A 226739-nucleotide genomic window follows, 5' to 3' on the forward strand; every position below is an offset into this window, starting at 1 on the left:
TAACGAAGGTGCAGAGCCGGGCAAGGGAGAATGCTTTGAAATCGGCGCGTCATACACGGCGGTGGGCAATCGGGGCGGCAGGAGCCGCCCTTTTCGCATTGCTCGGCGCGGGAATTGCTCCCGCCCATGGCTTCGCCCAGCCCCCGGCGTCCGCAAAGTCGGACCGGCAAGCTCCAGCCACGAAACCGAACATCCTGTTCATCCTGATCGACGACATGGGCTACGCCGACCTGTCGCTGACCGGCAACAAGCTCGTTGCGACCCCGAATATCGACGCACTCGCCCGCGACGGCATGGTGATGACGCAATTCTACGACGCGGCGCCGATCTGCTCGCCGTCGCGCGCCGGCTTCATGACCGGCCGCTTCCCCGCGCGCGACCGCTTCGTCACCTATATCCACGATCGCAAGCGCAACCGCGAGTTCGGCCAGGCCGATTGGCTCGATCCGGAGATCCCCGTCCTGCCGCGCCTGATGCGGAAGGCGGGCTATGCCACCGGGCATTTTGGCAAATGGCACCTCGGCGGCGGACGCGACATCGGCGATGCGCCGCTGCCGTCGGCCTATGGTTTCGACGAAAGCTATACACAGTGGGAAGGCCTCGGGCCGCGCGTCCTGCCGACCGACCTGACCAACCGGCTCGGACAGCAGAGCGCCGAGCTCGGTCAAGGACCGGTCGAATGGCTTCCGCGCGCCGAGATTACGGGCCGCTTCGTCGACAAGACGCTCGATTTCGTCGAGCGCAGTAAGGATCGCCCATGGTTCGCACAGCTCTGGCTGACCGACATGCACACGCCGTGGGTTCCCAGCGCCGAACAGCTGGCGGCGGTCAAAGGCAAAGGCGCAACGCCGCGCGAGGAGCAGTTCCTCGCGGTGCTCGTCGCGATGGACGCCGAGATCGGCCGGCTCGTCGATGGTTTGCGGCAGGCGGGCGAACTCGACGACACGCTGATCGTCTTCACCTCCGACAACGGCCCGACCATCGGCGCCAACACACCGGGGTCGGCGGCACCTTATCGCGGCCGGAAAGCGAGCCTCTACGAGGGCGGTGTGCGGCAGCCGCTGATCGTCCGCTGGCCCGGCCATATCGCGGGCGGCGGACGCGATGCCAAGAGCGTCACGCAGGCGGTCGACCTGCTGCCGACGCTCGCCGCCATTACCGGTGCAGCCAAGCCTGCCGGAATCGACGGCATCGACATTTCCTCTGCCTGGCGCGGCCGGCCGATCGCCTCGCGCCCCGACATCTACAGCCATATCGCCCGCCCCGGCGGCGAGGCCTTCGGTCCGCTCTATTCGGTGCGCTCGGGCCCGTGGAAATTGCTGATGAACGCCGACGGAAGCGGTGCCGAACTCTATAATATCGAAGAGGATCCGCAGGAGCAGCGCGATCGCAAGGCCGATGCGCCCGCGATCACCACCAAGCTTTCGGCGAAGCTTTCGAAATGGATTGCCGACTTGCCGCCCCCGGCGCTTCCGCGCCGCCGCGCAATGTAGCGGGCGAACAAGGATTTAGCGGCATTCTCGCGCTTTCTTTTATCATATTAATTCTATACGTGACCGACAACCAAGGGGGAGAGTTTAATGCGTAACCGAATAATCCTGGCGTGCACGACGTCGGCTCTGGGGCTTTTTGCCATGCCGTCGGTTGCACTGGCGCAGGATCAGGATGGCCAGATTACCGTCGATTCGGCGCCGGAAGATCCGACCGCCGACGATGCGATCGTCGTCACCGCGATCCAGCGCAGCCTCGAAACGTCGCAGGCGATCAAGGAAGATTCGGACCAGATCGTCGATTCGATCGTCGCCGAGGATATCGGCAAGCTACCCGACGTGACCGCCACCGAATCGCTCGCACGCATTACCGGCGTCCAGGTCGATTATGCGAACGGCACCGCCGCCGGCACGCGTGTCCGCGGCCTGCCGAATATCGCCACCACCTATAACGGCCGCGAACTCTTCACCGGTCAGGGCCGCGCCGTCGCGCTGCAGGATTTCCCCTCGAGCAGCATCGCGCGCCTCGACGTCTACAAATCGGGCAGCGCCAACCTGCTCGAACCAGGCGTGGCCGGCCTGATCGACGTCCGCGCCCGCAAGCCGCTCGACTTCAAGGGCGACCGCATCGCGGGCGGCATCAGCGGCGTGCACTGGAAACAGTCGCAAAAGCTCGGCGTCGACGCAAACCTTCTGCTCAGCAAGCGCTGGGAAACCGGAATCGGCGACATCGGCTTCCTGATCGAAGGGTCGTATACCGACCTCAAATTCCTCGATTCCGCGCGCAACGTCGCGCAGGCGATCCTCAGCCGCAACGTCGCGGGTCTCGGGACGATCCGCTACCCCTCGTTCGTCAACATAAACTACAACACGGCCGACCGTTACCGGCCGTCGATCGCGACCGCGCTGCAATGGCGCCCGAGCAACGAACTCGAATTCTATGCCGACTTCCTGTTCCAGGGCTATCGCAGCGACGGCTATGGCAGCAATCTTCAGATCAACTCGGGCGCTGCGGCGAACCTGACCAACATTGAGCTGTTTCCCGGCACGAACAAGGTCAAGAGCATGACCGCAACAGCCGGCGGCATCCCGACCGGCAACCAGAATATCGTCACGGGCAAGACCGACACCTATCAGGCCGGCACCGGCTTTATCTGGAAGCGTGACGGCCTTCGCGTCACGGGCGATCTGGCCTTCACCGATTCGACCTTCACCCGGCGGACGACGCAGTTCAACTATTCGCTCGTCGTCCCGCAGCCGACGCGCACCTTCGACTTCGAGACCGACATCGGTGCGGGCGGCGGCGCGGTCGTCGTCGACAATTTTCCGGTAAACGATCCCGCGCGCTATCGCATGGTCGGGCTCGGCGAAAACGGCGAGCGCAGCCATGGCCGCGACTGGCAGGGGCGCCTCGACCTCGACTACCGGTTCGGGCCCAAGGGCATCACCAACCTCCAGGCGGGCGTTCGCTTCAACAGCCGCGATTTCGACTTCGCCAATTATTCGGCGAGCGGCAACGCGCCGGCCAACCAGTTCTATTCGGTCCTGCCGCTCGAATATTCCACGGTCGCGCCGGGCTTTCGCGGCGACAAGGTGCCGATCACGCGCGTCTTCCTGACCCCGACCACCGACAGCATCATGGGCAATCTGGACTATCTGCGCTCGATCACCGGCGGGCGCACCGAAGTCCCGCCGCTCGATCGCGTCTATTTCGGCAACGAAAAGGGCTATGCGGGCTATGTCCAGGGCCGCTACGCCTTCGACCTCGGCAGCATGACGGTGGATGGCCTCGTCGGCCTGCGCGCGGTGCGCACCGAGACCGAAATCAACGGCTTCAACCGCGTGACGACCGGCGGCACGACCACGGTAACGCCGGTGTCGCAGTCGAACAGCTACACCGACTTCCTGCCCAATATCAGCGCACGCCTGCGTCTGACGCCGAAGCTGCAACTTCGCCTCGCCTTCACCGAAACGCGCACGCGCCCCGGTTTTGGCGAACTCAATCCGTCGCTGACGATCGGCGCCCCGTCGGCGATCTGCAACACCGATCCGAACGATCCCGAGTGCGTCCGCACCTCATCGGGCGGCAATCCCGACCTGCAGCCGATCAAGTCGCAGAATTATGACGCCTCGCTCGAATGGTATTTCTCGCGCGGCGGCTCGATTACGCTGGGCGCGTTCCAGCGTGACGTGACGGGCTTCATCTCGAACTTCACGACCGATGTCGACGACGCCGAATATGGCCGCCTGCGCGTTACCCGCCCGTTCAACGGCGGCGAAGGCAGGATGCGCGGCATCGAAGCGGCGTTCCGCACCTTCCTGCGTTTCCCGCAGCTGCCCGAATGGATGCAGAACTTCGGCGTGCTCGCGAACTACACCTATATCGACCATGCGTCCGAGCTTCCCGAGGAGCTGGCGGCGACCCTGCCGGGCATGCAGCGGATCGCCGGCGTTTCGGATCATCTCGCCAACGCGTCGATCTTTTACGAGATCAAGTCTTTCTCGGCCCGCCTCTCGTACAACTATCGTTCCGACTTCGTGGTCGAATATAACCGGGTGAACGATCCGGCGCTCGGCGCCACGGTGCTCGGCCCGACGCTGCCGGTGGTCGAGGATGGCCGCGGCAGTCTCGACTTCAACGCCACGCTCGACCCGACCGAGAATGTCACCATCTCGTTCAGCGCGACCAACCTGCTCGGCGCTGCAGCGACGAACCACCGGCAATATGACGCCGAGGGTAACACCTATCCGTGGCAGACGCGTTTCCTCGAGACGATCTATCGCGTGGGTGTCCGCTTCCGCTTCTGATCCCATCCTCCACGGGATCCATTGGCCCGCAATCGCGACAGCGATTGCGGGCCTTCTTTTTTGGATCCGCGCCTCACCGCGTCACTCTTCGCCCGCAGCCTCCGCTGCCGCCCGCTTGCGTTTGCCTTTCGCGCGCTTTCCTTTGCCCGGTCCCGGCGCAGCGCCGCCTTCGAGACGGCCCTTGACCACCCCGCCGTCGACCTTTTGCGTCCATGGGTCGACAAAGCTGCTCGCCGCCCAATCTTCCCATTGCTTCGCCATGCGGGCTGCAATGTCCGGACGCTTCGCGGCCAGGTCGCGCGTTTCGGTGCGGTCGGCGTTCATGTCATAGAGCCGCCATGGCGCGCCAAGCTGCGCAACGAGCTTCCATTGGCCATCGCGAACCGCCTTGTTGCCCTCATGCTCCCAAAAGATCGGGACGCTGCGTTGCAGCGCCTCGCCCTCGAACGCGGCGGCAAAGCTGCGGCCCGACATGGGGCGAATATCATGCCCGTCGAAGCGCACAGGATATTTTGCCCCCGCAAGCTCAGCCAGCGTCGGCATGACGTCGACCAGATGGCCGGGGTCGCGCACCATCGTACCACGGACCTTCGGCGCGATGCCCGCGGGCCAGGACGCGATCATCGGCGTCGCGATCCCGCCTTCCTCGGCATAATGTTTGAAGAAGCTGAACGGGGTATTCTGGAGCGTCGCCCAGTTGAGCCCGACCCAGACGTTCGAATCCTTGCCGCCCCACGGCGCCGCGCCGGTCCGTCCGTCGGGGCCGCTTTCCGCGTTGCCGCCGTTGTCCGACATGAACAGGATCAGCGTATTGTCGAACTCGCCGCGCGCCTTGAGGTCGGCGACCAGCGTTCCGATCGCCGTGTCCATGCGCGAGATCGCGGCGGCATAGACCGCCATGATCTCGTCGAACCGCTGCTTGTCGGTCGCGGACATCTTGTTCCAGTCATAGGCTTCGGGAAGCACGCCGGGCAGCGTCGCGTCCGCCGCGATAAGCCCCATCTTCTTCTGGCGCTCGAAGCGGTCGCGGCGCAATTGCTCCCAGCCCACCATATATTTGCCCTTGAACTTCGCGACGTCCTCGGCGGGCGCCATCACCGGGAAGTGAACCGCGGTCAGGGGCAGGTAGAGGAAGAAGGGTTTGCCCGCGGCTTTCGCTTCGTCGACGAAGCGCACAGTCCAGTCGACGAGCATGTCCGACGCGTACCATTCGCCTTTTCCCACTTCGGGCGAAGCTGTCGGCACCTGCTGGCCGTCGATCGTCACAAATCCCCGTCCCGGGCCGCGCTGGTCGGGGAAATAGGTTCCGCCTTTCGAGAACATCGACCGGTCAAACCCAACCGCCTTGGGCGGTGTGCCATGCTGTGCGCCGACGTGCCACTTGCCTGCCATGCCCGTGAAATAGCCGGCCGGTTTCAGCACTTCGGCGATGGTCACCGCGCGGTCGGCGATGCGCCCCTGAAAGCCGCCGAGGCCAGGGCGGACGATATTGTCGAGCCCGCCGACCCCCGCCTCATGCGGATAGAGCCCGGTGAGCAGCGAAGCGCGCGACGGGCTGCACCGCGCGCTGTTATAGAATTGGGTGAAGCGGACGCCGTTTGCGGCCAGCGAGTCGAGATTGGGCGTCGGTATTTCGCTGCCATAGGGTCCGATGTCCGAAAACCCCATGTCATCGACAAGGATCACGATCACATTGGGGCGCTTCGCCTGCTCGGCTTTTGGCGAGGCCAATGACGTGGCCTGCGGCTGCGCCGCTGCTGCCGCCATCGCATTCGGCGCTGCCAGCAGCGCCAACGCGCTGACGCTCGCCACGGCACCCAAAAATGCATTCCGCATCGGCTGCAAGATTTTCATTTTCACTCCCTCATTCCGTCCAGCTCGACCAATCTACCGATTTATCTGATAAAAAGGTGTCGCAAAATTATGTTAGAATCCGAGGTGATTGCGGTCGGCTTCTTCCGCGAGCGCTTCCGTGTCCGCACGACGAATCCGAGAGCGACCGGCACTGCCGATCCTCCCGACCGCCCTGACGGGCTGGCTCGTTTGATCGAGACTTTTAAAATCAAATGAAATTATTTAAGTTGTCATATGACATATAATTAGTACAATCGGGGAGATAGGGCGCGTCAAGCGTCGGCAAGGGGAGAATGGGCGCATGACGCAGGGCGGTACCGACGCTGTGCATGACGACAGGCTGGCGCTTCGCAAGCGGCGGCCCTCGTTGGTCGACGCCGCCTGCGAACATATCCGCGCCAGCATATTGTCCGGCACGCACCGCCCCGGCTCGCAGCTCCCAACCGAAGCGGAATTCGTCGACGTACTGAGCGTGAGCCGGACGGTAGTTCGCGAAGCGATCGCCCGCCTCGCCGCGGCGGGATTGGTCGAGGCCCGGCAGGGAAAGGGCCACTTCGTTAGCGAAACCGCGCGCTATCAGGCATTCCAGATCACGCGCGACGAGATCGAGAATCTCGGCGACGTAATCGAACTACTCGAGTTGCGGCTCTGCGTCGAAACGGAAATGGCTGCGCTGGCCGCCGAACGGCGCACCGAGGTCGACGTGATGAGCATGCGTGAGCAGCTCAAGTGCCTTGGCGAAGCCGCGATCGGTCTTGAAGATTCGGTCAAGGCCGATGTCGAATTTCACAACGCCATCGCCCGGGCGAGCAAGAACACCTATTATTCCAAGATGATAGACTTCCTCGGGGTTCGTCTGGTCCCGCCCCGTTCGCTCTATCTGCGGCAAGGCCAGACCTACATCGGTGCGAGCTACAAGGCGGTGATCAGCGCGGAGCATGAGGCGATCCTCGACGCTATCATCCGCCGCGACCCCGACGCCGCGCGGATCGCGGCGCGAACCCATATGAGCGGCAGCCTCAAGCGGCACCGCGAATTGCACGACTTTATATCTTCGAACAGCCCGACCGGCTGAACCAGCCCAACATCACAGACCTGAAAGGCAACCCAGGCACCGAATTACGTCCAGCAGAATAATAAGATCAATCTGCCATTCTTGTACGATATATTATAGGGAGAGAAGCATTGAAGGTCAGTCTTCGCGCCTCTGTGGCGCTGATCGCGCTCGTTAGCAGCACCCCCATGGCAATTGCGCAGACCGCGCCCGCCGCCGAGCCGGCTGCGGGCGAGGCCCAGGATGCATCGGGCGACATCGTCGTCACCGGCATCCGCCAGAGTCTGGCCCGCGCTGCCGAGATCAAACGCGAGTCGACTGCTGTGGTCGATTCGATCGTCGCCGAGGATATCGGCAAGCTTCCCGACCTCACCACCGCGTCGGCGCTCCAGCGTGTGCCCGGCGTGCAGGTCGTTGTCGGCGGCAACAACGAGATTGTCGGCGCGCGCATCCGCGGCCTCGACGACATCATCACCACGCTCAACGGGCGCGAGATTTTCACCGGGGTCGGCCGCGGCTTCTCGTTCCAGGATCTGCCCGCCGAAGCGCTGGCGGGCGTCGATGTCTACAAGTCCAACTCGGCCGAGCGGCTCGAAGGCGGCGTCGCGGGCGGCGTCAACATGCGCCTCCGCCGTGCGCTCGATTTCAAGGAACTGACGATCGCGGGCAGCGCGCGCGCGACCTATCTGCAGGAGGCCGGTTCGAAGAACACCTATAATCCGGCGGTGAGCCTGCTCGTCGCCAACCGCTGGGACGCTGGCGAGGGCGAGATCGCCGCGATGGCCAGCATCTCCTACCAACGTAACAAATATGCCCGGCCGGTCGCATGGAACGACTGGACGCGCGCGACTAGCGCCGGCCCCGCCGGATCGCCGCAGAACCTGCACTCGCCCACCGGCTTCGCCGCCGCGATCGAGTTCGGCAAATATGAGCGTCCGCAGGGCAATTTTTCGCTCGAATGGGCGCCCGACACCGACACCAAAATCTATGTAGAGGGCCTGTTCGCGGGCTATCGCGGCAATGTCTATCAGGCGCGCCCGACCTTCCGCGCCTTCACCGGCACCTCGTTCGAGGCGACCGCCGGTGACACGTGCGAGGATTTCGCGGTCGGCCCCGACGGCTATTATTCGGGCAATGTGCGCAGCCCGACCAACCCGACCGGCACCGGCACAATCCGCCAGCTGTGCAACGCCACCGGCTATACGGCACGCAACCTCGAATATTATACGGCGACCGTCGCCAACAAGGCGCGCACCGACATCTATGTGATCGCCACCGGCTTCAACAAAGAGATCGGCGCGCTCAGTTGGAACACCGACATCTCTTATGAATCGTCGGTCAACAAGAACAACAGCTTCCGCGTCGATATCGGCAAGCGCATCGCCGAACTGGTGCAGGTTCGCGACAATAATCACGAAGTCAGCGCAACGATGCCGGGCAACCCCATGAACGATCCCGCCGGGCTCGCTTTCGCCAACGGCATGACCGAAGATATCAACCGCAGCCGCGGCACGTTGTGGTCGGTGATGAGCGACGCCAAATATGACTTCGACGGCAGCTTCCTCGATTATGTTCAGGCGGGCGTTCGCGTCGCCAAGCGCAAGGCCGGGTTCGAGCAATATCTCGGCGGCCCGCCCGCGCCCGGCGGCTCGTTCGCGACGCCGCTCACCGCCGCCGGGCTTCCTGCCGATATATTGTCGCAAGCGCCCGGGGTGCCGCAGATGAACGACGGCGCCTCCTTCCTGCAGATCGACCCGCGCTATCTGACGCAGGAATCGATCAAGCGGCAATTGAGGACGCTGTACCGCATCTCGCCCGACACGCCGGCGTTCGACCCGACGCGTGATTACGATGCGCAGGAGAAAAGCTATGCCGGCTTCCTGCAGGCGGGATATAAATTCTCGCTGACCGATGCGATCTCGGTCGACGGCATGGTTGGCGCCCGCCTGACCCGCACCGACCGCGACATTGCGGGGTCGGGGCGCGTGACCGATCCGGCGACCGGCACCTCGCGTGTCGTGCTCGTCCAGCGTTCGACTAGCGACACCGATCTCCTGCCCAATGCCAGCGCGCGCATCGAGTTCGGCGGCGGTCTCCAGTCGCGCTTCAACTATTCGAAGACGCTGTCGCGGCCCAGCTTCGGCCAGCTCAATCCCGGCCTCAGCTATGTGGTCTCTTACGTCAACACGATCCAGAACTCCGGATCGGGCGGCAATCCCGACCTCCGGCCGCAAAAGGCCGACAGCTTCGATGCGTCGCTCGAATATTATTTCGGCCGCAGCAATTATGTCTCGGTGGTCGGCTTCTATCGCGACATCACCGATCGCATCATCAACGGGACCGAGGTCCGGACGATCGACGGCCTGCAATATGTAATCTCGACGCCGCGTAACCTGGGCTCCGCCAAGATCAAGGGCGTCGAGGTCGGCGGCCAGCTGTTCCTCGACTTCCTTCCCGAGGGTCTCGACGGTGCCGGCGTGATCGGGAACTTCACGGTGATCGACAGCGAGGTGACGACACCCGGCGACCGGCTCGAGGGCCTGCCGCTGCTCGGCGTCTCCAAATATAATTACAACATCGGCCTGATTTACGAGAAATACGGCATCTCGGCGCGGATGATCTACACCTATCGGTCCAAATATTTCGACGGCGACATCACCAACGGCCTCTCATTGCGGCCGGTTTCGATCCCGGTCGGGCTCAACGGCATTCGCGCCGCCGGGCGGCTCGACTTCGGTCTCAATTACGATGTGACGCCGAACATCACGGTCAGCCTCGCGGGCACGAACATCACCGGCCAGAAGACGCGCAACTTCGAATCGCGCGAGGATTTCGTCCGCGAGGTGCGGAACGACGACACGACCTACTCGCTTGGCGTCCGCTTCAACTTCTGACGCGCAAGACGGCAACGCGATCGACGAAAAACAGGAGGATGGTTTGAACAGGAAACGGATTTTCACCGCGCTGGCGCTGGCAACGGCGCTGACCGCCGTCGGCTTGACCGGCACGGTGCACGCGCAGGCGCCGGCGACAGTTCTCAGCGCGCCCAGCAAGGCGCTGCCCGGCGACGTGCGCGTGGCGCGGACGCAGGACTCGGTGACAATCGACTGGCCGTCGGCCGAGGGGGAGCGCGCGCAGCTCGCCCTGTCGCTCGACCCCGGCAAGCCGTTGATCGAGGCGATCTCGGTCGGCGGCAAGACGGTGCTCGGCGGGATCGACCCCGCCGGCGTCGTCACCGTCGGCACGCGCGACCTCAAACAAGGCTGGACGGTCTTCTTCGACAATCCGCGCACGCGGCCGTTCGAGAGCTTCCCGCTGACGCTCGCGCGCAGCGACATCAGCGTGCGCGCGGAAGGCGGCTATACCAAGGTAATCGTCGGCGGCGCGGCGGCCGGCCCCTTCTCGGGCACCTATCAATTCACCATCTATCCGGGCTCCCGGCTGGTGCGTGCAGCGATGGTGATGTCGACCGAGCGCCCCGCCACCGCCTACACTTTCGATGCGGGGCTTGGGGTCGCTTCATCGGCGGCGCTTCCGTGGCGCTCGATCGCGTTCACCGGGCTCACCGACGCGATTGTGCGTAAGGAAGGCGAAGTGTCGCGCGCGCCTGCCGTTTCCCCCAAGGTGCGCGCCCGCATGATCGTCGCCGAGGGCGCCAATGGTGGCTCGCTCGGCGTCGTCCCGCCGCCGCATCAATTCTATTATCCGCTCGACTACGCCAACAACGACAATTCGGCGTGGTACGGCAACGACTATCGCAACCTCACTGGCCGCACGAGCTTTGGCGTCCGCCAGACGCTCGAGGGCGACCGCCGCTATGTGCCTTGGGTCAACGCGCCGCCGGGCACGACACAGGACATGGGCGTCTTCCTGCTACCCGACGCGGGCGATGCCTCCAGCGTCACCAAAGCCGCGCTTGCCTATACGCGCGGCGACCGGTTCAAGGCGCTCGACGGACATCGCACTTTCACCAGCCATTATCATGTCGAGCACACCGAAGCCTTTTTGAACACGCAGCGATTCCAGCAATCGACGGGCGTACCCGAAGGGCTTGAGTCACCCGACTTCGTCAAGCGCTTCAAGGACATGAATGTCGAGATCGTCCATCTCGCCGAACTCCACCTCGGACGCGAGGCACTCGATCGCGCCGGCGACCGACTAACCCTGCTCAAGACGATGCACGCGGAGACCGAACGCCTGTCGGACGACAAGCTGCTGCTGCTCCCGGGCGAGGAGCCCAACGTCCAGCTCGGCGGGCACTGGATCAGCTTCTTTCCCAAGCCGGTCTATTGGACGCTCGACCGCAAGGAGGGACAGCCCTTTGTCGAAACCGATCCAAAGCTCGGCAAAATCTATCACGTCGGATCGCAGGAAGACGTCCTGAAGCTGATGCAGGACGAGAAAGGGCTGATGTGGACCGCGCATCCCCGGATCAAGGGCAGTTACGGCTTCCCCGACAAGCATAAGGACACGCCCTTCTTCAAGAGCGACCGTTTCCTCGGCGGCGCGTGGAAGAATATGCCGTCGGACTATTCGCTGCCGCGCCTCGGCACGCGCGTGCTCGACACGCTCGACGACATGAACAACTGGGCCGCGAAACCGTCCGAGCGCAAATTCGCCCCCGGCGAGGTCGATGTGTTCCAGATCTCCAAGGACAGCGAACTCTACGCGCACATGAACATCAACTATCTGCGGCTCGACGGACCGCTGCCGCGCTATTCGGACGGCTGGCAGAGCGTGCTCGACGCGCTGCGCGGCGGCCGCTTCTTCACCACCACCGGCGAAGTGCTGATCCCCGAATTCACGATCGACGGCGCGAAGAGCGGCGAAGAAGCCGCGTTCGGGCGCAATGCCGTGGTGCGGGCGAAGATCGAATGGACCTTCCCGCTCGCCTTTGCCGAGATCGTCAGCGGCGACGGCACCAAAGTCTACCGCGATCGCATCGACCTGACCGGCGCCGCGCCATTCGGCGCGCGCACCATCGAAAAGCGCATCAACCTCAGCGGCCGCAAATGGGCACGCATCGAGGTGTGGGACGTCGCCACAAACGGCGCCTACACGCCCCCGGTATTTCCGAAAGCCAACTAACCCTCCCCTGCACGTGCAGTCGTCAGCGCTTCGCGCCCCGGCGACTGCACGTGACCTTTTGCCGCTCAGATCCGCAAACGCCCCATGCTCGGCATGGATTGCGGACGCCCCCTTCCCGGCCCGCCCCTTATCGCGACACACAGTGGCCTTACCAATATTGTTGATATTGGCTAGGTAGATGCTAAGCATCAGCTCCCGTCCATTTGGAATAGCTGTTATGAAGATCACTGCCGCCCGTGTCATTGTCACCTGCCCCGGGCGAAACTTCGTCACCCTAAAGATCGAGACGGACCAAGGCGTCCACGGTATTGGTGACGCGACGTTGAACGGGCGCGAACTGTCGGTCGTATCCTATCTCCAGGATCATGTTGCGCCGTGCCTGATCGGCATGGATCCACGCCGAATCGAGGACATCTGGCAATATCTCTACAAGGGTGCGTACTGGCGGCGCGGCCCGGTGACGATGCGCGCGATCGCCGCGGTCGATGTCGCGCTGTGGGACATCAAGGCCAAGATGGCGGGGATGCCCCTTTACCAGCTTCTCGGCGGGCGGAGCCGCGACGGTGTGATGGTCTATGGTCATGCCAATGGCGCGAACATCGAAGAGACGGTCGACGCGGTCGGCCACTATATCGACCTGGGGTACAAGGCCATCCGCGCCCAGACCGGCGTTCCGGGGATCAAGGACGCTTATGGGGTCGGACGCGGCAAGCTCTATTATGAGCCGGCCGATGCCGCGCTGCCCAGCATAACCGGCTGGGACACCCGCAAGGCGCTCAACCATGTCCCCCGGCTGTTCGAAAAGCTGCGCGCCACTTATGGCTTCGAGCATCACCTGCTGCACGACGGCCATCACCGCTACACGCCGCAGGAAGCCGCCAATCTTGGCAAGATGCTCGAGCCCTACCAGCTGTTCTGGCTGGAAGACGCGACGCCGGCAGAGAATCAGGAAGCGTTCAAGCTGATCCGCCAGCACACAGTGACGCCATTGGCAGTGGGCGAGATCTTCAACTCGATCTGGGACGCCAAGGATCTGATCCAGAACCAGCTCATCGACTATATCCGGTCGACAATAGTCGGCGCGGGCGGGATCACCCATTTGCGGCGGATCGCCGACCTCGCAAGCCTCTATCAAATCCGCACCGGCTGCCACGGCGCGACCGACCTGTCGCCGGTGACGATGGGTACCGCACTGCATTTCGACACCTGGGTCCCCAATTTCGGCATCCAGGAATATATGCGGCACAGCGCGGAGACCGACGCGGTCTTCCCACATGACTATCGCTTCGCGGACGGCCACCTCTATTGCGGCGAGACGCCGGGGCACGGCGTCGACATCGACGAGGAACTGGCCGCGCGATACCCCTACAAGCCCGCTTATCTTCCCGTCGCCCGTCTCGAGGACGGGACGATGTGGAACTGGTGAGCGGCATGACGATTACGCGCAGGAGCCTGCTCCGGGGTTCTGCCGTGGCGGCCGCCGCGCTGCCGGTTTCCGCTATCGCCGCGACCGCGCCGGTCGAGCGGATACCGATCTGGCCGGGCCCGCCCCCCGGCGGCACGGGATTGCGCGTGCGCGACGAGACGGTCAAGCGCTCGCCCGCTGGTCCAGCCGACGATATCGCCTGGCCACATGTCGCGACCCCGATGCTCAACGTCGTGCCCGCGGCCACGCCCAACGGCGGCGCGATCCTCTATATTCCTGGCGGCGGCTATGCCCGCGTCGCGGTGGGGCGCGAAGGATCGGGAATTGCGCACGCCTTCGCCGCGCGCGGATACACGGTGTTCGAACTTCTCTATCGGTTGCCCCACGACGGCTGGGCCGCGGGTCCCGATACGCCGCTGCAGGATGCGCAGCGCGCGATGCGGTTGATCCGCCACCGCGCCGGGATGTGGGGGATCGATGCGGCCCGGATCGCGGCGATCGGCTTTTCGGCAGGAGGCCATCTGACCGCGCGACTGGCGAGCCGTTCTGCGCTGCCCACCTACGATCCCGTCGACGACGCCGATACGCAATCGGCACGCCCGACGGTGGCAGGTCTGTTCTTTCCGGTCGTCACCATGGCCGAGCCCGACGCGCATGCCCATTCCAGGCGCGAACTGCTGGGCGCGGACACCAGCCCGGCGCGCATCGAACGCTTTTCCGCCGAACGTGACCTGCCTGCCGATATGCCGCCGACCTTCGTCGCCCACGCCGCGAACGACGCGGTCGTTCGTCCAGCCAACAGCCTGACGATGTTCGCCGCGCTCCAGGCGGCACGGGTTCCGTCCGAGCTGCACATTTTCGAGACCGGCGGCCACGGTCTGCCGCTCCGCGAAAAGGGACAGGACCACCCATGGCCGTCGCTGTTCGAACGCTTCGCGCGCCGGCACGGGCTGTAGCTCCGACCAAGCGTCCCCAGCCGCCCGGCTGTCGTTCAACCGAATTGCGGCGGTCCTTCGGACCTTGTAATTCATCGAACCGACATGATTATTGGCCCGACCAATTTTCGAGGATGATTGACGCCGCGCTATCCATCGGTCAATCAGGCGGGACGTTCTCTTCAGGCACCGCAACATGGCACCCAATCAAAAGCTTTATCAGCGCATCGCCGACGAAATCGCGGCTAAGATCGCCAGCGGCGTCTACCAGCCGGGCACCCGCCTGCCTGCCGAACGCGATCTGGCCGAGCAGTTCGAAGTGAGCCGGCCGACGATCCGCGAAGCGATGATTGCCCTCGAAATCCGTGGTCTGGTCGGTGCACGAAAGGGGTCTGGCATCTATGTCAGCACCACCCCGCTCGACACCGGGCTGATCACTCCCGAACTGGACGTCGGCGCTTTCGAGCTGATCGAAGCGCGGACCTTGTTCGAAAGCGAGGCGGCGGCGCTCGCCGCCGCCACGATCGACGCGCCGCAGCTTGCCGAGCTTCGTGCACTGCTGGGCGAGATGGAGCAGCAGGGCGACACCGATGCGGCCTTCGAGGCCGACAAGCGCTTCCATATTGCCATCGCCGCAGCCTCGGGCAACAGCCTGATCGTGTCGGTCATCGAGATGCTATGGGCGGTGCGCGAACAATCCCCGCTCTGCGTTCACATGTTCGCCCGGGCCCGGCGTAAAGGCGTGACCCCGCGGGCCAACGAGCATGAACTCATCGTCGATGCGCTCGCGCAGCGCGATCCCCAACTGGCGCGGGACGCGATGCGGGCCCATCTGCGCCGCGTTACCGACGACCTGCTCGACGCGACCAAGCTCGAGCTGATGGAGAAGGCCGAGGCGGATTTCGCCGAGCAACTCCGCCGCGTTGACGCGCGCAAGGCAGTTTAGCCCGCACCGACCGGCGCGGGGCGCGGACTGCGTCAGCGTGTGATCGTCTCGGGCGGCGCCAGATAGGAACGGGCGAGCCCGCCAAAATCGAGCACGAACGAGTCGAATATCACGCCGGGATCGAGCGCATAAACGCGCAGCCGATGCTCTCCCGCCTTGGCGATCGTCCAGTCGGTCGCGGAGATCATCGCATTGCGCTCGACCGCATCGCCCCAGTCGCGCTTGTCGGCATTGACCACGGCGATCGGTCCGCCGTCGATCGAAACGCCGTAGCGCAGCTTGTTCTCGGCGCTGAGCGCGAAGCTGGGTAGCAACGTCGCACGCAGTTTCGCAGTGCCGCTGCTGGTCGTGCGGAAACGATATTCGACATAGGGCGTTTTCGCCGGATCGGCCGCACTCGGCAATTCGAGACTGGTCGCGATCGCCTGCCCTGAACGCCCCAGATCGGGCATACGCTGCCAACCCGGCTGAGCGCTGGTAAAGCGCCCGGCGTTGAAGGCGACGATACGATTCTCCTCGACCAACATGCCCCTTGGCGCGGCGACATTGCGCGCTTCGATGGCGATGCTGCGGCTCGCTCCCGCAGCGGAAACCGTGACCGCGCCGCTCGCGCTCGCACCGGCCTTCAGCTTGCTCCAATCGATCGACACCCACAGGCGCTGATCGCCACCCGGCTGCGCTTCACGTTCGATCTCGATCCACGGCGCGGATCCCGCGGCAGCGATGTCGAGCGCGCCGACGCCGGTGTTGAACGCGTCGATGAAATAGCGACGATCGGTCGCGCGCTCGAACACCGGCAGCCGCGCATTCGACGCGCCTTGGGTGCGCCAGCGGTCGACCCGCAGCGCGGTATCGGCCGCTTCGAATATTTGGGGTGACTGCTGCGTCCAAGCGTCGACTGCGCCTTCGACCGCGACGCCCAGTCCGGGCTGCGCGAGCGGCGTGACCCGGCCGACGGGGGGCATGTTGAACACCGACTGGTAACGGGGCTCATCGTGCATGAACTGCGCCCATTTACCGTTGCCGGTCGCGTTGTAGACGGCGGTCGCCTTCTTGATTCCGCGATAAGCCTCCGCGGCGGAATCGGCGTAGAGATTGGCGCTGGCGCGGCCCTGATGCGCGTAGAGGAAGCTGCGGTCGGCGCCCAGCATCTTGGCGTTCATCAGCGCGCTGCCGCGAACCGGGTACAGGACGAGATGGTAGAAGCCCTCTCGCTTCTCTGCCGGCAATTGCGCGGCGATCGCCTCGGCGCGCTCGTCGAGCGCCCGGAACTCCGCCGAACGGATGCCCGCTTCGTCGCCGTAGGCGACGGGCGAGAACTCGGTCGGGCGCGGTGCGGTTTCGGCGGTATTCCACCCCATATGTTCGGGCTTGCGCGCGAAATTGAGCCGATAATAGTCGCCGAGCAGCGCCGCGATCGCGTCCGCCTGCCTGGGGCCGAACGTCGTCTCCGCCCAGCGCTTCAGCCACCCCCGCTGGCCAAGTTTCGAAGTGGCCTCGAAATCATAAGCGAGGTCCATGAAGTAGTTGATACCCTTTTCCCCGGGCTTGAGGTCGCCGACATTGAGCACCCACAACCGTCGCGCATTGGTGGCATAGGCCTTGCCCATTTCCTCGCCGATCAGGGCGGGCGGCGTGCTGTCGAGCCACAGATAGTCGTTCGGTACGCCCCAATAGGAGATGTGGTAATAAACCCCGGCGCCGCCCGACCGCTTCTGCTCGGCCTTGGTCGAAAGTTGACGGATATAGCCGTAATTGTCGTCGACCCAGCCCAGCGTCACATCGTCGGGCACCTTCATGCCCTTGCGATAGATATCGAGCACTTCCTTATAGGGCACGAAGACTTGCGGGACGGCGGCGGGATCCTTGCCGACTTCCTTGAGCAGGTTCCGCTGATCGGCGACGACCTGCTCGAGCAGCCGCACGCCGTCGCTGCCCTGGTTCATTTCGGCGGGGCTGTCGTGGATGCCCCGCATGCCGACAGTGTAGACATTTTCATACTGATGATTGGCACGAACCCGATCGCGCCAATATTGGACGATATTGAGCCGGTTCTTCGCAAAGTTGAACTCGCCGCGCTGTTCGAAATTCCACTCGGCGACATTGTTCCGCAGCATCGGTTCGGCATGGCTTGCGCCCATTACGATCGCATAGCGATCTGCCATTTCGGCATTGCCCTGCACTTGGTTGAACGCCGAGGTGACCTTGTGCATCGCGGGCCACAGGAAATTGGCGCGCAGACGCAGCAGCAGCTCGAAAATATGGGCATGCGTCGCGGGGCCGATGTCGCCGCTCGGATCGTTCGCGGTTGCCCACGGACGCAGCGACCAGTCCTCGTCGTTCAGGAAAATGCCGCGATAGCGGACCGAAGGCGAACCCTGCACGATCGTCTTCGCGTCGAGCGTCAGCGTCGCGCGGCGGTCGGGCGTGGCCTCCGCCCACCAGACCCACGGCGACACGCCGATCTGTTCCGACAGGCGGAAGATGCCATAGGCAGTGCCGCGCCGGTCGGCACCAGCGACGACCAGCGCGCGCGCGACGCCGGGTACCGGATTTTCGACCACGGCGATCGTATAGGCCTCGCTCTGCCCCTTCACCGCATCGACGCTTAGCCGTCCTTCGGCGATCAGCCGGTCAATCAACGGCGACCCGCCGATCGTTCCCGCTAGGATAGCATTTTGCCCGCCGGGCGCCCCCTGCGACACGCGCGGGCGCACCCCGGAGACGCGTTCGACATCGCCGGCAAAGGCGTTCGCAGCGATCTCGACCACCGGCGCGTCGCCCGCGCTGACGAAGATCGCCGGCGCGGCGCCGGCCTCGACCAGCGGAAACGCCCGGGCCGCAACGACGCGCTGCTGCGCCAGCGCCGGGGGCGGGGTCAGGGCTGCAACGCTGAGTGCGGCCAGAATGCGGACCAGTGCCAATCTTCTCTCCTGGATTTCTGTATGCCGGATGCCGGCTTATTTGACGGACTTGAGATAGGGGCCGCGCTTGCCCCAACCGAGTTCGGTGGCCGCGAGCGTCCATGTCTTGCCCCGATCGGGATTGCCCTGGAAGAACAGCAGGGTGCGCTTCCCGTCCTGAAACGCGGCGGGATGGCCCGATTCCGAATCGTTCCAGCTTCCCGGCGGGCCGTCGGTGAGCAGCGGCTTGTCCGACAGCCGCTTCCACGTCACCCCGTCGCTGCTGACGGCGACGCCGATCTGCTGCGGCTCGTTATTATATCCGCCAGCGTAGAACATGTAGAGTTTGCCGTCGCGGCGAATGATGCTCGCGCCTTCCACGCAATTGCGCTCCCACGCCAATTCGGGCTCCAGCGCAGGGCCATGCTTGCTCAAATTGGTCCAGTCGCTCTTGCCATAGGCGGAATCGAGCGGCGCCGATGCGACACCGATCTTTTGCACCTTCATCTCCGGATCGCGCGTCGCGTAATAAAGTAGCAGCTTGTCGCCATGGACGAACGGCTCCGCGTCGATCGCGCGGCCCGCGCTCCATGTCGCTTCGACCGGATCGGGACGAAATACGGGATTGCCCGGATCGCGTTCGAAATTGATTCCGTCGGTCGACCAGCCATGATTGATCGCATCGCGGCGGCCATTGCCATAGGTCTGGTAAAACAGGTGGACTTTCCCCCGGATCACGATCGCGCCGGGCGCGGCGATGCCGTTCTTTTCGACCTGCTGGACGGGCAGCACTTCACCGACCTTGCGCCACGACTTGAGATCGCGGCTTTCGGCGATGCCGATCGCCCATCCGGTTGGAAAGCCGTCGCCACCCTGCCGGTTATCCTTTGCGGGCGGGATCGAATAATACATGAAGTAGCGGCCTGCGAACCGGATCACGGACGGATCCTTCGCATAGGGCTGTCCGATCCGGCTGGTGTCCGAATAGCGCGTGAACAGCTTCACCTCCGGCGCGGCCGCAGGCGCCGGGCGCTCGGCGCGCGCCATTGGCGCGCAGGCGGCCGCCGCAGCCGCCATGGCCAATACCGAACCCACTCCCAGCCCCATGGTTCGTCGAGTGGCCATGCAATCCTCCTTGTTTCTGTCAGGTATCTATAATAGAATTTATCTTACCAATCTAATGCGGATCGATGCAACACCCTTTCGCTGTTCATCGAAACCGGGGGAGACACGCATGGGTTTCAACACGTCCGGATCACTCAGGCGCCGATCGCTGGGGGCACCCATGTTCGGGTTCTGGTTGGCGCTTTCCGCCGCCGTCCCCGCACTGGCGCAAGTGCCGGGGACCGTGCCTGACGAAGTGCCGCCCGGTGCGCCGGAGACGCCTTATGTCGATCGAGCCAAGGCCTATCTCTTCGCGCACATGACCAAGGAACGCTATGGCGTCCTTTATTATTCGGTCAGTCTCGACGGACTGAACTGGCGCCGCCTCAACGGCGGCCGACCGGTTTCGCAGGAATATCACGGCCATGCCTCGATCGCCCGCATGCCCGACGGACGATATATTCTGGTCGGCAATAAAAGCGACAGCGATCCGTTCGTCCGCTTCTGGGTTTCATCCGACCTGATCCGCTGGAGCCCGTATGGCACTTACAAGCCCGACCTCTCGCAGGTGCGGGGCATGGCCAATCCGCTCCAGCGGCTCGGCGCGCCAAAGCTCTTCTACGACAAGGCGTCGGCAAAATATCTGCTGACCTGGCATACGCCCAATGTCCCGCACACCCCGGCCGATCCGGAACGCTATTGGGCCAGTCAGCGCACCCTCTATGTCCTGTCGAGCGACCTCAAGACGTTCGAAGGGCCGCCCAAGCTGTTATTCGACTGGGACATCGCTACGATCGACACGGTCATTGTGCCGGGCGACGATGGAGAGGGCTATTGCGCGATGGTCAAGGACGAGCGCTATCCGTCGTACAACTGGCCAACGGGAAAGACCGTGCGGATCAGTTGCGCCCCCACGCTTCTCGGCCCTTACCCCATGCCGGGCGCGCCGGTCAGCCCCAATTTCCGCGAGGCTCCGACGATCATCCGCGCGCCGAACAATCGCGACTGGCTCCTTTATTACGAGCAATATGCCGGCGTCAGCTATGGACTGTCGAAGGCGCCCCGGCTGGAAGGTCCCTGGTATCAGGTACAGGGCAACAGCGGCGTGCAACGCTGGAACCGCTTCGAGATGCCCGCCGGCACCCGGCACGGTTCGATGATCGCGATCGACCGCGCGCAATATGATGCCATCATCGCCGCCTTTCCCGACGCGCCGTCCGCCACGCCATGAAGTTGGAGCTGCCCCCGCTACGCCCACCCCCGCAGGCTCGATCCGCGGGCAACCCTCTCGCGGGACACGCGACGGCAACAACGCACGAACGGCCGGACCTGGGTCGCAACCTCACCTATGGCCTTCTCGAATTTCTCGGCAGGGCCATCGTCACCGGCCGGTTCGACGATGCGCCCTTCCCGATCGAGGCTGAACTCGTCCGGCGATATGGCGTCAGCCTGACTGTAACGCGCGAAGCCGTAAAGATGCTGTGCGCCAAGGGCCTCCTGATGTCGCGGCCGCGACAGGGAACGCAACTGCTTCCGACATCGTCCTGGAATCTCTTCGACCCGGACGTGTTACGCTGGCTGGTCGACCGCAAGCTCGAGGTCGATCTTCTGCGCCAGTTCAACCAGCTACGCGCCGCGATCGAACCCGAAGGTGCGGCGCTGGCAGCCCGCTTCGCGTCCGCCGGACATTTGGCCGCGATTGCCGAGGGGCTGGCCAGGATCGAGGCTGCCAAGGCAGGATGGGACGATCCCGTCGCGGCGGGTATCGCGTTCCATGTTTCCATCCTCCATGCGACACAGAACCCCTTTTACGCGCAGTTCCGCGACGTGGTCAGCGCTGCACTGCAGACCTCGATCCGGTTCGGCGGGGGTTTCCATGATCGAACAACCGATGTCGCCGACCATTATGCGGTTTACGAGGCGATCTGCGCGGCCGATGACGAGCGCGCGCGGGCGTCGATGAGATTGCTGATAGATCGCGTACTCGACTGTATCGACCGCGCCGGTCGCAGCTGATGCCCGCGCAGGCCGAACAAGGGGCGCACGCGCCCGCCAGTCGGGATCGCAAACGAAGGGAGATGGAATGACATATTTTTGGAAGGCCCTGACCGCACCGGCAGCGGCGCTGCTCCTCGTCGGAGCGACCGCGCCGGACGGGAAATGGACGCCGGCCTGGACCGCGAGCATGTGGCAATCGGCGAATCCGCGACAGGAGGTCGCGGTCGACAATGCGACGCTGAGCTTCGCGGTCCGCGTCGGGGCAGACGGCAAGGCGCTGCGGATCCGCCTGTCGAACGAATATGGCAGTGCCTTCCGGATCGGAGCGGCGAGTATCCGACTGCGCGATGGCAAGACGGTTCCGATAACCTTCGGCGGCAAGGCCGCGACGGAGGTTTCGGCAAACGGGGTCATCGTCAGCGACCCGGTCCGGATGACGGTCAAGTCATTCGATGTCGTCGACGTGTCGCTGTACCTGCCGGGATCCGTGCGGCTCAACACGGTCCATGCCGCGGGCGGCGCAAAGACACAGATCTCGGCGCCGGGCGATCATAGCCGTGCGCCTTTCGTCGCCGCGCGCCGCGCGGACAACCGGCCGCTTCTCGCCAGCATCGACGTGCTCGGCAATGCGGCGCGTCCGGTCATCGTCGCCTTTGGCGATTCGATTACCGACAATCCGGGCTGCGCGATCGACGCCACGCCGGTCTGCCGCTGGAGCGACGTACTTGGCCGCCGGCTGGCGAAGGCCGGCAAGCCGCACGCCGTGGTGACCCAGGCGATCTCGGGCAACCGGGTGATCAGCCGCGGGACAGGCCCCAGCGCGATCGAACGGTTTGACCGCGACGTTTTGGCTCTGCCGGGTGTCACCCATATTGTGCTGCTCGAGGGCATCAACGACATCGGCGGATCGGGGCGCGCGCTGCCTGACGGAACCACCGCGCCAACGATCACCGATGCGGATCTGATGGCGGGCTACCGCGATCTCGTCGCGCGCGCGCACGGGCGCGGGATCAAGGTGATCGCCATGACCATCCTGCCCTTCGAGGGTGCCGGCTATCACAGCGCGGCGGGCGAGGCGATGCGGATACGGATCAACGACTGGATCCGGTCGTCCGGGACGTTCGATTCCGTGGTCGACATGGAGAAGGTCGTTGCCGACCCCGCCAATCCCAAGCGGCTGGCCCCGGCGCTCCACCGCGGAGATTTTCTCCACCCCAATGATCAAGGGGAGTTCGCAATGGGCGAGGCGATCCCGCTGAACCTGTTCGACTAGATCGGATTGCCGGGGCGGTTAGCGTCCCGGCGATACCGGCGTACGCCGTTTCACGTTCCCGAACATCTCTGGCGGAACGATCAGGACAAGGCCCCTCAAGCGAAAATGGCGCCGCATGGGAAAGCATGCGGCGCCAGTCATAGTTTCGCTTTGCCGACGGCCGTCAGAGACGGAAGCGCACACCCAGACGATAGACCGTCTCGCGATAGCCGACCTGGAAATCGTAGCTTTCGCCCCGGGCGTTGAACACGCGCGACGTCCGGACCGGCGTTCCCAGCACATTCGCCGCGCTGAAGTTGATGCTCATGAACTCGGTCGGGTTGATCGAGGCCGACAAATCGAGGATGCCGCGCCCTTCCTCGGTTGTCGGCAGGGTCAGCTGAGTCCCACCAAGCCGCGTCACTTCGGGGTCGGTGGTGATGCCATATTCGTAGTATTTCGAGCGGTAGTTGTATGACGCGCGCAGCGAGAGCTTCTTCGTTTCGTAGAAGATCTGGGCATTGGCCAGATGCGACGACGTGTTGGCGATCGGCTGGAGACCTGGCAGGGTCGCGGCCGAGCCTTGTGCCAGTTCGGTCTTGTGGTCGAGATAGGTATAATTCGCCAGAACGCCGAAATTCTGCATCCAGTCCGGCAGCGACGGGATCTTCAGGAAGGTCCGGAAACCGACCTCGACGCCCTGGATATATCCCTTCTCTCCGTTCTCGGGCCGCGTCAGCGCGATTTCGCCCGGCGCGATATCGGGATCGGTGACGATCGTCGTCGTGTTGTTGATGAAGCCCTTCACATCGCGGCGGAAGATTTGCACGGTCGCCGATCCCGACCGCGAGAAATAATATTCAAGCGACGCGTCATAGTTGGTCGATTTGATAGGCTGCAGATCGGGGTTACCGCTGCTGGCGCAAGTCGGCGCCGCCGCACAGCCGCCCGCAACGGTAACGACCGGATTGAATTGGCTGAAGCCGGGCCGCGACGACGTCTTTGTGAAAGCGAACCGGGCCTGAAGCTTGGGCGTCAGACGAATGCGCGTGCTGATATTGGGCAGATAATCTTCGTAGCTGCTCTTGCCCGTAACGGTGGTGGTGATGTCGTTTTCGGTCCGGACGGCGCGAAGGCCGATCTGGCCGTCGAAGCGTACGGTGCCGACTTCGAACTCGTAATGCGTCTGCGCATAGGCGGCGTAGGTCCGCTCGTTCGCCAGATATTGCTGCACACGCACCGGCGTGCCGACGGGTTGCCCCGCGAGCGCGCGGAAGAAGTCGCGATTTTCGTAAATGCTGTCCCGCGTCGGTGCGATCCAGGTTCTCGGGTGATCGGTAGGATCGCCCTTGAACGCGGGCGGTACATTGTAAAAGTCCAGCGGCAGGGCGGTAAATTGCAGCGCCGCGAGCTGGGCGGCCGCGGTGGGAAACGCGCCCATCGCCTGCGAGACGGTATAGGATTCGGAACGCGCGTCGCGATCCGTGAAGCGCACGCCGACCTGAAGCCGGTCGAAGATTGACACCTCGATCGGCATATCGGCATCGAGCCGGCCCTGCCAGCCGCGACCGGCCGCCTGCGACCCGCCTTCATTATAGTTCAGCGCGCGCCAGCTCGCCGGATCGGCCAGATTGACGCCGATAATCTGCGCCGAGCCGCCGCCGTCGGGCTCGGCAAAATTGAAGTTGCGGGTCGGAACGACGTTCAGGCGCGAATTCAGCTGGAAGCTTGCGGTCGTAAAGGTCGAATCGGTGTATCCGACATCGCCCGTGATCCGGGCACCTCCCACCTTCCAGATGAAACCGCCGCCGCCGTGATAGGTATCGGTGTCCGATCCCTGCGCCGACGCATAGCTGGTAACCGGATTGCCGCCGGTCGCGGTCATTTCGCAGATCAACAGGGTGCTGCCGGGGCAATAGACGACATTGGACAACGTCGCACCCGAACCGGCCTGCACGCGCACAGCCCGTGCGCCGCCCTCGCTGTGAAACCCCTGATACAGAAAATCGCCGTAAAATTCGAGGTCGGGGCTCGGCCGCCACTGCAGGACGGCGCTGACCGAGGGACGGGTGCGATCGGATGCCACCGTGTCGAAATTGATATCGGCCGGATAGCGCCCGCGGGCGAAAGCACCCGTTGCAGCGCGTTCCTGGATTGCGAGCGATGTCTGGCGCAGTGAATCGCCCGCCTTGTTCTGCGCATAGGAGCCCCCGACAAGGAAGCCGATTTCCCCGATCCCGGTTTCCCAGCGGTTGCTCAGCAGCAGATTGGCGTCGAACCCCAGTCGCTGCGACTGCCCCCAATGCACACCTGCGATGCCGCCGGCGATCCGCAGTCCCTTGAAATTGAACGGCCGCTGCGCCTTGAGGTCGATCTCGCCCGCGATGCCCGCTTCGGGCAGATCCGCCGCACTCGTCTTGTAGACGTCGATCCGGCCGATCGTGCCCGACGGAAAATCCTGTAGCTGAACGTAGCGACCCTGGGCGGTAAACACCTCGCGACCATTATATGTCGTGGTGAGATCCGGCAGACCGCGCACGCGGACGCCCGAAGCCTCGCCATTGGAGCGCTCGACCGACACGCCGGTGATACGGGCTGCGGTTTCGGCGACAGTCTGGTCGGGCAGCTTGCCGATATCTTCGGCGAGAACCGAATCGACGATCTGGTCGGATTCCTGTTTGATTGCCTGGGCGTTCTCGAGACTCTGGCGAAAACCGGTGACGACGATATCCTGCGCCTGGACTTCATCTTGCGCCGCAACGTCGGACGTCGACGCATCCTGCGCCGCCGCCACTCCCGGCACGGCCATGAGCGCGAACGCCGAAACCCCGAGCCAGAGTTTGGTATTGCCAGAAGCCATTATTTCCTCCCCAAAACGAACCATTATTTTATGGATGACATATCTGAATTATCAGACAATGATTGGTCTGACAATATACTCGAACTGGCCCGACCGAAAAATGTCAGCAAAAACCTCCGCCAAACGGCCTGAACCGTTCGGTTGCAGCGCATTTTGCATCCAGATCGATGGGATAGATGTCAGGCCAATATGCGGTGCGACGCGTATCGAGGGTTCATTGGAGGATAGAGTGGCGAGAATGATGATGAGAAGGATGGAGAGAAGGGTGCGGAGCGGTCTGGCCATTTGCATGGCGCTCGGGGTAGCCGCGCCGGGGCAGGCGCAGCAGGCGCTCGGCGCAAATTTCAACGAACATTATGAAGATGTCGACTATCGCGACCTAGACAAGGCGAACGCCCGCTGGGTCCGCCTGTTTCTGACCATGCCCGAACTCGAGTCCCGCGGCGCGGCGACCCATGGCGCCGTCACGACAATTCTCGAAGCGGGACGGCGCGGCTACAAGACGATCCTTTCGCTGAAGTTTCCGCGCAACCGGCGCGACTTTCCTGCGCCCGAAAGCGCCGAAATGGCGCGCGAAATGGCATGGCTCGACGCCGTACTGCCGCATGTGATGGGCAAGGTCGATATCCTCGTCATCGGGAACGAACCCTATATCGAGAGCCGGCGCGCCGATCGCGATCTCGATCTCAATGCCTATTACGAGACGCTGGCGAAGCGCGCGATTGCATTCCGCAAAACCAGATGCGGCGCGAACTGCAAGACCGCGCTGTACATGGGCGCGCTCAATCGCCTCGACCTGGCCGAGAACCGCACCCTGTCCGCCGAACGATGGATGGAGTTTGCAAGACAGACCCCCGAAATCGCAGGGGTCGATATCCACGCCCACCTGCCGGATATGGAGGGCACCCGGGCGTTCGTCGATTACATCCTTCCCCGGATGCGCCCCGATCAGAAATTTCTCGTCCTCGAATTCTCGATCGTCCGTTGGTGGGAGCAGCATATGAAAGCGCCTGTCCCCGCCGCCTATGCCGCCGCATACAAACTGCCTGCCGACACGCAAAACTGGCAGGTCATCCGCACCGCTCTCGAATCCCCCTTCCCAAAGGCGCAATGGGATGCGTTTCTCGCAAACAGCCCGTGGTTCGAAAGCCGCAAACATTATCTCCGCCACCAGATGGAGATATTCCGCGATACGGGCCGCCTGGCCGTAGCGACCTACGGATTCAAGCAGGGCAGTTCGATGGGGCGCAATTTCGGTCCGGCTACCACCCCGTGGTTGCTCAACAGCGTATTTGCCGCGCGTACGGTCCGCCCCAATCCGGACGGAAGTGCGGCATTCAACTACGCCTGGATCGACGATTTCCAAGCTCTGCAGGCGCCCGCTGAGCCAGGGGAATAGGTAAGACCGGTCTATCCGGTGCCCATCATCGAGGGGGAATGGTGCACCCGACTGGATTCGAACCAGTGGCCCCCAGATTAGGAATCTGATGCTCTATCCTGCTGAGCTACGGGTGCGCCGCCGCTCGTGTAGCGGGGCGCGCTGCAAAGCGTCAATCGCGATGGATCAATTGGCCGCCTCGGGCGGGACGATCGGCACGAGCAGGGGCATCGCGGCGATGCCGTCGTCGCGGAGCGCCGCTGCCTCTTCGGGCGAGGCCTGGCCGTGGATCAAATCCTCGGCCGCGCGTCCTTCGTGCATCGCGCGTGCGGCGTCGGCGAAATCACGGCCGACCCAGCGCGACTGCGGAAGCATTTCCGCCTGCTTTGCGGCAATATCACCAAGCAGCTTGCGGACCAGTTCGGGCGCCAGCTCGTCCGAACTGGACGGCTCGGCGGCCGACTGAGCCATCGTCTGCCGGTTGGTCTTGGTGCCAACGCGCGGCGCCATCACCGCCTTTTTGACGTCGGCATCGCCGCACACGGGGCAATTGATAAGCGCGCGCGACTGCTGGTGCGCAAAGCTCTCGCTGCTGGCGAACCAGGCTTCAAACCGATGATCGGCGGCGCAGCACAGGTCGAAAACGATCAAGGTCAGCCCAGACCCAGCAGCGGATCGAGCCCGCCGCGCGCATCGAGCGCCGCCATATCGTCGCTGCCGCCGATATGTTTTCCGTCGATGAATATCTGCGGGACGGTGCGGGCGCCGCCCGCGCGTTCGACCATCGCGTCGAACCCGGCGCGGTCCATCGTCAGGTCGATTTCCTGATATTCGACGCCCTTGCGCTCGAGCAGCGCCTTGGCGCGCGAGCAATAGGGGCAGAAGAATTTGGTAAATACTTCGATCTTGGCCATGCGGCTATCCTGTCATCCTTCATCCGTCATATCGGAATCCAACGAAGCAAAGTCAAATATGTTGCCGTCCATCAATGCATCGGGAACGACGCGCGCCCAGCTTAACGCCGACACACGCGCCGCGCCGCTCCGATTGAGCGCCTTCGCCGCCGCGCGCAGCGTTGCACCACTGGCATGGACGTCGTCGACCAGCACCAGATGGCGGCCCGCCGCGCGCGCCTTTGCGCCCGTTGCCAGCGCAAAGGCCCCAGCGACGATCCGCTCGCGTTCGCGCCGCCCCTTGCCGCGCAGCGATGCAGTCGACTTGACGCGCAGCAGCAGATGATGGTCGCGCGATGCGCCGGTCAGCCGCGCCAGTTCGTCGGCGACCAGCGCCGCCTGATTGAACCCGCGCGACCACAGCCGCCAGCGATGCAGCGGCACCGGCACCAGCAGCATATCGTCGATCGTCCCCAGCATCGCGAGTTGCCGGGCCATCAGCCGCGCCATCAACCGCGCGTGTCCGGTGCGCCGCCCATATTTGAGGCGGAGCGCCACGGTGCGCGCGACGGGACCATAAGCGACCGCCGCTGGCGCGCCGTCGAACGGCGGCGGGCTGGCAAGGCACGCGCCGCAAGCGATCGGTGCGCCGGGCAAGGCCGTCGGCAGCGGGATCGAGCAACGCGCGCAGGACGGCCCGTCGAGGAAGTCGAGCGAGGACCAGCAGGTCAGGCAAAATTGGCGATCTTCGCCGACGATCACGCCGCAGCCGGGACAGCGTGGCGGCAGCGCATAATCGACGAACGCGCGCGCTGCGACGCGTAAACCGCCGAGCCACCCCCCGGCCGACGCGTCTTCTTTTTCGACATCCCCCGTCGTCGTCGCCATCAGCCGCTTGTGAAGCATCGCCGGGGACGGCACAAGCGGCGCATGTCGCAGTCCCCACGCCCGCTCTTCTCCCCGGCCCGCCACCGCGCCCAGCGCGACCGCATGGCGCGCCTTCCCGCGTCGGCCAATTTCCTCGCACCGCTGATCGCCGAAACCTTGCTCGACCGGCTGGCGATGGTGACGCGCGAATTTCCGCGTACCTTGCTCATCGGCGCGCATGACGCCGTGCTCGCCGATCATCTGCGCGCGACCGGCACCGACCTTACCATCGCCGAGGCGGGGCCGCGTCTTGCCGCCCAAACCGGCGCCGTCGCGGTCGAGGCGGACGCCATCGACCTGCCCTTTGCCAGTTTCGACCTCATCCTCTGGCCCGGCGGACTCGACAGCATCAACGATGTACCCGGCGCGCTCGTCCGCCTGCGCGCACTGCTGGCGCCCGATGGCCTGCTGCTCGGCGCCTTTGTCGGCGACGGCAGCCTGCCCCGGCTGCGCCGCGCGGTGATGGCCGACGGGGTGCGATCGATCGCGCGGCTACATCCCCAGATCGACCTCGCCGCGATGGGAAACTTGCTGCAGCGGGTCGGCTTTACGCTGCCCGTCGTCGATGTCGATGCGCTGACCGTGCGGTACGGCGACTGGTTCGCCCTGGTGCGCGATATCCGCGCCGCGGGCTTGTCGAGCCGGCTCGCACCCGCGCCCCCGCCATTGACGCGCGAAGAGGCCGCGCGGATCGCTGCCGCGTTCGCGGGCCAGGCCGATCCCGACGGCCGCATCGGCGAAACATTCCGCCTCGTCCATTTCAGCGGCTGGGCGCCGCATCCCGACCAGCCGCAACCCGCGCGGCGCGGTAGCGGCACCGCCTCTCTCGCCGAGGCATTGAAGCCAAAGACCTAGACCAGCACCTCCAGCAGGCCGATCAGCGGCTTGTCGGCGGGCGGCATGGCGATCCCGTGTAGTTCGACCGGGCGCACCCAGCGCAGCGCGCTGGCATGCTGCGCCACGGGCGTTCCACGCCATTTACGGCAGACGTAGAGCAACAGCAGCAGGTGCCGGTCGCCGAGCGGCTCGCTCGCGAAACAGGCGGGCGCAAGGCACGCGTGGTCGACATCGATCGCAAGCTCCTCCCTCAGTTCACGGATCAGCGCCTGCTCGGGGGTTTCGCCCGGTTCCAGCTTGCCGCCTGGAAACTCCCAGAGACCCGCCATCGACAGACCTTCGGGGCGCTGCTGGACCAGCAGCCTCCCGTCGCGGTCGACGAGCGCCGCCGCCACGACGACAAGCGGCGTTTTTGGTAGTTTCCCGGGGCTCGTGGCAGACAAATTGTTAACCTTCCTATGTAAACATGACACCCTCGGGAACTATAATTCAGTCAGGGGTGGAACAATGCGAAACTTTTACAGGCTGATGCGGTCGACCAGGGCCGCCACAGCCGTCGAATATGGGCTGATTCTGGCCCTTATCTTTTTGGGCGCTGTCGTTTCGGTGGGCAATTTCGCCAACTCCGCCAACAACATGTGGAACAAGATCTCGAACGCCGCCGAAGATAATATGTAGCAACCCGGCGGCTGTCCCATTTCGGGCTCGCCGCACACCGGTTTCGGGCGGGTAGCATTAAGATTTTCAAAACCTATTCGCCCTAAACCCCCGGATGTTGACCCAGACCAGACCGTCAACAGGGTAAGTGAAATCAGGAGACCAGTCATGAAGTTCATCAAGAAGTTCGTTCGCGATACCAAAGCCGCCACCGCCATCGAATATGGCCTGATCGCGGCCCTGATCGCCGTCGCCGGTATCGCCGCGATGGGCGCCGTCGGCAACAGCGTCGGCAACACGTTCAACAAGGTTTCGACCGAGCTCGACGGCCAGAACTCCTAATCTGGCTATGCTCGCGCCGCTTATGGCGGCGGAGATCGGAAAGGGCGGTGGAGCAATCCACCGCCCTTTTTTCGTTGCGGCCGTCGTTACCGGCTGGCGTAGACGACGATCTTCACGCGCTGCCCCGGGGTCAGGCGGCTCGATGCGGTCAGGCGGTTGAGCACCTGGAACCGTTCGGCCTGATAATCGCTATAGGCCATGCGCCGCGCCAGCGTGGCGACGGTATCGCCGCGGCCCACGGTCACGACATCGATCCGCCGCGGCTTGATCGCCGCCGCTTCCGCCGTGCTCAGACGCCGCACGCTATTGAACATCGAATTGAACACGCCGCTACCGCCCGCTTGCGTCAGCGTGACGAAGTGGAATGCACTGCTCCGCGAAAATTCATAGGCGAAGACGGTAACGTCCACCTGTCCCGACTGCGTGTTCACCCGCGCGGTCGAATAAGATGCCGGTATACCGTTCACCGTCGTGCGCTGGATCGCCCCGGGGCTGATCGACGCATTGCCCGCCACCGCCTTGAACGCGGCAGCGATATAAGCGTTCATGTCGCCATTATATGCGCCGGTCGTGAATTGCGCCTGTCCGCCATTGCCGCTGACCGACACGGCGTCGGCGCCATTCTGCATGCCATAGCCGTTGGGGACCGTGAAACGCAGCTTGAGATCGGGATGCAGGAAATCGCGCCCCTCGACCACGCCCTGCGCGGGATCGTCGCCGTAGAGCACATTATCGACCGAGGCGAGGAAGGCGTCGGCATTGCGGTTGCCGCCGCTGCCGCCCGCCCGGCTCGCCAGCGACTGGGCGTTGCGCACGCGCGACGCGGGGTCGGGGTGGGTGCTCGCCCATTCGGGCAGCGACCGCGCATCGCCGCCCGACAGCCGCGCGTCGAGCGTCGTCTGGTTGGCAAGACTGGTCAGCATCGTCGACAGCGCCATCGTGTCATATCCCGCGCTGCGGAGATATTGGACGCCGAGCTGGTCGGCCTGCAATTCCTGGCTGCGCGAAAAGCCCAGTGTCGCGAGCTGCGCCACGCGCATCGAATTATTCTGGAGCAGTCCGCCGAGCCCTCCGAGCAGCCCGCCATTGTCGCCGATCGCTCCGCCGAGCACGGCGCCAAGCACACCGAGGATCTGGTTGCGCGTCGCCGCCGACTGGCGCTTCTTGCTGTGTTGCGCCGCGACATGGCCAACCTCGTGCCCAAGTACGCCGGCCAGTTCGGCCTCGTCGTTCATCAATGCCATCAGCTGGCGCGTGACATAGACATAGCCGCCGGGGATCGCGAAGGCGTTGTTCACGGGCGAATTGAGCAAGGTGACGGTAAAATCGCTGGGCGAGCGCGACAGGCCCGACTGCACGGCAATATTCTGTCCGACGCGGTTCACATAGGCGGCCTGCGGGCCATTATACGCCCCGCCGAACTCGGCCATCAGCTGCGGATGCGCGTCGGTGCCCTGCTTGCGCTCGGCGGGCGAAATGCTCGTCGCGGTCTTGATCGCCTTCAGCTGCGCGTCGGCCGCGCCGGTCGCGGCAAGGCCGCCCATCGCCAGCACCGCCGCCAGTTTTTTCCCGGTCTTCCAGCTCATCGAAATCCTCCCACTGCACGCCGTCGCTATGGGATATCCCCATCGCACGGCAAGGCAAGCCGCGCGATGAATCGCGGCCGTCCGATTTCGAAAAAGGAACGCGATAACCCGCGATCGGGTTCCGCCGGACCGCGCCTAAGCGCGGCCCATGGCTAGGAATTTATCCTCGCGCGCGGCAAGCAACCTGTCGCGCGGCAGCCCCGACAGCGCGTCGAGTTCCTGCGCGATTGCATCGCCCAGCGCCGCAATCGCGACCTCGGGGGCACGATGCGCACCGCCGACGGGTTCGGCAACGATCCGGTCGATGATTTTCAGCCCCAAGAGGTCCTGCGCCGACATCTTCATCGCCGCAGCGGCATCGGCCGCCTTGTCCGACGTGCGCCACAGGATCGACGCGCAGCCTTCGGGCGAAATTACCGAATAGACCGCATGTTCGAACATCAGCACGCGGTTCGCGGCGGCGAGCGCAATCGCACCGCCCGAACCGCCCTCACCGACCACCGCCGCGACCATCGGCACGCCGAGGGCCAAGCATTGTTCGGTCGAGCGCGCGATCGCTTCGGCCTGCCCCCGTTCTTCGGCCTGGATTCCCGGAAAGGCGCCCGAGGTGTCGACCAAAGTCACCACCGGCAGCCCGAAACGGTCGGCGAGCTGCATCAGGCGGATCGCCTTGCGATAGCCCTCGGGCTTTGCCATCCCGAAATTATGCTTCATGCGCGACGGAATATCGTCGCCCTTTTCATGGCCGATGACCATCACCCGGCGGCCGCGAAAGCGCGCGAGCCCGCCCAAGATCGCCTGATCGTCGCCGAAATTGCGATCGCCGGCCAGCGGCATCCAGTCGTCGAACAGGCCGGCGACATAATGTTTGAAATGCGGGCGGTCAGGGTGGCGCGCGACCTGCGTCTTTTGCCAGGGTGTCAGCTTCGAATAGATATCGCGCAGCAATTTCGAGGACTTATCCTCGAGCTGCGCAATGTCATTATCGATGTTGAGCGAGGGGTCGTCCCCCATTTCGCGCAGCTCGGCAATCTGCCGATCGAGCGCCGCGACCTGTTTTTCGAAGTCCAGAAAGGCTGTCATGCGCAGTCGCTAGGACGATGGCGGCGCAACGTCAACTTCGGGGTGGGCGTCCTCCATCCGCGCGAGCGGGTGCCGCTTGTTGACCAGCTCGACGAGGCGACGGCTATCGACATGCGTGTAAATTTCGGTCGTCGCGATATCGGCGTGGCCCAGCATCAATTGCAACGCGCGCAGATCGGCCCCGCCCTCGAGCAGATGCGTGGCAAAGGCGTGGCGCAGCACATGCGGGCTGACCGCGGTCGGATCGATCCCCGCGCGGCCCGCGAGGTCGCGGAGCATCTGGAACAGCCGCACCCGCGAGATATGCGCCTTGCCCGACGGGAAAAGCCAGGGCGATCCATTGGTCAGGAAGGGCACCCAGCGATCGAGCACCGCACGCGCGCGTTCGGACAGCGGGACCAGCCGCTCCTTGTCGCCTTTCCCTCGAATGATCAGATATTCGCGCTCGCCGGCCATCGCGCGGCGCGGCAGCGATACCAGCTCGCTGGCGCGGAGGCCCGATCCGTAAAGAAGTTCGAGCAGCAGCAACATCCGCACCGCCGTCGCAGGCGGCGCCTCCCCCTTCGCTTCCTCCTCGGCCTGCTCGAACAGCCGCTCGACATGCTCGTGGGTCAGGATGCGCGGGAGGGGACGGCGCGTCGCGGGCCGTGCGATATCGAGCGCAGGATTGTCCGCGCGCTCGCCCTCATCGAGCAGGAAGGCGAAAAACTGGCGCAGCGCCGATAGCTTGCGCGCCGCGCTGCTCGCTGCAAGCGACTGATAATCCGCCATCAATTTGCGCAAAGCCACCGCATCCGCGCCTGCCAGCGGGCCTTTCACCCATTCGGCAGCCTGCTCCAGGTCGCGGCGATAGGCGGCCAGCGTGTTGCGTGAGGCGCCGCGCTCGGCCGCCATCATCTCCAAAAAACGATCGATCAAAAGACCGTCAGACACGCACCAGCGCTTCGGCGGCGATCATCCGCGCTTCGGACGACAGGCCTACTTCGCGGAGCGCGCGAACGATATAATAGAGGTGATAGGGCGGGACCTTCGACCATTCGCCCTGCATCCCCGCCGCCGCGAGCAGCGCCACCATGCCGGGCTCGCGCCGTTCGGCCGCCGCCATGATCGCGCGCGACCAGCGCGTCTGTTTGCGAAGATCGACCTCGAGGTCGCTCGCCGCCGACGCCGTCGCGCTCGCATCGAGCCGGCCGAGACCGGCGAGGCCCGCGAGCAGGAATTTCGACCGCAGCGTATCGGCGCTGTCGTCGCTGCCCGAAAAGCTTCCGACGGCGCCTGCGCTCATCCCCGTGAGCGGCCGCGGCGATCCCACCGCGAGCACAGCCCACGCGCGGCTGCCGACCGAAACGGTCGGAACCCACGCAATGGCATTTTCGTCATAGCCGCCCGCGAGCATTGATCCGAGCAGCTGCCACGGATCGTCGCCGACCTCGGTACCGACGGGCAGCGCAGCCGCGGCACGCGCGGTCGCGACCATCGCGGCATAGCGCTGGGTCGGACCGGCGTCGGTACCCCAAAGCCGTTCCATCGCGGCATAACGATCGGCACCGCGCGCCAGGCGGAAGGCGGCGCGCAGCTGATCGGTCTGCGCCGTCACGGCCTCGGCGGGCTCTTCCTCGCTCGCTGCGGCGCTCAGCAGCGACACATAGGCCTCGCTCGACAGCACGCCGCGCGCAGCGGCTTCGGGGGCGGCGGCGACACGGCTTGCCATGTCGGTCATCGGCGCCAGCACCGTCCAGCTCTTGATATTGGACGGCGCCGCGGTGCGCAGCGCCTCGGGCACGGGAATCGCGGTCGCGGTCGCCATGCCGAAGCGCCAGCTCGTCAACCGGTCGATATTGTCCCACTCGATCGTCGTCGAGCGGCGACCGGCGCCGGTTGCGCCGAGTACGCGCTCGGCCAGCAATATGTCGAAGTTCGAGATCCTGCCGCTCGACCGCACGCGGCCGATCGCCCAGCCCGCGGGCCCGGCTTCGCCCGACAGGCCCGAACAGATCGCCGACGACAGCCGCCATGCCTGCTCGTCGCCATGCGCAAGGCCTGCGGGCACATAAGGACACATGCCCGCCGGATCGGCATTGGCGAGATAGGCCTGCTGCGCCGCGGCGACGAGGCGCGGGCTCGCGCGGTCGTAGTCGACCGACTGGACGATCCGGCGCGCGGTGATCGATTCGCCCATGCGCAGCAACAGCGACGCGCGCGCGGCGGCGAGATCGGCGCCGTTGATCGTCTCGGGCGTATCGATCGCCGAGGCGAGCGAACGCCGCAGCAGGATCTGCCCCCAACGCGATGCGAGCTGGCCGTTCGTCTTGCTCATGATCGCGGCGGCATATTGGCCGCGCACTCCGAAGGCGTCGGGTGCGAGCCCGCCCGTTTCGGGGGTCAGCGGCCCGATGCGCGTGAGCAGGCGCCGCGCGCCCGGCGGCAGGTCATATTTCAGCCCGCCCGATTCGACCTCTTCGCCGTCCTCACCCTCTTCACCGGTTTCGGCGGTCGCGGCCGTCGACGTGCTACCAACGGTCGGCGCAACCGGCGGCGGAGTGGTCCCGTTGGTCGGCGTCGAACTGGGAGCAGGCGTCGGCGTCGATGAAGGCGCCGGCGTCGGACGCGGTGCATCGGCGGGGTTGCCGAAGCCTTCGGGCAACAGCGATTCCTGTGCGAGCGCGGGCAGCACCAGCGCGGCCGCCATGGCGGTTCCCGACAGGCCGAGCGCGAGCGATAATGTTTTCATCTTCATTGCGGCACGCTTTCGGCAATCTTGTCGGTCACGTCCACCTCAATCATTCGCGGCTCGATCGGCCGGCCCAGGAACAGCAGGAACAGAAAGAACGCGACCAGCATCAGCGCCAGCACGATCAATCGTGCAATCCAGCGGCCTTTTCCCGATCTGCCCCGCGTGCGCAATATCCAATGCCTGTCGTTCGTCTCATAACACACGCAGCAAAAGCATTGTCCCGCGCGGCCCTCGCGGTATAGCCGCGCGGACCATGTCGCGAAACCCGAAAAGCCCGGCCCCCATGACCACGGGGCCCATCCCCGCGTCGATCCGCGAGCGGTCGATCGTGCTCGTCGGGCTGATGGGCTCTGGAAAGTCGACGGTCGGCCGCCGCCTCGCGCAGCGGCTTGGCATGCGCTTCGCCGATGCCGACGACGAGATCGAGCGCGCCGCCGACACCAGCATTTCCGACATTTTCGAGCGGTTCGGCGAAGCGCATTTCCGCGATGGAGAGCGCCGCGTGATCGCCCGGCTGCTCGCCGGAAAGCCGATGGTGCTCGCGACTGGCGGCGGCGCCTTCATCAACGACGAAACGCGTGCGCTGATCCTGCGCGACAGCCTTTGCATCTGGCTCGATGCCGATATTCCGACCCTCGTCGAGCGCGTCGGCCGCCGCAGCCACCGCCCGCTGCTCAAGAATCGCGACCCCGGCGAGGTGCTCCGCGAACTCGCGGCGGTCCGCAATCCCATCTATGCCGAGGCGCATCTTCGCGTCAGTTCGGCAAGCACGCCGCACGATCATACGGTGCGCGCGATCCTGGAGGCCCTGTCAAAGTGGGAAGATCCGCAATGGAAAGCCTGACCGTCGACCTCGGCAGCCGCAGCTATCCGATATTGATCGGCGACGGGCTGATCCGCGACATCGGTACGCATGTCGCGCCGCTGCTGAAGCGCCCGCGCACGATGATCGTCACCGACAGCCATGTCGCCGACCATTATCTGATCCCGCTCGGCACGTCGCTCGCGATGGAGGATATCTCCTTCTCTTCCTTCGTGCTCGAACCCGGCGAAGGCACCAAAAGCTGGACCGGCCTCGCGCGCCTGACCGAATGGCTGATCGGCGAAGGTGTCGAGCGCGGCGACCATGTCATCGCGCTGGGCGGCGGCGTAATCGGCGACCTCGTCGGCTTCGCCTGTTCAATCGTCAAGCGCGGCTGCAATTTCATCCAGGTGCCGACCACCCTGCTCGCGCAGGTCGACAGCAGCGTCGGCGGCAAGACCGCGATCAATGTCCCCGCGGGCAAGAACCTCATCGGCGCCTTCCACCAGCCCGCGCTCGTCGTCATCGATCCGACGACGCTCGAAACGCTGCCGCGCCGCGAACTCGGCGCGGGCTATGCCGAGGTCGTCAAATATGGCCTGATCGACGATGCCGAATTTTTCGCCTGGTGCGAAGCGAACGGTGCCGCGCTGCTCGCCGGCGACAGTGCCGCCCGTCACAAGGCGATCGCGCATAGCGTGTCCGCGAAGGCGCGCATCGTCGCCGCCGACGAGCGCGAGACGCAGGACATCCGCGCGCTGCTCAACCTCGGCCACAGCTTCGGTCACGCATTGGAGGCCGAGACGGGCTATTCGGACCGCCTGCTCCACGGTGAGGCGGTCGCCGCGGGCATGGTGCTCGCGCACCAGTTCTCTGCCGCGAAAGGGATTTGCCCAGCCGAAGATGCAGCGCGGGTGCGCGACCATCTGGCCAGCGTCGACCTGCCGCACAGCCTCGCGAGCGCGGGCGTCAACACCGACGGTGCGACCCTCGCGGGCCATATGGCGCATGACAAAAAGGTGCGCGGCGGCAAGCTCCCGCTGATCCTGACGCGCGGCATCGGGCAGAGCTTTGTCACCGAAGAATTTGGGCTCGGTGCGGTCGCGGAATTCCTCGACGGCTAGCCGTCAGTTCATCGCCGACGCCTGCTCGCTTTCTTCGTCCTTCGGATCGTCTTTCGAAGCCTTCGCCGCCAGCCGCTTGCGGCGGAATTTCTCGAGAATGCTGTCGGCCTCGCGCCCGCCGCCGGGCTTGAAGCGATGGTCCATGCCCGCCGAAATATCGCCCTCGTCGAGCTGCGCCTGCAGCCGCGTTTCGTCGAGATGCCGCAACGTCGCCTCGACATCGTCCATCTCGCTTGGATCGACATCGAGATGGCGCAGCGCCGTCAGGCCCATCGCGATCGAGCTTTCGAACACTTCGCGAATGACATTGTCGACACCGGATCCATCGAGCGCGAGCAGTTGTCGTCGGTCAAAGACGCGCATCAATATTTTTGCGTTCGGAAAGGCGTCGACGATCGGCCTCATCGCTTCGGCATCGACCGACGCGTCATCCATGCAAAAGATGATCAGCCGAGCCTCGTCCGCGCCCGCGCGGCGGAGCAGGTCGATACGCAGGCCGTCGCCGAAATAGACTTTGGTGTCGAAGCGGCTCGACAGCTCGATCTGGCTCGGCTTCTTGTCGATCAGCGTCACCGAACAGGCGACGCCGTGCAGCATCTGCGACACAATCTGCCCGAAACGGCCAAAGCCGACGACGATCGCCGATCCGCGCGGCGCGTCCCCCGGATCGGCCAGAACGGCGTTGTCCACCTCGGGTGCGAATTCCAGGTTGCGCGCGAACAGCATCAGGAAGGGCGTCGTCACCATCGACAGCGTCACGACCGCGCTGAACAGGCTCGCCGCCTCGGGCTGGATCAGCAGCGCATCGGCCGCCTGCGCGAACAGCAGGAAACCGAATTCGCCGCCCTGGCTCAGCAACAAACCAAGCCCCAACGCCACCGGCCAGGGTTTGCCGAACAATTTCACGATCAATGTCAGGACGACGACCTTCACCGCCACAAGCCCAAGCGCCAGCCCGAGCACGAGCAGCGGGCGCTCCATCACCGCTCCAACGTCGAGCACCATGCCGACGGCTAGGAAAAAGAGGCCGAGCAGGATCAGGCGGAAGGGTTCGACGTCCGATTCGATCTCGTGCCGATAGGGCGAGTCGGCGAGCATCACACCCGCGATGAAGGCGCCGAGCGCGGTCGACAGATGCAGGCTGTGCATCAGCGCGGCGCTCGCAAGGATAGTGAGCAGCCCGACGACGACGAATAGCTCGCGCTCGCCATAACGGCCGATGATCCGCAGCAGCGGATTGACCACGAAACGCCCGGCGAGCACCAGCACGACGATCGCCCACAGGGTGAAAAAGGCCATCTGCCACCCGGGCGGCGCCGACGGGTCGGTGGGCGCGCGCGACAGCACCGCGACGATCGTAATCATCGGCACGATCGCCAGATCCTGAAACAGCAGGATCGAGAAGGCTTTTTCCCCGAAAGGCGAATTGATCCGCCCCGAACTTTTGAGCCCCGGCAGCACCTGCGCGGTCGATGACAGCGCAAGCGGCAGGCCGAGCGCGAGCGATGCTGCGGGGCTGAACCCCAGCGTCAGATGGATCAACCCCGTAAGCACGAGCCCGGTGACGACGACCTGCATCAGGCCGAGCCCGAAGATCGCGCGGCGCATGTCCCACAGCCGCCGCGGCGACAGTTCGAGCCCGACGAGGAAGAGCAGAAAGGCGATACCAAGCTCGGCAAAAGCGAGCTTCGACTCACCGCCGCCGACGAGCCCGAGCCCGTGCGGCCCGACAATCGCCCCCGCGATTAGATAGCCAAGCACCGCACCAAGACCGAGCCGTCGAAAGATCAGCACGAACAGCGTCGCGACGCCGAGCAGGATCGCGCCTTCGACGAGCGCGGTATCGGTTGCTGTCTCCCCGACCTTCTCGGCCGCTTCGGCCGCCGCAGCCGCCGTGAGCATGAGCAAATTCATGCCGCCGCCGCCCGTTCCTCGAGCGCTGCGATGGCGGCATCGAAGGGTAGCAGGATCGCGCCGTGGCGCGCGGGATAGCCCCGCGCCGCTGCGAGCAGGTCGAACCCGGGCCAGTCGGGCTGCGCCCCCTCGCCCGCGAACCAGCCCGCGATCGCACGACGCGCGGCGCGCAGTTCGGCGAGGCCGAGCCCCGGGGCGTGGCGCGCGAGCAATGTTGCCGACGCCTGCCCCAATGCGCACGCCTCGACATGCATGCCGACGCGCGTGACGCGCCCCGCGTCGTCGGTATCGAGATCGAGGATGATCGCGCTGCCGCACAGCGGTGCACGCTTGCTCACCCGGTGGCGCGCATCGGCGATCGGCAGATATTCCGATGTCGCGACCGCCAGCGCCAATATGTCACGATTATAGAGCGGCGCGCTCATGGCGCGTCCGCCTTGCTGGCTTCGGCTTCGCGCGCCTCGGCGCGGCGCGCGGCAATCACCTTGCTCATCGCGCTGCTCGTCGCATTGAGCGCCGGATAGGTTCGGCTGTCGGTCATCCACGCGGGACGCTGCATGACGCCATAGCCGATATCGTAGAGCAAGGTGAGGAGCATGAAGCCGATCGAGGCGATCAGCAGGCCTTTGACCGCGCCGAAGCCCGCACCCAAACCGCGGTCGAACCCGCCGACTAGCGACGCACGGCTACGCTGCCCCATCGCGCGCGAACCCCATTTGGCGAAAGCGAACACCCCGCCGAAGAGCAGCACGAAGGCGAGCGCCGCGGCGCCGCCCTCGGTCCCGACCCAGCCCGCGAGCAGGTCGGTCACGAGCGGGTGAAAAAAGCGCACCGCCGCGATCGCAAGGACCCACGCGAGCAGCGTCGTCACCTCCTGCACGAGGCCGCGCGAAAAACCGAGCACCGCGCCGCCGCCAACCAGCACCAGCACGACGATATCCAGAGCCGTCAGACTTCCCATTTGCCGGTCGCTAGTCGCGCCCGAGCATCAGGTCAACGAGTTCGCCGAGCCGGCCAAAACCTGTGACCGAAATCCCGCCGACCGCCTTCATGCCTTTCGGCCCCCAGCCGTGCGAGAAACCGAGCTTCGCTGCTTCGCGCAACCGCAGCCCGTCGTGCGAAACCTGCCGCACCTCGCCCGACAGCGACAGTTCGCCGAATACGATTGCGTCGGCGGGCACCGGCCGCTCGCTGAACGCCGAGATCAGCGCCGCGGCGACCGCGAGGTCGGCGGCCGGATCGGTGAGCCGGTAACCGCCCGCGATGTTGAGATAGACTTCGGCGGCGCCCATTTGCAGCCCGCATCGCGCCTCGAGCACCGCTAGCACCATCGCGAGCCGCCCGCTGTCCCAACCGACAACGGCGCGCCGCGGCGTCGCCCCGCTCGCCAGCCGCACGGTCAGTGCCTGCACCTCGACCAGCACCGGACGCGTGCCCTCCAGCGCCGGGAACACCACCGACCCCGGCACGTCGCGGCTGCGATCGGTCAGGAACAGGCTCGACGGGTTCGACACTTCGCCGAGGCCCTCTTCGCCCATCGCGAAGACGCCAATCTCGTCAGTGCCGCCAAAACGGTTCTTCACCGCGCGCAGGATGCGATATTGGTGGCTACGCTCGCCCTCGAACGCCAGCACCGTGTCGACCATATGCTCAAGCACGCGCGGCCCCGCGATCGTCCCGTCCTTGGTGACATGCCCGACGAGCACGATCGCCGCATCGCTGTCCTTGGCGTAGCGGATCAGTTCCTGCGCGCTCGCGCGCACTTGGCTCACCGTGCCCGGCGCGCTGTCGATCAGGTCGCTGTGCATCGTCTGGATCGAATCGATCACGACGAAATCGGCATCGCGCCCGTCGAGCGTCGCGAGAATGTCGCGCACCGAGGTAGCGCTGGCGAGCGCGACCGGCGCATTGCCGAGCCCCAGCCGCTGTGCGCGCAGCCGCACCTGCGCCGCGGCTTCCTCACCGCTGATGTAGACGACCGATTTTCCCGCCTTCGCCAACCTTCCGGCCGCCTGCAACAGCAAGGTCGACTTGCCGATCCCCGGATCGCCGCCGATCAGCGTCGCCGATCCCGCAACGAACCCGCCACCCAGCGCGCGATCGAATTCGGCGATACCGCACAGCATGCGCTCGGGCATCTTGCTCTCGGCATCGAGCGTTTCGAGCGCCAGCGTGCGCCCGCCGCGGCTGAGATCGTGCTTCGCCGAAAACACCGTTTCGGCAGCCTCCTCGACGAGCGTGTTCCACTCGCCGCAATCGGCGCACTGCCCCTGCCAGCGGTAGGTTGCGGAGCCGCAATTCTGGCAGACATATTGACGTTTCGCTTTGGCCATACGGCTTCGCTTAACGGGAACAAAGAACGAACGCTAGCCCTTTCCCGTTATCGTCACCCCGGACTTGATCCGGGGTCCATGACGCCACCACCGAAGATGGGATGCGGGATCAAGTCCGGCATGACGAATGAAGGCGGGACGGTTCATATTTCGGGCGCCTTGCTCTAGGGGAGCTTCAAACCCGAATCACTTCCCACAGGAAAGCTCATCCCATGAAATTCTTCGCCGACACCGCCGAAATCGCCGACATCCAGGAACTCGCCGCGACCGGCCTGCTCGACGGCGTCACGACCAACCCGTCGCTGATCGCCAAGTCGGGCCGCGACTTCAAGGAAGTGACGAAGGAAATCTGCGCGCTGACCACCGGCCCCGTGTCTGCCGAAGTCGTCGCGCTCGACCATGCGACGATGATGAAGGAGGCCGAAATCCTCCGCAAGATCGCCCCGAACGTCTGCATCAAGGTGCCGCTGACGATCGACGGGCTCAAGACGTGCAAGGCGCTGACCGGCGACGGCACGATGGTCAATGTGACGCTCTGCTTCTCGGCCGCGCAGGCGCTGCTCGCCGCCAAGGCCGGCGCGACCTTCGTCTCGCCCTTCGTCGGCCGCCACGACGACAATGGCTTCGACGGCATGCAGCTCATCTCCGACATCCGCCTGATCTATGACAATTATAGCTATGAGACCGAGATCCTCGTCGCAAGCGTGCGCCACGGCATCCATGTGCTCGAAGCCGCGAAGATCGGCGCGGACGTGATGACCGCGCCGCCGTCGGTGATCAAGGGGCTGTTCAAGCATATCCTGACCGAAAAAGGCATCGAGGGCTTCCTCGCCGACTGGGCAAAGACCGGCCAGTCGATCTGAGACACGCCTCGCGCTCTTTGCAGTTGACGTAAACGTTAAGTCATCGCGATACTCGCCCGAAAGGGAGAGATTCGCGATGACCGACACCACCATCCTCACCGAACGCCGCGGCCACGTCCTGATCGTCACGATCAACCGGCCCGAGGCGCGCAACGCGGTCAATGCCGCCGTCCATATCGGCGTGGGCACCGCGCTCGAAGAGGCCGAGGGCGACCCCGAAATCCGCGTCGTCGTCATAACCGGCGCGGGCGACAAGAGCTTCTGCGCGGGCGCCGACCTTGTCGCCCTGTCGCGCGGTGAAAGCCTCTACCCCGACGACCCCGCGCAGCAGGCCTGGGGCTTCGCAGGCATCGTCTCGCACCCGATCTCGAAACCCATCATCGCCGCAGTCAATGGCTTCGCCTTCGGCGGCGGCTGCGAGATCGCACTGATGAGCGACATCATCGTCGCCGCCGACCATGCGCAATTCGGACTGCCCGAGGTCAAGGTCGGGCTGTTCGCCGCGGCGGGCGGCGCTTTCCGCCTCGCACAACAAATCCCGCGCAAGCTCGCGATGGAATATATGCTCACCGGCGACCCGATCCCCGCCGCGCGCGCCGCAGAATTCGGACTGGTCAACCATGTCGTTCCGCTCGCCGACCTGCTGCCGACCGCGCTTGCCCTCGCCGAAAAGATCGCCGCCAACGCGCCGCTGTCGGTGCAGGCGTCGAAGCGCGTCGCGCTCGGCATCGACGAGGGCCGCATCGCCGCCGACGCGCCCTATTGGGAGCATAATACCCGCGAACGCGGCGTGCTGATGCGCAGCGAGGACGCGCGCGAAGGCCCGCTTGCCTTCGCGCAAAAGCGCAAGCCCGAGTGGAAAGCGCGCTGACATGGCGATGACCGACCCCGAGCGCATTCCCGTCATCATCGGGGTCGGGCAGCTCAACGACCGGCCCGATGATCCCGATCAGGGCCTCGACTCGCTCGGTCTGATGGTCGAGGCGCTGAAGATCGCGGACGCCGATGCGGGAGGCGGGCTCCTCGCCGACCTCGACAGCCTCGCGATCGTCGACCAGATCAGCTTCCACAGCCTCGGCAAACTGCCCGAGCCGTTGGCCGCCGCGATCGGCGCGACCCCGGCAATCAATTATCAGTCGGCAGCCCCGCACGGCGACACGCCCGTCCGCCTGCTCAACGAAGCCGCGAACCGCATCGGCGCGGGTGAGGTGAAACTCGCGGCAATCGTCGGCGCCGAGGCGCTGCGCACCGCCGCCGGCCGCGCCGCCAAGGCTACGAGCGGCGAGGACAAAAGCTATAATGCGATCCGCCAGGTCGCGACGCGGCGCGAGCCCAATTATGCACAGAAGCACGGCCTTGCCGCGCCGGTCGATGTCTACCCGCTCTACGAAAATGCGACGCGCGCGGCGTGGGGCCAGAGCCTCGCGGACGCACAGTCCGAAAGCGCCGAAATCTGGTCGCGCTTTTCCGAAGTCGCGGCCGCAAACGACGGCGCGTGGATCCGCAAACCCGCGAGCCCGGCCGACATCCTCAAGGTCGACGAACGCAACCGCCCGATCGCTTTCCCCTATTCGAAGCTGATGGTTGCCAACTCGTCGGTTAATCAGGGCGCCGGCTTCATCGTCGCAAGCCTCGCCGAAGCATGGCGCCGCGGCATCCCCGAGGACCGCCTGATCCATATCGGCATGGGAGCCGCAGCGAAGGAGCCCGCAAGCATCCTCCACCGCGACCGCTACGACGCCAGCGTCAGCATGGAGACGTCGATCACACGCACCCTCGAACTCAACGCGATGACCGCCGACGATTTCGATTTCGTCGAACTCTATAGCTGCTTTCCCTGCGTGCCCAAGATGGCGCGCCGCATCCTCGGCTGGCCGTGGGACCGCCCGGCAACAGTGTTTGGCGGCCTCACCTTCGGCGGCGGACCGATCGCCAATTATATGAGCCACGCGATCGTCTCGATGGTCGAAAAATTGCGCGAGGAAGGCCGCTATGGTTTCCTCTTCGCCAATGGCGGTTTCGCGACCGACAATCATTGCATCGTGCTGGGCAATGAGCCGATCGCAGCTGCCAGCTTCCCACAGGATTTCGACTATCAGGCCGAGGCCGAAGCGAAGCGCGGACCGGTGCCCGAGCTGGTCGAGGATTATGCCGGGCCGGCCACGATCGAAAGCTATACGGTGTTTTACGGCCGCGACGGCGCGCCGAAGGCCGGTGTCGTCGCGGCACGCACCCCCGACGGCAAGCGCACGCTGGCGCATGTCGATGTTGGTGACGCCGCGATGCTGGCGTTTTTGACCGACGGCACGGTCGAGCCGGTTGGTATGGCCGGACAGGTGGTTGCACTCGACGAAGGCTTTGGCTGGCGGGGATAGATCTCCCCTCCCGCTTGCGGGAGGGGTCGGGGGGTGGGCCGCGCCGCCGCATTAGCCCTCCCCGATACGACTAGCGAGCAAGCTCGCAAGTCTCGCTGCCCCTCCCGCAAGCGGGAGGGGAATTAGATGTCGAAGCTAACCCCTTGCGCCAGCGGCAGCGCATCCGAATAATTCAGTGTGTTCGTCGCGCGCCGCATATAGGCTTTCCAGCTGTCCGAGCCGGACTCGCGTCCGCCGCCGGTTTCCTTCTCGCCGCCGAACGCGCCACCGATCTCGGCGCCGGAGGTACCCAGATTGACGTTGGCAATACCGCAGTCGCTCGCAACGAGGAACCGTTCGGCTTCGCGCATGTCGGTCGTGAAGATCGCCGACGACAGACCCGCCGCAACGTCGTTGTGCTGTTCGATCACTGCATCGAGGTCGTCATAGCGCATCACATAAAGGATCGGCGCGAACGTCTCTTCGAGCACCGGTCCGACCTGCCCCGGCATCTCGACGAGCGCCGGCTTCACATAGAAGCTTTCGCCCTCGCCGATCCGCTCGCCGCCATGGACCATACCACCCGAAGCGCGCGCGGCGCCCAACGCATCCTGCATCATGTCAAAGGCCGCACGGTCGATCAACGGTCCGACGAGGACATCGCCCTCCAGCGGATTACCCACACCGACGCTCGAATAAGCTGCTTTCAGCTTCGCAACGAAACCGTCGTAGATGCCATCGTGCAGGAACAGCCGCCGCGTCGTCGTGCAACGTTGCCCCGCTGTGCCCATCGCACCGAACGCGACGCCGCGGAGCGCGAGGTCGAGGTCGGCCGAGGGCGCGACGATTACCCCATTATTGCCGCCAAGCTCAAGGATCGCGCGCGCAAAACGCTGCGCCAGCCGCGGCGCCACGGAGCGGCCCATACGCGTCGATCCCGTCGCCGACACCAGTGCGACGCGCCTGTCGTCGACCAATGCCTCGCCCGCCTCGCGCCCGCCGATCAAGAGCTGGGCCAACCCTTCGGGCGCATCGCCGAAGCGCGCCAGCGCGCGCTCGAAAATCGCCTGCGTCGCCAGAGCTGTGAGAGGAGTCTTTTCGGACGGCTTCCACACGACGCTGTTGCCGCACACCAGCGCCAGCGCGGCATTCCACGCCCACACCGCCACAGGAAAATTGAACGCCGAGATCACGCCGACGACGCCAAGCGGATGCCACACCTCCATCATCCGGTGTCCGGGCCGCTCGGTCGCGATGGTGAGACCGTAAAGCTGCCGCGAGAGGCCTACGGCGAAATCGCAAATGTCGATCATCTCCTGGACCTCGCCCGCGCCCTCCGACGGGATCTTGCCCGCCTCGATCGTCACCAGCTTTGCGAGATCGTCCTTCGCGGCGCGCAGTTCCTCGCCCCACAGGCGGACGAGTTCGCCGCGGCGCGGGGCCGGGACATTGCGCCAGGCGCGAAAGGCCGCGCTCGCCCGGCCGAGCGTCTCGTCGGTCGCAGCGGCATCCACGACCTTTACCATCCCCAGCCGTTCGCCGGTCAGCGGCGTCACCGACGGCATCGATCCATCGGTCCACGCGGCACGGTCAACGCCGAGCCCATCGAGCAGCCGCACGACTTCCTGGCCCAAATTCGTCATCATCTGTCCCTTCATCGGCGCCGACGCGCCCTTGCAGTTTGTGGCTCGCGGGTTATCGCAGCGGGCGAACAATGCAATGCCGATTGGAGAGTCGTCCGTGTCCGAGTTGCCCCCCGCTGACCTTCCAGCTTCCGAACCTTTTGTTCCCGTTCCGGCCGATGCCGCGGCGAACACGCATTGCACCGCCGCCGATTACGACCGGCTCTACGCGCAGAGCATCGACGATCCCGATACTTTCTGGGCCGAGCAAGCGAAGCGTCTCGACTGGATCACCCCGCCAACGAAGATCGGCAACTGGTCCTACGATCCCGTCGAAATCAAATGGTATGAGGATGGCGTCCTCAATCTCTGTCACAACGCCGTCGACCGCCATGTCGCCGCGGGCCATGGCGAGCGCACCGCGATCATCTTTGAACCCGACGCCCCCGACGGCGAGACGCGGCACATAAGCTACAAGGCGCTGCTCGCCGACGTCATCCGTATGGCGAACACGCTGAAGAAGCTCGGCGTCCAGAAGGGCGACCGCGTCACCATCTATATGCCGATGATCCCCGAGGGTGCGGTCGCGATGCTCGCCTGCGCGCGCATCGGCGCGGTGCACAGCGTCGTCTTCGGCGGCTTCTCGCCCGAGGCGATCCACGGCCGCATCGAGGATTGCGCCAGCGACTGGGTGATCTGCGCCGACGAGGGGCTGCGCGGCGGCAAGCATGTGCCGCTCAAGGCCAATGTCGACAAGGCGCTCGAGCGCGTCGACGTCAAAGCCGTGCTCGTCATCGCGCACACCGGCGGCGACGTCGCGATGAAGGAAGGCCGCGACCATTGGTACGACGCGCTGTCGGCCGATGTCGGCGATGAATGCCCGTGCGAACCGATGGGCGCCGAGGACCCGCTCTTCATCCTCTATACCTCGGGATCGACCGGCAAGCCGAAGGGCGTGCTCCATACGGTCGGGGGCTATTCGGTGTGGACCGCCAGCACCTTCTATTACGGTTTCGACTATCGTCCCGGTGAGATTTTCTGGTGCAGCGCCGACATCGGTTGGGTCACCGGGCACAGCTATGTCGTCTATGGCCCGCTCCAGAATGGCGCGACGACCTTGATGTTCGAGGGCGTACCCAACTACCCCAACCACGACCGCTTCTGGCAGGTCGTCGACAAGCATCAAGTCAACATCCTCTATACCGCGCCGACTGCGATCCGCGCGCTGATGCGCGAGGGCGACGATTATGTGACGCGCCACGATCTGTCGTCGATCCGACTGCTCGGCAGCGTCGGCGAGCCGATCAATCCCGAGGCATGGCGCTGGTATCACCAGATCGTCGGCAAGGGCCGCGTCCCCGTGATCGACACATGGTGGCAGACCGAAACGGGCGGGATCATGATCACCACCCTGCCCGGCGCGCATCCGATGCAGCCGGGCAGCGCGGGTAGGCCCTTCTTCGGCATCCGCCCGCAGCTCGTCGATGCCGAGGGGGGCGTGCTCGTCGACGAGCAGACCGGCGGCGCGTCCGAGGGCAATCTCTGCATCACGCATAGCTGGCCGGGTCAGGCGCGGACGATCTATGGCGATCATCAGCGTTTCGCCGAAACCTATTTCTCGACCTATAAGGGCAAATATTTCACCGGCGACGGCTGCCGCCGCGATGCCGACGGTTATTGGCGGATCACCGGCCGCGTCGACGATGTCATCAACGTCTCCGGCCATCGCATGGGCACCGCCGAGGTCGAAAGCGCACTGGTGCTGCACGACCTCGTCGCCGAGGCTGCGGTCGTCGGCTTCCCGCACGACATCAAGGGCCAGGGCATCTACGCCTATGTCACATTGAACGCCGGGGTCGAGCCGACCGAAGAGGTCGCCGCGGCGCTGAAGCAGCAGGTGCGCACCGAAATCGGCCCGATCGCGACCCCCGACCATATCCACCTGACGCCGGGGCTTCCCAAAACGCGTTCGGGCAAGATCATGCGCCGCATCTTGCGCAAGATCGCCGAGAATGATTTCGGTTCGCTGGGCGACACGTCGACTTTGGCCGATCCGAGCCTGGTCGACGGGTTGATCGAGGGACGGAAGAACCGCTGAGCGCAGGGCCGCTACGCACCTGCATAGGCTCTCTCATGCTTTCGTATGATTGAATCTACGGCCGTCAGCTACCATATAGGGAGCACCCCCGAGTTCCGGCGGCCCCTCCCCCCTCCCTGGCGGCCGGAGCAACAAGGCCCGGAAGGTTACGCACCTTCCGGGCCCTCCCTTTTAAAAGGCGAGCTTTAGCGCCGTTGCTCTTCGATAGCTTCGCATAGGCCGTCGGTCGCGAGCGCGACCTGCGATTCCGCCGTTTTGCGATTGGCCGCGCTGTTCTCGACCCCGCGCGTTTCGGTGTTGAAGGCGAGCAGGCTGCCCATCCCCTGATCGGGGCAGAGGCTGAGATAGGCACGAAAACCGTTCTGGTCGCCATTATGGCCGACAAAGCGCACCGCCGCGCCGCGGTCGATGAAGAAGGACAGGCCGCTCTGCGTCGTCTTCGCCATGCGGCCCTGCGTAAAATCCTCACCCGCCGATATTTGCGGCGCCCACATTTCCTCGAGCGAAGCCCGTTTCAGCACCCGGTCATAGTCCGATCGGCGCGCCGGATCGCCAAGCAGGAAGGCGACATATCTCGCCATGTCGGGCATCGGCGCGTTGAGCCCGCCGTTCGACACCGTCACCCCGGTATCGACATCGAAAGGCGCGGCGACCCGCCGGCCGTCGCGGACATAGTAACTGTGCGACCGGTGCGGCAGCAGGTGCGGCGGGGTGCGGTCGAAATAGCTGTCGTGCATCCCCAATGGTTTCAGGATATTCTTGTCGATGTAGACTTCATAATCCTCGCCCGACAGCCGCTCGATGACCTGCCCCAGATAGACGATGCCGGGGTTCGAGTAGCCGAAGCGGCTGCCCGGTTTGAACTCGACCCGCGTATAGGGCAGCATCGCCACCAGCTGCGCCCAGCCCTTCGGCTCGAACGGCTGCCAGTCCTGATCGCGCCACGGCCAGGTCCCGCTGCGAAACCCTGCGCTGTGGCTCATCAGCTGGCGCAGCGTGATCGCGCCGGTGTCGCCATAGGGATTATGCACCGCGGCGAGTTCGGGCACATATTTGACGATCGGATCGTCGAGCGACAGCAGCCCGCGATCGCGGAGCTGCATGATCGCGATTCCCGTCATCGTCTTGGTGATCGACGCCCAGTGATAGATGGTGTCGGCATCGACCGGCACATGCGCGTCGGCGTCCTGCTCGCCCAGATGGTCGGCGACGACGGTCCGGCCGTCCTGCACGACATAAAAGCTACTCCCGGCGATCTTCGCCCGGTTCGTCTCGCTGCGGTGCAGCTCGCGAAAATCGCGCAATGCCTTGTCGAAGCCCGTCTCCTCGGCCGCCGCCGGATTGGCCATCAGAGCAAGTGCAGCAGCTATCCAGCGCAACATCGCGATCCCTCCCGTTTCACCTGTCGGGACGGTGGCCGAAGGCGATCAGAAATGAAAGTCGGGAAGCTCCGCCAGCGCTATCCCCAGCGCCTCGGCCCAGCCGTCGGCGACGCTTTCGAAATAGGGATCGTTGCGCTCGAACCGCCGTTCGCGCACGCCGACAAAATCGTCGCGCTCGTGCACCTTGAGGTCGATCGGCAGGTCGACGCCGGCATTGGCGCGGATCGTCGAATCGAACGACACGCAGAGCAATTTCACCGAATCCTCGAACGACATCGCGGGGTCGTAGGAGCGCACGATGATCGGGCGGCCATATTTCGTCTCGCCGATCTGGAAGAAGGGATTGTCCTCGCCGGCTTCGATGAAATTGCCCTCGGGATAGATCAGGAACAGCCGCGGGTCCGATCCCTTGATCTGCCCGCCGACGATCAGCGAGGCGCGGAACAGCGAATCCGCCGCCGATTGGCCCTCGTCATTGTGGCGCATCACGATGTGGCGCAGCGTTTCGCCGATGATCGTGGCGACCGCGAACATCGACGGCGCGGCGAGGATCGACGGATGGCGATCCTCGGGCGCCTTGGTGCGCTCGTCGAGCAGGCTCACCACCGCCTGCGTCGTCGCGAGATTGCCCGCCGACATCAAGGTGATCACGCGCTCGCCGGGGACATGCCAGCTGCGCATCTTGCGGACCTGCGAAATGTCGTCGACGCCCGCATTGGTGCGGGTGTCCGACATGAACACCAGTCCCTTGTTCAAACGCATGCCAACGCAATAAGTCATCGAATCCCGTTTTCCCCGCCCGGAAAGTGCTGATCGCCCCTAATCTGGTGCCCTGCCCGCTTATTGCTGGACCTGCAATTGAACAACCAGATTTTCCTGCGCCGCACCATAGCGCATGCCGCGAACCGGGGCCGCATCGCGATAATCGAGCCCCGTTGCGACGCGGATATAGCGCTGGTCGGGCGAATGGCCGTTGCTGACGTCGAAGCCGATCCAGCCGATATGATCGAAATGCGCCTCGGCCCACGCGTGCGTCGCATCCTGATGCGTCCGGTCGTTCATCATCAGATAGCCCGACACATAACGCGCCGGGTGACCGAGGTGACGCATCGCGGCGATGAAGATATGCGCATGATCCTGGCAAACCCCGCCCTCGGCGCCGAGTGCCTGTTCGGCGGTGGTCGCAGCATCGGTAAAGCCGATCCGGTACGCGAGCTTGTCGATGATCAGCGCCGACAGCGCGTGCGCACGCTCGATCTCGTTGCCGAAGTCGCGGCCGAGCGTCGCAATCAACGAGCGGATCCCCCGCCCAGCACGCGTGAGCGGGGTGGGGCGCAGGAAGGTCCAGAGCGGCATCGCGCCGCGATGCGGCCCGATCACCCCGTCCCATGTTTCGAGCTCGATCGTGCCGTGACAGCGGATGACGAGCTCGCTCGTTCCGCCCTGGACCGCGATCAGGTCGACGCCATTGCCGTGATGGTCGGTGTAATGCAGCTGCCGCGCGCCGCCCTCGATGTCGACCGTCCAGTCGAGAACGCGCTGCTGCCCCGGCCGGTCCTTCGGCGTGAGCTTGAGCTGCTGCAGCGCATAGCTGACCGGCGCATCATATTGGTAGCAAGTGCTATGGTCGACGCGCAGTTTCATTCGACAAACCTGTAGTCGCGCTCGACCTGCCGCGCGAGCGCCGCGGTGTCGCGGAGGAAGCTGGTCACATATTGATGCAGCCCGCCGTCGAAGATCGACTGGATCGGCCCCGCGAGCTTTTCATGATGGAGCGCATGCGCCAGCCGCCACGCCTCGGTTTCCTCGCCATAATGCCGCTGCAGCTGCGCCAGATTATCCTCCATCCGCTCGCAGCAGAAGGCGAGGCTGCGCGGCATCTGGCGATAGAGAATCAGGAATTCGGCGATCTTCAGCGCGCTGATCTCGGCCCCGTAAAGCCAGCGATAGGCGCGGTGTGCCGACACCGATCGCAGGATCGTCTCCCACTGCACATTGTCGATCGTCGTGCCGATATGCGCGACCGAGGGCAGCAACAGATAATATTTGACGTCGAGGATGCGCGCGGTGTTGTCGGCGCGTTCGAGGAACGTCCCGAGCAGCGAGAAATTGAATCCGTCGTTGCGGAGCATCGTGCCGTTCAATGCCCCGCGCACATGTGCGCTCTGCTGGCGGATCGTCGCGAGCACGTCGGGCAGGTCGTCTTCGCGCACAGGGCGCTTGAGCAGCGCGACGAGCGTCATCCAGCTCGTGTTGACCGCCTCCCACGTTTCGCGCGTCAGCGCGGTGCGCGCCGTGCGGGCATTGTCGCGCGCGAGCTTGATGACCGAGAGGATGCTCGACGGGTTGGCTGGATCGCGGAGCAGGAAGTCGATCACGCGCGCCGAGCTGTAATCGCCATGCGCCGCCTGGAACGCCTGATTGACCCCCGCGGTGACCAGCACCGATTTCCACTCGGCAGCGGCGGTGCTCGACCGCGTCAGCGCGATGCGGAACCCGGCGTCGATCAGGCGCGCATTATTCTCGCTGCGTTCGAGGTAACGCGCCATCCAGAAGAGCGAGCCTGCGGTCTTGCCCAGCATCAGTCTTCCAATACCCAAGTGTCTTTGGTGCCGCCGCCCTGGCTCGAATTCACTACCAACGATCCCCGCGTCATCGCGACGCGCGTCAACCCGCCGGGGGTGATCGTGATCCCCTGCGGCGACATCAGCACGAAGGGGCGGAGGTCGACATGCCGCGGCGCGAGGCCCTTCTTGGTAAAGATCGGAACGGTCGACAGCGACAGCGTCGGCTGCGCGATATAACTGCCCGGGTTCGCCTCCAGCTTGGCGCGGAACGACGCGAGCTCCTTCTTGCTCGCCGCGGGACCGACGAGCATCCCGTAGCCGCCCGACCCATGGACTTCCTTGACCACCAGTTCGGGCAGCCGATCGAGCACTTCGCGCAGATGCTCGGGGTCCGAGCAGCGCCACGTCGGCACATTGGGGAGCAACGCCTTTTCGCCCGTATAAAATTCGATGATGTCGGGCATGTAGCTGTAAAGCGCCTTGTCGTCGGCGATGCCCGTTCCCGGCGCATTGGCGATCGTGATCCCGCCCGCGCGATAGACGTCCCAGATGCCGGGCACGCCGAGCATCGAGTCGGACCGGAAGTTCAGCGGATCGAGGAAATCATCGTCGACGCGGCGATAGATGACGTCGATCGCCTTATAGCCCTGCGTCGTCCGCATCGCGACGCGGCCGTCGACGACGCGCAAATCATGCCCTTCGACCAGCTCGGCGCCCATATGGTCGGCGAGGAAGCTGTGCTCATAATAAGCGCTGTTGTGGATGCCCGGCGTCAGCACCGCGACCGTCGGGGTCCCGCCGCATGCGGGCGGCGCGCAGGCGGCGAGCGACTTCAAGAGGTTGATCGGATAGTCGCCGACCTCGCGCACCGGCACCTTCGCGAACAGCTCGGGGAACATCTGGAGCATCGTTTCGCGGTTTTCGAGCATGTAGGACACGCCCGACGGGGTGCGCGCATTATCCTCGAGCACGTAGAATTCGTCGGCGCCGGTGCGCACGATGTCGGTGCCGCTGATATGCGTATAGATGCCGCCCGGCGGGTCGAGCCCCATCATCATCGGCAGGAAGGCCTCGTTCCCGGCGATCAGCTCGACCGGCACACGCCCGGCGCGCAAAATCTCCTGCCGGTGATAGATATCATGGAGGAAGGCGTTGAGCGCGCGCACGCGCTGCTCGATCCCGCGCGACAGGCGGCGCCATTCGCTGGCGGAGATGATCCGCGGCACCACGTCGAACGGGATCAGCCGCTCGTCGCCGTCGGCGGCGCCATAGACGTTGAAGGTGATCCCGGTGGTGCGGAACAGCGCCTCGGCCTGCTGCGCCTTGCGCTGGATGCGCGTCGCATCCTCGGCCCCGAACCATTCGCAATATTCGCGATAGGGCGACCGTGTATCGCCCCCCTGGCCCGTCATTTCGTCGAAAAAGGAAATGCGCCTGCCCTTTCCACGCAACATGCCGTCATCCACCGCGCGCCCGATATATTCGGCCTGCGCGGCGCACCATGTCCCTGCTGCTGCGTCGCTCGCCGGCTGCATGGCCACCAAGCTTATGACAAAGATGCTAATCGCGCCCGCGTGCCTTGGCAAGCGGGCTCATCGCTCCGGTTGATACGGTAACATCAAGGAGTTGGGCCCTTCCTTCGTCATGCCGGACTTGATCCGGCATCCATCTCCGCGGCGGAGGCATGGGCCCCGGATCAAGTCCGGGGTGACGAATGGAAGGGGGCCGGCCGCCGGCGTCAAATGGCGCCGTGGCAGTGCTTGTACTTGTTACCCGAACCGCAGGGGCACGGCGCGTTGCGGCTGATGTCGAGCGCCGCATAGGGATTTTCGCCCTCGGGCAGGTCGGGACGCGGCGACTGCATCGGGGGCAGCGTGTTCGCGATCACGCCGAGCTGGCCGCCGTCGATGTCGCCGCTATTGTCCTCACCCGTGAACGGGTCGATGTGCGTCGTCAGGAAGTCGGGCAGGTCGGGCAGCGGCAGCGCCTCGGGCTCTTCGAAGCGCAGGTCGATGCGCGCGACGGTGCGCGTCACATCCTCGCGGATATTCTGCAGCATGCGTTCGAACAGCGCGAAGGCTTCCTGCTTATATTCGTTGATCGGCTGCTTCTGCGCATAGGCGCGCAGGAACACGACCTGACGCAGCGCGTCGAGCGTCGAGAGGTGCTCTTTCCAATGGTGGTCGAGCGTCTGGAGCAGCACCGACTTCTCGATGCCCTTCCACGTCTCCTCATCGACCAGCGCCGCCTTTTCGGCCGCGACCGCATCGGCCTGCGCCTGGATGCGTTCCTCGAAGATTTCGGCGTCGACCGCATCTTCCTGCATCCACGCATCGATCGGCGGCGACAGGTCGAGGATATTCTCCACCCGCTCCTTCATCTGCTCGATGTTCCACTGCTCGGGATAGCTGCCCGGGGGGCATGCGTCGGCAACGATCGAATTGACCGTCTCGGCGCGCATCGCGGTCATCACCTCATCGACGGTCTCGCTGTCGATAATCTCGCCGCGCTGTTCATAGATGACCTTGCGTTGGTCGTTCATGACGTTGTCATATTCGACGACCTGCTTGCGGATGTCGTAGTTGCGCGCCTCGACCTTCTTCTGCGCGGTCTCGATCGCCTTCGATAGCCACTTCGACCCGATCGCCTCGCCGTCCTCCAGATTCTTGTTCATCATCTTGGAGAACAGCGTGTCGGGGCCGAAGATGCGCAGCAGGTCATCGTCGAGGCAGAGGTAGAATTTCGACAGGCCGGGGTCGCCCTGACGCCCCGAACGGCCGCGCAGCTGGTTGTCGATGCGGCGGCTTTCGTGGCGTTCGGTCGCGAGCACGAACAGCCCGCCCGCCGCCTTCACCGCTTCGCGCTCGGCGGCGACTTCGGCCTGGATGCGCGCAATCGCGGCATCGCGTTCGGCGCCTTCTGGCAGGTCCTTCAGCTCGTCGTCGATGCGGAATTCTTCATTGCCGCCGAGTTTGATGTCGGTGCCGCGGCCCGCCATGTTCGTCGCGATCGTCACCGCGCCGGTGCGGCCCGCCTGCGCGACGATATGCGCCTCGCTCTCGTGGAAGCGCGCGTTAAGCACGCTGTGCGGCACGCCTTCCTTTTCGAGATAGGACGACAGCAGCTCGGACTTTTCGATCGACACGGTGCCGACGAGCACCGGCTGGCCGCGCTCGTTCGCTTCGCGGATCGTCTTGGCGATCGCGCCGAATTTGTCGGTGATATTCTTGTAGAATTCGTCCTCGTCATCCTTGCGCGCGATCGGGCGGTTGGTCGGGATGTTGACGACATTCATCTTGTAGATGTCGAAGAATTCGGCTGCCTCGGTCGCCGCGGTGCCGGTCATGCCCGAAAGCTTCGGATACATGCGGAAATAATTCTGGAAGGTGATCGATGCGAGCGTCTGGTTCTCGGGCTCGATCTGCACGCCTTCCTTCGCCTCAACCGCCTGGTGCAGGCCGTCCGACCAGCGGCGCCCGTCCATCATGCGGCCGGTGAATTCGTCGATGATCACGACCTTGCCGTCCTTGACGATATAGTCGGTGTCGATGCGGAACATCTGGATCGCCTTCAACGCCTGATTGACGTGATGGACGACCTGCGTGTTTTCGATGTCGTAGAGGTTGTTGCCCTGCAGCAGGCCCTCGGCTTCGAGCAGCCGCTCGACATGCTCGGTGCCGTCTTCGGTCAGGTTGATCGACTTGGACTTTTCGTCCTTCTCATAATCTTCCTCGACCAGCTGGTGGACGACCTCGTTGACGCGGATATACAGCTCCGACTTGTCGTCGGTCGGGCCCGAGATGATCAGCGGGGTGCGCGCTTCGTCGATCAGGATCGAATCGACCTCGTCGACGATACCGAAATTGAAGGTGCGGTGGACCATCTGCTGGCGGTCGAACTTCATATTGTCGCGAAGGTAATCGAACCCCAGCTCGTTGTTCGTCGCGTAAGTGATGTCGCTGTTATAGGCGTCGCGGCGCTGCGTCTCGTTGAGGTTCGGGACGATGATCCCGGTCGTCAGGCCGAGGAAGCCATAGACGGTGCCCATCCATTCGGCGTCGCGCGTCGCGAGATAGTCGTTGACCGTGACGACATGGACACCCTTGCCCTCGAGCGCGTTGAGGTAGCAGGGCAAGGTTGCCATCAGCGTCTTGCCTTCACCCGTCGCCATTTCGGCGATCTCGCCGCGGTGGAGGACGATGCCGCCGACCATCTGCACATCGAAATGGCGCATGCCGAGCGTGCGGACCGCCGCCTCGCGCACCGTTGCAAAGGCTTCGGGCAGGATGTCGTCGAGCGTCTCGCCGGTTTCGAGGCGGTCGCGGAATTTCTGCGTTTGCGCCTGCAATCCGGCGTCATCGAGCGCCTGCATCGCGGGCTCGAAAGCGTTGATCTTGTCGACGATCTTGTGGATCGAGGCGACATAACGGTCGTTGGACGAGCCGAACAGGCTCTTGGCGAGGCCAGCAAACATGGAATTTTTCCTTGGTATCTGAATGAATGAGCGGCGCTTCGGCCGCGCGAAAATACGAAAAAAGCCCCGTTGCGGGGCGGCGCCTCAAGAAAGGCGCGGAAACCTGGCTCTATTCGAGCGCGCGGTCGCTGCCGGTGAGAATGCCGGGAAGATGCGGCGCGGCGGCCTTGCGCGGCTTGCCGCTACCGCTCGAAACACGCCGGGTCGGCGCAGTCGTGACCGGACGACGTTCGGTATCGCTCGCTTCGGCCTTGCCCGCGGTTTCGGCGAACATGACCAGCGACCCCATTGCCGCCGGAACGGCAGGCGCGGCAACGGCCCGGTCGGCGGTAGCCAGACCGGTCAACAGTGCCAAAAGGGTCAGCAATAGCCGCAAGAATCGCCCCTCATACCGTTCGGAGCCCAGATTATTGCGCCCCGTTCCCTGAACATAGGGTGAAAGCGGCGGTTCGTCTAGGGGGCTGGCGCCGCGGCGGGATCGGTCAACGCGGGGTTCAACCCTCGGACCTCGATGAGGAAACTCTTGGGCTTTTTGAACAATTTGCTCTGCCGGTTCACCTGCAGCCCGACCACCTCGGCCAGCTCCATCACGAAATGGACGCAGTTACGCTTGTTCAGGCTGTAACTCGGCTGCTCGCGGTCGCGCCATTCGGCGACCTTCGCGAGCACGCGCGCATAGGTGGCGTCGTCGACCGTCACGTCGAATTGCCGGTCGCTCTTCGCGATATAGTCGGGCTCCGACGATTCGACCTTTCCCTTTACCGACCCCAGAAGGATCGCGGGGCTGACCGAGACGGCGGTAAAACCGTAATTCGCGTCGACGACCTCGCCCGTGGCGTCGACCGTCCCCTTCATGACGATGAAGGCGTGCGGAAAACGATCCCCGAAATCATGGCTGTAAAAGCTCACCACGACCTCGGCGCGCGCCGGGGCGGTGAGTCCGGCGCAAAGCAGCAGCAGGGACAGGAGGATCAGGCGCAGGCCGCGGGTCATCATCGGCGCCCTCTTAGCGAGCCGCGCTTCGCCTTGCCAAGCCGCGATTGCCGCTTGACGGAAACGTCAACTTCGCATCATGTCCGCGCTGACATCGATGTAAGGAGGGGTCTGTGGCACGAAAGGCGATTTTCATCACCGGGGGCGGGTCGGGCATCGGCCGTGCTGTGGCACGCCATTTTGCCGGACAGGGATGGTTCGTCGGCATCGCCGACGTCAATCGCGCCGGGATCGATGAAACCGCCGCGCTGCTTCCCGAGGGGGCATCGTCGCGTCATGTGATGGACGTCCGCGACCGCGACCAGTGGCAGGCCGCGCTGGACGCCTTTGCGCAGCAGAGCGGCGGCCGCCTCGATGTGCTGTTCAACAACGCCGGCATCGGGTCGGGCGGGCAATATATGGACATGGCGCCGGAGGAAGCCGACCGCTTGATCGCGATCAATTTCGGCGGCGTCGTCAACGGCATCTATATGGCGCTGCCGCTGCTCCGCGCGACGCCGGGGTCGACGATCCTCAACACCGGATCTGCATCGGGCTTTTATGGCGTCGCGGGCCTCGCGGTCTATTCGGCGACCAAATTCGCGGTGCGCGGCCTCACCGAGGCGCTCGAAATCGAGTTCGCCAAGCATGACATCAAGGTCCGCTCGCTGATGCCGGGCTTCATCGACACGCCGCTGCTCGACCAAGTCAGCGCCGACAGCAACGAGCCGGCGCGCAATCGCCTGTCCGAGAGCGGCTTCGAAATCGTCCCAGTCGAACGCGTCGCCGAAGCGGCGTGGGCGGCGGTGCATGGCACGAGCGTCCACACGACGGTCGGCAAGATGGCAAAGCGCCTGTCACGCCTCGCGCGCTGGTTCCCCGGATTGATCGTGCGCCAGTCGAAGAAGATCGACGGACTGGGTGCGGCGGGGCATTGACGATCGCCTTCCCGCCTGGCGCTATATAGCCGATATAGCCGATATGGCCGCTTGAAACATTCCGACGATGATTGCTCCCAGGGCGATGACGAGCAACGTGGCAATCAATGCCACGGGGATCAACAATAGAGCCATCAATAACCGCGCCCAAAGCGGAAACTTTTGAAATCGGTGTGTCGCGCCATCGCTGATCAGCTGCGCGACCAATTCAAAAATTGGGAGAATCCAGTCCATTCATGCATCCAGAGGCTTACGTCCTCCCATGATCGCGGACTAATCCTAAATTTTCATGTGCTCGAATACGACCGTCACCCCTCGATCACGCTCTATTTGCTCTGGCCGCACGTCACCGACCCGCTGCCGACATTGCGCACCGTGCAGACCGGTTTCCCCAGCACCACGGTCTTGCCGATCCCGCGCGCCGTGATCGCCGCGCTTTTGACCGCGCGCAGGATATGATCGCCGGCGCCCTCGCTGTCGCTGATGAGTTCGTCGACCGCGAGCGCGCCGGCGTCGACCGCCCCCGCCCCCGACAGCGTGATCTGCGCATTTTTGGCGGCCCCGCCAAGGGTCATCGTGCCGTTCCCGACCATCGCGACCGACAGGCGATCGGCGCCGATCTGGCCGACGGTCAGCCGTCCGGGCCCGCGCAAGCCGACCATCGCGCGCTGCCCCTTCAACTTGTCGATCTGGAGCGACCCCGCGCCCGCGAGCGTCGCCGAATTGAGATTGGCGGCGTTGACGCGGACCACGACCGGCCCCCGCGGCCCGCGGCGTTTTTCGTCGCCTGCAAACTGGCGTTGGCTGATTACCAGCCGGCCATTATCCGCTTCGACGCTCAACCGGTCGAGCGCCTCCTGCGGCCCGCTCGCCACAGCGCTCACCGGCGCGCGCGTGACGACCTCGACCGTCACATCGGCGCTCACGTCGATCGCCTCGAAGCTGGTGAGGCCATAGCGCTTTTCCGCCGCCGATGCGGGGACGGAGGCTAGCAGGGCGACAACCGCGATCGCGGCGCATCTGGTGGCGAATGTCATGGTGCCGCCTTACCCCGTTCGGGCAGGCGGCACCAGCATGCTATCAGTTACAGGTTGCGGTGCCCGACCCCATGGTGCGCGTCGAGCATTTGCCGCCGCCGCCGATCGTCGCGTCACCCGACCCGAGGATCGCGATCTCGGCGCTGCCGCTCGCCTTCGCATCGACGTCGCCCGATCCGGTGATCGACACATCGAGCGTCGTCGCGGACAGCCCGCCCGCATCGATATTGCCCGATCCGGTCACATCGAAATCGCCCGATCCGATCGTGCCGCCGCCGACCTCGATATCGCCCGATCCCGAAACGGTGAGCTTGGCGCTCTTTCCGTTGAGCGCCGCGACCTTAAGATCGCCCGATCCGGTGACGACCGCTTCGACCGCGTCTCCGTCGACCGCATCGGCGTCGATCTCGCCCGACCCGGTCAGGCGAACCGCGCGCAGCGTCGGCATCGTGATCGCAATCTCGACATCATTGTCGTCGCCGCTGAAGCTGAACCCCGAATTCTTCCGCCCGATCGACAGCATGTCGCCGTCGAGCTTGATTTCCAGCTCGTCGATCACGCCCTTCGGTCCCTTGGCGGTGATCGCAAACGCGCCGCCGCGGCGGATGGTGACATCGTCGGGGCCCGCAACCTTCACACCGGTGAAGCCCTTGAGATCGTAGCTCTGCGTCGTTACCGGCCCGGCTTCGACCGTGCGCTTGCCATTCTTGCTGTCGCTCGTCACCTCGGCGCTGCACGCCGTGACGGTCATTGCGAGGGCCAGCGGCAGAACCGCCATCGTCCAGTTACGCATCGATAATCTCCTTCGTGTGTTATCTATCTAACACACGAAGGTTGCGCCTGTCCAGCCCGGGCGCCATCTTGTCGCCACCTTCGTGGCCCAGGGGCGACCCTTCAATCAGGAAAGAGACGATGAGCGTAGCCTTTCGCCGCGAAAGCGACGACGAACATAAGGAACCCGAGTTCGAGCTGCCGATCCCCGTCGGCGCAAACCTCGTGACCCCGCGCGGGCTGCGTCTGCTTGGCGAAGAGGTCGCGCGGATCGAGACCGAGATCGCGGCAACCGGGGATGAGGACACACGCAAGAAGTTGCAGCGTCGCCTCCGCTATTTTCACACGCGGCAAGCAACCGCCGAGGTGCAGATGCCGCCCGAGGATGGCAGCGTCGGCATCGGCAGCCGCGTGACGTACCGGCTGAACAAGGCCGAAAAGACGATCACCATAACCGGGCACGACGAGGCCGACCCGGCTCACGGCCACATTGCCTTTTCCGCCCCGCTCGCCCGCGCGCTGATGGGCGGCGAGGCCGGCGAGAGCGTCGAATATCAGGACCGCGAGGATGCGATTGCGATCCTCGCCGTCGAAGTGGATCCCGAGACGCAGGCATGAAAGACAAGTTCGAACGCCACAAACAGCCGTGGACCCCGGCCGAAATCGACAAGCTCCACACCCTCGCCAAAAAGGGGATGGCGCTGAAGGCCATCGCCAAGGCGCTGACGCGCAGCGAGGAATCGGTGAAGGTCCGCGCCAAGGCCGACGGCCTGTCGATCGCAAAGCTGCACTGAGCCACCATGCCCGCAACCGAATTTGACGCCATCGTGCTGGGTGCCGGCGCGGCCGGGCTGATGTGCGCCGCGGTCGCGGGCGCGCGCGGCCGCCGTGTGCTGCTGCTCGACCATGCCGATGCGGTCGGCAAGAAGATCCTGATTTCGGGCGGCGGTCGCTGCAACTTCACCAATGTGAACACCGCGCCCGATCGCTTTCTGTCGGCGAACCCGCATTTCGCGAAATCGGCGCTCGCGCGCTACACCCCCGCCGACTTCATCGCGCTCGTCGAGCGCCACGGCATCGCCTATCATGAAAAGACGCTCGGCCAGCTCTTCTGCGACGGATCGGCGAAAGCCATCGTCGCGATGCTGCTCGAAGAAGCCGCGAAAGCCGGCGTCGACGTCCGCACCGGCCAGCCGGTGAGCGATGTCACCCACGCCGATGGCAAATTCACCGTCCGCTTCGGCGACCAGAGCTTCACCGCCCCCGCCCTCGTCATCGCCACCGGCGGACCGTCGATCCCCAAGATGGGGGCGACCGGTTTCGCCTACGACCTTGCGCGCCAGTTCGGCCTCAAGGTCGTCGAACCGCGCCCTGCGCTCGTCCCGCTCACGCTCGGCGGCGACGATGTCCTGTTTCGCGAGCTGTCGGGAATCGCCGCACCGGTCGAAGCGCGCGCGGGCAAGGCCACCTTCCGCGAAGCCGCGCTGTTCACGCATCGCGGCCTCTCGGGCCCCGCGATCCTGCAGGTCAGCAGCTATTGGCGCCACGGCGAGCCCGTAACGATCGACCTGTTACCCGATGCGCCGAAGGGCTGGCTGCTCGATACCAAGCGCACCCGCCCGCGCACCACCCTGCGTGCCGCCCTCGGGGCGCTGCTCCCCGACCGACTCGCCGAAACGCTTGCCGAACGCCTCGCGCTTCCCGGCGAACTCGGCGCCCAGACCGACCGCAAGCTCGCCGATGCAGAGGCGCGGCTCGCGGGCTGGATTTTCCGTCCGAACGGCACCGAAGGCTTCGCCAAAGCCGAGGTCACCGTCGGCGGAATCTCGACTGCAAACCTATCCTCGCAAACAATGATGGCCAAAACCGTCCCGAACCTCTATGCGGTCGGCGAAGCCGTAGATGTCACAGGGTGGTTAGGCGGCTATAATTTTCAATGGGCCTGGGCCAGCGGACACGCTGCCGGACAGGTGATTTAAGCCCATTGAGCCCCTTTTCCGTCGGCCCGTCACCGCACCGGTGACCGCCCATATTATTGAGATATAAATGCCTTTCGAAAATCTTTCCCCCGTCCTTTCGGACGCCCTTGTCGCGCGCGGCTATGAAGCGCTCACCCCCGTCCAGACGCAAGTCACCGAAGGCGAAGCCAAGGGTCGCGACCTGCTCGTCTCGGCGCAGACCGGCTCGGGCAAGACCGTCGCCTTTGGCCTCGCGATGGCCGACGAGCTGATCGAGGACGGCCGCCTGCCCTTCGCAACCTCGCCGCTCGCGCTGATCGTCGCGCCGACGCGCGAACTCGCGCTGCAGGTCAGCCGCGAACTCGGCTGGCTCTATGCCAAGGCCGGCGCGCGCATCGCGACCTGCGTCGGCGGCATGGACGCCAGCAAGGAACGCCGTGCGCTCGGCCAGGGCGTGCAGATCGTCGTCGGCACCCCGGGGCGCCTGCGTGATCACCTCGAACGCGGCGCGCTCGACCTCACCGCTCTCCGCGTCGCCGTGCTCGACGAAGCCGACGAAATGCTCGACATGGGCTTTCGCGACGACCTTGAGGAAATCCTCGACGGCACCCCCGCGACGCGCCGCACGTTGCTCTTCTCGGCGACGCTCCCGAAGCCGATCGTCCAGCTCGCCAAGCGTTACCAGCAGGATGCGCTGCGCATCTCGACAGTCGGCGAAGACCGCGGCCATGGCGACATCGCCTATCAGGCGGTGACCGTCGCCCCCGCCGACATCGAAGGCGCGGTCGTCAACCTGCTCCGCCTCCACGATGCCGAAACCGCGATGCTGTTCTGCGCGACGCGCGACAATGTCCGCCGCCTCCACGCCAGCCTCGTCGAGCGCGGTTTCGCCGCGGTCGCGCTGTCGGGCGAGCATAGCCAGAATGAGCGCAACGCCGCACTGCAGGCGCTGCGCGATCGCCGCGCCAAGGTTTGCGTCGCAACCGACGTCGCCGCGCGCGGCATCGACCTGCCGACGCTGAGCCTCGTCATCCACGTCGAAATTCCGCGCGACGCCGAGGCGCTCCAGCACCGTTCGGGCCGCACCGGCCGCGCGGGCAAAAAGGGCACCGCGGTCATCATCGTCCCCTATCCGCGCCGCCGCCGCGTCGACGGCATGCTGCGCGGTGCACGCATCGAAGCCGAATGGATGGATGCCCCGACCGCAGCCGACGTGCGCAAGCGCGATCAGGAACGGCTGATGGAAAAGCTGCTTACGCCGGTCGAGCATGAGCCCGAGGATATCGAACTCGCACAGCGCCTGATGGCCGAGCGCACCCCCGAGGACATCGCCGCGTCGCTCGTGCAGGCGCACCGCGCGCTGATGCCGCCGCCCGAGGATCTGCTCGACAACGGCCCGCGCGGCCGCGACCGGCCCGAACGCGGCGAGCGCGGCGAGCGGTTCGAACGCCCGGAACGCGGCGGCGCCGACCGCCGCGAAGGCTTCGAGGACAGCGTCTGGTTCCGCCTCAACATCGGCCGCCACCAGAATGCCGACCCGCGCTGGATCCTGCCCCTGCTCTGCCGCCGCGGCCATGTGAGCAAGAATGAGATCGGCGCGATCCGCATCGGTCCCAAGGAAACGATGTTCAACATCCCGCGCGGCATTGCCGACCGCTTCATGGAAGCGGTGCAGCGTAGCGCCAATGCCGATGGCGAGGATGACAGCGGCGTCGCGATCACGCCCGCACCCGACGGCCCGACCTATCCGCCGCGCCGCGACAAAGGCGGCCATGGGGGTCCTCGCGATGCAGGCCCGCGTGGTCCGCGTGGTCCGATGCGCGCAGGCCCCGGCGGCGACCGCGGCCCGCGTGGTCCCGGTGGTCCGGGTGGCAACACCGATCGCTACAAGCCCAAGCCCTACGGCCAGCGCAGCCCGCGCCGCCCTAAATGAGCTGATCCCCTCCCCTTTGCGGGAGGGGCTTTCACCGCACCGCCCTTGCGCTCTACTGTCCGGCCCACCAGATGGACCGGACAGCAGGAGAGCGGCGCATGCGAGCAATCGAAGCCTTTATCGAAAGCCAGGGCGGACCCGAGGTCATCGATTGGCGCGAGGTGACGCTCGGCGAACCCGGCCCCGGGCAGGTGCTGCTCCGCCAGACCGCGGTCGGGCTCAATTATCTCGACACCTATCACCGCGACGGCACCTACCCCGTTCCGCTGCCGAGCGGCCTCGGCGTCGAATCGGCGGGTGAAGTGATCGCGGTTGGCCCCGACGTCCATGGCTTCCAGCCCGGCGATCGCGCCGCGACCTTTGGCCCCGAACGCAATGCCTATGCGAGCGCGCGGCTGGTCGGCGCGGCCTCCCTGTTCAAACTCCCCGCCGATATCGAGGACGAAACCGCCGCCGCCGCGCTGCTCAAGGCGTGCACGGTCGAGATGCTTGTCGAGCGCTGCGCGAAGGTCGAGGCAGGATCGACCGTGCTCGTCCATGCCGCCGCGGGCGGGGTCGGGCTGATCCTCGTCCAGTGGCTGAAGGCGATCGGCGCGACCGTGATCGGGACCGTCAGCACCGAAGCCAAGGCGCATGCCGCGCGCGAAGCCGGCGCCAACCATGTGCTGATGTACAAGAGCGACGATGTCGCCGCGCATGTCCGCGAAATCACCGATGGTCAGGGCGTGCCGGTCACTTTCGACGGCATCGGCATGGCGACATGGGAGGTGTCGCTCAAAGCCACCGCACGGCGCGGGCTGATCGTCAGCTATGGCAATGCCGGCGGCCCAGTCACAGGGGTCAACCTTGGCGTCCTCGCGCAGCACGGCTCGCAGTTCGTGACGCGTCCGACCTTGTTCGACTATTATCTCCACCCCGGCGAACGCGCCGCGGGCGCGGCGCGCGTGTTCGAGATGATCGAGAGCGGCGCGGTCCAGATCACGGTTGGCCAGCGCTACGGGCTACAGGATGCCGCGCGGGCGCATGCCGATTTGCAGGCCGGGCGGACGACGGGATCGACGTTGTTGATTCCGGAGCACAACTAAACCCCTCCCGCCCGCGGGAGGGCAGCGAGACTTGCGAGCTTGCTCGCTAGTCGCAGCGGGGAGGGTTAGTGCCGTTATACGCCCTCCCCCAACCCCTCCCTAAAGGGAGGGGAGTAACTACGCCTTCAACCGCTCCGCATGCCACGCGACATGCTCGGCCAAAAAGGTCGAGATGAAATAATAGCTGTGGTCATACCCCGGCTGCATGCGGATTTCGGCTTTCTGTCCCGCCGCTTCGCACGCCTCGACCAGCAAGTGGGTCTTGAGCTGCTCGGCCAGGAAATTATCGGCGTCGCCCTGATCGACGAGCAGGTCGGGCACACGAAGCCCCATCGAAAGCAGCGTGCAGGCGTCATAGGCGCGCCAATTCTCGCGGTTGTCGCCGAGATAATTTCCGAGCGCCTTTTCGCCCCACGGACATTGCAGCGGCGCGACGATCGGCGAAAAGGCCGACACCGAGCGGAAACGGTCCTGATTGCGAAGGCCAATGGTCAGCGCGCCGTGCCCGCCCATCGAATGGCCGGTGATCGCCTGCCGCGTCAGGTCGGCGCTCGCGAAATTGCGCAGGATCAACGAGGGCAGCTCATCCTCGATGTACGAGCGCATCCGGTAATTCTTGGCCCAGGGCTCCTCGGTCGCATCGACATAGAAGCCCGCGCCCAGCCCGAAATCCCACGCCGCTTCGGGATCATCGGGCACCCCCTCCCCGCGCGGGCTGGTGTCGGGCGCGATGAAGATCACGCCATGTTCGGCGCAAGCGGCGCGATATTCGCCCTTCTCCATCACATTGGCGTGGGTGCAGGTCAGCCCCGACAGATACCAGAGCACCGGAAGCTTGGCGCCCGGCGCATGGTCGGGAACGAACACCGCAAAGGTCATGTCGGTGCCGGTAACGGTGCTCGCATGCTTGTACACGCCTTGCGTGCCGCCACGGCTGCGAACGGTGGAGAGGGTTTCGATAGGCATGCCGCGTTTGTGCCGCGCGCAAGCCAATGGCGCAACCCCGCCGTCCTTGCGGACGACGGGGCCGGGCGACATTTTGGGTCGATCAGATCTGGGCGAAGCCGCCGTCGACGAACAGTTCGGCGCCGTTGACGTAGCTCGACGCATCCGAGGCGAGGAACACCGCGACCTTGCCGATTTCGCGCGGATCGGCGAGGCGGCCGAGCGGGACGCCGGCGGCGAGACCGCCCTCAAGGCCTTTCCATTCCTCTTCGGTCGAGGTCAGGCCTTTGAGTCCCGGGGTCTCGGTCGCGCCCGGCGCGATCACATTGACGCGGATCTTGCGATCCTTGAGGTCGAGGATCCAGTGGCGGGCGAAGTTGCGGATCGCCGCCTTCGTCGCGCCATAGACGCTGAACGCGGGCAGCGCCTTGATCGCGCTCGTCGAGCCGGTGAGGATGATCGACGCCCCGTCGCGGAGCAGCGGCAGCGCCTTTTGCACCGTGAACAGCGTGCCCTTTACATTGAGGCCGAAGGTGCGGTCGAACTCTTCCTCGGTGATTTCTCCGAGCGGCTGGAATGCGCCGCCGCCGGCATTGGCGACGAGGATGTCGATCGGCGCGCCATGCTGCTGCACGACGTCATAGAGGCGATCGAGGTCGGCGAAGCTGGTGACGTCGCCCTGCACGCCAATGGCGCCGTGGCCGATCGCCTTGACGGCCGCGTCGAGTTCTTCCTGGCGGCGGCCGGTGACGAAAACCTTGGCGCCCTGTGCAGCGAGTTCCTGCGCGATGCCGAGGCCGATGCCGCTGTTCCCGCCGGTGACGACGGCGACTTTGCCCGTGAGATCATAGGTCATGGTCATTCTCCTTTGCGTGGGCGGCAACCGTTCGCCGTCCGATGAGGAGGAGATAGATCCGCAACGATCTGACCTGTAGCCGGCAATATTGACACTCATCGTTCCAAAGATAGAACGATGATATGCAGGACTTCAACGATCTGCGCTATTTCGATGCCGTGGTGACGAACGGAGGCTTCGCCCCCGCGGGCCGCGCGCTGCGCCTGCCCAAGTCGAAACTCAGCCGACGCATCGCCGCGCTCGAAGAGCGGCTGGGCGCGCGCCTGATCGAACGGTCATCGCGGCGCTTTCGCGTCACCGACATCGGCCTCGCCTTTCACGCGCAGGCACAGCTCGCGGTGGCCGCCGCCGAGCGGGCCGAAGCGCTGGTCGAGGCGAGCCTCAGCGAACCCCGCGGCACCGTGCGCATGTCGTGCCCGACCGGGCTCGTATCGATCGTCGCCGATCTGCTCCCCGATTTCCTCGCGCTCTATCCCAAGGGGCATGTGCAGATCGTCGCCGCCGACCGCCCGGTCGACATCATCGCCGAACGCATCGACGTCGCGCTCCGCGTGCGGGTCAAGCTCGACAGCGATGCCGCGCTGACGATGCGCACGCTTGCGCACAGCCGCCGCATCCTGATCGCCAGCCCCGCGCTTGCCAATCGCATCGCCGGCCGCGGGATCGACGTATTGGGCGAGGTGCCGACGCTGAGTTCCTCGGGCGAGGATGGCGAGGTGTTGTGGCGGCTCGAGGGGCCTGCTGGCGAGCCGCGTGACATCCGCCACACGCCGCGCCTCAGTTGCGGCGATTTCTCCGCGATCCGTAGCGCCGCGGTCGCAGGGCTCGGCGTCGCTATGCTCCCCGACCATGCCTGCGCCGGCGAGTTGCGCAGCGGCGCGCTTGTCCATGTTCTGCCCGAATGGCGGAGCGAGGACGGGATCGTCCATCTTGTCTTCACCACCCGCACCGGACTGCCGCCGCTCGTCCGCGCGTGGATCGACCATTTGGCGAAGGGCTTCAAAAACCCCGACCTGTTCGGCGAGCGTTAGGCCGGCTGGATCGGAATCGACGCCACTTGCGGCTCATGCCCCCAATGGCGCAGCAGGTCGAGGACCGCTGTGCCCGACAGGCCGAGCGTTGCGGTGTTGCGCAGCGGGTGGACATTGACCGTTTCGGCCGCAGCAAGCGCGTCGTCGAGCACCACCGTGATGCTGCCCGGCTCCGCATTGATCGCGGCGAGCGGTGTCACCGACCCGGGCGCGATGCCCAGCAATCGCTCCATATCGTCGGCCTTGCCGAAACTCACGCGCTTGCTGCCGATCGCGGCGGGCAGCGCCTTCAGGTCGACGCGCGCTTCGCCCGGGACGGTGACGAGCCAATAGGCGCCGCCATTGTCCTTGAGGAACAGGTTCTTCGTGTGCGCCCCCGGTATCGCGGCGTTCACTTCGTCGCTCTCGGCGACGGTGAACACCGCGACATGTTCATAGGCGGCGAAGGGGATGCCGAGCGCATCCAGATCGGTCAGCAATCCCGCTTCGCCGCGCATGACCGGTCCTCAGACGACGCGATGCAGCGCGCAGAGCTTGTTGCCCGACGGATCGCGCAGATAGGCGAGGTACATCGCACCGAACCCGCCTTCGCGGATGCCCGGCGGGTCTTCGATCGAGGTGCCGCCATTGGCAACGCCCGCGTCGTGCCATGCTTTCGCCTGCTCGGGACCTTCCATCGCGAAGCCGATCGTGCAGCCGTTGCCGACCGTCGCCGGCTCGCCATCGATCGGCGTACCGACAAGGAACAGCCCGCCATTGTGCATATAGATCAGGCGGCCCTTGTCGTCCTGGATCGCGGGCTTGCCGCCGATCGCCTGAAAGGTCGCGTCATAGAATTTCCGCGCGGCCTCGATGTCGTTCGCACCGACCATATTGTGACTATACATTGGCTTCCGCTCCTCCTGATTATGGTTGCGATTCGGGACCTATCTTGCCCCCGTGACTAACGGAAGACCACCGTCTTGCGTCCGTCGATCAAAACGCGCTGTTCGGCGACCCAGCGCACCGCGCGCGCCAGCACCTGCGCCTCGGTATCGCGGCCGATGCGGATCAGTTCGTCGACGCTGTCGCGATGGTCGACGCGTTCGACCGCCTGTTCGATGATCGGCCCCTCGTCGAGGTCGCTCGTCACGAAATGCGCGGTCGCGCCGATCAGCTTCACGCCGCGCTCCTGCGCGCGGTGATAGGGTTTCGCGCCCTTGAAGCCCGGCAGGAAGCTGTGGTGGATATTGATGCAGCGCCCCGACAGCTTCGCCGACAGATCCTGCGAGAGCACCTGCATATAGCGCGCGAGGACCAGATATTCGGCGCCGCCGCGCGCCATGACGTCGAGGATCGCGGCCTCCTGCGCTTCGCGGTTTGCGTCGCTCACCGGCAGGTAATGGAACGGCACGCCATGCCATTCCGAAAGCCGCCGCTGCGCCTCATGGTTCGAAACCACGCCCACGATGTCGATCGCAAGATTGCCGGTCGACCAGCGATGGAGGAGATCGTTCAGGCAATGACTGCCCTGCGACACCGCAATCACGAAGCGCGGCTTGGCGGCGCGATCGCTGATCCGCGCGTCCATGGCAAAGCGCGTGATGATCGGCGCAAAGGCTTCTTCCACCCCGGCCAGTCCCTCGGGAAAACGCTCGCCCGCGCCGCGAAACTCGACGCGCATGAAAAAGCGCCCGGAGTCGAGATCGGCATATTGCTGGCTGTCGAGGATGAAGCCGTCGCGCTCCGCCAGCAGCCCGGTCACGGCGGCCACGATGCCCACCGCGTCGACGCAGCTGAACGTCAGGACATAGGGTCCGCTCACTTCGTCACTCCCTCACCCGTCTTCCGCCAAAGCGCATGGCGGAAGAAGGGCACGGCGGGAAGGCGAAATCGTCAGAAAACGACGACGCTGCGGATGCTCTCGCCCGCGTGCATCAGGTCGAAACCCTTGTTGATCTCTTCCAGCCCCATGACGTGGGTGATCATCGGGTCGATCTCGATCTTGCCGGTCATATACATGTCGACGATCTTCGGCACGTCGGTGCGGCCCTTCGCGCCGCCGAAGGCTGTGCCGCGCCAGTTGCGTCCGGTGACCAGCTGGAACGGACGCGTCGCGATTTCCTTGCCCGCCTCGGCAACGCCGATGATGATCGAGGTGCCCCAGCCGCGGTGGCAGGCCTCCAATGCGATGCGCATCACTTCGGTATTGCCCGTCGCATCGAAGGTGTAGTCGGCGCCGCCGTCGGTCATCGCGACGATCGTCGCGACGACATCCTCGCGGCTCATGCCCTTCGAATTGAGGAAGTCGGTCATGCCGAACTTGCGGCCCCATTCCTCGCGGTCGGGGTTGATGTCGACCCCGATGATCTTGTCGGCGCCCGCCAGCCGCGCGCCCTGGATCACGTTGAGCCCGATACCGCCAAGGCCGAAGACGACGACATTGTCGCCGACCTGCACCTTCGCGGTGTTGATGACCGCGCCGACGCCGGTGGTCACGCCGCAGCCGATATAGCAGCTCGACTGGAACGGCGCGTCCTCGCGGATCTTCGCGACCGCGATCTCGGGCAGCACGGTGAAGTTCGAGAAGGTCGAGCAGCCCATATAATGAAAGATCGGCTGGCCCTTGTAGCTGAACCGCGTCGTGCCGTCGGGCATCAGCCCCTTGCCCTGCGTCGCGCGGATCGCGGTGCAGAGGTTGGTCTTGCCCGAAAGGCAGCTTTTGCACTGGCGGCATTCCGGCGTGTAGAGCGGGATCACATGGTCACCGGGCTTCACGCTGGTGACGCCCGCGCCGACCTCGCGCACCACGCCCGCGCCCTCATGCCCCAGCACGCTCGGGAAGATGCCCTCGCTGTCGAAGCCGTCGAGCGTATAGGCGTCGGTATGGCAGATGCCCGTCGCCATGATCTCGACCAGCACCTCGCCCGCCTTCGGGCCTTCGAGGTCGAGTTCGACGATTTCGAGCGGCTTTTTCGCTTCGAACGCAACGGCGGCGCGGGTCTTCATGGGAATGCTCCTCACGGAAAAATGGATTGCGCCCGCTGTACACCGATCCAAAGCGCGATAAAGGGGCCAATCGGCAATATATTATCCCAGAGGTGAGATAATGAGCGCATGGGAGGGCATCGACGAGATCGTCGCGATCGCCGACGCGGGCAGCTTCGTCGCGGCGGCGGCGCGGCTCGGCACCTCGACCTCGCACATCAGCCGCGCGGTGATCCGGCTTGAGAACCGCATCGGCGCGCAGATTTTCGTTCGCACGACGCGCCGCGTCGTCCCGACGCCCGCGGGCCGCACGCTGATCGAGCAGTTCCGCAGCCTCATCGCCGCACGCAACGACGCGCTGTCGGCGGTCAGCGACGACGGCGCGCCGCGCGGCGAGGTGCGGATGACCTGCTCGATCGCAATGGGCGAGCGCTTCGTCGCACAGATCGCGCGCGACTATGCCTTCGCCTTTCCCGACGTGACGGTGACGCTCGAACTCACCAACCGCGTCGTCGATCTGCTCGCCGAGGGCTTCGACCTCGCGATCCGCACCGGCACGCTGCCGGACTCAGGACTGGTCGCGACGCGCATCGCCTCGCGCAGCCTCTATCTCTGCGCCGCGCCCGCCTATCTCGCGCGCGCCGGGACGCCCGTATCGATCGACGACCTCGCGCGCCACGAATGCCTGCTCGGCACCGCCCCCGCCTGGCATTTCCGCGCGCAGGGCAAGGAAATCACCCACCGCCCCGCCGGCCGCTGGCGCTGCAACAGCGGCACCGCGGTCACCGAAGCCGCGCTCGCAGGCCACGGCGTCTGCCAGCTTCCCGATTTCTATGTGATGCCGCACCTGCAGAGCGGCGCGCTCGTCTCGCTCCTCGACCCGCTCCGCCCGCAAGAGGAACCGATCTGGGCAGTCTATCCGCAGCGGCGACACCTGCTGCCGAAGGTGCGGCTGCTGATCGACAAGCTGCGCGAGGAATTGCCGGGGGCTTTGTCGCGGAGTGGAACGGCCTAGTTTTCTAAAACGATTAAATGGGCTGAAAACTGAATATTCCGCCGCTAAGCTACGGCAGTATGCGGAGGCACCAAAATGACTTTCAACCTGCTCTTTTGGAAGTGGTCAGAAGAATTCGACACGCCAGCGAAGCGAAAGAAGAGCGGTATTAAATTTGGTAGCATAGCGGCGCAATTCGTGATTTCGGGCGATCATCCTGCGATCGGGAATGGTGACATCGCTTCATTCCGAGCGGCACTGGACGTGGAATTTGGTGGCGATCAGGATAATCGCCCTTTTGTTGTTGAAGACTACGGCAAGTGCGCTGTGATTAACTATCCCAATGCGGTCAGGTTCGAGCTAGTCCCCAAAGTCGCGGGCATTGGAAAGCGATTTGGGCTGAATTCGGCTGAGTTTTGAAGGAAATTATTACCGTCGATCGTTTCCGGACTTTCGTCATCCCGGACTTGATCCGGGATCCATTATTCCGACGCTGGTGTGAATGGCCCCCGGATCAAGTCCGGGGTGACGATGAAAAGAATGCCGTCCTCAACACTCCACCACACTAACCGCCAGCCCGCCCTTCGACGTTTCCTTATATTTGTCGCGCATGTCGCGGCCGGTTTGCAGCATCGTCGCGATCACCGTGTCGAGGCTGACGACATGCGTGCCGTCGCCGATCATCGCGATGCGGCTCGCGTCGATCGCCTTGATCGCACCCATCGCGTTGCGCTCGATGCACGGGATCTGCACCAGCCCGCCGATGGGATCGCAGGTGAGGCCGAGGTTATGCTCCATGCCGATCTCGGCGGCATTCTCGACCTGCGCGTTGGTGCCGCCGAGCGCGGCGGTCAGCCCCGCCGCGGCCATCGAACAGGCGACGCCGACCTCGCCCTGGCAGCCGACCTCGGCGCCCGAGATGCTGGCGTTGCGCTTGTAAAGCGCACCGACCGCGCCCGCCGCGAGCAGGAAGGTGCGCACCCCCGCGGCGTCGCCGCGATAACCGCGCCGGTAGAAGCGGATCACCGCCGGGATGATCCCCGCCGCGCCGTTGGTCGGCGCGGTGACGACCTTGCCGCCCGCGGCATTTTCCTCGTTCACCGCCATCGCCCACAGGTTGATCCAGTCCATCATCGCGAGCGGGTCGATCAGATTGGTTTCGTGGCGGCCCCGGATATCGTCGGCGATCTGCGGCGCGCGGCGCTTGACCTTGAGCCCTCCGGGCAGAATGCCCGTGCTCGAACAGCCCGCATCGATCGAGGCATCCATCGCCTCGGCGATCGCATCGATACCCGCCGTCACCTCGTTCGGCGGGCGGTGACGCACTTCGTTGGCGAACATCATTTCGGCAAAGCTGAGGCCCGACGCCTTGCCCATCGCGATCAGGTCGGCGCCCGAGGTGAAGGGATAGGGCAGTTCGACTTCATCCTCGGCGCCGCGGCTGTTGCGCCCTGCCTCATCCTCATCGACGACGAAGCCGCCACCGATCGAGAAATACATGCGCTTTGCCAATATCTCGCCGTCGCCGTCGCGCGCCGTGAAGCTCAAGGCATTGCTATGGAACGGCTGGCGCTGGCGCATCTGGAAATGCAGGTCGCTTTTCGGCTGAAACCGTACCCGCTGCCGCCCGAGCAAATAGATAAAGCCCTCGCTCTCCGCCCGGTCCCAATGCGCCTTGATCGCGGCGAGGCTGGTCGAGGCGGGGATCTCGCCCGCGAGCCCCGCGACCACCGCGGTGTCGGCGGCGTGGCCCTTCCCGGTCAGCGCGAGCGAGCCATAAAGGTCGGCCTCGACATGCACGGTCCCGGTGAGCAGGCCCTGCTCGTCGAGCCATACGGTGAAACGCCGCGCGGCAACCATCGGGCCCACAGTATGCGAGCTGGAAGGACCGACACCGATTTTGAAGAGTTCGAACAGGCTGATCGTCATGGCGGCCCTATAGGAGAAGGCGGACGATCCCGATAGGCCCGCGCGGGCCAATTTTCGTTACGGCAAAGAGGAAAATCCTCCCCATGCCGAACATGGGGGAGGATCGTGGCATTATGCCGGATAGGTCCAGGTCGTATCGCGCGCGAAATTCTCGGCCGCGAAATCCCAGTTGAGCAGTTCGTCGACCACCGCGTCGACATAGGCCGGGCGCAGATTTTTGCGGTCGATGTAATAGGCATGTTCCCACACGTCGATCACGAGGATCGGCTTGATGCCCGCAACCAGCTCGGTGCCCGCATCATGCGTGTCGGTAACCGACAGCTTGCCGTCGCGCGAGACGAGCCACGCCCAGCCCGACGCGAAATGATTGACTGCGGTTTCCTTGAGCTTCTTCTTGAGCTCGTCGAGCGAACCGAAATCACGTTCGATCGCGGCGAGCAGCTCATCCTTCGGCGCGGTCTTCGACGGGCTCAGGCTTTCCCAATAAAAGGCGTGGTTCCACGCTTGCGCGGCGTTGTTGAACAGGCCCTTGTTACCCGATCCTTCGGCGTGATGGACGATTTCCTCGAGCGGCTTCGACGCCAGCTCGGTGCCCTCGATTGCGGCGTTGGTCTTGTCGACATAGGCCTTGTGATGCTTGCCATGATGGGTCGCCAGCGTGTCGGCCGAAATATGCGGCTCCAGCGCGTCCTGAGCGTAAGGCAGGGGAGGATGGGCGATCGTCATGGCAGTCTCCATTTTGTTTTTGAGGGGGTTTGCGGCCTTTAACTCGGTATCGGAGCCATCGGTTGCAACCCCGTGACGCCAATTTTTCCGGCTAATTTTCAGGTCACCATAGCCTGCAAGGTCGCAATCCGGTCGGCCTCTTCGGCGGGTTTGTCGCGGCGGATGCGCGAAATGCGCGGAAAGCGCATCGCGAGCCCCGACTTGTGGCGCTTGCTGCTGTGGATCGAATCGAACGCGACTTCGAGCACGAGCGATTTCTCGACCTCGCGCACCGGGCCGAAGCGGTTTAGCGTGTTGTCGCGCACGAACTTGTCGAGCCACTTCAATTCCTCGTCGGTGAAGCCCGAATAGGCCTTTCCCACGGGTAGCAATTCGCCCGCCTCCGACCAGCAGCCGAAGGTATAGTCCGAATAGAAGCTCGCGCGGCGTCCATTGCCCCTTTGGGCGTACATCATCACGCAGTCGGCGGTGAGCGGATCACGCTTCCATTTATACCAGAGCCCGGCGCGGCGGCCCGCGACATAGGGCGCATCGCGGCGCTTAAGCATCACCCCCTCGATCGCGGCATCGCGCGCACCCGCGCGGCGCTCGGCGAGCTCGTCGAAGTCGGTCGCCTCGATCACCTGCGACAGGTCGAAATGACTGTCGGCGAGCCGCGGCACGAACGCCTCCAACTGCCGTCGCCGTTCGGTCCACGGCAGACCGCGCAGATCGTTGCCGTCGACCGCGAGCAGATCATAGACCCGGACGAACGCCGGATAATCGGCGAGCATTTTCTTCGACACGACCTTGCGCCCGAGCCGTTGCTGGAGCGCGTTGAAGCTCGCCGCCTCACCCCCCTGCACCTCGCCGCGCACGAGCAGTTCGCCGTCGATCACCGCGTCCTGATCGAACGCCGCGATCAGTTCGGGAAACGCCCCGCTGATCTCCTCGCCGCCGCGGCTGTAGATGCGCGTTTCGCTGCCTCCGCGGACAATCTGGACGCGGATGCCGTCCCATTTCCACTCGGCGGCATAGTCGGCAAGGTCGACGCTCTCCTCTTCGAGCGGATGCGCGAGCATGAAGGGGCGGAAGAAAGCGACGTCGGCGAGATCGGGCCGCTCCGCCCTGCCCTCGCCCCATGCGAACAACGGTGCATAGGGCGGCGGGATCGCGTGCCACAGTTCCTCGACATCGTCGACGGGCACATCGAACGCCTGCGCAAACGCCTGTTTCGCGAGCCGCGCCGACACCCCGACGCGCATGCCGCCAAGCGCGAGCTTCAGCAGCGCATAACGCCCGTCGGCGTCGAGCTGGTCGAGCAGCGAGGCGACGACGGCGGGGGCGTCGCTGCGGCTCGCGGCGGCAAGTGCGTCGACCGCCTCCGACACGCTGAGGCTGGCCTTCCTTCCCGGCGCGTCGGGCCAGAGCAACGCCGCGGTCTCGGCAGTATCGCCGACGAAATGCCGCGACAGGCGGAACAATTCTTCATCGACCCGGGTCGCGAGCAGCGCCCGCACCGTCCCCGCCTTCACCGCCGGAAAGTCCAGACTCTCGGTCAGCGCCGCGATCGCCCAGCCACGGTCGGGATCGGGCGTGTGTCGCAAATAATCGACGATCAGCGCCAGCTTCGAATTGCGCGAGCGCGTGTAGATCAACCGGTCGATCAGGGCCGCGAAGCGCTTCACGCCTCTTCCTCCAGATCGCGACCCACCAGATGCAGCGCGCGCGCTTTGCGCTGATGCAATTCGCACCAGCGGAGCAGCCCATCCTCGCTGCCATGGGTGATCCAGCTCTCTTTAGGGTTCACCTCCGAAATCGTCGTCGTCAGCTCGTCCCAATCGGCATGGTCCGAGATGACGAGCGGCAGTTCGACCATCCGCTGCCGCGCGCGCTGGCGCACACGCATCCACCCCGATGCCATCGCGGTCACCGGATCGGGCAGCCGCCGCGACCAGCGATCATTGAGCGCCGACGGCGGTGCGAGCACGACCTGCCCCGCCATCTCGGCCTTGTCGGTTTCAGACACCAGCCGCAGTTCGCCGAGATCAACACCGTGCGCCGCATAAAGCTGGCACATGCGTTCGAGCGCGCCGTGGATATAGATCGGCGCGTTCCAGCCAGCACCGCGCAATTCGGCAATCACGCGCTGCGCCTTGCCCAGCGCATAGGCGCCGACGAGCACCGAACGGTCGGGCTCGGCGCGCACCGCGCCGATCAGCTTGGCGATCTCTTCGCCCGTCGGCGGATGGCGGAACACAGGCAATCCAAAGGTCGCCTCAGTGATGAAAATATCGCACGGCACCACCTCGAAGGGCGTACAGGTCGGGTCGGCGCGGCGCTTATAGTCGCCGGTGACGACGATCCGCTCGCCCGCATATTCCATCAGGATTTGCGCGCTGCCGAGCACATGGCCCGCGGGATGGAAGGAAAAGCGCACCCCGCCGCGCTCGAAGCCGTCGCCATATTCATACGCCTGATTATGGCTCGCCTCGACATCGACGCCATAGCGCAGCGCCATGATTGCGAGCGTCTCGGGCGTCGCGAACACCGCGCCATGGCCGCTGCGCGCATGATCGGCGTGGCCGTGCGTCACCGCCGCGCGCTCGACGGGGCGCGAGGGGTCGATCCACAGGTCGGCGGGCTTCACATAGATGCCGCTCGGCTGCGGCTCGATCCAGGTCTTCGCCTTCGCCATCAGGCGGCAAGTTCCCGCGCACGGATCAGGTCGGCGACAAACATCGCCCGCTCTTCGGCGGCGCGTTCGCGATCGGGCAGGCGCAACAGGAAGGACGGGTGGATCGTCGCGATCAGCTTGCCGCCTCCCTCCAGCTCATGCGTTGCACCGCGCATCGACTTGATGCTCGCGCTCTTGCCCGTCACGCCGCGCAGCGCGCTCGCACCCAATGTCACGATCAGGTCAGGCTGGATAAAAGCCCGCTCCTTGTCGAGCCACCAACCGCACATATCGATCTCGCCCGTCGTCGGATTCTGGTGCAGCCGCCTTTTGCCGCGCGGTTCGAATTTGAAATGCTTGACCGCGTTGGTGAGGAACAGCCGCGTCCGGTCGAGCCCGGCTTCCTCCAGCGCCTCGTTCAGCACCTGCCCCGCGGGTCCGACGAACGGCCGCCCCTGCAAATCCTCCTGATCGCCCGGCTGTTCGCCGACCACCATGATCCGCGCTCGCTCGGGCCCCTCGCCCACCACGCCCTGCGTCGCGTTGCAATAGAGCGGGCAGCGCGTGCAACGATCGACCGCGCGCGCGACGTCGCCCAGCGTCTTCACATCGTCGTCGAGGAGCAATTCGTCGGGCACGCGCGTCCGCCATTTGTCGGTCAGGGGGTTCGCCAAGGAAACGGCCGCTTCGCGCATGCGTTCCACCCGCGCCTCGGCGCCCGCGAGCAACGGCGCGATATCCTGTGCCTCGGGCAGGTTCTTCCAATATTTCTTCGGCATCTCGGCGCGCATCGCATCGATCTTCACCCGCGCGGGGTTGAAGATCGCACCATAATAGGTCCGCCACTGATCCTCGACGACATCGCTGCCCGGCACCTCGCCCTTCGTCCCGCCGGGGCCGTAAGTCAGCGCCTCATTCTTCCAGATCGCGCGCGCGTCCGGCGTCACGATCGCCCAGTCCATTCCGTAGAAGCGCCGCTGAAAGAAGGGCGCGGTCAGCCGCAGGATGCGATGCGACGGCTCGAACCACGCCGCGAAACTCTCACGCCCCGCTTCCTCGCCCAGCCGGCGGAAGCGTACGAAGGCGTGCATCTTGTGGACGTCGCGGCGGACCGCCTTGTCGGCCTTGCGGAGCCAGTCGACCTCGGCATCGGTCGTGCGCGCGAGCAATTGCCGGTCGCGCGCCGCGCGCCAGATGATCCGGTACAGCCGCGCCGGAACCTCGGGGTCACGATGACAGATCACCCGCTCGGCGATTTCGAGCAATTCGCGCGGCAACGACACCGCGCCCGCGGGCGCCCCGACCGTCTCGTCACCGAATAGCGATGCGCCTTCCTCGCTCCCGCGCCAACTCACATCCTCGGGCGCGACGCCACTCGCAAGCAACCCCCGCGCGGCGCTTCGCCATTCGGCGAAATCGCCGGGCTCGGCGAGCACCACCTCCCTCACAGCGCGAGCGCCAGCTGCTCCGCCGGCGGCGCGAAGCGTGCGCGGAGGTCGGCGCTGTCGGTGAGCTTGCCCGGCCGCCAGTCGGGCGTGACGATAAACGGCAAAACCTTCTTCACCGACGCCGTCAGCTTCGCGAGGTCGCCGAGCCGCAGCTTCCCCAGCCGCCGCGCCGCGACGATGCGATCGACTGCGCGCGTCCCCAGCCCCGGCACGCGCAGCAGCAGTTCGCGCGGCGCGCGGTTGATGTCGACCGGGAAGGCCTCGCGTCGCTGGAGCGCCCACGCGAGCTTCGGATCGATCGCGAGGTCGAGCATGCCGCCGCTCGCGCCCTCCATGATCTCGGCGCGCTCGAAGCCATAGAAGCGCAGCAGCCAGTCGGCCTGATACAGCCGGTGCTCGCGCATCAGCGGCGGGCGCACCGGCGGCAGGTCGCGGCTCGCATCGGGGATCGGGCTGTACGCCGAATAATAGACACGGCGGAGTTGATAGCCCGAATAGAGGTTCGTCGCGGTTTTCAATATATCATCGTCGCGTGCCGCATCGGCCCCGACGATCATCTGCGTCGATTGCCCTGCGGGGGCAAAGCGCGGCGGCATCGCCTTGCCGATCAGCCGGCTCTTCGCGGCTTCGATCGCATCCTCGGCACCGACGCGCACCGACGCCATCGTCTTGCGGATCGTCTCGGGCTTCTTTTCGGGCGCGAAGCTCGACAGCCCCGCCTCGGTCGGCAGTTCGACATTGGTCGACAGCCGATCGGCATAAAGCCCCGCGAGCGCGATCAGCCCCGGATCCGCGCCGGCAATCGTCTTCAAATGGATATAGCCGCCGAAACGATGCTCTTCGCGCAGGATGCGCGCGACCTCGATGAGCTGCTCCATCGTATAATCTTCGGACCGGATGATCCCCGATGACAGGAACAGCCCCTCGATATAATTGCGCTTGTAAAAATCGAGCGTCAGCGTGACGACTTCCTGCGGGCTGAAGCGCGCGCGCTCGACATTGCTCGACGCGCGGTTGATGCAGAAGCGGCAGTCGTAGATGCAGAAATTGGTCAGCAAGATCTTGAGCAGCGAGATGCAGCGCCCGTCGGGGGCATAGCTGTGGCAAATGCCCATCCCCTCGGTCGACCCGATACCCTTGCTCTGGGTCGAATCGCGCTTCACCGTCCCCGACGACGCGCAGGACGCATCATATTTGGCGGCATCGGCCAGCACGGCCAGCTTTTCCAGAATCGGTTTGGCGGACATGCCCCATGTCTAGCATGGGAACATAGAGAGAACAAATCACCCCGTCGCGTTTACGCGACAAATTGCCTCGCCGCGTTTACGCCTCGCGCCATTTGGCGGGCAGCGCGATTTCGACCACCAGCCCCGACGGCTCCCAGTGACGCGTGATCGAGCCGCCCAGGTTGTTACGCACGCTGCGTTCCATCAGCAGTGTGCCGAAACTGGTGCGGTCGGGCGCCCCGACCAGCCCCTGCGTCCCGGTTTCGGTCCAGGTCAGCCGGAATGTCCGGGGCTCGCTGCCCTCGGGATCCTGCGTCCAATCGACCTCCACGCGCCCGCCGTCCGCCGCCAGCGCGCCATGCTTGACCGCATTGGTCGCGAGCTCGTTGAACACCAAGGCCATCGCGACCAGCGCATTTTCGGGCAGGAGCAGGTCGGGTCCCGACCAGCGAATGCGCGGAAAGGCTGCCTCGACCTCGCGCATCAGCGCGTGCATCGACCCGGTCATGAAATTGGCACCGAGCAGGACATTCTGCGCGCGGTTGAGCGCGTCCAATCGGCTGCTGATCCGCTCGACATAATCGTCGACGTCGCGCGCGGCGTGACGGGTGAGCGAGATGATCGCGCTGACCGTCGCGAACAGGTTGCGCATCCGGTGGTGCAATTCGCGCATCAACAGGTTCGAATTTTCCTGCCGGCTTTTCTGTTCGGTGATGTCGATGCTGACCCCGGTCAGCATCGCGTCGTCCGACCGCACATCCCAGTCGCCGCGCACCGCGTTCCAGCGCACACCGCGCTCGGGGTTAAGGACGCGATATTCGGCCGCATAGGGCGTGCCGTGCGCGATCGCTTCCTCGAGGATCACGCGGAGCGCCGCGCGGTCGTCGGGATGCACCAGATCGAAGAAGCCGTTGCCGGTCGCCAGCATCGCCTGATATTCGGAGCCCCATAATTCGGCACCGGCGCCCTGCGTGCTGAGCCGGTCGGTGCGCGGATCATATTGCCATGAGGCTATTCCTGAAAAATCGAGCGCGCGCTCGAGCGTGCGGCGCGCCTCGTCGCGCTCGGCGCTGATCCGGCGCAGGTCGGCCTCGGCCATGATGATCCCGGCGAAATCTTCCAGCCGGGCGAGGTCGATGTCGGTCAGCGCTGCGCGCACCTCACGGTCGATCACGCACAAGCTGCCGAGAATGGCGCCATTATAGGCGCGCAGCGGTACCCCGGCATAAAAGCGGATATGGAGGTCGCCGGTGACCAGCGGGTTATCCTGAAAGCGCGGATCACCGAGAACATCGGTGACCATCACCGGCCGCTCCTCGGCGATGACATATTGGCAAAAGCTCAACTCACGGGGCGTTTCTGGTGTGTCGAGGCCATAGGCCGATTTGAACCATTGGCGGCAATCGTCAACCAGCGAGACCAGCGCGATCGGCACGTCGAACAGTTCGGCGACCATTTTCGTCACCCGGTCGAACCCCGGCTCGGGCGCCGTGTCCATGATCCGATATTCGCGCAATGTGTCGAGACGCAGCCGTTCCGCCCGTACTGCCCGCTCGTCTTCCCCGTCCGCCAACTCGCGCCCCTCGCTTCCTGTCGACGCCGCTGAACCCGCATCGCCGATCGCCCCGGGCCGCTGCTCTGCCATGAATATGGTCCCTACAAAAGCATGACGGCTCCGTCATATGGAAAGTGGTGATATTCCACTTACTTACGCCGCAACCTCCTCGCGTCCCGGCTGACTCTACGCACCGCTAAGCGACAAGTTGCAGCGGCAGCGCGGCCTTTTCGTCACAACGCCGCGGAACCGACCTCCGCCGGGGCGCGTATGAATGGCCTCAAGAGGGAGCATTTTAATGACATTGGGTGAAGAAATTCGCGGACATCTTCCCTTTCTGCGCCGCTACGCGCGCGCGCTGACCGGCAGCCAGCAACATGGCGACAATTTCGTGCACACCACGTTGGAAGTGATCGTCGCGGCGCCCGATGAATTCCACAGCGGTGACGGCACCCGGATCGACCTCTACCGCAATTTCCACCGTATCTGGGAAAGCGCCTATATCGACGAGGGTGAAGACGCCGACGAAGGCGAGCATCCGCTCGTCCGCGCGGCGCACCAGCGCCTGGTCCAGATCACCCCGCTCGGCCGCCAGATCCTGCTGCTCACCGCGCTCGAGGGCTTTTCGGTCGAAGAGGCCGGGCTGATTACGGGCACCGACGGCGAGACCGTCGAAACTTTGCTCGCCGATGCCGTTGGCGAACTCGACCGCGAATCGCGCACCTCGGTGCTGATTATCGAGGACGAGCCGCTGATCGCGATGGAACTCGAACAGATCGTCCGCGACCTCGGCCACCGCGTTGCCGGAATCGCGGCGACGCATGAGGATGCCGTTGCGGCTTTCGAAGCGACCGATGCCGGCCTCGTCCTCGCCGACATCCAGCTCGCCGACGGATCGTCGGGGATCGACGCGGTGCAGGACATATTGGCGATCGCGCCGGTGCCGGCGATCTTCATCACCGCCTTCCCCGAAAAGCTGCTGACCGGCGGCCGCGTCGAACCGACCTTCCTGATCTCCAAACCGTTCCGCGAAAACACCGTCCGCGCCGCGATCAGCCAGAGCCTGCTCTTCACGCCGCAACTCGCGGCATAGGGCGACCTCTTAATCCCCCGCGGGACCGTTCGCGGTCAACTGGTCGACATTGTCCATGATCGTCCGGAAGGCTTCGCTCGACGGCATAACGTCGGCGCTGCGCCGCGGCATTTCGCCGCTGTCCAGGATCGCCTGCAACGCCGCGCGGCCGCGCGATACGCGGCTTTTCATCGTGCCGACGGCGCAGCCACAGATCGCCGCGCCTTCCTCGTACGACAGCTGCCCCGCACCGATCAGCACCAGCGCCTCGCGCTGGTCGACGGGCAGCTGCATCAGCGCGCGCTGCACATCGGCGAGATGGAGGCTGTCGTCCTGGTCGTCGGGCGCGACAAGCAACCGTTCGGCCGCCATCTCGTCATATTCGGCGGTGAATTTCTTGCGCCGCATCTGCGACAGGAAACAGTTGCGCAGGATGACGAAGGCCCAGCTCTTCATGCTGGCGGGGCCCGGCACATATTGCGCGCGCGCCTTCCACGCCTTCAGCATCGTCTCCTGCACCAGATCGTCGGCGAGGTCGGCATTGCCCGTCAGGCTGCGGCCGAACGCGCGCAGGTGCGGCAACATCGCCGCGAGTTCACGCTTGAAGCTGGCATCGTCGAGCGGTTGGGGCGTTTCGTCGCTGGTCACACGGTCCTGATCGGTTGGGCACGGTGAAGCGCCGCTGAATGAGCAACGGGCTTAGCCGGTTGAATCCCTTATGGGAACCCAAAGCACGCTCAGGCGAAAAGAGCGGCTCCCCCCGCGCGCCTCTCCCTGTGCTTTTGGCGCAACACCGTTCGTCGCAAAATACGATGGCATGGGAACCAGCGGCGGGTTTCGTCGTTGCTCCACCATGGCTACGCAAGGCAACAACAGGATGAACGGCAAGGGCACCCCGCACCCGATCACCGATGCGCCGCATCGGGGACAGGGAAGTTTCCCCGGCACGAACGGCGATCAGTGGCACCGCACGCTCACCGGTCGCCAGGCCCCCGAACCCGTGGGCGCGAAATTGCGCATGATTTACGGCAACATCGTCGCCGAACGCCTGCCCGACAATATGCTAGACCTACTTTCCCAGCTCGATCAGAAAAGCTCGAAGCAATAATGACCGCACCAAGCGCAGCTGCATCGCAGCCGCAGGCCGACACCCTGTCGGATGGCGAATTCAAGACGCTGCTCGCTGGTGTCATCCCGCATCTGCGCGCCTATGGCCGCAGCCTGTCGGGCAATCCCGATCTCGCCGACGATCTGACGCAGGACACGATGGTCAAGGCGTGGGCGTCGCGCGAGCGCTTCGAGCGCGGCACCTCGATCAAGGCGTGGACCTTCGTCATCCTCCGCAACACTTTCCTCTCGCAGATGCGCCGCAACAAGTTCGTCGGCGAATATGACGAGACCGCGGTCGAACGCACCATGTCGACCCGCGCTGCGCAAGAAGACAGCGGCGAGATGGCCGACCTCCAGCGCGGGCTGATGGAATTGCCGCAGGACCAACGCGAGGCGCTGATCCTCGTCGGTGCCGGCGGGCTGTCGTACGAGGAAGCCGCGAGCATTTGCGACTGCGCGCTCGGCACGATGAAAAGCCGCGTGTCGCGCGCGCGCGCCGCGCTCGAGGAAATCATGAACAGCGGCCATTTTTCGCAAAAGCGCGCCGATGCCCCGCCGGCGAGCGAGGCGGTCGACGCGATCATGGACAGCGTCGAGACGATCACCGCGCGGCGCGAAGCGGCGAACCGCTAAGCCCTCTCGACTTTGCGACATCGGCGCGTCAGAACGGCGCGTCCTTCCCCAGCAAAGCGAGCCACCGTATGAAAAACCTGCCGCATATTGCCTTGATCGCCGCGCTTGCCGTCGCCGCCTGCTCCGCCGCGCCCGCGTCGACCGAAGCCGCGCCCGCCGACACCGCCAAGCTCGACGCATCGGGCGCGCAGCCCGCGACGCCGCTCGCCGACGCGCCCTTCACGGTCAAGGAAGTCGCGAGCTTCAACGAACCCTGGGCGATGACCTTCGTCCCCGGCACGCGCGCCGCGCTGATCACCGAGAAATCGGGCAAGCTCAAACTCTGGCAGGAAAGCGGCTCGACACTCGACGTCGCGGGTGTGCCCGCGGTCGCCTATGGTGGCCAGGGCGGGTTCGGCGATGTCATCGTCGCGCCCGACTTTGCGACCAGCGGCACGATTTATTTGAGCTGGGCCGAGGCCGGCCCGGACAAGACCTATGGCGCCGTCGTCGCCAAGGCGAAGCTCAAACAGGGCGCCGCGCCCGCACTCGAGGGGCTCCAGATCATCTGGAAACAGGATCCGAAGGTCCCCGGCCAAGGCCATTATTCGCACCGCCTCGCCTTCTCGCCCGACGGCAAATATCTCTTCATCGGATCGGGCGAGCGCCAGAAATTCGATCCCGCGCAGGATATGAAGGCCAATCTCGGCAAGATCCTCCGCCTCAATCCCGACGGCAGCGTCCCCGCCGACAATCCCTTTGCGGATCAGGGCGGCGTCACCGCGCAAATCTGGTCGCTCGGCCACCGCAATATCCTGGGCCTCGCCTTCGACGGCACCGGCAAACTCTGGAATCAGGAAATGGGACCGAAGGGCGGCGACGAGGTCAACGTCGTCGAAGCCAAAGCCAACTACGGCTATCCGATCGTGTCGAACGGCGATCATTATGACGGCAAGGATATTCCCGACCATCCGACGCGCCCCGAATTTGCAGCGCCCAAGCTCTGGTGGAACCCCGCGGTCTCCCCCGGCGGGCTCGCCTGGTATGGCGGCGACATGTATCCCGGCTGGAAGAACAGCCTGCTGATGGGCGCGCTCTCGGGCGAAGGGCTGATCCGCATGGCCGTCGACGGCGACACGGTGCACAAATCCGACCGCTGGGACTTCGGCCAGCGCATCCGCGAGGTCGAGGTACGCGACGACGGGTCGATCTGGCTGCTCACCGACGGCGAAGACGGCAAGCTGGTGAAGCTCGTCCCGAAACGGTAAAGGCGGCCGCATGATCCGCGGCTTCCTCACCCGGCGCGCCGAATGGCCCGCGCGCATCCCCGATCCCGACGCGCTGCCGCCGCTGGCGCTATTGTGGCGCGAGATCGGGTCGCTGGTGCGCGCGCTCGGCGGCCGCATCCGCCCGATGCCGCCCGAACCCAATCCCGACAGCGAGCATCCGCCGGTGATGGTTCTCCCCGGCTTCCTGTCGGGCGACTGGGCGACCAAGGCACTCCGCGCCGACCTTCGCCGCGCGGGTTTCCGCTGCTACGCTTGGGGCCTCGGCTTCAACCGCGGCGCGACCGCCGACATCATCGACCGTATCGATACGCGCGTGCAATGGATCATCGACCGCACCGGCTATGCCCCCGCGCTCGTCGGCTGGAGCCTTGGCGGCATCTATGCGCGCGAATATGCCAAGCATCACCCGAACAAGGTCGCGCGCGTCGTCACGCTCGGCTCGCCCTTTTCGGGCAGCCGCCGCGCCAACCGCGCGTGGCGCCTCTACCACCTCGTCGCGCGGCACCCGGTCGACAACCCGCCGATCGACTTCCACCCCGCGCCGCGCCCCGAAATGCCGACCTTTGCACTCTGGTCGAAGCATGACGGCGTCGTCGCGGTCAGCAGCGCGCGCGGCCAGCCGCACGAAAGCGACCGGCAGGTCGAGGTCGACTGCGGCCATATGGGCTTCGCCTATGCGCCCACCTCGGTCGCCGCGATCGCCAAGGCGCTGACCGAAGAGGTCGGCACCGACGCGCCCGTTCAGCAGACATCGATGCGATAGGCGGGCGCCGCGCGCCAAGCCAGCAGCATCCGCCCGGGCCGCCGCCCCATCAGCCCCGTCGGCACAAAGCCGACGCGGCGCAGCAGCGCGCGCGACCGGTCATTGTCGGGATGACATTCGGCGACGACCGAACAGCCGGGCCGTGATGAGACGAGCGCTTCGACGACCGCGCGCACCGCTTCGGTCGCAATGCCCTTGCCCCGCGCCCGCGCCGCAAACCAGTAACCGATCTCATATTCTTGGGCTCTGCGGCGATGGACGCCGATCACGCCGTTGAGGTCGAGGCCATGTTCGTCGCGCACCGCATGGAACACATCGCCGCCGCCCGATCCCGCGATCAGCGCGCGGGCGTCGGCCTCGGTGAAGGGCGCCGGCAGGAAATGGACCTGCGACGTCACCGTTTCGTCGGTGATCGCGGACAAGGCGCGCGCATCGTCGGCAAACAACGGCGTGATGCGGCAATGGTCGGTCGACAGGGCAAGCAAGGTATCGGTCATGTCGCGTCTTCTTCAAAAGCGCGCGCCGCAACCGGGGTTTCTGGTCTGATGATGTAGTGACAACCATTCGCCTTCCGGACACGGCGGCGATGGTCACAGGTGATGCCATGCCGCTCCTATGTAAAGGAGCGCCAATACGCCTTGAATCGGGTGGATCGGTCGTTGGTCATCGGCGCCGTGGCTAACCGCTCCGGCGACGCCGGTCAATCCCGCGCCTTGACGATCGCGTTTCACGCACTATTTAAAGTTACATGAAACGCGACAGCCGACTCTCGGGCGTGCTCCACGTCCTCCTCCATATGGCCGAGCATCGCGCCCCGATGACCTCGGAGCAGCTCGCGAAGGCGATGCAGACGCATCCCGTCGTGATCCGCCGCATCCTCGGCGGCCTGCGCGATGCGGGCTTCGTCCATAGCGAAAAGGGGCATGGCGGCGGCTGGACGATCGCGAAGGATCTCGCCGCCATCACGATGCGCGACGTCTATGAGGCGATCGGCCGCCCCGCTCTGATGGCGATGGGCAATCGCACCGAGGCGCCCGGCTGCCTTGTCGAACAGGCGGTCAACGCCGCACTCGACTCCAGCTTTCGCGATGCCGAAGCGCTGCTGCTCGCGCGCTTCTCCGAAGTGACGCTCGCCGAGCTCGCCGCCGATTTCCACTCGCGCATGGCCGCGCGCTCCACCTCCCCCGACATACAGGAGCATATCCATGGCTGAAGGCGCCCAGCATTTCCTCGACAGCTTCAAGGACCCCGAAGCGGTCGCGCGCTACACCGAAGGGCCGCGCCGCTTCGTCCCGGGCCTCGACGGGCTCCACCGGATGACCGGGCTGTTGCTCGCAGAGCGCGTTCCTGACGACGCGCATATCCTCGTCCTCGGCGCCGGCGGCGGCAGCGAGATGAAGGCGATGGCGGAAGCGCATCCGGGCTGGCGCTTCACCGGCGTCGACCCGGCGGGTCCGATGCTCGATCTGGCCGGCGATGTGATGGGCCCGAACGCGCATCGCGCCGAGCTGATCGAAGGCTATATCGACGACGCCCCCGCCGGCCCCTTCGACGGCGCGACCTGCCTCCTGACGCTCCATTTCCTCGCGACCGAAGAACGCATCCGCACCGCCGCCGAAATCCGCAAAAGGCTGAAACCCGGCGCACCGTTCGTCGCGGCACACGGCAGCTTCCCGCAAGGCGCGGGCGAGCGCGACCGCTGGCTCGACCGCTATGCGTCCTACGCGATCGCATCGGGCGGCGATCCCGATCAAGTCGCCAAAGGCCGCGAGGCCGTCGCCACCCATGTCGCGATGCTGAGCCCCGAGGCCGACGTCGAGGTGCTACGCGCCGCGGGTTTTACGGGCGTCGAACAATTCTATGCCGCCTTCACCTGGCACGGCTGGGTCGGCTACGCCTGATCCCACCCAGGCCGACGGCGATATTGTACCGCGCCAGCGACGCGCTAATATGCGCCGTGGCCCGCGATCTTCCCATCGGTCTGGCACTGCGCCGCTTTCGACGCCTGAACGGCATCAAACAGGGCCATGTCGCCGAACTTTTCGCGGTGTCGCAAGGCAGCGTGTCGCGATGGGAAAGCGGCGCGCATGAGCCCGATGCCGTGCACCGCGAAAAGATCGCCGCCTTCATCGCCGCGCGCACGTCCAGCGACAGCGACCATGCGCTGAAAAGGCTCGTCGAAACATCGACACAGGCCGTGCACCTGATCTGCGATTCCACCCATATCCTGTTGGCGGCGTCGAAGGCACGGGCTGCGCAGTGGGACGGCGACGCGCAATCCTATGTCGGCACGTCGCTGTGGCGCTTCGCGAGCCCCGAAATCATCCTCGCCGAAGAGCGGCTGGGCGATGCCGGCTGGTTCGAGCGCCCGTTCCAGACGCTGCACTTCGACACCGGAAGCAACGGCAGCAATCGGATCCCGGTCGCGCCGAGCCGCATCTGCTGGGAAAGCATCCCGCTTTCGGGCGGCCGCACCGGCCGGCTGACGACGACCATCGACCGCCACGCATAATTTTTTCGTTCCGGCACGCGGCGCGGCTTTCTATGCCTCCGCCATATTCGTCGCCGGGAGCATCCGATGGAACAGCCTTTACCAATCGACCCCAAGCGGCTCGAAGGCATCATTGCCTTCCTGCAGGCGGCCGAAAAGCTCAAGGATACGCTGCGGAGCGGTATCACGGCGCAAGGCCGCGCCGAGAGTACCGCCGAACATAGCTGGCGCCTCTGCCTGATGGCGATGCTGTTCGATCGCGAGCTCGGCGAGTTCGACCGGCTCAAACTGCTCAAGCTCTGCGTCATCCACGACCTCGGCGAGGCGATTTCGGGCGATGTGCCCGCGACGCAGCAGGTGGCCGGCGACGGTCGCGCCCGGCAAGAGCGTGCCGATCTTGTCAGCTTATGCGCCCCGCTTCCGCGCGATCTTGGCGAGGAGATCGTCGCGCTCTGGGACGAATATAGCACCGCCGCGTCGCCCGAGGCAGTCCTTGCCAAGGGTTTCGACAAGCTCGAAACCATGCTCCAGCACCTGATCGGGAAAAACGCACCCGACTTCGATTACCGTTTCAACCTCGGCTATGGTGCCAAGCACACGGCGCGGCATCCGCTGCTCAAGGCGCTCCGCCGCCTCGTCGACCGGGAAACGCGGGAACGCGTTGCCGCGATGCCCTTGCAAGGCGCCTAGAAGCTGATCTCGACCGACGGCGCACTCCGTTCGTGCGCGCCATGATAGACCGCCTCGATATTATTCCCGTCGGGGTCGAGCAGGAAGGCGGCATAATAGCCCGGATGATAGGGCCGCTCGCCCGGCGCGCCATTGTCGCGGCCGCCCGCGGCCAGCCCCGCCTTGTAGAAGGCGTCGACTGCCGCACGATCGGCCGCCTGAAACGCCAGATGATGCCGGCCGGTCAGCTTGCCAAGCGCGGCCGCGCTGTCGGCGGTCGATACGAACAATTCGTCGACCCAGAAATAATCCTCCGCCTCGCCGCCGATCGGCACATCGAGCACGTCGAACAGCGCGCCGTAAAAGGTGCGGCTCGCCTTCAAGTCGGCGACCACCAGCTGGATATGATCGATCAACCGGCCGCGATGCAGCAATTGCGTTTCCATCCGCTTCACTCCTCTGTCACGCCCGCCTGCCGCCCTCGAAAACCCGTTCCGAAAGGATAAGGTTCCGCGTTTCGCGCTGTCAGAATTCATCACGGCCTCTTGCGCGGGCGATTTTTACAACATATTGCGCAATATATTGTACGAATCACATATCAGGCAGGAAACCCGATGAAAAACAATCGCTGGCCCCTTCTTCTCGCCGTCACGACCCTCTGGCTGGCGCCGGTCGCCGCGGCGGACGAAGCGCCGCTCACGGCCGCCGACAAGCGCATCGTGGTCGAACAGCTCGGTCAGACGCTTGAGGCGAATTATGTCTTTCCCGACAAGGCCAAGACGATCGCCGCGACGCTGCGCCGTCATCTCGATGCCGGCGAATATGACGCCGCGCCCGACCGGCGTACCCTCGCGAGCGAGCTGACTGACGACCTGATCGCCGCGTCGGGCGACCTGCATTTCGCGGTCGGCGTCGATCCCGAATGGGTCGCCGATTATGCCGCAAAGCAGGACCCCGCCCGCGCCGCGGCGCTACGCGAAGCCGAACGGCGCGAAGAGCTGCGGAAGAATTTCGGCTTTGCGGGCCTGCGCTATCTCGACGGCAACATCGCCTATGTCGACCTGACGCATTTCGCCGACCCCGAACCCGGCTATGACGCGGCCGCGGCCGCTATGCGCTTCATCGAGAATGGCGACGCGGTGATCTACGACCTGCGCTACAATAATGGCGGCTATCTGGAGATGGCGCAGCTGCTCGCGAGCCAGCTCTTCCCGGGCGACAAGGATCAGGAGCTGTTCGACTATTACTACACCCTCGACGGCCGCCGCGTCGAGCGCGGCCAATGGGTGCTTCCCGCGCTGCCCGCGAAGCGGCTGACCGGCAAACCCGTCTATGTCCTCACCGGATCGACCAGCTTTTCTGCCGCCGAATGGTTCGCCTACACGCTGAAAAAGCTCGGCCGCGCTACTTTGGTCGGCGAACGCACCGCGGGCGGCGCACACCCCGTCGACCGCAAGCCCGTCGGCACCGACTTTTTCGTGCAAGTGCCGATCGGCCAGATCCGCGACCCCATCGACCGCAGCGATTTTGAGGGACAGGGCGTTACGCCCGACCATCAGGTCGCGTCGGCCGACGCCCTAGCCGTAGCGCACCGCCTCGCGCTCGCCGATCTCGCGAAGGCCGATCCGGCGAAACAGGCCGACGCGGACTGGTTCGCACCAATGCTCGCACCGCGCCCCCATCCGACCACCGCCGCGCTCAAGGCGATCACCGGCCGCTACGAAGGACGCCGCATCGACCTCGTCGACGGCAAATTGCTCTACACCTGGCGCGAACGCCTCCGCCTGACGCTCGAACCGCTCGGCGGCGACCTGCTCGCGATCGAAGGCGTGCGCGACTTCCGCTTCCGCATCGCGCGCAAAGGCGGCAAGATCGTCGCGCTCGAACGCATCAACCGCGACGGAACGACCCAGACCTATGCCCGCCTCGACTGACATCTCCACCGATCTCGACGACATCACCTTCCTCGGCCGCCTCAGCGAAGCGTTGAGCCAGCGGATCGAGGAGCAGACGCGGCCGCTGTTCGACGAAGCCGGCATCACGGTCCCCGTGCGGTCCTGCTCGCTGCTCACCGCACTCCTTGAGGCCGGCGAAGCGTCCGCCGCCGACCTCGCGCGCGCGCTCGGCCAGTCGCATCAGCTGGTGATCCAGAAATGCCCCGCGCTGCTCCGCCTCGGCCTCATCACCCAGCACGCCGACCCCGCCGACGCGCGGCGCAAGATTTTCCGGCTGACCGATGCGGGCCGCGACCAGCTCGCCCGCATCGACGCCTATAGCGTGCAGATAACCAAGGTCTATCGCGCGCTCTTCGAGGAGGTCGGCGACGTTCACGGCGCGATATTGAGGGCGCTCAAGGCGTTGGCCGACAAGCCGCTGAGCGAACGCATCAAGCAATAGTCAGAGCGACCGAACCATCACCAGCGCATCCACGAAGCCTTCAACCGGATGCGCGAACGCGCCCGGCAGGCGGCCGACGACCTCGAACCCCAGCGACTGCCACAGCCCCACCGCGCGGACATTGCTGCTGACGACGAAGTTGAACTGCATCGCGCGAAACCCGCGCTCTTTGGCATGGGCAATCGAGTGCTGCCCCATCGCCCGCGCGACCCCGCGCCCCGTTGCCGCCGCGCCCGTCACATAGCCCGCGTTGGCGACGTGCGCGCCGCCGCCCGTCTGGTTGGCGCGCAGATAATAGGTGCCGAGGACGACGCCATCTTCCTCGGCGACGAACACCTCCTTGTCGGCACCGAACCAGTAGGTGAGCGCGGCATCTTCGGTCATATCGCGGTCGAGCGTCAGCGTTTCGCCCGCGCGGATGACGGGTTCAATGATCGCCCAGATCGCGGCGGCATCGTCGGGTGTGGCGGGACGGATCAGCATGGCGAACGCCTATGCCCGCCCGCCCCCGCTGGCAACCACGCTAGATTATGCAGGCGTCCGCAATCGCCGTCACATGCCGTAGGTCGGTGCCGCAGCAACCGCCGAGGACCTTGATCCGCGGGAAGCGCTCGACCAGCGCGCGATGGCGCGCGGCCAGGTCGGCGGGGTCGCCGATATCGAGCTCGGTCATCACGTCGAGCTCGGCATGGCTGAGGCACGACGCGTTCGCACGCACCCCGCCGATCCGCGCCGTCCACGCCGCGCCGTCGTCCAGCACCGCATCGAAATGTGTCGGATGCGCGCAGTTGACCATATAATAAGCGGGATAGCTCCCCGTCGCGGCATCGACCGCCGCGATCGCGTCGCCCAGCGCATCGCCCGTCGGCAGCCGCCCGTCGGTCTCAACCGTAAAGCTGATCGCGACCGGCAGCCCCAGCACCCTCGCGGCATTGGTTACGCCGACCGCCTCGGGCACATTGGTCATGGTGATCGCCGCGAGCATATCGACCCCCGCCGCCGCCAGCACGCCTGCCTGATGCGCGTGATAGGCCTGCGCCTCGTCGGCGGACATGATCTTCCCCGGATCATAGCCGTCGCCGCGCGGACCGAGGCAGCCGCTGATCACGATCGGCACGTCGGCATATTCGGCGCGCAACCCGCGCAGCAGCTCGATCGCTGCGCCGTTGAGCCCATCGAGCTCGGCGAGCGAAAACCCAAGCGGCTCGGCCCAATCGGGGCTCGCGCGCCACGTCGCGCTCTCGAGGATCAGCCCGGTGCCTTTCGTCCGCGCGAGATCGAGGAAGCCCCGATAATAGGCTTCAAGCGCATCGACGCCTTCGTCGGACGTAAACAGGGTCGCCGACGAAAAGAGCGGCAAGTCTATGCCCTTGTTGAATAAAATATCGGTTTCGAGCCCCGCGTCGGTCAGGAAAAACCGGTCCAGTTGCGGCAATGAAGAGATCGCCATGCGTCGCCCTCCCTCAAATATCCTGCCCGAATATTATAAGCGAAGGCTCCGATTGTCTATTGAACCCGCGGGTCAGTTACTCGCCAGAAAAGGCGCCACAATTTCCTCGGTCACGCGCAGCGGCCGGCCGCTCGCCTTGTCGAGCAGCGCCCACACCGTCCGCGCCCGCACATGCACTTTGCCGTCCGCACCAGTGAATTCCATGAAGCGATCGAACTTCGCGCCCTGCGGCTTATCGGCGACCCATGTCCGCGCGGTCACCGTCTCGCCGGGGCCGAGCGCGCGGAGATAGTCGATCTCGTGCCGCACCACGACCCAGATATAGGCGTCCTTATGGCTCTGCGGCGCTGCGGCGTCCCAATGCCCCGTCGCAACCTGCTGGATCCACTGGACCCACACGGCATTGTTGACATGCCCCAGCTCGTCGATGCTCTCGGGCGTCGCAACGAGCTCGAGCCTATACTCCCTCATGCGAGCTCGACGGTGGTCACCATATAGCCCGCATCGCGGAGCGCCGCGACGAGGCTGTCGAGATGCTCGCGGTCGCGCGCTTCGCACTCGATGTCGGTGATCAGCCCCTTGGCGGGCAGCGTCGTGAAGATGCGCTGGTGATAGATTTCGATGATGTTGACCTGCTTCTCGTCGAACAGCTTCATCACCTTGAACAGCGCGCCGGGGCGATCCTGCAAGCGGATGCGCAGCCGCGCGATGCGGCCCGACCGCGCAAGGTCGCGCAGCAGCACATTGGCGAGCAGGCGCGTGTCGATATTGCCCCCGGTCAGCACGAGACCGACCTTGCGCCCGGCAAATTCTTCCGGATGCGCGAGCATCGCCGCGAGGCCCGCAGCACCTGCGCCCTCGACCACCGTCTTTTCGATCTGGAGCAGCAGGCTGACCGCGCGCTCGAGATGGCGTTCGGCGACGAGCACGATATCGTCGTTGAGTTCGGCGACGAGCTTGCGGGTGTAGCCGCCCGGCTCCTTTACCGCGATACCCTCGGCCAGCGTGTCGCCCTCGCACGCCATGTCGACGCCGTTGAGCTCGGCGTACATCGACGGATAAAGCTCGGCCTGCACGCCGACGAGGCGCATGTCATTCTTGATCCCGCGCGCCGCGGTGCCCATGCCCGCGAGCAGCCCGCCGCCGCCGATCGGCACGATCAGCGTATCGAGTTCGGGCACATCCTCGAGCATTTCGAGCGCCACCGTCCCTTGCCCCGCCGCGACATGCGGATGGTCGAAGGGATGGACAAAGGTGAGGCCGCGTTCCTTTTCGAGGACGCGCGCGTGCGCATAGGCATCGTCGAAGGTCTCGCCGTGGAGCACGATCGTCGCGCCATGGCTCGCGGTCTGCGACACTTTCACCTGCGGCGTCGTGCTCGGCATCACGATCGTCACCGGCACGCCGAGGCGCTTGCCATGATAGGCGAGGCCCTGCGCATGATTGCCTGCGGACGCCGCGATCGCGCCGCGCGCCTTCGCCTCGTCGCTGAGCAACAGCAATGCATTGAGTGCACCGCGCTCCTTATACGCCGCGGTGAACTGCAGATTCTCGAACTTCAGCCACACCTCTGCGCCGACCAGCTCGGACAAGGTTTGCGAATGCAGGGTAGGCGTCCGCACCACCGCGCCGTTAATTCGCCCCGCCGCCGCGCGCACATCGTCCAATGTGATTGCCGGGAGTTCGGCGGCGGAGGTCAGGGTGAGTTGCTCTGTCATGATGCCTCGCGCCCTAGCCCATCTGGCGCGCGAAGCAAACAATGCTATGGACCCTGCATGAGCGAACAAAAATTGCGCGTCACTTTCATCGGCACCGGCGTCATGGGCGGACCGATGGCGGGCCATCTCGTCAAGGCGGGGCACGCCCTCACCGTCTATAACCGCACGCGCGCCAAGGCCGACGCGTGGACCCGCCAGCATGGCGGCACGGCGGCATCGACTCCCGCCGAGGCTGCACGCGATGCCGATGTCGTCCTCACCTGCGTCGGCAACGACGACGATCTCGCACAAGTCACATTGGGCCGCGACGGCGCATTCAAGGCGATGCGCAAGGGCGCCCTCTTCGTCGATCACACCACCGTCTCCGCCCGCATCGCGCGCCAGCTTTCGGTCGAAGCCGAGGGGCTCGGCCTCCTCTGTCTCGACGCGCCCGTCTCGGGCGGCGAAGCGGGCGCGCAGAACGGCACACTCTCGATCATGTGCGGTGGCACCAAGGCCGCCTTCGACGCCGCGGCGCCGGTGATGGACGCCTATGCCGCGCGCATGGTCCACATTGGCGGCCCCGGCGCGGGGCAGACGACCAAGATGGTCAACCAGATTGCGATCGCGGGTGTGGTCCAGGGGCTCTCCGAAGCGCTGCGTTTCGCGCAAGCGTCGAAACTCGACACCGACAAGGTGTTCGAAGCCGTCTCGGGCGGCGCCGCCGCAAGCTGGCAGATGCTCAACCGCTGGGGCACGATGGCGAAGGACGAGTTCGACTTCGGCTTCGCGGTCGACTGGATGCGAAAGGATTTGGGCCTCGCGCTCGACGAAGCGCGCGTCAACGGCGCGACCTTGCCTGTCGCCAGCCTCGTCGATCAATTCTACGCCGACGTGCAAAAGGCCGGCGGCGGCCGCAAGGACACCAGCTCGCTCGTGACGAGGCTCCCCAAGTGAAGCGCCTCCTGCTGGCCGCGCTGGCCCTCACCGTCGCCACGCCCGCGCACGCCGACACGCTCGTCGACAATGTCAACGGCATCACGCTCGACAAGGATGGCAAGCTCGTCCGCTTCACCGGGCTCGTCATCGACACGCAGGGCAAGGTCAAGCAGCTTCTCGACCGCAAGGACAAGCGCCCCGAACGCCCCGATTTCCGCGAAGACGGCAAGGGCCGCACGCTCATCCCCGGCCTGATCGACGCGCACGGCCATGTCATGGGTTTGGGCTTCCAGTTGATGCTGCTCGACCTGTCGAACACGAACAGCCTTGCCGAGGCGCAGGCGGCGATCCGCAAATATGCCGCCGAGAATCCCGAAATGCCGTGGATCATCGGGTCGGGCTGGAATCAGGAGAAATGGGGCCTCGGCCGTTTCCCGACCGCCGCCGACCTCGATGCCGCGGTGCCGAACCGCCCCGTGTGGCTCGAACGCGTCGACGGCCACGCCGGCTGGGCGAACACGGCGGCGATGACCACCGCGAAAATCACCGCCGCGAGCAAAGCCCCCGAAGGCGGCCGCATCGAAATGGAGGGCGGCAAGCCGAGCGGCGTCTTCGTCGACGCCGCGATGAGCCTCGTCGACAGCGCCAAGCCCAAGCCGCTCGCGCGCGACCTCGACCGCGCGCTGTATCTCGCGCAGCAAAAACTGCTCGAACAGGGCATCACCGCGATCGCCGACATGGGCACCAGCATCGCCGACTGGCAGGCGTATCGCCGCGCCGGCGACAAGAAACAGCTTGCGGTGCGGATCCTTTCCTACGGCGGCGACATCGACAATATGGCACTGATCGCCGGCTCCGAACCGACGCCCTGGCTCTATGACGACCGTCTCCGCATGGTCGGGGTAAAGCTTTATCTCGACGGCGCGCTCGGCTCGCGCGGCGCCTGGTTGAAGGCGCCGTACAGCGACGCGCCGGGACAGAAGGGCCTGCCCCTGCTCACCCCCGCGCAGCTCCGCAACAAGATGGTGCGCGCGTCGATGGACAAGTTCCAGGTCGCGATCCACGCGATCGGCGACGCCGCCAATGCCGAGGCTTTGGACGCGATCACCGACCTCACCGCCGACCTCCCCGGCGAGCGCCGCTGGCGGATCGAACATGCGCAGATCATCGACCCCGTCGACATCCCGCGTTTTGCGACGCTCAAGGTCATCGCCTCGATGCAGCCCGTCCACCAGACGAGCGACCGCGTGATGGCCGAAGCGCGCCTCGGCCCCGATCGGCTCAAGGGCGCCTATGCCTGGCGCAGTCTCGAAAAGGCGGGCGCCCGCCTCGCCTTCGGGTCCGACGTTCCGGTCGAAAGCGCGAACCCCTTCCCCGGCATCGCCGCCGCCATCTCGCGCACCGATGCCAAGGGCGAACCCTTCGGCGGCTGGCGCCCCGAGGAGATCGTGACGCGCGAGACCGCGCTCGACGGCTTCACGCGCACCGCCGCTTTCGCAGGGTTCGCCGAGGACCGCATCGGCACTTTGATGCCCGGGATGCGCGCCGACTTTCTGATTATCGACGCCGACCCGATGCTCGCGAGCCCCGACGAGATTCGCAAAATGACCCCACTCGAAACATGGATCGGCGGCTATCGCTATTACAAGAAGAGCGAGGGCGCGACCGTTGGCCGCTGATGTGCCGACCCGTCGCGCGCTGCTCACCGGCCTCGCCGCGCTGCCGGTTGCCGCCGCAGCGACCGCTGCCGAACGCAAGGAGCGCAAGCCCAAGAGGCGCAAGCCCGCCAAGCCGAAAGTCCAGCATGTCGATGTCGCGATCATCGGCGCGGGCGTGTTCGGCGCATGGACCGCATGGCATCTGCTCCGCGCGGGCAAGTCGGTGCGGCTGTTCGACGCCTATGGCGCCGGCAACGCCCGCGCCTCGTCGGGCGGCGAGAGCCGCGTCATCCGCATGGGCTATGGCTCTGACACCATCTATTCGGAGATGGCGCGCGACTCGCTCAAATATTGGAAGGATCTTTCGGACAGCGCGAGCGCCCCGATCTTCCACAACACCGGCGTCCTCTGGTTCGCGCCGCAGGGCGACGCCTACACCGCGCAGTCGCTCGCGTGGTTGCAGGCGAACCGTGTCGGGCACGAACATGGCGACGTCAGCTGGCTCCAGAATAAATATCGCCAAATCCAATTCTATCAGGGCGAAACCGGCATCCTCGAAACCGAGGCGGGCGCACTGATCGCCGCGCGCGGGGTGCAGGAGCTGATCGCCGACGCGCAGATCGAGGTCGAGCGCGTCGTGATGCCCGCGCCGCTCTTCTCGAAAAGGACCAAGCGCCACACGCTGCCTGACGGCGGCACCGCCGATCACCTCGTCTATGCCGCGGGCCCGTGGATCGCCGAGCTATTCCCGCAGCAATTGATGAACAAGATCGTCGCGACGCGGCAGGAAGTCTATCATTTCGGCGCACCGCAGGGCGACACGCGCTTCGCACCGCCCGAACTGCCGGTGTGGGCCGATTTCAACAACGGCCGCATCGTCTATGGCATCCCCGACCTCGAAGGCGCGGGGTTCAAGATTGCGATCGACGTCCATGGTCCGACGGTCGATCCCGACACGATGGAACGCCAGCTCTCGCCCGCAGGGATCGCCGAAGCGCGCGCCTATATGCAGCGCCGCTTCCCCGGCCTTGCCAATGCGCCACTGCTCGGCGGGCGCGTCTGCCAATATGAGAATAGCTCGAACGGCGATTATCTGATCGACCGCTTTCCGGGGCAGGAGCATGTCTGGCTCGTCGGCGGCGGATCGGGCCACGGCTTCAAGAACGGCCCCGCGGTCGGCAAGCGCGTCGCAGCGCACATTCTCGACGCGAAGCTCGCGGTCGAACCGCGCTTCAGTTTCGCGACCAAGGCAACGGTGGCGGCGCGGACTGTTTTCTGATCGGGGCAAGCATGAAACTCACCGACTGCCACAATATCGACGACTTCCGCGCGCTCGCAAAGCGCCGCCTACCCTGGCCGGTATTCGACTATATCGACGGCGCCGCCGACGACGAGGTCACCCGCCGCCGCAACCGCGCGGCGTTCGACGATTGCGACCTCATCCCGCGCGTGCTTGCCGGGGTCGAAAGCGTCGACATGCGAACGACCTTGTTCGGGCGCGAGATGGCGATGCCGCTTTTCCTCTCGCCGACCGCGCTCCAGCGCCTCTTCCACTGGCAGGGCGAGCGCGCCGTGCTCCGCGCTGCCGCAAACGCCGGCACCGTCGCGGGGATATCGAGCCTTGCTACGATCAGCCTCGCCGAAGCGGGCGCGCTGACGGGCGGCCCCAAGCTCTTCCAGCTCTACGTCCATCATGACGAGGGGCTCAACCAGGCGATGCTCGACGCCGCGCGCGATGCGAGGTTCGACGCCGTCGCGCTCACGGTCGATACGATTGTCGGCGGCAACCGCGAACGCTGCCTGCGCTCGGGCTTCACTTCGCCTCCGCGTTTCACGGCATCGAACATGCTGAGCTACGCCGCCAAGCCCGGCTGGGGGCTCAACTATGTCCTCCGCGAAAAGTTCAGCCTGCCCAATCTCGCGACGCATGTCTCCGAAGGATCGAGCGTCCCCAAATCGGTCGCCGAATATTTCACCTCGATGCTCGACCAGAGCCTCGACTGGAAACGCGCCGAGGCGATCCGCAAGAAATGGGACGGCCCCTTCTGCCTCAAGGGCATCGTCGCGGTCGAGGACGCCAAACGCGCCGCCGACATCGGCGCGACCGCGATCATGGTGTCGAACCATGGCGGACGCCAGCTCGACGGCAGCATCGCGCCCTTCGACGCGCTTGCCGAGATCGTCGACGCGGTCGGCGACAAGCTCGAAGTCATCTGCGACGGCGGCATCACGCGCGGCACGCATGTGCTGAAAGCGCTATCGGTCGGTGCCAAAGCCTGCTCGGGCGGCCGTCTCTATCTCTACGCGCTCGCGGCGGCGGGCGAGGATGGCGTCGCCCGCGCAATCGCCCTGCTCCGCGCCGAGATGGAACGCGGCATGAAATTGATGGGGGCCAAGACCCTCGCGGATCTCGGCCCCCATAATTTGCGCTGGCGTTAGCCGGATGATGTGAACCCCGGCTTTCGCCGGGGAGCACTCATGCCGTCGCCGGCTCGTCCTTCTTGCCGATCCCGCCCCAGTCGATGTTGCGCGTCATGTACATCACCCCGGCAAGGGCGAAGAACATCAGCACCGAACCGATCAGCAGCGCATAGGCTTCGAGATTGAGCAGCGTATAGAGCAGGGCATAAAGCCCGATCAGCATCGCCGCGAGGAAGCGCGCGCGCTTCCAGCTCTTCAATACCGCCGCGCTGTAGAAGGTCAGCAGCCCGATAATCGCTGCCGACGCGACCATGTAAGCAGGCATGAACCCGATCACCTCGGCAAAGGCGAGCAGCAGCACGAAGAACAGCACCAGCGCGATGCCCGTCAGCAGATATTCGGCGGCTGCCACGCGCGCGCCCGCGATGATGTCGAACATCAAAAAGGCGACGAAGGTGAAGCCGATAAACAGGAAGCCATATTTGATACTGCGATCGACCTGACTGTAGAGGTCGACAGGTTCGATCAGGCTGATCGCGACCGCCTTTGCGGTGCCGCCCGACGCTTCGCCCGTGTTGCCGCTACCCGCGGCCTCGACCGCCACCGGCTCCATATAGACTTCGCGCGGGCCATAATTGGTCGTGACCGGCGGCGACAGATCGCCCGTCAGCACCTGCGCCTGCCCCAGCGCTAGGTTCGGGATCGCATAGCTCGCGGTGAAGCCGCTGCCCTTCACCTCGCGCTTCGCGGGCAGGAAATCGCCGCCGAAGCTCGGGTTGGGCCAGCTCGACTTGACGGTCCAGCGCGTGTCGACGCCGCGCGGGATCAGCTTGAAATCGCCGAGCCCGCGCACGCCGATCCTGTAATCGACCTTCATCGGCGCCGCGGCACTCCAGTCGACAAACGCAAAGGTCCCCGAATTGCCCGTCGAGAGCAGCCCCTTGCCCGGCTGGAGCGCAAGCGGGGTCCCGTCGACGGTCAAACTATTCCCGTCGACCAGCCCGCGCGCGTCGCTGATGCCCAGCCGCACTTCGGCCCGGTCGAGCATCAATGCGTCGCGGCTCACGCCGTACCGCGCGATATCGGCGGGCAGCACAAACGTGGCGCTCCCCGCGATCTGGCTTTCATAAACGACGGTCTCGTAAATCGCCTTCTTGCGCTTCTCGGGCTTGATGACGACGTCGGCCTTGTTCGTCTGCGGCGACAGATAGAGGTTGCGGATCGTGTTGACGGTCCGCGTCACATCCTTGCCATTCTCCTGCAACCTCGTCGTTTCGGTCGCGCGGTATGGGATAACGATCACCGGCCCGGCGATCGTCTGTTGCCCGCCCCAGCCCTGCCCGATCGAGGCCTGCGCGGTTTCGGCCTGCTGCTGGCGATCCCAGAGTAGGCCGTAAATCATCAAAAGGGGAACCATCAACGCAACCGCGATCAGCACCGCGATGACCAGCTTAACACCGGGACTTCGCTCGCTACGCGCAGGGGGAATGGGAGGGACCGAAACGCTTTGAGCCATGGGGGATAACTTTCGCTGCCTCAACTGGTCGACGAATTTGCACGGTTCACCGACACGGTCAAGCGCGAAGCGATAAGACGAACTGCCAGCCTTTCGCGCACGAAAAAGGGGACGGCCTCCCCCGAAGCCGTCCCCTTCGCGCGTGGTCGCTGACCCGCTAGGCGATCAGAAAGATGCGCCCAGCGTAAAGACCACGGTTGGATCGTAAAGCGTGTCGAGCGCCTTGATGCCCGACTTTTTGACGTCGGTATCGATATATTGGACCGAGAAGGTCGCGAAGCTCGCGGCGAAAGACGCACCCACCGACCAGTCGACATATTTGCCGTCGGGCGACACGAGGCCGAGCGAACCATCATTATAACCGATACCCGCGGTCAGCGTGACGGGCGAGTTCGGAATGCCGAAACCGGCGCCGAGGTTCAGGTAGATATTGTCGTCGTCGCCGAGCGAATTCTGCTTCGGCGCATAGGCGACCATACCGGTGACCGAGACGGGTCCGATGTCGTGCGACAGCTTGCCGATGCCTTCGAAATAATCGGTCGGCGCGCCGCCGTCTTCGCTACCGGGATAGGTATAATAGGTGACGCCCAGATCGACCGTCGTGCCCGAAGCGACTTCGGTGTTGAAACCGCCATAAATATCGAGCTCGAACTTGCCATAGGCGGGGCTGTCGGGAAGCGTTGATCCCCAGACGCCGGCATAAAAGCCGCTTTCATGGCTGACGGTCAGCGTCGGCTGGACGGCGACCTTTTCGTTCGACAGCGAAATGCCGCGGAAACGATAATCCGTGGTGACCGCAATGCCGCCCGAGAGCGTGAACGGACCGCTGGCTTCTTCTTCCTGTGCGAAGGCGGGCGTCGACATGGCCGACGCGGCGAGCAGCATGCCGAAACACGCTTTGGTAAGAAACTTCATGGGTGATCCCCCTAACCAAAAAAACGGATCGTCCCGGCCTGCCGTACGAGTCCGCGCCTCTTCAATCCGGGCGTGTGACTACGAACGCTTAAGAAATTGCCGATTTTGCTGCGACGCACAAACGAAAATTGCTCAAAAGTTACGAATCGGTGTCAAACTGTGTCTTTCCAGCAACAATTCGCCGCGCGCGCGCCGGGCTTTGCCAACGGGCGGCGAGACGGCTAAAGAGCGGCGCATATCTCCCATCGTATCGAGCACGCACATATGAGCGATCACAACCCCGGCCTGCGCCCCTGGCGCGACATTGCGCGGCGCGAATGCCGCCAGATCATGGTCGGCAATGTCCCCGTCGGCGGCGGTGCGCCGATCAGCGTCCAGACGATGACGAACACGCTGACCAGCGATCCGGTCGCGACGATCGACCAGATCCGCCGCTGCGAGGAGGCCGGCGCCGACCTGATCCGCGTCTCGTGCCCCGACACCGATTCGACAGCGGCGCTCGGCAAGATTGTTCGCGCGTCGCGCATTCCGATCATCGCCGACATCCATTTTCACTATAAACGCGCCCTGGAAGCCGCCGACGCCGGCGCCGCGTGCCTGCGCATCAACCCCGGCAACATCGGCTCGTCCGAACGCGTCGGCGAAGTCGTCCGCGCCGCCAAAGCGAACGGTTGCGCGATCCGTATCGGCGTCAACGCCGGCAGCCTTGAGAAAGACCTGCTCGAAAAATATGGCGAGCCCTGCCCCGAGGCGCTCGTCGAAAGCGCGCTCGATCATATCAAGCTGCTGCAGGATCACGACTTCCACGAATATAAGGTCGCGGTGAAGGCGAGCGACGTCTTCCTTGCGGTCGCCGCTTATGCGCAGCTCGCCGACGCGGTCGACTGCCCGCTCCACCTCGGCATCACCGAAGCCGGCGGACTGATCGGCGGCACCGTCAAATCGGCGCTCGGTATCGGAAACCTGCTCTGGGCGGGCATCGGCGACACGATCCGCGTCAGCCTCTCGGCCGAGCCCGAAGAAGAAGTGCGCGTCGGCTATGAGATACTGAAATCGCTCGGTCTCCGCACGCGCGGCGTCCGCGTTGTCTCCTGCCCCAGCTGCGCGCGGCAGGGCTTCGACGTCATCCGCACCGTGCAGGCGCTCGAGGAGGCGCTCCAACACATCAAGACCCCGATGTCGCTCTCGGTCCTCGGCTGCGTCGTCAACGGCCCCGGCGAGGCGCGCGAAACCGACATCGGCATCACCGGCGGCGGCAACGGCAAGCATATGGTCTTCCTGTCGGGCGTCACCGACCATCATGTCGAGGACGCCGACATGATCCAGCATATCGTCAAGCTCGTCGAGGCGAAGGCGGCCGAGATCGACGCCGGCAGTTCGGTGAGCATGGACACGCTGCACGGCAAGGCGGCGTAAGCGGGCATTGGACCGCGGCGTTATTGGCCGCGCGCGTATCGGCCTTGGGGTGGATTTCAGACTGTCCCCTATGCCCGTTCGTGTCGAGCGAAGTCGAGACACCCATCGACGCAACGCCTAGCCCGATAGGCATCTCGACTACGCTCGATGCGAACGGACCAGGTAGGCAGAAGGTCCCCTACCGTTCGAAATTTGACAGCACGCGCCTGACTCGACAGAGCGCAGCCATGACTCTCGCCATTCGCTCCGCCACCCCCGCCGACCTGCCGCTCATCGCGCAGTTCATCCGCGACCTCGCCGACTATGAAAAACTCGCGCACGAAGTCCGCTTCGACGAGGCAAAGCTTGGCGCCAACCTCTTCGGCCCGCGTCCCTATGCCGAGGTGGTGATCGGCGAACTGGATGGGAACCCGCAGGGCTTCGCGCTCTTCTTCCATAATTTCTCGACCTTCGAAGGGCGCCCCGGCATCTATCTCGAAGACCTCTTCGTCCGCCCCGAAGCGCGCGGATCGGGGCTCGGCAAGGCGCTGCTCGCGCATCTTGCGAAGCTCTGCGTCGAACGCGACTGCGCCCGCCTCGAATGGTGGGTGCTCGACTGGAACACCCCGTCGATCGGCTTTTACCAGAGCCTCGGCGCAAAGCTGATGGACGAATGGACCGTGATGCGCGTCGATGGCGACGCGCTCACGAAGCTGGCCAGTTCCTAAATCCTCGTCACCCCGGACTTGATCCGGGGTCCATTGGGTGGCCGTAGAATGGATGCCGGATCAAGTCCGGCATGACGAAGTAGGGCCATAGCGGCCCGACGGCCTATTTCGCCCCGCGCGGTTTCCGCCGCTCCATCGGCCAGCTCGGCATATGCGCGTCGGACAGCGTCTTTGCTTCGGCCGGCGCGACGCCGAGATCGGTGAGCACGCGCACCAGCGCGTCGGCGGGCGCCACCGCGATGTCGGGCTGCACGCCGTCGCCTTCCCAGTCCTTGCCCGTATCAGGATCATAAGTCCGCCCGACCGGGATGAAGGCGCCGTATCCGCCGCCCAGATCCTCGCCGGTGCCGAAATGATTGGCCCCCGCGGTTGGCGCGCCGACCAATGTGCCGCGCCCCGTGTGTTTCATTGCGAGCGAGAAATGCTCGGCCGCCGACGCGCTCGCGCCCGACGTCAGCACATAGACCTTCGCATCGCGCAGCCGCGTGTCGGCGTTAGGCGTCGCCCAATGCTCGCGCGCCACCATGCCGGCATCGCCTTTCACCACTCGCATCGAGGCCAGCCCGTCGATCGGCGACCCGCCGCGCGCATCGACCGAGGCGCGCGTCGCCATCGTCACCAGCCGCGTCGGTTTGGCGAACAACCAGGGAAAGATGACGTCCATCTGGTCGAGCCCGCCGCCATTATGCGTGCGGATATCGAAAATGATCGCCTTGGCATCGGCATGATCGGCCATGAACTTCGCCGCTGTCGCCGTCACGGCTTCATCCTGCGGAAAAACGTTAAAGCGGATGAAGGCAATCCCCGGCGCGATCCATCCCGCCTGCTCGACCGGCACCTTCGGCGGCCGGCGCACCGGCGCGGCGGCGCCCGGCGCGGGGGCTGCCGCAGCGGCGGGCCCTTCTGGGGTGCGCAGACGCAAATGCCCGTCGGGCGACACCGCATTCACATCCTTGTCGATCGCCTGCCCCAGCGCTTCGCCGGTCAGCGACGCATAGCGGCCCGCGGCGATGCCCGCGCGGATCGCCGCGGCATAACGCTTGCCGGTCTCGGGATAGACATAGTCGCGCTCGAGCAGCGCGGCGTAGGTTTCGGCGATCTGGTTGGCGCTGACACTGGCCTCGCCTTCGGCCGACACCGGCGGCGGCACGAGAATGGGCAATGCGACTGCCCCCGCGGCGAACAACAGCGCGGGCAAAATACGCGAAGAACGAATCATCCTCATCTCCAATCCAACCCCGGCCGGAAAGAAGTGTATCACATCAGCAATACAGATCAACTACATTTGTAATCGAGACGCGCTCAGCGCTTGCGTGCAAACCAGACCAGCACCACGCCAACGACCACGAGCACGACACCGTTGCGCGTCCATGTCGTGTCGCCAAGCATGAAGCTGCTCGCCGGCCAGCGTATGATGTCGAGCCCCTGCAGCGCCCAAAGCCCACCAACGAGGATCGCAGCAACCCCGACGATCGCCAAAATGCCTTTCAAAGCGCCCATGCTTTCCCCCCTATTTTCGCTGCAATCCGATCAGCGGCCGCAACCAGTCGATGTTGCGCCCGATCCAGTAGAAAAGCCAGCATCCGGTCACCGTCGCCGCAACGAGGATCAGGAACGACGGCAGCGCCGCGACCTCGCCGCGCAGCAGATACCAGCCGACGATGACGATGATCGTCTGGTGGATGATGTAAAAGGGAAACACCGCCTCGGCGAGCATCGCGCGCTGCGGGTGGTCGCGGTTCCAATAGAAGTCGGCGATCCCGACCAGCGCGACGATCGTCGCCCAGCCCTGCACCTGATGCGCGATGTCGAACGGTAATTGCCCCCACTCAGGCGGCCGCGCCCCGCTCAGCCACAGATACATGATCCCCGCCACCACCGCGAAAGCCACGACCGCGACGCCCAGCGAAATTCGCCACCAGCGCGCGACGGCGGCGAACAGCTCGGGCCGCACGCGCAACAGCCAGCCGACAAAGAAGGGCATCAGATAATGGAGATGCGACGGCCCGTCGTCGAACAGCGCGTGCGTTTCCTCGTGACCCGGAAACAGCGCAAGCAACAGCAGCCACCATGCCAGCGGCAGCACCAGCAACCCCCAGCCGCCGAGCCAGCGTGCAGCACCGTCGGCGACCTTCGCGCGCGTGGCCGCCGGCACCCATGCGAGCACCGCCGCGGCGAGCAGCGTATAGACCCACAGATACACGACGAACCACAGATGCTGCCACGTCGGCAGGACGATGCCATCGAGCGTCCCGAAGCGGAAATAATCGCTGGTCCAGAAGGCGCCGAGGCTCTTCGCATAACCATGCTGCGTCACCAGCTCGATCCACGGCTGCGGCGGGATAACGATCAGGACACCGAAGAGCAGCGGGATCAGCAGCCGTGCGCTGCGCGACCGCACGAACGCCCCGCTGCCGCCGAGCTTCGCAAACAGCGCCGCACTCGCATAACCCGACACGAGGAACAGCAGCGGCAGCCGCCAGCTGTTCGTCGCGAGCATCGGCACCTGCACCCAATCGATCGGCTGCGCGATCTTCACATGCCAATCCCACGGCACGAAATACATGCCGATATGATAGAGGATCAGCAGCCCGAACGCCGCGATCCGCAGCCAGTCCATGCCGTAATGGCGCACGCCGGTCATTCCATATCCCCCACCGTCATTGCGAGGGCCGGAGGCCCGCGGCAATCCAGAGTGTGCAAAACCGCTCTGGATTGCTTCGCTTCGCTCGCAATGACGAGCCCTTTTCTACGAACGACTGTTCAGCACCCGCCACGCCAGATCGGCAAACTCGCAAAGCAGCGGCCGCGTGTCGCGCGGGTCGATGATGTCCTCGACCCCGAATTTCTCCGCCGTCCGAAACGGCGAGCGCACGCGGTTCAGCCTTTCGCGGATCGCCTCCAGATGCGCGACGGGGTCCTCCGCAGCCTCCAGCTCGCTCTTGTACGCGACCTCGACCCCGCCCTCGATCGGCAGGCTGCCCCAGTCGCCCGACGGCCAGGCGAAACGATACTGGAACCGCTCGGCATTCGACATCGCGCTGCCCGCGATCCCGTACGCGCGCCGCACGACAACCGACGCCAGCGGCACCGTCGCGCGGTAGATCGCGTTCATCGCCTGCACGCCGTACCGGATCGTTCCCGTCCGCTCGGCCTCGCCGCCGATCATGAAGCCCGGATTGTCGACAAGATGGACGATCGGCAGCCGGAACTGGTCGGCCATCTTCACGAAGCGCTCGGCCTTCTCGCTCGTCTTCGCGTCCCACGATCCGCCGAGATAGGACGGATCGCTCGCGAGCACCGCGACCGGATAGCCGTCAAGCCGCGCAAAGGCCGTGATCACCGCCCGCCCCCAGCGCGCACCCATCTCGAAGAAACTGCCCTGATCGAACACCGCGTTCGCGATGCGCCGCATCGAATAGACCTGCTTCGCCTCGCGCGGCACCACCGACAGCAAAGTCTCGTCGCGGCGACCCACAGGATCGTCGCATTCGGTGCGCAAGGCCCGATCGTGGATCGACGACGGCAGATAGGAGAGGAAGCGCCGCGCCGCCGCAAAGGCCTCCGCCTCGCTCGCCACCTCGTCATCGACGACGCCGTTGCGGGTATGCACATCGACCCCGCCCAGTTCCTCACGATCGAGCGTATCGCCGATCGCCGCCGCGACCGCCGGCCCCGCCGCGAACAGCTGCGACAGCCCGCGCACCATCACGCTGTAATGGCTCGCGACGACCCGCGCCGCGCCGAGCCCCGCCGTCGGCCCGAGCGCCAGCGCCACCACCGGCACCGTGTCGAGGTTTGCGATGATCTCGTCCCAACCAGGAACGTGCGGGATATAGGTGTACCCCATATCCTCCAGCGTCTTGACCGAACCGCCGCCGCCGGTGCCGTCGATCATGCGGATCAGCGGCAGGCGATATTCATGCGCCATCGCCTCGCACTGGACGAACTTCCGGTGCAGCGCCGCATCGGCCGCGCCGCCCCGCACGGTGAAATCGTCGGCGCTGGCGACCACCGGCCGACCGTCGATATTCGCGCGCCCAAAGATGAAGTTGCTGGCGGCCAGATCTTCCAGCTCGCCGTCAGCGCCATAACGCCCGCGCCCCGCAATCTTGCCGATCTCGCGAAAACTGCCTGCGTCGACGATCCCCGCGAGCCGCGCCCGCGCGTCCATCTTGCCGCGCCCATGCTGGCGCGCGACCTTTTCTTCCCCGCCCATCTTCTCGGCCATCGCCCGGCGCTGACCGAGCTCGCCCACTTCTTTGTTCCAGCTCATGGCAGAAGGCTATCTTACGTTGACGGAAACGTCATGCAAAACCTATCGTCGGTGCATGAACCGCCTAGTCGCCCTTGCCCTCGCCGCAGCACTGCTCGCCATCGCGCCCGCCACGGCCAGCGAAACGCGCACGATTCCCGGCGTCGCCGATCCCTACAAAACCGACGCCTTCAATCCCGACGCCGACCCGATCGCGCAGATCGACGCCGCGCTCGCCGCAGCCCGCACCGCGGGCAAGCGCGTCCTCCTCGTCATGGGCACCAACGGCTGCCATGACAGCGCTTGGCTCGCCAACCTGCTCGGGACCGACCGCTTCGCCCCGGTGCGCGACCGCTACGAGATTGTCTACGCCGATATCGGCATGCCCCATATCCGCGGCCTCGGCCGCAACCCCGACGTCCCCGAACGCTTCGACTTCCGGATCAAGGGCACCCCCACCGTCGCGATCCTCGATGCCGAGGGCCGCGTCCTCAACCGCAAGGCGGCGCCCAAATGGCGCAACGCCGCGAGCCGCCGCGACGACGACATCTATAACGAACTGATGGATTAGGGAGAGAGAGACATGGCCGACATGAACCTTGCGGGGCGCGTCGCGCTCGTCACCGGCGCGTCGCGCGGCATCGGCCGCGGCATCGCGATCGGGCTCGCCGAGGCCGGTGCCGACGTCGCGGTGAATTACACGCGCGGCGAAGAAGCGGCCGCCGAAACCGTCGCCGCGATCGAAGCGCTCGGCCGCAAGGCAAAGGCCTATCAGGCCTCGGTCACCGACGAGGCCGCTTGCGCCGCGATGGTCGCCAGTATCGAAGCCGATTTCGGCCCGATGTCGATCCTGATCAACAACGCCGGCATCGCCAGCCGCGGGCTCTCGGTCGCCGACACAACGCCCGAAGAAGTCGACAAGCTCTTCGCCGTCCACGCCGCCGGGCCGCATCGCCTCAGCCGCCTCGCGCTGCCGCAGCTCCGCACCCACAAGCGCAGCGACATCATCGTCATTTCCAGCATTGCGACCTATGTGAACTCACCGAACGGCGCCCCCTACACGATGGCGAAGGCCGCGGGCGAGGCCCTCGCCCTCACCCTCGCCAAGGAAGAATTGCGCCACGGCGTCCGCGTCAACATCGTCGCCCCCGCACTCACCGTCAGCGACATGGGCGAAAAGCTCTCGCGCGCGATCACGGGCAACGAGGATATCCACCACCTCGACACCAAAATGCCCTTCGGCCGCGTCGCGGTCCCCGCCGACGTCGCCGCGGCGGTCGTGTGGTTCGTGAGCGACGCAAACAGCTATTGCTCAGGCCAGAAGCTCAATATCGACGGCGCCGGACAGGCGACGTTTCGCTAATCTCAAACCATTCCGTGCGCGGCGGGAATCCCCGCCGGCGGCCCAACAGGTATGGCCATCAATTCAGCCTCGCTCGCCCCCGCCTCATAGCGGGCGAGCAGTTCGTCGGGGTCATATTCGACCCCGATCGGATTACTGCCGAACAGCTCGCTCTTCATATAGGCGACCCCGTCGGCGACGCTGCCATGGTCGACCTGGAACTCCATCCGGTTACCGTCGGGGTCCTGATAATACATCGACAGCGCGATACCGTGATGGATCGGCCAATAGGGCGTGATGCCCGCGGCCTTCAGCCTCTTGTACGTCGCAAGCAGGTCGCCCGCGCTCGCAAATGTATAGGCGACATGATTGACCCCGACATCGCCTCGTCCGCCATCGCCGCCGGGCTTCAGCAGTTCGAGGTTGGCGAAAGCGAAGCGGTGATGCTCGTCGTCATAGGTCAGAAAGGCGAGCGCCGGGTCCTGGTGCACGACCTCGGCCTCGAACACCCTTTGGTACCATTCGATCATCTCGTCATAGCGCCGCGTCATATAGACGACATGCGCGAACTTGCTCGGTTTCGTCATGGACCCCACTCCATCCAGCAACCCGCCGCGATGCTGCGCGCCTTCGTTCCATTGTGCAAGTCCGAACCCCTCCGCTAGAGGCGGGCCATGCGCCCCGATTCGCCCTCACCCGTCATCCCCTTCCTGATCGCCTGCGCAGGGATCGCCACCTTTTCGGCGATGGACGTGCTGATGAAGGGGCTGTCGATCGACATCGGCGCTTATAACGCCGTGCTCTGGCGCACCGGCACGGGCACGCTGGTGAGCGGCCTTCTCTATTTCGCCACCCGCCCCAAATGGCCGGACAAGGCGACGATGCAGATCCACGCTTGGCGCTCGCTGTTCGTCGCGGGAATGGCGCTCAGTTTCTTCTGGGCGCTCGCGCGGCTGCCGATGGCCGAGGCGATCGCGCTCGCCTTCGTCGCGCCGCTGATGGCGCTCTACATGGCTGCAATCTTCCTCGGCGAGAAAATCGGACCGCGTTCGATCGCCGCCTCGCTGCTCGGGCTCGCGGGGGTGATCGTCATCGTCGCGGGCAAACTCGGCGGCAGCGACTATAGCGACGAGGCGCTGCTCGCGGTCGGCGCGGTTTTCCTCTCGGCAGTCTTCTACGCCTACAACCTCATCCTCGCGCGGCGGCAGGCGAAGATGGCCGAGCCGATGGAGATCGCCTTTTTCCAGAATTTCTTCGTCGCCGCGATCCTCGCGCTCGGCGCCCCATGGTTCCTCGCGGTGCCCGATGCGGGGCAGGCGCCGAACATCCTCGGCGCTGCGGTGCTCGCGACGACCTCGCTGCTGCTGCTAAGCTGGGCCTACGCCCGCGCCGAGACGCAGATCCTCGCGACGACCGAATATACAGGCTTCCTCTGGGCAATGCTGTTCGGCTGGTATTTCTATGACGAGGCGGTCACCCTGCCGACCTTCGCCGGCGCGCTACTGATCGTCGCCGCCTGCCTGATCGTCGCGCGCAAGGTCCCGCACGGTGACCCGATCGAGCCGGCCGCCGCCTAACCAACAAGTCCTCCTATCTCCGCTCGTGTCGAGCGAAGTCGAGACACCCATCGGCGTGGCGTAAGATCGAGGGGCATCTCGACTTCGCTCGATGCGAACGGAAATTGCGTTTGCGTTTTTAGACCGCCGCCCGCGCCAGTCGGTCGTTGATCGCCGCGCCGAGCCCCTCGAACGGGATCTCCGCCACAGCGATCTTGCCTTTCGCACTCGCCGCGCCCGCATGCAGCGCATCGAACAAGCGCGCCGCAGCTTCGGTCAGATCGCCCGCCACGCTCAAATCATAGTCGCCCGGGACCACGCCGAACCCGATCCCATACTCATCATCTTCAAACGCGGTCGCTCCCAGCCGCACCGGCTTGCCCGGCGCATAATGGCTCGCCAGCATCCCCGGCGCGACGATCTCGGAACCCGAAACCCCGGTCACCGGCAAGCCGCTCGCTTCCGCCAGCATATCCGCCGTCACCGGCCCCGGCCGCAGCATTTCGACAGCGCCATCCTTTACCCGAGCGATCGTCGATTCCACGCCCGCCGTCGTCGGCCCGTCGTCGATCACCAGCGCGATCCGTCCGTCGAGGCTCGCCAGCACATGTTCGGCCTTCGTCGGGCTGACCCGCCCGCTGGCGTTTGCGCTCGGCGCCGCGAGCGGTGCGCCTGTCTCCGCCAGCAACGCCTGCATCGCGCGATGCCCCGGCACGCGCAGCGCAATCGTGTCGAGCCCCGCGGTCGCAATGCTCGCGACCGGGCAATCGGCGGTGCGCGGCACCACGATCGTCAACGGCCCCGGCCAGAAGGCTTTCGCCAGCGCCCGCTCGACCGCATCGAACACGCCCAGCGCCTCGGCCGCCGCCAAGTCCGGCACATGCACGATCAACGGGTTAAAATCGGGCCGCCCCTTTGCAGCATAAATCCGCGCGACTGCCTCGGCGTTGCGAGCGTCGGCGGCGAGGCCATAGACCGTCTCGGTCGGCACCGCGACCAGCTGCCCCTCCCCGATCAGCCCCCCGGCGCGCGCCATTGCCTCCGGCCCGAAAGGGCGGATATCGGTCGTCATGCGCGTTTGACCATCAGCCATGCCGCGCTATAGCGCCCGCGCAACGATATTCACCAGGAAAGTCGGCTCTTCATGTCTTACACGCCGCCCACCACCGAACAGCTTTTCGTCCTCAATCATATCGCGCGCATCGACGCGATGGCGGCACACGACAAATTCGCCGCCGCCACCCCCGACATGGTCGAGGCGATCGTCACCGGCATCGGCGAGTTCGCCGCCGACGTCTACGCGCCGCTCAACCGCGTCGGCGACACAGTCAATCCCAAGTGGGACAATGGCAAGGTCACCATGCCCCCGGGCTTCAAGGACGCCTACAAACAGTTCGTCGAGGCGGGCTGGGGCAGCATCGACGGCCCCGGCGAATATGGCGGACAGGACCTGCCCTTCACGCTTGCGACCGTCGTGATCGAGGCGCTCGGCAGCGCGAACATGGGTTTCTCGCTCTGCAGCATCCTGACCCCCGGCGCGATCCACGCGCTGATGGCCTATGGCACCGAGGAACAGCGCCAGACCTGGCTGCCGAAGCTGATTACCGGCGAGTGGAACGGCACGATGAACCTGACCGAGCCCGCCGCGGGCAGCGATGTCGGCGCTCTCCGCTCGACCGCCGAAAAGATCACGGAGGGCGAACATGCCGGCCTCTACAGGATCACGGGCCAAAAGATCTTCATCACATTCGGCGAGCATGATCTCACCGACAATATCGTCCACCTCGTCCTCGCGCGCACCCCGGGCGCGCCCGAGGGAACGCGCGGCATCTCGCTCTTCCTCGTCCCCAAATATCGTCTCGACGAGGCGGGCAATCCGACGATTTCGAACGGCGTCCATTGCGCCTCGATCGAGCACAAGCTCGGCATCCACGGCTCGCCGACCGCCGTCATGGTCTATGGCGAGGACGAGGATTGCCTTGGCGAGATCGTCGGCGACGAAATGGGCGGCATGCGCGCGATGTTCGTGATGATGAACAATGCGCGCCTGATGATCGGCTGCCAGGGCATCCAGATCGGCGAGCGCGCGACGCAGCAGGCGCAGCTCTTCGCCGCCGAGCGCATCCAGTCGGCGCTCGCGGGCTCGCCCGACCGCAATCCCGTCACCATCGACCAGCACCCCGACGTGCGCCGCATGCTGTGGCGGATGCGCGCGCAGACCGAGGCCGCGCGCGCGCTCACCTACTACGCCGCGGCGCAGATCGATTTCGGCAAATTGGGCGACGAGGCCGCCGCAATGCGCGCCGATATCCTCATCCCGCTGGTCAAGGCGCACGCCACCGACATCGGCTGCGAGGTCGCGAGCCTCGGCGTGCAGGTGCACGGTGGCATGGGCTTCATCGAGGAAACCGGCGCCGCGCAGCATTATCGCGACGCGCGCATCGCGCCGATCTACGAAGGCACCAACGGCATCCAGGCCGCCGACCTCGTCGGGCGCAAGCTTGGCATGGCGGGCGGCGATCTCGTCCGCGGCCTGATCGACGATATCGCGCACGGAGCCGCCGATTTCCCCGAACTGCAGCAGCTCATCGACGCGTGCCGCGCGGTCACCGACTGGATGGTCGGGGCGAACACCGGCGACCGGCTCGCGGGCAGCTATCCCTATCTCACCATGCTCGCGACAGCCACATGTGGATGGCTGATGGCGATCCAGAACAGGGCCGCACGCTCGGCGCTCGACGAGGGCAATGGCGACCGCGCCTTCCTCGAGGCGAAGATCGTCTCGACGCGTTTCTACCTCGAACAGATCGTCCCCGCCGCGACCGGCCTCGCCGCTTCGGCGCTCGCGGGCGACGCGGCGCTCGAACCGCTGCCGGCAATCGCCTGAAACATATGGAATCCTGTGCCTGACGCCCTGCCCGGCGGCGCAGGATTCCATTCATAATTAACGCGATGATAACCATCTGGGACTAGACGCGACCGGCAATTGCTGGAGACGTGCGTGCCCATCCAGGTTAAAAGTCTGATCATCAGCTGGCGCTCTATCGGCCTGTCGCTGCTGCTCAGCGTGGTGGTGGGGTTGACCGCTGTCAGCGAGCCAATCGATCGTGTGATCGAGGCCGCGATCGGTCGTGTCGCGTGGCGGCCTGTGCCGGACGACATTGTCGTGGTTGCCCTTGACGACCGGACGCTCGCCGAGGTCGCGGGCCGCGATTTTTCGATGACCCGCCATGCGCAACTGGTTGACGCGATCGACCGCGCCGGCGCCAAACGCCTGTTTATCGACTTTACCTATGATCGTCGCGAAAAGGATGCCGATTTTCCGTTTTTGACGAAGGCCGTGCAGCGGATGGGTAATCGTGCCGTCCTCGCCGTCGCGGCGAAATCGGCACGCAGCGGAAATTCCGAACTTGCCCGCTTTCCCAGCCCCTCCTTCGGCACCGCCGCGCAAATCGCCTGCATCGGTTGGGAATATGAACTTTGGCAGGTCTGGCGAATACCGATCACGCTTGACGTCAATGGGCGTGCGATTTCCAGCTTCTCGTCGTTGCTCGCTAACCGGCGATCCGCCGAAGCCAGCGTCTATGCGCTCGACTATTCCTACAAGACGAATTCGATCACCGAATATAGCGCCAGCGACGTTTTGTCGGGCAAGGTATCGCGCGAACTCGCCGGCCGTGACGTGATCTTCGCTCCCACCGCCGCGGAGTTTCAGGACAGCCATTACCTCCCCGGTCACGATCGTGTGCCGGGCGCGTACGTGCATGTGATCGGCGCCGAAACGCTGAAACGCGGCATGCCCACCGACATTGGCTGGCTTCCGCAACTCATCGTCGCTGCGGTTATTCTTATCGGCGCGACCGGATTTCGCCGCGCCCGCCGCTTCAATCTTGTCGCGGCGGCGCTCGTCGTAGCCGTGATCGTAAGCAAAATCTATCTGACGACGATTCTGGTCAGCAGCTCGGTTGGTGCCGCATTGTTCCTCGCCGCGGCCATCAGCGCGAACGTCTCTCGAACAAGCCGTCGTCGCTCGGCCCAGCGCGAGAACCCGGTATCGGGTCTGCCGAATTTTGAAGCCCTGCGCTCGCAATCCGCCTTTGGAAGTGCGACGGTCGTCGCGGCCAAGGTCGTCAATTTCGAGGATCTCGCCGCCTTCATTCCCGGTGACGGCATCGGCAAGCTCGTCGAACAAGTCACGCGCCGCCTCCAGCTCGCTTCGCAGGGCACAACGCTCCACCACGACCTCGACGGCACCTTCGCCTGGCTGGTGCCTTATTATCAGCACAGCCAGATCGAGGGTCAGCTTGCAGGTCTCGCCGCATTGTTCAACGCGCCGCTGACGATCGGCGAACTCCGCGTTGACGTCGCGATTGCCTTCGGGGTCAACGACGAATTCGAGGGCTCGAATGCGCAGCGGCTCGCCGCGGCGCTGGTCGCCGCCGAACGCGCGATCCGCACGCGCTCGCTGTGGACCAAATATACCTCGCGCCAGAAAGAAGACGCGGGCTGGCAGCTCTCCTTCCACTCGCAGCTCGAGGACGCGCTGACCGGCGGCGACATATGGGTCGCCTTTCAGCCGCAATATGAGATCGCGACGAACAAGCTCGTCGGGGTCGAGGCGCTCGCGCGCTGGACGCACCCGACGCGCGGACCGATTCCGCCCGACGAATTCATCGTCCAGGCCGAAAAGAGTCAGGACATCTATCGCCTCACCCTGTTCGTGATGGATCAGGCGATCCGTTCGGCGGCGCAGCTGCGCGAACGCGGCATACATATCAACATGTCGGTTAACCTTTCGGCGAGCCTGCTCGACCACAACGACCTCGTCGGCACGATCCGCGTTATGCTCACCGCACACCATCTGCCGCCCGAAACGCTGACAATCGAAATCACCGAAACCGCACAGATCGAAAACAGCCGCCAGGCGCGCCAAACGCTCGCGCAGCTTCGCCGCACCGGCATCCGCCTGTCGATCGATGATTATGGCACCGGCCAGTCAAACCTCGAATATCTGACCGAAATCGAGGCCGACGAAATCAAGATCGACAAGCGATTCGTGATGACCATGCGCGATTCGCAGCGGAACCTCGAAGTCGTCAAATCGACGATCGATCTGGCACACCGTCTCGGCGCCGTTGCCGTCGCCGAAGGCATCGAAGATGCCGAAACCATGGCTCTACTCGCCAGCTTGGGCTGCGACGTAGGCCAAGGCTATCATCTTGGAAAACCACAGTTGTTTTCCGAGTTGACTGCGGCGCTCGCCGCCACCCCCCAGCACCGCTCCGCATAACTGCCAAACTGGCGGTAATCATTATAGTTAAGACTCGATTTACCTTACTAATTAAGGTATACGCTCCGTTAACTGTTCTTCGTGGGCAGTGCGACAGGAGATCTGAAATGGGTTGGTTTTGGAAATTCCTGGGTGGCGGCGGCACCGGTAACGGTGGCGGTCAGGCCTAACCTGGAACAGAATGACAGATGGGGCTCCGGCATCGCCGGGGCCCTTTCTTTTTGCCTTGCGTCCGCGCGCGTGGTGCCCGGCAGCACCGCTCCGCATCGCGACACGACGCACCAAACGCGCGTTACCGGTGTCACCGATCGCGCCAGCCCTTGCACCAGAAAATCTCGTCTTTTTCGACCAGCCCGGGCTGATCCCGCGCTAAGCCGCAGAAAGGCTGGCGCGACGCCTCCTGCTCGTGCATCAGCGGCGACGAGACGAATCATTTTATCGACGAATTGAGTCCCCATATTGTCATTTACCGTCTTGCATCGCGGCGCCGACGTGGCACTATAGGTGGTGGGTCAAACACGGGGGCACCCCAAGAAATAGTATCAGGCTGCAAGTGGCGGATTTCCGTCGTCCATCGCATATGGACACGGAAAAACCCTCCCTGCGCCCAAAAAAAGTGCCCACGCAGACGGGTTAGATGCTAAGACCGGGGCTTCGCCCTGAGTCGAACAAGACAGGAACAAAGCGCACCGGGTGCGCGTTCAAATCGGGGGCGAATTCGATGGATTTTCGGGAAACGGAACGAGTGGAGACGAGCGACGTGGCGACGGTGGAACTGGCAAAGAATGACGCTCCGGCGGCGCCCGAATCGAAGGGCGAATCACTTGCCGATGCCGCGCCCGCGGCAAAGCTGAACGACAGCAGCGAGCCGAAGGTCCACGCGCGCCGCTTCGCGATCGAGACCGACAAGAGCCGCGACGCGCTGCTCACCGATTTCGGCAAGGAAACGCTCGAGGATCGTTACCTGCTGCCCGGCGAATCCTATCAGGACCTCTTCGCGCGCGTCGCCGACGCCTATGCCGACGATCAGGACCATGCGCAGCGCCTCTACGACTATATCTCGAAGCTGTGGTTCATGCCCGCCACCCCCGTTCTATCGAACGGCGGCACCGGCCGCGGCCTGCCGATCAGCTGCTACCTGAACTCGGTCGACGACAGCCTCGAGGGTATCGTCGGCACGTGGAACGAGAATGTCTGGCTTGCCTCGCGCGGCGGCGGCATCGGCACCTATTGGGGCGCGGTCCGCGGCATCGGCGAACCCGTCGGCCTCAACGGCAAGACCAGCGGCATCATTCCCTTCGTCCGCGTGATGGACAGCCTGACCCTCGCGATCAGCCAGGGCTCGCTCCGTCGCGGTTCGGCCGCCTGCTATCTCGACATCTCGCACCCCGAGATCGAGGAGTTCCTCGAGGTCCGCAAACCCTCGGGCGACTTCAACCGCAAGGCGCTGAACCTCCACCACGGCGTGCTGATCACCGACGAGTTCATGGAGGCCGTCCGCGACGGCGCCGAATTCAACCTGCGCAGCCCCAAGGACCAGAGCGTCCGCGGCACCGTCGATGCGCGCGGCCTGTTCCAGAAGCTCGTCGAAACGCGCCTCGCGACCGGCGAACCCTACATCATCTTCATCGACCAGGTGAACCGCATGATGCCGAAACATCATCGCGACCTCGGCCTCAAGGTGTCGACCTCGAACCTCTGCTCGGAAATCACGCTGCCGACCGGCCGCGACCATCTCGGCAACGATCGCACCGCGGTCTGCTGCCTCTCGTCCTTGAACCTCGAAACCTGGGACGAGTGGAACGGCGACAAGCAGTTCATCGAGGATGTCATGCGCATGCTCGACAATGTCCTGCAGGACTATATCGACCGCGCCCCGCCCGAAATGGCGCGCGCCAAATATAGCGCGTCGCGCGAACGCTCGGTCGGCCTCGGCGTCATGGGCTTCCACAGCTTCCTTCAAGCGCGCGGCCTGCCGTTCGAGGGCGCGATGGCGAAGTCGTCGAACCTTCGCATCTTCAAACATATCCGCGCGCAGGTCGATCAGGCGTCGATGCTGCTCGCCAAGGAACGCGGCCCCTGCCCCGACGCCGCCGATCAGGGCGTGATGGAGCGTTTCAGCTGCAAGATGGCGATCGCGCCGACCGCGTCGATCTCGATCATCTGCGGCGGCACCAGCGCGTGCATCGAGCCGATCCCGGCGAACATCTACACGCACAAGACGCTCTCGGGCAGCTTCTCGATCCGCAACCCGCACCTGGAAGCTTTGCTCGTCGACAAGGCGAAGAACAGCGACGCGATCTGGAACTCGATCCTCGAGCGCGGCGGCAGCGTCCAGCACCTCGACTTCCTGACGCAGGACGAGAAGGACTGCTACAAGACCAGCTTCGAGATCGACCAGCGCTGGCTGCTCGAACTCGCCGCCGACCGCACGCCCTACATCGATCAGGCGGCGTCGCTGAACCTGTTCATCCCGGCGGACGTCGAGAAATGGGACCTCTTGATGCTCCACTATCGCGCGTGGGAGCTCGGCATCAAATCGCTCTATTATCTCCGCTCGAAATCGGTGCAGCGCGCCGGCTTCGCGGGCGGGGTCGAGGCCGACAACACGTCGGAAGCCCCGAAATACGAGCTGTCGGCCGAAAGCACCGACTATGACGAATGCCTGGCTTGCCAGTAAGCTAGCCCGCTCCACGTGAACCCCGGCGAAAGCCGGGGCCCAGAGCGACCTTACGCCAAGCCAACTGGATCCCGGCTTTCGCCGGGACACACAAGAGACAAGAACCGAGGAAACGCCGATGCCGTTGTTAGAAGCCCGCAAGACCTACAAGCCCTTCGAATATCCCTGGGCCTATGACTTCTGGAAACGCCAGCAGCAGATCCACTGGGTGCCCGAGGAGGTGCCGCTGGGCGAGGATTGCCGCGACTGGGCGCAAAAGATCAGCGACCATGAGCGCAATTTGCTGACGCAGATTTTCCGCTTCTTCACGCAGGCCGATATCGAGGTGCAGGATTGCTACCACGAAAAATACGGCAGCGTGTTCAAGCCGACCGAGATCAAGATGATGCTGACCGCGTTCAGCAACATGGAAACGGTGCACATCGCGGCCTACAGCCACCTGCTCGACACGATCGGCATGCCCGAGAGCGAATATGGCATGTTCCTCGAATATGACGAGATGCGCGCCAAGCACGACTATATGGGCACCTTCGGCGTCGACAATGACGAGGATATCGCGCGCACGCTCGCGATGTTCGGCGGCTTCACCGAGGGCCTCCAGCTTTTCGCCAGCTTCGCGATGCTGATGAATTTCCCGCGCTTCAACAAGATGAAGGGCATGGGCCAGATCGTCAGCTGGTCGATCCGCGACGAAAGCCTGCACTGCGAAGGCATCATCAAGCTGTTCCACACCTTCACCAAGGAACGCGGCTGCCTGACCAAGAGCGTCAAGGAAGACATCATCGACACCTGCCAGAAAACGGTGCGGCTCGAGGATGCGTTCATCGACCTCGCGTTCGAACAGGGCCCCGTCCCCGGCATGACGCCGAAGGAGATCAAGCGCTACATCCGCTACATCGCCGACTGGCGCCTGGGCCAGCTCGGCTTCGCGCCGATCTACATGATCGAGGAGCACCCGCTCCCCTGGCTCGCCCCGCTGCTGAACGGCGTCGAGCACGCCAACTTCTTCGAAACGCGCGCGACCGAATACAGCAAGGGCGCGACGCGCGGCGACTGGAACACCGTGTGGACCAGCTTCGACAGCCGCAAGAAAGCCAAGACCAGCGACGACGCCGCGCCGGTTAACGATGCCGACAGCGACGGCGAAGACATGTTCGCGAAAGCGGGCATCGCCGCCGAGTAAACGCCGCGATAAACCCCTCCCGCTTGCGGGAGGGGTAGCGAAACTTGCGGGCGAAGCTCGCTAGTTGCAGCGGGGAGGGCAGCAGAACCGCCCTCCCGCGATACAACAAGAAGTCAGAGGCCAAAATGACCGACAAACAAAAACAGAAACTCCTGATCCTCAGCCAGCCGCAGCGCGCGACCCTCGAAGGCCTCTCGAACCGCCGCCCCCAACTCCCCACCGACCCCGTGCGCGACGAACTCGTCACGCTGGGCCTCGTCGTCAAGCAGGGCGCCAAATGGGCGCTAACCCCGACGGGCAAGAAGGTGCTCGCGGCAAGCTCGAACCGGCGCAACTCGGGCGGGTTTTCAGTTTAGACGGCTTAGAGAACACGCATATTATGGAGAGCCATATCGATGAATGATCCGGTGCTGATGGATCAAATCGTGTATGACGTTGATAGATGCCCTCACTGCGGAGTGGCATCCCCATTGCTATCGATTTCGATGAAGCCTCAGCGCCACTATCGAGATTCGAACGCAGATACTTGGTGGCATTTCGCGATAGAATGCTCTCGCTGCCATCGTCATGCGCTATGTTATGGTTCGACAGCATATGGAGAGACGCCGGACATCGGAGGAACCCCTACCCTGGTTCGGATAAGAGACATTTATCCATCGGTAGAAACCGCTTCGGAACAGCTTCCTGAAAAACCAAAAAAATTCTTTCAACAAGCTTTGGAGTCGAGGCACGCTCCCGACGGAGCTTTGATGCTGGCCGCGTCCGCCATCGATTCAATGCTAAAAGATAAAGGCTATAAAGACGGATCCCTGTTCTCTAGAATTGAGCTAGCGAGCAACGATGGCCTGCTAACCAAAGAAATGCGGGATTGGGCACATGAAATACGCTTAAGTGCGAATGAACCTCGCCATGCTGATGACGACTACGATGGTGCAACTGTCCAAGATGTGGATCAGATCATCGAATTTGTAAAAGCGCTGACCGAATATCTGTATGTGTTGCCTTCCAAGGTTTCAAAATGGAAAGGCGCTGCCCAGCCCTCCAGTCAGAGCTAGGAACTGTTTAAATATCGCACTCGTTTCATGGATGCCGGATCAAGTCCGGCATGACGAACCAAAAAAGAAGCCTCCAATCCGACCCCATCTTCGTCACCCCGGACTTGATCCGGGGTCCATCGCCGCCCTAGCCTCCACCCCATGCACGCCTCTATATCATGGCCGGCGCGCGGCACGGCACGCTCTACACCGGCGTCACCTCGCACCTGATCCAGCGCATCTGCCAGCATCGCGATGGCAGTTTCGGCGGCTTCACCGACCGCTATGGCGTGAAGGCGCTCGTCTGGTTCGAACTCGCTGGGACGATGCACGCCGCGATCACGCGCGAGAAGCAGATCAAGAATTGGCAGCGCAAGTGGAAGATCGACCTGATCAAGGCGGCGAACCCGGAATGGCGGGACTTGGCGGAGGAATTCGGACTGCCGCCGCCGGGTGGGTAACGCCCCCCTCTCCCCTTCATCGTCATGCCGGACTTGATCCGGCATCCATTCTACGGCCGCTGCATGGACCCCGGATCAAGTCCGGGGTGACGAAAAGGGAAAGACCCGGAAGCACTTTGGTCGACCCGATTACCCTGCGCCAATCGTCATGCACGCGCTCGCGGCCCTGCCCGCTCATCGCCCTGTTTCGCGATGTCCTGCCCATACAGCGCGCCGGCCCGAAAACGATCCGCCGCAGGGCATACCCGACGTTAACCTTATCGGCGCAGGGTCGGGATCATGAATGGATCGGAATCCCCACCGCCGATCGAGGGTCCATCGCGCTGGCACTTGTTTGGAAGCCCCGCAACGCTTCCGCTGCCGGTCTATCGCGACTTCGTCGATATGCTCTTCTCCATGTGGATCCCGGTGTTCGGGCTCGGCGCGGTGTTTGTCGGCATCTGCCTGCTCGTCGGACGCGAACTCGACAGCGCTTTTCTCCTCGCGCTTGCCGCCGTCGGCGCGGTGGTGACTGCGCTGCGCGTCGCGTCCTTCCGGGCCTATGACCGGGTGAAGCCCGTCGCCTCCTATGACGATCTCAGGCGATGGGAACGCCGTTATGCGGCGGGCAATTATGCGACCGCCGTCCTGCTCGCCGCGCTCAACGTCACCGCCATATCGGTCCACTATCCGCTGCTGCACCTGATCACGGTCAGCCTGATCTTCAGCTTCGGCGCCGGCATCGTGTCGCGCACGTCGGTGCGCCCCGCCATCTGCGTGACCAGCCTGCTGATCGCCACCGTGCCGACGGTCGTCGCGCTCGCCTGGCATGCGACCGAGGCGCACAGCATCGCACTGCACGGCGAACTCTTCCTGATCGAAGCGTTCATCGTCGCGTCGATCACCGGCCTCAGCCTTCAGACCGTCGCGCACCTGCACCGTTCGGCGGTCGAGCATCATACCGCGCGGCACGACATGGCGCAGCTCGCGCGCACCGATGCGCTGACGGGTCTGTCGAACCGCCTCGTGCTCCGCGAACTGTTTCAGGACCGCGCCGAACGTGCGATGCGGGCGCGCAACCTCGTCGCGCTCCATTTCCTCGACCTCGACGGGTTCAAGGCGATCAACGACCGCCACGGCCATCCCGCCGGCGACGCGCTGCTCGAACAGGTCGCGCGCCGGCTCGAAACGATGGTGCGCGCCGACGATGTGGTCGCGCGGCTCGGCGGCGACGAATTCATCGTCCTGCAGGCCGGCCTTCGCGACGAGAGCGAAGCCGAACTCCTTGCGCGCCGGATCATTCGCGAGATCGGCAAGCCCTATCTGGTCGACGACATCAGCATGGCGGTATCGGTGAGCGTCGGGATCGCGACCGCGCCGAAGCTCGGCGTCGAGCTGGAACGGCTGATCGCCTGCGCCGATGCCGCGCTGTACCGCGCCAAGGCGGGCGGCAAATCGCGCGCGCTATTCTGTATCGAGGAAGATGCCCGCGCCGCGGACATGGCGGCCTGACGCCCCGGAACCGGCGGCTTTGCGAACCCTCAATGCACCGTGGCCGGCCGCATCGTCCCGCTCGCGCGCGCCACCGCGAACATCACCCCGTCGCGCACCACCTCGGGCGAGCCTTCGAGCATATAGAGCTTCACCAGCTCGCGCGTGACCTCGCTGTCGTCGTCGACGACCAGCCGGAGCGACTCCAGCCCGATATTGCCGCGCGCCACCACCACATCGCGGACCAGCGCGAGCGGCCACTGGGCACTTGCGCCGCGATAGAGCGTCACCCCGTCGTGGCGGAGGTAATCGCCGCGCCGCCGCCACATGCCGATGATATACGCCCACACCGCCAGGACCGCCGCGATGCCGAGCAGCAATAGCGGCTGCCCGAAGACCATGTTCCGGAAAGCATCGACCGGATCGCCGCCCCAGTCGAGCCGCACCAGCAGCACGCCGAGCAGCACCGCGCAGGCGAACTGCCACCCCACCAAGGGCGCCGTCCGCAGCCGCGCCACCACCACCATCTTCCGGTCCCCGTTCGTCATCGCGGCCTAGATAGGCATCGCCGCCGCGCCGCGCCACCCCGCGCCCGTTCGAGCCCAAGGCAAAATAGGACCGCGCGCCCCTTTCCTACATCGCCGCCGCGTGCCAGCCTCGCCCCCCTCGCTCTTTGAACCGTCGAAATCCGCGCCCGCTCCGACGCGCGAAACGTCGCACCGGCGCGCAACTTTTGCGACCTTTCGTCCGCGCTCTTCGTGGGCGACCTTTGCGATCTTCGATCGCGATCACCCGCGCGACGCAGGTCTCATGCTTACCTAAGCAGCCGGATTGACGAGTTCGACTGTGATCGCTTCGCCGCCGCCCGTCAGCCAGTCGCGCATCGCCGCGGTGTCGGTATATTCGACCAGCGATATCGCCCGCCCGTCGGCGTCGAATTCCCACATGCCGCACAGCCGCAAATCAAACGGCACACCGTTCGACTCCGCCTTGATGTTCATGACCACCGCCGCGCGAAGCCCGTCGATGATGGGAAGGTCGTAATCGACCTCCTTATATTCGATCAGCCGGATCAGCTTGTCGACTGCGGTCCCGACATCGTCGCTCTTCACCGGAAAACCCGGCAGATCGCCGTCGCGCGCCGCGACCGAATAGGTCGCACCCTCGGCAACGAGGTCCTTCAGCCATTCGCGATCGCCGGCCTTTCGCGCGGCGATCACCGCCTTGATCCTGTCGAATAGCTCCGCCTTGGTCATGATCCTTCTCCTGCCTCGATCCCGTCTCCCGATCGTCCGCGCTTCCCGCTCGCGCTGGTCTGCCGCCTTATAGCGCAAAATGCCGCACACGGGGAGGCGGGGCAACGGGCACTGCGAAGCCGCAAATGGAACCTAAAAGCGAAGCATCCGTAATTATTGCGGCGCAAAACGGCTGCGCCGAAGGAGTCGGTATCATCGAGACCAGAACCCTCATTGCCTATGGCCTGATCCTGTTGCTGGTGGCGGCGGCCATCATCGGCATCGCCTTCCTGCGCCACAACAGCCACGACCGCAAAATCGCCCGCCAGCGCGCACGCGACCTGCTGCGCCAGAACGAACGGATCGACGCGGCGTCGGGGCCAGACTAACCGCCCCGTCCGCACGACGGATCGCCGCCCGCTGCGCCGCATCGCTGCTATAATCGGGCGCGAAAGGAGAAAGCCGATGCAGGCCGTAACCGAAGGCGACCGCCGCAAGGAGGTTCGCGTCCTCCTCGAACAGATCCAGGCGCACCCCGAACGCGACTGGACGGAGGCGCGCCGGCGCCTCGCGACGCTCAACAAATTGATCGCCGTCCCGCCCGGAAAAGCATCGAGCCCGAACCCGCATTAGCCACTCGTCGCTCGCGCGGCGCGGCCCGTCGCAACCCGTCAGATCCGATGCAACAATCTGACCTTGCACAAGTTTCCCCGCCGTAGGCATCGGCGCCGCCCCTTCCCCCCCGCGGGCGGGCGCCGATGCCGAACCCAACCCACGACGGAGACAGACATGCGCAAAGCATTCGCCCTTCTGACGGTCGCCCCCGCCCTCCTCGTATATCCTGCCTTCGCGCAGCTCGCGCCCGACGGCAGCGCCAACGTCAATCTCGTCGGCAAGGTTGGGCTGAACGGCGGCGCGGTTCAGGAAACCGTCGAGGGCGTGGCCAAGCCCGTTGGCGGCACGGTGGGCAAGGCCGTCGACGATGCCAACCTCACCCTCGCGACACGCGAACAGGTCCGCGCCGGCGCCGAGCTTTATGACACCGGCGGCAACAGCGTCGGCACCGTGCAGAGCGTCGAAGGCGACACCGCGATCGTCGTCCGCGGCGGCAAGCTCTATAATGTGCCGATCGCCCAGATTTATCACGGTGCGGTGGGCGCGACCCACGGCCTCGTCACGAAATTGTCGGCCGCCGAGATCCAGGCGCGCACGACCGCCGCGATCGAATCGCGCTGAACGAAACTAGCAGCGGCGACCCCTGGCAATAAGGGACGTGGCCGCGCTGGGGGGAGCCGGGTGCACCTGGCTCCCCACCTTGAGATAGGGAGAGACCGCATCGCGAACGCGATCGGGGAGGGAGCCGGGAAACCGGCTCCCTTTCGTTTTGTCTCCACCCCAACGAAAATGGCCCGCCCCAGGGGAAAGGGCGGGCCAGTTCAGGCGCCGGCGCGCCCGATTGCGGCGCCGGCCCTCTGTTATTTCGTCAAAGCCTATTCGGCTTCTTCGAACAGGTCGACCGCGTTCGCGGCGTTTGCCGACAGGCGGACCGTGTCGCCCTCGACCGCGGCCACGAGGCCCGCGGGAAGGTAATGATGCTTGCCGTCGCCGCTGTCGGCCTTGGTCAGCTTGATGCGTTCGCCGTCGAGATGGTCGACGGTGCCGATGTGGACGCCGTCGGCGCCGACGACATTCAGGCCTTCCTTGATCGCGCTATGGTCATGCTCTGCCATGGTCATTTCTCCTTGCCGCTCCGGGGAGGGGAGCTTGGTCATCATACGCACAGGAATCGAGTCGGCTCCATATACCAAGATAGGGTGCACCAAAGCCGCGCCCGCTTCCCATAGCGCGGCCGCGCCGCTACCCTCCGGCCATGCGTCCCCTCCCCCTGCTCGCTACCGTCGCGCTTCTCGCCGCGCCGCTTCCCGCCCACGCCTGCTCGCCCGCCCCCGGCTACCGCGTCCCGACCAACCTCGAACTCGTCGAGCGCGCCGAGCTCATCCTGCTCGGCACCGTGACCGATGGCGATTTCGAGCGCGACAGCACGCCGGAGCAGATGATCGCGGTCGAGCCGGTCGAAGCGCTCAAGGGCCCGATGCCAAACCGCCCGATCACGCTGCCCGCGATGATCGCGACCGACGGCGACATGCTGCTCAGCAATCCCTACGACCTTCAGGACGCGCATCCGCAGAGCCTCGCCGGCGCGTGCATCCGTTATGTCTTCCCGCGTGGATCGCGCGTCCTCTTCTTCCTCGATCGGCAGGACGACGCCTGGCACGCGGCGGGCGGTCCGTTCAGCCGCTGGGCCGAGGATGTGCTGACCGACGACGCGCCTTGGCTACAGGCCGTGCGCTTCTATATCGATGTCGCGAGGCTGCCCGAGGAAGAGCGCGCCGCCGCGCTAGCGGCGCGCCGCAGTGAACTCGGCGCGCTCGGCGACGATCCGGTCGCGCAGCTGCTCACCGCCGATATCAGCCGCCAGCTCGCCGGCCCGAACCCGCCGCTGAGGGGCGAGCTTCCGCCAGCCCCCGACGAATCCGACGCCGCAACCGCGGCCGACGCGGCCGAGGCCGCGACAAGGGCGGCCGAAGTCGCCGCCGACGATGCCGATGTGGAGGCTGACGCGGACGCCGATGAAACCGAGACAGAGGCCGAAACCGACGAGCCGCGCGACTAGACTTAGGCCCGGCACCAGGGACGCCGCCGCCCCTCCCACGGTCGCGCCAGCCCTTCGGCGACCAGCACCGACCCGACGCTCGTCCCGCCACGCGTAACGATGCGCAGCTTGCGACCGTAACGGTCGGCATCGCGGCCGGCGCTTTCCAGACTGAATGACCCTTCATTCAACCAGCGATGGAGCCGCCCGGTCGCCGCCGCGCCCAGCGCCGCCTCCTCGGCACAGCGCGCCGGATGCGTTTCGGGAGTGTCGATGTCGGCAACGCGATATTTGTCGCCCGCGAACCAGAAGGTGTCGCCGTCGACGACGCAATTGCTGCCGCCGCCACTGTGGCAGAGCGCGAAGCGCGCCGACAGCGCATCCTTTGCAGCTGGTGCAGCGCTGTCCATGATGGACATTCCGATCGCGTCGCCGGCATCGGCAATCGCTCCACCCGGCATGCGCTGCAAACCGGCAAGCGCCGCGAGGAACGCCACCGCCATCAGCGGCGCCAGCCACAGGCTAGACGCGGTGCGCCGACGCGAGTGGACGAGCTTGGGGCGGCGAACGGCGCGGCGCCGCGGGTAATGAAAATCGGGTCCGGACATGCCGGCGATCTTACCGGCGGATGTTTAGCGAAATCCCAATAAGGCAGGTCTGCTATAGGGTGTAACGCATGATAATCGCGGCCGGTGCGGCGCCATATTGATGGCTATGGCGCGCCGCGCGGCTCGTCATCCTCGATCCCGCCGGGACCGAGTTCGTCATCCTCATCATCGTCGCTGCGTTCGCCGCGATATGCGTCCATGTCGATCACGCCCGACCGTTCCATCTGCTTCATATGGTCGACCAGATCCTGCACATCGTCGCTGTCGTCGCCGTTGCCGGCCTTGTCGCTGTCTTCCAGCGGCCGGTCATGACGCGCGGCTTCGGCGACGCTCTGCGCTTGCGCCTCCTCGTCATCCTGCTCGCGGTTGTGCGCCTCGGGGGCGTCGTCTGCTTGCGTTTTGCGGGGATCGTCGGCCATGACCAGTTCCTTGAAGAGGATGGTCGGAAAACGCGTGGCCGCCGGGGCGGTTCCTCAGGCGGCGGCCGCCAACACTTTCGTCTCGATCACGCGAATGAACACGTCGGGATCCTGCGCGCCGGGGATCAGCATCCGCCCGCCCAGAATGAACGCCGGCACCCCGGTGACATTCTGGTCGGCCCAATAGGCCTCCTCGGTCCGCACCATCTCACCGAACTCGTCCGAAGCGAGGATCGCGGCCGCGCGTTCGCGGTCGAGCCCGACAGACGCGGCGACGTCGGCAAGCACCGCATGATCGCTCACGTCGCGATTGTCGGTGAAATGCGCCGCGAACAGCGCGAGCTTCAGCGCGGTCTGCACGCCCGTCGCACCGGCCTGTTCAGGCTCCTCGAGCGCCCCTGCCCAGGTCAGCAGGCGGTGCGCGTCGAAACTGTTGCGCATCCGGAAATCCGGCCCGCGGTTGAAGGTGAAGCCGAGGTCGGCGGCGACCCCCGCCATCTTGCCGCTGTTCGCGCGGCTCTGCTCGGCGCTGATGCCATATTTGCGCATGACATGGCTCGCCGCATCCTCGCCCTCGGGCGGCATGTCGGGATTGAGCTCGAACGGATGCCACTGGACGCGAAAATCGAGCCGGCCCGCAAAATGCGCCATGACCTTCTGGAATTTCAGCCAGCCGATGATGCACCAGGGGCACATTACGTCGGACACGATGTCGACGCTCAGGCGGGGGACGCGCGGTTCAGTCAAATTCCGTCTCCTGTCGGCGCGCACCGCCGCGCTTAGTCGGAGCGGCGATCCTTGCCCGTCCGCCGATCGCCCTTGCGACGATCCGGTCCTTTAAAATCAGGATCTTCGGTAACGCGCCGGTCGGCCGACCGCCTATCCGAAGCTGTCCGTTTGTCATCACCCGATGCCATATGCCCCCTCCCACCACAAAGGAAAACAGAAGCGACCCGGTGTGCAGTTACTCACAAAATGGTTAAAATAACAAGCAACGGCGGAAATCCGTCGTTTCGACAGAGTCTGTTTACGGGTGGGGATCAGCCACCCCTAAGTCCGTTCGTGTCGAGCGAAGTCGAGACACCCATCGGTGCAAAGTCTAGCCCGAGGGGCATCTCGACTACGCTCGATGCGAACGGATCAGGTGGGCAGAAGGTACCCTATAGGTCGTTACCCGCCGCGCCGATTTCAGTGCACGACATCGCCCGCGATCGGCTCGCCCGCCTGCGGCCGCGACAAGACCCACCAGCTGCCAATCATCAGCAACACGGTCAGCGCCTCGATAATCATCGCCTGTACGATCCCCGAATTGACGAGGTCGCCGTTCGCGATCCCGAACAGGCGCCCTGCAAGCGCCGTCCCGTAGAGTGCGGCGGGTACAAGCAACGCACGTAGCCAGCCCGGCACCAGCGCACCGACCAACGCGGCGCCCGCTGCGACAAGGAAAAAGGCCGACAGGTCGGCGCGGATCGTATTCGTCGCCATGCCCTCGACGACAATACCAAAGGTCTCGGTATAGCTCGCGGGATCGAACAACCCGCGTGCCCCGACGATGACGAAGAACAGCGCCCACAACAGGACGGCGCCGCGCAAGACCCAATTGACCATCTCTCTTCTCCCCGATTTGCCGGCAGGCTGCGGCATCGGGGCGAAAAGTGCAATCTATTCCGGGTTAAAGTCCGCCGCGAACGTCTCTTCGATCCAGCCGCCGCCGAGCACGCGCGAATTGTCGGCCGCGTCATAGAGCACCGCCGCCTGTCCCGGCGCGACGCCATATTCGGCTTCGGCAAAGACCAGCCGCTCGCCCTCGACGCGCGCGGGCACCGGCTTCGCCATGCTGCGCACCTTCGCCATCACATCGCGCCCGTCGACCGCCCCCAGCCAGTTCGCCTCGCCCAGCCGCGCACCCGCCACGGCCAGCGCGCGGCGCGGGCCGACGATCACCTGCTTGGCGTCGGCATCGAGGCGGACGACATACAGCGGCTCGGCCTGTCCGCCGATCTCGATCCCGCGGCGCTGGCCGACGGTATAATGAATCAGCCCCTTGTGTGCGCCGAGCACCGTGCCGTCGACATGGACGATCTCGCCCTGATCGTCGGCCTCGGGGCGCAGCTTCCGGACCAGCGTCGCATAATCGCCGTCGGGCACGAAACAGATGTCCTGGCTGTCGGGCTTGCCCGCGACACCGAGGCCGAGGTCGCGCGCAATCTCTCGCACGACGCTCTTCTCGAGCCCGCCGAGCGGGAAACGCAGAAAGTCGAGCTGGTCCTGCGTCGTCGCGAACAGGAAATAGCTCTGGTCGCGCGCCGGATCGACCGCGCGGTGCAGTTCGGCGCCCGCGGGCCCCATCACGCGCCGCACATAATGGCCGGTCGCAAGGCAGTCGGCGCCCAGTTCCTTCGCCAGCCGGAACAGGTCGGTGAACTTCACCCCCATATTACAGCGCACGCAGGGGATTGGCGTCCGCCCGTTCAGATATTCGTCGGCGAACTGGTCGATCACCGTATCGCGGAAACGGCTCTCATGATCATAGACATGATGCGCGAAGCCCAGCCGGTCGGCGACCGCGCGCGCGTCGCGGATATCCTGCCCGGCGCAGCAGGCCCCAACGCGCTTCGCCTTGGCGCCATGATCATAGAGCTGGAGCGTCACGCCGATCACCTCGGCGCCCGATCGCGCGGCGAGCGCGGCGACGACACTCGAGTCGACTCCACCCGACATCGCGACGACGATTCGCCGGTCCTTCAGCGGCGAAGCGAGCTGAAAGTCGGCCTGGGCGAGCCCGGCAGGAGAAGAAATCGTGTCGATCATGGTCGGCGCCATCTAGGGATGCATATCCAAAAATACCAGCTTTTCCGCCGCGCCTGTCAAGATATTGACGCGGATTAAGCTTCGCTAACGGGTTCTGAAACGGGCATTTACGGGACCTTAGCTCCTCTCGCGTAGACGAGTCGCATGAACATCGCCCCGTCAGAACTGCCACGCATTGCCGGTGCGGCCCGACTGTCGAAGCCCGACTTCGACATCATCCTGGCTGTCTCCAGCGCGCGTCAGGCCATGCTGCCGACCGTCCGGCAACTGCGGACGCAGGCGCACCGCGAATCGCACGCCGCGACGCTCAACGCCCTTCGTCATATTCTTTGCGGGACGACCCGCATGGCGGAACAAAAGGCGCCGCGGGTCGTTCGCTTCTTCGACTTGCCGGACGATCTGAACGCCTCGCCGGAAACTATGAACAGCCTGTTTACCAGAGGATTTCAGCCGATGTTGAGTCCCTCCGATTTAAAGAAAAACGCGTCGGAAAAATCCCCCCCCGACGGTGAAAATATGGAATGACTATGATCGAGAATCAGAAAATCCGGCCCGCACAGGTCATCGGCCCCCTCGGTGAACCTTTAACCCTCGACACGCTGCCGCCGCCGTCGACGACCCGTTGGGTCGTTCGCCGCAAGGCAGAGGTTGTCGCAGCCGTTAACGGTGGACTCTTGTCTGTCGATGAAGTGTGCGAACGTTATGGGCTGACCCTCGAGGAATTTGCCGGCTGGCAGCGGTCGATCGACCGCAGCGGCATGCCGGGGCTGCGCGTGACACGCATCCAGCACTACCGCGACCTCTACGAGCGCCAACAGCGCTTCTGAGGCCCGCGGGACCGGACCAGATAGAGAGAGGGCGCTTCCGGCGCCCTCTTTTTTTGCGTGGCGGCCAAGGTCGGACCTAGACAGGAGCCGCCCCCGCTCGCTACCGGCGCGCCATGGGTATCAACGCAACGATCATGAACACCGCCACCGGCCAGCCGATCCAGAAGATGAGCTTCGGCCGCATGCCCAAACCATGGGCCAGCTTCAACCTCGCGACCGGCGAGCTCGTCACCGCCGAACGGATCGACGTCACCCCGCCCGCGCCCGGGAAATTCGCCGCGACGGTGCAAGTCTGGGTTAAGGTCAAGCCGCGGGACTGAACGGCTGCCGCCGTTATCCGAAAGAAAAAGCGGCACAATTCCAGTGCTATGACGATTTTATTGCAACTCTCTCGTTCACCCGGCGTTAAGCCCCCGAGTCAACTTTGGGAGTCACTCGATATGCGCAAGATGTTCATTACCCTCGCCGCCACTTCGGCCCTTGCTCTCGGCGCCTGCCAGAGCCCGGCCGCCGACAAGGTCGAGGATCAGGCCGAAGCCAAGGCCGATGTGATCGACGAGCAGGCCGACGCCATGCCCGAAGGTCCGGCCAAGGAAGCCACCGAAGCCAAGGCCGACGCCGTCGAAGCCGCGGGCGAGGAAAAGGCCAACGCAATGGACGACAATGGCGAAATCGCTCCATCGGAAACCGGCGCCACGCCGCCGGCCGACCCCGCCAAGAAATAAGGGCTGCCTCCCCTAAAGGGCAGGGTGAAGGGCGCCGGTCGATTCCGGCGCCCTTTGTCGTGCCCCTCACCTTTTTCCTCGCCTGTGATCTCGATCACCGCAGCACCCCGTGATCCGCGATATTGACCCTAAATGGGACGGGAACTCGCTTTCAGCGAACCATTTCACGGACCACCCTCCCGCTGCCACCAGCGACCCAGGGCGGCGGGAGGGACTAGTCCGCGGCCCCGTTCGCCCCCTCCAGCGTCCGCAGCACATCCTGCACCCCCGGCGCGTCGGCATCGGCGCGCAGCGCCTCGATCGCCGCAGCGACGTCGAGCCGATATTCAGCGACCCCCGCTGACTCGCCGGCCCACGCCGCACCCATCGATTTCACCAGCCGCTTCGCCGCCGCATTTTCGGACAGCATATGCACGTCGAGCACGTCCAGCCCCTCGGCATGGCAGTGGACGAGCAGCGCCGCGGTCATCATCCGCGCCAGCCCCTGCCCCTGAAATTCGTCTAGCACCGCGACCGAAAATTCGCCCACCGGTCCGTCGTGCCGATGCCGCACCGCATGCACCGCGCCGATCGGCGGCCGCCCCGGGCAGTCGCTGCAGATCGCGCCCCACGCGATATGGTCGTGTCCGTCGACGTCGGCGAGCCGCTCGACAACCGCATCGGGCAACACCGGCGCGGGCGAGAAGAAGCGCAAATAGCGCGACTCGGCGGACAGTTTGGCGATCCCCTCGCGGATCAGCGGCGCGTCGTCGGGGGTAATGGTGCGCAGGCATACCGCGGTCCCGTCGTTCAGTGCGCAATGCACCGCGACATCCTCGATCCGGGGCGCCAACCGCACCTGCCTGTCCGTTCCGGTCATCACGACCTCCCAGTCCGGGCACGATAGGAGCGCCGGGCGCCCACCGCAATCCGCCCGCCGATCCATAGGACTACACATATCGTACTACGCATTTTCGCCGCACCAGATCGGTGAAATGTTGAAAGCCGAACCCGGCTTAACTTTGGTAATGTTGCACCTTGAAGTCCGAAAGGTTGCAAGTCTGTGATCCACGACCACCCAGACGGCCCCACCTTTGAAGTACTCGGCGAACGGCTCGCACGACTGCGCCGGGCGAAAGGCCTCAGCAAGACCGACCTCGCCGACCAGCTCGGCGTTACCGTCACCTCGATCTGCTATTGGGAACAGGGCCGTTCGCGCCCGCGGCTCGCGCGGCTACACGAACTCGCCGCGCTGCTCGGCACTTCGCCGACCGAACTGCTAAGCCGCGACAGCGCGCCGGGCGGCGATCACCTCTCCGACCTCGTCACCCGCATGCGCGCCGAACTCGCCCACGCCGCGGGCACCACTCCGTCGAAGATCCGCATCACCATCGAGATGTAGGCGCCGACGCACCTCCCGTTTCTCTCCCCTTCGTCGCCCCGCCCCTGACACGGGGCGGCGTCGGGTATGGGCATCACGCTATTCTCCGCCGGGAAGCGCAAGTTTCGGTGCGTTTTTCGACTTGCCCAGATACTCCAGCAATATGTCGATGAGGATGCGAACCTTGCGCGGAGCTTGAATGCCAGCTGGCCGCACGACGTGAATGCCGGTTTCCGCCGGGGGGTAATTCGGCATGATCACGCGAAGATCTCCCGAAGCCACCTCCTCCACGACCACAGAATCGGGCAAATAGGCGATACCGATGCCCGCTTTCGCGGCCTCGGCGAGCGCGAAGGCGTTGGCCGTTTTGAAACGGCCCTGCGGATGAACCGACACCAGTCCAGTCTTTGTCATAAAGCGCCAACTTTCGGTGCCCTGCATCAGCGCCTCATGATCGCCAATCTCGGCCGGCGTTCGCGGCGCCCCATGCGCATCGATATAGGCGGGACTCGCCACAAGCAGCGGCCGCACCGCCCCCACGCGCCGCGCGACGAGGGACGAATCCGCCAAATGGCCGATACGGATCGCGGCATCGAAGCCCTCGCTCACCAGATCGACGAAATCCTCACTATAGGATGTTTGAACCTGGAGCGCGGGGTGTCGGCGCGCCAATTCGGCAAGGATCGGCGCAAGATGGGTCGTTCCATAGGCAAGCGGCACCGCGAGACGGAGTCGACCACGCAGATCGCCCACCGGCACCATCACCTCACGCGCCATATCCATTTCTGCGCCGATCCGCGCCGCATGGTCGCGAAAAGTGCTCCCCGCCTCGGTCAGCGCGGCACCGCGCGTCGTGCGGGCCAAAAGCTGGACGCCAAGTTCGCGCTCGAGCCGGGAGAGCCGGCGGCTCACGATCGATTTGGAAACGCCAAGCCGACGCGCGGCCGGAGACACACCGCCAGCGTCGGCAATTTCCACAAAAATGGCCAGATCGTCGAGATCAAGCACGCCCATCGCCTTTCCGGTCGGACTCACAACAAGGACGGCAGGTAGGGATGCGGCCGTCCCGGGACAACGACCCGTTAGGATAGCCCAAGGCATACAAGCGAACGGGCGCACCCACCGGTGCGCCCGTGCCTTGTCTTCGAAAGGTTTGGCTTTCTCAGAAGTTGTAGGCGACGCCCAACAGCGCCTGGTGGCGGTCGAACTTGCCGTCGCTGCCGCCGAGGTCGCTGTAGCGATATTCGACGCGCGCCGAGATGCCGCCGGTGATCACGCGCTCGTACCCACCGCCGATCGACCAGCCGTCGAAGGTATCGCGATCGCGAACCGGAACCTTGCCGTCGAGGGCATGGACGGTCGCGTTGAGATTTTCATAGCCGCCGCGCGCATAGATCAGCGAGTTGTCGTCGATCAGATATCCGGCGCGCAGACCGAGATCGAACGAATAGCGCGGATTGACCGCCCCGATCGTCGTCGCACCCTTCAGCGACATCGCATCGCTGGTGCCAATGTTGAAGCCAGCTTCGGGCGACACAACGATCCGCGCGATCGGCTGGATATTGTAACCTGCGAAGATGCCGGCGGTGAAGGCATCCTTCGAATCGTTGACGGTGACCGAACCCACGTCGGCATCGATCGTCCCGACCTTGTTATGCACCATGCCAGCCTGGGCGCCGACATAGGGGCCCTTGAACGGCTCGGCGGCGGCCGGCGCTGCGATGGCAAGGGCGGTGACGACCGCCAGCGAGGGGAGAGCGGAAAGCTTCATTAATCTGTCCTTTTTTTGTCATTATTGACCGCGCCCATATGGCAGCATGTCGCGCGACGATTAGTCTGGCCGAACGCGACGCTGTGTCGCAGCTCGGGGAACGGCGCGCGGCCGTCGGGGACCGGACGGCAAGGCGGCCGACATCATCGCCGCACTAGTCGGATTTCAAAATCGCGCACGCGGACGAGCAGGCCGACGCTGCCCCCGCAGCGCCGCCTGATTGGAATCAGTTCTATTCTTTACGCGTCAGCCCGGAGGTTGATCAGGCGTCGTCACCCATTCGGAGCGCCGCAATGAAGGCTTCCTGCGGGATGTTCACATTGCCATATTCGCGCATCCGCTTCTTGCCCTCTTTCTGCTTTTCGAGGAGCTTCTTCTTGCGGGTCGCGTCGCCGCCGTAGCATTTGGCGGTCACGTCCTTGCGCAGCGCGGCGATGGTTTCGCGGGCGATCACCTTGCCGCCGATCGCGGCCTGGATCGGGATCTTGAACATGTGGCGCGGGATCAGGTCCTTTAGCCGCTCGCACATGCCGCGGCCGCGGCTTTCAGCCGAACCGCGATGGACGATCATGCTCAGCGCATCGACCGGCTCGTTGTTGACGAGGATGCTCATCTTGACGAGGTCGCCGGCGCGGTGGCCGATCTGGTGATAGTCGAACGACGCATACCCACGGGAAATGCTCTTCAGCCGGTCGTAGAAGTCGAACACCACCTCGTTGAGCGGCAGCTCATAGGTGATCTGCGCGCGGCCGCCGACATAGGTCAGATTCTTCTGCACCCCGCGGCGGTCCTGACACAGCTTCAGGATCGGCCCCAGATAATCGTCGGGCACGTAAATGACCGCCTCGATCCACGGCTCCTCGATCTCGTCGATGCGGTTCGGGTCGGGCATGTCGGCGGGGTTGTGGAGCTCGATCTCCTTCGCCGCCTCATTCTTCGTGTGGCTGAGCTTCAGCTTGTACACCACCGACGGCGCGGTGGTGATCAGGTCGAGGTCGTACTCGCGCGTCAGCCGCTCCTGGATGATCTCGAGGTGGAGCAGGCCGAGGAAGCCGCAGCGGAAGCCGAAACCAAGCGCGGCCGAGCTTTCCATCTCGAACGAGAAGCTCGCGTCGTTGAGGCGGAGCTTCTGGATGCTTTCGCGGAGCTTCTCGAAGTCGTTCGCGTCGGTCGGGAACAGGCCGCAGAAGACGACCGGCTGGACTTCCTTGAACCCCGGCAGCGGGTTTGCGGCGGGTTTCTTCGCGTCGGTCACCGTGTCGCCGACGCGCGCCTGCGCGACGTCCTTGATCTGCGCGGTGATGAAGCCGATCTCGCCGGGGCCGATCTCGGTCAGCTCCTCGCGCTTCGGCGTGAAACAGCCGACGCGGTCGATCAGGTGGGTGGTACCCGCCTGCATGAACTTGATCTGCTGGCCTTTTTTCAGGATCCCGTCGACCACGCGGACGAGGATGACGACGCCGAGGTACGGGTCGTACCAGCTGTCGACGAGCATCGCGAGCAGCGGCGCCGCGGCGTCGCCCTTCGGCGGCGGGATCTTGGTGACGATCGCCTCGAGGCATTCCTCGATGCCGATGCCCGACTTGGCGCTGGCGAGCACCGCGTCGTCGGCGGGCAGCCCGATGATGTCCTCGATCTCGGCCTTCACCTTGTCGACGTCGGCCGCGGGCAGGTCGATCTTGTTGATCACCGGCACGATCTCATGGTCGTGCTCGATCGACTGATAGACGTTCGCCAGCGTCTGCGCCTCGACCCCCTGCGCGGCATCGACGACGAGCAACGCGCCCTCGCACGCGGCGAGCGACCGCGACACTTCATAGGCGAAGTCGACGTGGCCGGGCGTGTCCATCAGGTTCAGCTCATAGGTCTCGCCGTCGTGCGCCTTATATTTCAGGCGCACCGTCTGCGCCTTGATCGTGATCCCGCGCTCCTTCTCAATGTCCATATTATCAAGGACTTGCGCCGACATCTCGCGCGCAGTGAGGCCCCCGGTGAACTGGATCAGCCGGTCGGCGAGCGTCGATTTCCCGTGATCGATGTGCGCGATGATCGAAAAATTGCGGATATGGGACAAAGGCGTGGTCATGCGCCGCGCCCTAGCAGCCGAAAGCGCCGCTGTCAGCAGGGTCTTAAAGCCACAAAAGCCCCGCATGCGCGGGGGCGTTTTGTGGCTTTTGTGGCGTTAAGGAGACAAAGGATACGGATGCGCGGCGTGAAACTGTCTCCTTTGTCGCTTTAAGCGCGGGTCAAAGGTCGCGAAAGTCATCCACAGCGGGCGTGGGCGAAACATCGCAAAGGTCGCGCGCAGGCGCGACGTTTCGCGCCGCGGCGGGGCAGCAGATTTGGACGAGTCAAAGAGCCGGAGCCGGAAGGCTGGCACGGCGGGATAATGTAGGAAAGCCCAAATCTGATTCTATCCCATGTTGCACACGCTGGTAGACACCGGCATGACGACGGGGGGAGAAATCATTGAGCCGCCAATTGATTAATGAGTATCGGGCCGAACTCGACAGGCTGCGCGCCGTTTCGGGCACGCAGCGCGAAAGCGTGCTGCGCGAGGCGTTCAAGGACCTGCTGAAGCGCTGGGGCCGCGCGACCGACCTGCAGTTCATTGCCGAACACGACATTCTGACCAAACAGATGACGCGCATCTATGTCGACGGTGCGCTGCTCCACGGGCTGCGCGTCCCCTTCGGCTATTGGGAGGCCAAGGACGCGAACGACGATCTTGCAGCCGAGATCGAGGCAAAGTTTCGCAAGGGCTATCCGCGCGACAATATCGTTTTCACCGACGATGTGACCGCGGTGCTGTGGCAGGACGGGGCCGAGGTGATGCGCGCCGACATGCAGGGCGACGACGACAGCCTGCTCAACCTGCTCACGCGCTTTTTCGCGCACGAACGCCCAGAGATTGCCGATTTCAACAAGGCGGTGAAACAGTTCGCGACCGACTTGCCCGAAATATTGAAGGCGCTGCGCGACCGGATCGCCGAAAAGCACGCCGCCTCGCGCGAGTTCGCCACGGCGGTCGCGGCCTTCCTGCAGCATGCGCGCGACGCGATCAATCCGGCGGTCAGCGACGACGATGTGCGCGAGATGCTGATCCAGCACATCCTGACCGAGGACATCTTTGCCAAGGTGTTCAACGACCCCGATTTCCATCGCAAGAATAATGTCGCCGCCGAGCTGTACAAGCTGGAGGACAAATTGTTCGATCGCGGCGAGAAGGCGACGCTACTCCGCGCGCTCGATCCCTATTACGCCGGGATCGCGTCGACCGCGGCGCTGATCCAGAGCCATTCGGAAAAGCAGGGTTTTCTGAAGGCGCTCTACGAGGATTTCTACAAGGCGTATAACCGCAAGGCGGCCGACCGGCTGGGCGTCGTCTATACACCGGGTGAGATTGTCCGCTTCATGATCCGCTCGGCCGACTGGCTGTGCGAAAAGCATTTCGGGAAGAACCTGATCGACAAGGGGGTCGAGATACTGGACCCCGCGACGGGGACCGGGACCTTCATCGTCGAGTTGCTCGAACATTTCCGAGGCAATCACGAGAAGCTGCGCCACAAATATCGGCAGGAGCTGCACGCCAACGAAGTGGCGATCCTGCCCTATTATGTCGCCAATCTGAATATAGAGGCGACCTATCAGGCGATCACCGGCGAGTTCGCCGAATATGAGAATCTCTGCCTGGTCGACACGCTCGACAATGTCGCCGCGCTCGGCATCTATTCGGGCCATCAGTTCGAGATGTTCGGCGCGATCACCGACGACAATATCAAGCGCATCAAGCGACAGAATGCGCGCAAGATCAGCGTGATCATCGGCAACCCGCCCTATAATGCGTGGCAGGAAAATTATAACCAGAACAACGCCAACCGCCCCTATCAGCGCGTCGACGAACGGATCAAGCAGACGTACATCAAGGAAGGCACGGCGCAGAACAAGAATAGCGTGTACGACATGTACACGCGCTTCGTGCGCTGGGCGTCGGACCGGTTGGGTGACGAAGGGATTGTCGCCTTCGTCATCGGGCGCAAGCCGATCGCCAAGGCCGCCTACGACGGGTTCCGCAAGGTCGCCGAACGCGAGTTTAGCGATATCTGGCTGATGGATCTAGGAGGCGACGTCCGCGATAATCCCAAGCTTTCGGGAACGACACATAATGTGTTCGGTATCCAGACCGGTGTGATGATTGCGCTGCTGTCCGATGCGGCGAGGTCGATGCAGAGGAACCAGGTTGCGGCGTTCGGCAGGACGGTGAAGCCGGCGGCAGCGAGCGCATCGCGAAGGTGCACACGCGATGCGGCCCAGCGATTGCGCTGCGGCTCGAACCAGCTGTCGGTCCGGCCCAGCCCTTCGGCCACAGCCCATTGCAGTGCGGGCGGGGTTGTGAAGGTGAGGAACTGGTGCGCGCGGCCGAGTGCGGTCGCCATTTCGGGTGCAGCGCATAGCCAGCCGGTCTTCCACCCCGTCAGCCCGAAGATCTTGCCCGCCGAGCCGATCTTTACCGCGCGTTCGGCCATGCCCGGGAAGGAAAGCAGCGACCGATGCGGGGTTCCGTCGAAGCGGACATCCTCCCAGACTTCGTCGCAGATCGCGATGAGGTCATGACGCACGCAGATGTCGGCGAGCATCGCGAGTTCGGCTTCGCTCGCGACCGTGCCCGCCGGATTGAGCGGGTCGTTGAGCATCAGCACGCGGGTGCGCGGGGTGATTGCAGCGACGAGCTGGTCAGCATCGTAGCGCCAGTCGGGCGGGCTCAGCGCGACCGAAACCGGTATGCCCCCGGCGCGGCGCACCATCGGCGCATAGCTGTCGTAGGCGGGCTGGAACAGGATCACCTCGTCCCCCGGCGCGACGAAGGCGAGGATGGCGGCGGCGAGCGCTTCGGTCGCGCCCGACGTCACGATCACCTGCTCGCGCGACAGGGTGAGGCCCTGCCGCCGCGCATAGAAGGCGCAGATCGCGTCGCGCAATTCGGGGAGGCCGAACGCTGGCGGATACTGGTTCGACTTTTCGGAGAGCGCGCGCGCCGCGGCGGCGATCATGTCGGGGGGCGGCGGCTCGTCGGGGAAGCCTTGGCCGAGGTTGATCGCATCATGCGCCCGCGCAAGCCCCGACATATGTTCGAAGATCGTCGGCGCCATCGCGGCGTAGAGCGGGTGGGCCCTCGTCATCGCGAAAGCCAGAGCGACAGGCCGGGCGGCGGATCGCCCGGGGGCGCATCGGCGATGTGGCGCACCGCGTCGGCGCGGGCGCGGTCGAGGATGGCGGCGGGGACGCTCGCCGCGTGGAAGACATGATCGGCCTCGCCGAGCAAGCGCGCGGCGCGGAGGGTGAGATCGTCGGGGTCGGCGCTCGTCAGCGCAATGGTTTCGAGGCGCGAGGGGTGAACCGGCGCTTCGCTCGCCAGCCAGGTTGCGACCTTGTCGGCCGCGTCGGCGCTAAGGGGGTCGAGTGCTCCACCGCTTGCCAGTGCGGAATCAATCGCGCGGCGGCGATCGGCGGCCGCAGGCCAACGCGCCTTCATGGCGTCGCGCGCAGCGTGGAGCGCCGCGGCGAGCGCGCCTAGGCGGGCGGGGAGCAGGGCTTCGATGCGCTGGCGGACGGCCTTTGCGAGACCGGCCGACGCGCCGCCCGTCCCGATCGCGATCGTCACCGGCGCGCGGTCGACGATCGCGGGGGTGGTGAAATCGCAGAGGTCGGGGCGGTCGACGACGTTGACGAACAGACCGCGCGCGCGGAGCGCCTGCGCCGCGGCGCGCGCCTGTTCGTCATCGTCGAGCGCGACGAAGGCGATTGCAGTCCCCTCCTCCCACTCGGGCACGATCCGCCCGCCCGCGCGGACGATCAGCCGCGCTTTGGCGTCGGCGGCTTCCCCCTCCCCGACCAGCACGACCGTGCGGCCGCTGAGGTTCAGGAAGATGGGAAGCTGCTCCACGTCAGTCGATCCAGTCGGGGACGCGCTCGGCGGCCATGATCGTGCCCGCCGCGATGCGGTCGGCGACGACGACATAGCGGTCGCCGTCGACGAGCACCTCGGGAACGAGGCTGCGGCTGTTGTAGGTCGAGGCCATCGTCGCGCCATAAGCACCCGCGGTGCGGAAGACCGCGAGATCACCCTCCGCCACCTTGTCGGTGACGCGGTCGCGCGCGAAGGTGTCGCCGGTTTCGCAGACCGGGCCGACGATCGAGGCGGTCATCGTTTCGCCGGTCGGGGTCACCGACACGAAATCGTGATAGGCGTCGTAGAGCGCGGGGCGCGCGAGGTCGTTCATCGCCGCGTCGACGATCACGAACGGGTTGGTCACGCCGGGCTTGACCCACAGCACCTCGGTCAGCAGCACGCCGGTGTTGCCGGCGATCACGCGGCCGGGTTCGAACATCAGCGTGACATCCCAATCCTTGGTCACGCGCGCGACCATCGCGCCATATTCGGCCGGGCTCGGCGGATTGTCGTCGGCCTTGTACGGCACGCCGAGGCCGCCGCCGAGGTCGACATGGGTGATGCTGTGCCCCGCGGCGCGCAGTTCGGCGACGAGCTGTCCGACGCGGGTGAACGCCGCCTCGAGCGGCGCGAGGCTGGTGAGCTGGCTGCCGATATGCACCGCGATGCCGCGCATGTTGAGCCCCGGCAGCGCCGCGAGCCGGCCGAAGATTTCGGGCGCGACATCGATGCCGACGCCGAACTTGTTCTCAGCCTTGCCAGTCGAAATCTTGGCGTGCGTGCCCGCGTCGACGTCGGGATTGACGCGCAGCACCGCTGGCGCGGTCATTTCCTTCGCGAGCGCGATTGCGGCGAGTGCGACACCCTCGGGCTCATGCTCGATATTGAACTGGCCGATGCCGCGGTCGAGCCCCTGCGCCAGCTCGGCGCGCGTCTTGCCGACGCCCGAAAAGACGATGTCCTCGGGTGCCATGCCCGCGGCGAGCGCGCGTTCGAGCTCGCCGCCCGACACGACGTCGGCGCCATAGCCCTGCCGCGCGAGGACGCGCAGGACGCCGAGGTTGGGGTTGCACTTGATCGCGAAGGCGAGGTGCTTCTTGGGAACATCCTTGAGGCCGTCGCGAAACGCCTGCGCGTGGCGTTCGAGCGTGGCGCGCGAATAGACATAAACGGGGGTGCCGATTTCTTCGGCAATGCGCGGCAGCGGAATATCCTCGGCGTGCATCACGCCGTCCCGAATTTCAAAATGATTCATTGGTAAAAGTCCTGAGGCTCAGCCCGGAGGCGGCAAGTCAAAATCGTCGGTTTCGCGTTGTTCGGACCGTTTGAGAAGTTCGTCGCTGCGCGCGGGCCGGGCCTGCGCGTCAGGCGTCGTAAGCTCCTCCGTAGTCGGGGCGCGGGTCGCGCCGACGGGAATGACCGGGGCAGGCTGGCCTGCCGCGGGCTTCAGATCTTCCTTGCCGCCGCACGCGCCGAGCAGCGCGGTTGCGGCTATGCCAATCAGGATGAGGCGCTTTGTCGCCATCACATCGTTCCTTCGAGCGTCGCGCGGGCGGCGGCGACGGCCTGCCTTACCCGGTCCGGCGCCGTGCCGCCATAGCTGGTGCGGCTGGCGACCGACGCCTCGACGGTCAGCGCCGCGAGCACGTCGGGGGTGACCGCGGCGTGGATCGCCGCGGCGTCGCCCGCCGGTAGCGCCGACAGCTCGACGCCCAATTCCTCGGCCCGCTTCACACACGAACCGACGACATGGTGTGCCTCGCGGAACGGCAGCCCCGCCTCGCGCACCAGCCAGTCGGCGAGGTCGGTCGCGGTCGAATAGCCCGAGGCGGCGAGCGCGCGCATCCGGTCGGTGCGGAAGGTCAGCGTTTCGACCATACCGGTCATCGCGGCGAGCGACAGCGCGAGCGCGTCGAACGCACCGAAGACGGTTTCCTTGTCGTCCTGCAGATCCTTCGAGTAAGTGAGCGGCAGGCCCTTCACGATCACGGCGAGCCGCTGGAAGGCGCCAAGCAGCAGGCCGGCGCGGCCGCGCACAAGTTCGGCGGCGTCGGGGTTGCGCTTTTGCGGCATGATCGAGCTGCCCGTCGACCAGGCGTCGGGCAGGCTGATGAAACCGAAGGGCTGGCTGGCCCAGATCACAATCTCTTCGGCGAGGCGCGAGAGGTGGATCGCGGCGATCGACGCCGAGGCGCAGAATTCGAGCGCGAAGTCGCGGTCCGAAACGGCGTCGATGCTGTTCGCCATCGGGCGGTCGAAACCGAGCGCGGCGGCGGTGGCATGGCGGTCGACCGGGAAGCCAGTCCCCGCGAGCGCCGCGGCGCCGAGCGGCGATTCGTTGAGGCGGCGGCGCGCATCGGCGAAGCGGCTGCGGTCGCGGCCGAACATCTCGACATAGGCGAGCAGGTGATGGCCGAGCGTCACCGGCTGCGCGACCTGGAGATGCGTGAAGCCGGGCATGATGCTGCCCGCATGTTCGTCGGCGCGCGTGAGCAGCGCAGCCTGTATCGCCTGCAACCCCGTATCGATCCGTTCGCACGCGGTGCGCGTCCACAGGCGGAAATCGGTTGCGACCTGGTCGTTGCGCGAGCGTGCGGTGTGGAGCCGTCCGGCCGCCTCGCCAACCAGCTCCTTCAGCCGCGATTCGACGGTCATGTGGATGTCTTCGAGACTGAGATCGACGGGCACGCCGTTCGCGCCGAATTCTTCGGCGATCTGCGCAAGGCCGCGGTCGATCACTACCGCATCGTCGGCACCGATGATGCCCGCGGCGCCGAGCATGGCGGCATGCGCCCGGCTGGCGGTGATATCTTCTTCCCACAGGCGCTTGTCGACCGGGATCGATGCGTTAATCTCTTGCATGATCGCCGCGGGTCCGCCACCGAAGCGGCCACCCCACATGCTGTTGCTGTCCGGAGTATTCGCCATCCGCCGCGTTCCAAATCCGTCCCTTGCGATCCTCGCCGTGTTTCTGGCCGGATCAGTCGCCGGCTGCGATAGGGAAAAGCAGCCGGACGGGCAAGCGGGGCAAAGCCAAGCAAATGTTTCGGCGGGCCAAGCGAAGGGCGTCGGCCAGTTCGAATATATAGTCGATCGCAGCCACAAGGGCGAAGCCGCGCCGACCGCGGCCTTTCGCGGGCCCGACGACGCGGCGGTGACGCTGGCGAATTTCCGCGGCAAGCCTTTGCTCGTCAATCTGTGGGCGACCTGGTGCGCGCCGTGCGTCGCCGAGATGCCGACGCTCGATGCGCTCGCGGCGAAAAGCGCCGAACGCATGACGGTGATCGCGGTCGCGCAAGACTTGCAGGGAGCCGAAATCGTCGACCCTTGGTTCAAGAAGGCGGGGCTGAAGGTCCTGCAACCCTATATCGATCCGGAGAACGGCCTGCTCGACGCCGCCAACAGCGCGTTGCCGACGAGCATCTATTATGACGCCGAGGGGCGCGAGGTCTGGCGCGTTGTCGGCGCGATCGATTGGCAGGGCGCAGAGGCCAAGGCGCTGCTGGCCGAGGCCAAATCCTGAAAAAGAAAGGGCGGGTGCCCCATGACACCCGCCCTTCCCTGCGACCCGGAGCAAGGCTCCAGGGAACTCGCGCGGCTTAGCCGCCGACCGTCACGCGGCCGGTGCGATAACCTTTCTTGCGCATTTCCTTCACATAATCCTTGTCGGCGTCGACCACCTCGGTCTCCCATTCGTCCCACGCGTCCCAGCGGTCTTCGCGGTCGGTCGAATGGCGAAGGTCGCTGTGCAGTTCCTTCTCCGCTTCGAGAATATCGGCTTTGTAATTATACCATTGCTGGTTCACGACGCCCGCGATCGGCGACGTACGGATGTGCGGCGCGTCGAATCCCGGCGGCATCGAGCCATAGGGAACGGCGGCCACGGCGGCGGTGGCGGGGAGAGCCATCAGAATAGCGAGGGTGGTCCATTTTTTCATTGTCCATCTCCTGATTGCCCGCCCGTTGCAGGGCGGTCAGGGGAGTCAACGAAGCAGATGGTGGTTTTCTTCCCCGCTAATCGCCGAAAAGGCACGGGTCGCGGCGGAATCGCCTCACCCGGGGTGCGATTCGGCGCCGACACTCGATTTCAGCAGGCCGCGGAACACGTCCTGCGCGCTGCGTTTTCCCTGCGTCACATCATAGACGTCGCGCGCGATCGGCATGTCGAGGCCGTAGCGTTCGGCGAGCGCGATCACCGTCGGCGCGCTCTTCACTCCCTCGGCGACCATGTTCATGCCCGCGATGATCTCGTCGATCGGGCGCCCCTGGCCGAGTTCGACCCCGACATGGCGGTTGCGCGACAAAGGGCTGGTACAGGTCGCGATGAGGTCGCCCATGCCGGTGAGCCCCGCAAAAGTCTCCGCGCGGCCGCCCATCGCCACACCGAGCCGGGTGATTTCCGAAAGCCCGCGCGTCATCAGCGCCGAGCGCGTGTTGTCGCCCGCCCCCAGCCCGTCGCCCATGCCGACCGCGATCGCGATGATATTCTTGAGCACGCCGCCAAGTTCGCAGCCGAGGAGGTCGGTGTTGGTGTAGACGCGGAACAGCCCCGAATGGAACACGGGCTGGAGCGCGCGGACGACGATCTCATCCTCCATCGAGAGCACGCTCGCCGCCGCCTGCCCCGTCATGATCTCGCGCGCGAGATTGGGTCCGGTGAGCACGCCGACGGGGTGGCCGGGGAGCACTTCCTCGATCAATTCGGTCATGCGCTTGCCCGAGGACAGTTCGAGCCCCTTGGTGAGGCTGATCACCGGCACCCAGGGACGAAGGTGATTACGCGCCTCTTCGAGCACGGCGCGGAAACTGTGCGAGGGCACGCCCATGACGAGCACGTCGGCGCCCGCAACGACTTCGGCGAGGTCATTTGTCGCGCGGAGTGCGGCGGGCAACTTGATCCCCGGCAGATATTTGCGGTTCTCATTATCGGCATTGATGCCGTCGACGGTTTCGGCATCGCGCGCCCAGAGCGTGATCGGCGCATTGCGCGACACCACCGATGCGACCGTCGTCCCCCAGCTGCCCCCGCCGAGCAGCCCCACCTTCAACCGCATGAAACTCTCCCTGTTTTGGGGAGAGACTGACGCGCATTTCAATGCTTGGCAAGAAAGCCCTTCATCACGGCCGCCGTGGCCTTCGGATCCTCGATCATCGGGACATGGCCGACATGCTCGAAGATATGGCTCTCGCTTCCGGCGATCCCCGCTTCGAGGACCGGCACGCAGCTCACATCGAGCAATTGATCGTGGCGCCCCCAGATAATCAGCGTCGGCACCTTCACCTCGCCGAGGCGGCCGTTCAGCGGATGGTCGCGCCCTTCGGTTGCGATGACCCAGAAGATCCTGTCGAGCTGGTCGCGATATTTGAGGCCGTCGGCGTAGAGCACCGGCTTCAGCCGCGACGGAATATAGGGCGGCTTGTGCACGACCATCGCCACCAGCCGGTCGGCATCCTCCAGATTGGCGAGGATGAGTGGATTATAATCCTCGTTCGCCGCCTGTTTCTGAAGCTCGCTTTCATGTTCGCCGTTGACGCCCGCATTGTTGAGCAGGATCAGGCTGGCGAGCGCGTCCGGATAGTCGATCGCATAGCGCAGCGCGATCCAGCCGCCCATGCTGTTGCCGCCGACATGCGGGCGCTGGAGGCCGAGCGCGTCGGCAAAGGCCTTCAGCCGCGCGGTCTGCGCCTGCAGGTCATAGGCGAGATCGGGATTGCGTTCATTTTCGCCAAAGCCTGGAAGGTCGGGCGCGATGACATGATAATCGCGCGTCAGGTACGGCGCGATCATCGACCAATTATCCTTGTCGCCCGCAAAACCGTGGACGAGAAGCAGCAAGGGCTTCGACGGATCGCCGCCCTCCAGATAAGGCCAGGTGCGACCGTCGACGACGACGCTTTTCTGCACCGTCCCGCCGCGACGGCGCAGCAACGCACGCCCGATCGCCACGAGGCGGCCGGGGAAGACGAAATACATCAGCGCAAGCGCGATCAGCGGCGCGAAGATCAGGACGAGCAGGATTCTCATGCGGCGGGCGGGCCTTTCACATGTGCGTCGAACCAGCCGATGAGATCGTCGAGAACGGCGTCGCGTTCGGGCTCGTTATAGATTTCGTGGAACAGGCCCGGATAGATTTCGAGGCGCTTGTCCTTCGAGGCGACATTGGCGAACAGATAGCGCGAGCCCGCGGGCGCCGTGAGGCGATCGGCCTCGCCATGCTGGATCAGGATCGGCAGGTGGATCTTCGGCGCGTCGGCTTGCGCGACCGCCATCGCGTCCATGAATTCCTTGCCGAGCCGCGCGCCGATCTTGCCGTCATAGACGAGCGGGTCGGCCTGATAGGCAGCGACGACTTGCGGGTCGCGGCTAACGCCATTTGAATCGAGCGACAGCACGCCGAGACGCGGAAAGAAGCGCGACAGGAAGCGGCTGATCCAGACAGTGAAGCGCGACGGCGGTTCGGCGGGCAGGATTGCCGGGCCCGAGAGCGCGGCGGCGACGAACGCCTGCTGCCGCTCGACGAGAAACAAGGTCGCGATCAGCCCGCCCATGCTGTGCCCGAGCAGCAGGCGCGGAGTATCGGCATGATTGACCTCGACGAGCGTCAGCAATTCGCTCATCCCATCGAGAAAGGCCGAAAAGCGCGGGACGAAACCGCCCTCGCCATCCGAATTGCCATGACCCCAATGATCGACCGCATAGACGGCATAGCCCGCATCGGTCAGCCGCTTCGCGACATATTCATAACGTCCGGCGTGTTCGGCATAGCCGTGCGCGAGCAAGATGATCGCGCGCGGGCGGCCTTCGGGAAGCCAGTGGGTGACGTGGAGCTTTGCCCCGGCGCCGGCGGATCCGGCCGGCAAGATCACCGCCCCCGCCGCCATGCTCAGCGCACCGCCTTCTTCAGCGCCGCGCTGCGATGGCCGGGGCCGTCGTCGCCCGCCTTGTCGATCTTCGCGAGGATCGCTTCGAGCGCGCGGCTGATCGCGGTCTGGGTACGAACCATCTCGACCTTCGGCCATGCGGTGCGTTCGCCGGTGTCGATCAGCTCGTCGATGTCATCCTGCGCGAGGTCGGACAATATCTTCGTCGGCGACCAGAATTTGGGTGGGCGGATGATGTTGATGTCGCCGGTATATTCCTGATTGATCACCGAGCGCGCCATGTTCGCGAGGCTGTTGATCGGCGGGATCAGCTCGAGCGGCTTCTGGAAGATCACCATATTCGCGTTGAGCCACGCCTTGAAGGTCGTCATCGACGCGTGCTGGATCGCCTCGATCGGCGCCATCTGCTTGCGCGTGTCGGTTGCGAAGGGCAGCGCGATCGGGTTCGCCTGGCTGACGATATGATGGTTGACGCCATAGAGGCGTTCGAGCCGCTTGGTCGGGATATCGTGCGTCACCGACCCGTCGACCCAGCGCCGGTCGGGCTGGTACGGGATGCGCTCGCCCTTGTCGTCGCGCGCCATCAGCATCACCGGCGGGAAAACGCCGGGCACCGCGCACGACGCGAGCACGGCTTCGCGGATCAGCACATTGGGTGCGGTGATCGCATTGAGCAGCCGGCCGTTCTGATGCTTTTCGGCGGGTGCGACCGAGACATTGAGGTGGCGGCCGCTGACCTCATAGGCTTCCTGAAAGGTCAGGTCGGGGATCAGGTCGGCGAGGCGTTCGCGCACCTCGTCGGGCGCAAGGCGTTTTTGATCGGGATTGCGGCTGGGGTTGGCGAGGCGCCCGCTTTCGAGGAAGGCACCGATGTCGGCATTCTTGCGCGTGCAGACGACCGCCGCGACGATCGACCCGCCGCTTGCGCCCGACATGATCGCGGGCAAAACGCCTTCTTCCCAAAGCGCCTTCACGACGCCGATATGGAAGAAGAGGAAGCTGCCCGAACCCGAAAGCAGCAGCGCCGAGCGGCCGTAGCAATGCTGCGCACGGCGGAAGAAATCGCGCTTTTCCTCGCGGCTGATGCTGCGCGCGGTTGCGATCTTGTCGAGCGAGGCGACGACCTCGGCGACATAATCCTCGATCAGCTTTTTCGTGCCGAAGCGCGCCTTCTGGTACAGCCGCTCGTGCCCCATGCCGTCGATATTGCCGTGGATGCCTTCGTTGAGCACGAAGAGCAGCCCCTTGACGTCACCCGCCGCCGACAGCTTGCGCAATTTTTCCAGCCGCGCGCGGATCGCCTTATAGTCGAAATGCTTGCTCTCATCGGCATCGCGCCATGCCTGCAGCCCCGATTTTTTGTCATGTTCGCGGGCCGCTTTGGACCATGCGGCGTAATCGGGTGCGGTCACGAGATCGCGGTCGGCGCTGAGCGTCGGGGTGAAGAGCATTCGGTAATCCTGCGAGAGCATGGTTTATTTTTTGCGAGTCTTGCCGGTTGCGTTCGCTTTAGCAACCGGTTTCACCCTGCTCTTTGTCGCAGTTTGGGCCGCAGACTTGGGTTGAGCCTTGGGTTTGGCCTTGGGCTTGGCCGCAGGTTTCGGCTCTGCCGTAGCGGCTTTGGGCTTTTCGGGTTTGGGCATCGCTGCCATCAGGTCGGCGAAACTTTCGTCGATACATTCGCGGAAAAAGGCGATGTCGGGCATCACCGCGCGTTCGGAGATGAGCGAAAAGGCGATCCGGCCGTTGTAGCTGGGGGTCGCGACGAACAGGCCCATATTGTTCGCGAGCGGCGCCATCCCGTGCTGCTGCACCAGCTGCGCCCCCGCGAGGTAGAGCGGCACCTGTGCGCCGGGCACGTTCGAGATGAAGAGGTTGGTGCCGCGCACCGCGAAACGTTCGCTGGTGACGAGCCGCGCGACCGCCGCCATCGTCGCGCCCGGAATATGCTGCGACAAATCGGTCATGATCCGCGCGCTGACGCCCGCTTTGGCCTCCTTCGCCTCGACCGTATAATCGCGCACCGCGGCGAGCCGTTCGAGCGGATCGGCGATGTCGGTGCGGATCGGCACGCTCATCGCCGACACCTGATTGCCCGGCTTCGACGCCTTGCCGCCCTTGCCGCGCAAATTGATCGGCGCGACCGCGACAAGGCTGTCCTTGGGCAATTCCTTGTGCTTCGCGAGATATTTGCGCAGCGCGCCGCCGACGGTGGTGAGCACGACATCGTTGACCGTCGCACCCGGCACCTTCTTGCGGATTTCGGCGACATCGGCGAGCGCGACCGTCGTCGCGTCGAACATCTTGTGCGGACCCACCGGCACGTTGAAGCGCGTTTCGGGCACGCCAGCCGTCATGCCGCCCTCGGCGATCGATTTCCGCGCCGACGAAATGATCGCGGGCGACATTTTCATCAGCGCGTTCATGAATTTGACCGGCGACTGCATCGACGCCGACCAGGCGCGCGAGAGGGTTTCGGTGCTCGACGGCGCTTTGCCGAGTTCTTCGACCGGCGGCGGCTCGGCGATCGCGGGCGTCCCCTTTGCATCGATATCGCTCATCGCGATAAAGGCGTGCGCGCCCGAAGCGCCGTCGACCGCGGCGTGGTGGACGCGGTGGAGCATCGCGAAGCTGCCCTTGGGGATGCCCGGAATCCGGTCGAGCCCCTCGATGACATAGATGTCCCAGAGGGGGCGGTTCATATCCATCGGCTTCGAAAACCAGCGCGCGACCGCGATGCAGAACTGCCGCCAGTCGCCGGGCTCGGGCAGCCGCGCATGGCTCATATGCGCCTCGATGTCGAAATGCTCGTCCTCGACCCAATAGGGATGGTCCATGTCGAACGGCAGCCGGTGGAGCCGGCGCTTGAACAAGGGCGATGTGTCGACGCGGCTTTCGACGTGACGGATGATGTCCTTGAAACGCACGAAACCGCCGGGCGCGGTCGAGGGGTCGTAGATATAAACGCCCATGATGTGCGTCAGATTGTTCGCGGTCTGCGTGTAGAGGAACTGGGCGTCCTGCGCGCTGAGCTGTTTGAGCATTTATCCTCCTGAACCGGGTAGTCGGTCCGCAAGCGCCACGGTTGAAAGGCGCATCGTTTCCATGACGTTGGCGAGGCCGCGCAGTTCCATCAGCAGCGCGCGGCGCGCGGCGAGGTTGACCGGCGTTGCCTCCTCGGCGAGCCCCATATGGCGCATCAGCGACAGGCCGTTAGCGAAGAGCAATTTCCCGATCGCCGCCTCGCTGCTGATGCGGCGCAGGAGGTAAGCTTGCCGGCCCTCGACGAGCGCCGCGTCGAGCAGCGCCTTTTCGTCGACGGCGTCGCCGGGCTTCGCGCGCGCAAGCTGCTCGGCGACGACCGAATAGGCTTCTGCAAAGGGCAGCAAGATCGCGTGGCCGACGACCGGCTGGCAGCGGCGGATAAGCTGCGCGATGCCGCGATCGCCGCTCGCAAGGCGGCGGTCCCACACGGGATCGATGCGCGCCAGCTCGGCTTCGATCGCAGCGCGATGCTCATCGCGCGGCGGGTAGAAAAATTCGAATTTGAACAGGTCGCGCAGCCGATCGATCTTCGCCCAGAAGGCGGCGGTCGCATCGCCGCTGTCGCCATCGCGCAGTTCGAACAGCGCAAGTTCGATCATCGCACGGTCGAGGAAATGATGCGCGATGATGTTTCGGTAATAGCTCGCCATCGGGTGCTTGGCGGGGTCGATCGAATAGACATTCTCGCTCCCCGCCTCGTAGCGCGCGAGCAGCCCGCTCGCGACGAGCGTATCGACGGTCGCCGACAGGGCGCTGTCGTCGCCGCTTTCGAGTTCCTTGCTTAGCCTTATGCCGCGCGCCCGCGCCCAGTCGGTCACCGCGCCGATCGCGCCGAGCAGCTCGGCCGCTGTTGCGCCGCGCGGCGCCATGCCGAGAAGGATCAGGCACATCACCGAGGTGACGGTGAGCGGCGTGACGCGGTTCGCCTCGACCGCGACCGCGAAAGCGATCTTTTCGAGCGCGCGCTTGTCGTCGGGGCCGGGCGCCTGATCGATGACGACGGGCTCGCCGATGTCGAGCCGGATGCGGCCCGACGGTTCCTTCAGGCTCTTCATATAGCCGATGAACCACGACAGGCTTTCGGGCTTCTTGTTCCGCCCCGTCTGCTCCGCGGCATATTCCTCGACGTCGCGAATGAGGTCGAAGCTGGTGACGAAGGGCACGAAATGGACGCCCCGCGTCCCCGTCGCATGCGCCGCGTCGAGGACATATTTCATCAGGCCATATTTGGGCGGCATCAGCTTGCCGAGGCGCGAGCGCGTTCCCTCGAACGCCCAGCTCAAGGGGAAGCGCTTGGCGAGCAGCCACGCGATATAGTGGCGCAGCACGAGCTTGTAGACCGGCTGGTCCTGAAAGCTGCGCCGGATGAAGATCATCCCCGAGCGGCGGAAGAATTCGCCCATCACCGCGAAGTCGAGATTGGCGCCGCCGAAGCTGTGCAGCATCGGCATGTCCTTCTCATAGGTCAGCCGGCTGGGGGTCGCACCATCGATATAGGTTTTGTGGGTGAAGAGGATCGCGGTCGGATGCTCGCGTAGGATCGAACGCAGCTTCGCAAGCTCGGCGGCGTCGATCTCCATCTCGGGCGCATAGCCACCGAACATCATGCGATCGAGCCGCGCGCGCAGGTCGAGGAAGAGCGCCGATGGCCGCGCGATGACCTCCTTCATCAGCGGGCGCGCCTCGCGATAGAGGTCGCCGACGGGCCGGCCCGTCTTCTCCGCCAGATCGGCGAGCGCGGCGCGGAATTTGGGGCTGGTGCGTAGGCCGTCGGCGACGAAACGCGGCACCTTGTAGCGCGTTCCGCGGATCCCGCGCTCGGCGACATCGAGCGCGAGCGCGGCCTGCCGCGCGACGAAGCCTGCAAATTCGGGGCTGTCGGCACCCTCACCGTCGCCGCCGCCGGTCTGTGCGCAGAAACGGTCGCGCAGCGCGTCGAGCGTCGCCGCCTCGCCGACGAGAATCTGCGCGCGCCGCCGGTCGCGCAGCAGGATCAGCCGCGAGCGGAGCGGCCCGGGATGGCGCGGATCGCCAAAAATCAGATGCCGGAATTTGAGCGCGCGGTCCTTGTCGAAGCCCGGGATGCGCCACGCGACACGCAGCGGCACGACCAGCCGCGACGGCGCGCCGCCGAGCCGCGCCTGCAGCACGTCGACGGGCAGCGCGTGATCGCCATCCTCGATGTCGAGGCTGGCCCAGGCCGGTTCGTCATCGCCGCTCGTCGAATGCATCCAGTCGAGCAGGATGCGCCGCTCGACCCCGTTGCGCGCGTCGATGATATAGAGCCGGTCGGCCGCCTGCTCCGTCACGATTCCGGTGCGGGGCGTTCCGTCGGCCACCGCTTAGCCGGTCTTTCCCTTGGCGGCCGCGGGCTTTTTAGCGGGGGCCTTTTTCTTCGCGGCGGGCTTTTTCGCGGCCGCCTTTTTGGGCTTGGCCTTTTCGGTCTTGGCCTCCGGCGGAGCGTCCTCGGGTGCAGGCTCTTTCGCCACCGATTCCGCAACGCTTTCCTCGGGCTGGCCAAGTGTCCGCAGGAACATGTTCCGCACATCGCGGACATGGTTATTTATCGTCTTCGGGCTCCATCCCGACGTGTCGACCGGCGGCAGCACGGTAACGCGGACCGTGGCGGGACGCATCACAAACTCGTTCTTCGGCGCGACGTCGGTGGCATTATGGATCACGATCGGGACGATCGGCACGCCCGCCTGCATCGCGAGGTGGAAGGCCCCCTTCTTAAACGGTTCGAGTTTCGGCGTCAGGCTGCGCGTGCCTTCGGGCGAGATGCAGATCGACTTGCCCTCGACCCGGATCGCGTCGACCAGCGGCTCCATCGCCTTGATCGCGCTCTTGCCGTCGGCGCGGTCGACGAAAACGGTGCCGCCCCATTCCATCAGCTTGCCGAGAATGGGGATGTCCTTGATTTCCTTCTTCCCCACCCCGCCCATGTCGCGGCGGATGAGCTTGGCGAGGATCATCACGTCCGCCTTGCTCTGATGGTTGAAGATGAAGACGCAGGGGCGCGAGGACCAGAGATTCTTCTCATCCTCGACCTCCAGCTCGACCCCCGTAATCGCGGTGGCGAAGTCGCCGAACAGCCCGATCGAGAAATTCGCCGCCTCGCGCTGCGAGCGCGTCAGCGCCCAGATCGGCAAGCCCGCAGCGAAGGCGCCGACGAGCGAGCCGGTGGCGTAGATGGTGCGCGTATAATCTACCCATGACGGCGTGCCGCGGCTGCCGAACCGCTGCACCGGCCAGCCATTTTCTTCGGCGATTGCCTTGAGTTTGAGGTTCGGGTTGAGCGGGCGCGGCTTGCCGACGCGTTCGAGCAGTTCGATATCATCGTCGCTGTCCGAATAGAAAAAGCTCTGGTCGAGATCGAGGCCGTACTCCTCGGCCAGTTCCTCGGCCGCGAGCACCTTACCCTCGCCGAAGCAGAGCGGGCGGATGATTTCGCCGGTAAAGACGCCATCCTCGATCTCATAGGCCGAGCATTTGATGTCGGTGATGCCAAGGTCGCGCGCGGTTGGTTCGATCTGGTAGATCGTCGCCGACGAGATGATCGCGACGCGGTGGCCCTTCGCCTGATGCGCCTCGATGATCGCGCGCGTTTCGGGATAGATTTTGCGGGCGATATGCTTCTTGTAGAGTTCTTCGCCGAACTCGATGAAGCTTTCCTCGTCGACGCCCTTCATGAATTTGGCGGCGCCCGACATCAGCCCCGAGAAACCGATGGTACCGAGGCTGTGCTGCGCGATGACCTGCGCGGTCTCGGCAATCTCTTCCATCGACATTTCGCGGCGCTGGAACTTCTCGCGCAGCATCGCGGTCGCGGAGTAGCCCGAGATGATCGTTCCATCGAAATCGAACAGCGCGGCGATATGCGATCCCGGCTCCGACGCGAGCACTTCTTCCAAATGTGGCTGCGGCCTTGGCACGCGCATCTCCCCACCAACGGCTATATTGCCGTTTTACCTAGGCACAGTGGCAGTAAAGATGGCGTTTATCAATGGCGCGAAAGGGCAGCGGCTTCGCGAGCTAGCGTCTCGATTTTCGCGGCGTCGAGCGGTCCAGACGGGACGACCCAACTGCCGCCGACGCACAGCACCGCTTCGAGCGCGAGCCATTCGGGTGCGGTCGCGAGGCTGATGCCCCCGGTCGGACAGAAGCGCGCCTGACCGAAGGGGCCCGCGAGCGCCTTCAGCGCCGGGATGCCGCCGCTGGTCGCTGCGGGGAAGAATTTGAAGCGGTCGAGGCCGAGGTCCATCCCGCGCATGATGTCGCCGGCGTTGGCGGTACCGGGCAGGAAGGGAATCCCGCTGGCGACCGCCGCCTTGCCGAGATTATCGGTGAGGCCCGGCGAGACGATGAATTCGGAGCCCGCGGAAATCGCGGCGTCGAGCATCGCAGGATCGAGCACGGTACCCGCGCCGACGACCGCGCCCTTGACACTTTTCATCGCCTTGATCGCGTCGAGCGCGGCGGGGGTGCGCAGCGTCACTTCGAGCACCGTGAGGCCGCCCGCAACGAGCGCCTCGGCCATCGGCACCGCATCCTCGACCCGGTCGATGACGATCACCGGGATGACGGGCGCGAGGCGCATGATCTGGTCGATGGACTGGCTCAAATGACGGACTCCATGGCAGCAAGAACGGCCGACCCGCCCTTTTCGGCTTCGTCGGCATGATGGCGGAACAGGGCGAACAACTCGCGGCCGACGCCCAGCGCGGGCGGCGGGGCGACGGCGGGGGTGCGTGCGGCCCATTCGGCTTCGTCGACGAGCGCGATCGCCTCGCCGTTCACCGCGCAGACGCGAACGATGTCGCCGTCCTGCAAATAGGCGAGCGGGCCGCTGACGCCGTCGGGGCCAGGCAAGGCTTCGGGCGACAGATGGATCACCGCGGGCACCTTGCCGCTCGCGCCCGACATGCGGCCGTCGGTGAGGAGCGCAACGCGGAAGCCCTTGTCCTGCAGCACGCCGAGCGCGGGGGTCAGCTTGTGCAGTTCGGGCATGCCGTTGGCGCGCGGGCCCTGGAAGCGGACGACGACGACGACGTCGCGCTCGAGCTCGCCCGCCTTGAACGCGGCCAATACCTGGTTCTGGTCGTCGAAGATCCGGCACGGCGCCTCGATCGTCCAGCGATCCTCGGCAACCGCGCTCGTCTTGATAATCGCGCGGCCCAAATTGCCTGCGAGCAGGCGCATGCCGCCGTCTGGCGAGAAAGGCGCCGAAACGGGACGCAGCATCGTATCGTCGCGGCTCTCGGCGGGGGCAGCCTGCCAGTGGAGTTCGTCATTTACGAGCACCGGCTCGGCGGCATAGTCGGCCATCGTCCCGCCGACGGTCAGCACATCGCCGTGCAGCAAGCCGGCGCCGAGCAGTTCGCGCACGACATAGCCGATCCCGCCTGCGGCATGGAAATTGTTCACGTCGCCCGCCCCGTTCGGATAGACGCGCGCGAGCAAGGGCACCGCGTGGCTGAGTTCGTCGAAATCCTGCCAGTCGATGACGATCCCCGCCGCGCGCGCGATCGCGGGCAGGTGGATCGCATGGTTGGTGGAGCCGCCCGTCGCGAGCAGGCCGATCGCGGCGTTGACGATCGCCTTTTCATCGATGCAGCGCGCGAGCGGACGATAATCGTCGCCGTCCCAGCCGATCTGCGCAATACGGTGCGTCGCAGCGCGCGTCAGTTCCTGCCGCAGCTTGGTGCCGGGGTTGGTGAAGGCGCTGCCGGGGATGTGAAGCCCCATCAGCTCCATCATCATCTGGTTGCTGTTCGCGGTGCCATAGAAAGTACAGGTGCCCGCACCGTGATAGCTTGCCGCCTCGGCCTCTAGCAGCTCGTCACGCGTCGCCTTGCCTTCGGCATAAAGCTGGCGGACGCGCTGCTTTTCCTTGTTCGCGAGGCCAGAAGGCATCGGCCCGGCGGGGATCAATATCTGCGGCAGGTGGCCGAAACGCAGCGCGCCGATCAACAGGCCAGGAACGATCTTGTCGCAGATACCGAGCAGCAAAGCGCTCTCGAACATCGCGTGGCTCAATGCGATCACCGTGCCCTGCGCGATATTGTCGCGGCTGAACAGCGACAGGTCCATGCCCGCCTGTCCCTGCGTCACCCCGTCGCACATCGCGGGAACGCCGCCCGCGACCTGCGCGGTCGCGCCGACTTCGCGCGCGAAGAGTTTGATCTGTTCGGGATAGCGGCCGTACGGCTGATGCGCCGAGAGCATGTCGTTATAGCTGGTGACGATGCCGATATTCATCTCGGCGCCCGACCGGATCGCGGGCTTGTCCTCGCCGGAGGCGGCAAAGCCATGCGCGAGATTGCCGCACGAGAGGTTGCCGCGATTGGTGCCCGCCTCGCGCTGGCGGTCCATAAGTTCGAGATAGGCGGCGCGGCGCGGAGCACTGCGCGCGATAATGCGGTCGGTAACCTTGGCGATTACGGGGTTCAGATCAGTCATGCCAACTCGCTCCGTCGCGCTCGATCAGCGCGATTGCACTCGACGGCCCCCAGCTTCCCGCCGTGTAATTCTGCGGCGCCATATCGACCGCGGCCCAGGCGTCGCGGATCGAATCGATCCACTGCCACTGCGCCTCGACCTCGTCGCGGCGCACGAACAGGGTCTGGTCGCCCTCGATGAAATCGAGCAGCAGGCGCTCATAGGCGATGCGCCGCCGCTCGCCCGCAAAGCTGTGCGAGAGCGAGACGTCCATCGTCACCTCTTTGAGCTTCACCCCGTCGCGATCGAGGCCGGGCTGCTTCGCCATCACCTTGACCCGGATATTCTCCTCGGGCTGCAAGTTGATGATCATGCTGTTCGCATCGAGCTTGCCCGCGCCGACGCGCGCGAAGATATTGTGCGGCACCGGCTTGAACTGGATCAGCACCTCGGACTTGCGCTGCGGCATGCGCTTGCCGGTGCGCAGGTAGAAGGGCACGCCCTTCCAGCGCCAATTGTCGATATAGGCTTTCAGAGCGACGAAGGTTTCGGTGTTCGACGGATTGCCGAGCTCGTCGGCATAGCCCGCGACCGCACCGCCATTGACCGCACCGCTGGTATATTGGCCCTTGACGCTGTGCGCCTTCACATCCTCGGCCGTCATCTTGCGAAGCGAGCGGAGCAGCTTGACCTTTTCGTCGCGCACCGCGGTCGACGAAACGCTCGAAGGCGGCTCCATCGCGATGATCGCGAGCAGTTGGAGCATATGGTTCTGCACCATGTCCTTGAGCGCGCCGACACCGTCATAATAGGAGACGCGGCCCTCGAGCCCGACGGTTTCGGCGACGGTGATCTGAACATGATCGATTGCCTGCGCATTCCAGAGCGGCTCGAACAGCATGTTGGCAAAGCGGAGCGCGAGCAGGTTCTGCACCGTTTCCTTGCCGAGATAATGGTCGATGCGGAAGACGCGGTCTTCGGCAAAGGCGTCGCCGACCTCGGCATTCACGTTGCGCGACGAGGCAAGGTCGTGGCCGATCGGCTTTTCCATCGCGATGCGGCATTCGGCGCAGGCGATGCTCGCAGCCTTCAGCCCCTGGGCGATCGGACCGAACATCGACGGCGGGGTCGAAAGATAGGCGCCGATCGGACGACCGAGCCGGTCGCCGAGCTGCGCCGCAAGTTCGTCATAACCCGTGCCGGCCCCCGCATCGACCGAACAATAATTGACGCGTTCGAGGAAGGTCGCGATCTGCCGGTCATCGAGCCGGTCGGCGGGCAGATGTTCGGTCAGCGCTTTTCGCACCATGTCGTGGCACGCCGCGCGGTCCATCTTCGATCGTCCCGACGCGACAATCGTCAGCACATCGGCAAGCAGCCCGTCGACATGGAGATTGTAGAGCGAGGGGAAAAGCATCCGCTGCGCAAGGTCGCCCGTTGCGCCGAACAGGATCAGGGTTTCGACTTTTACGCTCACTACAGTCCCCTTGGATAGTTTTTCAGAATTGGAGGATGCACCCCGCGAATGCAACGCGCATACGTAGGCCGCATACGATGTCGCCCCTTGGCAAATCGGACAACGCTGCCATAGGAATTCGCCATGCTCGACAGCCCTGCCCCTTATGATGTCATCGTCGTCGGCGGCGGTGTCAATGGCGCGGGCGTCGCGCGCGATGCCGCGGGACGCGGGGCGCGCGTGCTGCTGCTCGAGGCGAACGACCTTGCCGAAGGCACATCGTCGAAGTCGACGAAGCTGATCCACGGCGGGCTGCGCTACCTCGAACATTATGAATTCGGCCTCGTGCGCGAGGCGCTCAAGGAGCGCGAAATACTGTGGGGCATCGCGCCGCATATCATCCGCCCGCTGCGTTTCGTGCTGCCGCATCGACCCGGTCTGCGCCCGCGCTGGCTGCTGCGGCTCGGCCTTTTCCTCTATGACCATATCGGCGGCCGCAAAAAGCTGCCCGCGACGCGATCGGTCGATTTGCGCCGCCATGCCGCGGGCGGGCCGCTGCAGCCGCAATATGTCAAAGGCTTCGAATATTCGGACGGCTGGGTCGACGATGCACGGCTCGTCGCGCTCAACGCACGCGACGCGGCCGATCATGGTGCGCGCGTCCGCACGCGCACGCGCGCCGAAATGCTGCGCTGCGAGGATGGGCTGTGGATCGTCGACGCTCGCGACGACCAAGGGCACCAATATCGCTTTACCGGGCGCAGCGTCGTCAATGCGGCGGGGCCGGCGGTGCTCGACCTGCTGAAGCGCGCCGACGCCGAACCCGATCAGCAGATGCGGCTGGTTCGCGGATCGCATATCGTCGTGCGCAAGGTCTTCGAGCACGACTATGCCTATTTCTTCCAGCTCCCCGACGGACGCATCTTCTTCGCCATCCCCTATGAACGCGACTTCACGCTGATCGGGACAACCGACCAGGACCATGACGGGCCGGCAAGCGAAGCGAACGCGAGCGACGAGGAAATCGCCTATCTGTGCGAAGGCGCGAGCCTCTATTTTCGCGAGCCGGTCACCCCCGCCGATGTCGTGTGGACCTATTCGGGCGTCCGGCCGCTGATCGAGGACGGATCGGGGCGCCCCGAGGCGGCGACGCGCGGATACCGGATCGACCTCGACATGGCCGAGGGCGCGCCGCTGCTCACCATCTATGGCGGCAAGATCACCAGCTATCGCCATGTTGCCGAAGATGCGGTCGACGAACTCGCCGGGCATATCGATGCGCTGTCGCGTAAGCATTGGACCGGCAAGACGTCGCTTCCCGGCGGCGATTTCGCGACCGACGGTATCGCGGCATTGAAGGCCGAATATAAGCTCGCCTATCCCTTCCTGACCGCCGCAACGGTCGACCGTATCGCCCGCGCCTATGGCACCGACGCGCGGCGCTGGCTGGGCGATGGCGCTAGCTGGGACGAACTCGGCGGCGAAATCGCCCACGGGCTCAGCGTCGCCGAAGTCCGCTGGATGGTGACGCGCGAATGGGCGCGCACGACCGACGATGTGCTCTGGCGGCGAAGCAAGCTGGGGCTGCATTTCACGCCCGATCAGGTGACCACGCTCGCCGAACATATCGCCCGCCTCGTCGCCGAGGCGCGGCTTGCCGATCCGGAATATTTTGAGGGTCGCGTGAATAACTGACAAAGTTTGTCAGGTAGCTCGGCGTACCCCGTCTCCACATGAAGGGAGACTATCGATGATCGACATGAACTTGACGCGCCGCGGCGCACTCGAAATCGCCGTAGCGGGCGGACTTGTCGCGATGGCCGGGTCGGCGGGCAACGCCGCGCCGCCATCGGCGGCGGCGAACGACTGGGCTTTTCTGGTCGGGCGCTGGAAGGTCCGCCATCGCAAATTGCGTGAACGGCTCACCGGCAGCAGCGACTGGATCGAGTTCGACGGCAGCAGCGAGAATTGGCCGTTGCTTGGCGGCGGCGCGAATGTCGAAGACAATATCTTTTATACGCCGGAAGAGACCTATCGCGGCGTCGCGCTGCGCGCCTTCGATCCCGCGACGAACTTATGGTCGATCTGGTGGCTCGATTCGCGCGCGACCGACCGGCTCGACGTGCCGGTGCGCGGGACGTTCGAGGATGGCGTCGGAACCTTTCTTGCCGAGGACAACTGGAAGGGCACGCCGGTGACGGTGCGTTTCCGCTGGTCGGACATCACGCCGCAGTCGGCCAAGTGGGAGCAAGCCTTCTCGACCGACGGCGGCGCGACGTGGGAGGTCAACTGGGTGATGAAGTTCACCCGCGCCTGACCCCGTCAGGCGACGAGTGCGAGCGCGTCGGCACCCGCCGGGAAATGGGGCCGGCCGCTCTGGTCGTGAACCGCCTGCCACACCGCCTTCGCGACATCGGCCTCGGTCGTGAACAGCGACGGTTCGGCCATGCCGGCGAGGATCGGTTCGGCGTAGGACCAATAGGGCTGCGGCAACACATCCTCGAGCTTGATTTCGGTATTCCGCGCAAAGGCGGTCGTCGGGCCATAGCCGGGTTCGACGAGCTTTACCGCGATGCCGAGCGGCAGCAGTTCGTGCGCGAGGCTACGCGTAAAACCCTGGATCGCGGTCTTGCTGCCGGTATAGGCGGCGGCGAGCGGAAAGGGCGCGAGCGTCGTCGTCGAGGTGATGTTCACGATGACCCCCGAACCGCGTGTCCGCATCTGCGGGATCACCGCCTGCGTCATCGCGATCGTGCCGAGCGTGTTGGTTTCGAAAATGTCGCGGATCTTTTGGAATGGCGAATGTTCGAGCGCGCCGAACAGGCCGATGCCGGCATTGTTGACGAGGACGTCGATCGGGCCCGCAAGTTCGAGCGCGAGGGCGATGCTGTCGGTATCGGTGACGTCGAGGGGGAGGATGCGGAGGCGGTCGGAAGGTGTCAAAGGTGCCGCGGAGGGGTTGCGCATCGTCGCGACCACATTCCAGCCGAGCGCGTGGAAATGACGGGCGGTTTCAAGACCATAGCCCGACGAGCAGCCGGTGATGAGGATGGTTTTCATAGATGTTCCTTTCTCGTGGTGATGAAAGGACGCTAGACGGCACAAGACGGACTATCTATAATCTGAAATCCACATTTTATTCGAGATAGTCCATATGACCGACCCTTTGTCCGACCTGATCGCGCTGCTGCGCCCGCGCACGGTGTTTGCGAAAGCTATCAGCGGCGCCGGAAACTGGGCGGTGCGCTATGGCGATTTCGGGCATCCGGGGTTCTGCACGGTGATCGAAGGCGCCTGCCGGCTGTCGGTGGACGGCGCCGATCCGGTGAACATCGAGGCGGGCGACTTCGTCTTCCTGCCCGCGACGCCAGGCTTCACCATGGGAGGGTTCGAGCCCGCCGCGCCGGTCGACATCGATCCGCACGCCGCGGCGGACCTGACCGGCGAAGTGCGCCACGGCCGGCAGGAGGGCGCGCCCGATGTGACGATGCTCGGCGGCTATTTCGTCTTTGAATCGCCCGACGCCGCGCTGCTCGTGTCGCAGCTTCCCGCGCTCATCCACCTCCGCGGTGCTGAGCGGCTGGCGACGCTGGTGCGGCTGGTGCGCGAGGAGGCGGGCGAAGAGCGGCCGGGATGCGACCTGATCCTGTCGCGGCTGGTCGAGGTGCTGATCGTCGAGGCGCTGCGATCGGTCGAGGGCGACGATGCACCGCCGGGGCTGCTGCGCGGCCTCGGCGATCCGCGGCTGGCGGCGGCGATCCGGCAGATCCACGGGGCGCCCGCGCGGCCGTGGACGGTCGCGGCGCTCGCGAAGGAAGCGGCATTGTCGCGCTCGGCTTTCTTCGAGCGCTTTGCACGCACCGTCGGCGTGCCGCCGATGGAATATCTGCAGGGCTGGCGGATGAGCATCGCCAAGGATCTGCTGCGCCGCCGCGCGGGCAAACTCGACGAGATTGCAGCGCGCGTCGGCTATGGATCGGCGAGCGCGTTCAGCACCGCCTTCACCCGCCATGTCGGATTGCCGCCGAAGCGCTTTGCGATGACCGCCTAATCGGCGCCGAACTGTTCGGCGAGCTTGGCGCGGCGGACCTTCCATGTTTCGGCGAGCACGGGCACGTCGCGGAGCGCGCGGAGGTCGGCGACGCGATCCTTCGCCTCGCCGCCGATGAGCAGGCCGAAGAGCGAGGCGAGCGGCCATTCGGGATACGGCCGGTCGATCAGCTCCAGATCGTCGCCCGCGCGCACGGTGCCGGGTTCGAGCACGCGGTAGTACCAGCCCGAACGCCGCGTCTTTACCACCCCCGCCATCACGCCCTTGGTTTCGAAACGATGGTCGAGCTTCCAGCAGGGCTGGCGCGCCTGCGTCACTTCGACGAGCGCACTGCCGAGGCGGAAGCGGTCGCCGAGGAAGACGCTGTTTTCGTCGAGGCCGATGGTCGAGATATTCTCCCCGAACGCACCCGCCGCATCGAGCAGCGGCGCTGCGCCGAGCTGACCGCGCCACCAGTCATAATGGTCGGCGGGATAATGGTGGATCGCCTTGTCGATGCCGCCATGGACGCTGCGGTCGGCCTGTTCGTCGCCGACGAGCCCCATTGCATCGACCGCAACCGCATCGGCGACCGGCAGCTTGCCGATCGCGCTCGGCTCATCGCCGCGAAAGGGGATCGCCTTGCCCGTCAGGACAGCAAGAATCGGGGTCTTCATGCCGCCGATTGCATAGGCCAAGCGGCGCAAATGGCAATCGGCGGACGTTGGCGTCAGGCTTCGACAAGTGCGGGCGCTTTCTGCGCCCGCGTCGCCACTACGATCGCGAGGCCCGCAAGCGCCATCGCCGCCCCCGCGAACGAGACCGCCGGATAGCCGAGCCCGAGGCCGATCACCCCGCCCCCGACCGCGGCGCCGACGGCGTTGCCGAGGTTGAAGGCGCCGATATTGACCGCCGAGGCCAGATTGGGCGCATCGGACGCCGCCTCCATCACGCGCATCTGGAGCGGCGGGACGATGGCGAAGGTCGCGACGCCCCACACGAAGATGGTGACCGCCGCAGCGAGCGGCTGGAACATCGCGCCCGCGAAGATGACGAGCGTCGCGGCGAGCCCGGCGAGCGAGACGATCAGCGTGCGGTCGATCGACTTGTCGGCGAAGACGCCGCCGAGCCAGTTGCCGGCGGTGAGGCCGAGCCCGTAGATCACCAGCATCGCGGTCACGAATAATGTCCCGGCATGCGTCGCTTCGGTCAGGATCGGCGCGATGTAAGTGAAGACCGTGAACATCGCCGACGAGCCGATCGCGGTGAGCGCGAGCGCGATCAGAACCTCACGCCGCTTCAGCACGCCGAGTTCGGCGAGCATGTTGCCGCCCGTATCGCGGCCGATATCGGGAAGCGCGAAACGCAGCGCCGCCATGGTAATCAGGCCCCAGACGGCGATCGCGCCAAAGGCGGTGCGCCAGCCGAAGGTTTCCCCGACCCACGGCGCGAGCGGCACGCCGATGACATTGGCGAGCGTCAGCCCCATGAACATCGCCGCGACCGCGCTCGCGCGCTTTTCGGGCGGAACGAGGCTCGCCGCGACGACCGAACCGACGCCGAAAAAGGCGCCGTGGTTCAATGAGGTGATGACGCGCGCGACCATCAGCGTCATGTAATCGCCCGCGATGGCGGACAGGAAATTGCCGAGCGTGAAGATCGCCATCAGGCCGATCAGCAGCGTGCGGCGGTTCATCCGCGCGGTGGTGAGCGTCATCAGCGGCGCTCCGAGCATCACGCCGAGCGCATAGGCCGAGACGAGCAGCCCGGCGGCGGGGATCGACACCCCCAGCCCCTCGGCCATGTCGGGGAGCAGCCCCATCGGGGCGAATTCGGTGATGCCGATACCGAAGGCGCCGGTGGCGAGCGCAAGGAGGGGAAAGTTGATTTTCATGTCGGTTCTTCCGATCAGACGAGCGGCGGGTTGAGGCGCGCGAAGCCTGCCTGTTGCCGGTAGGGTGTGTGCGGATAGGGCGGCAGGACATCGCTTGCGGCGTCGAGCGCCGCGACTTGCTCCGCCGTCAGTTCCCAGCCGACCGCGCCGAGATTCTGCCGAAGCTGTTCCTCGTTGCGTGCGCCGATGATCACCGACGACACGGTGGGGCGCCGCAGCAGCCAGTTGATCGCGACCTGCGGCACCGTCTTGCCGTTTTCGGCGGCGACGGCTTCGAGCGCATCGATCACGCGATAGAGCAGGTCCTCGACGACCGGCGGCGCGAACTGTTCGGTTTCGTGAAGGCGGCTACCCGCAGGGACCGGCCGCCCGCGCCCGATCTTGCCGGTGAGACGCCCCCAGCCGAGCGGGCTCCAGACGAGCGCGCCGATGCCCTGATCGGCGGCGAGCGGCATCAGATCGGCCTCATAGGCGCGGCCGATCAGCGAATAATAGACCTGGTGCGCGACGAAGCGCGGCGCGCCGAGACGGTCGGCGGCCGCCTGTGCCTTCATGAGCTGCCAGCCGGGATAGTTGGAGACGCCGGCGTAGCGGAGCTTGCCCGCCGCAATCAGCGTGGCCAGCGTATCCATCAATTCGTCGACCGGGGTCGAGGCGTCGAAGGCGTGGAGCTGGAGCAGGTCGATATGATCGGTGCCGAGGCGGCGGAGCGCAGAGTCGACCGCGCCGATCAACCGGCTGCGCGAGACGCCCCAGTCCTGCGGCCCGTCGCCCGTCGGCAGCCCGGTCTTGGTCGAGATCAGCACCGCATCGCGGCGACCCTTGATCGCTTCGCCCAAAATCTCCTCGGACGCGCCGTTCGAATAGACGTCGGCGGTGTCGAACAGCGTCACGCCGGCGTCGAGACTGATGTCGATGAGGCGCCGCGCCTCAGCTGCGTCGCTGGTTCCCCACGCGCTGAACAGCGGCCCCTGCCCGCCGAAGGTCCCGGTTCCGAAGCTCAGCGCGGGGACGCGCAGCCCCGACGATCCCAATTGGCGATATTCCATGATCCACCCTTTCGATTGCGTGTCGAGCGCATAGATGGACGCGGGCACTCCGCCGGTGTAGCGTCGCGTGAAGCGAAAGATTTTTGAAATGAACGCAAAGATGGATGGAAGCGGCGACCGTGCGCGATCGATGGAGGTGTTCGCCGCGACGATTGCCGAGGGCAGTTTTTCAGCTGCGGGCCGCTGCCTGGGGCTGACACCGTCGGCAATCAGCCGCACGATCGACCGGATCGAGGCGCGGCTGGGCGTCCGGCTGCTCTTGCGTTCGACGCGCGCGCTGACGCTGACCCCCGAGGGCGAGGCCTATCTGCGCGCGGCGCGGCGCATCCTGGCCGATCTGGGCGATGCCGAACAGGCGATCGCCGATCAGGGCGCGCCGCGGGGGCGGCTGCGCGTCAGCGCGGCGCAGGCACACGGGCGGCTGACGATCGTGCCGCTGATCGGCGAGTTCGTGGCGCTCTATCCGCACATCCTCGTCGACATCAGCCTTGCCGATCGGCTGGTCGATATCGCAGCGGGACAGGCCGACGTCGCGATCCGTTTCGGCCCGCTCGCCGACAGCCCGCTGACCGCGCGCAAGCTTGGCGAAAGCCGCCGCGTCATCGTCGCCGCCCCCGCCTATCTGGCGGCGCGGGGGACGCCGCGCACGCCCGAGGATCTGCACGATCATAATTGCCTCAATTTCAATTTCCGCCGCGCCGAGCCGGTGTGGCCGTTCCGCGACGGCGAGCGGGAGTATGCGCTGTCGGTGCAGGGCAATATCGAGGCGAATAATGGCGAGACGCTGGGGCAATTGGCGGCGGCGGGGGTCGGCATCGCGCGCGTCGGCGCGTTCAGCATCGCCGACCAGATAGATTCCGGAGCGTTGATACCGATATTGGAGGATTATAATCCGGGCGACATCGAGGCGATCCACGCGGTGTTCGCGGGCGGCGCGAACACGCCCGCGCGGGTGCGGGTGTTCGTCGATTTCCTTGCAGAGCGGTTGGGGCGTGGGGGTTGAGCGGGGCAAAATGTGACCGATGGCCGCCATTGTGAACCCCGGCGAAAGCCGGGGCCCAGTTGCACGGCCGGAGATGGGCCCCGGCTTTCGCCGGGGTTCACAACAAAGAGCTTCCAATCTTCGTCACCCCGGACTTGATCCGGGGTCCCGCTTGAGATCGAGCGCAGCGAGTGCGTTAAAAAGCGGGATCCCGGATCAAGTCCGGGATGACGAGGTAGCTACGGCCGCTCTCCAGCTCAAAGCAGCCGCGCCGACATGCCCCTTCACGGACAAGCGTACCACCCGCAGCACCGGTTGAGACAAGCCCGCACCGATGGGCTATCGTGCCCCCATGACCAGCGACAAGATCGACCTCCCCGTCCGCCGCCTCGGCCTTGGTGACCCCGGCGACGCCGAGCTGACGCGCAGTATCGCGATCGAGGCGCCGGTTTCGGTCGAGGTTGGTGGCATCGCTTATGCGGTGATGATGGCGACCCCCGCCGACCTAGAGGATTATGCGGTCGGCTTTGCGCTGGGCGAAGGGCTGATCGAGACGGCGGGGCAGATCGGGCGCGTCGATGTGCATGCGATCGAGGGCGGCTGGGCGCTGCGCATCTGGTTGCCGCCCGAGCGCAATGCGATCGCGCTCGACCGCGCGCGCAAGCGGGTGAGCGAGAGCAGCTGCGGGCTTTGCGGGATCGAGAATATCGAGGAGGTGCTGCGCCCCCTGCCCGCCGTCACGGCGCGGATCGCCACAGACCGTGGCGCCATCGCGGCGGCGCTGGCGGCGCTCGGCGATCATCAGCCGCTCGCCCGCGCGACGGGCGCGGTGCATGCCGCGGCCTTCTGTTCGCCCGATGGCGCGATCGGGCTCGTGCGCGAGGATGTCGGGCGGCACAATGCGCTCGACAAATTGATCGGCGCGATGGCGCGCGCGGGCGTCGATCCGGGGACGGGTTTCATCCTGCTGTCGGCGCGGTGCAGTTACGAGCTCGTCGAAAAGACGGTGCGCGCGGGGTGCCCGATGCTCGTCACCATCTCGGCGCCGACGAGCCTTGCGGCGGAGCGCGCGGCGGCGGCGGGGCTGACGCTCGTCGCGCTGGCGCGGACGGATTCGGCGCTGATCGTCAGCGACCCGCACGGGATGATTGCGTGAGGACGCTGGGCGCGGTGCTGGCGGGGGGTCGGTCGAGCCGCTTCGGGTCGGACAAGGCGCTCGCGATACTGGACGGGCGGACGCTGCTCGATCATGCGGCGGCGGCGCTCGGCGCGCATTGCGATGCGGTCGTCGTGGTCGGGCGCGGCGCGATCGCCGACTGGCCGAGCGCCGACATGGGGCCACTCGGCGGGATTGCCGGGGCGCTGATCCATGCGGCGGAGCGGGGATATGATCAATTGCTGACCGCGCCGGTCGATTGCGTGCGCCTGCCGGGTGATTTGCGGGCGCTGCTCGAGCCCGCGCCGGCGTTTCTGGAAACGCAGCCGGTGATCGGACTGTGGCCGGTCGCGGCGCTGGACGCGCTTCGGGCTATGCTGGAGGATGCGGGCGACCTTGCGGTCAAGGCCTTCGCCCGGCGGATCGGCGCGCGCGCGGTGGCGAGCGATTTCGTGCCGCCGAACGTCAACAGCGCCGCCGATCTCGCCCGGCTGGCGGAGCTATGATCCGCCGATCGCGTTCACGGTGAACGCCAAAATGCCCATGTTGAAGATGAACGCCGCCATGCAATGGCCGAGCACGACGCGCCGCATATGCGCGCCCGATATGGTGACGTCGGAGGTCTGGAAGGTCATGCCGAGCGTGAAGGCGAAATAGAGGAAGTCCCAATAGCCGGGCTCGTGCACCCCCGGCACCTCGATCCCGCGCTGATCGCGGCCGTCCTTTTGCAGATAATAGAGATGCGCGTAATGGAGCGTGAACACCATGTTCGCGAACAGCCAGGCGAGCGCGAGCGTCGCGACGATGAGGACGACGTCGGCGCGATCGAGCTTGCCCGGACTTGCGATCAGCGTGCCGACCGCGAAGAGGATGACGAGCGACAACAGGACGGTGATCGCGAGCAGGCCGACGCGGTTGGCGTCGTTATATTCGGCGCGGCGACGCATCTGCTCGGCATCGGACTTCAGCAGCGGGGCAATCGAGCAGAGAAAGATCAGCGCGGCGACGTCGAAGCCGATGAGCAGTGCCGTCCGCGGATCAGAGCCGAACGCTGCGGCCCCGCCCCATGCGGCCACCAATATCGCCGCGAAGACCAGAAAGCGCACCGGCGCGATGTGCCGCCCGACGGCGCGCTTCGCGCTTTCGCTCACGCGACGACGCGCACCGGGATCGACTTCGCCGCCGGGCAGCCGCTGGTCTTGTCGTAGAAGGCGAGCGGCAGCAGCGGGTTGAGCTCGGGATAATAGCCCGCGACCGAACCGCGCGACATCGGATAGTCGATGATCGTGAGCCCGTCGACGCGGCGCGCGATGCCGTCGATGCCGACCGTTTCGAGCGCGACCTTCGCCCCCGCCTCCAGCCCGCGATCCGCGATGTCGTCGGCGTTCATGAACAGGATCATGCGGTCGTTATACACGCCGCGATAGCGGTCGTTATAGCTGTAGATCGTCGTGTTGAACTGGTCGTGCGAGCGGACGGTGGCGAGGCGCAGCATGTCGGGATCGTCGACCGGCGCGTTGACCGCGAGCCCCGGGAGGACGAGGAAATTGGCCTTCCCGTCGGGCGTCGCCCAGACGCGGCGGCGCGGCGGGATGTCGAGGTGGAAACCGAGCGGCGCCTTGATACGCTCGGCGAAACCTTCGTAGAGTGCGGGATAGACGTCGGCGATCTTGTCGCGGATCAGGTCGTAATCGTCGATATAGCTCGCCCAATCGACCTTGCTGTCGGGCAGCGTCGCCATCGCGATGCGGCAGACGATTTCGGTTTCGGTCAGCAGATGTTCGCTCGCCGGGTCGAGCACGCCGCGCGAGGCGGTGACGTTCGACATCGAATCCTCGATCGTCACGAACTGCTCGCCCTTTGCGGTCGCGATGCGTTCGGAGCGCGCGACGACGGGCAGGATCAGCGCATCCTTGCCGTGCACCAGATGCCCGCGGTTGAGCTTGGTCGCGATGCCGACGGTGAGGTCGAGCCTCCGCATCGCCGCGTAGGAACGGTCGGTGTCGGGGACCGCGCGGACAAAATTGCCGCCGAGGCCGATGAAGACCTTTGCGGTGCCCGCGAGCATTGCCTCGACCGATTCCACCGTATGATGGCCATGCTCGCGCGGCGGTTCGAAACCGAAGACGTCGCGGACCTTGTCGAGATAGGCCTGGCCCGGTTTCTCGTCGATGCCGACGGTGCGGTCGCCCTGCACGTTCGAATGGCCGCGTATCGGCGAGATGCCCGCGCCGGGCTTGCCGAAATTGCCTTTGAGAAGCAGCAGGTTGGCGATCTGCTGGACGAGCTCCGATCCCCGCTGATGCTGGGTCACACCCATGCCGTAGCAGATCATCGTCGCGTTCGAGCGGATATAGATTTCGGCGCAGCGCCGGATCTGTGCCTCGTCGATCCCCGACGCGGCGACGAGGTCGGGCCAGTGCTGCGCCTCGATATCGGCCTTCAGCGCGTCAAAACCCGATGTGTGCTCGGCGATGAAATCATGGTCGAGCACGGTCTCGCCCGCCGCCTCGCGCTCGAACAAAACCTTCATCATGCCCTTGAGCAGCGCGAGGTCGCCGCCGACCTTGATATGCACGAATTCGCTGGTGATGTCGGTCGAGCCGAAGGTCGCCATCTGCACGATGTCCTGCGGCTCGGTGAATTTGATCAGTGCGCGCTCGGGCATCGGGTTGACCGCGACGATCGGCACGCCGCGTTTGCGCGCCTCGACCAAAGGCGTCATCATCCGCGGCGCGTTGGTGCCCGCATTGTGCCCGATCAGAAAAATCGCCTCGGCATGCTCGAAATCGTCGAGGATCACCGTGCCCTTGCCGACGCCGATCGAATGCGGGAGGCCCCGGCTCGTCGGTTCGTGGCACATGTTCGAACAATCGGGAAAATTGTTCGTGCCATACTCGCGCACGAAAATCGAATAGAGGAACGCCGTCTCGTTCGCGGTGCGGCCCGAGGTATAGAATTCGGCTTCGTGCGGGCTTGCGAGCGCACGGAGGTGCGTGCCAATCAACGCAAACGCATCGTCCCAGCTGACCGGCACATAATGGTCGGTCGCGGCGTCATAGCGCATCGGCTCGGTCAGCCGGCCCTGCATTTCGAGCCAATAGTCCGACTGCGCCATCAGGTCGGAGACGCTGTGCTGCGCAAAAAACTCCCGCGTGACGCGAAACTTCGTCGCCTCATGCGCGAGCGCCTTTGCGCCATTCTCGCAAAATTCGAGCTTCTTGGTGCAGCTCGCGTCGGGAAAGGCGCAGCTCGGGCATTTGAAACCGCCGGGCTGGTTCATCGACAGCAGCGCGCGCGACCCTTTGGTCACAACGCTTTGTTCGAGCAATACCTTCGCGGTCGCCGCCGCCGCGCCCCATCCGCCGGCGGGGCTGTTATAACTCTGGTATCGGGGTTTATCGTGCGCCATCGCAGCGAATTAAAGCATAGCCGCCGCGGCATATCTATCGCTCTTTGGTGTTGGCGCGCCACGATCGGTGAAGATGAGAACTACCGTTTCGCTATTGCACTATAAGGTGCCAAGCGGGGCTTGGCGAAGTTCGCGTCGAGCGATCGCTCGCCGTCGATCAGATAGGTAAGCTTCACTGGACCCGTATTGAGGGTTAAGTAGGCGTATGATCGATCAACGACTCGTCGCGTACGCCCTCGAAGCCGTGGACACCTCAAACTTCGAGAAATTTGCCCAAACTTTCTACGGAGCGATGCAGGACCGTGAGTTCGTGCCTCTTGGAGGTGTGCACGACGGCGGCGCCGAAGGGTATGATGCGTTCGGCCCGGAAATCGCTGCCGACGAGGAAGCCTCCAGCTTTATTCAGGTGTCTAAGCAGGTCGCGACAAACCAAAAAATTAGACAGACCGTGCATCGGCTACGTGAATATGGGAGAACTCCAAAAGTTCTTACCTATATTACGTCACAAACCGTAAAAGACATTGATAAAATTGAGAAAAAACTTGGAGATGATCTTGGTTGTAGGATTGCAATCCGAGACGCACGCTATATTGAAATCAACATAAACACCAACTCCGCCACTCAAGGCGCCTTTAATAGTTACCTGCAACCGGCCATCGCTGAAGTCTATTCGCCGGGCAACTCGGAAGTGGCCCAAGAAATCGATAGATACGCTGATCGCACGTTAGCTGTCTTTCTACGACAAGAAGTCGATAGCAGGGCGTCGCGCTCAAGTTTGCTTGAATCTGTGTCGGATAGTCTGATCATTTGGGCGCTGAGAGACACCGATCCCGACAAGTCGATTTTATTGACGCGCGATGAGGTTCTGTCGACGATCGAGCAGGCACTCCCGACCGCAAAGTCCTTTATCCGAAACAGCATCGATAGAAGGCTTCTGGTTCTGTCCGCTAAGGACGCTCCCGGCGGTAGGCAGCTTCGAAAATACGCAAAAACTGACCAATATTGCCTCCCATTTGAGACGCGGACAATTGTTGCGGTTGAGAATGCGGAGGATGACCTAATAAAGCTTAAGGTATCGTGTGTCTTCGAAGATCGATTAACGGCTTTATCTGGCGATGAAGTGGACCAATGGAGGCAAATCATCGTCGCGTCATGCCATTCGGCTCTTGAGCAAGTTTTTGAGAGGCAGGGGCTAAAAGTAGCTCAATTCGCCGTGAATGCAGACGTGGATGATGAGACATTCACCGATGTGTCGTCGATTGCTACAAAAATTGTTGACGACCTGAATCTGGATTCAGAGTCAAAATCGGTAATACGTCGGCACGTATTAATGGTTCTGAGGGGAACATTTTACGCTTCTGACGAAACAGAGCGCCTCTATCTCGGGAAGTTGAGTCGAACGTACGTCCTGATGATGCTCCTCAAGAATGAACCTAAAATCGTGGAATATTTTTCTTCCATGGCAGGAAGTTTCAACATTTATGTTGGATCTGACATTCTTATAAGAGCGCTTTCTGAGATTTACCTCTCTCCGGAAAGCCAATCAACTGGCAACCTTCTTGAGATTCTTAAGAAATGCGGGTCTGATTTAATCCTCACTGAGACGACAGTGGAGGAAGTAGCAACGCACATCAGGCGACAAATATTTGAGTTTGAAAATGTATACGCGATGGCGGAGCATCACGTGCGCTTGGATGCCGTGGAGTATATAGATCGCCTCCTCATTCGATCATATTTTTATGCCAGGTTATCCCCAGTGTCGGGCGTGGCAGCTCCGAAGAACTGGCTGTCTTACATCAATAGGTTCGGGAGCTACAAAGACCTACGCGCCAATCGCGGCGATAACGAGTTGGCCGCATTTCTCATGCGGCGATTCGGTCTCACTTATGAGTCCACCGCTCAATCGCAAGTCGGGGTAGATAAAGATGAACTGCAAGCTCTGAAAACCTCAATTCTGGAAGCAAAGGCTCACCCCAGCCGCGATTCTGAGACAGATGAAATTCTCGCATACAACGATGCCCTTCAAATACTTAGGGTATATGAAAGACGTCGGATTTCTAACGAGTCTAGCCCCGGCAATCCGTTCGGCTTTAAGACTTGGTGGCTGACGCAAGACGGCAAAGTCCGACGTGCCGCCGCAGCCACCCGTGTAAAGCACGCGGGTAACGGATTCATGATGCGACCGGAGCTTTTGATGGCTTATGTTGGAAGCTTGCCTTCGCTTGCCGAGGTTCGCGCCAGCTACAGGACGATATTCCCTTCGGTACTAGGCGTTCGCCTAGCCTCGGGAATTCGTGATTCTGATTTCAAAAAGGTGATGAGAGACGCCGCAGAGATTGTTGACGTTGATGATGCGCGCGCGGGCGCAATGGTAAGTGCGATGGTGAAACGCCTCCAAAACGACACCGCCAAGGATTTTGGAACAAACTGGCAAGGCCCACTCGGCAGATAGCTGCCTCAATATGCACCGAGGAATTGCTTACACTCGAGCCACAATGACGGCGTTGACGCTGAGATTAAATCTTACACCTCATCAGCGGAGGCTTCCATTTGGCCGACAGTTCTTCCTCTCGATCGGCGATGCCTTTCGTAAGCTTCGTAAGGGTAGATGCGCCCGATTTCCGAGACGTATTTCGGACTCAGGATTAAGAAACCTCAGCGGCTACGGAGGGCGTCGTCATAGGCCTTCAATCCGGCATAAAGCGATGTAAATCTTCCGGTCGTGGTTGAAGGTGCGTCGATCATCGGAACATGTTTCGCGTAGGTGTGGGCAAGGCCGTCACGCAAGCTCTTCAAGTTACCCAACTCCGCGATAAACCGCGTCTGGATTGGCACGCTAATGTTTCGCTCGATTTTCTCAAACGCTATCACCCCAACGAGGCGGATGAGCATCGACTTAAAATGTCGCTCGTAGTCAAACCCATAAGTTCGGTCCACGATCTGCTTCTTAACGTAGTCTCTATATTTCTGTTCTCTGACATTCCGACGGCAATGGCACATAACGATGTCGTCCATCGACATCTCAATCCATCCGCAAAGTTCCAAAATAGCGAGCTTTGAGAAATAGAAGGCGTGCTTCTGGTGCGTCGCTTGGCCATACGCGGCATCAAGGCGCCGAAGGTTTGCAAGAATGTATGTCTTGCTAATCACGGCCGGGAAAAAATTTCCTTAGCAGCCCCCAATCGTGCCTCAACGCGATCAGGCTTCGAAAGCCCCTCCGCAAGGAATTCAGGCGACAGGCTCTCGTGCGCGCGGAGTTCTGCGAAACGATTTCGCAATTCTTCATCAGAAAGTTGCGCTACGCGCTCCCTCCCGGATGCAATCCCGATCATCGCTGCCTCGATTACCGTGGCGGGTAGGCGAGGCGCCGGGTTGGTGTTGAAGATCCTTTCCGACAAGGTGTCTGCGACAAAGGAGAACAAGTCTGCTTTGTTCTCTGCCTCCTCACTCGGAATCATCCGGTTCTCGAACATGTAGTCGTTGAGGAATTTCGAGATTGAACCTTTATATTTTTCAAGCTGTTCGCTGAACGCGAAGAAACGCAAAATTGCTTCTTGCTTTGTGAACCGATAGTTCAGGTTGGGCGCCATGTGGTTTATCCGACGCCAGCTTGCTCGACCATCCAGTGCGCGAAGTTGCTCGTTAAGCGGCCCGGAGAATATGCAGTTACGTATCTCCTGATTATTCAGCTTAATTCCGCCAGAGTTCAAGCGGTGAAAGATCGTAAATATGTATTCGTTATGGCTTCGCTTTGTGAGATCGCACCGGATTATATTCACTGGTAAAGTTTGGTTCTGAACGCGACTGAAAATTACCTTCAGCTCCCCATCTTTGGCATTTTTGAGGGTGGCGGCATTCTTTCCGCGTAGGCGCGGGTCGATGTCGGTCAGGGCAGCAAGCTTCCAATCCTCGCCGGCAAGAAATCGCGTGATCGTCGAAATTCGCTGCAACCCGTCAATCACGATCCATTTGTTCTGCCGATAATCGAGCGCAAAACACATGCTTGGAACTGGCAACTGCTTCACGAGAGAGTCGATGAAGCGGGTTTGATCGGTCCCCTTCCATATGAAATCGCGTTGGAATTCGGGTTGGATAATCAGGTTTCCCTCATCCGCCATTCGGAAAAGGTCGGCGCACGACCGCAGTTCGTTGTATGCAACGATATCTGAGGGCGGCGTCTCGTTGACACCTTCATCCTCTGCCGCCTCTTGCTGCTCCATTTCCTCAATTTGTACGATCTGCTCAGCGGCCTGATCGTGAGGTTGCGTTGCCATATAGATCTCCATGTGGCCAACGCACCGAGTCAAGTTCGATGGTCAATTGGCCGCTCCAAAAACTCTTTCAATCGAGTTTCAAGCTCGTGCAAGTCTTTCGTCTCGCATTCCCAAATGATGAGCACGCTCCACCCCAAGTTTTCGAGCTGGCGAACTGCTTCAGTATCTCTCTCTTGATTGCGGGTGAGTTTAGGCTCCCAGTACTCCAACCGCGTGCGCGGCAAACGCCCATCAAGGCAACGATCGTCAGGATGCTGGTGCCAGAAGCAACCGTGCACGAATATCGCTTTCCTCCGAGCGACAAAAACCAAGTCAGGTTTGCCGGGCAAATCCTTGCGGTGGAGGCGGAAGCGGTATCCCAGCCTGTGCGCCAATCGGCGAACGATAATTTCTGGCTTGGTATCACGCGATTTGATTGCACGCATATTTGCGGTGCGTGCGTCGCGAGATATTTTATCCATCAGGTCGCAAGATCTAACGGCAAATCTGCGATATCACGTAGACGTCGGCCCTCGATCATCATGTCTAGAAGCTCCGCCGAGTCAGTGTACTTTGTAGCGGCAACGGCCTCGCGAAGTTCGTTTAGCGCGATATGGTAAACACAATCGATGTCGCCGGTTCCGAGCGCGAGAGACGCTAAGCGACCCGGAGTGGGTTCGCCTGTTACCACAACGATATGCGGCAATCGACCTTTTCGATTGCGTACTAAATTTAGGGCTTCTGACCTCGCGTTCTGAGCTCGGTCGGAGCGCATCGTCCACTTGCAGGACACGCTCGCATGCAACAACGGCAGCGAGCTGTTTGCTGACCTAATACCAGTCAGCGAAGCGTGCTGATCGTCCACCACCAATTCCGACGCATTTATATTCTCGTCTGGTTCGGGGTGGCGGAGCACCATAACATCAGGTTTGATAAGGTAATCCATTCCGATCGCCACCGCTAAATCGGCGTTCGTCGAAACCGCTTCCGCAAGGGAGGAGAGATGGAAATATTGCTCGCACGCTGCAATGGCGAGACGCGTCCCACCTTTGGCGACCTGAAACTTGCCAGGTCGAATGTGCTTTAGCTTCGGGAGAGTTTCTTCCAGATACTCGCCCACAACGATCTCAAATTTATTGCCGGCCATCTGCCCGGCCAGACGGGCACCCACGGCCTCCTTGGCGACTTGTTCCATGATGCCGGATGCGAACGCGACACTGCTAGCTGAGCTACCGTCAGCGATCGAGGGTACGCCCGTATCACTAGTCGCTAGTGCTCCGTTAGCAATAAGCGCGGCGTGGAAGCTTCTGCGTGCCTCGGTTAGGAAGGCTGTGCCCGACGGGACTTCAATCATCTTACCGCGCGCACCGGGAAGATAGAACGAACGCTCATCGCTTCCTTGAGCCGCTGCGCGACGGCACGAGCTACGGGTGGAGGAAAAGCATTGCCGACTTGCCGATAGGCGGCTGTCTTTCTTCCGTTGAATGACCAATCGTCGCCAAAGCCCTGAATGCGAGCAGTCATCCTCACGGTAAGGCGAGGCATTCCTACAAAGTCGCGATCTGGAGCTTCGTCAGCGAGTGAAAGGCCATTGACCCCTAACGACGCCCAGGCGCGCTTTGCGCGCGTCGGCCCGAGATCGGGGCCGCCATGTTTTTTTGAACCGCCCACCAAGGTGGGAGCGATCTCGGAAGCGCCTTCCGCCCAGCGTTTGGCGCCGCGCCAACCACGCTCGGCCATAAGGTCTACCAGTGTTTCTCCGACAGTCGGCGCGTCGCCGGGGTTCGGCATCGGCCAAGAAAAATGATCTTTGATGTCGTGCCTAAGCGCGACAATCACGACACGCGGCCTCAATTGCGGAACACCATAATCCGAGGCGTTCAATAGCCTCCAGTGCGTTTCATATCCGAGAGAATCGAGCTGGGCTTTTAGATGCGTCCGATAATCCTCGAAAACGGCATCAAGAAAGCCGCGCACATTCTCAATCATGATTGCCTTCGGACGGGTCTCGTCAATCAACCGCAGTGCCGCCGGAAATAGATTTCGCTCGTCGTTAGGTCCGAGCTGTTTGCCCGCGACGGAGAACGGAGGGCAAGGCAACCCGCCGGCAAAAAGATCAACGCCCTTGTAGGCTCGACCATCGAACAAATTTAGATCGTCCTCATGCACCGTCCAAGCTGGCCGGTTCAATCGTAAGGTCTTGCAGCAGTCGCTGTCGATCTCAACGACGCCCGCGTGTTCAAAGCCAGCGAGCTCAAGTCCGCGAGCCTGTCCGCCAGCCCCGGCACATACTTCTAGCGAACTGAGCACGACTGCATTCCCCTTATGTTCCGCCGCACCTGATTAGCGACCCGGCCGATAAAGGCAAGGGCAACGGGATCTCGTTGGCGTCAATCGTTATGCCGCACAGTGGCGCCAATTGCCGCCCTCGGCCCGCCTGCCATACCCTAAGAAATTAAAATTGCGGAGAAAAATGGCGTTTATCTGGCTCGGGAGAGCGGGTGCCATACGCATATCTAACTGAAAACGAGCCACAATCTGCGGCGGAGCTGGCAGTCCTTTTATCTTGCCCTCCACCCACCCTCCGAATTTGCCTACTCAGTCCATGCAATGTCACCGTTCTTACACGCGACCGTCCGACAAGAAGGCGCCCATTGGGCCGGAGCGGTAGCAGGTCGAAGTCTTGTTTAGGGACGCTCACGGCAGCGCCACCTTATTCCGAGCTGACCGCTGCCGCTCCGATTGAGCGGAGGAAAGATGGACGGCTCAACTGTCAGCATCGGCTTGGACGTCGGCGAGCAAGTGACACACCTCTGCGCGATCGACGCAGCGGGAAAGGTGCATTTCGAGTGCAGTCTCCCTACCACGGTAGATGCAGTTGGGACGGCGATTTCGGGATTGGATGACCGAACGCCGGGTATAATCGCTATGGAAGCGGGCACGGGACGTTACCTTGCGCTTGCCCTCCGCAACTTCGGCTATGATGTCCGAGTCATTGATGCGCGAAAGGCGAGAAAGTTTCTCTCTATCCGTTTGCATAAGACCGATCCTAACGACGCAAGGGGTCTAGCAGAGCTTGCGATGATGCAGCTTTCAACCACCCCGTCGGTTCATGTGAAATCTGTTGAGTGCCAGTTGCTGCGAGCGCAGCTCGTTTCGCGTGATCTCATAGTCAGGCAGAAGACTGGGCTTCAAAATGCTATCCGAACACGCCTCGCTGAGAACGGCATTCTCACGAAATTGCCGTCTCCACTACAAGTTCGTCCTACAGTTGAGCGCCTTCTTGAAGAGCACCATTCCACTTACGGAGTAGATTTGCGCAGCGAGATATTGCCGCTGGTGGATATCTGGGAGCTAATGCGCCGGTACGTCAATCAGACTGGTCGCGAGCTTGGGCGAATTGCCCGAGATCACCCTGTCATGCGCCGGTTTCTGGCCGTGCCAGGCGTCGGCCCTGTTTGCGCGGTCTCTGTTTATACCGCAATTGAAGAGCCCGCACGGTTTGTGCGGACACACGATGTCGGCGCGTATCTCGGCCTGATTCCCGCGGTGAAACAGTCGGGCCAGATGATACATCGCGGGAGGATTTCAAAAGCTGGCAGCCGCATTACCAGAACGCATCTCGTTATGGCGGCGCGGGTGATCCTTGGTCGGGCGAAGCTAGAATGCGCCCTGACGGATTGGGCACGGGCTCTCGCCCAACGTGTGGGCCATTCAAAAGCTCGCGTCGCGGTTGCACGAAAGTTGGCCGTTCTGCTGTTGAGCATGTGGAAGTCAGGAAGAGATTTCGAACCCTACCCTGTTACCGGACAGTCTCCCCTCGGGGAGTGACAGGCTTGGATGCCGGCCATTGATTTAGAGCGCTGACTCAGGATGAAGAGCTGGTGCCAAGCCTGTCGAAACGCTGTAGGTCAATAGACGCCGGGTTGCGCCCGCGTATGTCCAAGCAGCGATGCTAAAGGCGGGCGCGCGTGTTTCCGAACTCGTATCTTACCGCCCGGCAATTTCGGAATCAGGTTAAGCCCTCTGTTTCTTCACGGCGCCGAAGCTCGTGCTCGACCGCTTCGCGAATGAATTTCGCGAGCTGACGATTGCCGACCTGTGCTTCAATCCGGCGGATCGTCTCCACCGACAGCCGAATAGTCGTGGCCTTCATTCCGAGCGGCGGGCGTCCCATGCCTTCGTCGCTATCGGCCTCGCGCTCAATCTCAAAGAGAATCGCGTTAATGACATCGTTTATTTGCATATACGCTACCGTTTATGGTATAAACGATAGCGTAAACAAGCTTTCTTTCCCCTCGGACGATGGCCTGAAGGCGAATCAACAAAGCGATGGAGGCAATATGTTCCACGATGCCGCAGGTGCCCGATCAAAGGGCGCCGGGGTAATTTCCCCTCTGCCACCCTTTGTTGCGACCCCTACTCCGGAAACGGTCAATACTATGCCCGTTCTCGAACGATCTCGCGACCGTCGCGCCTTGAGCTACGCTCGCTATCGAAATGCAGAGAGCTTCTTCCTCTCGATTGACGAACGGATTTTCTCCAACACCAGCGACCTTCTCTATCAGACTGGCATTGTGGCGCAGTTGGCGTTGACCTCGCATCTGTTGGACGTCGGTTTTGATGACAGATGGTGCGCCCGAAACATCGGCCTGCATATCGGCAAGGCGCTGGCATACGCCAATGCGACCGGCCTAAACTATCACTCCCCTGCGCTCCGGCGGCTGGCCCCGGTGCTGTCACCCTACAACATCTGGCGCAATCCCGACCTCGACGGATCGCGGCCCCCGGTCCCCAAAACGCTGCCAGACATTCCAGCCGTGCTCCGGGAATTGCTCGACCATGTGCGAGGGGTGACGGGACATGCTCGCCCAAGGCGGAGGCAGTCTCATGGCTGACGACAACCTCGCCGCTCGCTTCGCGCGCACAATCCGCGACCTGCTCGTTCCGCCGCCGGTCGTTCCCAATTTCGACGAAGCTCCCGATCCAGAGATAGCGCGGATCGAATGGGCGATTGCCCGCCTGCCGGAGCAAACACGCGAAGTTTTCCTGATGCACCGCTTCGACGATCTTCCATACGACCGCATCGCCCACCGCCTCGGCATCAGCGTAAAGACGGTCGAGCGGGAAATCGTCAGGGTGCTATGCGCTATCCGCGAGGCGCGAGAAGATCATGCCCGCGAGCAATCCAAGTAGCCATCTGCGAAGCCCTCGGATGCTGGCGATTCGAGGTGAGAGGCCCGACTGGCGCTCACAAGCGGCCCCAGCGGCGGACTCCGATCTTTCCTGTTTATTCTTTTTCCTCGCCATTGATGTACGCGCGCCAACGAAACGCGGATTGTTGTTCCATTGCGCGAGTTACCGCGCAACGGTTGCAGCGTGGCCCGCCCCTCCCCCGAGCGAGCGCCCAGCGCATCGGAGCAGCTTGAAGCGCTGCTCGGCAAGCCGTGGCCCTTTCCGGGCCGCCCTCCCAAGCATGACCTCTCGACTTGGCGCGTCACCGACGATTGGCCCGATCCCGTTCCGGTCACGTTGGCGGAGGTCGAAGTGTTTGAGCGCTGGTTCGGCGACCTGTTCGACGAGTTCTTTTCCCCACCCCTCTAAGCTGACCCTACGGAGAGTGCCATGACCGCGCCGCAGACCTTCACGGGGGCGCGCGCTGCCCTCTACCTTCGCGTCTCGACCGCGCGGCAAGCAGAGCATGACGTGTCGATCCCCGACCAGCGGCGGCAGGGCGAAGGCTGGTGCGCGGCGCGCGGGCTCAAGGTGGTTGATACCTATGTCGAGTCCGGCGCCTCCGCGACGAATGACCGCCGCCCGGAGTTCCAGAGACTGATTGAGGCCGGAACGTCGAAACCAGCGCCGTTCGACCTTGTGGTGGTCCACAGCTTCTCCCGCTTCTTCCGCGATCATTTCGAGCTTGAGTTCTATATCCGCAAGCTCGCCAAGAACGGCGTGAAGCTCGTCTCCATCACGCAGGAAATGGGCGACGATCCCATGCACGTCATGATGCGCCAGATTATGGCGCTGTTTGACGAGTATCAATCCAAGGAGACCGCCAAGCATGTTCTGCGCGCAATGCGTGAGAATGCGCGGCAAGGCTTCTGGAATGGATCGCTGCCGCCGATTGGCTACCGCGTCGTCGCGGCCGAGCAGCGCGGCGCCAAGGTCAAGAAGCGGTTGGAGATAGACCCCTTCCATGCCGAGACCGTGCGAACCATCTTCCGGCTCGCTCTGGAAGGCGATGGCGTATCAGGCTCGATGGGGGTCAAGGCCATCGCCGCTTGGCTCAACGAGAGGTCTATTCGGACTCGCGATGGCGGGCGTTGGGGCCTTGGTGCCGTTCACCAGATACTGACCCGCTCAACCTACACCGGGCGGCACGAGTTCAATCGCCGAGGCAAGGACAGGAAGCTCAAACCGAAGTCAGAGGCGGTCGTGGTCGATGTCCCCCCGATCATCGATCAGGAGACTTTTGACGGGGTGCAGGCGCACTTGCAGGCCCGCAACCCCAAGAAGATGCCACCGCGCGTCGTGAGCGGCCCGACGCTGCTTACCGGCCTCATTCATTGCGCGAAGTGCGGTGGTGCCATGACCATCCGCACCGGCAAGGGTGGGCAGTATCGCTATTATGCCTGTTCGACCAAAGCACGGCAGGGGGCGAGCGCCTGCGCTGGCATGGCGGTGCCAATGGAGAAGCTGGACGATCTGGTTGCAAAGCATTTGGAGGACCGGCTTCTCCAACCCGATCGGCTGGAAGCCATCCTGTCCGCCGTTCTAGACCGGCGGCAGGAACAGGCGACGCGCAAGCGCGCCCATGTAGCCGACCTCAACAAGCGTGCCACCGAAACCGACCGGCGCCTAAAGCGGCTCTTTGACGCAATCGAGAACGGCATTGCCGACGTGAACGACCCTGACCTCAAAGAGCGCATCGCAACGCTCAAGGCGACGCGCGATCAGGCCAAGGCCGATGCGGAGCGCGTCACCGCCTCGCTCGGCGCTGCGGGGCAAAAGTCTTTCGCGCCTGACATGCTCGCGAAGTTCGCGACTACTGCGCGCCAGAGAATGCGAACCGAGGGAGGCGGCTATCGCCGCGATCATGTCCGCGCGCTGGCACAGCGCGTGGAGGTCGATGTTGGGGAGGTTCGAATTCTCGGATCGAAAAGCAACCTGCTGCAAGCTTTGATCGCCGGGGCCGCCGAAACAAAGCCGGGCGCAGTGCCCAGCTTTGTTCCGAAGTGGTGCGCCCGGCAGGATTCGAACCTGCGACCACCCGCTTAGAAGGCGGGTGCTCTATCCAGCTGAGCTACGGGCGCGCGCGCACTTGCGTCGCGCGGCGAATAGCGCGGTTTGCGTGGGCTGCAAAGCAGGTTAAGCAGCGGGCGCATGTCCGAATCTTCCCCCCCGACGAGCCAGCCGGTCCAGGTCAACGCTGCAAGCGTGCGCCATTTTCGTTATTACGACCTGTTGATGGCAGCCTTTGTCGCCATCCTGCTGCTGTCGAATATCATCGGCGCGTCGAAACCGAGCTACGTCACGCTGCCGAACGGCACCCAATGGGCGTTCGGCGCGGGCGTCCTCTTTTTCCCGATCAGCTATATCATCGGCGACGTGCTGACCGAGGTCTATGGCTATGCCCGCGCGCGGCGGGTGATCTGGACGGGGTTCGCGGCGCTCGCCTTCATGGCGTTCATGGCGTGGATCGTCGTTGCGCTGCCGCCCGCCGATGGCTGGCCGGGCCAGCAATCCTATGAATTCGTCTTCGGCAACAGCTGGCGCATCGTCATCGCATCGATGACCGCCTTTTGCGTCGGCGAGTTCGCCAATTCCTATGTGCTGGCGCGGATGAAAATCTGGACCGGCGGCAAAAAGCTCTGGACGCGCACGATCGGCTCGACGGTGGTCGGGCAGGGCCTCGACAGCCTGATTTTCTACCCTCTCGCCTTTTACGGTCTTGCCGGCTGGCCGCCCGAGCAGCTTTACGAGGTTGTCCTGTCGCAATGGCTGATCAAAACGGCCTGGGAAGCGGCGCTGACCCCGGCAACCTATCTGGTGGTAGGCGCGTTGAAACGGCGCGAAGGTGTCGATGTGTTCGACGAAGGCACCGATTTCAATCCTTTCGGCGCCAAGGTCTGATTCGAATGACGTTGATCCAACTCGCCGCACTGTGCACCGAACAGAAGACCTGGCTTGTCGCAACCACCGCGCTCGGCCGGGACGCGCTGCACGTCTATTTCGGGCTCGGCGTCTTCATGGCCGTTCGGCTGTTGTGGCGCCGGCCCGGTGGCGGTCCGGCAGCCTGGCTCGCGGTGCTCGTCCTTGCGGTCGTCGGCGAATGGCTCGACATGACGACGCAGGCGAACAATGCGATGGTCCTTCCCCTCGCGGCCCATTGGCACGACGTCTGGAATACGATGTTCTGGCCGACGGTCCTGCTGTTCGTCGGACACTGGCTCCAGCCGAAGGCCGGGCCCGTGAGCGATGCGTCAGGCGAGGACGCCGAGCGCCGCCTCGAACAGGCGTAGCCCGTCGGTGCCGCCATGCGCGCGGTCGATCGCGCGTTCGGGGTGCGGCATCATGCCGAGCACATTGCCCGCGTCGTTGAGCACGCCCGCGATGTCGCGCGCCGAGCCGTTCACGCTGTCGGCATAGCGGAACGCGACCCGCCCTTCGCCCTCGATGCGGTCGAGCGTCGCCGCGTCGGCGAAATAATTGCCGTCATGATGCGCGACGGGAATGTTGATCGTCTCACCCGCATTATAGCTCGCGGTGAACAGCGACTGGCTGTTCTCGACGGTCAGTGCCACGCTGCGGCACACGAAGTTGAGCCCGGCGTTGCGCATCAGCGCGCCGGGCAGCAGCTGCGCCTCGGTCAGCACCTGGAAGCCGTTGCACACGCCGAGCACGGGGACGCCGCGCGCCGCGGCATCCGAAACCGCGCGCAGGATCGGCGAACGTGCCGCCATCGCGCCCGAGCGGAGATAGTCGCCATAGGAAAAGCCGCCGGGGAGCGCGATGAAGTCGATGCCATCGGGCAGCTCGGTCTCGCGGTGCCAGACCATCGCGGGCTTGGCGCCGGTGACCTGTTCCAGCGCGACCGCCATGTCGCGGTCGCAGTTCGAACCCGGAAAGACGATGACGGCGGTCTTCATGGTCGCGGCTCCCTTACGGACGTTCGATGCGGTAGTTTTCGATCACCGTATTGGCGAGCAGCTTGGCGCACATCGCGTCGAGGTCCGCGTCGCTCGTGCCGTCGGCAACGTCGAGTTCGATGAAGCGGCCCGCACGGACGTCTGCCACGCCGCCGAAACCGAGCCCCTCAAGCGCGTGATGGATCGCCTTGCCCTGCGGGTCGAGAACCCCCGGCTTGAGCGTCACATAGACATTCACTTTCATGGGGGCGGACCTTTGCTTTGGCGGGCTGGGAAGATGGGCGCGCCTATGCCCGCGAATCACTTCGGGGGCAAGGGGCGGCGCGGCGGGCGATCTTCGAAAAATGCCACTGTTCGGATTGCGAACCAGTCGCATCTTTCCTGTTGCGAATCCCTCGCACTATCCCTAAATCAGCATTGTTGAGAAGGATTCGCACATGGTCGTCTGTGTCTGCAACGCAATAAGAGAAAGCCAGCTGCGCGATGTCGCGCGCGATGGCCAATTGCGGTGCGCCAAGGCCGCCTATGCGCAATTGGGTCGCAAACCCAAGTGCGGCCAGTGCCTGCCTTTCGCTCGCAATATCATCAGCGACGTCGCCGCGACCGCCTGATTTTTCTCGGTTTTCCGCCATTTTTGACCTTGGCCTGATGGGGCCGGGGCGCGTATAATGCGCCCACTCCATTCCAAGACAAAATGACAGGAAGACACCATGAAGGGCGACGAAAAGGTCATCGATTTCCTCAACGAGGCGCTCAAGAACGAGCTGACCGCGATCAACCAGTACTGGCTGCACTATCGCATGCTCGACAATTGGGGCGTCGCGAAGCTCGCTGCGTTCGAACGCGAAGAGTCGATCGACGAGATGAAGCACGCCGACCAGCTCGCCGACCGCATCCTCTTCCTCGGCGGCCTTCCCAATTTCCAGATGCTCGGACGCCTCCGCGTCGGCGAGACGGTCGAGGAAATCCTCAAGGCCGACCTCGCGCTCGAGGAAGAAGCGATCCCCCTGCTCAAGGATGCGATGGCACACAGCGAAAGCGTCCGCGACTATGTCAGCCGCGACCTGTTCGGGTCGATCCTCGAAAGCGAAGAGCATCATGTCGACGAGCTGGAAAAGCAGTTCGAGATGATCGAGCGCATGGGAATCGAAAATTACATCCAGCTCCAGTCGAAGCCGGCCGGCGACGACTGAGCCCTTCGGCCTTCGTCATCCCGCCATTGCGGGAACGACGAAGGATAAAAACCACGGTTTTCAGGGGCGCTTTCGGGCGCCTCTTTTTTTGCTTGTCTTTGCGAATAATTCTCAATAGCAAGGTGAGGCAGTCCCCTCCTGCCGGCCGCTGCAACTTAAAGCTGCGCTTTAAAGCGGCCGGCATCTTTTTCGAAAACGGGACGGACGGACTGCATGGGCCGGGAGAAACGAACCTCATGCAAAGCAGCGAGCTGATCCGCCAATTGTCCGAACAGCCGCTGGTGCGTGATTTGTCCGTCGAAGCTGCACAGGCCGTTCTGGCCCTTAGATATTGCATCCTCTGCCGCCGCAGCGAACGCGATCCAATGCCCGAACTCGAACGCCGCTGGGGCAATATCCTCGCCGCGCGGCGCTATCGGCTGGTGGTCGAGGCGATCGGTCATGTCTGGCCCGAACCCTTTGCCGTCGCCCCGCCCTGCTGCCCGCGCGTCAGTTTCGACGAGGCGCTGCTTGCCGCGATGGTCGGCGCCGCCGCGCGCCGCGACCGCGTCCAGTTCGACTGGCTGACCGCCGAAATGCTGGGGAGCGATGCGCGCGAGATGCTGTTCGTCGCGCTGGAGAATTTCATCCGCGCGCGGGCGCCGGGGCCGGTTTAGCATCGGCTGGTTAGGGGTGGGGAGCTGTCCTTTGCGAACCCCGGCGAAAGCCGGGGCCCAGTGCGGAAAAGCGCAAGGTTAGTGTTGGAATTCCTGGGCCCCGGCTTTCGCCGGGGTTCACATTTTCATCGGCCGCAACTCGGTCGCCAGCAGATCTTTCTTACCTAGTCGACCGCGATGGGCTCTGCCGTCAAAAACCCCTGCTTGCACACCGGACTTTCGTCGCCGGCGAGACAGTCCGACCATCGGTACAGCTTCTCGATGCGGACCGCCGGACCGTCAGAGCCGCCGCCGCCCATGCCGATAAGCTGCTTGCCTGTGACCTCGCCGATGATCGTGACATTGGTGTGCGCCTCGACAAGGTGAGGATCGTAGACGCCGGGTCCGCAAGCGACGAAGGTCTGGTACGTCGGCTCGGGCGTCCAGCGCGGTTCGCCGTGGTCGCCGCTCCGCGCGAAGAGGATCGTCAGGCACGTCCCATTGACGTGATAGACACCTCCCGCCCAGCGAACGCGCTTCCCTATATGCTGTTCGTCCAACGCTTCCTCAGGCGTCAGCGGGGCGACCTTGGCCGTCCGCAACATTTCAAGCTCGCGCTCGGAGTCGACCCGCGTATCCACCGCTGTCGGTGCTTCCGCCGGCTCGCTCGATGCAGCCATCGCACCGGGCGCGCCGAAGAGCCCCAGCGCTGCGGCACCGGCAAGCAATGCCCGCGCATTCCGCTTCATCGTCGGCACGTCCCGCGCCCCGTTATTTGCCCGCCTTGTCGCTAACCGCCTTGATCACCAGCGCCTTGTCATCGACCAGATAGCGCTTCGCGAGAGCCTGCAACTCTGCCGGCGTCGCCGCCTCGACCTCGCCGATCCCCTTACGGCTGCGGTCGAGGCGATCGGCGTGGCTTGTCGCCTCCGAAACATAGTTCAGCCAATAGCTATTCTCGCGCCGCGACTTCACCATCGCTTCGAGCAACGGCTTGCGCGCGCGATCGAGCAGGTCGGCGTCGACCGGCTTGTCGCGCAGTTCCTTGGCGATCGCGAAGATCGCCGCGCGCGTCGTCGCGAGATCCTTATAATCGACATTGCTCGCGGCGAAGAGATGGCCATAGCCGGGGAACTCGTCGGACAGGCTGGCCGCGGCGCCGGGGCTATAGCTCTCGCCGAGCTTCTCGCGCAGCTCCTCGGTCAGCATCAGCTGCATCGCGCGCGACAACAGGGTGAGCTGCATCGCCTCGCCAAGATCGCTGTCGTCGCGCGCGGGCCAATAGACGCGCAGTTCGGCCTGTTCGGCGGGGCCCTTGTGAATGAGGGTGCGCTCGCTGCGGTCGGTCGCATACTGGCGGATGCGCGCCTCGGTGCGCGGATCGAAGGCGGCGCGACGTTCGGGCAGCGCACCGAAACTGGTCGCGATCGCGTCGATCGCCGCCTGCTCGTCGATGTCGCCGACGACGCCGATCTCGATCGCGCCATGCGCGAAGCTGTCGGCGATCGCGGACTTCAGCTGCGCCCAGTCGAGCGTCATCAGCTTTTCGAGCGGCGGTGTCTGCGAACGCGGGTCGTTGTTCGCGAGGATGCCGCCGACGTCGCGGCCGAGCACCGCCGCCGGCGTGGCGTCGTTCGCGGCATATTGCTGCGGCAGCACGCGGCGGATCAAGGCGAGCCCGTCGGGGCGATAGCCGGGATGGGTGAGATAGGCCGCCATCAGCTTTGCCTGCAGCCCGAAATCCTCGGGCGAGGTCAGCGCCGACCCGCCGAACGAGTCGGTCGAGTTGCCGAACACCGGGCTGATCGTCTTCCCCGCGAGGATCGAGCGCAGGTCGTCGAGGCTATGCGCCTCAAGGCCGCCCAACATCAGTGAACCCGCGAGCGACACCCTGGTCGGATCGTCGCGCGTCGCGAGCAGCGTGCCGCCGTCGACGCGCAGCGACAGCAGGACCTTCTCCTTCTGGAAATCGGTCTTCTTGATATTGAGCATGACATTGTTGGCGAAGCGGATGCGGCGGATGCCAAGATCCTCGACGCGCTCGTCGCTGACGATTTTGCCCGGCGTGCCGAAATCGTCATAGGCGAAGGCGGCGTTTGCGGCCTCGGTCGGCGCCGCGACGGCGACCTGGGTCGACGCACGCAGCGCGGCGAGGACCGCATCGGTGCCGCCCTCGACGGGCTTTTTCGTCGTGACGCGCGCAAGCGGTGCGCTGAGCCCTTCCATGCGCTTCTGGAATGCGGCGGTTACCGCAGCCGCGGTCAACGACGGCGCGGTTGCTTCGAACAGCGCCTGCGTGGTTTCGGGGCGGACGAGGACGAAATCGCCGTCCGCCGCCAAGACCAGCGCGTCGGCGAGCGCGTCGCTGCGCCGCGTCGTCACCCCGGCGACAGCGTTTTTGAGCGCCGTGCGGCGGTTCGCGAGCTGCTCGTCGACCTCGGCCTGCGTGAAGCCATGTTCGAGCGCGCGGCGCTGTTCTTGTTCGACGAGCGCGAGGGCTTCCTTCCACGCACCTTCCTTGGCGACCGCGCCGACGGTGAACTGGTCAAAAGTCTTCCAGCCTGTCGCGTCGTTGAAATAGCCGGTCAGGATCGGCGAATCCTCACCCAGCGCGATCTTCGCGAGCCGGCGGCTGACGATCGCCTCGCCCACATCTTCGGCAAGGCTGCGCGCGCGCTTCGCCTTAGTATCGGGTTCGTCGACCCACGGCTTGAAGGCCGAGATGGTCACCGAATCCTGGATCGCGGGATCGACGAAATCGTCGGCGGCTGCGGCGCGCTTATAGTCGACATTGCCGATATCGGGATCGGCGCCCGCGGGGCCGCGCCCCTTCCAGTCGGCAAAGCGCGCCTTGATCTTCGCCTCGATCGCGGCGGGATCGAAGTCGCCGACCATCACCAGCGTCGCGCGCTCGGGACGGTAATAACGGTCGTATAGATCGCGCAGCCGCGCGGCGGGCGCGGTCTTGATCACCTCTTCGGTGCCGACGGGAATGCGGCTTGCGACCTTCATGCCCTTCATCTGGAAGTCGAGCTGATCGATCAGGCTGCGCAGCTGATAGGTATCGCGCGCGCGGCGTTCGGACAGGATGATCCCGCGTTCGCGGTCGACCGCGGCGGGATCGATGGTCAGATTGCTGCCGGTCTCGCGCATCAGCATCAGCCCGGTGTCGATCAGGTCGTCCGACGCATTGGGCAGGTCGAGCTGGTAGATCGTCTGGTCGAAGCCGGTCGAGGCATTGGTATCGGCGCCGAACGCCAGCCCCTTGCGTTCGAGCAGCTTGATCATCTCGCCTTCGGGCACATTGGTCGATCCGTTGAACGCCATATGTTCGAGGAAATGCGCGAGGCCGCGCTGGTCGTCGGCCTCGGCAAAGCTGCCGACCGCGAAGCGCATGCGCAGCACGACGCTGTCCTTGGGCGTGCTGTTCTTCAGCAGCGCATATTTCATTCCGTTGGGGAGCACGCCGAACACAATGTTCGGGTCGACCGGCACGTCGCTTGCCGCAAAGTTCCACGCCTTGGACGCCTCGGTCTGCGGATTGACCGCCGCGGGCGCGGCAACCTTCGCAGGCGCTTCTTTCGCGTAGGCGGGAGCGGTGCTGGCGATCAGGAAGACGAGGGGCGACAGCGCGGTCGAAGCACGCCGGACAAAGGATTTGGTCATGTGACAGATGTGGCCACCGCCCTTCGGGCGGTCAAGCCGCCGTTACGCGACCCGGCCGATGCTTTCGACAGACGACGTCTTCGCGCGATCGGCGGCTTTCGCAGCATAGAGCGCGCGGTCGGCGACCTCGAGCAATTTACGCGCGCTGTCGCCATGTTCGGGCCAATGGGCGGTGCCGATGCCCGCGCCGACGCCGATCGACCGGCCGCCGATGCGGTAAGGCGCGGCGAGCGCGGCGAGGACATGGTCGGCGAGCGAGGTTTTGAGCAGGATCGACCCCGCGGGCACGAGGATCGCGAATTCGTCGCCGCCCTGCCGAGCGACGACGGCATGATTGCCGCACGCACGGCGCAGGCGCTCGGCGAGCTCGCACAGCACGCCGTCGCCGATTGCATGGCCATGCTGGTCGTTGATCGGTTTGAAGCCGTTGAGGTCGAGCAGCGCAATCGCGAACGGCCTCGCCGCATCGCCCTTCGCAATCTCCTCGTCGAGCCGCATGTCGAACTCGCGGCGATTGGCGAGGCCGGTCAGCGGATCAGTGTGCGCAAGGTCGCGCATCTGGTGCTGGAGCTGGAGCAGGTCGATCAGCTGGTCATGCTGTTGCAGGATCATGCGCAGCAGGAAGATCGTCGCGACGACGAGGCTGGTGCCCGCAGCGATTTCGGGCGGATTGCCCGAGGTCAGCATCAGGAAGGAGATCGGCACCAACCCGATCAGCAGGTTGATGAAGGTCGCGAGGCGGATCGACGAGAGGCAATAGGCGGTAGCAAGCGAGCCCATCGCCATGATCATCGCATAATAGCTGTGCGTCGAGGCCGGCGCGGCGAGCCAGTTGATCACCGTCCAGCTGCTGCACATCGCGCCCGTCGTTCCCGACAGCCACATCGATTCCTTAATCATCCGCCGCGCGCGACGAAGGCTCATCCGCCGGCCGCGATTGTGCATGAGGAAGACGAAGCCGAGCAGGCCGATGAGCGCGAGCGTTACCGGGAAACCGATGCGGACGATCGGGTGCACCGTGTCGACCCCGGCATAGATGGCGGTCGGCGTCGTCGCCGCCAGCATCAGGAACAGCATCGGGGTCAGCGTTTCGACGCGATTGGCGCGCAGCAAGGCCACGTCGTCCCGAATCGCGTCCGGAATCGGCGGAAAGAAGCGCGTGCGCAGCCAGTGATAGACCCCCGTCATAGCGGCGGGATAGCAAGGCCGAGTAAAGCAGAAGTTAAGGAACGAAAGCTTGTGTTATCACCGACGTAAGCGCTCCGCGCGGGCGGATGGCTTGCGAAATATTAACCATATGTAGGGACAAGCGCGGCCACAAATTCCGTGCCCGACAGGAGCAACGCCATGTCCTATCCGATGCCGCCGCTGACTTCGCCTGCCCCCGCACCGACCGTGCCGATGCCGTCGGCCGATCCCACGCTGCCGCAGAACGACACTCCCGTGGCGCAGGTGGCGCGCGCGGCGCAGCTCACTGCGACGCAGGCGGTTTATACATGGACGACCGATGTGCCGACGCTGCCCGGCGTTCCGCTCGCGACCGACGTGCCCAAGAATGACGAGCCGACGATCGCGTGGTTCGTCATCTTGATCGGCGTCGGGCTCGACATCGTGCGTAACGCGCTGACGGTAAAGCTTGGCGGGGTCGACAAGGGCGAACTCGACAGTCCGCGTGCGCAATATGAGGCGGCCTTGGTCGAATGCGACGCGATAGAAGCGTCGGCGGCGAAGATTGCGGCTGAGCATGGCGTGCACACCGGCGGCAATATCTTTGAGCGCATGATCGGCGATGTCGAGAATGCGGTCGCCGCCGCCGAGCGCGACGCGCATGTCGCGTTGCTCAAAGGTTATAAGGACCGGCTCGAAGAGCTGATGAAGGTCGAGGATGCCGACGGGCTCGGCAGCAAGACACCACGCAGCATCGACGCCTATCGCGCGCTGTTTGCGACGCTACCCGTTCCGGGCATCAGCTATATGTTCCAGGATGACAGCACCTTCGCGCGCCTCCGCGTGCAGGGCCCGAACTGCATGCTGATCACCGCGGTCGGCGATGCGCTGCCCGCCAATTTCCCGCTAAGCGCCGCCCAATATGCCGCCGTCGTCAATGGCGACACGCTGGCGGCGGCGCTCGCCGACGGGCGCCTCTTCCTGCTCGACTATGCCCCGCTTGCAGTGATCGATCCCGGCACCTATGGCACCGAAGCGAAATATATCTGGCAACCGATGGCGCTGTTCGCGATCCCGCCAGGTGGCTCTTCGCTGATCCCGGTCGCGATCCAGTGCGGACAGGACCCGGCCGACTATCCGATCTTCACCCCCTCCTCCGTTGCCGAGAAAATCTGGGGCTGGGAGATGGCAAAGTTCGTCGTGCAGGTCGCCGACGGCAATTATCACGAGCTGTTCGCGCACCTCGCGCGCACGCATCTGGTGATCGAGGCGTTCGCGGTGGCGACGCATCGGCATCTCGCCGAGGTCCATCCGGTCTGGGCGCTGCTCGTCCCGCATTTCGAAGGCACGCTGTTCATCAACGAGCAGGCGGCGACGTCGCTGATCGCGGCGAACGGTCCGATCGACCATATTTTCGCCGGCACGATCGCGTCGAGCCAGCTCGCCGCAGTCGACGCGCGGCTCGCGTTCGATTTTTACGGCAAGATGCCGCGCGCCGATTTCGCGGCCCGCGGCGTCGGCGTGGATTCGGCGCTCGCAGAATATCCCTACCGCGACGACGCGCTGCTCGTCTGGGACGCGATCCACGAGTGGGCGCGGCAATATGTCGACCTCTATTATGCGCACGACGCCGATGTCGTCGCCGATACCGAACTCACCGCATGGGCGACCTGCCTTGCGGGCGAGGCGAAGATCAAGGGCTTCGGACCGGTGACGACGCGCGCGCAGCTTGCCGAAATCTGCGCGATGGTGATGTTCACGGCGAGCGCGCAGCATGCCGCGGTCAATTTCCCGCAAAAGGACATCATGGCCTTTGCCCCCGCGATCACCGGTGCGGGCTGGCAGGCGGCACCGAACGGGCAGCGCGGACACGACAAGGCGGGCTGGCTCGCGATGATGCCGCCGATGGCGCTCGCGCTCGAACAGCTCAACGTGCTCGAACTGCTGGGCTCGGTGCATTACCGCCCGCTCGGCGATTATCGCAGCAACGCCTTTCCCTATCCTTTGTGGTTTCAGGACCCGCGCGTGACCGGAGCCGAAGGGCCGCTGGCGTGGTTCCAGGCGGCGCTTGCGGGGGTCGAGGCAGAGATCGTGGCGCGCAATGCGGAGCGGATGCAGCCCTATCCCTATCTGCAGCCGAGTTTAATCCCGACGAGCATCAATATCTGAGGTTCCGGAAATGCGAACCCCGGCGAAAGCCGAGGTCCATGACAGCTTAGCTGGGCCCCGGCTTTCGCCGGGGTGCACGAGAGCTTAGCTGCCCTTTTTCTTCCGGTGGCTTTCGAGGTCGAGCACGGCATTCTCGCCGCCTTCGGGCAGCAGGCCGAGGCGGCGCGCGACTTCCTGATAGGCTTCGACCTCACCACCGAGATCGCGGCGGAAGCGGTCCTTGTCGAGCTTTTCGTTCGTCGTCATGTCCCACAGACGGCAGCCGTCGGGGCTGATCTCGTCGGCAAGGATGATGCGGCTGAAATCGCCTTCATAGAGGCGCCCGAATTCGAGCTTGAAGTCGACGAGGCGGATGCCGACCGCGGCGAACATGCCCGACATGAAGTCGTTGATGCGGATCGCCATGTCCTGGATGTCGTGAAGCTCGTCCTGGCTGCACCAGTTGAAGCAAGCGATATGCTCCTCGGCGACGAGCGGATCGCCGAGCGCGTCGTCCTTGTAGCAATATTCGATCAGCGTGCGGGGAAGCTGCGTGCCCTCCTCGATGCCGAGGCGCTTTGACAGCGTGCCCGCGGCGACGTTGCGCACGATCACTTCGATCGGGACGATCTCGACCTGCCGGATCAGCTGTTCGCGCATGTTGAGGCGGCGGATGAAGTGCGTCGGAACACCGATGTTGCCAAGCAGCGTGAAGACATGCTCCGAAATCCGGTTGTTCAGCACGCCCTTGCCGCTGATCGTACCCTTTTTCTGGGCGTTGAACGCGGTCGCATCGTCCTTGAAATACTGGATCAGCGTGCCCGGTTCGGGGCCCTCGTACAGGATCTTCGCTTTGCCTTCGTAGATCTGGCGGCGACGGGACATGGGCGCAAACTTTCTGTCGGAACCAAATGAATGACCCCGGCAAAGCGACTCGGTTGGAGGCGCGCCGCCGGGGCGATGCGGCGCCTATAGCGACAAAGGTCGGGCGCGTCATCCCCGGCATGATGCCCATTGCCTTACGTTTACGTAAAGTGCTTGCCATCGCCCGCCCCGCTTGCAACCATGACCGCAAAGCCAAGGAGAGAGATGGATGAGCTTCGACCAGATTCGCCTCGACCGCCACGAAGGCATCGCGCTGCTGACGCTGCACCGCCCCGACCGGATGAACGCCTTTACCACCGAGATGATGCTGGAGATCGTCGCCGCACTCGACGAATGCGACGCCGACGACGGCGTGCGCGCGGTGGTCTTCACCGGATCGGGCGACCGCGCCTATTGCGCCGGCGCCGATCTCGGTCAGGGCGCCGCGACCTTCGATTATGACAAGCGCACCGACAAGCAGGCGATCCTGCCGGGCGGCATGTCGGCGAGCCCGGTCGCCGAGGATGGCACGATCGACTGGTCGCACCCTCTGATCCGCGATTCGGGCGGGCGCGTGTCGATGCGCATCTTCGACTGCAAGAAGCCCGTCCTGGGGGCGATCAACGGCGCCGCGGTCGGCATCGGCGCGACGATGACCTTGTCGATGGATGCGCGCCTCGCGAGCGAGACCGCACGCTATGGCTTCGTCTTCGCGCGCCGCGGGATCGTCCCCGAGGCCGCGTCGAGCTGGTTCCTGCCGCGCCTCGTCGGCATCCAGAACGCCGTCGACTGGTGTTACTCGGGGCGGCTGATCGACGCCGCCGAGGCGCATGAAAAGGGCCTCGTCCAGTCCGTCCACGCCCCCGGCGACCTGATCGACGCGGCGATCGCCAAGGCGCGCGAGCTCACCGATCACAGCGCGCCGGTGTCGGTCGCGCTCACCCGCCACATGCTGTGGCGCATGCTCGGCGCGCCGCACCCGATGAGCGCGCATCGCTGGGACAGCCGCGCGATCTTTGCGCGCGGACGTAGCGCCGATGCGGCCGAGGGCGTGTCGAGCTTCCTCGAAAAGCGCCCCGCGAATTTCACCGTCAGCGTCGCGAACGATTACCCCTGGTTCGCCGAGTTCGAGGATACCCCGCCCTATAGCTGAGCGGTCAGCTCGCCGCGCCGCCGCGCTTCCTGAAATAGGGCCGGAAGAACATGTAGAGGCCCGAGAATATCAGCAGGAAAAGCGGCGGCAGCGGCAGGTAATAGACCCACTGCGCGGGCTCCTGCCCCGCCCCGAGTATCACGAAAATGGCGAGCACGATCGCCGAAAAGATAATCGATACCCAGCGGTGGAATTGCCGGATCCACAGACTCCAGTTCATGATATCCTCCCTGTTTGATTATGCATTGAGACCCGCGACGGCCTTCTCGAGATTTTCGAGATGAATCTTCCAACCAGCCTTGGCGCCGCCGAACGCCTGCTTCTGGTCGGGACGGAAACCGACCTGCTCCATACGCAGCAGCGTTCCCGCGGCCGTCGGCTCGAGCGTGAAGGTCACTTTGCTGTCGAGCCGGTACGCCGGATCGTCGTGCGCGTAATTCCATGTGTAGGACAGCATCCGGCCCGGATCGACGTCGAGGATTTCGCAGTCGACATGGCCCCAGTCGCCGCGCAGCTGGAAGTGGTGACCGAGGTCGAGGCCGAAGTCATTCTTCATCAGCCATTCCTCGATCAGATGCTGCGTCGTCAGCGCGCGCCAGATCTTTTCGGGCGGATGCGGAATCTCACGCTCCACGGTCACGCTGCGCACGTCGGTATCGTTCATTGATCCATCCTCTTGAGCAAATCTTCGAGATCGTCGAACCGCGCTTCCCAGAAACGGTTCATGCGCCCCGTCCAATCGACGAGCGGCGCGAGCGCGCGCTGCTGCGCGCTGTAATGCGTCTGGCGTCCCTCGTGCCGGTCGAGCACGAGCCCCGCCTGCTTGAGGATGCCGAGATGTTTGGACACCGCGGGCTGCGAAATGCCGGCGCCCGCGGTGAGCGCGCCGACCGTCTGTTCACCGTCGAGGCAAAGCCGTTCGAAGATCGCGCGCCGGCTGGGATCGGCGAGCGCCTTGAAGAGAAGGTCGGGGGACGACTGCACTAATCCATAACTCCGTGGCTATGGATAATCCCATAACCATTGAGTTATGAATGTGTCAAGCCCGGCCTATCAGGCAGCGTCGTATCGCCGCCTTCCGCGCATCGCAGTCATGCTGTGCGTATTCTTCAGCGCAAGCGAACGCGCGCGGATCGTCTCGACGCTGTGCCAGTTTGCCGTCACCCGCTCGGGGGTGAATTGCACCGTCACATAGCCGCGATCCTCGGTATTTGCCCATTTGAGCTGCGGCGACGAACGGCGCAGCGCCGCGACGCGCGTCTCGTTGGTCGCACCCTTGATGTAGCTTTCATAGCCCGGCGAGGTGACGCTCTGCCCCGCGATCTCGATCCCCGCAGGCCGACCGTCTTCCGCAAGGTCGAGCGCCCAGGCGTTGTGCGTGTCGCCGGTCAGCGTGACGAGGTCGGCATCGGCGCGCTGCGCCGCGGCGAGCAGGCGGCTACGCGCGGCGGGATAACCGTCCCACGCGTCGAGGTTGAGCGGCAGTCCGGCCTTCGCCGCGAGCTGCCCCGCCTCGACGCGGCGACGGATATAGTCGGGCTGCTCGCCGCCGAACCAGTCGCGCGTTTCGGGCGGGGTGAAGATCGTGCCCATCACCACCTGCTGCGCGCAGACCTGCCAGCGCGTCCCCGCTTTGGTCGACGCCGCGAACCCGTCGAACAGCCATTTCTCTTGGCTTGCGCCGAGCATCTGGCGCGCCGGGTCGCGATAGGCGGTCTCGGCAAAGGCTTTGAGCTTCGCGGCGGCATCGCCGCCGCCGGCAATAATCTCGTCGACTTCGAACTGCCGGTCGCGCGCCGTCACGCGCGTTTCGGGGAGGAAGATCGTCGCAAGGTCGCCAACCTGATACTGGCGCCAGCGCGTGTCGGCGACGGGCATCCACTCATGATAGGCGCGTTCGGCGGCAGCCATGCGCGCGGGCCATTCGCCTTCGCCCTCATTGTGATTTTCGGCGCCGCCCTTCCAGACGTCGTTCGCAAATTCATGATCGTCCCACTGGGCGATCATCGGGAACAGCTGATGCAGCTTCTGCAGATCGGGATCGGCGCGATAGGCGGCATAGCGGAGGCGATAATCGGCGAGCGCGACAATCTCGTGCGCGGGCTGGATCTCGCGCCCGGGCAGCGCGTCCTTTGCTGCGGGATAGTCGCCGGCCTTATATTCATAAAGATAGTCGCCGACATGCGCGACGAGATCGATGTCGCCGCGCGCCGCGGCATGGCCATAGGCGGTGAACCAGCCGAACGGCATGTTCGAGCAGGAAAAGAGCGCCAGATTGAACGCTTTGGTCGACCCCTGCGGCAAGGTGCGCGTGCGGCCGGTCACCGATTTGGTGCCGTCGGGCGCGACAAAGCGATAATGATACCAGCGGCCGGGCTTGAGCCCGTCGACGACCAGCTTGGCGGTATGATCGCGCTCGCCCGCCGCAACGACGCTGCCGCCCGCAACGACCTTCGAAAAATCCTCGCTTTCCGACAATTCGGCGGTCAGCGTCGTATCGTTCGCCGCGGCGTAGCGCGTCCAGAGCAGCACCGAGTTCGGACCCGGCTCGCCGCTGGCGACGCCGTGGGTAAAGCCCTGCGCCATCGCCGCGCGCGCCGCGCCGGGCAGCGACAGCGCCGCGAGCCCCGCCGTGCCGAGCTTGATGAGCAAACGGCGATCGATTTCGTTCCACAGCTGATGCATCGCATATTCTCCCGCGTCGCCGGGTCTGTGGCCCGTCTTTGTTACAGCTTTGCGCTCGCCCCGGCCGCTATCCGCTGATCCCGAGCGCGAGCAGCAGCAGCATGAACCAGATCACCGCAAACAGGCTGAAAAAAAGCAGCAAGGTCGCGCGCACGAGCGAACCGAAGCGCGACGAACGATAGGCGTCGCGGAGTTGGCGATACATATGGAACGGCACATAGAGCATCGCGAGGAAGGTCGCCATATCGCCGAAGATCGTGAGGTTCAGAAGGCGTACCACGACGAACAGGAGCAGCATGAAGCTGATCGAATAAGTGACGAAGACGAAATGGTCGTAGGTGTGGAAGCGACGGCTGAACGGAAAGAGCAGCCACATTAAGGGCAGCGACAGCGGGATCAGCGCCCAGGCGAATTTATAGGCGTTCGCCTGTAGCTTGTAGAGAACAAGCGCCGGGTTCGCGAACGCCTTTTTGAGACCATGGTCGATGAACGGAACGCCCGTATCGATCTTGTTCTGCGAGATGAAATTGGCGCTTGTGAGCGCCTGCTCGGCGGGATCCTCCAACACCGGTGGCCCCGCGGCGCGGTCGGCCGCGCGCTCGGTCTTGCTGCGGCTGCGCGCGACGCCGAGATAGTCGGCGCTTTTCTGGAGCACGTCGCGTTCGGCCTCCAGCTCGCGGCGTTGGTCGGCGGGCAGATCCTTTTTGACCAGTTCGGCGTCCACCCGGTCGACCTCGGCCTGCATGCTGTCCTTGATCGCGGTCGTGCGCGTCTGTTCGGCCGCCGCCTTGTTCAGCCCCTCGCCGAAACCGCCGCCGCTGCCGACCATCGCGAGCACCGCATAGGTCAGGAAGACCGCGAACAGGAACAGTGCGAGCGGTGAAATGAAGCGCGCTCGCTCGCCATGGATATAGCGACGCGTCAAGTCGCCCGGCCGCCAGCTGAGGAGCGGCAGCGTGTTCCAGATCTTGCCCTCGAAATGGAAGATCGCGTGGACCAGATCGTGCCCGATCGCGCCGAAACTGCGGTGCACGTCGGCGCGCTGGCCGCAATGATGGCAGTGCGACCCCGCTAGGCTGGTGCCGCAGTTCAGGCAGCGCAGGCCGGCATGCGCCGCGCCATCTCCCCCATGATGCGGCTCGACCGCACGCGCCGCCAAACCGGCAGTCACCGCCGCCCCGATGCCTTCGATATCCCCTGTCATGCTGCCCTGCCTAAAGGCGTGCGAGGCGCCACGCAACGGGACTTTCGCGGCCCGTACAAAGCGTGATAGTGGCAGCGCCATGAACGCCGAAGCCCTCACCGCCCCGCCGATGCCCGGCGACGCCGCCGCCCTGATCGCCGACATGGGCGCGCATGCGCGCGCCGCGTCGAAGGTGCTCGCGCAGGCGCCGACCGCCGACAAGGCGGCCGGACTGGTTGCAGCGGCGGCGCAAATCCGTGCGCGGACGGCCGACATCCTCGCCGCCAATGCCGAGGATATGGCGGCCGGACAGAAGAATGGACTGTCGGGTGCGATGCTCGACCGGCTGCGGCTCGACGAAGGCCGGCTCGCGAGCATCGCGGACGCGATCGACGATGTGGCGGCGCTGCCCGATCCGTCGGGCGCCGAAATCGACCGCGTGACGCGGCCCAACGGCCTGGTGCTGAGCCGCGTGCGCGTGCCCTTGGGCGTCGTCGGCATCATCTATGAAAGCCGCCCCAATGTGACCGCCGATGCCGCCGCGCTCGGCCTGATGTCGGGCAATGCGGTGATCCTGCGCGGCGGCAGCGAGGCGGTGCATTCGAACCGCGCCATTCACGCGGCCTTCGCCGCGGGGTTCGTCGCGGCAGGCCTGCCCGCCGATGCGGTGCAGCTCGTCCCGACGCAGGACCGCGCCGCAGTCGGCGCGATGCTCCGCGCGCAGGGGCTGATCGACATCATCATCCCGCGCGGCGGCAAGGGCCTCGTCGCGCGCGTGCAGGACGAGGCGCGCGTGCCCGTGCTCGCGCATCTCGACGGCATCAACCACCTCTATATCGACGGCGCCGCCGATCCGGCGAAAGCGGTCGAGCTCGCGGTCAACGCCAAGATGCGCCGCACCGGCGTTTGCGGCGCGACCGAAACGATCCTGATCGACCGCGCCTATCCTGCGCCGCTCGCGATCGTCGACGCGCTGGTCAAGGCCGGCTGCGAAGTGCGCGGCGACAAGGCGGTGGCTGCGCTGAGCCCGCATGTCGACGCGGCATCGGCGGGCGACTGGGACACCGAATATCTCGACGCGATCGTCTCTATCGCGATGGTCGACGGCCTCGCCGGCGCGCTCGCGCATATCGACGCGCATTCGAGCAAGCACACCGACGCGATCGTCACCGAGGACGCCGCGATCGCCGAACGCTTCCTGAGCGGCGTCGACAGCGCGATCGTGATGCACAATGCCTCGACGCAATTCGCCGACGGCGGCGAATTCGGCCTCGGCGCCGAGATCGGTATCGCCACCGGCCGCCTCCACGCGCGCGGCCCCGTCGCGCTTGAGGGGCTTACGACGTATAAATGGCTGGTGCGCGGTACGGGGCAGGTGCGGCCGTGACCGATCATATCCGCTTGTGGCGCCCCGTAGGTCCGGACGAATTATTGCTTATTGCCAGAAGCGGGATGAAAGAGTTTCCGCCACGCTTGCCTGAACAGCCAATCTTTTATCCGGTCACGACGTTAGGATATGCAGTAAAGATCGCGCGGGATTGGAACGTCCCCGCGTCCGGTTCGGGATTTGTGACCGAATTTGACGTCTCGGCGGAGTATCTTGCCAGCTATCGTGTCGAACAGGCCGGCGGCAGCGAGCATGAAGAATATTGGATACCGGCCGAAGACGTGCCTCGCTTCAACGATGCGATCCACGGTCATATCAGGGTGGTGAAGTCATTCCCCGAATGATCCCCACCGGCCTCCTCGGCGGCAGCTTCAATCCCGCGCATGGCGGGCATCGCGCGATCAGCCTGAATGCGATCGACGCGCTCGGGCTGAGCGAATTGTGGTGGCTCGTCTCGCCCGGCAATCCGCTCAAGCCCAAGGCGGGCATGGCTTCGCTCCCCGCGCGCCTCGGTTCGGCGCAGCACATCGCGCGGCGGTCGCCGATTCGGGCAACCGCGATCGAGGCCGAACTCGGCACGCGCTACACGATCGACACGCTCAAAAAGCTCGTCCGCCGTTACCCGAACCGGCAGTTCATCTGGATCATGGGGGCCGACAATCTGGTCCAGCTGCCCCAATGGCGCGACTGGCGGGGGATTGCCCGACTCATGCCGATTGCGGTTATCGCGCGTCCGGGCTATAATGACCGCGCCCATGCAAGACGTGCGATGGGATGGCTGCGGCGATTTGTCCGGCCCGCAGACCAGAAGAAGCATTGGACGGACTGGAGACCGCCCGCCCTCGTGTTCCTGCGTTTTTCGCCCGATGTGCGATCCGCAACTGCGATACGGCAGGCCAACCCCCGCTGGTTCGAACGCTATGAAGGCCGCGCCCTGCGCGACCCGCTGACGCGTTCGCGGCTTGTGGACACGAACAGGAAAGGACGCATTTGATCTCCGCAACCCAGGATGCCGCCAATGGCGCCGCATCCGCCAATGACAGTGTGGATACGCTCCACGCGCTGATCCTCCACCAGCTGGACGAGGACCAGGCCCAGGAAACCATCTCCATCCCGCTTGCCGGTAAAAGCAGCATCGCCGATCATATGGTGATCGCGAGCGGCCGGTCGACGCGTCATGTCTCGGCCATCGCCGAGAAACTGGCACAGCGGATCAAGCAGGAAGCGGGCCGTCAGGTTCGCGTCGAAGGACTGCCCAATGCCGATTGGGTGCTGCTCGACGCGGGCGACGTCATCGTCCACCTGTTCCGTCCCGAGGTGCGTAGCTTCTACAACCTCGAGCGCATGTGGTCGTTCGGCGACGCGCCGCCGGTCGCCGCCGCAAATTGACGCCTTAGCCTCGCTCAGGCTAGGCGAGGCGTCATGTTGCTGCACATCATCGCGCGCGGGCGCATCGGGCGCGGGCCCGAGGCCGAGCTGGTCGAGCGCTATATGAAGCGCGTGACCTGGGCGCAGAAGATTTCGGAGCTTCCCGACACCGGCGGGCGGATGCCTGCCGCGGCTGAAAATAGCCGCACCATCCTGCTCGACGAGGGCGGCGACCAGATGTCGTCGCTCGAATTCGCCAAATTGCTCGAAAAATGGCGCGACGGCGGCGTACGCGAGGCGCGCTTCTGCCTTGGCGCCGCCGACGGCTTCACGCCCGAGGAGCGCGAGGGCGCCGACAAAGTCATCGCCTTTGGCCGCGCGACCTGGCCGCATCTGATGGCGCGCGCGATGCTCGCCGAGCAATTGTGGCGCGCCACCAGCATCGTCGCGAACCACCCCTATCACCGCGAAGGCCGCCAGTGAGACGCGCGTCTGCCACCTTGGCGATCGCGGCCCTTTTCGCGGGCGGTGCTCTTGCGGTGGCGCAAAGCGATATCTTCGATCCCGCCGCGATCGCCGAGCGCGAACGCGAGCAACTGCTCGGCGCGAAACAGCAGTCGGCGGCGGCGATGGCGCGCAGTGCGCTGCTCGAAAAACAGGCGCTGGCGGCAAGCAGCGAAGCCGACCGGCTGAAGAAACGCAGCGCAGCGCTCGCCGCCCGCATCCAGTCGGCCGAGGCCGATATCAGCGCGGGCGAGGCGCGCGTCGCGCTCGTCACCCGCCGCCTTTCCGCGCAGCGCGCGCGACTGGCGCAGCAGCAGCAGCCTTTGCTCGAACTCGCCGCGTCGCTCCAGCAACTGAGCCGCCAGCCGCCCGTCAGCGTCCTCGCGCAGCCGGGATCGCTCACCGACATGGTCCATGCGCGCGCAGTGATCGACGCCGCGATGCCGGTAATCGAGCGCCGCACTGCGGGGGTTCGCCGCGAACTCGCGTCACTCGACACCACCCGGCGCCAGCAGGCGATCGCGCTGAAAGCACTCTCGTCGAGCAAGGCGCAGCTGGCGCACCGCCGCGACGCGCTGACCCGGCTCGAAAACGAAGGTCGGCTGCGCTCGCGCGAGCTGATGAGCAGCGCGCAGCTCGAAGCCGACCGCGCGCTCGGGCTCGGCGAAAAGGCGCGCGATATCGTCGACTTGATGGACACGCTCGAAGCCGACGGCGCGGTGCGCGCCGAACTCGCGCAGCTTGCCGGTCCGCTGCCGCGCCCGCGCAATCCCGAGAGCAATATCGCCAGCGCCGCCCCGTCCGCCCCCGCCGAGGCCGAGCTGACGCAGGGCGCCTATCGCCTGCCCGTCGTCGGGCGCATCGTCGCCGGGCTGGGCGAGGTCAATGAAAGCGGCGTGCGCTCGCGCGGCGTGACGATCGCGGCGCGCCCTGGCGGCCAGGTCGTCGCCCCCGCCCCCGGCCGCGTCGGCTTCGCCGGCGATTATCGCGGCTATGGCAAGATCGTGATCATCGACCATGGCGGCGGCTGGGTCTCGCTCCTCACCGGGATGATCGCGCTGTCGGTCGGGGTCGGCGACACGCTCGATGCCGGGGCCCCGATCGGCCGCGCCGGGTCCGACGACAGCCGCATCACCGTCGAACTCCGCCGCGCCGGACGGCCGGTCGATATCGTCGCGATGATCGGTTAATCATCCGTTCGGCCCCCGTCCTGCATAGGGATGCACCGCTTGACGCCCGCATATTTGCGTAGGAGGATGGCGCGCCGGGGATTATAAGGCGGGATTGCTCTCGCGTGACTGAAAGACGCCCATGACCGAATCGACCAAGACCATCTCGTCCCCACGGCGCCGTTTCGCCTTGTGGCAGGGTGCCGCCGCGCTTTCGACGCTGGCGCTCGTCCCGCTCGCGACCGGGGCGATGGCGACCGTCGATTCGAAGACGCAGGAAGAAATTTCGCGCTTCATGGACGTCTATCTCGAGGTCAAATCCAACTATGTCGAACCCGTCGACGATTCGAAGCTGATCGAAGGCGCGATCAACGGCATGCTCGCCAGCCTCGACCCGCATTCGGGCTATCTCGACGCGCGCGGCTTTTCGAACCTGCGCACGCAGACCGACGGCGAATATGGCGGGCTCGGCCTGTCGGTGACGATGGAAGACGGCGTCGTGAAGGTGATCGCGCCGACCGCCGACACCCCCGCCGCCAAGGCGGGGATCAAGGCGGGCGACTATATCACCCACATCAACAAGGAACTGATCTTCGGCCTGACGCTCGACGAGGCGGTCGAACAGATGCGCGGGCGCCCCGGAACCAAGATCGACATCACCGTCGTGCGCGAAGGGCAGGACAAGCCGATGGAACTGTCGCTGACGCGCGAGATCATCGACCTCAAGCCCGTGAAATGGGAAGTCGAGGGCGACGTCGGCGTGCTCACCGTATCGAGCTTCTCGGCCGACGCGACCACCGACCTCAAGGCCGCGATGATGGCGGTCGAAAAATCGCTCGGCAAGAAACCGCGCGGCTGGATCCTCGACCTCCGTTCGAACCCCGGCGGGCTGCTCGACGAAGCCGTCGGGATCAGCGACCTGTTCCTCGAACGCGGCGAGATCGTGTCGCAGCGCGGGCGCAAGAAGGGCGATATCGAACGCTATTTCGCCGAACCCGGCGACGCCGCCGGCGGCGCGCCGGTCGTCGTGCTGATCGACTCGGGTTCGGCCTCGGCCTCCGAGATCGTCGCGGGCGCCCTGCAGGACCAGCATCGCGCGGTCGTGATGGGTGAACGCAGCTTCGGCAAGGGATCGGTGCAGACCGTGTTGCCGCTGACCGACACCACCGCGCTCCGCCTGACCACCGCGCGTTATTATACGCCGTCGGGCCGCAGCGTGCAGGAAGGCGGCATCGAACCCGATATCCGCGTGCCGCAGATCTCGGACCCCGACTATGCCTCGCGCCCGAAGTTCCGCGAAAGCGACCTGCGCCGCCACCTCGTCAACGAGAAGAAGGTCGACAACGGGCTCCTCGAAAAGGACGAAAAGGCCGATCCGCGCTTCACCGCGACCGCCGCCGACCTGAAGGCGAAGGGCATCGAGGACTTCCAGCTCCACTATGCGCTGCAGACGATCGGGCGCATCGGTCCGGTCACGCCGCGCATGGCGCAGGGTAGCAAACCGGCGGTCAAGCCCGCCAAGCCGACCGCGCGCAACTAAGGGCCTCGGGGCATGCTGAACTCGCGGCTTTCCGCGCCCGTCGTCGCGTTCCTCGCGCCGCTGCTGCTCTACGGCGGCGCGCTCGTGTCACAATATGGCTTTGGCCTCCATCCGTGCGAAATGTGTTACTGGCAGCGCTGGCCGCACCAGGCGGCGATCGTGCTGGCGCTGCTCGCGCTGCTGCTCCGCCGCAACGACAAGGCGATGCGCGCGCTCACTCTGCTCGCCGCCGTCGGAATTGCGATCAGCGGTGCGATCGGCATTTTCCACGCCGGGGTCGAATATGGCTTTTGGGAAGGCATCACGACCTGCGCGACGGGTGGCAGCGGCCCCGTGTCGCTCGATTCGATCATGAACGCGCCGTTGATCCGCTGCGACACCGCACAATGGACGCTGTTCGGAATCTCGCTCGCCGGGTTCAACGCGATCTTCTCGCTCGGTGCCGCCGCGTTCGTCTTGACCTTGCTGCGCCGGAAGACCACATCGGCGGCATGACAAACAAGCGCACCGCATCGATGATCCGCGTCGACCAGGCGGGCGAATATGGCGCCACGCGCATCTATGCCGGCCAGCTCGCGGTGATGGGCGACCGCCACCCTATGGCGCGCGAAATCGCGCATATGGCCGAACAGGAAGAGCGCCACCGCAAATTCTTCGATGCGATGGTCGCACGGCGCGGCGTGCGCCCGACCGCGCTCCAGCCCTTCTGGAACGTCGCGGGCTTTGCGCTCGGCGCGGTCACCGCCGCAATGGGGCCGCGCGCCGCGATGGCGTGTACTGCTGCGGTCGAGACCGAAATCGACCGTCATTACCAGCATCAGCTCGACGAACTGGGCGACAGCGACCCCGAACTCAGCGCCGCAGTCGAGGATTTCCGCGCCGAGGAACTCGAGCATAAGGAAGCCGCGCTCGCGGCGGGCGCCGAAAGCGCTCCCGGCTATCCGGTCCTCAGCCTCGCGATCCGCGCGGGTTGCCGTGCAGCCATCGCGCTGTCGAAACGTATCTGATAGACTAACCGCCGGCGGCCGTTCACGACGGATGCAGGTAGCGGCTGCCATGCCGCCTGAAACGACAAAGGAAGATCGAGATGACCCGCCTCCCCCTGTTCGCGCTGATCCTCGCCGGCAGTGTCGCCGCCATGCCCGCCGCGACGCAGCAGACGGTGGAGGCCGAAAAGATCAATCAGGTCATCGTCTATGGCAACGACCAGTGCGAACAGTCGAGCCCCGACGAAATCGTCGTGTGTAACCGCCTGCCCGAAACCGAACGCTATCGCGTCCCCGAGATGCTGCGCGGCAATCCGCTCGACGTGCGCAACGAAGCCTGGGCGAACAAGGTCGTCGCGGTCGAACGCGTCGGCCGCTTCGGCACCGACAGCTGCTCGCCGACCGGCCTCGGCGGCTTCACCGGCTGCACGCAGCAGCTGGTCGCGGGCGCCAAGGCCGAACGCCAGGCGGCGAACAAGACCGACTGGCAGGCGATGATCGCCGACGAGCGCGCGAAGCGCATTGCGGGCATCGACGCCGCATCGGACCAGGTCGAAGCCGCGGTCGTCGCCGAGGAACGCGCGCTCGCCGAGCGGCAGAAAGCCGCCGAAGAGCTCGAACGTCAGGCGAGCGGCCAGGCCCCCGCGCCCACGGCACCCGACGAAGCCGACGCCGCGCCGCTGCCGACCCCGCCGAAGCCCTGAGGCTGCACGCCCCCACACCCCCAAAACACCCCTGACCGGCGCCCCAAATAGCCGGAAACACTGCCAGAATTGCACCGATTTTGTGGCCCAACGCGTTTTCGTTGCGAATCCGCGCCGAATTGAGTGCAAAAATTAACGAATCGCTGGCAAGCTGTCTTGACTTGGGAATTTTTGGGGCAAAACGTGCGGTTCTGGGAATCGCCAGCCTAAGGGGGCTGTAAACATGGCAACAGCATTTGGTCCGCGCCTGTGGAGGCGCACGGCAGTTAGCGTGCCGCCGGCACGGAGTCTGGGTCGCCGAATGACGTGGCACGCCGCCGCCGCCCTCCTCGCTTTTGCCGCGCTCCAGATCTGGCTCGTGATGAGTGCCATGGCCGCCGGGGCGCCGTCCGCCCTCATCGTCGTCGCTCTCGTCATGCTACTCGCGCTTGCGCTGCCCGTTGCGCGCTCGACCGAACGCCATTGGTATCGCCTCAGCCGCCAGGCGCTCGCAAGCTGGGGCCTGCACGCGCGTTTCCGCCGCGACGTCCGCCGTCTGTGGGTCGCGGCACTCACGCTGCCCTTCCTTTGGATCAGCGGCGCGATGGCCGCCACCGACGCGATCGCCGCGATCATCAAATAAGCCTTCCGCTTTCATCGTCATCCCGGACTTGATCCGGGATCCATTCCGACAGCGAAGTCATGGACCCCGGATCAAGTCCGGGGTGACGACGTTTGATGACTTTATTTTGACCCTTGCCCGCGTGCCGTATAGGGCGCGGGGATGCTGACCGTTTCCGAAGCCCTCGATCGCGCGCAGATGCTGTGTGACGCCGCCGCGAAAGCCGGCGCCGATGCCGCCGACGCCCTCTATTATTGCAACGCCGCCACCTCGGTCTCGATGCGGCTCGGCGCGCTCGAGGATGTCGAGCGGTCCGAGGGGCAGGATATTTCACTGCGCGTCTTCGTCGGCCAGCGCAGCGCGAGCGTGTCGACCGCCGACATGGACGCCGGCGAACTTGCAAAGCTGGTCGAACGCTGCGTCGCGATGGCGCGCGAGGCGCCCGAGGATCCCTATGCGGGCCTGGCGCCCGAGGAATTGCTCTTCAAGGGCGCCGTTCCCGATTTCGACCTCGACGACAACAGCGAAGCCGATCCCGCCGCGCTGCGTGAAGCGGCGCTTGCGGTCGAGGAAGCCGCGCGCGCCGTCGCGGGCGTGACCAACAGCGAGGGCGGCAGCGCGAGCCACAGCCGCACGCGCTTCGCGCTCGCGACCAGCCACGGCTTTGCCGGCGGTTACGGGTCGAGCGGCCATAGCCTGTCGGCGAGTGTCATCGCGGGCGAAGGCGCGACCATGCAGCGCGACTATGGCTGGCACAGCGCCCACCACCTCGCCGACCTCGAAAGCGCCGCCGATATCGGCAAGCGCGCCGGCACCCGCGCCGTCGCAAGGCTCAATCCCGGCAAGGCGCCGAACGGCAAGCTGCCCGTACTGCTCGACCCGCGCGTCAGCGGCGGCATCGTCGGCCATCTGCTCGGCGCGATCGCCGGCCCCGCCATCGCGCGCGGCACCAGCTTCCTGCTCGGCAAGGAAGAGCAGATGCTGTTCGACAGCGGCATCGTCATCCGCGACGAGCCCCACCGCCCGCGCGGCCTGCGCAGCCGCGCCTTCGACGGCGAAGGCCTGCCGACCGCAGCGCGTAACCTGGTCGAGGGCGGCAAGATCACCGGCTGGCTGCTCGACACGGCGTCGGCGAAGCAGCTCGGTCTGGCCCCGACCGGCCACGCCAGCCGCGGCGGCGGTGCTTCCGGGGTCGGCGCGAGCAACCTGAACCTGGCACCGGGCAATGTGACGCCTGCGGCGCTGATGGAAGGCATCGCCGATGGCGTCTATATCACCGAGCTGATCGGCCACGGCGTGAACCCCGTGACCGGCGACTACAGCCGCGGCGCGTCGGGCTTCCTGATCAAGGATGGCGCGCTCGCCGGGCCGATCGCCGAATTCACCATCGCGGGCAATCTGATCGACATGTTCGCGGCGCTGATCCCCGCGAACGACCTTGAGTTCCGTCACGCCGTCAACGCGCCGACGCTGCGTATCGACGGCATGACCGTCGCCAGCAGCTAATGCCCGGTCGCAACGTCGAAGCCGCGATCGCCGCGACGCGCGAGGTTGGCGACATGGCGATGGCGCGCTGGCGCGGCGAGGGGCAAAAGGTCAATGTCTGGAACAAGTCGCACGACAATCCGGTCAGCGACGTCGACCTGGCAGTCGATGCCCGGTTGAAGGCCGTCCTCGGCGCAATGGTGCCCGAGGCGGGATGGCTGTCCGAAGAGACCGCCGACAATGAAGCGCGGCTGTCGTGCCGCGCCATGTGGTGCGTCGACCCGATCGACGGCACGCGCGATTTCATCCGCGGCCGCCCCGGCTGGTGCGTGTCGGTCGCGCTGGTGATCGACGGCGCCCCCGAATTCGGCATCCTCTATGCCCCCGCGCTCGACGAACTCTGGGTCGCGCAAAAGGGTCAGGGCGCGCTGCTCAACGGGGAAGCGCTGCACGCCAGCCAGCGCACGACCTTCGCCGGATCGCGCGTGCCCGCCGATGCGCTGCCCAAGGTCGACAGCGACCTCGTCATCGTCACCAAGCCGAATAGCATCGCGCTCCGCATGGCGCTCGTCGCCGACGACCGCGCCGATCTGGTCGCGACGCTGCGCTGGGGCTTCGAATGGGATGTCGCCGCCGCAGCACTGATCGCCAGCGAGGCTGGTGCGACCGTCACCGACGCGTTCGGCGCGCCTTTGCGCTTCAATACGCCGCGCGCGCAAGCATTCGGCGTCATCGCCTGTGCACCCGGAATCCACACCGCGGTCGTCGACCGCTTGCATGATCGCGCGGTCGCTCTTACATCGGCGTCCTGAGCCGCATCCGCGGCTTCAAACCACCGCACTTCGCTTGACAATCGGGCCGACTCACCTTAGTTGCGCGTCCATTCCGACAGCCTGACCGGACGGCGAAGCGCCCCTGCGCGCATCGTGGTCCGTTTTTTGCGTTGGAAAATCAGACGCTTTGAGATGGGGCCGATTGCCAGCGGCCCCGTGGAGCAGGAGAAAGTTACCAATGGCACGTATTGCGGGCGTCAATCTGCCCACCAACAAGCGCGTGATCATCGCGCTCACCTACATCCACGGCATCGGTCGCAAGACCGCGGTCGACATCGCCAACAAGCTGAACATCGACCATAGCCGCCGCGTTCAGGATCTCTCGGATGCCGAAATCCTCCAGATCCGCGAAACGCTCGACGCTGACCACACGGTCGAGGGTGATCTTCGTCGCAACACGGCGATGAACATCAAGCGCCTGATGGACCTCGCCTGCTACCGCGGGCTGCGTCATCGCAAGGGCCTCCCGGTCCGTGGCCAGCGTACGCACACCAATGCGCGCACCCGCAAGGGCAAGGCAAAGGCGATCGCCGGTAAGAAGAAGTAAGGTTTTGAGCGCGTCCATCCGGGCGCGCTTCCTTACTTTTCGCCGTTGGTCACCGAAAGAAACCGACGGCCGCTTCGCAGAATTCAGGATTTAGGATAGCAACATGGCTCGTGAACCGCAGCGCCTTCGTCGGCGCGAACGCAAAAACATCTCGTCGGGCGTCGCGCACGTCAACGCGACCTTCAACAACACGATGATCACCATCACCGACGCGCAGGGCAATGCAATTGCCTGGTCGAGCGCCGGCATGATGGGCTTCAAGGGAAGCCGCAAGTCGACCCCGTACGCCGCCCAGGTGTGCGCCGAAGACGCCGGCAAGAAGGCCGCCGAACATGGCGTCCGCACCCTCGAAGTCGAAGTCAAGGGCCCTGGCGCCGGCCGTGAATCGGCTCTCCGCGCGCTGCAGGCCGTCGGGTTCCACATCACGTCGATCCGCGACGTGACGCCGATCCCGCACAATGGCGTCCGCCCGGCCAAGCGCCGCCGCGTCTGACGTCTTACGGGCGCGCTCCGCCGGAGCGCTGCCCGCATAAAATCCTCGCTGGACAGGTGGCCCGACCCCCGCCTGTCCCGCCCAAAGCAAAGGGAAATCCATGACTGTCAATATCCGGAACTGGCAGGAATTGAAGAAGCCCAGCAACCTGGAAATCAAGGCTGGCAGCGACGGCAAGCGCAAGGCGACCTTCGTCGCCGAACCGCTCGAGCGCGGCTTTGGCCTGACGCTCGGCAACGCGCTGCGCCGCGTGCTGCTCTCGTCGCTCCAGGGTGCGGCTATCACGTCGATCAAGATCGAGAATGTGCTCCACGAATTCTCGAGCCTCGCCGGCGTGCGTGAAGACGTCACCGATATCGTCCTCAACGTGAAGCAGATCGCGCTCAAGATGGAAGGTGAAGGCCCGAAGCGTCTTCAGCTTTCGGCGACCGGTCCCGCGACCGTCAAGGCCGGCGACATCATGGTGTCGGGCGACATCAAGGTGATGAACCCGAACCATGTCATCTGCCACCTCGACGATGGCGCGACGCTGAACATGGAACTCGTTGCCGACACCGGCAAGGGTTATGTCCCCGCCACCGCCAACCGTCCGATCGACGCGCCGATCGGCCTGATCCCGGTCGACTCGCTTTACTCGCCCGTGCGCCAGGTCGCCTACAAGGTCGACAATGCCCGCATCGGCCAGGAACTGGACTATGACAAGCTGAACCTGACCATCGAAACCGATGGCACGGTGACCCCGGAAGACGCCGTGGCCTATGCCGCGCGCATCCTCCAGGACCAGCTCCAGGTCTTCGTCCACTTCGAAGAAGCGATGAACGACAGCGGCCTCATCGGCATGGCGGCTTCGCCGACCACCGCCGACGAAAGCGACGTCAACCAGCTCAACCGCTTCCTTCTCAAGAAGGTCGACGAGCTCGAACTGTCGGTCCGTTCGGCCAACTGCCTCAAGAACGACAACATCATCTACATCGGTGATCTCGTTCAGAAGACCGAAGCCGAAATGCTTCGCACGCCGAACTTCGGCCGCAAGTCCTTGAACGAAATCAAGGAAGTGCTGTCGTCGATGGGTCTGCGCCTCGGCATGGACATCCCCGGCTGGCCGCCGGAAAATATCGAAGAAATGGCCAAGAAGCTCGAGCAAGAGCTGCTGGGTTAATTCCGAAGCTGTGCCCCGGCGAAAGCCGGGGTCCGGCAACAACGGGAATGGGTCGGCCCGCAATCGACCTGGTCTGGGCTACCTCACACGGGCCCTTAACAAACGAAGGAATGGGTTATGCGTCATAAATCGGGTGGCCGGAAGCTGCAGCGCACGAGCGCGCATCGCACGGCCCTGTTCCGCAACATGTCGGCTTCGCTCATCAAGCATGAGCAGATCACGACGACCGTCGCCAAGGCGAAGGAACTGCGTCCCTACGTCGAAAAGCTGGTGACGCTCGCCAAGCGCGGTGGCCTTGCCAACCGTCGCCTCGCGAACAGCCGCCTGCTCGACGACACGCAGCTCAAGAAGCTGTTCGACGTTCTCGCCGAACGCTACAAGGACCGCAACGGCGGCTACACCCGCGTGATCAAGGCCGGCATCCGCGCCTCGGACGCGGCGCCGATGGCGATCATCGAATTCGTCGACCGCGACGTCGATGCCAAGGGCCAGGATTCGGGTCCGGTGGAACAATATGACGAGGACATGGCCGAAGCCTGAGCTTCGCCTCTTCGCTAAAGATCAAGGGCGGCGTCCGAAAGGATGGCCGCCCTTTTTCTTTGCGCGTTGAACAGCCGGTTTGGGGTGGAGAACTGCCCCCGTGCACCCCGGCGAAAGCCGGGGCCCAGAGCGGAAAAGCGCAAGGTTAGTGTTGGAATTCTGGGCCCCGGCTTTCGCCGGGGTTCACATCCCTATCGGCCGCAATCGGTCGAAAGCGATCTATTTCTCAGCATGTGGACGATATCGACCCCGGCCTTCACCACGCCAGATATGCATCAAATCGGGACAGACTCTTCACGGTTAACGGATTCGCGGAAAGATGCCGATTTTGCTAACAAGCTGTTAACCAATCGGTTCAGGCCGGGCGAACAGGGAGCTTGTCATGCGCACGATCATTTTGTTGGGAATGGCTGCGGGGTCGTTGCTGCTAGCGGGGCGCGCCGGCGCCGAACAGCCCGCGCTCGACTATGGCGTCCCCGCCGATCCCGATGCGCGCGTCTACACCGGCTATCCCGACCGCGTGCCGAGCGAAGTCGAATATCGCCGCGTCTCGGGCTATGATGCCGAGGGCCGCTGGACCGGTACCTGGGACGGCACGTACGAGACGTCCGACGGCCGTCGGTACGAGGGCCGGTACGAAGGCACGGTCGAGGGCCATGGCGCGGACTATCCGCCGCCGCCCGCTTATGATCCCTATTATCAGGGCGGCTATGACGCCCGTTACAACGAAGAGATGGAACGCCGCTGTGGCCGGGGGGGCACAGTGGGCGGCGCGGTTGTCGGCGGGCTCGTGGGGGGCATCGCCGGCAACCGCATAGCCGGGCACGGCGATCGCACCGCGGGCACGCTGATCGGCGCCGGGGTCGGCGCGCTCGCCGGCTCGGCGATCGGCAATGCAGCGGACAAGAAGAAGTGCGAGGAATATTGGTCGAGCCGCACTGTCCGCTATCGCCATGACGGCGGCCACTACCAGGGCGGCTATTATCCCGGCGGCTATTCGACGAGCTATCAATATGGCGGTTATGGCTACGGTTATTATACGCCCGGCGTCGTCGTCACCACGATCATCAACGGCGCGCCCGTCGTGACCGAACGGGTCGAGACGTCGACGCGCACCTATTATGAAAATGTGCCGGTGCGGAAACGCTATGCCGCAAAGAAGAAGTGGAAGCCGAAACCCAAGGCGGTTCCGCGCTGCGTCTGCTGATACCCAGGAAAAGGTCTGGTCACCTATACTGGTCCCAGGGCCCGTCATCCACCGGATGGCGGGCCTTTTCCTGTACTGCGGTTCGCCGCACCGGAGCCACGGTTCAGCGGCGCGAAAGCATCGCGCGCGTAGAATGGCGCCATTGCGGGCTGGACCATCCTGAGCCCGCCGAAGGGGAGTGTCCCTCGATGCGTAAACTGACCGGCTTCACCACCGCCGCGGCGATCGTCCTCACTTCGGTCGGGCTCGGCGCCGTCCCCGCCGAAGCGCGTGGCCGCCATCACGGCTGGGGGTATCGCGACCGCGACCATCTCAGCACCGGCGAGGTGCTGGGCGGGCTGTTCGTCATCGGCGCGATCGCCGCGATCGCGAGTTCGGCGAGCAAGACCAAGCGCGAGCGCGCGCCGGACTATCGTTATGAACCGCCGTATCGCGACGACGAGCGGCAAGAAGTGCCGCGCTACGAACCCGATGCGCCGAACGACGTCACGCCGGGCGCCTATGGTCGCGGCGAAGCCGAAGGGCGCGCCGCCGATGCGTGCAGCTGGGCGGTCGAGGGCGAGATGGGCGACGACGCCCGCGTCGACAGCATCACGGGGACCGAGGCCAATAATGGCGGCTGGTACGTCACCGGCACCGCCTCGCGCCTCGGCGGCGAAGTGCGCAGCTTTGGCTGCAGCTACCGCAACGGCCGCGTCGTCGACGTCAATTTCGGCTGACGCCTTTCGTCGCCGGCAAAAGGCCTCTCGCCCTGCGGCGAGGGGTCTTTTCTTTATGAACGCCAGCAAAACCAAGGCTGAACGCCAGATAAGCACCGGGTTCAGGACGGCGTCACGGCCGCTCCGGTAAAACATCTCCAACAGGCCGCGACGATGCTGCCTGCGCTTAAGGAGACCGAACCATGGCTATCAAGACCAACCTGACCAAGGCCGCGATTGGTGCGGCCACCGCCGGCGCGATGCTGATCGGCGCCACTCCCGCGATGGCGCGCGATCGTGACGGCGACGGAATCGGCGCGGGCGAAATCATCGCCGGTGCCGTCGTGCTCGGCGGCCTCGCCGCGATCCTGTCGAGCAGCGACAACGACCGTTATGATCGTTACGGCCGCGATGGCCGCTACGACGATCGCTATCGCGGCCGTTACGACAACGACGCCCGCTACGGCTATGGCTATGACTATGGCCGCTATGGCAACAGCCGCAGCGCGGTCAGCCAGTGCGTCAATGCGGTCGAGCGCGGCAGCCGCCGCTATGGCCGCACCGACGTCACCGAAGTGACGAGCATCGACCGCAAGCGCGACGGCTATCGCGTCAAGGGCCGCGTGATCGTCAACGACGGCTGGCGCGGCCGCTGGGGTCGCGGCGGATCGTACGACAAGGGCAAGTTCACCTGCGACATCCGCTATGGCCGCGTCGACGACATCCGCTTCTCGGGCCTCGGCTAAGCCCCCGACCGGCTGACAATCGGCCCGCCCGTGCCCCGGCACGCGGCGGGCCTTTTGCTGCGCGCCGTCCGCGAGCCGTCGCCGCGCGCCGCTTTACCGTATCAGATACCGATTCCGGTCTTGCCATCGCCGGCGCTTCCCGCAAAACCGGCCCTTTCCAAGGGGGAGCCGAGCCCATGCATCGCCGTACACTTCTGACCGCCGTTCCTGCCGCGGCCTTGCTGCCCGCCGTCGGGGTCGCGCGAGCGGCGAGCGCTCCCGCTGCGCCCTCCGTCTGGGACGCGGGCGCCGACCGCTTCCTTCGCCCCGACGTCCAGGGCGGCGACCGCCCGGTCGGCGCCAGCTTCGCGTCGCGTACCGCCGCTTACGGATTGAACGGCGCCGCAGGGACCGCGCACCCCCTCGCGACGCAGGCCGGGATCGACATATTGAAGCGCGGCGGGTCGGCGGTCGATGCCGCGATCGCGATCAACGCCTGCCTCGGCCTGCTCGAACCGACCGCGAACGGCATCGGCGGCGACGTCTATGCGATGATCTGGGACCCGAAAGCGAAGAAACTCGCCGGGCTTGCGGGTTCGGGCAAGAGCCCCCGCGCGCTCGATCTCGCGACGGTGCGCAGCCGCGCCAAGGGCGGCACCCTGCCCGCCTATGGCGCGATCAGCGTGTCGGTGCCGGGCGCGGTCGACGGCTGGTGGACGATGCACCAGCGTTACGGCAAGCTGCCGTGGAAGGAATTGTTCGAGCCCGTCATCGCGCACGCCGAGGCCGGGGCGCCCGTCCCCGACATGATCGCTTATTATATCCGCCGTAGCCTCGCCGGTTTCCGGCAGCCCGGCCGCGGGATCGAGGAAATCGACAATGCGATGCGCACCTATGGTCTCGCCGACGGCAAGGGACCGACGGCAGGGCAGGTTTTCCGCAACCCCGACCTCGCGCGCACCTTCCGCCTGATCGCCGAGGGCGGCCGCGACGCCTTTTACGAAGGCGAGATCGCGCGCACGATCGACACCTATTTCAAACGGATCGGCGGCTGGCTGCGCTACGAGGATATGAAGGCGCACAAGTCCGAATGGATCGAGCCGCACAAGACCGGCTATCGCGGCACCGACGTCTATGCGCTCGGCGCGAACACGCAGGGCATTGCGACGCTGCAGATGCTCAACATCCTCGAGAATTTCGACCTGAAGGGCGCGGGCTTCCAGTCGGCGCTGTCGATCCATCTGCAGGCCGAAGCGAAGCGCCTCGCCTATGAGGATCGCGCCCGCTATTACGCCGATCCGCATTTCGCCAAGGTGCCCGTCGAGTGGCTGATCTCGAAGGAGTATGCCGCCGAGCGCGCGAAGTTGATCCGCCCTGACCGCCTGCTCACCCCGGTCCATCCGGGGCAGGCGCCGAGCCGCGGCGACACCACCTATTTCAGCTGCGCCGACAAGGACGGGATGATGGTGTCGATGATCCAGTCGAACTTTCGCGGCATGGGGTCGGGGCTGGTCGCCGACGGCCTCGGCTTCATGTTCCAGGATCGCGGGCAGCTCTTCAGCCTGCAGGACGGGCACCCCAACATCTATGCGCCCGGCAAGCGGCCCTTCCAGACCATCATCCCGGGCTTCGCGGCGCGGGGCGATGTGCCCTGGATGAGCTTCGGCGTCATGGGCGGCGACATGCAGCCGCAGGGACAGGCGCAGATCGTCATCAACCGCGTCGACTATGGGCTCGAAATCCAGGCGGCGGGCGACTCACCGCGCTGGCATCACGAGGGATCGTCCGAAACGATGGGCGAGGATTCGCCCGGACTCGGCGCGGCCGGCGTGCTGCGGCTCGAAAATGGCGTGCCCGAAGCCAGCCGCCGGAAGCTCGCCGACATCGGGTGGACGCTGGGCGAATCCGACGGCGGTTTCGGGCGCTATCAATGCGTCGAACACCGCATGGACGGCGATACGCGCGTCTATGCAGCGGCGAGCGAGATGCGTGCCGACGGCTGTGCCCTGGCCTATTGAGCGGATCCCGGCGGCGTGCAGAGTCTTGTGCGAACCCCGCCATCGGCGGAGCAGCCCGCTGTTTCGCGCTAACGGTTAAGAATGCCTCTGCCGGCCGCGCCCGTCAGTGTCGCGCCGGCCGCCGGCCCATCCGGGCGGCCCGGCAACGGCGCTTGCCTCCGCGGACTTTAACATATGATAATTTTTGCGCCGTTTCAGTGCTTTCGGCCGGCCGCCCGCGTAAATATCGCGGCATAATCCGGCCCGATGGCCCGCGAAAATTATCAAACACGCTATACGAAAATTTACCTTCCTCATTTAGGACCGGCATCGGGACCAATCAGATAAACCGTCCGAGGTGGGAATCGGGCGGCAGTTGTTGAGTCGCGCATGTCGAATCCCGAGGCCTCCCCTGCCTCCCCGGCCCCAGATGAGAAGCGCCAGCCGCGACAATCGCGCCTGGTCAAGGCAGCGCTCGCGTGCCAGCGACTCGGCCAGTTCGATGTCACCATCCGCAATGTTTCGCTGACCGGCGTCGGCGGCCAGGGTCCGCATGCCCTGCAGATCGGCGAGCGGATCACCGTCTTCCTTCCCGGCCATGAAGCGATGCTCGGCACGGTGCGTTGGGTCGCGGGCAACCGCTTTGGGATCGAAACCGACAAGCAGGTCGAAACGGTGCGCCTGCGCGCCGCGCACAACGATCAACTCGTCACCGCGGACAGCAAGGCCGAATTCCAGATTGTCCCGGCCCCGAAAATGTCGACCTGGCGCCCGGGGCTGTCGCGCGCCACAAGCCTGCCCGGACATTTTGGCGTGAAGCGCTGACGGGCGTCGGCTTTGGGGTGGGAAGCTGCCATCGCTTCACTCCCACTTCGTCATCCCGGACTTGATCCGGGATCCCGCTTTTTGACGCGCAGATTGCCTTCGATCTCAAGCGGGACCCCGGATCAAGTCCGGGGTGACGATGAAAGGTACGGAAGCTTCCGGTCGTTTGCTGCCTCCCCCAAGCCATAGCAAATCCCACTCGGTGCATTTTCAGAATTGCAAATGACTCGCAATAACATATAAGCTCGCCAGCGCCGCATCCCGCGTACGCTGGAAAGGGCACCAATGTACGCCTTTATCGACCGCCCGGTGGAGAGCCTTGGCAACAGCGGACGCTTCCTGCTCTGGGCGATGCGCGGTTGGGTTTGTGCCGCCGAGCGCGGGCAATGTCCGCCACAACGCTTGCATCGCGGCTTCGTCGCTGTAAATGCCGCGGGCGCGCTGCCCGACTTCCATGTCGCGATGGCGCTGATCGGCAGCGACGCGGTCGAAACCTTGCTGCTCGCGCCGATGCCATGCCTCCAGATTTCAGAGGATGAAGCAATTCTGCTTGGACTCTGGCGCGATATTTCGCTTGGGGACGTGGCAAATGCCCGCGCGACACTGGCCTTGCTGGCCGAGGGAGACAGCGTCGGTCCGATCGTCAAAGCGATGGGCGCGGCGATCGACAGGCTGGTCGCGGCGGGATTCGATATGTCGGCCCTCGCGGCCGGCACCATGACACATCAGGAAAGTTCAAAGTGATGAGTGACCGTATTGCCGAAGCCGCCAAGCTGGCCCCCTCCGCCTCGCTGACTGTCGAGGAGGTGCGTTCGGTGCGCCACTGGAACGAACATCTGTTCAGCTTCACGATCACCCGCCCGCCGAGCTTCCGTTTCCGCTCGGGCGAATTCGTGATGATCGGGCTGCCCGGCGAAGGCCGTCCGCTGCTCCGCGCTTACTCGATCGCGAGCCCCGCTTATGCCGACGAGCTCGAATTCCTGTCGATCAAGGTGCCCGACGGCCCGCTGACCTCGCGCCTCCAGCTGATCCAACCGGGCGACCCGGTCTATCTCGGCCGCAAGCCGACCGGCACGCTCGTCGCCGACGCGCTGACCCCGGGGCGGCGCCTGTTCATGCTCTCCACGGGCACCGGCCTTGCGCCCTTCCTCAGCCTCGCGCGTGATCCCGATATCTATGAGCGGTTCAACCAGATCGTGATCGTCCATTGCGTGCGGCAGGTCAGCGACCTCGCCTTCCGCGACGAGCTCGAAAGCCAGCTCGCGGGCGACCCGCTGGTGCAGGATCAGGCGCTGCTGCAGTTCCACTATCTGCCAACGGTGACGCGCGAGCCGTTCCGCACGACGGGCCGCATCGACGCGCTGATCGACGATGGTTCGCTGTTCGGCCACCCGCTGACCGGGCCGACCGCCTTCGATCCCGCCACCGACCGCATCATGATGTGCGGCAGCATGGCGATGATCCGCGACCTGCAGGCCCGCTTCGAGGAATTGGGCTTCAAGGAAGGGTCGAACGCGTCGCCCGGCGACTTCGTGATCGAGCGCGCGTTCGTCGGCTAAAGCCAAGTCCTATCAGGGCTTGTCGGCATAGGCCTTCACCAGGTCGAACATATAGTCGCGGCCGACATAGACCGAGCGCACTTCCATGCGTTCGTTGAGGCCGTGTGCCCCATTGCCGTCGGCGTCGCCCCACATGCCGGGGATGCCATAGGTCGGGATACCGACGGCGCCGAGGAAGGTGGCGTCGGTATAGCCGTTGGCCATCGACGGGATCACCTTCAGCCCCGGCCAATATTTATCGACGAGCTTTTGCATCGGGCCGATGATTTTCGGGTCGAGCGGCGGCGCGGGCGGCGCGGGGCGCTTGGGCGGCAATTGGGTAATCGCAACACCGGGGTCGCCGATCACCTTCGCCAGTTCATCCTTGATCGATTCGATGCTGTGCCCCGGAAAAATGCGGCAATTGATGTTCGCGCCCGCGCGCTGCGGCAACGCGTTGGGGGCGTGGCCGCCGTCGAGCAAGGTCGCGACGCAGGTGGTGCGCAAATTGCTGTGGAGGAAGGGATCCTTGTTGACGATCGCCTCGGCGGCCTTGTCGGCGGGGTTTTTGGCAAGCGCGACCATCGCCTTGCCGGTCTCGTCGCCGCGCGCGGCGCCGGCCTCGGCAAAGAAGCGCCGCGTTGTGTCGGTCATCTCGACCGGGAAATCGTAATCGTCGACCTTTGTCAGCGCGCGGGCGAGTTCATAGATGGCATTGTCGGGCACCGGCGCCGAGCTGTGGCCGCCGGGGTTGCGCGTTTCGAGGCGGAAATTGGCGAAGGTCTTTTCGCCGACCTGCACCGACTGGCCGAGCACCTTGCCCTTTCCGTCGCTGTCGCCGCCGCCGCCTTCGTTGAGCGCGAATTCGGCGTCGATCAGCTCGCGCTTGTTCGCGGCGAGCCATTCGACGCCGTTGAACGCGCCATTGGTTTCCTCGCCGCAGGTCAGCGCGACCTTGACCGTCCGCTTGGGTTTATAGCCGGCCTTCTGGAAGCGGATCAGCGTGTCGACCCACACCGCCGCCTGCGCCTTATCGTCGGCGGTGCCGCGGCCATAGAAATAGCCATTCTCCTCGACCATCACGAACGGGTCGCGTTCCCAGTCGGCGCGCTTCGCCTCGACGACGTCGATATGCGCGACGAGCAGGATCGGCTTCGCGGTCTTGCTGGTGCCCGGATAAACGGCGACAAGGCCGCCTTCTTTCGGATTTTCGGGGGTCGCAAACAAAGTCAGTTGGCTTTCGGGGATGCCCGCCGCCTTCAGCCGCGTCGCCATGCGTTCGGCGGCGAGCGTGCAGCTACCCGACGACAAGGTGGTGTTGGTTTCGACCAGCTCCTTGTAAAGATCGCGGAACGCGAGCTGGTCGGGGCGCGGCTGCGCCTCGGCGGCGATTGCGGGCGCGGCAAACAGCATGGCGGACGCCAGCAGGGCGGACAGCGACTTCATTATTTTCTCCCCTGTTTCGTGGAGGAAGGGAGCAGAAAGACCGGGCGGCCGCAAGCCCGCGATGCGCGCCCCCTTGCGCGGCGAAGGGCTTTCGCGCAATCCGGCCCGAGGGAGAGGACCAAGCGTGACGAATATGCATGACGACCCGCCGGGGCTGGTAGCGCGCGCGGTGCGCCGCCTGCTTCTGTTGCTGTACCGGATGCGCGGATGGAAAGCGGTGGGTGAGGTGCCCGAACCACGACGCTTCGTCCTGATCGCGGCGCCGCACACGAGCAACTGGGATTTCGTCAACTTCCTCGGCCTGACCGCAGATCTTAAAATCCGGCCCTTTTTCATGGCGAAACTGTCCTTGTTCCGCTGGCCGATCGGCGGCTTTATCCGCCAGATGGGGGGCGTCCCGGTCGATCGCCGCGGTGGCGGCAATGTCGTGCAACAGATGGTCGACGAATTTGCGCGGCGCGCCGAATTCATGCTCACCGTCGCCCCCGAGGGAACCCGCGGCAAGGCGGCGAAGTGGCGCACCGGCTTTTACCAGATCGCCATGGCGGCAAAGGTACCGCTCGTCGTCGGCTTCATGGACTATGGCACCAAGACCGGCGGCCTCGGGCCACTCATCTGGCCGACGGGCGACTTTCGCGCCGACATGTTGAAGGTTTTTGAGATATATAGGAACCATAGCGCTCGATTCCCCGAGCGCCAGGCGCGCTCGATCGATGATATCGTCGGCGTCGATGAGGTACCGGACATGCGCGCATGAGTGATGCCCTTTTGCTGCTTGCGATCAACTTCGGCGGGTTGCTCGCCATGATCCTGTTGATGTGGGGCATTGCGACATTGATCCGCGACGTGTCGTTCATTGACGCCTTCTGGGCGTTCGGCATGGTGCTGCTGGCATGGGGCACATGGTGGCAGGTCGGCGCGGAAGGGGCGCACGCCAAGCTGCTGCTCGGACTTACCTCATTATGGGGGCTGCGGCTCGCGATCCATCTGACGATCCGCTGGGCGACGCATGGCGAAGATCCGCGCTACAAGAAGATCCTGGCGGGTTCGATGGAGAAGCGGAAGTGGAGCTGGGCGCAGACCGCGCTGGTCATGGTATTCCTGACGCAGGCACCGCTGCTCTTCGTCACCTGCCTGCCTGCGCAGATCGGCATCTGGGCGAGCGCCACGGCTCCGGACGGCAGCGTCGGCGCGCTCGGATGGATCGGTGCAGTGGCGGCGCTCATCGGCATTGCGTTCGAGAGCATCGGCGACGCGCAGCTCGACGCCTTTCGCAAAAACCCGGCGAACAAGGGCAAGGTGCTCGACACCGGCCTGTGGCGCTACACGCGCCATCCCAATTATTTCGGCGACGCGCTGGCGTGGTGGGGAATCTGGCTCGTTGTCGCCGACCTCGGCTGGGCGCCCGCGCTCGCGAGCATAATCGGGCCGATCTTCCTGACCTTCACCCTCACCCGGTGGTCGGGCAAGGCCCTGCTCGAAAAAGGGCTGCGCAAGTCGCGGCCCGACTATGCCGACTATATCGCGCGCACGTCCGGATTCATTCCATGGCCGCCAAAGACCAAGGCATAGGCGCGGAGGCGACCGCCGCCGACGTCAGCGCGCTCGGCGACGCGCCGCGTATCCGCGCAATCTTGACTGCAGCGGCGCGCGAGGGGCGCAGCGTCAGCTATTCCGAGTTGCTCGGCGATCTGGGCTTTCGCTTCACGCGGCCCAAGATGCGCGCGGTGTGCCGGACACTCGAGGAGGTCGACCGGCTTTGCGCGATGGACGGCGAGCCCGATCTTGCGGTGCTGCTCGTGCGCGAAAGCGACCGCCTGCCGGGGCAAGGCTGGTGGGTCGGCGGGACGGCGCTGCTGCTCGGCTACGACGGTCCGTGGGAAGGGCCGGCGGCCGCACGGTTTATTCGGGGACAGCAGCAGCTGGCATTCGACTATTGGGCAGAAAGATAGGCAGCAGCCGACGGAGTCGGGACCGTCAGTTTCCCACGAGCCCCTGCGCAGCAAGCCAGCTCGCCAAAAGCGCGAAATACTCCGGCGAATCCGGACTTTCGGTGCCGTCATTCTTGGGATCGAGCGTCGTTTTGAGGTCGGCCGACATTTCCATCGCATGATCCGCGCCGGCGATCACATGCACCTGCATCTTCGGCATTCGCGACGCAATGCTCTTCAGCCGCTGTGCCGAATCGGCGACGGGCACCACCGCGTCGTCGGCGCCGTAGAGGACGAGCGTCGGGACCGTGACCGCTTCGAGATTCTTCAGCGGATCATTCTCGATCTCCTTGCGCCAGCCGGAGACTTCGCGGTCGCGGAAGGTTTCGCCCATATAGAGATATTTGAACCACGGCTTCGTCTTGATCCCGTCGAGCTTTGCCTGCGCATCGGCGCGGGTCACGGTGCCGCGCATATAGCCGTCGACGGCCTTCCGCGCCGCCACCATCTGGTCGATGTCGGCCTGCGAATAGCCATTGGCCTTGAGGTGGTTCGTCGAGGAAAAGATCATCTGGACGTCGGCGGTGACGACCGGCGCCGACACCGCGATGACGAAGGCGATATCGGGGCTTCGCGACGCGGCGAGCGGCGAAATCCAGCCGCCCTGGCTCAGCCCCCATGTCCCGATGCGGCGCGGATCGATGCGCGGATCGGCTTTGAGATGCTTCACCGCGGCGATCGCATCATCGGCGAGGATCGTGAAATTGCCGCCAGCGGTTTCCGAACCCGACTCACCCGATCCACGCCGGTCATAGGCAAAGACCGCGATGCCCAGCGCGGGCAGGATCGTCTTCAGATGATCGTAGAGCGACGCCCCGCGCAGCGGCGACGACGCGCTGTGCGTCACGACGATCGCGGCGACCGGTTTGCCGCTGCGCGGCAAATAAAGCGTCCCCGACAGCTCGGCATCGCCGCTTTTGAAGCGGCTGCTCTCTGTCACGACTTCGGTTGTAGCGGGCGCGCTCCATGGCAGGCTCGGCGGCTTCGGCGCGGCCATGGCTGCTTGCAGCGAAGCGAGGCTCGCGAAGAACGCGAGCAGACCGCCGGCCCGACGCATTTACTTCTTCAGCCCGATCTCGCGCA

The 226739-nt window shown here is 64.7% G+C and carries 222 protein-coding genes, 2 tRNA genes and 3 pseudogenes (1 of these 227 running past the window's edge); 114 read left to right on the forward strand and 113 right to left on the reverse strand.

The window, feature by feature from the left end; translation table 11 throughout:
- Positions 1–35: 35 nt before the first annotated feature.
- A complete protein-coding gene (locus GGC65_RS08920; protein ID WP_192646829.1) occupies positions 36–1493 on the forward strand; it encodes a sulfatase in 1458 nt (485 codons plus the stop codon).
- A gap of 87 nt (positions 1494–1580) precedes the next feature.
- Positions 1581–4298, forward strand: coding sequence for a TonB-dependent receptor (locus GGC65_RS08925; RefSeq protein ID WP_192646830.1), 2718 nt, complete (start codon positions 1581–1583; stop codon positions 4296–4298).
- 81 nt (positions 4299–4379) lie between these two features.
- On the opposite strand, the gene GGC65_RS08930 is transcribed toward GGC65_RS08925, so the two are convergent.
- The gene (locus GGC65_RS08930; RefSeq protein ID WP_192646831.1) at positions 4380–6152 is read right to left on the reverse strand and encodes an arylsulfatase; all 1773 of its coding nucleotides are present in this window, start codon (positions 6150–6152) and stop codon (positions 4380–4382) included.
- 301 nt (positions 6153–6453) lie between these two features.
- Here GGC65_RS08930 and GGC65_RS08935 point away from each other — a divergent pair, with 301 nt between their 5' ends.
- The 6 genes from GGC65_RS08935 (at position 6454) to GGC65_RS08960 (ending at position 15601) form a co-directional block, all read left to right on the forward strand.
- The gene (locus GGC65_RS08935; protein ID WP_192646832.1) at positions 6454–7227 is read left to right on the forward strand and encodes a FadR/GntR family transcriptional regulator; all 774 of its coding nucleotides are present in this window, start codon (positions 6454–6456) and stop codon (positions 7225–7227) included.
- Positions 7228–7337: 110 nt separating this feature from the next.
- Entirely contained in the window at positions 7338–10100 is a 2763-nt protein-coding gene (locus tag GGC65_RS08940) for a TonB-dependent receptor (RefSeq protein ID WP_192646833.1), read from the forward strand.
- Between the two features lie 43 nt (positions 10101–10143).
- Entirely contained in the window at positions 10144–12294 is a 2151-nt protein-coding gene (locus GGC65_RS08945) for a hypothetical protein (RefSeq protein WP_192646834.1), read from the forward strand.
- A 217-nt stretch (positions 12295–12511) separates the two neighbouring features.
- A complete protein-coding gene (gene manD, locus GGC65_RS08950) occupies positions 12512–13720 on the forward strand; it encodes a D-mannonate dehydratase ManD (protein WP_192646835.1) in 1209 nt (402 codons plus the stop codon).
- Positions 13708–14676 (forward strand): alpha/beta hydrolase, encoded by a 969-nt coding sequence (locus GGC65_RS08955; RefSeq protein WP_318780147.1) that lies wholly within the window; start codon positions 13708–13710, stop codon positions 14674–14676. The genes manD and GGC65_RS08955 overlap by 13 nt, the downstream gene beginning before the upstream one ends.
- Positions 14677–14851: 175 nt before the next feature.
- Entirely contained in the window at positions 14852–15601 is a 750-nt protein-coding gene (locus tag GGC65_RS08960) for a FadR/GntR family transcriptional regulator (protein ID WP_192646836.1), read from the forward strand.
- A gap of 32 nt (positions 15602–15633) precedes the next feature.
- On the opposite strand, the gene GGC65_RS08965 is transcribed toward GGC65_RS08960, so the two are convergent.
- Together GGC65_RS08965 and GGC65_RS08970 are read right to left on the reverse strand one after the other, a co-directional pair.
- A complete protein-coding gene (locus tag GGC65_RS08965) occupies positions 15634–18525 on the reverse strand; it encodes a glycosyl hydrolase 115 family protein (protein WP_192646837.1) in 2892 nt (963 codons plus the stop codon).
- Positions 18526–18561: 36 nt separating this feature from the next.
- Positions 18562–19629, reverse strand: a complete 1068-nt coding sequence (locus GGC65_RS08970; protein WP_225940741.1) for a family 43 glycosylhydrolase — start codon at positions 19627–19629, stop codon at positions 18562–18564.
- A 160-nt stretch (positions 19630–19789) separates the two neighbouring features.
- Between GGC65_RS08970 and GGC65_RS08975 the strand changes: the two genes are divergently transcribed.
- The 3 genes from GGC65_RS08975 to GGC65_RS08985 all read left to right on the forward strand — a co-directional run bounded on the left by GGC65_RS08975 (position 19790) and on the right by GGC65_RS08985 (position 22879).
- Entirely contained in the window at positions 19790–20839 is a 1050-nt protein-coding gene (locus tag GGC65_RS08975; protein ID WP_192646838.1) for a family 43 glycosylhydrolase, read from the forward strand.
- Entirely contained in the window at positions 20836–21624 is a 789-nt protein-coding gene (locus tag GGC65_RS08980; RefSeq protein WP_192646839.1) for a FadR/GntR family transcriptional regulator, read from the forward strand. Before GGC65_RS08975 ends, GGC65_RS08980 begins: the two co-directional genes overlap by 4 nt.
- 67 nt (positions 21625–21691) lie before the next feature.
- Positions 21692–22879 carry an SGNH/GDSL hydrolase family protein gene (locus GGC65_RS08985; protein ID WP_192646840.1) on the forward strand — a complete coding sequence of 396 codons (1188 nt, stop codon included), beginning with the start codon at positions 21692–21694 and terminating at the stop codon, positions 22877–22879.
- A 163-nt stretch (positions 22880–23042) separates the two neighbouring features.
- Here GGC65_RS08985 and GGC65_RS08990 read toward each other — a convergent pair whose 3' ends face one another.
- Entirely contained in the window at positions 23043–25718 is a 2676-nt protein-coding gene (locus tag GGC65_RS08990; protein ID WP_192646841.1) for a TonB-dependent receptor, read from the reverse strand.
- On the opposite strand from GGC65_RS08990, the gene GGC65_RS08995 reads away from it, so the two are divergent.
- Positions 25666–27117, forward strand: coding sequence for a hypothetical protein (locus GGC65_RS08995; protein WP_225940742.1), 1452 nt, complete (start codon positions 25666–25668; stop codon positions 27115–27117). The genes GGC65_RS08990 and GGC65_RS08995 overlap by 53 nt on opposite strands.
- 39 nt (positions 27118–27156) lie before the next feature.
- Here GGC65_RS08995 and GGC65_RS09000 read toward each other — a convergent pair.
- The 4 genes from GGC65_RS09000 to GGC65_RS09015 form a co-directional block, all read right to left on the reverse strand.
- A tRNA-Arg gene (locus tag GGC65_RS09000) sits at positions 27157–27233 on the reverse strand.
- 49 nt (positions 27234–27282) lie between these two features.
- A complete protein-coding gene (locus GGC65_RS09005; RefSeq protein WP_192646842.1) occupies positions 27283–27747 on the reverse strand; it encodes a DUF1178 family protein in 465 nt (154 codons plus the stop codon).
- Between the two features lie 2 nt (positions 27748–27749).
- Positions 27750–28010 (reverse strand): glutaredoxin 3, encoded by a 261-nt coding sequence (gene grxC / locus GGC65_RS09010; RefSeq protein WP_037518367.1) that lies wholly within the window; start codon positions 28008–28010, stop codon positions 27750–27752.
- Positions 28011–28022: 12 nt separating this feature from the next.
- Positions 28023–28895 (reverse strand): ComF family protein, encoded by an 873-nt coding sequence (locus GGC65_RS09015; protein WP_225940743.1) that lies wholly within the window; start codon positions 28893–28895, stop codon positions 28023–28025.
- Positions 28896–28919: 24 nt separating this feature from the next.
- Between GGC65_RS09015 and GGC65_RS09020 the strand changes: the two genes are divergently transcribed.
- Positions 28920–29771 carry a methyltransferase domain-containing protein gene (locus GGC65_RS09020; protein WP_192646843.1) on the forward strand — a complete coding sequence of 284 codons (852 nt, stop codon included), beginning with the start codon at positions 28920–28922 and terminating at the stop codon, positions 29769–29771.
- On the opposite strand, the gene GGC65_RS09025 is transcribed toward GGC65_RS09020, so the two are convergent.
- The gene (locus GGC65_RS09025; RefSeq protein WP_192646844.1) at positions 29768–30196 is read right to left on the reverse strand and encodes a (deoxy)nucleoside triphosphate pyrophosphohydrolase; all 429 of its coding nucleotides are present in this window, start codon (positions 30194–30196) and stop codon (positions 29768–29770) included. The genes GGC65_RS09020 and GGC65_RS09025 overlap by 4 nt on opposite strands.
- Positions 30197–30281: 85 nt before the next feature.
- Between GGC65_RS09025 and GGC65_RS09030 the strand changes: the two genes are divergently transcribed.
- Together GGC65_RS09030 and GGC65_RS09035 are read left to right on the forward strand one after the other, a co-directional pair.
- Positions 30282–30431: a Flp family type IVb pilin gene (locus GGC65_RS09030; RefSeq protein ID WP_225940744.1), complete on the forward strand. Its 150-nt coding sequence runs from the start codon at positions 30282–30284 to the stop codon at positions 30429–30431.
- A gap of 147 nt (positions 30432–30578) precedes the next feature.
- Positions 30579–30752, forward strand: coding sequence for a Flp family type IVb pilin (locus GGC65_RS09035; RefSeq protein ID WP_192646846.1), 174 nt, complete (start codon positions 30579–30581; stop codon positions 30750–30752).
- An 86-nt stretch (positions 30753–30838) separates the two neighbouring features.
- Here GGC65_RS09035 and GGC65_RS09040 read toward each other — a convergent pair whose 3' ends face one another.
- The 4 genes from GGC65_RS09040 to GGC65_RS09055 all read right to left on the reverse strand — a co-directional run bounded on the left by GGC65_RS09040 (position 30839) and on the right by GGC65_RS09055 (position 36152).
- Positions 30839–32338, reverse strand: a complete 1500-nt coding sequence (locus GGC65_RS09040) for a M48 family metalloprotease (RefSeq protein ID WP_413052722.1) — start codon at positions 32336–32338, stop codon at positions 30839–30841.
- 135 nt (positions 32339–32473) lie between these two features.
- Entirely contained in the window at positions 32474–33421 is a 948-nt protein-coding gene (locus GGC65_RS09045) for an acetyl-CoA carboxylase carboxyltransferase subunit alpha (RefSeq protein ID WP_192646847.1), read from the reverse strand.
- A gap of 9 nt (positions 33422–33430) precedes the next feature.
- Complete coding sequence (locus tag GGC65_RS09050; protein WP_192646848.1) at positions 33431–34354, reverse strand: tyrosine recombinase; 924 nt, start codon at positions 34352–34354, stop codon at positions 33431–33433.
- On the reverse strand, positions 34347–36152 hold the full coding sequence (locus GGC65_RS09055; RefSeq protein ID WP_225940745.1) for a hypothetical protein: 1806 nt from the start codon (positions 36150–36152) through the stop codon (positions 34347–34349). The genes GGC65_RS09050 and GGC65_RS09055 overlap by 8 nt, the downstream gene beginning before the upstream one ends.
- Before the next feature lie 256 nt (positions 36153–36408).
- Between GGC65_RS09055 and GGC65_RS09060 the strand changes: the two genes are divergently transcribed.
- On the forward strand, positions 36409–36999 hold the full coding sequence (locus GGC65_RS09060; RefSeq protein ID WP_192646850.1) for a shikimate kinase: 591 nt from the start codon (positions 36409–36411) through the stop codon (positions 36997–36999).
- Complete coding sequence (aroB, locus tag GGC65_RS09065; RefSeq protein WP_192646851.1) at positions 36987–38081, forward strand: 3-dehydroquinate synthase; 1095 nt, start codon at positions 36987–36989, stop codon at positions 38079–38081. Before GGC65_RS09060 ends, aroB begins: the two co-directional genes overlap by 13 nt.
- 3 nt (positions 38082–38084) lie before the next feature.
- Here the strand turns inward: aroB and GGC65_RS09070 are convergent, their stop codons facing one another.
- The 4 genes from GGC65_RS09070 to radA are packed head-to-tail and all read right to left on the reverse strand — an operon-like array spanning position 38085 to position 42328.
- Positions 38085–39995: a cation:proton antiporter gene (locus GGC65_RS09070; RefSeq protein WP_413052723.1), complete on the reverse strand. Its 1911-nt coding sequence runs from the start codon at positions 39993–39995 to the stop codon at positions 38085–38087.
- Positions 39992–40420: an iron-sulfur cluster assembly scaffold protein gene (locus GGC65_RS09075; RefSeq protein ID WP_192646852.1), complete on the reverse strand. Its 429-nt coding sequence runs from the start codon at positions 40418–40420 to the stop codon at positions 39992–39994. The genes GGC65_RS09070 and GGC65_RS09075 overlap by 4 nt, the downstream gene beginning before the upstream one ends.
- Positions 40417–40956 (reverse strand): CvpA family protein, encoded by a 540-nt coding sequence (locus GGC65_RS09080; RefSeq protein ID WP_192646853.1) that lies wholly within the window; start codon positions 40954–40956, stop codon positions 40417–40419. The genes GGC65_RS09075 and GGC65_RS09080 overlap by 4 nt, the downstream gene beginning before the upstream one ends.
- Positions 40957–40966: 10 nt before the next feature.
- On the reverse strand, positions 40967–42328 hold the full coding sequence (radA, locus tag GGC65_RS09085) for a DNA repair protein RadA (RefSeq protein WP_192646854.1): 1362 nt from the start codon (positions 42326–42328) through the stop codon (positions 40967–40969).
- Between the two features lie 212 nt (positions 42329–42540).
- Here radA and fsa point away from each other — a divergent pair, with 212 nt between their 5' ends.
- The 3 genes from fsa to GGC65_RS09100 all read left to right on the forward strand — a co-directional run bounded on the left by fsa (position 42541) and on the right by GGC65_RS09100 (position 45566).
- Positions 42541–43191, forward strand: coding sequence for a fructose-6-phosphate aldolase (gene fsa / locus GGC65_RS09090; RefSeq protein WP_192646855.1), 651 nt, complete (start codon positions 42541–42543; stop codon positions 43189–43191).
- A gap of 76 nt (positions 43192–43267) precedes the next feature.
- Positions 43268–44062: a crotonase/enoyl-CoA hydratase family protein gene (locus GGC65_RS09095; protein ID WP_192646856.1), complete on the forward strand. Its 795-nt coding sequence runs from the start codon at positions 43268–43270 to the stop codon at positions 44060–44062.
- Between the two features lies 1 nt (position 44063).
- Complete coding sequence (locus GGC65_RS09100) at positions 44064–45566, forward strand: acetyl-CoA acetyltransferase (RefSeq protein WP_225940747.1); 1503 nt, start codon at positions 44064–44066, stop codon at positions 45564–45566.
- A 122-nt stretch (positions 45567–45688) separates the two neighbouring features.
- Here GGC65_RS09100 and GGC65_RS09105 read toward each other — a convergent pair whose 3' ends face one another.
- On the reverse strand, positions 45689–47191 hold the full coding sequence (locus GGC65_RS09105) for an aldehyde dehydrogenase family protein (protein ID WP_225940748.1): 1503 nt from the start codon (positions 47189–47191) through the stop codon (positions 45689–45691).
- 103 nt (positions 47192–47294) lie between these two features.
- Here GGC65_RS09105 and acs point away from each other — a divergent pair, with 103 nt between their 5' ends.
- Positions 47295–49265 (forward strand): acetate--CoA ligase, encoded by a 1971-nt coding sequence (acs, locus tag GGC65_RS09110; protein WP_413052751.1) that lies wholly within the window; start codon positions 47295–47297, stop codon positions 49263–49265.
- Between the two features lie 185 nt (positions 49266–49450).
- On the opposite strand, the gene GGC65_RS09115 is transcribed toward acs, so the two are convergent.
- The 8 genes from GGC65_RS09115 to GGC65_RS09150 all read right to left on the reverse strand — a co-directional run bounded on the left by GGC65_RS09115 (position 49451) and on the right by GGC65_RS09150 (position 58681).
- On the reverse strand, positions 49451–50647 hold the full coding sequence (locus GGC65_RS09115) for a serine hydrolase domain-containing protein (protein ID WP_192646859.1): 1197 nt from the start codon (positions 50645–50647) through the stop codon (positions 49451–49453).
- Positions 50648–50692: 45 nt separating this feature from the next.
- On the reverse strand, positions 50693–51427 hold the full coding sequence (locus GGC65_RS09120) for a peptidase (RefSeq protein WP_192646860.1): 735 nt from the start codon (positions 51425–51427) through the stop codon (positions 50693–50695).
- A 60-nt stretch (positions 51428–51487) separates the two neighbouring features.
- Entirely contained in the window at positions 51488–52291 is an 804-nt protein-coding gene (locus GGC65_RS09125) for a transglutaminase family protein (protein ID WP_192646861.1), read from the reverse strand.
- Complete coding sequence (locus tag GGC65_RS09130) at positions 52288–53229, reverse strand: alpha-E domain-containing protein (RefSeq protein WP_192646862.1); 942 nt, start codon at positions 53227–53229, stop codon at positions 52288–52290. Before GGC65_RS09130 ends, GGC65_RS09125 begins: the two co-directional genes overlap by 4 nt.
- Positions 53229–54668 (reverse strand): circularly permuted type 2 ATP-grasp protein, encoded by a 1440-nt coding sequence (locus tag GGC65_RS09135; RefSeq protein ID WP_192649476.1) that lies wholly within the window; start codon positions 54666–54668, stop codon positions 53229–53231. Before GGC65_RS09135 ends, GGC65_RS09130 begins: the two co-directional genes overlap by 1 nt.
- Positions 54669–54952: 284 nt before the next feature.
- Entirely contained in the window at positions 54953–57688 is a 2736-nt protein-coding gene (gene secA / locus GGC65_RS09140) for a preprotein translocase subunit SecA (protein WP_192646863.1), read from the reverse strand.
- 109 nt (positions 57689–57797) lie between these two features.
- Positions 57798–58034 (reverse strand): hypothetical protein, encoded by a 237-nt coding sequence (locus GGC65_RS09145; RefSeq protein ID WP_225940750.1) that lies wholly within the window; start codon positions 58032–58034, stop codon positions 57798–57800.
- A gap of 107 nt (positions 58035–58141) precedes the next feature.
- Positions 58142–58681: a hypothetical protein gene (locus GGC65_RS09150; RefSeq protein WP_192646865.1), complete on the reverse strand. Its 540-nt coding sequence runs from the start codon at positions 58679–58681 to the stop codon at positions 58142–58144.
- A gap of 113 nt (positions 58682–58794) precedes the next feature.
- Between GGC65_RS09150 and GGC65_RS09155 the strand changes: the two genes are divergently transcribed.
- Complete coding sequence (locus tag GGC65_RS09155; RefSeq protein WP_192646866.1) at positions 58795–59598, forward strand: SDR family oxidoreductase; 804 nt, start codon at positions 58795–58797, stop codon at positions 59596–59598.
- Positions 59599–59619: 21 nt separating this feature from the next.
- Here the strand turns inward: GGC65_RS09155 and GGC65_RS09160 are convergent, their stop codons facing one another.
- From GGC65_RS09160 to GGC65_RS09170, 3 genes are all read right to left on the reverse strand, one after another.
- Positions 59620–59832 (reverse strand): hypothetical protein, encoded by a 213-nt coding sequence (locus tag GGC65_RS09160; RefSeq protein ID WP_192646867.1) that lies wholly within the window; start codon positions 59830–59832, stop codon positions 59620–59622.
- Positions 59833–59924: 92 nt separating this feature from the next.
- Positions 59925–60635 (reverse strand): head GIN domain-containing protein, encoded by a 711-nt coding sequence (locus tag GGC65_RS09165; RefSeq protein WP_192646868.1) that lies wholly within the window; start codon positions 60633–60635, stop codon positions 59925–59927.
- A gap of 43 nt (positions 60636–60678) precedes the next feature.
- Positions 60679–61428, reverse strand: coding sequence for a head GIN domain-containing protein (locus GGC65_RS09170; protein WP_192646869.1), 750 nt, complete (start codon positions 61426–61428; stop codon positions 60679–60681).
- Positions 61429–61547: 119 nt separating this feature from the next.
- On the opposite strand from GGC65_RS09170, the gene GGC65_RS09175 reads away from it, so the two are divergent.
- From GGC65_RS09175 to GGC65_RS09195, 5 genes are all read left to right on the forward strand, one after another.
- A complete protein-coding gene (locus GGC65_RS09175; protein WP_192646870.1) occupies positions 61548–62024 on the forward strand; it encodes a GreA/GreB family elongation factor in 477 nt (158 codons plus the stop codon).
- Positions 62021–62200: a hypothetical protein gene (locus GGC65_RS09180; protein ID WP_062177561.1), complete on the forward strand. Its 180-nt coding sequence runs from the start codon at positions 62021–62023 to the stop codon at positions 62198–62200. Before GGC65_RS09175 ends, GGC65_RS09180 begins: the two co-directional genes overlap by 4 nt.
- Positions 62201–62206: 6 nt before the next feature.
- On the forward strand, positions 62207–63385 hold the full coding sequence (locus GGC65_RS09185) for an NAD(P)/FAD-dependent oxidoreductase (RefSeq protein ID WP_192646871.1): 1179 nt from the start codon (positions 62207–62209) through the stop codon (positions 63383–63385).
- 67 nt (positions 63386–63452) lie between these two features.
- The gene (locus GGC65_RS09190; protein WP_192646872.1) at positions 63453–65297 is read left to right on the forward strand and encodes a DEAD/DEAH box helicase; all 1845 of its coding nucleotides are present in this window, start codon (positions 63453–63455) and stop codon (positions 65295–65297) included.
- Positions 65298–65395: 98 nt separating this feature from the next.
- Positions 65396–66382: a quinone oxidoreductase family protein gene (locus GGC65_RS09195; protein WP_192646873.1), complete on the forward strand. Its 987-nt coding sequence runs from the start codon at positions 65396–65398 to the stop codon at positions 66380–66382.
- Between the two features lie 117 nt (positions 66383–66499).
- Here GGC65_RS09195 and fghA read toward each other — a convergent pair whose 3' ends face one another.
- Together fghA and GGC65_RS09205 are read right to left on the reverse strand one after the other, a co-directional pair.
- Positions 66500–67348 (reverse strand): S-formylglutathione hydrolase, encoded by an 849-nt coding sequence (gene fghA, locus GGC65_RS09200; protein WP_192646874.1) that lies wholly within the window; start codon positions 67346–67348, stop codon positions 66500–66502.
- Positions 67349–67430: 82 nt separating this feature from the next.
- Positions 67431–68183 (reverse strand): SDR family NAD(P)-dependent oxidoreductase, encoded by a 753-nt coding sequence (locus tag GGC65_RS09205; protein ID WP_192646875.1) that lies wholly within the window; start codon positions 68181–68183, stop codon positions 67431–67433.
- A 122-nt stretch (positions 68184–68305) separates the two neighbouring features.
- Between GGC65_RS09205 and GGC65_RS09210 the strand changes: the two genes are divergently transcribed.
- Entirely contained in the window at positions 68306–69214 is a 909-nt protein-coding gene (locus GGC65_RS09210; RefSeq protein WP_192646876.1) for a LysR family transcriptional regulator, read from the forward strand.
- Here GGC65_RS09210 and GGC65_RS09215 read toward each other — a convergent pair.
- From GGC65_RS09215 to GGC65_RS09230, 4 genes are all read right to left on the reverse strand, one after another.
- Positions 69211–69711, reverse strand: a complete 501-nt coding sequence (locus tag GGC65_RS09215; protein WP_192646877.1) for a prolyl-tRNA synthetase associated domain-containing protein — start codon at positions 69709–69711, stop codon at positions 69211–69213. The two genes, GGC65_RS09210 and GGC65_RS09215, sit on opposite strands and share 4 nt — an antisense overlap.
- A gap of 9 nt (positions 69712–69720) precedes the next feature.
- Positions 69721–70101 (reverse strand): VOC family protein, encoded by a 381-nt coding sequence (locus GGC65_RS09220; RefSeq protein WP_192646878.1) that lies wholly within the window; start codon positions 70099–70101, stop codon positions 69721–69723.
- A 56-nt stretch (positions 70102–70157) separates the two neighbouring features.
- Positions 70158–71018: a formyltetrahydrofolate deformylase gene (purU, locus tag GGC65_RS09225; RefSeq protein ID WP_192646879.1), complete on the reverse strand. Its 861-nt coding sequence runs from the start codon at positions 71016–71018 to the stop codon at positions 70158–70160.
- A 71-nt stretch (positions 71019–71089) separates the two neighbouring features.
- Positions 71090–72202, reverse strand: a complete 1113-nt coding sequence (locus GGC65_RS09230; RefSeq protein WP_192646880.1) for an S-(hydroxymethyl)glutathione dehydrogenase/class III alcohol dehydrogenase — start codon at positions 72200–72202, stop codon at positions 71090–71092.
- Positions 72203–72302: 100 nt separating this feature from the next.
- Between GGC65_RS09230 and GGC65_RS09235 the strand changes: the two genes are divergently transcribed.
- Positions 72303–73196, forward strand: coding sequence for a LysR family transcriptional regulator (locus GGC65_RS09235; RefSeq protein WP_192646881.1), 894 nt, complete (start codon positions 72303–72305; stop codon positions 73194–73196).
- Positions 73197–73271: 75 nt separating this feature from the next.
- On the forward strand, positions 73272–73595 hold the full coding sequence (locus GGC65_RS09240; protein WP_192646882.1) for a hypothetical protein: 324 nt from the start codon (positions 73272–73274) through the stop codon (positions 73593–73595).
- A gap of 129 nt (positions 73596–73724) precedes the next feature.
- Here GGC65_RS09240 and GGC65_RS09245 read toward each other — a convergent pair whose 3' ends face one another.
- The 7 genes from GGC65_RS09245 to GGC65_RS23715 all read right to left on the reverse strand — a co-directional run bounded on the left by GGC65_RS09245 (position 73725) and on the right by GGC65_RS23715 (position 82805).
- On the reverse strand, positions 73725–75104 hold the full coding sequence (locus GGC65_RS09245) for an L-serine ammonia-lyase (protein WP_192646883.1): 1380 nt from the start codon (positions 75102–75104) through the stop codon (positions 73725–73727).
- Between the two features lie 111 nt (positions 75105–75215).
- Positions 75216–75830: a superoxide dismutase gene (locus GGC65_RS09250; protein WP_192646884.1), complete on the reverse strand. Its 615-nt coding sequence runs from the start codon at positions 75828–75830 to the stop codon at positions 75216–75218.
- A 98-nt stretch (positions 75831–75928) separates the two neighbouring features.
- A complete protein-coding gene (locus tag GGC65_RS09255) occupies positions 75929–77497 on the reverse strand; it encodes a cisplatin damage response ATP-dependent DNA ligase (RefSeq protein ID WP_192646885.1) in 1569 nt (522 codons plus the stop codon).
- On the reverse strand, positions 77494–78507 hold the full coding sequence (locus GGC65_RS09260) for a ligase-associated DNA damage response exonuclease (protein WP_192646886.1): 1014 nt from the start codon (positions 78505–78507) through the stop codon (positions 77494–77496). The genes GGC65_RS09255 and GGC65_RS09260 overlap by 4 nt, the downstream gene beginning before the upstream one ends.
- On the reverse strand, positions 78507–79934 hold the full coding sequence (locus GGC65_RS09265) for a UdgX family uracil-DNA binding protein (RefSeq protein ID WP_192646887.1): 1428 nt from the start codon (positions 79932–79934) through the stop codon (positions 78507–78509). Before GGC65_RS09265 ends, GGC65_RS09260 begins: the two co-directional genes overlap by 1 nt.
- The gene (locus tag GGC65_RS09270; protein ID WP_192646888.1) at positions 79931–81181 is read right to left on the reverse strand and encodes a putative DNA modification/repair radical SAM protein; all 1251 of its coding nucleotides are present in this window, start codon (positions 81179–81181) and stop codon (positions 79931–79933) included. Before GGC65_RS09270 ends, GGC65_RS09265 begins: the two co-directional genes overlap by 4 nt.
- 76 nt (positions 81182–81257) lie before the next feature.
- Positions 81258–82805: a sensor histidine kinase gene (locus GGC65_RS23715; protein WP_192646889.1), complete on the reverse strand. Its 1548-nt coding sequence runs from the start codon at positions 82803–82805 to the stop codon at positions 81258–81260.
- Positions 82806–83013: 208 nt separating this feature from the next.
- Between GGC65_RS23715 and GGC65_RS09280 the strand changes: the two genes are divergently transcribed.
- Positions 83014–83808: a response regulator gene (locus GGC65_RS09280; RefSeq protein WP_192646890.1), complete on the forward strand. Its 795-nt coding sequence runs from the start codon at positions 83014–83016 to the stop codon at positions 83806–83808.
- 9 nt (positions 83809–83817) lie between these two features.
- Here GGC65_RS09280 and GGC65_RS09285 read toward each other — a convergent pair whose 3' ends face one another.
- Entirely contained in the window at positions 83818–84372 is a 555-nt protein-coding gene (locus tag GGC65_RS09285; RefSeq protein ID WP_225941107.1) for a sigma-70 family RNA polymerase sigma factor, read from the reverse strand.
- Positions 84373–84640: 268 nt separating this feature from the next.
- Here GGC65_RS09285 and GGC65_RS09290 point away from each other — a divergent pair, with 268 nt between their 5' ends.
- From GGC65_RS09290 to GGC65_RS09305, 4 genes are all read left to right on the forward strand, one after another.
- Positions 84641–84895 carry a NepR family anti-sigma factor gene (locus tag GGC65_RS09290; protein WP_225940751.1) on the forward strand — a complete coding sequence of 85 codons (255 nt, stop codon included), beginning with the start codon at positions 84641–84643 and terminating at the stop codon, positions 84893–84895.
- Positions 84895–85530 (forward strand): sigma-70 family RNA polymerase sigma factor, encoded by a 636-nt coding sequence (locus GGC65_RS09295; protein ID WP_192646892.1) that lies wholly within the window; start codon positions 84895–84897, stop codon positions 85528–85530. Before GGC65_RS09290 ends, GGC65_RS09295 begins: the two co-directional genes overlap by 1 nt.
- A 68-nt stretch (positions 85531–85598) precedes the next feature.
- The gene (locus GGC65_RS09300) at positions 85599–86777 is read left to right on the forward strand and encodes a PQQ-dependent sugar dehydrogenase (protein ID WP_192646893.1); all 1179 of its coding nucleotides are present in this window, start codon (positions 85599–85601) and stop codon (positions 86775–86777) included.
- Between the two features lie 10 nt (positions 86778–86787).
- A complete protein-coding gene (locus GGC65_RS09305) occupies positions 86788–87561 on the forward strand; it encodes an esterase/lipase family protein (RefSeq protein ID WP_192646894.1) in 774 nt (257 codons plus the stop codon).
- Here GGC65_RS09305 and GGC65_RS09310 read toward each other — a convergent pair.
- Positions 87540–88058, reverse strand: coding sequence for a GNAT family N-acetyltransferase (locus GGC65_RS09310; protein WP_192646895.1), 519 nt, complete (start codon positions 88056–88058; stop codon positions 87540–87542). The genes GGC65_RS09305 and GGC65_RS09310 overlap by 22 nt on opposite strands.
- A gap of 251 nt (positions 88059–88309) precedes the next feature.
- Here GGC65_RS09310 and GGC65_RS09315 point away from each other — a divergent pair, with 251 nt between their 5' ends.
- From GGC65_RS09315 to GGC65_RS09330, 4 genes are all read left to right on the forward strand, one after another.
- Entirely contained in the window at positions 88310–88774 is a 465-nt protein-coding gene (locus GGC65_RS09315; protein WP_192646896.1) for an Rrf2 family transcriptional regulator, read from the forward strand.
- Positions 88767–89462, forward strand: coding sequence for a class I SAM-dependent methyltransferase (locus tag GGC65_RS09320; RefSeq protein WP_192646897.1), 696 nt, complete (start codon positions 88767–88769; stop codon positions 89460–89462). The genes GGC65_RS09315 and GGC65_RS09320 overlap by 8 nt, the downstream gene beginning before the upstream one ends.
- A 56-nt stretch (positions 89463–89518) precedes the next feature.
- A complete protein-coding gene (locus GGC65_RS09325) occupies positions 89519–90073 on the forward strand; it encodes a helix-turn-helix domain-containing protein (RefSeq protein ID WP_225940752.1) in 555 nt (184 codons plus the stop codon).
- Between the two features lie 66 nt (positions 90074–90139).
- Complete coding sequence (locus tag GGC65_RS09330; RefSeq protein WP_192646898.1) at positions 90140–90742, forward strand: HD domain-containing protein; 603 nt, start codon at positions 90140–90142, stop codon at positions 90740–90742.
- On the opposite strand, the gene GGC65_RS09335 is transcribed toward GGC65_RS09330, so the two are convergent.
- On the reverse strand, positions 90739–91167 hold the full coding sequence (locus GGC65_RS09335) for a VOC family protein (RefSeq protein ID WP_192646899.1): 429 nt from the start codon (positions 91165–91167) through the stop codon (positions 90739–90741). The genes GGC65_RS09330 and GGC65_RS09335 overlap by 4 nt on opposite strands.
- 168 nt (positions 91168–91335) lie before the next feature.
- Here GGC65_RS09335 and GGC65_RS09340 point away from each other — a divergent pair, with 168 nt between their 5' ends.
- Both GGC65_RS09340 and GGC65_RS09345 read left to right on the forward strand, forming a co-directional pair.
- The gene (locus tag GGC65_RS09340; protein WP_192646900.1) at positions 91336–92655 is read left to right on the forward strand and encodes a S41 family peptidase; all 1320 of its coding nucleotides are present in this window, start codon (positions 91336–91338) and stop codon (positions 92653–92655) included.
- The gene (locus GGC65_RS09345) at positions 92639–93118 is read left to right on the forward strand and encodes a MarR family winged helix-turn-helix transcriptional regulator (RefSeq protein WP_192646901.1); all 480 of its coding nucleotides are present in this window, start codon (positions 92639–92641) and stop codon (positions 93116–93118) included. Before GGC65_RS09340 ends, GGC65_RS09345 begins: the two co-directional genes overlap by 17 nt.
- Here the strand turns inward: GGC65_RS09345 and GGC65_RS09350 are convergent, their stop codons facing one another.
- The 4 genes from GGC65_RS09350 to GGC65_RS09365 all read right to left on the reverse strand — a co-directional run bounded on the left by GGC65_RS09350 (position 93119) and on the right by GGC65_RS09365 (position 96286).
- Entirely contained in the window at positions 93119–93601 is a 483-nt protein-coding gene (locus GGC65_RS09350) for a GNAT family N-acetyltransferase (protein ID WP_192646902.1), read from the reverse strand. It abuts the gene before it with no gap.
- A 40-nt stretch (positions 93602–93641) separates the two neighbouring features.
- Positions 93642–94568, reverse strand: coding sequence for a homocysteine S-methyltransferase family protein (locus tag GGC65_RS09355; RefSeq protein ID WP_192646903.1), 927 nt, complete (start codon positions 94566–94568; stop codon positions 93642–93644).
- Positions 94569–94640: 72 nt separating this feature from the next.
- A complete protein-coding gene (locus tag GGC65_RS09360) occupies positions 94641–95039 on the reverse strand; it encodes an acyl-CoA thioesterase (RefSeq protein WP_192646904.1) in 399 nt (132 codons plus the stop codon).
- Positions 95036–96286: a threonine ammonia-lyase gene (locus tag GGC65_RS09365; protein ID WP_192646905.1), complete on the reverse strand. Its 1251-nt coding sequence runs from the start codon at positions 96284–96286 to the stop codon at positions 95036–95038. The genes GGC65_RS09360 and GGC65_RS09365 overlap by 4 nt, the downstream gene beginning before the upstream one ends.
- Before the next feature lie 57 nt (positions 96287–96343).
- Here GGC65_RS09365 and GGC65_RS09370 point away from each other — a divergent pair, with 57 nt between their 5' ends.
- From GGC65_RS09370 to GGC65_RS09385, 4 genes are read left to right on the forward strand one after another with little or no spacing between them, the layout of a single operon-like run.
- On the forward strand, positions 96344–97222 hold the full coding sequence (locus GGC65_RS09370; protein WP_192646906.1) for an NAD(P)-dependent oxidoreductase: 879 nt from the start codon (positions 96344–96346) through the stop codon (positions 97220–97222).
- Positions 97219–98883, forward strand: a complete 1665-nt coding sequence (locus GGC65_RS09375) for an amidohydrolase (protein WP_192646907.1) — start codon at positions 97219–97221, stop codon at positions 98881–98883. Before GGC65_RS09370 ends, GGC65_RS09375 begins: the two co-directional genes overlap by 4 nt.
- The gene (locus GGC65_RS09380) at positions 98873–100141 is read left to right on the forward strand and encodes an FAD-dependent oxidoreductase (RefSeq protein WP_192646908.1); all 1269 of its coding nucleotides are present in this window, start codon (positions 98873–98875) and stop codon (positions 100139–100141) included. The genes GGC65_RS09375 and GGC65_RS09380 overlap by 11 nt, the downstream gene beginning before the upstream one ends.
- An 11-nt stretch (positions 100142–100152) precedes the next feature.
- On the forward strand, positions 100153–101301 hold the full coding sequence (locus GGC65_RS09385) for an alpha-hydroxy acid oxidase (RefSeq protein ID WP_192646909.1): 1149 nt from the start codon (positions 100153–100155) through the stop codon (positions 101299–101301).
- A 37-nt stretch (positions 101302–101338) separates the two neighbouring features.
- On the opposite strand, the gene creD is transcribed toward GGC65_RS09385, so the two are convergent.
- Both creD and GGC65_RS09395 read right to left on the reverse strand, forming a co-directional pair.
- Positions 101339–102799 carry a cell envelope integrity protein CreD gene (gene creD, locus GGC65_RS09390; protein ID WP_192646910.1) on the reverse strand — a complete coding sequence of 487 codons (1461 nt, stop codon included), beginning with the start codon at positions 102797–102799 and terminating at the stop codon, positions 101339–101341.
- 165 nt (positions 102800–102964) lie between these two features.
- Positions 102965–103714, reverse strand: a complete 750-nt coding sequence (locus tag GGC65_RS09395; RefSeq protein ID WP_192646911.1) for a TorF family putative porin — start codon at positions 103712–103714, stop codon at positions 102965–102967.
- Positions 103715–103978: 264 nt separating this feature from the next.
- On the opposite strand from GGC65_RS09395, the gene ispG reads away from it, so the two are divergent.
- Together ispG and GGC65_RS09405 are read left to right on the forward strand one after the other, a co-directional pair.
- Complete coding sequence (ispG, locus tag GGC65_RS09400; RefSeq protein ID WP_192646912.1) at positions 103979–105130, forward strand: flavodoxin-dependent (E)-4-hydroxy-3-methylbut-2-enyl-diphosphate synthase; 1152 nt, start codon at positions 103979–103981, stop codon at positions 105128–105130.
- A 227-nt stretch (positions 105131–105357) separates the two neighbouring features.
- Positions 105358–105837 (forward strand): GNAT family N-acetyltransferase, encoded by a 480-nt coding sequence (locus GGC65_RS09405; RefSeq protein ID WP_192646913.1) that lies wholly within the window; start codon positions 105358–105360, stop codon positions 105835–105837.
- A 103-nt stretch (positions 105838–105940) separates the two neighbouring features.
- Here GGC65_RS09405 and GGC65_RS09410 read toward each other — a convergent pair whose 3' ends face one another.
- The 4 genes from GGC65_RS09410 to GGC65_RS09425 form a co-directional block, all read right to left on the reverse strand.
- Positions 105941–107056, reverse strand: a complete 1116-nt coding sequence (locus GGC65_RS09410; RefSeq protein ID WP_192646914.1) for a S41 family peptidase — start codon at positions 107054–107056, stop codon at positions 105941–105943.
- 83 nt (positions 107057–107139) lie between these two features.
- Positions 107140–107337 carry a hypothetical protein gene (locus GGC65_RS09415; protein ID WP_192646915.1) on the reverse strand — a complete coding sequence of 66 codons (198 nt, stop codon included), beginning with the start codon at positions 107335–107337 and terminating at the stop codon, positions 107140–107142.
- Positions 107338–107347: 10 nt separating this feature from the next.
- A complete protein-coding gene (locus tag GGC65_RS09420) occupies positions 107348–108481 on the reverse strand; it encodes an acyltransferase family protein (RefSeq protein WP_192646916.1) in 1134 nt (377 codons plus the stop codon).
- 105 nt (positions 108482–108586) lie between these two features.
- A complete protein-coding gene (locus GGC65_RS09425) occupies positions 108587–110113 on the reverse strand; it encodes an acyl-CoA carboxylase subunit beta (RefSeq protein ID WP_192646917.1) in 1527 nt (508 codons plus the stop codon).
- A 55-nt stretch (positions 110114–110168) separates the two neighbouring features.
- On the opposite strand from GGC65_RS09425, the gene GGC65_RS09430 reads away from it, so the two are divergent.
- Together GGC65_RS09430 and GGC65_RS09435 are read left to right on the forward strand one after the other, a co-directional pair.
- Complete coding sequence (locus GGC65_RS09430) at positions 110169–110663, forward strand: thioredoxin family protein (protein WP_192646918.1); 495 nt, start codon at positions 110169–110171, stop codon at positions 110661–110663.
- A gap of 12 nt (positions 110664–110675) precedes the next feature.
- A complete protein-coding gene (locus GGC65_RS09435; RefSeq protein WP_192646919.1) occupies positions 110676–111455 on the forward strand; it encodes an SDR family NAD(P)-dependent oxidoreductase in 780 nt (259 codons plus the stop codon).
- A 2-nt stretch (positions 111456–111457) separates the two neighbouring features.
- Here GGC65_RS09435 and GGC65_RS09440 read toward each other — a convergent pair whose 3' ends face one another.
- Complete coding sequence (locus GGC65_RS09440; protein WP_192646920.1) at positions 111458–112021, reverse strand: VOC family protein; 564 nt, start codon at positions 112019–112021, stop codon at positions 111458–111460.
- An 87-nt stretch (positions 112022–112108) separates the two neighbouring features.
- Here GGC65_RS09440 and GGC65_RS09445 point away from each other — a divergent pair, with 87 nt between their 5' ends.
- The gene (locus GGC65_RS09445; RefSeq protein ID WP_192646921.1) at positions 112109–113011 is read left to right on the forward strand and encodes a DMT family transporter; all 903 of its coding nucleotides are present in this window, start codon (positions 112109–112111) and stop codon (positions 113009–113011) included.
- A 118-nt stretch (positions 113012–113129) separates the two neighbouring features.
- On the opposite strand, the gene GGC65_RS09450 is transcribed toward GGC65_RS09445, so the two are convergent.
- A complete protein-coding gene (locus GGC65_RS09450; RefSeq protein ID WP_192646922.1) occupies positions 113130–114062 on the reverse strand; it encodes an L-threonylcarbamoyladenylate synthase in 933 nt (310 codons plus the stop codon).
- Positions 114063–114134: 72 nt separating this feature from the next.
- Between GGC65_RS09450 and GGC65_RS09455 the strand changes: the two genes are divergently transcribed.
- The 8 genes from GGC65_RS09455 (at position 114135) to GGC65_RS09490 (ending at position 125129) form a co-directional block, all read left to right on the forward strand.
- On the forward strand, positions 114135–115877 hold the full coding sequence (locus tag GGC65_RS09455) for an acyl-CoA dehydrogenase (protein WP_192646923.1): 1743 nt from the start codon (positions 114135–114137) through the stop codon (positions 115875–115877).
- Positions 115878–115991: 114 nt separating this feature from the next.
- Complete coding sequence (locus GGC65_RS09460) at positions 115992–118280, forward strand: EAL domain-containing protein (RefSeq protein ID WP_192646924.1); 2289 nt, start codon at positions 115992–115994, stop codon at positions 118278–118280.
- Between the two features lie 721 nt (positions 118281–119001).
- On the forward strand, positions 119002–120960 hold the full coding sequence (locus GGC65_RS09465; RefSeq protein WP_192646925.1) for a ribonucleoside-diphosphate reductase subunit alpha: 1959 nt from the start codon (positions 119002–119004) through the stop codon (positions 120958–120960).
- A 118-nt stretch (positions 120961–121078) separates the two neighbouring features.
- Positions 121079–122143: a ribonucleotide-diphosphate reductase subunit beta gene (locus GGC65_RS09470; protein WP_192646926.1), complete on the forward strand. Its 1065-nt coding sequence runs from the start codon at positions 121079–121081 to the stop codon at positions 122141–122143.
- 125 nt (positions 122144–122268) lie between these two features.
- Entirely contained in the window at positions 122269–122499 is a 231-nt protein-coding gene (locus GGC65_RS09475) for a hypothetical protein (RefSeq protein ID WP_192646927.1), read from the forward strand.
- 39 nt (positions 122500–122538) lie between these two features.
- Complete coding sequence (locus tag GGC65_RS09480) at positions 122539–123198, forward strand: DUF4145 domain-containing protein (protein WP_192646928.1); 660 nt, start codon at positions 122539–122541, stop codon at positions 123196–123198.
- Between the two features lie 158 nt (positions 123199–123356).
- Positions 123357–123638, forward strand: a complete 282-nt coding sequence (locus GGC65_RS09485) for a GIY-YIG nuclease family protein (RefSeq protein WP_192646929.1) — start codon at positions 123357–123359, stop codon at positions 123636–123638.
- A 330-nt stretch (positions 123639–123968) separates the two neighbouring features.
- On the forward strand, positions 123969–125129 hold the full coding sequence (locus GGC65_RS09490) for a GGDEF domain-containing protein (protein ID WP_225940753.1): 1161 nt from the start codon (positions 123969–123971) through the stop codon (positions 125127–125129).
- Positions 125130–125158: 29 nt separating this feature from the next.
- On the opposite strand, the gene GGC65_RS09495 is transcribed toward GGC65_RS09490, so the two are convergent.
- Both GGC65_RS09495 and GGC65_RS09500 read right to left on the reverse strand, forming a co-directional pair.
- A complete protein-coding gene (locus GGC65_RS09495; protein ID WP_192646930.1) occupies positions 125159–125656 on the reverse strand; it encodes a hypothetical protein in 498 nt (165 codons plus the stop codon).
- Between the two features lie 270 nt (positions 125657–125926).
- On the reverse strand, positions 125927–126364 hold the full coding sequence (locus GGC65_RS09500; RefSeq protein WP_192646931.1) for a nuclear transport factor 2 family protein: 438 nt from the start codon (positions 126362–126364) through the stop codon (positions 125927–125929).
- A gap of 125 nt (positions 126365–126489) precedes the next feature.
- Here GGC65_RS09500 and GGC65_RS09505 point away from each other — a divergent pair, with 125 nt between their 5' ends.
- The 3 genes from GGC65_RS09505 to GGC65_RS09515 all read left to right on the forward strand — a co-directional run bounded on the left by GGC65_RS09505 (position 126490) and on the right by GGC65_RS09515 (position 127579).
- Positions 126490–126732: a hypothetical protein gene (locus GGC65_RS09505; protein WP_192646932.1), complete on the forward strand. Its 243-nt coding sequence runs from the start codon at positions 126490–126492 to the stop codon at positions 126730–126732.
- 76 nt (positions 126733–126808) lie between these two features.
- Positions 126809–126976 (forward strand): hypothetical protein, encoded by a 168-nt coding sequence (locus GGC65_RS09510; protein WP_192646933.1) that lies wholly within the window; start codon positions 126809–126811, stop codon positions 126974–126976.
- Positions 126977–127132: 156 nt separating this feature from the next.
- Complete coding sequence (locus GGC65_RS09515) at positions 127133–127579, forward strand: hypothetical protein (protein WP_192646934.1); 447 nt, start codon at positions 127133–127135, stop codon at positions 127577–127579.
- Between the two features lie 254 nt (positions 127580–127833).
- Here the strand turns inward: GGC65_RS09515 and GGC65_RS09520 are convergent, their stop codons facing one another.
- Positions 127834–128073, reverse strand: coding sequence for a DUF2171 domain-containing protein (locus GGC65_RS09520; RefSeq protein ID WP_056368769.1), 240 nt, complete (start codon positions 128071–128073; stop codon positions 127834–127836).
- Positions 128074–128213: 140 nt separating this feature from the next.
- On the opposite strand from GGC65_RS09520, the gene GGC65_RS09525 reads away from it, so the two are divergent.
- A complete protein-coding gene (locus GGC65_RS09525) occupies positions 128214–129017 on the forward strand; it encodes a hypothetical protein (RefSeq protein WP_192646935.1) in 804 nt (267 codons plus the stop codon).
- Positions 129018–129019: 2 nt separating this feature from the next.
- Here GGC65_RS09525 and GGC65_RS09530 read toward each other — a convergent pair whose 3' ends face one another.
- The 5 genes from GGC65_RS09530 to mnmA all read right to left on the reverse strand — a co-directional run bounded on the left by GGC65_RS09530 (position 129020) and on the right by mnmA (position 132834).
- The gene (locus tag GGC65_RS09530; protein WP_225940754.1) at positions 129020–129604 is read right to left on the reverse strand and encodes a thermonuclease family protein; all 585 of its coding nucleotides are present in this window, start codon (positions 129602–129604) and stop codon (positions 129020–129022) included.
- A gap of 104 nt (positions 129605–129708) precedes the next feature.
- Positions 129709–130023 carry a hypothetical protein gene (locus GGC65_RS09535; protein WP_192646936.1) on the reverse strand — a complete coding sequence of 105 codons (315 nt, stop codon included), beginning with the start codon at positions 130021–130023 and terminating at the stop codon, positions 129709–129711.
- A 54-nt stretch (positions 130024–130077) separates the two neighbouring features.
- Positions 130078–130770 carry a DsbA family oxidoreductase gene (locus GGC65_RS09540; RefSeq protein ID WP_192646937.1) on the reverse strand — a complete coding sequence of 231 codons (693 nt, stop codon included), beginning with the start codon at positions 130768–130770 and terminating at the stop codon, positions 130078–130080.
- A gap of 441 nt (positions 130771–131211) precedes the next feature.
- Positions 131212–131631, reverse strand: coding sequence for a hypothetical protein (locus tag GGC65_RS09545; RefSeq protein ID WP_192646938.1), 420 nt, complete (start codon positions 131629–131631; stop codon positions 131212–131214).
- A 54-nt stretch (positions 131632–131685) separates the two neighbouring features.
- Positions 131686–132834 (reverse strand): tRNA 2-thiouridine(34) synthase MnmA, encoded by a 1149-nt coding sequence (gene mnmA, locus GGC65_RS09550; protein ID WP_225940755.1) that lies wholly within the window; start codon positions 132832–132834, stop codon positions 131686–131688.
- A gap of 144 nt (positions 132835–132978) precedes the next feature.
- Between mnmA and GGC65_RS09555 the strand changes: the two genes are divergently transcribed.
- The 4 genes from GGC65_RS09555 (at position 132979) to GGC65_RS09570 (ending at position 134386) form a co-directional block, all read left to right on the forward strand.
- Complete coding sequence (locus GGC65_RS09555; protein WP_192646940.1) at positions 132979–133359, forward strand: hypothetical protein; 381 nt, start codon at positions 132979–132981, stop codon at positions 133357–133359.
- Between the two features lie 2 nt (positions 133360–133361).
- A complete protein-coding gene (locus tag GGC65_RS09560) occupies positions 133362–133661 on the forward strand; it encodes a DUF1153 domain-containing protein (RefSeq protein WP_039576512.1) in 300 nt (99 codons plus the stop codon).
- A gap of 113 nt (positions 133662–133774) precedes the next feature.
- The gene (locus tag GGC65_RS09565; protein WP_192646941.1) at positions 133775–133981 is read left to right on the forward strand and encodes a hypothetical protein; all 207 of its coding nucleotides are present in this window, start codon (positions 133775–133777) and stop codon (positions 133979–133981) included.
- A 48-nt stretch (positions 133982–134029) separates the two neighbouring features.
- Positions 134030–134386, forward strand: coding sequence for a hypothetical protein (locus tag GGC65_RS09570; protein WP_225940756.1), 357 nt, complete (start codon positions 134030–134032; stop codon positions 134384–134386).
- 214 nt (positions 134387–134600) lie between these two features.
- Here the strand turns inward: GGC65_RS09570 and GGC65_RS09575 are convergent, their stop codons facing one another.
- Positions 134601–135245 (reverse strand): GNAT family N-acetyltransferase, encoded by a 645-nt coding sequence (locus GGC65_RS09575; RefSeq protein ID WP_192646942.1) that lies wholly within the window; start codon positions 135243–135245, stop codon positions 134601–134603.
- 183 nt (positions 135246–135428) lie between these two features.
- Between GGC65_RS09575 and GGC65_RS09580 the strand changes: the two genes are divergently transcribed.
- On the forward strand, positions 135429–135767 hold the full coding sequence (locus tag GGC65_RS09580) for a helix-turn-helix domain-containing protein (protein ID WP_192646943.1): 339 nt from the start codon (positions 135429–135431) through the stop codon (positions 135765–135767).
- Between the two features lie 78 nt (positions 135768–135845).
- Here the strand turns inward: GGC65_RS09580 and GGC65_RS09585 are convergent, their stop codons facing one another.
- The 3 genes from GGC65_RS09585 to lepA form a co-directional block, all read right to left on the reverse strand.
- Positions 135846–136865, reverse strand: coding sequence for a LysR family transcriptional regulator (locus GGC65_RS09585; RefSeq protein WP_318780148.1), 1020 nt, complete (start codon positions 136863–136865; stop codon positions 135846–135848).
- A 43-nt stretch (positions 136866–136908) separates the two neighbouring features.
- Positions 136909–137517 carry an outer membrane protein gene (locus GGC65_RS09590; protein ID WP_192646944.1) on the reverse strand — a complete coding sequence of 203 codons (609 nt, stop codon included), beginning with the start codon at positions 137515–137517 and terminating at the stop codon, positions 136909–136911.
- 262 nt (positions 137518–137779) lie between these two features.
- Positions 137780–139603 (reverse strand): translation elongation factor 4, encoded by a 1824-nt coding sequence (gene lepA, locus GGC65_RS09595; protein ID WP_192646945.1) that lies wholly within the window; start codon positions 139601–139603, stop codon positions 137780–137782.
- A gap of 758 nt (positions 139604–140361) precedes the next feature.
- On the opposite strand from lepA, the pseudogene GGC65_RS23340 reads away from it, so the two are divergent.
- Positions 140362–141591, forward strand: a pseudogene (locus GGC65_RS23340) (N-6 DNA methylase); the annotation flags it as partial.
- Positions 141592–141725: 134 nt separating this feature from the next.
- Here GGC65_RS23340 and GGC65_RS09605 read toward each other — a convergent pair.
- The 5 genes and pseudogenes from GGC65_RS09605 to argH all read right to left on the reverse strand — a co-directional run.
- Positions 141726–142697 (reverse strand): annotated as a pseudogene (locus GGC65_RS09605) (aminotransferase class I/II-fold pyridoxal phosphate-dependent enzyme); the annotation flags it as partial.
- Positions 142694–143461: a bifunctional precorrin-2 dehydrogenase/sirohydrochlorin ferrochelatase gene (locus GGC65_RS09610; RefSeq protein WP_192646947.1), complete on the reverse strand. Its 768-nt coding sequence runs from the start codon at positions 143459–143461 to the stop codon at positions 142694–142696. The gene GGC65_RS09610 and the pseudogene GGC65_RS09605, both read right to left, overlap by 4 nt.
- Position 143462: 1 nt before the next feature.
- Entirely contained in the window at positions 143463–144722 is a 1260-nt protein-coding gene (gene lysA / locus GGC65_RS09615; protein WP_192646948.1) for a diaminopimelate decarboxylase, read from the reverse strand.
- A gap of 18 nt (positions 144723–144740) precedes the next feature.
- Complete coding sequence (locus tag GGC65_RS09620; protein ID WP_192646949.1) at positions 144741–144992, reverse strand: hypothetical protein; 252 nt, start codon at positions 144990–144992, stop codon at positions 144741–144743.
- Positions 144992–146368, reverse strand: a complete 1377-nt coding sequence (gene argH / locus GGC65_RS09625) for an argininosuccinate lyase (protein ID WP_192649483.1) — start codon at positions 146366–146368, stop codon at positions 144992–144994. Before argH ends, GGC65_RS09620 begins: the two co-directional genes overlap by 1 nt.
- 64 nt (positions 146369–146432) lie before the next feature.
- Here argH and GGC65_RS09630 point away from each other — a divergent pair, with 64 nt between their 5' ends.
- Positions 146433–146990: a TlpA disulfide reductase family protein gene (locus GGC65_RS09630; protein ID WP_318780149.1), complete on the forward strand. Its 558-nt coding sequence runs from the start codon at positions 146433–146435 to the stop codon at positions 146988–146990.
- Positions 146991–147066: 76 nt separating this feature from the next.
- Here the strand turns inward: GGC65_RS09630 and GGC65_RS09635 are convergent, their stop codons facing one another.
- The 11 genes from GGC65_RS09635 to zwf form a co-directional block, all read right to left on the reverse strand.
- The gene (locus tag GGC65_RS09635) at positions 147067–147405 is read right to left on the reverse strand and encodes a hypothetical protein (RefSeq protein WP_192646951.1); all 339 of its coding nucleotides are present in this window, start codon (positions 147403–147405) and stop codon (positions 147067–147069) included.
- 114 nt (positions 147406–147519) lie between these two features.
- Positions 147520–148521: an NAD(P)H-dependent glycerol-3-phosphate dehydrogenase gene (locus GGC65_RS09640; RefSeq protein WP_192646952.1), complete on the reverse strand. Its 1002-nt coding sequence runs from the start codon at positions 148519–148521 to the stop codon at positions 147520–147522.
- 38 nt (positions 148522–148559) lie between these two features.
- A complete protein-coding gene (locus GGC65_RS09645) occupies positions 148560–149492 on the reverse strand; it encodes an alpha/beta fold hydrolase (RefSeq protein ID WP_192646953.1) in 933 nt (310 codons plus the stop codon).
- Positions 149489–150349 carry an alpha/beta hydrolase gene (locus GGC65_RS09650; RefSeq protein WP_192646954.1) on the reverse strand — a complete coding sequence of 287 codons (861 nt, stop codon included), beginning with the start codon at positions 150347–150349 and terminating at the stop codon, positions 149489–149491. The genes GGC65_RS09645 and GGC65_RS09650 overlap by 4 nt, the downstream gene beginning before the upstream one ends.
- Before the next feature lie 2 nt (positions 150350–150351).
- Positions 150352–151800 carry a DUF3336 domain-containing protein gene (locus GGC65_RS09655; RefSeq protein ID WP_192646955.1) on the reverse strand — a complete coding sequence of 483 codons (1449 nt, stop codon included), beginning with the start codon at positions 151798–151800 and terminating at the stop codon, positions 150352–150354.
- Between the two features lie 24 nt (positions 151801–151824).
- Complete coding sequence (locus tag GGC65_RS09660) at positions 151825–153393, reverse strand: wax ester/triacylglycerol synthase family O-acyltransferase (RefSeq protein WP_192646956.1); 1569 nt, start codon at positions 153391–153393, stop codon at positions 151825–151827.
- A complete protein-coding gene (locus GGC65_RS09665) occupies positions 153394–155703 on the reverse strand; it encodes a glycerol-3-phosphate 1-O-acyltransferase (RefSeq protein ID WP_318780150.1) in 2310 nt (769 codons plus the stop codon).
- A gap of 33 nt (positions 155704–155736) precedes the next feature.
- Complete coding sequence (locus GGC65_RS09670; RefSeq protein ID WP_318780232.1) at positions 155737–157299, reverse strand: HAD-IB family hydrolase; 1563 nt, start codon at positions 157297–157299, stop codon at positions 155737–155739.
- 98 nt (positions 157300–157397) lie between these two features.
- Positions 157398–158018 (reverse strand): bifunctional 4-hydroxy-2-oxoglutarate aldolase/2-dehydro-3-deoxy-phosphogluconate aldolase, encoded by a 621-nt coding sequence (locus GGC65_RS09675; RefSeq protein ID WP_192646959.1) that lies wholly within the window; start codon positions 158016–158018, stop codon positions 157398–157400.
- Positions 158015–159856: a phosphogluconate dehydratase gene (gene edd / locus GGC65_RS09680; protein WP_192646960.1), complete on the reverse strand. Its 1842-nt coding sequence runs from the start codon at positions 159854–159856 to the stop codon at positions 158015–158017. Before edd ends, GGC65_RS09675 begins: the two co-directional genes overlap by 4 nt.
- The gene (gene zwf / locus GGC65_RS09685) at positions 159849–161252 is read right to left on the reverse strand and encodes a glucose-6-phosphate dehydrogenase (RefSeq protein WP_264081056.1); all 1404 of its coding nucleotides are present in this window, start codon (positions 161250–161252) and stop codon (positions 159849–159851) included. The genes edd and zwf overlap by 8 nt, the downstream gene beginning before the upstream one ends.
- A gap of 183 nt (positions 161253–161435) precedes the next feature.
- On the opposite strand from zwf, the gene glpD reads away from it, so the two are divergent.
- Both glpD and GGC65_RS09695 read left to right on the forward strand, forming a co-directional pair.
- Entirely contained in the window at positions 161436–162986 is a 1551-nt protein-coding gene (gene glpD, locus GGC65_RS09690; RefSeq protein ID WP_192646962.1) for a glycerol-3-phosphate dehydrogenase, read from the forward strand.
- 55 nt (positions 162987–163041) lie between these two features.
- A complete protein-coding gene (locus GGC65_RS09695; protein WP_225940758.1) occupies positions 163042–163608 on the forward strand; it encodes a DUF1579 domain-containing protein in 567 nt (188 codons plus the stop codon).
- Positions 163609–163613: 5 nt separating this feature from the next.
- Here the strand turns inward: GGC65_RS09695 and GGC65_RS09700 are convergent, their stop codons facing one another.
- Positions 163614–164351, reverse strand: a complete 738-nt coding sequence (locus GGC65_RS09700; RefSeq protein ID WP_192646963.1) for an SDR family oxidoreductase — start codon at positions 164349–164351, stop codon at positions 163614–163616.
- A gap of 94 nt (positions 164352–164445) precedes the next feature.
- Between GGC65_RS09700 and GGC65_RS09705 the strand changes: the two genes are divergently transcribed.
- Positions 164446–165342 (forward strand): AraC family transcriptional regulator, encoded by an 897-nt coding sequence (locus GGC65_RS09705; RefSeq protein ID WP_192646964.1) that lies wholly within the window; start codon positions 164446–164448, stop codon positions 165340–165342.
- Here the strand turns inward: GGC65_RS09705 and GGC65_RS09710 are convergent.
- Genes GGC65_RS09710 through GGC65_RS09720 form a run of 3 tightly spaced genes read right to left on the reverse strand, consistent with a single transcriptional unit; the run spans position 165339 to position 168264 of the window.
- The gene (locus GGC65_RS09710; protein WP_192646965.1) at positions 165339–165998 is read right to left on the reverse strand and encodes an MOSC domain-containing protein; all 660 of its coding nucleotides are present in this window, start codon (positions 165996–165998) and stop codon (positions 165339–165341) included. The genes GGC65_RS09705 and GGC65_RS09710 overlap by 4 nt on opposite strands.
- Positions 165999–166051: 53 nt before the next feature.
- Positions 166052–167215, reverse strand: a complete 1164-nt coding sequence (locus GGC65_RS09715) for an MFS transporter (protein ID WP_192646966.1) — start codon at positions 167213–167215, stop codon at positions 166052–166054.
- 14 nt (positions 167216–167229) lie between these two features.
- Entirely contained in the window at positions 167230–168264 is a 1035-nt protein-coding gene (locus GGC65_RS09720; protein ID WP_192649485.1) for an aldo/keto reductase, read from the reverse strand.
- 88 nt (positions 168265–168352) lie between these two features.
- Here GGC65_RS09720 and GGC65_RS09725 point away from each other — a divergent pair, with 88 nt between their 5' ends.
- From GGC65_RS09725 to GGC65_RS09735, 3 genes are all read left to right on the forward strand, one after another.
- Positions 168353–169267, forward strand: a complete 915-nt coding sequence (locus GGC65_RS09725; RefSeq protein WP_192646967.1) for a LysR family transcriptional regulator — start codon at positions 168353–168355, stop codon at positions 169265–169267.
- A 331-nt stretch (positions 169268–169598) separates the two neighbouring features.
- A complete protein-coding gene (gene fdhD / locus GGC65_RS09730; RefSeq protein WP_192646968.1) occupies positions 169599–170402 on the forward strand; it encodes a formate dehydrogenase accessory sulfurtransferase FdhD in 804 nt (267 codons plus the stop codon).
- Positions 170399–170908: a molybdenum cofactor guanylyltransferase gene (locus tag GGC65_RS09735; protein WP_192646969.1), complete on the forward strand. Its 510-nt coding sequence runs from the start codon at positions 170399–170401 to the stop codon at positions 170906–170908. Before fdhD ends, GGC65_RS09735 begins: the two co-directional genes overlap by 4 nt.
- Here the strand turns inward: GGC65_RS09735 and GGC65_RS09740 are convergent.
- Positions 170903–171553 (reverse strand): DUF1345 domain-containing protein, encoded by a 651-nt coding sequence (locus GGC65_RS09740; RefSeq protein ID WP_192646970.1) that lies wholly within the window; start codon positions 171551–171553, stop codon positions 170903–170905. The genes GGC65_RS09735 and GGC65_RS09740 overlap by 6 nt on opposite strands.
- On the reverse strand, positions 171550–173814 hold the full coding sequence (locus tag GGC65_RS09745) for an FdhF/YdeP family oxidoreductase (protein WP_192646971.1): 2265 nt from the start codon (positions 173812–173814) through the stop codon (positions 171550–171552). Before GGC65_RS09745 ends, GGC65_RS09740 begins: the two co-directional genes overlap by 4 nt.
- Before the next feature lie 205 nt (positions 173815–174019).
- Here GGC65_RS09745 and GGC65_RS09750 point away from each other — a divergent pair, with 205 nt between their 5' ends.
- Positions 174020–176266: a hypothetical protein gene (locus GGC65_RS09750; protein WP_192646972.1), complete on the forward strand. Its 2247-nt coding sequence runs from the start codon at positions 174020–174022 to the stop codon at positions 176264–176266.
- Positions 176267–176469: 203 nt separating this feature from the next.
- On the opposite strand, the gene GGC65_RS09755 is transcribed toward GGC65_RS09750, so the two are convergent.
- The 5 genes from GGC65_RS09755 to GGC65_RS23720 are packed head-to-tail and all read right to left on the reverse strand — an operon-like array spanning position 176470 to position 180377.
- Positions 176470–176964 carry a hypothetical protein gene (locus GGC65_RS09755; protein WP_192646973.1) on the reverse strand — a complete coding sequence of 165 codons (495 nt, stop codon included), beginning with the start codon at positions 176962–176964 and terminating at the stop codon, positions 176470–176472.
- Positions 176961–178088 (reverse strand): DUF262 domain-containing protein, encoded by a 1128-nt coding sequence (locus tag GGC65_RS09760; RefSeq protein WP_192649486.1) that lies wholly within the window; start codon positions 178086–178088, stop codon positions 176961–176963. Before GGC65_RS09760 ends, GGC65_RS09755 begins: the two co-directional genes overlap by 4 nt.
- A 29-nt stretch (positions 178089–178117) precedes the next feature.
- Positions 178118–178549, reverse strand: coding sequence for a very short patch repair endonuclease (locus GGC65_RS09765; RefSeq protein ID WP_192646974.1), 432 nt, complete (start codon positions 178547–178549; stop codon positions 178118–178120).
- Positions 178549–179421 carry an NgoMIV family type II restriction endonuclease gene (locus tag GGC65_RS09770; RefSeq protein ID WP_192646975.1) on the reverse strand — a complete coding sequence of 291 codons (873 nt, stop codon included), beginning with the start codon at positions 179419–179421 and terminating at the stop codon, positions 178549–178551. The genes GGC65_RS09765 and GGC65_RS09770 overlap by 1 nt, the downstream gene beginning before the upstream one ends.
- Positions 179418–180377 carry a DNA cytosine methyltransferase gene (locus GGC65_RS23720; RefSeq protein ID WP_192646976.1) on the reverse strand — a complete coding sequence of 320 codons (960 nt, stop codon included), beginning with the start codon at positions 180375–180377 and terminating at the stop codon, positions 179418–179420. Before GGC65_RS23720 ends, GGC65_RS09770 begins: the two co-directional genes overlap by 4 nt.
- A gap of 447 nt (positions 180378–180824) precedes the next feature.
- Here GGC65_RS23720 and GGC65_RS09780 point away from each other — a divergent pair, with 447 nt between their 5' ends.
- Positions 180825–181898, forward strand: a complete 1074-nt coding sequence (locus GGC65_RS09780) for an IS110 family transposase (RefSeq protein ID WP_192646977.1) — start codon at positions 180825–180827, stop codon at positions 181896–181898.
- 181 nt (positions 181899–182079) lie between these two features.
- Here the strand turns inward: GGC65_RS09780 and GGC65_RS09785 are convergent, their stop codons facing one another.
- Entirely contained in the window at positions 182080–182313 is a 234-nt protein-coding gene (locus GGC65_RS09785; protein ID WP_192649700.1) for a hypothetical protein, read from the reverse strand.
- A 97-nt stretch (positions 182314–182410) separates the two neighbouring features.
- On the opposite strand from GGC65_RS09785, the gene GGC65_RS09790 reads away from it, so the two are divergent.
- From GGC65_RS09790 to GGC65_RS09800, 3 genes and pseudogenes are all read left to right on the forward strand, one after another.
- Complete coding sequence (locus tag GGC65_RS09790) at positions 182411–182965, forward strand: hypothetical protein (protein ID WP_192646978.1); 555 nt, start codon at positions 182411–182413, stop codon at positions 182963–182965.
- Complete coding sequence (locus GGC65_RS09795) at positions 182931–183263, forward strand: sigma factor-like helix-turn-helix DNA-binding protein (protein WP_192646979.1); 333 nt, start codon at positions 182931–182933, stop codon at positions 183261–183263. Before GGC65_RS09790 ends, GGC65_RS09795 begins: the two co-directional genes overlap by 35 nt.
- 429 nt (positions 183264–183692) lie before the next feature.
- Positions 183693–184781: pseudogene (locus GGC65_RS09800) on the forward strand (recombinase family protein); the annotation flags it as partial.
- A 147-nt stretch (positions 184782–184928) separates the two neighbouring features.
- Here GGC65_RS09800 and GGC65_RS23360 read toward each other — a convergent pair.
- Both GGC65_RS23360 and GGC65_RS09805 read right to left on the reverse strand, forming a co-directional pair.
- The gene (locus GGC65_RS23360) at positions 184929–185246 is read right to left on the reverse strand and encodes a hypothetical protein (protein WP_225940759.1); all 318 of its coding nucleotides are present in this window, start codon (positions 185244–185246) and stop codon (positions 184929–184931) included.
- A 60-nt stretch (positions 185247–185306) separates the two neighbouring features.
- A tRNA-Arg gene (locus tag GGC65_RS09805) sits at positions 185307–185383 on the reverse strand.
- Between the two features lie 70 nt (positions 185384–185453).
- On the opposite strand from GGC65_RS09805, the gene GGC65_RS09810 reads away from it, so the two are divergent.
- Together GGC65_RS09810 and GGC65_RS09815 are read left to right on the forward strand one after the other, a co-directional pair.
- Entirely contained in the window at positions 185454–186203 is a 750-nt protein-coding gene (locus GGC65_RS09810) for a queuosine precursor transporter (RefSeq protein WP_192646980.1), read from the forward strand.
- Positions 186204–186208: 5 nt separating this feature from the next.
- Complete coding sequence (locus GGC65_RS09815) at positions 186209–186592, forward strand: hypothetical protein (protein ID WP_192646981.1); 384 nt, start codon at positions 186209–186211, stop codon at positions 186590–186592.
- On the opposite strand, the gene purQ is transcribed toward GGC65_RS09815, so the two are convergent.
- Positions 186554–187219: a phosphoribosylformylglycinamidine synthase subunit PurQ gene (purQ, locus tag GGC65_RS09820; protein WP_192646982.1), complete on the reverse strand. Its 666-nt coding sequence runs from the start codon at positions 187217–187219 to the stop codon at positions 186554–186556. The two genes, GGC65_RS09815 and purQ, sit on opposite strands and share 39 nt — an antisense overlap.
- Before the next feature lie 13 nt (positions 187220–187232).
- A complete protein-coding gene (purS, locus tag GGC65_RS09825; protein WP_037513977.1) occupies positions 187233–187463 on the reverse strand; it encodes a phosphoribosylformylglycinamidine synthase subunit PurS in 231 nt (76 codons plus the stop codon).
- Between the two features lie 193 nt (positions 187464–187656).
- Here purS and GGC65_RS09830 point away from each other — a divergent pair, with 193 nt between their 5' ends.
- The 3 genes from GGC65_RS09830 (at position 187657) to GGC65_RS09840 (ending at position 189068) form a co-directional block, all read left to right on the forward strand.
- Positions 187657–187830 carry a bacterioferritin-associated ferredoxin gene (locus GGC65_RS09830; RefSeq protein WP_037513974.1) on the forward strand — a complete coding sequence of 58 codons (174 nt, stop codon included), beginning with the start codon at positions 187657–187659 and terminating at the stop codon, positions 187828–187830.
- 99 nt (positions 187831–187929) lie between these two features.
- Complete coding sequence (bfr, locus tag GGC65_RS09835) at positions 187930–188412, forward strand: bacterioferritin (protein WP_192646983.1); 483 nt, start codon at positions 187930–187932, stop codon at positions 188410–188412.
- Positions 188413–188648: 236 nt separating this feature from the next.
- A complete protein-coding gene (locus tag GGC65_RS09840) occupies positions 188649–189068 on the forward strand; it encodes an addiction module antidote protein (RefSeq protein ID WP_192646984.1) in 420 nt (139 codons plus the stop codon).
- Positions 189069–189232: 164 nt separating this feature from the next.
- Here GGC65_RS09840 and GGC65_RS09845 read toward each other — a convergent pair whose 3' ends face one another.
- Genes GGC65_RS09845 through GGC65_RS09855 form a run of 3 tightly spaced genes read right to left on the reverse strand, consistent with a single transcriptional unit; the run spans position 189233 to position 193901 of the window.
- Positions 189233–189796 (reverse strand): Slp family lipoprotein, encoded by a 564-nt coding sequence (locus GGC65_RS09845; RefSeq protein WP_225941116.1) that lies wholly within the window; start codon positions 189794–189796, stop codon positions 189233–189235.
- 22 nt (positions 189797–189818) lie between these two features.
- Entirely contained in the window at positions 189819–192713 is a 2895-nt protein-coding gene (locus GGC65_RS09850) for a M16 family metallopeptidase (RefSeq protein WP_192646986.1), read from the reverse strand.
- 42 nt (positions 192714–192755) lie between these two features.
- Positions 192756–193901 (reverse strand): sensor domain-containing diguanylate cyclase, encoded by a 1146-nt coding sequence (locus GGC65_RS09855; protein ID WP_225940760.1) that lies wholly within the window; start codon positions 193899–193901, stop codon positions 192756–192758.
- Between the two features lie 159 nt (positions 193902–194060).
- On the opposite strand from GGC65_RS09855, the gene GGC65_RS09860 reads away from it, so the two are divergent.
- Complete coding sequence (locus GGC65_RS09860; protein ID WP_192646987.1) at positions 194061–196049, forward strand: lipoxygenase family protein; 1989 nt, start codon at positions 194061–194063, stop codon at positions 196047–196049.
- Positions 196050–196133: 84 nt separating this feature from the next.
- Here GGC65_RS09860 and purC read toward each other — a convergent pair whose 3' ends face one another.
- Entirely contained in the window at positions 196134–196913 is a 780-nt protein-coding gene (gene purC / locus GGC65_RS09865) for a phosphoribosylaminoimidazolesuccinocarboxamide synthase (protein ID WP_192646988.1), read from the reverse strand.
- 208 nt (positions 196914–197121) lie between these two features.
- On the opposite strand from purC, the gene GGC65_RS09870 reads away from it, so the two are divergent.
- Positions 197122–198045, forward strand: a complete 924-nt coding sequence (locus GGC65_RS09870) for a crotonase/enoyl-CoA hydratase family protein (protein WP_192646989.1) — start codon at positions 197122–197124, stop codon at positions 198043–198045.
- Between the two features lie 4 nt (positions 198046–198049).
- Here the strand turns inward: GGC65_RS09870 and GGC65_RS09875 are convergent, their stop codons facing one another.
- From GGC65_RS09875 to GGC65_RS09895, 5 genes are all read right to left on the reverse strand, one after another.
- Positions 198050–198265 (reverse strand): hypothetical protein, encoded by a 216-nt coding sequence (locus tag GGC65_RS09875; protein ID WP_192646990.1) that lies wholly within the window; start codon positions 198263–198265, stop codon positions 198050–198052.
- Between the two features lie 18 nt (positions 198266–198283).
- Positions 198284–198709, reverse strand: a complete 426-nt coding sequence (locus tag GGC65_RS09880; protein WP_192646991.1) for an SRPBCC family protein — start codon at positions 198707–198709, stop codon at positions 198284–198286.
- Positions 198706–199029, reverse strand: coding sequence for an ArsR/SmtB family transcription factor (locus GGC65_RS09885; RefSeq protein ID WP_192646992.1), 324 nt, complete (start codon positions 199027–199029; stop codon positions 198706–198708). Before GGC65_RS09885 ends, GGC65_RS09880 begins: the two co-directional genes overlap by 4 nt.
- Before the next feature lie 69 nt (positions 199030–199098).
- Complete coding sequence (locus GGC65_RS09890; protein WP_192646993.1) at positions 199099–200730, reverse strand: alkaline phosphatase D family protein; 1632 nt, start codon at positions 200728–200730, stop codon at positions 199099–199101.
- Positions 200731–200797: 67 nt separating this feature from the next.
- On the reverse strand, positions 200798–201934 hold the full coding sequence (locus tag GGC65_RS09895) for a DUF3667 domain-containing protein (protein WP_192646994.1): 1137 nt from the start codon (positions 201932–201934) through the stop codon (positions 200798–200800).
- Between the two features lie 79 nt (positions 201935–202013).
- Between GGC65_RS09895 and GGC65_RS09900 the strand changes: the two genes are divergently transcribed.
- From GGC65_RS09900 to GGC65_RS10015, 24 genes are all read left to right on the forward strand, one after another.
- Positions 202014–203300, forward strand: a complete 1287-nt coding sequence (locus tag GGC65_RS09900; RefSeq protein ID WP_192646995.1) for a glutamate-5-semialdehyde dehydrogenase — start codon at positions 202014–202016, stop codon at positions 203298–203300.
- The gene (locus tag GGC65_RS09905) at positions 203297–203644 is read left to right on the forward strand and encodes a hypothetical protein (protein WP_225940761.1); all 348 of its coding nucleotides are present in this window, start codon (positions 203297–203299) and stop codon (positions 203642–203644) included. Before GGC65_RS09900 ends, GGC65_RS09905 begins: the two co-directional genes overlap by 4 nt.
- Positions 203641–204294 (forward strand): nicotinate-nucleotide adenylyltransferase, encoded by a 654-nt coding sequence (locus GGC65_RS09910; RefSeq protein WP_192646997.1) that lies wholly within the window; start codon positions 203641–203643, stop codon positions 204292–204294. Before GGC65_RS09905 ends, GGC65_RS09910 begins: the two co-directional genes overlap by 4 nt.
- Complete coding sequence (gene rsfS / locus GGC65_RS09915; RefSeq protein ID WP_192646998.1) at positions 204291–204689, forward strand: ribosome silencing factor; 399 nt, start codon at positions 204291–204293, stop codon at positions 204687–204689. Before GGC65_RS09910 ends, rsfS begins: the two co-directional genes overlap by 4 nt.
- A gap of 33 nt (positions 204690–204722) precedes the next feature.
- Positions 204723–205151 (forward strand): 23S rRNA (pseudouridine(1915)-N(3))-methyltransferase RlmH, encoded by a 429-nt coding sequence (locus GGC65_RS09920; RefSeq protein WP_037513908.1) that lies wholly within the window; start codon positions 204723–204725, stop codon positions 205149–205151.
- 17 nt (positions 205152–205168) lie between these two features.
- Complete coding sequence (locus tag GGC65_RS09925) at positions 205169–206362, forward strand: murein hydrolase activator EnvC family protein (RefSeq protein WP_225940762.1); 1194 nt, start codon at positions 205169–205171, stop codon at positions 206360–206362.
- 121 nt (positions 206363–206483) lie between these two features.
- On the forward strand, positions 206484–207881 hold the full coding sequence (locus GGC65_RS09930) for a S41 family peptidase (protein ID WP_192647000.1): 1398 nt from the start codon (positions 206484–206486) through the stop codon (positions 207879–207881).
- Between the two features lie 12 nt (positions 207882–207893).
- Positions 207894–208376 carry a disulfide bond formation protein B gene (locus GGC65_RS09935; RefSeq protein WP_192647001.1) on the forward strand — a complete coding sequence of 161 codons (483 nt, stop codon included), beginning with the start codon at positions 207894–207896 and terminating at the stop codon, positions 208374–208376.
- The gene (locus GGC65_RS09940; protein ID WP_192647002.1) at positions 208373–208888 is read left to right on the forward strand and encodes a demethoxyubiquinone hydroxylase family protein; all 516 of its coding nucleotides are present in this window, start codon (positions 208373–208375) and stop codon (positions 208886–208888) included. The genes GGC65_RS09935 and GGC65_RS09940 overlap by 4 nt, the downstream gene beginning before the upstream one ends.
- 80 nt (positions 208889–208968) lie before the next feature.
- On the forward strand, positions 208969–209571 hold the full coding sequence (locus tag GGC65_RS09945) for a hypothetical protein (protein ID WP_192647003.1): 603 nt from the start codon (positions 208969–208971) through the stop codon (positions 209569–209571).
- A gap of 301 nt (positions 209572–209872) precedes the next feature.
- Positions 209873–210193 (forward strand): hypothetical protein, encoded by a 321-nt coding sequence (locus GGC65_RS09950; RefSeq protein ID WP_225940763.1) that lies wholly within the window; start codon positions 209873–209875, stop codon positions 210191–210193.
- Between the two features lie 141 nt (positions 210194–210334).
- The gene (locus GGC65_RS09955; RefSeq protein WP_192647005.1) at positions 210335–211678 is read left to right on the forward strand and encodes a TldD/PmbA family protein; all 1344 of its coding nucleotides are present in this window, start codon (positions 210335–210337) and stop codon (positions 211676–211678) included.
- The gene (locus GGC65_RS09960; protein WP_192647006.1) at positions 211678–212469 is read left to right on the forward strand and encodes a 3'(2'),5'-bisphosphate nucleotidase CysQ; all 792 of its coding nucleotides are present in this window, start codon (positions 211678–211680) and stop codon (positions 212467–212469) included. The genes GGC65_RS09955 and GGC65_RS09960 overlap by 1 nt, the downstream gene beginning before the upstream one ends.
- 199 nt (positions 212470–212668) lie before the next feature.
- A complete protein-coding gene (gene rpsM / locus GGC65_RS09965) occupies positions 212669–213037 on the forward strand; it encodes a 30S ribosomal protein S13 (protein ID WP_192647007.1) in 369 nt (122 codons plus the stop codon).
- 103 nt (positions 213038–213140) lie between these two features.
- A complete protein-coding gene (rpsK, locus tag GGC65_RS09970; RefSeq protein WP_003040416.1) occupies positions 213141–213530 on the forward strand; it encodes a 30S ribosomal protein S11 in 390 nt (129 codons plus the stop codon).
- A gap of 100 nt (positions 213531–213630) precedes the next feature.
- Entirely contained in the window at positions 213631–214689 is a 1059-nt protein-coding gene (locus GGC65_RS09975; protein ID WP_137893326.1) for a DNA-directed RNA polymerase subunit alpha, read from the forward strand.
- Between the two features lie 117 nt (positions 214690–214806).
- Positions 214807–215229 (forward strand): 50S ribosomal protein L17, encoded by a 423-nt coding sequence (rplQ, locus tag GGC65_RS09980; protein WP_192647008.1) that lies wholly within the window; start codon positions 214807–214809, stop codon positions 215227–215229.
- A 382-nt stretch (positions 215230–215611) separates the two neighbouring features.
- Positions 215612–216436, forward strand: a complete 825-nt coding sequence (locus GGC65_RS09985; RefSeq protein WP_192647009.1) for a glycine zipper domain-containing protein — start codon at positions 215612–215614, stop codon at positions 216434–216436.
- Between the two features lie 188 nt (positions 216437–216624).
- Positions 216625–217155 carry a hypothetical protein gene (locus tag GGC65_RS09990; protein ID WP_192647010.1) on the forward strand — a complete coding sequence of 177 codons (531 nt, stop codon included), beginning with the start codon at positions 216625–216627 and terminating at the stop codon, positions 217153–217155.
- A gap of 182 nt (positions 217156–217337) precedes the next feature.
- Positions 217338–217880, forward strand: a complete 543-nt coding sequence (locus tag GGC65_RS09995) for a hypothetical protein (protein ID WP_192647011.1) — start codon at positions 217338–217340, stop codon at positions 217878–217880.
- 176 nt (positions 217881–218056) lie between these two features.
- The gene (locus GGC65_RS10000) at positions 218057–219877 is read left to right on the forward strand and encodes a gamma-glutamyltransferase family protein (RefSeq protein ID WP_192647012.1); all 1821 of its coding nucleotides are present in this window, start codon (positions 218057–218059) and stop codon (positions 219875–219877) included.
- Positions 219878–220246: 369 nt separating this feature from the next.
- Entirely contained in the window at positions 220247–220681 is a 435-nt protein-coding gene (locus GGC65_RS10005; RefSeq protein ID WP_192647013.1) for a PilZ domain-containing protein, read from the forward strand.
- A 462-nt stretch (positions 220682–221143) separates the two neighbouring features.
- Positions 221144–221425, forward strand: a complete 282-nt coding sequence (locus GGC65_RS10010) for a hypothetical protein (protein ID WP_192647014.1) — start codon at positions 221144–221146, stop codon at positions 221423–221425.
- Positions 221425–222240 carry a ferredoxin--NADP reductase gene (locus GGC65_RS10015; protein ID WP_192647015.1) on the forward strand — a complete coding sequence of 272 codons (816 nt, stop codon included), beginning with the start codon at positions 221425–221427 and terminating at the stop codon, positions 222238–222240. The genes GGC65_RS10010 and GGC65_RS10015 overlap by 1 nt, the downstream gene beginning before the upstream one ends.
- Before the next feature lie 12 nt (positions 222241–222252).
- On the opposite strand, the gene GGC65_RS10020 is transcribed toward GGC65_RS10015, so the two are convergent.
- Entirely contained in the window at positions 222253–223665 is a 1413-nt protein-coding gene (locus tag GGC65_RS10020) for a M20/M25/M40 family metallo-hydrolase (RefSeq protein WP_192647016.1), read from the reverse strand.
- A gap of 133 nt (positions 223666–223798) precedes the next feature.
- On the opposite strand from GGC65_RS10020, the gene GGC65_RS10025 reads away from it, so the two are divergent.
- From GGC65_RS10025 to GGC65_RS10035, 3 genes are read left to right on the forward strand one after another with little or no spacing between them, the layout of a single operon-like run.
- Positions 223799–224422: a lysophospholipid acyltransferase family protein gene (locus tag GGC65_RS10025; protein ID WP_225941117.1), complete on the forward strand. Its 624-nt coding sequence runs from the start codon at positions 223799–223801 to the stop codon at positions 224420–224422.
- Positions 224419–225237 carry a DUF1295 domain-containing protein gene (locus tag GGC65_RS10030; protein ID WP_192647018.1) on the forward strand — a complete coding sequence of 273 codons (819 nt, stop codon included), beginning with the start codon at positions 224419–224421 and terminating at the stop codon, positions 225235–225237. Before GGC65_RS10025 ends, GGC65_RS10030 begins: the two co-directional genes overlap by 4 nt.
- Complete coding sequence (locus GGC65_RS10035) at positions 225213–225617, forward strand: ribose-phosphate pyrophosphokinase (RefSeq protein WP_192647019.1); 405 nt, start codon at positions 225213–225215, stop codon at positions 225615–225617. Before GGC65_RS10030 ends, GGC65_RS10035 begins: the two co-directional genes overlap by 25 nt.
- Before the next feature lie 25 nt (positions 225618–225642).
- Here GGC65_RS10035 and GGC65_RS10040 read toward each other — a convergent pair whose 3' ends face one another.
- Complete coding sequence (locus GGC65_RS10040; protein WP_192647020.1) at positions 225643–226713, reverse strand: alpha/beta hydrolase family protein; 1071 nt, start codon at positions 226711–226713, stop codon at positions 225643–225645.
- Positions 226714–226739 carry the end of an isopenicillin N synthase family dioxygenase gene (locus GGC65_RS10045; protein WP_192647021.1) on the reverse strand. The gene runs 904 nt beyond the window's last position, so the window shows 26 of its 930 coding nt (coding positions 905–930); the start codon falls outside the window, past its right edge — the gene reads right to left on this strand; its stop codon occupies positions 226714–226716.

The organism is Sphingopyxis sp. OAS728 (assembly GCF_014873485.1).
In the GTDB taxonomy this organism is placed as follows: domain Bacteria; phylum Pseudomonadota; class Alphaproteobacteria; order Sphingomonadales; family Sphingomonadaceae; genus Sphingopyxis.

Excerpts from the sequence above, each read along its gene's own strand:
- GGC65_RS09015 (WP_225940743.1), bottom strand. The coding sequence starts at position 28,895 with ATGCTTCACAAGCGGCTGATGGCGACGACGACGGGGGATGTCGAAAAA.
- GGC65_RS09500 (WP_192646931.1), bottom strand. The coding sequence starts at position 126,364 with ATGACCAAGGCGGAGCTATTCGACAGGATCAAGGCGGTGATCGCCGCG.
- GGC65_RS09560 (WP_039576512.1), top strand. The coding sequence starts at position 133,362 with ATGATCGAGAATCAGAAAATCCGGCCCGCACAGGTCATCGGCCCCCTC.
- purQ (WP_192646982.1), bottom strand. The coding sequence starts at position 187,219 with ATGAAGACCGCCGTCATCGTCTTTCCGGGTTCGAACTGCGACCGCGAC.
- GGC65_RS08985 (WP_192646840.1), top strand. The coding sequence starts at position 21,692 with ATGACATATTTTTGGAAGGCCCTGACCGCACCGGCAGCGGCGCTGCTC.
- lysA (WP_192646948.1), bottom strand. The coding sequence starts at position 144,722 with ATGAATCATTTTGAAATTCGGGACGGCGTGATGCACGCCGAGGATATT.
- GGC65_RS09020 (WP_192646843.1), top strand. The coding sequence starts at position 28,920 with ATGTCGCAGTCCCCACGCCCGCTCTTCTCCCCGGCCCGCCACCGCGCC.
- GGC65_RS09440 (WP_192646920.1), bottom strand. The coding sequence starts at position 112,021 with ATGACGAAACCGAGCAAGTTCGCGCATGTCGTCTATATGACGCGGCGC.
- GGC65_RS09165 (WP_192646868.1), bottom strand. The coding sequence starts at position 60,635 with ATGACATTCGCCACCAGATGCGCCGCGATCGCGGTTGTCGCCCTGCTA.
- GGC65_RS09575 (WP_192646942.1), bottom strand. The coding sequence starts at position 135,245 with ATGACCGGAACGGACAGGCAGGTGCGGTTGGCGCCCCGGATCGAGGAT.
- rpsK (WP_003040416.1), top strand. The coding sequence starts at position 213,141 with ATGGCTCGTGAACCGCAGCGCCTTCGTCGGCGCGAACGCAAAAACATC.
- GGC65_RS09535 (WP_192646936.1), bottom strand. The coding sequence starts at position 130,023 with ATGGCCGACGATCCCCGCAAAACGCAAGCAGACGACGCCCCCGAGGCG.
- GGC65_RS09425 (WP_192646917.1), bottom strand. The coding sequence starts at position 110,113 with ATGAGCTGGAACAAAGAAGTGGGCGAGCTCGGTCAGCGCCGGGCGATG.
- GGC65_RS09785 (WP_192649700.1), bottom strand. The coding sequence starts at position 182,313 with ATGCAAATAAACGATGTCATTAACGCGATTCTCTTTGAGATTGAGCGC.
- GGC65_RS09450 (WP_192646922.1), bottom strand. The coding sequence starts at position 114,062 with ATGACGACCGATATCCGCCCTTTCGGGCCGGAGGCAATGGCGCGCGCC.
- ispG (WP_192646912.1), top strand. The coding sequence starts at position 103,979 with ATGAGCGATCACAACCCCGGCCTGCGCCCCTGGCGCGACATTGCGCGG.
- GGC65_RS09060 (WP_192646850.1), top strand. The coding sequence starts at position 36,409 with ATGTCGCGAAACCCGAAAAGCCCGGCCCCCATGACCACGGGGCCCATC.
- purS (WP_037513977.1), bottom strand. The coding sequence starts at position 187,463 with ATGAAAGTGAATGTCTATGTGACGCTCAAGCCGGGGGTTCTCGACCCG.
- GGC65_RS09130 (WP_192646862.1), bottom strand. The coding sequence starts at position 53,229 with ATGCTGGGCAAGACCGCAGGCTCGCTCTTCTGGATGGCGCGTTACCTC.
- GGC65_RS09470 (WP_192646926.1), top strand. The coding sequence starts at position 121,079 with ATGCCGTTGTTAGAAGCCCGCAAGACCTACAAGCCCTTCGAATATCCC.
- GGC65_RS09700 (WP_192646963.1), bottom strand. The coding sequence starts at position 164,351 with ATGAAAACCATCCTCATCACCGGCTGCTCGTCGGGCTATGGTCTTGAA.
- GGC65_RS09525 (WP_192646935.1), top strand. The coding sequence starts at position 128,214 with ATGCGTCCCCTCCCCCTGCTCGCTACCGTCGCGCTTCTCGCCGCGCCG.
- GGC65_RS09125 (WP_192646861.1), bottom strand. The coding sequence starts at position 52,291 with ATGAAACTGCGCGTCGACCATAGCACTTGCTACCAATATGATGCGCCG.
- glpD (WP_192646962.1), top strand. The coding sequence starts at position 161,436 with ATGCTCGACAGCCCTGCCCCTTATGATGTCATCGTCGTCGGCGGCGGT.
- rpsM (WP_192647007.1), top strand. The coding sequence starts at position 212,669 with ATGGCACGTATTGCGGGCGTCAATCTGCCCACCAACAAGCGCGTGATC.
- GGC65_RS09900 (WP_192646995.1), top strand. The coding sequence starts at position 202,014 with ATGAACGCCGAAGCCCTCACCGCCCCGCCGATGCCCGGCGACGCCGCC.
- GGC65_RS09770 (WP_192646975.1), bottom strand. The coding sequence starts at position 179,421 with ATGATTGAAGTCCCGTCGGGCACAGCCTTCCTAACCGAGGCACGCAGA.
- GGC65_RS09135 (WP_192649476.1), bottom strand. The coding sequence starts at position 54,668 with ATGTTGCGTGGAAAGGGCAGGCGCATTTCCTTTTTCGACGAAATGACG.
- GGC65_RS09720 (WP_192649485.1), bottom strand. The coding sequence starts at position 168,264 with ATGGAATATCGCCAATTGGGATCGTCGGGGCTGCGCGTCCCCGCGCTG.
- GGC65_RS09290 (WP_225940751.1), top strand. The coding sequence starts at position 84,641 with ATGGCTACGCAAGGCAACAACAGGATGAACGGCAAGGGCACCCCGCAC.
- GGC65_RS09890 (WP_192646993.1), bottom strand. The coding sequence starts at position 200,730 with ATGCATCAGCTGTGGAACGAAATCGATCGCCGTTTGCTCATCAAGCTC.
- GGC65_RS10030 (WP_192647018.1), top strand. The coding sequence starts at position 224,419 with ATGAGTGATGCCCTTTTGCTGCTTGCGATCAACTTCGGCGGGTTGCTC.
- GGC65_RS09190 (WP_192646872.1), top strand. The coding sequence starts at position 63,453 with ATGCCTTTCGAAAATCTTTCCCCCGTCCTTTCGGACGCCCTTGTCGCG.
- GGC65_RS09520 (WP_056368769.1), bottom strand. The coding sequence starts at position 128,073 with ATGGCAGAGCATGACCATAGCGCGATCAAGGAAGGCCTGAATGTCGTC.
- GGC65_RS08935 (WP_192646832.1), top strand. The coding sequence starts at position 6,454 with ATGACGCAGGGCGGTACCGACGCTGTGCATGACGACAGGCTGGCGCTT.
- GGC65_RS10040 (WP_192647020.1), bottom strand. The coding sequence starts at position 226,713 with ATGCGTCGGGCCGGCGGTCTGCTCGCGTTCTTCGCGAGCCTCGCTTCG.
- GGC65_RS09505 (WP_192646932.1), top strand. The coding sequence starts at position 126,490 with ATGGAACCTAAAAGCGAAGCATCCGTAATTATTGCGGCGCAAAACGGC.
- GGC65_RS09745 (WP_192646971.1), bottom strand. The coding sequence starts at position 173,814 with ATGGCGCACGATAAACCCCGATACCAGAGTTATAACAGCCCCGCCGGC.
- GGC65_RS08980 (WP_192646839.1), top strand. The coding sequence starts at position 20,836 with ATGAAGTTGGAGCTGCCCCCGCTACGCCCACCCCCGCAGGCTCGATCC.
- GGC65_RS09725 (WP_192646967.1), top strand. The coding sequence starts at position 168,353 with ATGAACGCAAAGATGGATGGAAGCGGCGACCGTGCGCGATCGATGGAG.
- fghA (WP_192646874.1), bottom strand. The coding sequence starts at position 67,348 with ATGCCTATCGAAACCCTCTCCACCGTTCGCAGCCGTGGCGGCACGCAA.
- GGC65_RS09620 (WP_192646949.1), bottom strand. The coding sequence starts at position 144,992 with ATGGCGACAAAGCGCCTCATCCTGATTGGCATAGCCGCAACCGCGCTG.
- GGC65_RS09990 (WP_192647010.1), top strand. The coding sequence starts at position 216,625 with ATGCGTAAACTGACCGGCTTCACCACCGCCGCGGCGATCGTCCTCACT.
- GGC65_RS23715 (WP_192646889.1), bottom strand. The coding sequence starts at position 82,805 with ATGGCAGAGCAGCGGCCCGGGGCGATCGGCGATGCGGGTTCAGCGGCG.
- GGC65_RS09115 (WP_192646859.1), bottom strand. The coding sequence starts at position 50,647 with ATGTTGCGCTGGATAGCTGCTGCACTTGCTCTGATGGCCAATCCGGCG.
- GGC65_RS09815 (WP_192646981.1), top strand. The coding sequence starts at position 186,209 with ATGACGTTGATCCAACTCGCCGCACTGTGCACCGAACAGAAGACCTGG.
- GGC65_RS09185 (WP_192646871.1), top strand. The coding sequence starts at position 62,207 with ATGCCCGCAACCGAATTTGACGCCATCGTGCTGGGTGCCGGCGCGGCC.
- GGC65_RS09845 (WP_225941116.1), bottom strand. The coding sequence starts at position 189,796 with ATGAAGCGGAATGCGCGGGCATTGCTTGCCGGTGCCGCAGCGCTGGGG.
- GGC65_RS09355 (WP_192646903.1), bottom strand. The coding sequence starts at position 94,568 with ATGGCGATCTCTTCATTGCCGCAACTGGACCGGTTTTTCCTGACCGAC.
- GGC65_RS09570 (WP_225940756.1), top strand. The coding sequence starts at position 134,030 with ATGACGATTTTATTGCAACTCTCTCGTTCACCCGGCGTTAAGCCCCCG.
- GGC65_RS08970 (WP_225940741.1), bottom strand. The coding sequence starts at position 19,629 with ATGGCCACTCGACGAACCATGGGGCTGGGAGTGGGTTCGGTATTGGCC.
- GGC65_RS09360 (WP_192646904.1), bottom strand. The coding sequence starts at position 95,039 with ATGAGGGAGTATAGGCTCGAGCTCGTTGCGACGCCCGAGAGCATCGAC.
- GGC65_RS09795 (WP_192646979.1), top strand. The coding sequence starts at position 182,931 with ATGCTCGCCCAAGGCGGAGGCAGTCTCATGGCTGACGACAACCTCGCC.
- GGC65_RS09480 (WP_192646928.1), top strand. The coding sequence starts at position 122,539 with ATGAATGATCCGGTGCTGATGGATCAAATCGTGTATGACGTTGATAGA.
- GGC65_RS09430 (WP_192646918.1), top strand. The coding sequence starts at position 110,169 with ATGAACCGCCTAGTCGCCCTTGCCCTCGCCGCAGCACTGCTCGCCATC.
- GGC65_RS09850 (WP_192646986.1), bottom strand. The coding sequence starts at position 192,713 with ATGACCAAATCCTTTGTCCGGCGTGCTTCGACCGCGCTGTCGCCCCTC.
- GGC65_RS09995 (WP_192647011.1), top strand. The coding sequence starts at position 217,338 with ATGGCTATCAAGACCAACCTGACCAAGGCCGCGATTGGTGCGGCCACC.
- GGC65_RS09435 (WP_192646919.1), top strand. The coding sequence starts at position 110,676 with ATGGCCGACATGAACCTTGCGGGGCGCGTCGCGCTCGTCACCGGCGCG.
- GGC65_RS09765 (WP_192646974.1), bottom strand. The coding sequence starts at position 178,549 with ATGGATAAAATATCTCGCGACGCACGCACCGCAAATATGCGTGCAATC.
- GGC65_RS09955 (WP_192647005.1), top strand. The coding sequence starts at position 210,335 with ATGCTGACCGTTTCCGAAGCCCTCGATCGCGCGCAGATGCTGTGTGAC.
- GGC65_RS09515 (WP_192646934.1), top strand. The coding sequence starts at position 127,133 with ATGCGCAAAGCATTCGCCCTTCTGACGGTCGCCCCCGCCCTCCTCGTA.
- fsa (WP_192646855.1), top strand. The coding sequence starts at position 42,541 with ATGAAATTCTTCGCCGACACCGCCGAAATCGCCGACATCCAGGAACTC.
- GGC65_RS09545 (WP_192646938.1), bottom strand. The coding sequence starts at position 131,631 with ATGGTCAATTGGGTCTTGCGCGGCGCCGTCCTGTTGTGGGCGCTGTTC.
- GGC65_RS09705 (WP_192646964.1), top strand. The coding sequence starts at position 164,446 with ATGACCGACCCTTTGTCCGACCTGATCGCGCTGCTGCGCCCGCGCACG.
- GGC65_RS09985 (WP_192647009.1), top strand. The coding sequence starts at position 215,612 with ATGCGCACGATCATTTTGTTGGGAATGGCTGCGGGGTCGTTGCTGCTA.
- GGC65_RS09565 (WP_192646941.1), top strand. The coding sequence starts at position 133,775 with ATGGGTATCAACGCAACGATCATGAACACCGCCACCGGCCAGCCGATC.
- GGC65_RS09780 (WP_192646977.1), top strand. The coding sequence starts at position 180,825 with ATGGACGGCTCAACTGTCAGCATCGGCTTGGACGTCGGCGAGCAAGTG.
- GGC65_RS09320 (WP_192646897.1), top strand. The coding sequence starts at position 88,767 with ATGGCTGAAGGCGCCCAGCATTTCCTCGACAGCTTCAAGGACCCCGAA.
- GGC65_RS09945 (WP_192647003.1), top strand. The coding sequence starts at position 208,969 with ATGACCCGCCTCCCCCTGTTCGCGCTGATCCTCGCCGGCAGTGTCGCC.
- GGC65_RS09635 (WP_192646951.1), bottom strand. The coding sequence starts at position 147,405 with ATGAAAAAATGGACCACCCTCGCTATTCTGATGGCTCTCCCCGCCACC.
- GGC65_RS09940 (WP_192647002.1), top strand. The coding sequence starts at position 208,373 with ATGACAAACAAGCGCACCGCATCGATGATCCGCGTCGACCAGGCGGGC.
- bfr (WP_192646983.1), top strand. The coding sequence starts at position 187,930 with ATGAAGGGCGACGAAAAGGTCATCGATTTCCTCAACGAGGCGCTCAAG.
- GGC65_RS09045 (WP_192646847.1), bottom strand. The coding sequence starts at position 33,421 with ATGACAGCCTTTCTGGACTTCGAAAAACAGGTCGCGGCGCTCGATCGG.
- GGC65_RS08960 (WP_192646836.1), top strand. The coding sequence starts at position 14,852 with ATGGCACCCAATCAAAAGCTTTATCAGCGCATCGCCGACGAAATCGCG.
- GGC65_RS09410 (WP_192646914.1), bottom strand. The coding sequence starts at position 107,056 with ATGATTCGTTCTTCGCGTATTTTGCCCGCGCTGTTGTTCGCCGCGGGG.
- GGC65_RS09650 (WP_192646954.1), bottom strand. The coding sequence starts at position 150,349 with ATGGCGGCGGGGGCGGTGATCTTGCCGGCCGGATCCGCCGGCGCCGGG.
- GGC65_RS09205 (WP_192646875.1), bottom strand. The coding sequence starts at position 68,183 with ATGACCTATGATCTCACGGGCAAAGTCGCCGTCGTCACCGGCGGGAAC.
- lepA (WP_192646945.1), bottom strand. The coding sequence starts at position 139,603 with ATGACCACGCCTTTGTCCCATATCCGCAATTTTTCGATCATCGCGCAC.
- GGC65_RS09660 (WP_192646956.1), bottom strand. The coding sequence starts at position 153,393 with ATGCTCAAACAGCTCAGCGCGCAGGACGCCCAGTTCCTCTACACGCAG.
- GGC65_RS09860 (WP_192646987.1), top strand. The coding sequence starts at position 194,061 with ATGTCCTATCCGATGCCGCCGCTGACTTCGCCTGCCCCCGCACCGACC.
- GGC65_RS09920 (WP_037513908.1), top strand. The coding sequence starts at position 204,723 with ATGTTGCTGCACATCATCGCGCGCGGGCGCATCGGGCGCGGGCCCGAG.
- GGC65_RS09455 (WP_192646923.1), top strand. The coding sequence starts at position 114,135 with ATGTCTTACACGCCGCCCACCACCGAACAGCTTTTCGTCCTCAATCAT.
- GGC65_RS09495 (WP_192646930.1), bottom strand. The coding sequence starts at position 125,656 with ATGACGAACGGGGACCGGAAGATGGTGGTGGTGGCGCGGCTGCGGACG.
- secA (WP_192646863.1), bottom strand. The coding sequence starts at position 57,688 with ATGTTTGCTGGCCTCGCCAAGAGCCTGTTCGGCTCGTCCAACGACCGT.
- GGC65_RS10010 (WP_192647014.1), top strand. The coding sequence starts at position 221,144 with ATGGCGCTGATCGGCAGCGACGCGGTCGAAACCTTGCTGCTCGCGCCG.
- GGC65_RS09030 (WP_225940744.1), top strand. The coding sequence starts at position 30,282 with ATGCGGTCGACCAGGGCCGCCACAGCCGTCGAATATGGGCTGATTCTG.
- GGC65_RS09530 (WP_225940754.1), bottom strand. The coding sequence starts at position 129,604 with ATGTCCGGACCCGATTTTCATTACCCGCGGCGCCGCGCCGTTCGCCGC.
- GGC65_RS09710 (WP_192646965.1), bottom strand. The coding sequence starts at position 165,998 with ATGAAGACCCCGATTCTTGCTGTCCTGACGGGCAAGGCGATCCCCTTT.
- GGC65_RS09335 (WP_192646899.1), bottom strand. The coding sequence starts at position 91,167 with ATGGAAACGCAATTGCTGCATCGCGGCCGGTTGATCGATCATATCCAG.
- GGC65_RS09260 (WP_192646886.1), bottom strand. The coding sequence starts at position 78,507 with ATGGCGAAGGCGAAGACCTGGATCGAGCCGCAGCCGAGCGGCATCTAT.
- GGC65_RS09340 (WP_192646900.1), top strand. The coding sequence starts at position 91,336 with ATGAAAAACAATCGCTGGCCCCTTCTTCTCGCCGTCACGACCCTCTGG.
- GGC65_RS09285 (WP_225941107.1), bottom strand. The coding sequence starts at position 84,372 with ATGTTGCCGCACCTGCGCGCGTTCGGCCGCAGCCTGACGGGCAATGCC.
- GGC65_RS09035 (WP_192646846.1), top strand. The coding sequence starts at position 30,579 with ATGAAGTTCATCAAGAAGTTCGTTCGCGATACCAAAGCCGCCACCGCC.
- fdhD (WP_192646968.1), top strand. The coding sequence starts at position 169,599 with ATGACCAGCGACAAGATCGACCTCCCCGTCCGCCGCCTCGGCCTTGGT.
- purC (WP_192646988.1), bottom strand. The coding sequence starts at position 196,913 with ATGTCCCGTCGCCGCCAGATCTACGAAGGCAAAGCGAAGATCCTGTAC.
- GGC65_RS09270 (WP_192646888.1), bottom strand. The coding sequence starts at position 81,181 with ATGTCCGCCAAACCGATTCTGGAAAAGCTGGCCGTGCTGGCCGATGCC.
- radA (WP_192646854.1), bottom strand. The coding sequence starts at position 42,328 with ATGGCCAAAGCGAAACGTCAATATGTCTGCCAGAATTGCGGCTCCGCA.
- GGC65_RS09210 (WP_192646876.1), top strand. The coding sequence starts at position 68,306 with ATGCAGGACTTCAACGATCTGCGCTATTTCGATGCCGTGGTGACGAAC.
- GGC65_RS09810 (WP_192646980.1), top strand. The coding sequence starts at position 185,454 with ATGTCCGAATCTTCCCCCCCGACGAGCCAGCCGGTCCAGGTCAACGCT.
- GGC65_RS09070 (WP_413052723.1), bottom strand. The coding sequence starts at position 39,995 with ATGAATTTGCTCATGCTCACGGCGGCTGCGGCGGCCGAAGCGGCCGAG.
- GGC65_RS09395 (WP_192646911.1), bottom strand. The coding sequence starts at position 103,714 with ATGAAGTTTCTTACCAAAGCGTGTTTCGGCATGCTGCTCGCCGCGTCG.
- GGC65_RS09840 (WP_192646984.1), top strand. The coding sequence starts at position 188,649 with ATGCAAAGCAGCGAGCTGATCCGCCAATTGTCCGAACAGCCGCTGGTG.
- GGC65_RS09590 (WP_192646944.1), bottom strand. The coding sequence starts at position 137,517 with ATGAAGCTTTCCGCTCTCCCCTCGCTGGCGGTCGTCACCGCCCTTGCC.
- GGC65_RS09415 (WP_192646915.1), bottom strand. The coding sequence starts at position 107,337 with ATGGGCGCTTTGAAAGGCATTTTGGCGATCGTCGGGGTTGCTGCGATC.
- GGC65_RS09855 (WP_225940760.1), bottom strand. The coding sequence starts at position 193,901 with ATGACGGGGGTCTATCACTGGCTGCGCACGCGCTTCTTTCCGCCGATT.
- GGC65_RS09645 (WP_192646953.1), bottom strand. The coding sequence starts at position 149,492 with ATGAGAATCCTGCTCGTCCTGATCTTCGCGCCGCTGATCGCGCTTGCG.
- GGC65_RS09150 (WP_192646865.1), bottom strand. The coding sequence starts at position 58,681 with ATGACCCGCGGCCTGCGCCTGATCCTCCTGTCCCTGCTGCTGCTTTGC.
- GGC65_RS09345 (WP_192646901.1), top strand. The coding sequence starts at position 92,639 with ATGCCCGCCTCGACTGACATCTCCACCGATCTCGACGACATCACCTTC.
- GGC65_RS09870 (WP_192646989.1), top strand. The coding sequence starts at position 197,122 with ATGAGCTTCGACCAGATTCGCCTCGACCGCCACGAAGGCATCGCGCTG.
- grxC (WP_037518367.1), bottom strand. The coding sequence starts at position 28,010 with ATGGCCAAGATCGAAGTATTTACCAAATTCTTCTGCCCCTATTGCTCG.
- GGC65_RS09055 (WP_225940745.1), bottom strand. The coding sequence starts at position 36,152 with ATGAAAACATTATCGCTCGCGCTCGGCCTGTCGGGAACCGCCATGGCG.
- GGC65_RS10020 (WP_192647016.1), bottom strand. The coding sequence starts at position 223,665 with ATGAAGTCGCTGTCCGCCCTGCTGGCGTCCGCCATGCTGTTTGCCGCG.
- GGC65_RS09100 (WP_225940747.1), top strand. The coding sequence starts at position 44,064 with ATGGCGATGACCGACCCCGAGCGCATTCCCGTCATCATCGGGGTCGGG.
- GGC65_RS09305 (WP_192646894.1), top strand. The coding sequence starts at position 86,788 with ATGATCCGCGGCTTCCTCACCCGGCGCGCCGAATGGCCCGCGCGCATC.
- GGC65_RS09095 (WP_192646856.1), top strand. The coding sequence starts at position 43,268 with ATGACCGACACCACCATCCTCACCGAACGCCGCGGCCACGTCCTGATC.
- GGC65_RS09950 (WP_225940763.1), top strand. The coding sequence starts at position 209,873 with ATGACGTGGCACGCCGCCGCCGCCCTCCTCGCTTTTGCCGCGCTCCAG.
- GGC65_RS09485 (WP_192646929.1), top strand. The coding sequence starts at position 123,357 with ATGGCCGGCGCGCGGCACGGCACGCTCTACACCGGCGTCACCTCGCAC.
- GGC65_RS10035 (WP_192647019.1), top strand. The coding sequence starts at position 225,213 with ATGGCCGCCAAAGACCAAGGCATAGGCGCGGAGGCGACCGCCGCCGAC.
- GGC65_RS09350 (WP_192646902.1), bottom strand. The coding sequence starts at position 93,601 with ATGCTGATCCGTCCCGCCACACCCGACGATGCCGCCGCGATCTGGGCG.
- GGC65_RS09880 (WP_192646991.1), bottom strand. The coding sequence starts at position 198,709 with ATGAACGATACCGACGTGCGCAGCGTGACCGTGGAGCGTGAGATTCCG.
- GGC65_RS09295 (WP_192646892.1), top strand. The coding sequence starts at position 84,895 with ATGACCGCACCAAGCGCAGCTGCATCGCAGCCGCAGGCCGACACCCTG.
- GGC65_RS09935 (WP_192647001.1), top strand. The coding sequence starts at position 207,894 with ATGCTGAACTCGCGGCTTTCCGCGCCCGTCGTCGCGTTCCTCGCGCCG.
- GGC65_RS09120 (WP_192646860.1), bottom strand. The coding sequence starts at position 51,427 with ATGACTTATTGCGTTGGCATGCGTTTGAACAAGGGACTGGTGTTCATG.
- GGC65_RS09365 (WP_192646905.1), bottom strand. The coding sequence starts at position 96,286 with ATGACAGAGCAACTCACCCTGACCTCCGCCGCCGAACTCCCGGCAATC.
- GGC65_RS09230 (WP_192646880.1), bottom strand. The coding sequence starts at position 72,202 with ATGAAGACCCGCGCCGCCGTTGCGTTCGAAGCGAAAAAGCCGCTCGAA.
- GGC65_RS09175 (WP_192646870.1), top strand. The coding sequence starts at position 61,548 with ATGAGCGTAGCCTTTCGCCGCGAAAGCGACGACGAACATAAGGAACCC.
- GGC65_RS09975 (WP_137893326.1), top strand. The coding sequence starts at position 213,631 with ATGACTGTCAATATCCGGAACTGGCAGGAATTGAAGAAGCCCAGCAAC.
- mnmA (WP_225940755.1), bottom strand. The coding sequence starts at position 132,834 with ATGATCGACACGATTTCTTCTCCTGCCGGGCTCGCCCAGGCCGACTTT.
- GGC65_RS09695 (WP_225940758.1), top strand. The coding sequence starts at position 163,042 with ATGATCGACATGAACTTGACGCGCCGCGGCGCACTCGAAATCGCCGTA.
- manD (WP_192646835.1), top strand. The coding sequence starts at position 12,512 with ATGAAGATCACTGCCGCCCGTGTCATTGTCACCTGCCCCGGGCGAAAC.
- GGC65_RS09640 (WP_192646952.1), bottom strand. The coding sequence starts at position 148,521 with ATGCGGTTGAAGGTGGGGCTGCTCGGCGGGGGCAGCTGGGGGACGACG.
- aroB (WP_192646851.1), top strand. The coding sequence starts at position 36,987 with ATGGAAAGCCTGACCGTCGACCTCGGCAGCCGCAGCTATCCGATATTG.
- rplQ (WP_192647008.1), top strand. The coding sequence starts at position 214,807 with ATGCGTCATAAATCGGGTGGCCGGAAGCTGCAGCGCACGAGCGCGCAT.
- GGC65_RS09760 (WP_192649486.1), bottom strand. The coding sequence starts at position 178,088 with ATGGCAACGCAACCTCACGATCAGGCCGCTGAGCAGATCGTACAAATT.
- GGC65_RS09895 (WP_192646994.1), bottom strand. The coding sequence starts at position 201,934 with ATGACAGGGGATATCGAAGGCATCGGGGCGGCGGTGACTGCCGGTTTG.
- GGC65_RS09080 (WP_192646853.1), bottom strand. The coding sequence starts at position 40,956 with ATGGGAAGTCTGACGGCTCTGGATATCGTCGTGCTGGTGCTGGTTGGC.
- GGC65_RS09790 (WP_192646978.1), top strand. The coding sequence starts at position 182,411 with ATGTTCCACGATGCCGCAGGTGCCCGATCAAAGGGCGCCGGGGTAATT.
- GGC65_RS09300 (WP_192646893.1), top strand. The coding sequence starts at position 85,599 with ATGAAAAACCTGCCGCATATTGCCTTGATCGCCGCGCTTGCCGTCGCC.
- GGC65_RS09655 (WP_192646955.1), bottom strand. The coding sequence starts at position 151,800 with ATGCTCTTCACCCCGACGCTCAGCGCCGACCGCGATCTCGTGACCGCA.
- GGC65_RS09475 (WP_192646927.1), top strand. The coding sequence starts at position 122,269 with ATGACCGACAAACAAAAACAGAAACTCCTGATCCTCAGCCAGCCGCAG.
- GGC65_RS10005 (WP_192647013.1), top strand. The coding sequence starts at position 220,247 with ATGTCGAATCCCGAGGCCTCCCCTGCCTCCCCGGCCCCAGATGAGAAG.
- GGC65_RS09715 (WP_192646966.1), bottom strand. The coding sequence starts at position 167,215 with ATGAAAATCAACTTTCCCCTCCTTGCGCTCGCCACCGGCGCCTTCGGT.
- GGC65_RS09240 (WP_192646882.1), top strand. The coding sequence starts at position 73,272 with ATGACTTTCAACCTGCTCTTTTGGAAGTGGTCAGAAGAATTCGACACG.
- GGC65_RS08990 (WP_192646841.1), bottom strand. The coding sequence starts at position 25,718 with ATGGCTTCTGGCAATACCAAACTCTGGCTCGGGGTTTCGGCGTTCGCG.
- GGC65_RS08995 (WP_225940742.1), top strand. The coding sequence starts at position 25,666 with ATGAGCGCGAACGCCGAAACCCCGAGCCAGAGTTTGGTATTGCCAGAA.
- GGC65_RS09875 (WP_192646990.1), bottom strand. The coding sequence starts at position 198,265 with ATGAACTGGAGTCTGTGGATCCGGCAATTCCACCGCTGGGTATCGATT.
- GGC65_RS09310 (WP_192646895.1), bottom strand. The coding sequence starts at position 88,058 with ATGACCGATACCTTGCTTGCCCTGTCGACCGACCATTGCCGCATCACG.
- GGC65_RS09910 (WP_192646997.1), top strand. The coding sequence starts at position 203,641 with ATGATCCCCACCGGCCTCCTCGGCGGCAGCTTCAATCCCGCGCATGGC.
- GGC65_RS09040 (WP_413052722.1), bottom strand. The coding sequence starts at position 32,338 with ATGAGCTGGAAGACCGGGAAAAAACTGGCGGCGGTGCTGGCGATGGGC.
- GGC65_RS09105 (WP_225940748.1), bottom strand. The coding sequence starts at position 47,191 with ATGATGACGAATTTGGGCCAGGAAGTCGTGCGGCTGCTCGATGGGCTC.
- GGC65_RS10015 (WP_192647015.1), top strand. The coding sequence starts at position 221,425 with ATGAGTGACCGTATTGCCGAAGCCGCCAAGCTGGCCCCCTCCGCCTCG.
- GGC65_RS09830 (WP_037513974.1), top strand. The coding sequence starts at position 187,657 with ATGGTCGTCTGTGTCTGCAACGCAATAAGAGAAAGCCAGCTGCGCGAT.
- GGC65_RS10000 (WP_192647012.1), top strand. The coding sequence starts at position 218,057 with ATGCATCGCCGTACACTTCTGACCGCCGTTCCTGCCGCGGCCTTGCTG.
- GGC65_RS09160 (WP_192646867.1), bottom strand. The coding sequence starts at position 59,832 with ATGGACTGGATTCTCCCAATTTTTGAATTGGTCGCGCAGCTGATCAGC.
- GGC65_RS09960 (WP_192647006.1), top strand. The coding sequence starts at position 211,678 with ATGCCCGGTCGCAACGTCGAAGCCGCGATCGCCGCGACGCGCGAGGTT.
- GGC65_RS09385 (WP_192646909.1), top strand. The coding sequence starts at position 100,153 with ATGAAACTCACCGACTGCCACAATATCGACGACTTCCGCGCGCTCGCA.
- GGC65_RS09465 (WP_192646925.1), top strand. The coding sequence starts at position 119,002 with ATGGATTTTCGGGAAACGGAACGAGTGGAGACGAGCGACGTGGCGACG.
- GGC65_RS09405 (WP_192646913.1), top strand. The coding sequence starts at position 105,358 with ATGACTCTCGCCATTCGCTCCGCCACCCCCGCCGACCTGCCGCTCATC.
- GGC65_RS08930 (WP_192646831.1), bottom strand. The coding sequence starts at position 6,152 with ATGAAAATCTTGCAGCCGATGCGGAATGCATTTTTGGGTGCCGTGGCG.
- GGC65_RS09510 (WP_192646933.1), top strand. The coding sequence starts at position 126,809 with ATGCAGGCCGTAACCGAAGGCGACCGCCGCAAGGAGGTTCGCGTCCTC.
- GGC65_RS09215 (WP_192646877.1), bottom strand. The coding sequence starts at position 69,711 with ATGCGCGGCGAAGCGGGATTGCTGACCGATCTGGATGCGCTCGGCATC.
- GGC65_RS08975 (WP_192646838.1), top strand. The coding sequence starts at position 19,790 with ATGTTCGGGTTCTGGTTGGCGCTTTCCGCCGCCGTCCCCGCACTGGCG.
- GGC65_RS09750 (WP_192646972.1), top strand. The coding sequence starts at position 174,020 with ATGATCGATCAACGACTCGTCGCGTACGCCCTCGAAGCCGTGGACACC.
- GGC65_RS09195 (WP_192646873.1), top strand. The coding sequence starts at position 65,396 with ATGCGAGCAATCGAAGCCTTTATCGAAAGCCAGGGCGGACCCGAGGTC.
- argH (WP_192649483.1), bottom strand. The coding sequence starts at position 146,368 with ATGTGGGGTGGCCGCTTCGGTGGCGGACCCGCGGCGATCATGCAAGAG.
- edd (WP_192646960.1), bottom strand. The coding sequence starts at position 159,856 with ATGACTGATCTGAACCCCGTAATCGCCAAGGTTACCGACCGCATTATC.
- GGC65_RS09180 (WP_062177561.1), top strand. The coding sequence starts at position 62,021 with ATGAAAGACAAGTTCGAACGCCACAAACAGCCGTGGACCCCGGCCGAA.
- GGC65_RS09555 (WP_192646940.1), top strand. The coding sequence starts at position 132,979 with ATGAACATCGCCCCGTCAGAACTGCCACGCATTGCCGGTGCGGCCCGA.
- GGC65_RS10025 (WP_225941117.1), top strand. The coding sequence starts at position 223,799 with ATGCATGACGACCCGCCGGGGCTGGTAGCGCGCGCGGTGCGCCGCCTG.
- GGC65_RS09445 (WP_192646921.1), top strand. The coding sequence starts at position 112,109 with ATGCGCCCCGATTCGCCCTCACCCGTCATCCCCTTCCTGATCGCCTGC.
- GGC65_RS09245 (WP_192646883.1), bottom strand. The coding sequence starts at position 75,104 with ATGACGATCAGCCTGTTCGAACTCTTCAAAATCGGTGTCGGTCCTTCC.
- GGC65_RS08925 (WP_192646830.1), top strand. The coding sequence starts at position 1,581 with ATGCGTAACCGAATAATCCTGGCGTGCACGACGTCGGCTCTGGGGCTT.
- GGC65_RS09235 (WP_192646881.1), top strand. The coding sequence starts at position 72,303 with ATGAGCGCATGGGAGGGCATCGACGAGATCGTCGCGATCGCCGACGCG.
- GGC65_RS09250 (WP_192646884.1), bottom strand. The coding sequence starts at position 75,830 with ATGACGATCGCCCATCCTCCCCTGCCTTACGCTCAGGACGCGCTGGAG.
- GGC65_RS09075 (WP_192646852.1), bottom strand. The coding sequence starts at position 40,420 with ATGAGCGCGCCGCTCTATAATCGTGACATATTGGCGCTGGCGGTCGCG.
- GGC65_RS09370 (WP_192646906.1), top strand. The coding sequence starts at position 96,344 with ATGAGCGAACAAAAATTGCGCGTCACTTTCATCGGCACCGGCGTCATG.
- GGC65_RS09280 (WP_192646890.1), top strand. The coding sequence starts at position 83,014 with ATGACATTGGGTGAAGAAATTCGCGGACATCTTCCCTTTCTGCGCCGC.
- GGC65_RS09315 (WP_192646896.1), top strand. The coding sequence starts at position 88,310 with ATGAAACGCGACAGCCGACTCTCGGGCGTGCTCCACGTCCTCCTCCAT.
- GGC65_RS09930 (WP_192647000.1), top strand. The coding sequence starts at position 206,484 with ATGACCGAATCGACCAAGACCATCTCGTCCCCACGGCGCCGTTTCGCC.
- GGC65_RS09420 (WP_192646916.1), bottom strand. The coding sequence starts at position 108,481 with ATGACCGGCGTGCGCCATTACGGCATGGACTGGCTGCGGATCGCGGCG.
- GGC65_RS09220 (WP_192646878.1), bottom strand. The coding sequence starts at position 70,101 with ATGTATAGTCACAATATGGTCGGTGCGAACGACATCGAGGCCGCGCGG.
- creD (WP_192646910.1), bottom strand. The coding sequence starts at position 102,799 with ATGGCTCAAAGCGTTTCGGTCCCTCCCATTCCCCCTGCGCGTAGCGAG.
- GGC65_RS09170 (WP_192646869.1), bottom strand. The coding sequence starts at position 61,428 with ATGCGTAACTGGACGATGGCGGTTCTGCCGCTGGCCCTCGCAATGACC.
- zwf (WP_264081056.1), bottom strand. The coding sequence starts at position 161,252 with ATGCTTTTCCCCTCGCTCTACAATCTCCATGTCGACGGGCTGCTTGCC.
- GGC65_RS09330 (WP_192646898.1), top strand. The coding sequence starts at position 90,140 with ATGGAACAGCCTTTACCAATCGACCCCAAGCGGCTCGAAGGCATCATT.